The organism is Azonexus fungiphilus (assembly GCF_003634965.1).
Lineage (GTDB): Bacteria > Pseudomonadota > Gammaproteobacteria > Burkholderiales > Rhodocyclaceae > Azonexus > Azonexus fungiphilus.
Genome location: NZ_RBXP01000016.1, coordinates 42935 through 267296 on the forward strand (window position 1 = coordinate 42935; position 224362 = coordinate 267296).

Here is a 224362-nt window from a genome sequence, read left to right on the forward strand (position 1 = left end):
CGACAGCAGCGTGAACCACCGCCCCCAGCCGTACCAGCGTGATGTCGAAACCGAACCAGGCGCGCCAGATGAGCAGACCCGACACCGTCATCAGCAGCATGCACACGGCCAGCGCCCAGAACATCACCTTCTGCCCGCCGTTGTACTTGCCCTGCTCCGGCATGTCGTGGTCGTTGCCGTCGACCATGTTCTTCGCCTTCGCCAGCCATTCCTTGTCGGCCGGCGTCATCTTGTTCAGATGCTTGAAGCGGAAGAACATGACGACAAAGCCCAGTGCCATGATCGCCCCGAGGTAGGGATGAATGATCCGGGCCCACACCGGCCCGCCGAACAGCTGCGTCAGCGGGAAGAACGCCGGGTGGAAGAAGGCCAGCCCGGAGAGCGCCAGCAGGATGAAGCTGATGCCGACCAGCCAGTGGTTGGCCCGTTCCGACGCGGTATAGCGCTTGAGGTCTTTCGGGTCGCGGATCATTTCGCTTCCTCCTTGTCTTCACGTTCGATCTCGTCCTCGGTCTCCTTCGAGACCTCGTTCGGCCCCTTGGTCACGTAGTGGAACAGGCTGCCCAGCGCGACACCGGCGAGGGCCAGCGTCGCCAGCGGCTTGGCGAAGCCCTTCCACAGCGCGACCAGCGGGCTGATCGACGGATTGGCAGGCAGGCCGGCGTAGAGGTCGGGCTTGTCGGCGTGGTGCAGCACGTACATCACGTGGGTGCCGCCCACCCCTTGCGGGTCGTACAAGCCGGCCTGGTCGTAGCCGCGTTCCTTGAGGTCGGCGACACGCTTGGCAGCGTAATCCTTCATGTCCTCCTTCGAACCGAACTGGATGGCGCCGGTCGGGCACGCCTTGACGCAGGCCGGCGCCTGGTTGACCGCAACCCGGTCGGAACACAGCGAGCACTTGTAGGCCTTGCTGTCTTCCTTGGAGATGCGCGGAACGTTGAACGGACAGCCGGTGACGCAGTAGCCGCAGCCGATGCAGTTTTCCTGGTGGAAATCGACGATGCCGTTGCTGTACTGGATGATCGCGCCGGGCGACGGGCAGGCCTTTAGGCAGCCCGGATCGGCGCAATGCATGCAGCCATCCTTGCGGATCAGCCACTCGAGCTTGTTGTTCTGCTCGACCTCGGTGAAGCGCATCACCGTCCACGACTTCGCCGTCAGGTCCATCGGGTTGTCGTACACACCGTGGCAGTTGCCGACTTCGTCGCGGATGTCATTCCACTCCGAGCAGGCAACCTGGCAGGCCTTGCAGCCGATGCAGGCGGATACGTCGATGAGCTTGGCGATCTCGATGGTTTCCCGGACTTGCGTCGAGGGCGTGGTCGTCGCGGAGCGCTGTTTGATGTCTAGCGATTGCAGTGCCATGTCAGCTCTCCCTTACGCTTTCTCGATGTTGACCAGGAACGCCTTGTACTCTGGCGTCTGCGTATTGGCGTCACCCACGAACGGGGTCAGGGTGTTGGTGATGAAGCCAGGCTTCGTCGCCCCCTTGAAACCGTAGTGGATCGGGATGCCGACGGTATGCACCTTCTTGCCGTCCACATCGAGCGCCTTGATGCGCTTGGTCACCACCGCCACGCCCTTGATGAAGCCGCGGTTGGAGCGGATCTTCACCTTGTCGCCGGCAACGATGCCCTTTTCCTTCGCCAGTTCCTCGCCGATTTCGACAAACTGTTCCGGCTGCATGATCGCGTTGATCCTGCTCTGCTTGGTCCAGTAGTGGAAATGCTCGGTCAGGCGGTAGGTGGTCGCCACGTACGGGAAGTCCTTGGCCTTGCCGAACGCCTCCATGTCACCCTTGTACACGCGGGCGGCCGGATTGCTGAGCGCCTTCGGGTTGTTCGGGTGCATCGGGTTGGCGTCGAGCGGGGTCTCGAACGGCTCGTAGTGCTCAGGGAAAGGGCCTTCGTTCATCAGGCCGAGGCTGAACAGGCGCCCGACGCCTTCACCGGTCATGATGAAGGGCATGACGTTCTGTTCCGGCGCGGCATCCGGACGCATGTCGGGGATGTCGTTGCCGCCCCACTTGTCGCCCAGCCACTTGAGCACGGTCCGCTTCGCATCCCACGGCTTGCCGGCGAGGTCCGCCGAGGCGCGGTTGTACAGGATGCGCCGGTTGACCGGCCAGGCGAAGCCCCAGTTCAAGGTCTGGCCGAGGCCGGACGGATCGCTGTTGTCACGCCGCGCCGAGTTGTTGCCGGCCTGCGACCAGACACCACAATAGATCCAGTTGCCGCAGGTGGTCGACCCGTCGTCGCGCAGCATGGCGAAGCTCGGCAGTTGATCGCCGGCCTTGACCAGCACCTTGGTCGGATCCTTCGGATCGGTGACGTCGGCCAGCGCCTTGCCGTTGTACTCCATCATCAGCTCTTCCGGCGACGGCTTGCCCGGGATCCGGTAAGCCCAGGTCAGCTTCTGGATCGGCTCGGCGTAGGCACCGCCATCCTTGGCATACATCTCCTTGAGCCTGAGGAAGAGGCCGGCCAGGATTTCGGTATCGTCCTTGGCATCGCCCGGACCTTCCACCGCCTTCCAGCGCCACTGGATGACGCGCCCGGAATTGGTGAAGCTGCCGGTCGTTTCGGCAAACAGCGTGGTCGGCAGACGAAACACCTCGGTCTGGATTTCCGCCGGATTGACCTCGTTGAACTCGCCATGCGGCTTCCAGAACTCGGAGGTATCGGTGGCCAGCGGATCGATCACGACCATGTACTTCAGCTTGGCCAGGGCATCGCCGACCTTCTTCTTGTTGGCGACGGAGGCCAGCGGGTTGAAGCCCTGACAGAAGAAGCCGTTGATCTTGCCCTGGTACATCTGGTCGAAAATCGACAGCACGTCGGAAGCACCGGCCAGCTTGGGCATGAAGTCGTAAGCGAAGCCGTTTTCCTTGGTTGCCGCATCGCCCCACCAGGCCTTGTGCAGGCTGACGTACCACTTCGACAGGTTCTGGCCGAAGTTCATCTGGCCGGGACGCAGCAACTTCGGCGTCTTCTTGTCGAGGAAGGTCTTGAGGTCGGGTTCGGCATCGCTCGGCACCGCCAGGTAACCGGGCAGGTTCTGGGCATAGAGCGCGAAGTCGGTGATGCCCTGGACGTTGGCGTGGCCGCGCAGCGCGTTGATGCCGCCACCCGCCATGCCCATGTTGCCGAGCAGCAACTGGATGATCGCCATGCAGCGGATGTTCTGCGAACCAACCGAGTGCTCGGTCCAGCCCAGCGCGTACAGGCTGGTCATGGTCCGGTCCGGCGCCGCCGTTTCGGCGATGTATTCGCACACCTTGAGGAAGGCTTCCTTCGGCGTGCCACAGACCTTGGCCACCATCTCCGGCGTGTAGCGGGAATAGTGCGTCTTCAGCAGCTGGAAGGCACAGCGCGGGTCCTGCAGCGTCTGGTCGACCTTGACGAAGCCGTCCTCGCCCATCTGGTAGCTCCAGTTGGCCTTGTCGTAGCTGCGCTTTTCCTCGTTGTAACCGGTAAAGATGCCGTCCTCGAGCGAGAAGCCTTCGTTGATCAGGAAGGACGCGTTGGTATACGCCTTCACGTACTCGTGATGGATCTTGTCGTTGGTCAGCAGGTAGTTGATGACGCCGCCGAGGAAGGCGATGTCGGAACCGGGGCGCACGGGGGCATAGAAGTCGGCCACCGACGCGGTGCGGTTGAAGCGCGGGTCGACGACCACGAGCTTGGCCTTGCGATTCTTCTTGGCTTCGATCGCCCACTTGAAGCCGCAGGGATGCGCTTCAGCGGGGTTGCCACCCATGACGAAAATCAGATCGGCGTTCTTGATGTCCACCCAGTGGTTGGTCATCGAACCACGCCCAAAACTCGGAGCCAGACTGGCCACCGTGGGAGCGTGTCAAATGCGCGCCTGAGTGTCGATCGAGGTCATCCCCAACGCGCGAAGCATCTTCACGGTCAGGTAGCCGGTCTCGTTCTGTGCTGCCGACGAGGCGAGGAAGCCGGTCGTCGTCCAGCGGTTGACGGTCACGCCGTCCTTGTTCTGGGCCACGAAGTTGGCATCGCGGTCGGCCTTCATGTGCTTGGCGATGCGGTCGAGGGCTTCGTTCCAAGAAATCTTCTTCCATTCGCTGGCACCCGCTTCGCGGACTTCCGGCCACTTCAGGCGGTTCTGGCTCTGGATCATGTCGCGCAGGCCGGCGCCCTTCGGGCACAGGGTTCCGCGATTGACCGGATTGTCCGGATCGCCTTCGATATGAATGATCTCGCTCTGGGAGTTCTTGGATTTATCCCCGGTCGAGTAGATCAGCACGCCGCAGGACACCGAGCAATACGGGCAGATATTGCGTGTTTCGGTGGCGCGGGCGAGCTTGAAGGTGCGTACTTCCGCAAGGGCTGCATTCGGCGAGAAACCCATCAGTGCGATGGACGACCCTCCCAGCCCGGCGGAGCAGACCTTGAAGAACTGCCGCCTGTTCATGTTCATTGAATTTCCTCCTGTGTGCGACTCCGTGTCGCTGGCGGAAACCGTGCAACGATCATGCCATTATTGGCAAGTCGTTGAGCTAAAAGTAATCCACCACAGCAAGGCAAGGCAAAAGTGGGACATTTTGTCCGTTGACCGTTAAACCCGGACAAAATGTCCCACTCGGGACGAATGGTCTGGCCGAGGGTTCAGCCGGTCAGCAGGAAGGGATTCGGCGCGCCTCTGGCGTAGCCCTGTTCGCCGACCAGGACGTCGAGCGCCAGTGTCGCCAGATCGTCGGCGAGCGGCTCGACGACCAGGTCCTTGTCCTGGAAATAGAGCTTGCTGTAGCCCTTGCAGTGTTCGCAGGCCTCGGCGCGGACCGCCGGAAAGGCGTCCTCGATGCCGAGGTAGGCAACCACGCCCGGATCGTCGCACAGCGTGCAGCGGGCACGGACCGCGTTCCAGCGCGTCGCGCACAGGCTGCATTCCTGATAGCGGGCGCCGCCCCGGCCCTGCCCGGCGAAGACGATGCTGCCGAGCGGCGCGCTACCGCAGCACGGACAATGCCCGCGTTCGGCCAGCAAGACCTTGCCGGTCGGCACGTCCAGCCCCTGGGCAAAGCGTGTCCACACCACCTGCAGCGCCGCGGCGAGCACCGCCTCGGTCGGCGACTGCAAGGCGGCCTCGGCCTCGCCCGCAAGCAAGGCGCGCACTGCCGGCAGACTGGCCTGTGCCGACCCCAGGTCGGCGACGGCGACGCCGGCAGCAGCCATGGCGCTGGCCAGTTGCGGATAAATTGCCGGCCACGCCGCCTCGATCTCTGCCTCGCGCCCGGCTGACACGGCCTGCTGCCAGGCGAAACCGGCCGGTAAGCGCAGGCCGAGGTCGCCCAGTGCATCGAACGCCGTCTGCTGCGCGTCGCACAGCAGCGCCAGCCGATTCAGCCAGTCGGCCGCCGGCGCGCTGCCGGCCAGCGTGCGCAGGCGGCTGGCCCGGCGGGCAAAGAGGCTGGTTCCCGGACGCAGCAGGCTCGGGTAATCGTCGGCGGAAGGCAGGGATTGCGGGGGGAATTGCATGTATTTCTCTCGCTTACATCAGGATGGCCGGCGCCGGCGCGGCAGTATCGCCGGCAAGGTATTCGCCGCCAGCATAAACGACCAGCCCGTCGGCACGTGCGAAACCGGCCAGCAGCAAGCCGACGGCACGAGCCTGGCGGACCGCCAGCGCCGTCGGCGCAGACACCGCAACCAGTGCCGGCAAGCCGGCGCTCGCGGTTTTCTGGACCATCTCGTAGGAGGCCCGGCTGGTGACCACGACGAAACCGTTTCCATCGCCTGCCGCACCGCTGCGCGACAGTGCGCCGATCAGCTTGTCGAGTGCGTTGTGCCGTCCGACATCCTCGCGCACGCAGACGATGTTGCCCTGCGCATCGGCCCAAGCTGCCGCATGTGCCGAGCCGCAACGCTGGCGCATGACCTGGCAGTGCGGCAACTGGCGCAGCGCTTCGCGGATGGCGGCCGGCGAAACAGCAGCAGCCCCGCCGGGCAGGACTTGCGGCATCGGCGGCAGGCCGGCCAGGCTCTCGACGCCGCACAATCCGCAGCCGGTGCGGCCGGCCAGCTGGCGACGGCGTTCCTTGAGGCCGGCAAAACGTTCGCTGGCGATGCTCAGGTCGACCGTGATGCCCTCGCAGGCGACATTGATCTCGATGTCGTACAACTCGCCGGCACGACCGAGGATGCCTTCCGAGAGGCTGAAGCCGAGCGCGAAATCCTCGAGGTCGGCCGGTGAGGCGAGCATCACCGCATGCGAGATGCCGTTATAGACGAGCGCGACCGGGACTTCCTCGATCAGGTCGTCGCTGGCTGCCGACCAGTGCTCGCCGCGCAGGCGGTGCACCCCGGACGATACGATCGTCGGCTGGGTCTCGTCCGAGCCGCTGTCGGCGACGCTTGGGTCAGGCAGGTTCATGGCGCTATCCGGCGTCCAAAAAAGCGGGGATGCAGTAAAACCTGCAGAGCCCCGATAACGCAAGGCAAACGGAAAATTACTTGCCGGTGACCTGACGGTACCAGCCGCGATGATGCTGCTTGGCCCAGGCGCGGGTGACCGTGCCGTACCACATGGCACGGATCGTTCCCTTGACCCAGATCGCGGCATAGACGTGCACCATGATCAGGCCGATCATCACCGCCCCGGCAGCAGCGTGAACCACCGCCCCCAGCCGTACCAGCGTGATGTCGAAACCGAACCAGGCGCGCCAGATGAGCAGACCCGACACCGTCATCAGCAGCATACACACGGCCAGCGCCCAGAACATCACCTTCTGCCCGCCGTTGTACTTGCCCTGCTCCGGCATGTCGTGGTCGTTGCCGTCGACCATGTTCTTCGCCTTCGCCAGCCATTCCTTGTCGGCCGGCGTCATCTTGTTCAGATGCTTGAAGCGGAAGAAGATGATCAGGAAAGCCAGTGCCATCACCACCCCGATGTAAGGGTGCAGGATGCGCGCCCAGACCGGGCCGCCGAAGAACTGCGTCAGCGGGAAGAAGGCCGGGTGGAAGAAGGCCAGCCCGGACAGCGCCAGGAGGATGAAGCTGATGCCGATCAGCCAGTGGTTGGCCCGTTCCGACGCGTTGTAGCGCTTGAGGTCCTTGGGATCGCGGATCATTTTGCTGCCTCCTTGTCTTCGGCTTCGATTTCTTCCTCGATTTCGCGGGAAACCTCGTTCGGCCCCTTGGTCACGTAGTGGAACAGGCTGCCCAGCGCGACACCGGCCAGCGCCAGCGTCGCCAGCGGCTTGGTGACGCCTTTCCAGATCGAGACCAGCGGGCTGATTGCCGGATTCGCCGGCAAGCCGCTGTACAGCTCGGGCCGGTCGGCATGGTGCAGCACGTACATGACGTGGGTGCCGCCCACCCCCTGCGGATCGTACAGGCCGGCATTGGCGAAGCCGCGTTCCTTGAGGTCCTTGACCCGGTCGTCGGCGACCAGCTTCATGTCTTCCTTGGTCCCGAACTGGATGGCGCCGGTCGGGCAGGTCTTGACGCAGGACGGCTCCTGGCCGATGGCCAGACGGTCCGAACACAGCGAGCACTTGTAGGCCTTGTGGTCGTCCTTGTTGATCCGCGGCACGTTGAACGGGCAGCCGGTGACGCAATAGCCGCAACCGATGCAATGCTCGGACTGGAAATCGACGACGCCGTTGGCGTACTGGATGATCGCGCCGGGCGCCGGGCAGGATTTCAGGCAACCGGGGTCGGCGCAATGCATGCAGCCGTCCTTGCGGATTAGCCACTGCAGGCGGCCGCCCTCGTCCTGGTGCTCGGCGAAACGCATCACCGTCCAGCTCTTGGCGGTGAGGTCGACCGGGTTGTCGTAGATGCCGTGGTTGTGGCCGACTTCGTCGCGGATGTCGTTCCATTCCGAGCAGGCGACCTGGCAGCCCTTGCAGCCGATGCACACGGTAACGTCAATCAGCTTGGCGACCTCCAGCTTGTGGTCGCGCACTTGCGGCGGCGGCGTCAGGCTCGACGTGGCCGAACGCCGGATGATGTCTTGGGATTGCATGGACATGATGGTTTCCTCAAGCCTTTTCGATGTTGACCAGGAAGGCCTTGTATTCAGGCGTGTGGGTGTTGGCGTCGCCGACGCGCGGGCTCAGCGTGTTGGCCAGGTAGCCCTTGCGCGCCGTGCCCTCGAAACCCCAGTGCACCGGGATGCCGACCTGCTCGACTTCCTGCCCCGCCACCTGCAGCGTCATCACGCGCTTGGTCACCACCGCCTTGCCGCGGATGTGACCGCGCTTGCTCGATACCTTGATCAGGTCGCCGGCCTTGATGCCCTTGCTCGCCGCCAGCTTCTCGCTGATCTCGACGAACTGCTCGGGCTGGACGATGGCGTTGAGCAGCGAATGCTTGGTCCAGTGGCGGAACATCTCGGTGATCGAGTACGAGGTCGCGACGTAGGGGAATTCCTCGCGCGAACCGAAAGTCGGCTTGTCGTCCTTGAAGATGCGCGCCACCGGGCTCTTGCCGCTGCCGGAATGCAGCGGGTTGGCCGGGATCGGGCTTTCCTCGGGTTCGTAGTGCTCGGGGAAGGGCCCATCGGTCATCGCGCCCATCGAGAACAGGTGGCCGACGCCGTCCTGGAGCATGATGAACGGACTGACACCGCTGCCCGGCGCGGCCGTCGGCGGATAGTCGGGGACGTCGGCGCCACTCCACTTGACGCCATCCCAGTGCAGGAACTTGCGCTTCGGATCCCACGGCTTGCCGGACGGGTCGGCCGAGGCGCGGTTGTACAGCAGGCGGCGGTTGGCCGGCCAGGCAAAGCCCCAGCCCGGCGTGTTGCCGAGACCGGTATCGGTATTGTCGCGGCGGGCCATCATGTTGCCAGCCTGCGTCCACTGGCCGGTGTAGATCCAGCACAGGCTGGTCGTCGTGCCGTCGTCGCGCAGGTGGGCGAAGCTCGACAGCAGCTCGCCCTTTTTCGCAATCTGGTTGCCCTTGTCGTCGAACAGGTCGGCCAGCGCGTAACCGTTGAGTTGCTTGGCGACTTCTTCCGGATGCGGGTCCTTGGGATCGTGGTAGTGCCAGTCCACGTTCATCAGCGGCTCGGGGCAGACGCCGCCTTCCTTGGCGTAAAGTTCGCGCAGCTTCATCAGCAGGGTGCCGAGGAAGCGGCCGTCGTGCCAGGCTTCGTGCGGCGGCGTCTGTGCCGCCCAGTGCCATTGCAGCCAGCGGCCGGAGTTGGCGATCGAACCGTTCTCCTCGGCGAAGCAGGACGACGGCAGGCGGAACACCGTGGTCTGGATGTCGGTCGGATTGACGTTGTTGAACTCGCCGTGGTTCTGCCAGAACGACGAGGTTTCGGTCTGCAGCGGGTCCATCACCACCAGGTACTTGAGCTTGGCCAGGCCTTCGCGCACCTTGCCCGACGACGCGGCGGCGGCGATCACGTTGAAGCCCTGGATGATGTAGCCGTTGGCCTTGCCCTTGTGCATCTGCTCGACGAAGGCCATCACGTCGTAGCTGCGGTCCCACTTGGGCAGCCAGTCGTAGCCGAAGTTGTTCTCGGGCGTGGCCTTGTCGCCGTACATCCCCTTGAGGAAGCTGACCATGAACTTGGGCGTGTTCTTCCAGAAGTTCACCTGCTTGTCGACCAGGGTCTTCGGCGTGCGCTGTTCGAGATAGGCTTGCAGCGTTTCCTGGTTCTCGTTGGGCAGCGTCAGGTAGCCCGGCAACATGGTGGTGAGCACGCCCAGGTCGGTGAAGCCCTGGACGTTGGAGTGGCCGCGCAGGGCATTGATGCCGCCGCCGGGCATGCCGATGTTGCCGAGCAGCAGCTGGACGATGGCCGAGGCGCGGATCATCTGCGAGCCGCCGACGTGGTGGGTCCAGCCGAGCGCGTAGAGGATGCTGGTGGTCTTGTCCGGGACGCAGGTCGAGGCGAGTTTCTCGCAGACGTGCAGGAAGTCTTCCTTGGGCGTGCCACAGATGCTGCTGACCATCTCCGGCGTGTAGCGCTCGACGTGCTTCTTGAGCAGGTTGAAGACACAGCGCGGATGCTGCAGCGTCTCGTCGCGCAGCGCGTAGCCGTCGGCGCCCAGCTCGTAGGCCCAGGAGGAGCGGTCGTAGCTGCGTTTCTCGGCGTCATAGCCGCTGAACAGGCCATCCTCGAACTTGTAGTCCTCGCGCACGATGAGCGGCGCGTTGGTGTAGGCCTTGACGTATTCGTGCTGGATCTTGTCGTTGGTCAGCAGGTAGTGAGCAACACCGAGCAGGAACGCCGAATCGGCACCGGCACGGATCGGCGAATAGAAATCGGCGACGGCGGCGGTGCGGTTGAAGCGCGGATCGACGACCATCATGTAGGCCTTGTTGCGCACCTTGGCCTCGACCGCCCACTTGAAACCGACCGGGTGAGCCTCGGCCGGGTTGCCGCCCATCACCAGGATGACGTTGGCGTTCTTGATGTCGACCCAGTTGTTGGTCATCGCGCCGCGCCCGAAGGACGGCGCCAGGCCGGCCACCGAGGGGCCGTGGCAGAGGCGGGCCTGGTTCTCCAGGTGCACCATGCCGAGCGCGCGGGCGAACTTGACGTCGAGGATGCCGGTTTCGTTGCTCGCCGCCGACGAGCCGAGGAAGCCGGTGGTCGTCCAGCGATTGACCAGTTGTCCCTTGTCGTTCTTCTCGATGAAGTTGGCGTCGCGGTCGTCCTTCATCAGGCGGGCGATGCGATCGAGCGCCTCTTCCCAGGAAATGCGCTTCCATTCGTTGCTGCCGGCCTCGCGCACTTCCGGGTATTTCAGGCGCTGCGGGCTGTGGATGAAGTCGAGCACACCGGCCCCCTTCGGGCACAGCGAGCCACGGCTGACCGGGTGATCCGGGTCGCCTTCGACGTGGAAGATCTTCTTCTTCGCGTTCTTGGCGCCGTCGCCCAGGCTGTACATCAGAATGCCGCAGCCGACCGAGCAATAGGTGCAGTTGTTGCGCGTCTCGGTGGCGCGGAACAACTTGTACTGGCGCACGTCGGCCTGGGCGGCGGTCGGCGTCATGCCGAGCGCGGCAAGGCCGGAACTGCTCAGACTGGCCGCCGAAATCTTGAAAAACTGCCGTCGATTGATGTTCATTTTGTCTTTCCCTCCTGGTCGGCCCTGGCGGCCACGAGGGAAAGCCTTGGCAACGAACGTGCCAAGGCGCGCAAGTCATTGAACTAAATGAAATCGACGCTGTCGCGCGAAACAAATCCCTCTTGCCGAAATGGACATAATGTCCAGGCACCGGCCCGCCCGTCGGACAAAATGGGACAGCCTAGCGCCCGCCGCGGCCGCTTTTGGCGCCGCCCGGCCGGCCTCGCCGGGCGCCGCCGGGGCGCTCGTCGAAACCGACCCAGTTGCCCGGCGTCCGGCCCCGCCCGGCACCGGCCTTGGCCAGCGGCGGTGGCCGGCGCGACGGTGCGGCGACCGCCGCCACCGTCGCCGGCAACTGGTGGCGCGGCTCGAAACCCGGTTCCTCGTCGCGGCTCAGTTTCTTCTTCAACAGGCTTTCGATGGCTGCCAGTTGCGGCGCCTCGTCGGCGCAGACGAAGGAAATCGCCTCACCCGCGGCCCCGGCGCGCCCGGTGCGGCCGATACGGTGCACGTAATCCTCGGCCTGCAGCGGCAGGTCGAAATTGACCACCTGCGGCAACCCGTCGATGTCCAGCCCGCGCGCGGCGACGTCGGTGGCGACGAGGACCGCCACCGTGCCCGCCTTGAACGCTGCCAGCGCCGCCTGACGGCTGGCCTGCGGCCGGTCGCCGTGGATCGCCTCGGCGGCGATGCCCTTGCCGCGCAGGCGCTCGGCCAGTTCGTCGGCGCCCAGCTTGGTCTTGACGAAGACCAGCACCTGCTGCCAGCCGCGGTCGCGCCACATGAACAGGAACAGCTCGGGCTTGCGCTTCTTGTCGACCGGCACCACCCACTGGCGGATCGTCCGCGCCGCCGTGTTGCGCGGCGTCGCCTCGATGCTCAGCGGCTTGCGCAGGCGCGCCCGGGCCAGTGCCCGCACCGCGTCGGCAAAGGTGGCCGAGAACAGCAGCACCTGGCGCTCGCGCGGCAGCGCCTGGAAGACGGTCGCCAGGTCGTCGGCGAAGCCGAGGTCGAGCATGCGGTCGGCTTCGTCGAGGACGACATGGCGGACTTCGCGCAAGCGCAGCTCGCCCTTGCCGAACAGGTCGATCAGCCGCCCCGGCGTCGCCACCAGCAGATCGACGCCTTCACGCAGCGCGGTCAGTTGCGGGCCGTGGCTGACGCCGCCGTAGAGCGCGTAGCAGCGCAGCGGCAGGCCGGCGCCGTAGCGCTGGCAACTGGCCAGTACCTGCTCGGCGAGTTCGCGCGTTGGCACCAGGACGACGGCGCGCGGCGCCGGGCCGGCGGCCGGCGTGGCGGCGAGCATCTGCAGCAGCGGCAGGACGAAGGCGGCGGTCTTGCCGGTGCCGGTCTGCGCCGCGGCCAGCACGTCGCGCCCGGCCAGCACCGCCGGCACCGCCTGCTGCTGGACCGCCGTCGGCGCGGCGTAGCCGAGCTCGGCGAGGGTTTGCGTCAGGGGTGGCTGCAGGCCGAGTTTGGCGAAGCTCATGGCGGCGTGTTCGGGGTGAAAAATGGCGATTTTACCCGGTCGACCGTCAACGACTGGAAAAGCGTCGATCCGGCGCAGCCCGGCGCGGAAAAATCGGTGATTCTCCGTTTGCCTCAGCAGCCGCAGGTTTGCGATCATGCAGGCTACGCGGAGAAAAACATGGACAACAAATCCCCGGCCGACGCCCACGCGGCCGCCCCCCAGCAACCCTTCACCATTCTCGTCGTGGACGACGAACCGGGGATGATCAGCTTCCTGCAACGCGCGCTGGCCCAGCGCTACGGCCAGGTGGACACCGCCGGCAGCGTCGAGCAGGCGATTCCCCAGCTGCGCCGCCGGCTCTACGACCTGATCGTCCTCGACATCTCGCTGCCCGGCCGCTCCGGCATCGAATGGCTGCACGAGCTGCGCGACGACGGCTTCGTCGGCGACGTCATCCTGATCACCGCCTACGCCGACCTCGACACGGCGATCGACGCGCTGCGCGCCGGTGCTTCGGATTTCCTGCTCAAGCCTTTTTCGGTGGCCCAGATGCTCAACGGCGTCGCCCGCTGCTTCGAGCGTTCGCGGCTGCGCCGCGAGAATTTCGTGCTGCGCCGCGAGATCGAGGAACGGTCAACCGCCATTGACGGCGTGATTTGCCAGTCCGACAGCATGCAGGCCGTCTGCGAGCGGCTCAAGCGCATCGCGCCAACCAACGCGACCGTGCTCGTCACCGGCGAATCCGGCACCGGCAAGGAAGTCGCCGCGCGCGCCCTGCACCGGATGAGCGCCCGCCATGCCGGCCCCTTCGTGCCGATCAACTGCGCCGCGATCGCCGCCGAGCTGATCGAGTCCGAGCTGTTCGGCCACGTCAAGGGTGCCTTCACCGGCGCCCAGAGCGCCCGCGAAGGCCTCTTCTACTACGCCCAGGGCGGCACCCTCTTCCTCGACGAGATCGCCGAGCTGCCAACCGCCGCCCAGGCCAAGCTGCTGCGCGTGCTCGAGGAGCGGCGCATCCGCCCGGTCGGCTCGGAGCAGGAAATCCCGGTCGACGTGCGCGTCATCGCCGCCACCAACCGCGACCTCAAGGAAGACGTCGCCAGCGGCCGCTTCCGCCAGGACCTCTACTACCGGCTGCAGGTCGTCGAGGTCAGCCTGCCGCCACTGCGCGAGCGGCCCGACGACATCGCCCTGCTCGCCCAGCACTTCATCGCCGGCATGGCCCAGGCGCTGAACGTGCCGCCGCTCGAGCCGAGCCCGCGCGTGCTCGCCTGCATGGCCGCCTACGACTGGCCGGGCAACGTCCGCGAGCTGCGCAACTTCATCGAACGCTCGCTGATCCTCGGCTGGTTCGACCTCGGCCTGGACGAAAACGACGTCGCCGCCGACGACGGCAGCCTGGCGTCCAGCGAATCGCTGGAAGCGGTCGAGAAGCGCCACATCCTGGCCATGCTCGGCGCCTGTCAGGGCAACAAGTCGGAAGCCGCACGCCGGCTCGGCATCTCGCGCAAGACGCTCGACCGCAAGTGCACCGCCTGGGGTTGTGAGTGAGCGATGGCGCGCCCCGCCAGTCGATCCGCAGGCGCCTGATCGGCCTGGCGCTGCTGCCGCTCGGCGTCGTCCTGCCGCTGCTGCTGGTGACGCTGGTGAACTGGGGCAGCGGCTTTCTCGACCGCCTGCTGGTAGCCAAGGTCGGCGCCGACCTGGTCAGCGCCAACAGCTACTACGAACGGGTCAGCGCCGGCATCGGCACTGCCGTCGAAGGCCTGGCCGGCTCGGCGCGGCTGGCCACCCGGCTCGACATGCCGCAAGCGCAATTGCAGGACTGGCTGGGCGAGGAACGCCAGCGCCTGCAACTCGATTTCCTGCTCCTCCTCGACCGCGACGCTTGCGCCCACGGCCACCCCAAGGCGCCTTGCCTGGGCAACTGGCCGGTCGTCGCCGATGCCCTCAGGGGCAAGGCCGATACCGTCAACGACGTCTTCAGCGCCGGCCAACTGGCGGCGATCGACCCGGCGCTCGCCGAGCGCGCACGCACGCCGCTGCTGCCGACCCGCAACGCGCAACCCAGCCAGGCCGCCGTCGAGGAACGCGGCCTGGTCGTGCACAGCGCCGCCCCGGTCCATGACGCCCAGGGCCGCCTGCTCGGCGTGCTGGCGGGTGGCGTGCTGCTCAACGGCAACCTCGAATTCATCGACCACCTCAACGAAATCGTCTATCCCGACGACAAGCTGCTCGACAGCGTCGGCACCGCGACGCTGTTCCTCGGCGACGTGCGCATCGCCACCAATGTCCGCCTGTTCGAGGGCGAGCGGGCGATCGGCACGCGCGTCTCGCAGGCGGTGCGCGATACCGTGCTCGGCCGCGGCGAAACCTGGCTAGCCCGCGCCTTCGTCGTCCAGGACTGGTACTACTCCGGCTACCGGCCGCTGCTCGACAGCCGCGGCGAGCGGGTCGGCATGCTCTACGTCGGCTTCCTCGAAACGCCTTTCGTCGCCGCCAAGAAATCGGCCTTCATCGGCATCGTCGCGCTCTTCGCGCTGGCCATGCTGATCGCCGCGATCTTCGCGGTGCTCTGGGCGCGCCGCATCTTCCGCCCAATCGAGAAGATGCACGCGACGATGAACGAAATCGAGGCCGGCCGCACCGACGCCCGCGTCGGTGCGGTCGCCAACGCCGACGAAATCGGCGAACTGGCCCGCCACTTCGACCGCCTCCTCGAAAGCCAGCAGGCCCAGGCGGAAGCCCTGCAACGCTGGGGCGAATCGCTCGACGGCAAGGTCGCCCAGCGCACCGCCGAACTGCAGGAGGCGCTGGCCAACCTGCGCTCGACCCAGGGCAAGCTGATCACCAACGAGAAAATGGCCGCCATCGGCCAGTTGACCGCCGGTGTCGCCCACGAGATCAACAACCCGATCGCCGTCATCCAGGGCAACCTCGAACTCGCCCGCGAACTGCTCGGCGCGCAGGCCAAGCCGGTCGAGCCGGAATTCCGGCTGATCCTCGACCAGGTGCACCGCATCCGCCTGATCGTCACCAAGCTGCTGCAGTTCGCCCGCCCGCAGGAGTACGTCGGCTACCTCGAGCCGGTCAATGCCAGCCAGCTGATCCACGACTGCCTGCTGCTGGTCGGCCACCTGCTGCGCAAGGGCAACGTCGCCATCGAACAGGAAATCGCCACCAACCGGCTGGTCACCTGCAACAAGAACGAACTGCAGCAGGTGATGATCAACCTGCTCGCCAACGCCATCCAGGCCATGCCCGACGGCGGCCTGCTCCGCCTGCGCGCCGAGGAATGGGACGAGGCCGACATGCCGATCGGCCTGCGCCTGAGCGTTGCCGACTCCGGTCCGGGCATCCCCGAAAGCGAACGCGAGCACCTGTTCGAGCCTTTCTTCACCGCCCACAAACCGGGCGGCCACGGCCTCGGCCTGTGGGTCAGCAAGTCGCTGGTCGAACGCTACGACGGGCGCATCACCGTTGATTGCCCGGACAGCGGCGGCGCCGTGTTCACCGTCTGGCTGCGTTGCGAACCGCTCGGCTGAGCGACTGTTTTTGCAGGGAAAACTTGGCTTTCGGGCCGTCGACCGCTACACTTCGCCTCCTGCCGAGGAGCGCTGCGACCATTTCACTGTATGGCCAGGCTCGGCAACGATCAACGGCGCTCGCAAACCCTGTTTCCCGCCGGTTTGCAGCGCCGTTCGCTTTTGGCGGCGTCACCGGTACTTTGCTTTGCCGAGGTAATCCATGATCCAGCCTGACCGTACTGCCGAACTCCACGCCCTGCTCGAACAACGCCTGCTCGTCCTCGACGGCGCCATGGGCACGATGATCCAGCGCCACGGCCTGCAGGAGAAGGACTACCGCGGCGAACGCTTCGCCGATCACCCGCACGACCTCAAGGGCAACAACGACCTGCTGGTGCTGACCCGCCCCGACATCATCGGCGGCATCCACCGCGAGTACCTGGAAGCCGGCGCCGACCTGATCGAGACCTGCACCTTCAACTCGACCGCCGTCTCGCAGGCCGACTACAACCTGACCGAGATCGTCTACGAACTGAACTTCGAAGGCGCCGCACTCGCCCGCAAGCTGTGCGACGAATTCACCGCCCAGAATCCGGCCAAGCCGCGCTTCGTCGCCGGCGTCCTCGGCCCGACTTCGCGCACCGCGTCGATCTCGCCCGACGTCAACGACCCCGGCTACCGCAACGTCACTTTCGACGAACTGGTCGCCAACTACGTCGAAGCCACCACCGGCCTGATCGAAGGCGGCGCCGACATCCTGCTCGTCGAAACCGTGTTCGACACGCTCAACGCCAAGGCCGCGCTGTTCGCCATCGAGAAGTACTTCGACATCGCCGGCCGCCGCTGGCCGGTGATGATTTCGGGGACGATCACCGACGCTTCCGGGCGCACGCTGTCCGGCCAGACCGCCGAGGCTTTCTGGAACTCGCTGCGCCACGTCCAGCCGCTGTCCTTCGGCCTCAACTGCGCGCTCGGCGCCAGCGAATTGCGCCAGTACGTCGAGGAACTGTCGCGCGTCTGCGACTGCTACGTCTCGGCCCACCCCAACGCCGGCCTGCCCAATGCCTTCGGCGGCTACGACGAAACCCCGGAACAGCTGGCCGACGAGATCGCCGGCTGGGCCGAGCGCGGCATCGTGAATATCGTCGGCGGCTGCTGCGGCACCTCGCCCGAGCACATCCGCGCCATCGCCGAACGGGTGTCCACGGTCAACCCGCGTAAAACGCCAAAAATCGAACCGGCGCTGCGCCTGTCCGGGCTGGAAGCCTTCAACGTCACCGCCGAGTCGCTTTACGTCAACGTCGGCGAACGGACCAACGTCACCGGCTCGCGCGCCTTCGCCCGGATGATCCTCGAAGGCCGCTTCGACGACGCACTCGCCGTCGCCCGCCAGCAGGTCGAGAACGGCGCCCAGGTGATCGACATCAACATGGACGAGGCGATGCTCGATTCGCTCGCCGCGATGGACAAATTCCTCAAACTGATCGCCTCGGAACCGGACATCTCGCGCGTGCCGATCATGATCGACTCCTCCAAGTGGGAAGTGATCGAGGCCGGCCTCAAGTGCATCCAGGGCAAGGGCATCGTCAATTCGATCTCGATGAAGGAAGGCGAGGCCAAGTTCCTCGAGCAGGCCAAGCTCGCCCGCCGCTACGGCGCCGCGGTGATCGTCATGGCTTTTGACGAAAAAGGCCAGGCCGACACCTACGCCCGCAAGATCGAGATCTGCGGCAAAGCGTATGAGCTGCTGACCGGCATGGGTTTCCCGGCCGAGGACATCATCTTCGACCCGAACATCTTCGCCATCGCCACCGGCATCCCGGAGCACGACAACTACGCCGTCGATTTCATCGAGTCGGTGCGCTGGATCAAGGAGAACCTGCCGCACGCGCACATTTCCGGCGGCGTCTCCAACGTGTCCTTCAGCTTCCGCGGCAACGACCCGGTGCGCGAGGCGATCCACACCGTCTTCCTCTACCACGCGATCAAGAACGGCATGACCATGGGCATCGTCAATGCCGGCATGCTCGGCGTGTACGACGACCTGGAGCCTGAACTGCGCGCCAAGGTCGAGGACGTGGTTTTGAACAGGAACCCCGGCGCCGGCGAGGCACTGGTCGATTTCGCGCAGACGGTCAAGGAAGGCAAGGCCAAGGACAGTGGCCCGGACCTGAGCTGGCGCGAGCAGTCAGTCGAGAAGCGCCTCGAACACGCGCTGATCAAGGGCATCACCGATTTCGTCGTGGCCGACACCGAGGAAGTCCGCGTCAAGCTGGAAGGCGAAGGCAAACCACCGCTGGCGGTCATCGAAGGGCCGCTGATGAGCGGCATGAACGTCGTCGGCGACCTGTTCGGCGCCGGCAAGATGTTCCTGCCGCAAGTCGTCAAGTCGGCCCGTGTCATGAAGCAGGCGGTCGCCCACCTGCTGCCCTTCATCGAAGCCGAAAAGGCCCGCACCGGCCTCGGCTCCAAGGGCAAGATCCTGATGGCCACCGTTAAAGGCGACGTGCACGACATCGGCAAGAACATCGTCGGCGTCGTGCTCGGCTGCAACGGCTACGACGTCATCGACCTCGGCGTCATGGTCCCCTGCGACAACATCCTCAAGGCGGCGCTCGAGCACAAGGTGGACATCATCGGCCTGTCCGGCCTGATCACCCCGTCGCTGGAAGAAATGGCCCACGTCGCCGCCGAGATGAAACGGCACGGCATGAGCCAGCCGCTGCTGATCGGCGGTGCGACGACCAGCCGCGCCCACACCGCGATCAAGATCGCCACCAACACCGACAGCCCGGTGGTCTACGTGCCGGACGCCTCGCGCGCCGTCGGCGTCGCCACCAAACTGCTGTCGACCGACCAGAAGGCCGGCTACGTCGCCGAAATCGCCGCCGAGTACGAAACCGTGCGCGCCGAACACGCCGGCCGCAAGGGCGCCACGCTGGTCAGCCTGGCCGACGCCCGCGCCAACCGTTTCACGTGGAACGCAGCGCACACGCCGGCCAAGCCGGCACAACTCGGTCGCCAGACGCTGGAGATTCCGCTCGCCGACCTCGTCCCCTACATCGACTGGTCGCCCTTCTTCCAGAGCTGGGACCTGGCCGGCCGTTACCCGGCCATCCTGACCAACGACGTCGTCGGCGAAACCGCCCGCCAACTGTTCCACGACGCGCAGGCGATGCTGGCGAAAATCGTCGCCGAAAGCTGGTTGACCGCCAGAGCCGTGTTCGGCCTCTATCCGGCCCGCGGCGAGAACGAAGACATCGTGCTGTACACCGACGAGTCGCGCAGCGTCGAGGCCACCCGCTGGGTCGGCCTGCGCCAGCAGATCAAGCAGCCGGCCGGGCGTTTCAACACCGCGCTCGCCGATTTCGTCGGTGAAAACGACTACGCCGGCGCCTTCGCCGTCACCGCCGGCCTCGGCATCGACGACCGCGTCGCCGCCTTCGAAGCCGCCCACGACGACTACTCGGCGATCATGCTCAAGGCCCTGGCCGACCGCTTCGCCGAAGCCGCCGCCGAATGGTTGCACATGAAGGTGCGCACCGAGTTCTGGGGCTACGCCGCTGGCGAAAAGCTCGACAACGACGCGCTGATCGCCGAAGCCTACAGCGGCATCCGCCCCGCCCCCGGCTACCCGGCCTGCCCCGACCACACCGCCAAGCGCGAGCTGTTCGCCCTGCTCGACGCGCCGGCCATCGGCATGGCGCTGACCGAATCCTGCGCCATGACCCCGGCCGCCGCCGTCTCCGGCTTCTACATCGGCCACCCGGGCGCCAAGTACTTCGCCATCCCCAAGATCGGCCGCGACCAGCTGGAAGACTGGGCACAACGCAAAGGCATGGCGCTCGGCGAAGCCGAACGCTGGCTGGCGCCGCTGCTGTAATCGACTGCCGGAACACCCCATGACCGACGAAATCAACTACGGCAACAACCCCCTGCACGGCGTCAGCCTGAAGCAGATGGTCAGCGAACTCGCCCAGCACTACGGCTTCGAAATCCTCTACGCCTACCTCAACATCAACTGCTTCAAGACCAACCCGAGCACCGAATCGAGCGTCAAGTTCCTGAAGAAGACCGACTGGGCGCGCGAGAAGGTCGAGGCCTTCTACCTCTACCAGTACAAGAGCCTGCCGCGCGCCTCGGCCGAGCAGTTCGAGCGCCCGCCGCGCGACCGCATCGTCCCGCCCGACCAGGTGCCGGGGCCGCCGGCCGTACTGAGCCTGGAAGACGCCGAACGGCTGCGCGAAAAGCGTGCCCGCAAGGCCGAGCAGCACGACCGGGAAAGTGCGCAACGCCCGGAGCGGGGTCGCCGCCCGGCGTCACCGCGGCCGGGCCCGGCCGCCGGCAACGACGACCCCTGGGCGAAGTGGCGCAAGTAGGACGACACGGCGACTTGTGCGGATTTCCGCACAAATCACCCGCCCGATTCCGGGATTCCGCACGCCGCGACCGCCAACCAGCCCAGGCCGCTCGCCGACAAGCCCGCTAAATCAGCGACTTGCCGACCAGCCCCCTGGCTGGCACAGGTCCTGCAATGTTCTCCTCCGCTGCCGCCCTGCGGCGCATCCCAATTCCACGGAGGAGAAAAAATGAAACTGCGTTCACTGATCGTCGCCGCCTCGCTGGCCGTCGGCGCCACCGCCGGCCATGCAGCCGAGTTCATCAACGTGCTCACCGGCGGCACCAGCGGCGTCTATTACCCGCTCGGCGTCTCGCTGACCCAGATCTACGGCAAGGTGCTGCCGGATGCCAAGATGTCGGTGCAGGCGACCAAGGCCTCGGCCGAGAACCTCAACCTGCTGCAGGCCGGCAAGGGCGAAATCGCCTTCACGCTCGGCGACACGCTCTCCGAAGCCTGGAAGGGCAATCCCGAAGTCGGCTTCAAGGCGCCGCTGAACAAGCTGCGTACGGTCGCCGCGATCTACCCGAACTACATCCACTTCCTGGCTTCCGCCGATTCCGGCATCAAGTCGCTGGCCGATCTCAAGGGCAAGCGCGTCTCGGTCGGCGCGCCGAAGAGCGGCACCGAACTGAACAGCCGCGACATCCTCAAGGCAGTCGGCATGAGCTACCAGGATTTCGCCAAGGTCGAATACCTCGGCTACTCGGAGTCGGTCGAGCTGATGAAGAACCGCCAGCTCGACGCCACCCTGCTCTCGTCCGGCCTCGGCGTCGCCGCCGTGCGTGACCTGGCCACCGCGCTGAAGATCGTCGTCATCCCGATCCCGGCCGATGTCGTCGCCAAGATCGGCGACGCCGCCTACCAGTCCGGCACCATCCCGGCCAACACCTACAACGGCCAGACCACCGACGTGAACACCGTGCTCGTGCCCAACTACCTGATCACCCACGCCGGCGTCTCCGAGGACACGGTCTACAAGATGACCAAGTCGATGGCCGAGAACCTCGACGCGATGGCCACCGCCCACGCGGCCGCCAAGGCGATCAAGAAGGAAAAGCTGGCCGCCGGTTCGCCGGTGCCGCTGCACCCGGGCGCCGCCAAGTACTACCGCGAAGCCGGCCTGCTCAAGTAAGCCACCATGACCGCTCACGTCTCCCCGCCCGACATCGCGCAGGAGACGTTCTCCGAGCACGGCGCCCAGCGCCGTCTCGGGGGCGTCGCCCTGCTGCTGCTGACCGGCATCGCGCTGGCCTTCTCCATCTACCAGCTGACCATCGCCGCCTTCCATCCGCTCTCCAGCCTGGTCATGCGCGCGCTGCACGTCGGCTTCCTGCTGACCCTGACCTTCATCCTCTTCCCGATCCGCAAGAGCGGCCGCCTCGACCGCGTCGCCCCGGTGGACTGGCTGCTCGCCGCCGCCGCCTTCGCCCTCGCCTGCTACCAGTGGGTGTTCGAGGTGGACCTGATCCAGCGCGCCGGCGATCCGAGCACGCTTGACCTGTTCGTCGGCGCCGCCATGGTCGCCCTCGTCTTCGAGGCTGCCCGCCGCATCCTCGGCCTGGCGCTGCCGACCATCTGCGCGCTGTTCCTGCTCTACGGCCTGTTCGGCCAGCACCTGCCGGGCGACCTCGCCCACCGCGGCTACGATTTCGCCCAGATCGTCGACCAGCTCGGCTTCGGCACCGAAGGCATCTTCGGCATCCCGACCATGGTCTCGGCCAGCTACATCTTCCTTTTCGTGCTCTTCGGCGCCTTCCTCGAACACGCCGGCATGATCAACCTGTTCAACTCGGTCGCGCTCGGCTTCGTCGGCCACGCCAAGGGCGGCGCCGCCAAGGTGGCGGTCGTTTCGTCCGGGCTGATGGGCTCGATTTCCGGCTCCGGCGTCGCCAACGTGCTGACCACCGGCCAGTTCACCATCCCGCTGATGAAGCGCTTCGGCTACTCGGGCGTCTTCGCCGGCGCCGTCGAGGCGACTGCCTCGATGGGCGGCCAGATCATGCCGCCGGTGATGGGCGCGGTCGCCTTCATCATGGCCGAGAACCTCAACATGCCCTATGTCGAGATCGTCAAGGCGGCGCTGGTCCCGGCCATCCTCTACTACGTGACGGTGTTCTGGATGGTGCATCTCGAAGCCGGGCGGCGCAATCTCGGCGGCCTGGCCAAGGAAGACTGCCCCAACCCGTGGCGGGCGATCCGCGAGCAGTGGTACCTGGTGCTGCCGCTGGCCGGCCTGGTCGGCATGCTGTTCAACGGCTTCACGCCGATGTACTCGGGCATGGTCGGGCTGGCCCTGTGCGCCATCCTGATCCTCGGCGCCGCCATCGCCGCGCGCATCTCCGGCACCGCCTTCCGCTTCGTCTTCTGGATCGCGGTCGGCCTGGGCGCCTCCTTGCTGGTCAAATTTGGCGTTTATCCGGTGTTGACCGTGATCGCCCTGCTGATCGCCGGCTGCCTGTTCGTCCAGGGCGGTCGCGAGACGCTGCGGGTGATGCGCAACAGCCTGGTCGACGGTGCCAAGCAGGCGCTGCCGGTCGGCGTCGCCTGCGCCATCGTCGGCGTGATCATCGGCATCCTGACGCTGACCGGCGCGGCGACCAATTTCGCCGGCTTCATCCTCAAGGTCGGCGCCGACAACCTGTTCCTGTCGCTGCTGCTGACCATGCTGATCTGCCTGATCCTGGGCATGGGCATCCCGACCATTCCCAACTACATCATCACCAGCTCGATCGCCGCCCCGGCGCTGCTCGACCTCGGCGTGCCGCTGATCGTCAGCCACATGTTCGTCTTCTACTTCGGCATCATGGCCGACCTGACGCCGCCGGTGGCGCTGGCCGCCTTCGCCGCCAGTTCGGTGGCCAAGGAGCCGGCGATGAAGATCGGCGTCAAGGCGGTGCAGATCGCGATTGCCGGCTTCGTCGTGCCGTTCATGGCGGTGTACGACAACGCGCTGATGCTGCAGGGCGATCCCTCGGTGCTGGCGGTGGCCTACATCGTCGGCAAGGCCTTGCTGGCGATCACCCTGTGGGGCGCTGCCAGCATCGGCTACCTGCGCGCGCCGCTGGCCGCCTGGGAACGCGTCTGGGCCGCCGCCGCTGCCTTCCTGCTGGTCGCCGCGCTGCCGCTCACCGACGAACTCGGTTTCGCCGCCTGCGCTGCCTTCATCGGCTGGCACCTGCTGCGCAGCCGGCGCCTGCAGCCGGCATGAACGTGATCTGCCTCGTCGCCGGCCTGCTGGTGGCGCCGCTCGGCGAGGCAGTCACGCTGCAATGGACGCATTCGGTGCAGAAAACCCTGTGGGCGGAGGATTACCGCCTGCAGGGCGAGCGCCTGCAATTGAGTTCGGCACGGGTCGAGGGCACCGGCGCCGGCATGGAACCGCCGCCCGACGCCGTCTACCGTGACGGTGCCTGGCATTACACGCCGGCCCTGCCGTTGCTGCCGGCGGTGACGCTGCGCCACTCGCCCTACGTCGCGCCCTACACCGTCTGCGTCGCCGGCGACTGCCGGGCGCTGCCAGCGTGGCTGCCCGGCCTGCCCGCCGACAGCGTGGTCAGCCTCCAGGCATGTCCGGCCCGTCGCTGAGCCTGCCGGCCACCGGCAAAACTGGTTACGATGCGGCCATGCCCGCATCGTCGCTTCCCGCCCGCGCCTGGCTGCTCACCACAGCCGCCGCCGGCGCCTGCCTGCTGGTCGGCCTGCTCGCCTACCACCTGCTGCTCGGCAGCTATCTCACACACGAACGCCTGCTCGCCAGCCAGCGCCTCGACGCCTTCGCGCTGTCGCTGGAAGCGACGCTGAACCGCCACGAATCGCTGCCCGGCCTGCTCGCCCTCGAACCTTCGCTGGCCGCGCTGCTGCGCGATCCGGGAAATGCGCAGCGGATCGCCGCCGCCAATGCCTATCTCGAAGCGGCCCAGCAAGGCGCCGCCGTCGCCGCCACCTACCTGATCGACGCCGACGGCCTGACCCTGGCCGCCAGCAACTGGCGCCAGCCGCGCAGCTTCGTCGGCCACAACTACGCCTTCCGCCCCTATTTCACCGACGCCGTCGCCCACGGCCTGGGCCGCTTCTACGGCGTCGGCGTGACCACCGGCGAGCCCGGCTACTTCCTCGCCGCACCGGTCCGCGACGGCGGTCGCGTGCTCGGCGTGGTCGTCCTCAAGGTCGGCCTCGAAGCCATGGAGCAGGCCATGGCCGGCGCTGGCGACACGCTGCTGCTGGCCGACGCCGACGGCATCGTCTTTCTTTCGTCCGAACGCCGCCTGCGCTACCGCACGCTGGCACCGCTGCCGGCGGCGGTCAGCGCGCGCCTGGAGAGCACCCGGCAATACGGCAACCAGACCATCCTGCCGCTCGCCGACCGGGCGCTAGTGCTCGACGCCACCCGGCCGCAACGCCTGGCCCTGGCCGACGATGCGGCACGCGAAGTGCTGCCGCTCAGCCGGCCGGTCGGCAACCTCGGCTGGCGCGTCGTCCAGCTCGGTCGCCCGGACGAGGCGCGCAGCGCCGCCTTTTCCGGGGCCATGGCGATCGCCCTGGCGGCGGCCTTCGCCCTCGGCGTCGCCGCCCATCTCCGCCATCGGCGGCGGCGGCGCGAGGAATTGCGGCGCATCCACGGCGAACTCGAACAGCGCATCGCCGAACGTACCGCCGACCTCACCGCCAAGGTCGCCGAGCTGCAGCGCACCGAAGCGATCCTCCACGAAACCCGCGACGCCGCGGTGCAGGCCGGCAAGCTCGCCGTCCTCGGGCAGTTGTCGGCCGGCATCAGCCACGAGCTGAACCAGCCGCTGGCGGCGCTGCAGACCTTCGCCGACAACGCCAGCGCCCTGCTGGCGCGCGGCCGCCATGAAGAAGTCGGCGAAAACCTGCAGATGATCGGCGAGCTGATCGGCCGCACCGGGCGCATCGTCCGCCAGTTGAAGACCTTCGCCCGCAAGGAGGCGGCGACGCCTCAGCCGGTCGCCGTCGCCGCCGCGATCGAGCACGCGCTGCTGCTGGTCGAACCGCGCCGGCGCGACAGTGGCGCCCGCATCGAGCTCAGCCAGGACGAGCCCGGTCTGTGCGTCGTCGCCGAAGCCGGGCGCCTCGAGCAGGTGCTGGTCAACCTGATGCTCAACGGCCTCGACGCGATGCACGGTCAACCGGCGCCCAGCCTCGAAATTGCCGTCGCCCGTGCCGGCGACTGCATCCGCCTGAGCGTGCGCGACCACGGGCCGGGCATCGCCGACGAAGTCCGCAATCACCTCTTCGAACCCTTCTACACGACCAAGCCCGCCGGCGCCGGCCTCGGCCTCGGCCTGGCGATCTCGCTGGCCATCGTCGACAGCTACGGTGGCACACTACGCACCGAGAACGCGGCCGACGGCGGCGCCGTGTTCGTGCTGACCCTGCCCGCCGCCGGAGACGACCATGCCGCACCTGACGCTTGAATACACCGCCAACCTCGCCCTCGATCCGGCTGCCGCGCTGGCGGCGATCAACGCGGCAGCCTTCGACTCCGGGCTGTTCGGCGAGTCCGACATCAAGAGCCGGGCGCTGCGCCTGGCCGATTTCCGTACCGGCATCGAAGCTACCGAACGCGCCTACGCCCATGTCCGCATCGCCCTGCTCGGCGGGCGCACGCCGGGCGAGCGCAAGGAACTCGCCGACGCCGTCCTCGCCGCGCTGACGGCGGTGCTGGCCGCACCGCCCGGCCACGAACTGCAACTGAGCGTCGAGACCGTCGATCTCGACCGCGCCAGCTACGCCAAGGCCGTCGTCCATGGCTGAGGCGCCGGTCTTCCTGGTCGAGGACGACGCCGCCGTGCGCAAGGGCTGCGAACAGGCGCTGGCGATCGCCGACATCCCGGTGCGCGGCTTCGCCGACGCCGAAAGCATGCTCGCCGCGCTGGCGACGATGCGGCCGGCGCTGGTCGTCAGCGACATCCGCCTGCCCGGCCGCGACGGCCTGACGCTGCTGCGCGAGCTGCGCCAGTTCGACCGCGAGCTGCCGGTGCTGCTGGTCACCGGCCACGGCGACGTGGCCATGGCGGTCGAAGCGATGCGCGACGGCGCCCACGATTTCATCGAGAAGCCCTTCCCCTCCGAGCGGCTGATCGCCGCGGTCCGCAGCGCCCTCGACAAGCGCGCCCTGCTGGTCGAGAACCGCCAGCTCAAGGAACAACTGCAGGCCGCCGGCCTCAGCGCGCTGATCGGCGAGACGCCGGCGATCCAGGCGATCCGCCAGCTGATCGGGACGCTGGCGCCGACCGGCGTGGACATCCTGATCAACGGCGAGACCGGCAGCGGCAAGGAAGTCGTCGCCCGCGCCATCCACGACGCCAGTGGCCAGCGCGGTCCCTTCGTCGCGGTCAATTGCTCGGCGCTGCCGGAAACCGTCTTCGAGAGCGAACTCTTCGGCCACGAAGCCGGCGCCTTCACCGGCGCCGGCAAGCGCCGGGTCGGGCGGATCGAGCACGCCGCCGGCGGCACCCTCTTCCTCGACGAAATCGAGTCGATGCCGCTCGCCCTCCAGGTCAAGCTGCTGCGCGTGCTGCAGGAACGCAGCCTGGAGCGCCTGGGCAGCAACCACAGCATCGCCGTCGATTGCCGTGTCGTTGCCGCCAGCAAGGCCGACCTCAAGGCGCTCGCCGACGCCGGCCAGTTTCGCGCCGACATCTACTACCGGCTCAACGTCGTCAGCATCGACCTGCCGCCGCTGCGCCAGCGGCGCGACGACATCCCGCTGCTCTTTGCCGCCTTCCTCCACGAGGCCGCCCAGCGCTACCAGCGCCCGCCGGCGAGCTGGACGCCGGCCGACCTGGCGCGCTGGCAGGCGCACGACTGGCCGGGCAACGTGCGCGAACTGAAGAACGTCGCCAACCGCTGGGCCCTCGGCCTGCCCGACGGCCTCGCCGGCCCGGCCGCAGCGCCGCCGGCCGCTGCCCTCGCCGCCCAGGTCGACGCCGCCGAGCGGCGCGCCATCGAAGCCGCGCTGCAAGCCAGCGGCGGCAACGTCGCCCAGGCCGCGGAAGCCCTGCAGGTGCCGAAAAAGACGCTCTACGACAAGCTCGCCCGCCACGCCATCAGCGCCGAACGCTTCCGCCCGGCCTGAGCCGCCTGCGCCGGGCGCACGGACGCGGTATCCTTGCGCCCTCGACCTGAACGACGCACCGCCATGGCCCGCTATCCGCACATCCTGTTCGACCTCGACGGCACCCTGATCGACTCGGCACCGGCGATCCTCGCCAGCTTCCGCGAAGCCTTCGCCCGCTGCGCCATCGCCCCGGTGCGCGCCATCGACGACAGCGTCATCGGACCGCCGCTGCACGAAACCCTGCAGCTCCTGGCGGGGCGCAGCGACGCCGCGCTGATCGGCGAACTCGCCGACGCCTTCAAGGCCAGCTACGACGGCAGCGGCTACCGCGCCACCGCCGCCTACGCCGGGGTCGCTGCGCTGCTCGACGAACTGGCCGGGGCCGGGCGGACCTTGTCGATCGCCACCAACAAGCGCCTCCACCCGACCCGGCTGATCCTCGATCACCTTGGCTGGGGCGGGCATTTCGCCCACGTTTACGCGCTCGACCTGGTCTCGCCGCGGCTGCCCGACAAGGCGACGATGATCGGCCGCCTGCTCGCCGACCAGGGCATCGCCCGCGCCCAGGCGATCTACATCGGCGACCGCCGCGAAGACGGCGAATCGGCCGACGCCAACGGCCTGCCCTTCATCGCCGCGACCTGGGGCTACGGCAGCCTGAGCGCCGACGAAATGCGCGCCGGCTGGCGGGCGGCGGCCAGTCCGGCCGATCTCGCGGCCCTGCTGCTGGCCGACTGAGCGATGGCGATGACCGACCTGACCCCGTTCACCACGCTGGCCCTGCCCGGCCGCGCCGCCCACTACCTGAAAATCACCGATCCCGGGCAGTTGACCGTCAGCGCCCCCGGCGAGCGCCGCTTCGTCCTCGGCGGCGGCAGCAACCTGGTGCTCACCGGCGATTTCCCCGGCCGCGTGCTGCACATGGCGATCGCAGGCAAGCGCCTGCTGCATGAGGATGCCGAGGCGCGCTACGTCGAGGCCGGCGCCGGCGAGAACTGGCACGACTTCGTCCAGTGGACGCTGGCGCAAGGCTGGCCGGGACTGGAAAACCTGTCGCTGATCCCGGGCACGGTCGGCGCCGCGCCGGTGCAGAACATCGGCGCCTACGGACTGGAAGTCGGCGAGCGACTGGCCTCGGTCAGCGCCTGGGATTTCGAAAAACAGGCGTTTTTCACCGTCGACCGTGAACATTGCCGTTTTGCCTACCGCGACAGCCTGTTCAAGCAGCAGGGCTGGCATCTCGACGGCCGGGTCGCCATCGTTGCAGTCGTCTTCCGCCTGCCCAAGGCCTGGCGGGCGAACATCGGCTACGCCGACCTGCGCCAGGAACTGGCCGGGCGCGGCATCGCCGAACCGGGCGCGCGCGACGTCGCCGACGCGGTCATCGCGGTGCGCCGGCGCAAGCTGCCCGACCCGGCGGTGACGCCGAACGCCGGCAGTTTTTTCCACAATCCGGTGGTCGACCGTCAGATCGCCGCCGCGCTGCTCGCCGCCCATCCGGCGCTGCCGCACTATCCGCAGACCGACGGCCGGGTCAAGCTGGCCGCCGGCTGGCTGATCGAGCAGGCCGGCTGGAAGGGCAAGGCACTCGGGCCGGTCGGCATGTACGAGAAGCAGGCGCTGGTGCTGGTCAACCACGGCGGCGCGACCGGCGCCGACGTCGCCCGGACGATGGCCGCGGTGCAGGCGGCCGTACGCGAGAAGTTCGCCGTCGAACTCAGTCCCGAGCCGGTTTTCCTGTGACCTGCAGGCAGGCGGCCAGGCCGCTCGCCAGCGCGTCGGCCATGCGCGCCTGGCGCGCCGGGTCGCGCAATTCCAGTTCCTCGTCCTTGTGCTTGATAACGCCGGCCTCGAAGAGCACCGCCGGCAAGCGGGTGCGGTAGAGGACGACCAGATTGTCGTAGTACCAGACGCCGTTGTGCGCATCGGCCGCCTGGTGCTTGCGGCCGTGCCAGTCGCTGGCCGCGAAGCCGGCGCGACGCAGCATCGCCCCCATGGTCGAGGCGCAGAGCAGGCTGGTCGGCAGATCCGGGTTGGCCGCCGAAACGAACAGGCCGTAGCCGCGCTTGACCTCGGTGTGGGTGCGCTCGACGCCCTCCCAGGTCCACGGCAGCAGCCAGGCTTCGCCGATCGAGTCGTGGTGGATGGAAATGAAGAAATCGCTGCCGGCAGCGGCCTGCGGGCGCGCCGCCAGGCTGCCGATGGCGCCGTCGAAATTGATCCGGCGCACGCGCTGGCCGCCGGCCGCCAGACGTTCGGCGAGAATCCCGGCGAAGTCCCGGTTGAAGTCGAACTCGCCGCGCCCGCGCGCCGAAATCGCCCCCGGATCGCGCCCGCCATGGCCGACATCGACGGCGATCTCGGCGGCGAGGACGTTCACGGTCGACCACAGGAAAAGGCAAAAAACCGGCAGGCGCATGTGCCGATTATCGCGGCAAACGCGGCTGCCGGCGGCTTAAAATAGTCGCCCGCCTCCTTGTCGCCGCCGCCGATGCCCAAGCTGACCGTCTTTTCCCGCCAGTCGCCTCCCGCCACCTACGACCATCCGCGCCCCGAGCGCTTGCTCGAGGGCAATCCGCTGCGCACCACCCACGAACATTTCGCCTCGCCGCGCGGCGACCTCGTCGCCGGCATCTGGGCCTGCCAGCCGGGCGCCTGGCGGATCGCCTTCGGCGCCGACAAGGACGAGTTCTTCTGCATCATCGAAGGCCGCATCCGCATCACCGACGCCGACGGCGCGGCCGCCGAATTCGGGCCCGGCGAAGCCGGCGTGATCCCGGCCGGTTTCACCGGCAGCTTCGCCGTGCTCGAGGCGGTGCGCAAGCATTACGTCGTGCTGGAGCGGGCAGCCGGAAGTGCGTTATAGTCGCCGACCAGAACAGGACACCCCCATGACCGACAAGATCCTTCCGCCGCGCGGCTCGACCGCGCACGCCCCGGACCTCAACTGGAGCCAGGTCCGCGAAACCGTGCTGATGCTCGAACTCGCCGCCGTCCAGATCGAACATGCGATGAAGGACAGCAACGCCTCCGTCGACGTGCTCACGCAATCGTTCACGGCGATGGCCGGGAGCATGCAGGAGATCGTCGGCAAGGTCACGGCGCTGCCCGAGGATGGCCCGGCCGGGGCTGCCCGCAGCGAACTGCTCGGTGCCGCCGGCAACGTTTCCGGGATGATGCACCAGGCGATCATCGCCTTCCAGTTCTACGACAAGCTGGTCCAGCGCCTCGCCCACGTCGGCCTGAGCCTGGGCGAACTGAGCGACCTGGTCGCCGAGCCGGCGCGCCTGTACAACCCCGGCGAATGGGTCGGGCTGCAGCAGCGGATCAAGGCCAAGTACTCGACGCGCGAGGAAATCGCGATGTTCGACGCGGTCATGCAGGGCATCCCGGTCCAGGAAGCGGTCGAGCGCTTCATGGCCGAGATGAAGGAAAAGCACGACGATATCGAGCTGTTCTGAGCCGCCGGCTCAGAAATCGGCGGCCGCCGTCCAGGTGATGTGGGCGTCCGGCCCGGCCTTGGCCGTGCGCTCGAGCATGTCGATCAGCGGCCAGGCGCGCTGCGGCAGGCTGACCGGCAGCGGCTTGCTGCGGTCTTCCTCGTCGTCGTCCGGCTGCGCCGCTGCCTGACGCCGCGCCTCGGCCACCGCTGCCTGCAGTTTGGCCAGCGCCGACAGCATTTCCGGCGGCGTGAACACGCCGCGTGCGCTGCCCGCCTTGCCGACGATGTCGAGCAGCGTCTTCGCCGTCTCGGCGTACATCAGCACTTCACCGGTCTCGCTCGATACGAAGGTGACGATCATGGCATCCATCCCTGCTCATTTCCGAAGGCTTGCGACTATAGCAGACCGTATTTCTTGAGCTTGTCGTGCAGCGTCGTCCGCGCCGCCTTCAAGGCCTCGGCGGTCCGCTGGATGTTGCCGCCCTGGCGCGAGAACTCGTCGGAAATCAGCAGCCGCTCGTAGTTCTCGACCGCCTCGGCCAGCGACGGCTTGACCGCCGGTTCGGCATTGGCGACGACACTGCCGATGCCGAGCACGTGGCATTCGGCGACATTCTTCAGTTCGCGGATGTTGCCCGGCCAGTCCTGGGCCATCAGCCGCTGCAGCAGCTGCGGCGGCAGCGCCGGCGGCGGCCGGTTGTAGCGCTTGGCCGCCTGCAGCAGGAAGGCGTCGTAGAGCGCCGGGATGTCCTCGCGCCGCTCGCGCAGCGGCGGCAGTTCGATACGCACGACGTTGAGCCGGTAGTAGAGGTCGGCGCGGAACTTGCCCTGCTCCGACCAGGCCTTGAGGTCTTCCTTGCTCGCGGCGACGACGCGGCAGCTGACCGGCAGCTGCTGGTTCGAGCCGAGGCGTTCGATGACCCGCTCCTGGAGCACGCGCAGCAGCTTGATCTGCATGTTCATCGGCATGCTCTCGACCTCGTCGAGGAAGAGCGTGCCGCCGCTGGCGTACTCGATCTTGCCGATGCGCCGCTTCTGGGCGCCGGTGAAGGCGCCCGGCTCGTGGCCGAAGAGCTCGCTGTCGAGCAGGTTGTCGGCCATGCCGCCGCAGTTGATCGCGACGTAGTTCTCCTGGCCGGCGCGCGACAGGTCGTGCAGGCAGCGGGCGACCATTTCCTTGCCGGTGCCGGTTTCACCGTAGATCAGCACGTCGACCCCGGCATCGGCGACGTCGAGGATCAGCCGGCGGACCTTCTGCATCTGCGGCGAACGGCCGATCAGGCGGGCTTCGAGGTCGTCGCGATGGTCCAGGCGGCGGCGCAGCGCCTCGACCTCGAGGACCAGCGCGCGCTTTTCCAGCGCCCGGCCGACGACTTCGACCAGATCGCCGGTCGAGAACGGCTTCTGCATGAAGTCGTAGGCGCCGTTGCGCATCGCCTCGACCGCCAGCGTCACGTCGCCATGGCCGGTGATGATGATCACCGGCAGGTCCGGATCGAGCGCGCGCACCTTGCGCAGCAGGTCCATGCCGCTGATCCCGGGCAGGCGCATGTCGGTGACGACGATGCCGGCGAAATCGGGAAGCAGGTGTTTTTCCGCCTCTTCGGCGGAGACCGCGACGACGACCGGGATGCCGGCCAGCTGCATGGCCTGCTCGCAACCGAGGCGGACGTTCGGATCGTCTTCGACGAGGAGGACCTGCAAGGGCGTTTTCATGTCGGTTTTCCCTGCGGCAAGGGCGGCAGCAGCACGACGAAACGGGCGCCGCCGCCGGGCGCCGGGCCGGCCATCAGGTCGCCGCCGAAATCGCGCAGGATGTCGCGCGAGATGGTCAGGCCGAGACCCAGGCCTTCGCCCGGCTGCTTGGTGGTGAAGAAGGGTTCGAACAGGCGGGCGACCGCCTCCTCGGAAAATCCGTAACCGGTATCGGTGACGGCCAGCGCGATCTTGCCGGCGCTGGTCCGCTCGCTGGAGAAGCTCAGCCGGCGCACCGGCTCGTCGTGCATCGCGTCGAGCGCGTTGCCGATCAGGTTGACCAGTACCTGCTGCAGGCGGTTGCCGTCGCACCAGGCCGTCGCGGCATCGGCGCCGATGCGCCGCTCGAGGACCACGCCCTCCTTTTTCAGGCGGTTCTCGAACAGGAACAGCGCGCTATCCACCGCCCCGCCGATGTCGACCGCGCTCGACACGGCCGGCGACTTGCGCGCGAAGGTCTTCAAGGGGCCGATGATGTTGCCCATCTGCTCGGTCAACTGCTCGACGATGCCGAGATTGCGCGCCGCCGTCCCGGCATCGCCGCGGCGCATGAATTCGGCGGCATTGGCCGCCAGCGTGCGGATGGCGCCGAGCGGCTGGCTCAGTTCGTGGGTGATGCCGGTGGCCATCTGGCCGAGCACGGCCAGCTTGGCCGCCTGGACCAGCTCGTTCTGGGCGGCGCGCAGCGTCTGCTCGGCGCGCTGGCGCTCCTGGACCTCGCGCTGGAGACCGGCAACCGCCGCCGAGAGGTCGACGGTGCGCGCCTCGACCTTGCGCTCGAGTTCCTGGTTGGCGCGCTCGAGCATCGCCCGCGCCTCCTCGCGCCCGCGCGCCAGCCGGCGGCGCTGGCGGGTGTAGAGAACACCGAGCAGGACGCAGCCGAGCGCGGCAATGCTCAGCGCGGCGTGCGTCGCCGCCTGCACGCCGACCTGGCGCAGGTCGGAGAAAACGACGATGCGCCAGGCAGTACCGGAGAGGTGTCGCGACATCGCCAGGTAAGGACGCGCCCCCTGCGCCGGCGCGACGTCGTCGCGCAGGTGCTTGGGCAGGCGGACGATGCGCCCCTCGTCGGCACCGGCCAGGTCGATGTCGAGGCTGACCGCGCCCAGCGGCTGACCGGCGAACTGCTGGCGGCCGAGCCGCTCGAGGGTGTCGGGCGACTGCGGACGCAGCGTCGCGTAGCGCCATTCCGGCGGCGAAGCGAGCAGGACGACGTCGTTGCGGTCGATGATCAGCGCCGGCGCCTCCTGCGCCAGCCAGCGCCGCTCGACTTCGCGGATCCCTGACTTGACGACGGCGACGCCGATGATCGCCCATTCGCGTTCTTCGTCGCGGATCGGCAGGGCGAAGTAGTAGCCGGGCTCGTGGCGGATGTGATCGACCGCGTAGTGGCGTGCCGGGGTGCCGCGCACCGCGTCGCGGAAGAAAGGCATGTAGGACAGATCGGAGCCGAGCAGGTTGTCGGAGAAGATCCAGTCGCTGGAAGCGACGACGCGGCCACGCAGGTCGAGGACGAAGATCGCCGGCCCGCCGAGATGGTCGTTGAGCTTCTGCAGGAAGCGGTTGGCTTCGGCCTGGCGGATGTCGAGATCCTCGACCGGTGCCCGCAGCAGCGCAATCACGTCGGGGTTGAGCTCGACCGCACTCGGCACCGAAGCATGCCGGGTGACCTCGCTGTCGATTGCCGCGCCGAGGATGTCGAGCTGGTGCGAGGCCGCCTGGCGCATGCCCTCGATACCGTAGTGCTCGGAGATCCGGTAGGAGAAAAAGCCGAGCAGCAGAAAGGCAACCAGCAAGCCGGCCAGGCCGAGCACCCGGTGCGGTCTGGGGATTGCGTGCGGATTCAGGACGGGGCTAGCGGGCATGGTTTCCAATCGACGACAGGCGGATTGTAAGTCCGAACGGGCCGCCGGCGCCGGGCCCTTCAGTCGGCGGCCGTGGCGCTGGGAAAACGCAGTGAATCGCGCAGCAGGAAGGACATCGGCCAGCGCAGGTTGATGCCACCGGGCGGGATCGGCTGCTCGAACCATGTCCGGTAGGCGCGCTGCAGCTCGCCACCGGCAATCAGGCGCTTCATCTCGCCGTCGATGATCGCCTTGAATTCCGGATCGTCCTTGCCCAGCATGATCGCCAGTTGCTCGATCCGGTAGGTATTGTCGAGCAGGCGGTAATCGTCGGGATTTTTCGACGCCGCCCGCAAGCTGGCGAGCAGGATGTCATCCATCATGAAGGCATCGGCCTGGCCGGCTGCCAGCATGGCGAAGGCAGCGGCGTGATCGGGCGCGAGCAGCAAGCGGGCAGCGGGATCGATTTCCCGGAACAGCTTTTCCGCCGTCGAACCGCGCGTCGTCACGATCGCCGCCCGGCTCAGGTCGGCATGCTTGCGCAAGCCCGAATCCGCTCGCACCATGAAGCGGATGGCACTGATGAAGTGCGGCACGGTGAATGCGACCTGCTTTCTCCGTTCGGCATTGTTGGTCGTGCTGCCGCATTCGAGATCGACCTGGCCGCTGGCCACCAGATCGATGCGGTTGGCCGAGGTCACCGGCCGGTATTCACGGCGCAGTTCGCGCCCCAGGCGCTTGTTCAGGGCATCGACGAGATGCCGGCAAAGGTCGATGGCGTAGCCCTGCGGCCGCCCCTGGGCATCGAGATACGAGAAGGGAATCGACGACTCGCGATAGCCGATCACGATATTGCCGGTACGCGCCACCCGCTGCCAGGTCGTCTCGGCAATCGCCGGCAGCGTCACTGCCAGCAGCATGAGCGCGCACAGGCCGAGGTGGAGCGGATGCCGGCGGTGCATGGTTCAGGCCGTCCGGAAGCGTGCCGTGCTCGCCGCCAGCGCCCCGGCCAGGCGGTCGAGCTCGCCGGCCGTGGCCGCCAGGGCATCGCTGGCGCTTTCGCTGGCGCGGACCATGCAGACGATGCCGTCGACCCGCTGGCCGACCTCGTCGCCGGCCTGCGCCTGGCGACTGAGCTTGCCCGAGACCTCGCCGATCACTGCCGCGACTCGCCGGCTGCCGTCGTCGATCGACTGCATCGAGGCGCCGGCCTGGCGGGCCATCCCGAGGCCGGCCTTGACCTGCTCGACCGAGCGCTGCATCTGCTCGCCCATCGCCTGCGCCCCGCCCTGGATCGCCTGGACCATGGCCGCGATCTGGCTGGCCGAGGCAGTCGTCTTCTCGGCCAGCTTGCGTACCTCGTCGGCGACCACGGCAAAGCCGCGCCCGCTTTCCCCGGCCCGCGCCGCCTCGATCGCCGCGTTCAGCGCCAGCAGATTGGTCTGGTCGGCGAGATCGTGGATCACCGAAGTGATCGCCGAAATGCGCTGCGAATCGACGCCGAGCGAGGCGGCGGTGAGCGCCGAACCTTCGACCGAAGCGGCGATGCGCTCCATTTCGGCAACCATCGTCGTGATCGTGCGGTGCCCCTTGCCCGCCTCGCTGCCGGCGGCGCCAGCCAGTTCGCGGGCTTCGCTGCCGAGCGCGGCGACTTCGGCGATACGCTCGGCCATGTCCTGCAGCGTCGCCGCCATCGCCGCCGCTGCCTGCGATTGCTCGCGTGCCCCATGACGCATGCCGTCGGTGGTGGTGGCCAGCGTCGTCGCCGCGTTCTGCAGGCCGCTCGCCTCATTGCGGATGTCGCCGAGAATGCGCGCCAGCGTCCGCGTCGTGCGCAAGGCCGCTTCCTGGACGCGGCGGATCTCGGCGCAACCGGCGATCTCGATCCGGCCGCCGAGGTCGCCGGCGGCGACTTCTTCCATCAGTTGCGCGGTTGCCTGCAGCGGCCGGCTGACGGCGCGGGTCAGCACCCAGCCGAGGAGGCCGGCGAGAACCGCCGAAAGGACCGCGAGCACCAGCACCAGGCGCGTCGTCCGCCCCGATTCGGCGACGATGTCGGCGGCCCGTTCGCGGCTCTGCGCCTGGACCAGGCTGCGCAGCTCGCCGAGCGACTGGTCGAGCTGCAGCATGCGCGGCATCGTTTCCTGCTGGAGGATGCCCATCGCCACCGCCGAGAGGAACTGCATCGCCTCGGCCATCGCCTGGTCCTGATGCTGCAGTGCCAGCTGCGACTGCGCGCGGATGCGCTGCAGGATTTCCCGCTCGCCCGGCGCCGCATGCGTCGCGGCGATGCCGTCGAGAGCGGTCAGCGCCGCCAGGAATTGGCCTTTTTCGGCGGTGTACCGTGACATTTCGCGCTGCATCACCTCGGCGTCGGTGAAGATGATGTTGTTGCGCACGCTTTCGCGCATCCTGGCGTAGGCCAGGTTGAGCGCCGCGATCTGTTCCTCCTTGGCCAGAGACACCGTGGCGATGCGCCCGGCGGCTTCGTCGACCCGCGCCAGACTGAAGGCCGTCCAGGCGGCGACGATCAGGAACTGGCCGACGACCAGGGTGAAGGCGATCGCCAGCTGACGACCGATGCCGAGGCGGAACAGGTTTTTCATCGGACTCAGTGGTGCAGGATCTTGGCCAGGAATTGCTGCGCCCGTTCCGAGCGCGGATTGGCGAAGAAGGCGTCCTTGCTGTCATCCTCGACGATGCGGCCGTGATCCATGAAGATGACGCGATTGGCAACGCGCTTGGCGAAGCCCATTTCGTGCGTGACGCACATCATGGTCATGCCTTCCTGGGCGAGTTCGGTCATCACGTCGAGCACTTCGTTGATCATTTCCGGATCAAGCGCCGAGGTCGGTTCGTCGAACAGCATGCAGATCGGATCCATCGCCAGCGCCCGGGCGATCGCCACGCGCTGCTGCTGGCCACCGGACAGCTGCCCCGGGAACTTGTGCGCGTGCGCCTTGAGCCCGACGCGGTCGAGCAGCTTCAGGCCCTTGTCGACGGCCTCGTCGCGATTGCGCTTGAGCACCTTGATCTGGGCGATCGCCAGGTTCTCGGTGATGCTCATGTGCGGGAACAGCTCGAAGTGCTGGAAGACCATGCCGACGTGCGCGCGCAGCTTGGACAGGTTGGTTTTCGGGTCGCCGACCGAGGTGCCGTTGACGATGATCTGGCCCGACTGGAAAGGCTCGAGGCCATTGACGCACTTGATCAGCGTCGACTTGCCGGAGCCCGACGGCCCGCAGACGACGATGACCTCGCCCTTGTTGACGGTGGTGCTGCAGTCCTTGAGCACATCGAAGGAACCGTAGCTCTTGCTGACATTGGCAATCTGGATCATGGGATTCTCCGGTAAGCGCGGCCTCAGGCCGGGTGGTATTTTTTCTGCAGATGCTTGACCAGCATCGAAGCGGCAAAGCAGAGGACGAAATAGACGAGACCGGCGAACAGCAGCAGCTCGACCAAGCGGCCGTCGCGGTCGCCAACCTTGTAGGCGGCACCGAAGAAGTCGGCGAGCGCCGACACATAGACCAGCGAGGTGTCCTGGAACAGGATGATCCCCTGGGTGAGCAGCAGCGGCACCATGTTGCGGAAGGCCTGGGGCAGGATGACCAGGCGCATCGCCTGGCCGTAGGTCATGCCCAGCGCCTGGCAGGCGGCCATCTGGCCCTTGGGGACCGACTGGATGCCGGCACGGATGATTTCCGAGTAATAGGCCGACTCGAACAGGGCGAAGCCGATCATCGCCGAGGTCAGCCGCAGGTCGGTGCCGGGCGGCAGGCTGAAGGCCTGTTCGATGAACTTGGGCACGATCAGGAAGAACCAGAGCAGGACCATGACCAGCGGCACGGCGCGGAACAGGTTCACATAGCCGGCAGCGAACAGCGACAGCGGCTTCACCGACGACAGCCGCATCATCGCCAGCAGCGTGCCCCAGACGATGCCGACGACGATCGCGGTCAACGTGATTTCCAGCGAGATTTTCATGCCGTCCCAGAGGAAGGGCAGCGCCCCGGGGATCGACGACCAGTCGAATTCGTAGACCATGTTACTTGCCTCCCATGTAGCCCGGCACGCGGACCTTGTCTTCCAGCTTCTTCATCAGCGTCATGACGATGATGTTGATCGCGACGTAGGCGACGGTGACGGCGATGAAGGATTCGTAGGGTTGCGCCGTGTAGTCGACCAGCTGGCGCCCCTGGGCGGCCAGCTCGAGCAGACCGATCGTCGAGCAGACCGCGGAATTCTTGAAGATGTTGAGAAATTCGGACGTCAGCGGCGGCACGATCAGGCGGAAGGCCATCGGCAGCAGCACGTGCCGGTAAACCTGCGGCAGCGAGAAGCCGAGCGCCAGGCCGGCATTCTTCTGGCCGCGCGGCAGGGCGTTGATCCCCGAACGCACCTGCTCGGCAACGCGGGCGCTGGTGAACAAGCCGAGACAGACCATCGCCGCCAGGAACTGCTGGAACACCGGGTGCGACTGCTTGTAGGCATCTCCCAGGCTGGCCGGCACCAGTTCCGGCAGCACGAAGTACCAGATGAACAGCTGCACCAGCAGCGGCACGTTGCGGAACAGCTCGACGTAGGTAGCCGCCAGCCCGCTCAGGAACCTGTTCGGCACCGTGCGCAACACGCCGATCACGGCACCGAGCAGCAGGGCGATGAGCCAGGCGCTCAGCGAGAGCATCACGGTCATCTGAAGGCCGGAGAGCATCCAGCCGAGATAGATGTCGTCGCCTGCTGCGGTCGGCTGCAGGAAGACACCCCAGTTCCATTGATAATTCATGGTCGGTCCTCGTCAAAACTAGTGCCGGGCACGGCGGGCGTGCCCGGCGGGTGGATCAGTACTCCCAGAAGATGCGCTGCAGTTCCTTGCTGTCGCCGGTCTTGGTCAGGGCGACGGTGGCCAGGATGCGGGCCTTCTGCGGATTCAGATCGTGGGCGACGACCCAGTCGTACTGGTCATCCGGCTGCTCGGCGTTGCGCAGGACGAAGCCACCGGCATTGACGTGCGAGGAACGGATGATCTGGACGCCCTGGCTGCGCAGTTCGCGCAGGCCGGCGACAACGTTCTTGGCCACCGAACCGTTGCCGGTGCCGGCGTGGATGATCGCCTTGGCACCGCTGGCGGCCAGTGCCTTGTAGGCGGTGTCGGCAACATTGCCGTGACCGTAGGCGATGCCGACCAGCGGCAGGCTGTCGATCTTGTCGATGTCGAACTCGGAATTGACGGTGTGGCGCTTGGCCGGCAGGCGGAACCAGTAGTTCCTGCCCTCGACGATCATGCCCAGCGGGCCCCAGGGGCTCTTGAAGGCGCCGGTCTGGATGTTGATCATCTTGGACACGTCGCGGCCGCTGTTCAGTTCGTCGTTCATCGCCACGAGCACGCCCTTGCCGCGAGCGTCCTTGGCCGCGGCAGCGGCGACGGCGTTGTACAGGTTGAGCATGCCGTCGGCCGACATCGCGGTCCCCGGACGCATCGAGCCGACCAGCACGATCGGCTTGTCGCTCTTGATCACCAGATTCAGGAAGTAGGCGGTTTCTTCCAGCGTATCGGTGCCGTGGGTGATGACGATGCCGTCGACATCGGCCTGCTTGACCAGCGCCGAGACGCGCTTGCCGAGCGCCAGCAGGTGCTCGTTGGTGAAGCTCTCGGAAGCGATCTGGAAGACCTGTTCGCCACGTACGGCGGCAACTTTGGCCAGTTCCGGAACGCCGGCGATCAGCTTGTCGACCGGGACTTTCGCCGCCTGGTAGGTGGCGCTGTTGGTGGCTTCGGCACCGGCACCGGCGATGGTGCCGCCGGTGGCCAGGATGACGACGTTGGGCTGGGCAGCCATGACCGCCAGCGAGGCGGCGCAGCCGGCGGCGAAGACCGCACAGCGGGTGAAAATGCGCTTGAACATGATGAACTCCTCTTTTCAGGGTTGCAGCGGGCCCGGCACCCCGTTTCCGGGGCACCTCGGTCACCGCGATTTCTTGGGGAATTACTCGAAGGCCTTGTCGTTCGGCGCCTTGTACAGGGCCTTCATTTCAGCCGACAGCGGCATGCTCAGGTTGAGGCCCTTGGGCGGGATCGGGTTCATGAACCACTTGTTGTAGATCTTCTCGGCGTCGCCGGAAGTCATCGCCTTGGTCAGCGCAGCATCGACGACCTTCTTGAATTCGGCGTCGTCCTTGCGCAGCATGCAGCCGTAGGCTTCCTTCGACTGCGCCGTGCCGACCACCGCCCAGTCGCCCGGCTTCTTGGCCTTGGCCATTTCGCCGTAGAGCAGCGCATCGTCCATCATGAAGGCGACGGCGCGGCCGGTTTCCAGGGTCAGGAAGCTTTCGCCGTGATCCTTGGCCGAGATGACGTTCATCTTCATCTGCTTTTCCTCGTTCATCTTGCGGATCAGGCGCTCCGACGTCGTCCCGGCGGTGGTGACGACGTTCTTGCCGGCGAGGTCGGCGAAATCGTTGATGCCCGAACCCTTCTTGGTCATCAGCTTGGTCCCGATGACGAAAATGGTGGTCGAGAAACCGACCTGCTTCTGGCGTTCCAGGTTGTTCGTCGTCGAGCCGCACTCGATATCGACGGTGCCGTTCTGCAGCAGCGTGATGCGGTTGGCCGAGGTCACCGGCATCAGCTTGGTGTCGAGCTTGGCCAACTTCAGCTCGGCCTTGACCGCGTCGACGACCTTGAGCATCAGTTCGTGCGAGTAGCCGATGACCTGCTGCTTGTCGTCGTAGTAGGAGAACGGGATCGAGGATTCACGATGACCCAGCGTGATGCTGCCGGTGTCCTTGATCTTCTTCAGCGTCGAGGCTTCCTGGGCGAACGCCGAGGGCACGGCGGCGGTGGAAAACACGGCGGCGAGGGCGGCGGCGAGGGCGATACGTTTCATGTCTTCTCCTGAAAGTGAGGAAGCCGCGAGCGGGCTTCGGCGAAAGATACTTTGCAAGCCACGTGCCAGCCTGCCAACGCGATGCAAGCCATTGATTTTCAAACAACAGGAAACAGCAAGCTGCCCTGCCGCCAACGGAATTCCGATAGCCGCACCGGCAACGCCCTCGGTTTTCCGACGGCCCTGCGATTTTCCACCGCCGGCCGGTGGCGTCAATCACCAGCCCGCGCCCCCGGCCGGCAAGTTGTCAGGAGCATTGCCCCTCATGCACAATGGGCTCAAGGGGGAGACGCCGATGAACAAGAATACCGACAGCAATCCTTGGGCGGAGGAAAACGACGCCATCCAGCAACTGGCGCTCGAGGAATGCGCCAAGCGCCAGCGCATCGACCACAGCGTTTCGGTGCTCGTGCTGCCGGCCGGCCAGTGCAAGCTGGCGGCCCGCTTCGCCCAGCTCGACGCCCGCGTCACCGTCGCCGACACGCCCGAGCGCCAGCACGAGATCGAGGGGCGCATTCTCGCCGCCGGCCACCTCGGCAGCATCCACTTCGCCGCCACCGAACTGCCGGCGCCGCCGGCCACCGACAGCGGCGCGCCCTACGACATCATCGTCCTCCGCCGCGGCCTGTGCAGCCTGCCCTACGCCCAGGGCAAGGCGCTCATCCGCGAACTGATGCGCAAGCTCAAGATCGGCGGCAAGCTGTTCATCTCGATCCTCGGCCTGCACTCGGAGCTGGGCGACGGCTATCCCGGCCGCGAGCAGTCGATCTACGAGCGCTACAGCCCGCTGTCGCCAGCGATGGCGCGCAAGTACGAGATCCATCACGAAGTCTGCCTGTATTCCGAGCGCGACCTCTTCCTGCTCCTGCTCGAATCCGGCGCCAGCGTGCTGCGCACGATGACCACCACCTGGGGCAACGTCAAGGGCGTCGCCGTCCGCGTCTGATGCGCCTGGGCATCGATCTCGGCGGCACCAAGATCGAGATCTGCGCGCTCGCCGCCAACGGTGGCTGCCTGCTCCGCCGGCGCGTGCCGACACCGCAGGGCGACTACCCGGCAACGCTGCGGGCGATCGCCACCCTGGTCGCCGACGCCGAGCACGAGCTCGGTCGGCGCGGCAGCGTCGGTATCGGCATTCCCGGCGCCGAGTCGCAACGCGACGGACGGATCAAGAATGCCAATTCGACCTGCCTGATCGGCCAGCCGCTGCGCCAAGACCTGCAGGCGCTGCTCGGGCGCGAGATCCGCCTGGCCAACGACGCCAACTGCTTCGCGCTGTCCGAGGCGGTCGACGGCGCCGGCCAGGGAGCCCGCTGCGTCTTCGGCGTCATCCTCGGCACCGGCGTCGGCGGCGGCATCGTCATCGACGGCCGGGTGCTGGTCGGCGCCCATGCCATCGCCGGCGAGTGGGGGCACAACCCGCTGCCGGCCGACGCCGCCGACCCGCTGCCCCCCCTGCCCTGCTACTGCGGCCGCAGCGGCTGCGTCGAAACCTGGCTGTCCGGCCCCGGCCTTGCCGCCGACCACCGCCGCGTCACCGGCGAGACCCTCACCGCCAGCGACATCGCCGGCCGCGCCGCTGCCGGCGACAGCGCCTGTGCCGCCACGCTCGAACGCCACGGCCGCCGCCTCGGGCGGGCGCTGGCCGGCGTCATCAACCTGCTCGACCCGGACGTCGTCGTCCTCGGCGGCGGCCTCTCGCAGTTGCCGGGACTGAGCGCGTCGCTGCCGGAATTTTGCGGTCGACACGTCTTTTCCGACGATTTCCATACCCGCTTCCGGCTGCCGGTGCACGGTGATTCCTCCGGCGTGCGCGGCGCAGCGTGGTTGTGGAATTGATGGCACAATCGCCGGCCCATGGTGCAGATCTCCCTTTTCGTCGGCGGCATCCGCCTGCTTCCCGAGTCCGGACGACCGACCGGCATCTATAAACAGCCGGCCAGCGGCCCGCTCGAACTCGGCCCGGCCGGCTTCGTCGCCGACCGCCAAGCCGACCTGCGCGTGCACGGCGGCCCGGAAAAGGCCGTGCACCTCTACCCAGCTGCCCATTACGCCCGCCTCGCCACACGCTTTCCCGAAATTGCCGAGGCGCTGGTCCCCGGCAGCCTCGGTGAAAACCTCTCGGCCAGCGGCCTTGACGAAACCGGTGTCGGCGTCGGCGATGTCTGGCAGCTCGGCAGCGCCCGCCTGCAGGTCTGCCAGCCGCGCACGCCGTGCTGGAAGATAGACGAGCGTTTTGCCACCGAAGGCATCGCCCAGTTCATCGCCGAGCAGCAGCTGACCGGCTGGTACTGGCGCGTGCTGTCGCCCGGCATCGTCGCCCCCGGCGACCCGCTGCGTCTCGAACAGGCCGGCAGCGGGCCGACGCTGGCGGCGGCAATGCAGCTCTGGCAAAGCCATCGCCCGCCGGTGGCGGCGCTCGAGCAACTGGCGGCGACACCGGGCATCGCCGAACACTGGCGCCAGAAAATCGACCAGCGCTGCGCCTGGCTGCGCAGCAACCCAGAAACCCCGGCCAAGGCGCCGACATCGTTCCACGTGAAACCGGAGCAGGCATGAGCCATCCCGATCCGCGCAGCCTGATGCTGCGCCTTTTCCTGCCGTTCGCTGCCGGCTATTTCCTGTCCTACCTCTACCGCACGGTCAATGCGGTACTCGGACCGGTCATCGCCGGCGAACTGGCGCTGCCCGACAACGCCCTCGGCCTGCTCACCAGCACCTATTTCCTCGCCTTCGGCGCCGCCCAGCTACCGCTCGGCATGCTCCTCGACCGCTTCGGCCCGCGCCGGGTCGAGGCCGTACTGCTCACCATCGCCGCCGCCGGCGCCGCCACCTTCGCACTGGCCGACGGCCTCAGCGGCCTGACGCTGGGCCGGGCGCTGATCGGGCTCGGCGTCTCGGCCTGCCTGATGGCCTCTTTCAAGGCCTTCTCGCAATGGTTCCCGCCCGAGCGCCAGGCCTCGTTGACCGGCTGGATCATGGCTTCGGGCGGCCTCGGTGCGCTGGCCGCAGCGAAACCGCTGGAAATCGCGCTCGGCTTCACCGGCTGGCGCGAAATCGTCTTCGCCCTGGCCGCCGTCACCCTGGTGGTTGCCGCCGCACTCTGGCGCTACGTTCCCGACAAGGCCAGTGAAGCCGGTGGCGCCGGCTTCGCCGAACAACTGGCCGGCGTCCGCCACATTTTCGCCAGCCGCCATTTCTGGCGTTACGCGCCGATGGGCTTCGCCTTCACCGGCGGCTTCATGGCCGTCCAGGGACTGTGGGCGTCGCGCTGGATGAACGTCATCGAAGTCCTCGACGCGGCGGCGGTCGCTGCCCGGCTCACCTGGATGGGCCTGGCCATGCTCGGCGGCTTCCTGTTCATGGGCTTCTTCGCAACGGCACTGGTACACCGCGGCATGCCCCTGGAAAAACTCTATCGCACGGCGATGCTGCTGGCCTTCGCTGCCTTCGCCTGCATCGCGCTGCAGCCCCAGTTTGCCGGTGCCCTGCTGTGGCCGCTGCTCGGCGCCTGCTTCTCGCTGTCGAACATTTCCTACTCGCTGGTCGCCCAGGCTTTCCCGGCGCAATGGTCGGGCCGCGCCAACACCGCCTTCAACCTGCTCGTCTTCCTCGGCGCCTTCGGCCTGCAGTGGGGCATCGGTGGCCTCATCGACGGCCTCCGGGCAGCCGGCTGGGATGCCGCCGGCGCCTACCGGATCGCCTTCTTCAGCCTGCTAGGTGCGCAGGCCCTGGCCCTCGCCTGGTTCCTGCTGCCCCGCCGGGCGCCCTGACACGGCCAGGTCGACCTGCTGCAGCAGGCCGGCCTGCCCGCTTTCCATCAGATACACGCCGGCCGAGCGAATCTGCCCGAGCAGTTCGTTGTCGGCGGTTTTCAGCGCAAACGGGGCGTCGACCGTCAGCGTGTACAGCGCGCCGACCCCGGCTGCCGCCAGCGGGCGATAGCTGTCGCCTGACCACAGCGCGAGCCGGGCGTAGGCAGCATCGGCTTCGTCGATCCAGCCGTTGCCGTCATCGTCGAGCCTGGCCAGGTCGGCGAAACCGTCGCCACTGCGGGCGCCGAACAGTTCGCTGCCGTCGTCGGCGCGACCGTTGCCGTTACGGTCGAAAACCAGGAAGGCACTGCCACCGGCCAGCCCGGGCAGCGATTCGCAGCTGCCGTCGGCATCGAGATCGAAGTCGAAGCGTTCGCCGACCAGTTCGCAGTAGTTGCCGGCGAAGCTGAGGACCAGCGGGTCGCGCAGGCGGATGCTGCCGCTTTCCTCGCTGACCCGCTCGCGGCTGTATTCGCGCTGCATCGTGAGGCTGAAATCGAAGTCGATGCTGCGTCCGTCGCAAGTGCGGACGCTGCCCCGGGCACAGACTTCGGTGCTCTCGCTTTCGCTGATCCGTTCGCTGACCACCCGCCGCCAGGCGATGCCGCGCTCGCCGCCGCTGGCCGCGCTGGCGACCGGCAAGCTTGCCGCATCGGCGGCAAGAGGTTCCTGGCATTGCCGGCCATCGATTGCCGCCAGGATGGTTTTGAGCAGCGATTCGAGCAGCTTCTGCACCCGCTGCTGCAAGTTCGTCGATGCCTCGGCCGGGGCCGTGGCGAGGCTCTCGAACAGCTGGCCGAAGCTGTATTCAGCGGTAATCGACACGCTCTGGCTGCTGCTCGCCGCGTGTGTAGCCGCCAGGTTGACGGCCGTTTCCTCGATCTTCATCCGGATGCTCCTCGTGGTCGTGGGGAGCAAGCCTCAGCAAGGCTCGTGCCGATTCGGCTCAGAGCTCGAGCGGATCGACCTCGAGGTGCCAGCGCAGCTTCGAGCCCGCCTTCAGGCCGTCGATCGCCGCCCGCCAGCGCGGCAGGAAAGTCTGCAGCGCCGGCCGGGAATAGGATTCGGCGAGCAGTTGCCCACGTTCGAGATTGGCCAGCCGGGCCATCTTCATCGGCACCGGGTCGTAGAGCATGACCTGATCGTGCTCGCCGATCACCGGCAGGGCTGCGGCCTGCTCGAGAAAGGCGATCGCCTCGGCCATCGCCGGTGCCTCGGCCCGCAGCACCGCCTGGAAGGCATAGGGCGGAAAGCCGGCCTGCTCGCGCTCCTTGAGCTGGGCGGCAGCGAAGCCCGGATAGTCCTGGGCGACCAGCGCGGCGAACAGCGGATGATCCGGATACTGGGTCTGGATCAGCACCTCGCCGGCCAGCTCGGCACGACCGGCGCGACCGGCCACCTGCATCAGCTGGGCGAACAGGCGCTCCGGGGCGCGCCAGTCGGCGGCGTAGAGCGCGGCATCGGCACCGAGCACGCCGACCAGTGTCAGCCGCGGGAAATCGTGTCCCTTGGCCAGCATCTGGGTACCGACCAGGATGTCCGCCTCGCCGCCGTGGATGCGCTCGAGGACCGCTTCCCACTGCTTGCGGCTCTTCACCGCATCGCGGTCGACGCGCAGGATGCGGGCCTCGGGGAACTCGCCCTGCAGCCACTCCTCGACGCGCTGGGTGCCGCGGCCGAACGGGTGGATGTCCTGGTTGCCGCAGGTCGGGCAGGCGCGCGGGATGCCGTTCTCGAAACCGCAGTGGTGGCAGCGCAGGCGGCGATCGGCCAGATGCAGCACCAGGTTGGCGGCACAGCGCTGGCAACGCGAGACCCAGCCGCAGGCCGGACAGGCGAGCACCGGCGCATAACCGCGCCGGTTGAGGAAGACCAGGCTCTGCTCGCGGCGCGCCAGACGCTCGCGGATTGCCGCCAGCAGCGGCGCGCTGACGCCCTCCTTGAGCACCAGCCGGCGGGTATCGATGACATGCACCGCCGGCAACCGCGCCTCCGGATTGGCCCGGGCCTTCAGATCGAGCCGTCCGTAGCGGCCGCCCTCGGCGTTGGCCCAGGTTTCCAGCGACGGCGTCGCCGAGCCGAGCAGAATCGGGATCGCCGCCTGGCGGGCGCGGACGACGGCGACATCGCGGGCCGAATAGCGCATCCCGTCCTGCTGCTTGAACGACGGGTCGTGCTCCTCGTCGACGATGATCAGGCCAAGCCGCGGCATCGGCGTAAACACCGCCAGACGGGTGCCGAGAACGATCTCGGCCTGGCCGCCAAAAGCCGCCAGCCAGTTGCGCTCGCGCGCCGCTTCGGCGAGTTCGCTGTGCAGCGAGACCACCTCGCGCGTCGGGAAACGCCCGCGCACGCGTTCTTCGAGCTGCGGCGTCAGGTTGATCTCGGGGACCAGCAGCAGGACCTGGCGGCCGAGCGCCAGCACCTGCTCGACCAGACGCAGGTAAACCTCGGTCTTGCCGCTACCGGTGACGCCGAACAGCAAATTTGCCGAAAATCCGCCGTCGACCGTGACCTTCCCGATCGCAGCCGCCTGCTCGGCGGTCAGCGCCGGCTGGGCCAGCGCCGGCGGTGCCTTGCGCGCCCGCCCGGCACGCCGCTCCGGCGGCGTCAGCCGCTTCAGCCCGGCCGGCAGCGCCTGCAGCACGACCTCGCCGAAAGGCGCCTGGTAATAATTGCTGGCGAACTCGCAGAGGGCGAAGAAATCGTCGGGCAGCGGCGCCGGTTCGGCAAGGATTTCCCCGGCCTGCTTCAGCTGCGCGACCGGCCATGCGCTGTCATCGACGACGGCGACGATGACGCCGATGCGCTCGCCGCGCCCGAACGGCACCTTGACCCGCCGGCCGACGTCGGCCGCCCCCGCCGCCGGCGACAGGTAGTCGAACAGGCGGTGCAGCGGCAGGTCGAGGGCAACGCGCAGGACAGGCATCGGGGATCCGGAAAGCGGGGCCTCGACGACCGCTGGCGGTTGTCCACAAAAGCTGTGGATAACTTTGTGGATTGCCGAGGTAAAGAAATGCTAAGTGGGCGTTTCGTAAGGGTTTTGTTATCTTGCCGAAATATTGGGCAGAAAACAAAACCCTTTGTTTTCAACAGCTTGAATAATCAACACGGTGTCAAGCCGGTTTCGCGATTTTTTTCTTCCGGGGAACGAAGAACTGTGCATAAGTCAACCGTTTCCCCGGTTGCGGAGCACTCACTTACGCAGCTGACGGCTGTACGCATGCACCGTGTCGACGAGCACCGAGACGTTCTCCGGCGGCGTGTATTGCGAAATGCCGTGGCCGAGGTTGAAGACATGGCCGGTGTTGCCGGTACCGTAGCTGTCGAGCACCTTGCGGGTTTCGGCAGCAATCGTTTCCGGCGTGCCGAACAGCACGTTCGGATCGATGTTGCCCTGCAGCGCGACCTGGTCGCCGACCCGGCGCCGGGCTTCACCGATATCGATCGTCCAGTCGAGGCCGACCGCGTCGCAGCCGATGGCAGCGATCTTCTCCAGCCACAGACCGCCGTTCTTGGTGAACACGATGCTCGGAATGCGCTGGCCGTCCTTTTCCTTCTTCAGGCCGGCGACGATGCGCTGCATGTAGGCCAGCGAGAACTCCTGATAGGCCGCTGCCGACAGCGAACCGCCCCAGGTGTCGAAGATCATCACCGCCTGGGCGCCGCAGTCGATCTGCGCGTTCAGGTAGCTGGTCACCGCATCGGCGGTCACCGCCAGGATCTTGTGCAGCAGGTCGGGGCGGCTGTACATCATGCCCTTGATGTGGCGGAAGTCGGACGAGCCCTGCCCTTCGATCATGTAGCAGGCGAGCGTGTACGGGCTGCCGGAGAAGCCGATCAGCGGCACCGAGTTGTCGAGTGCGCGACGGATTTCGGAGACGGCATCCATGACGTAGCCGAGATGCTCGTAGGGATCCGGCGCGCTCAGGTTGTTGATCGCCCATTCCTCGCGCAGCGGGCGCTCGAACTTCGGTCCCTCGCCTTCGGCGAAATACAGGCCGAGGCCCATCGCATCGGGCACGGTGAGGATGTCGGAAAACAGGATGGCGGCGTCGAGATCGTAGCGGGCGAGCGGCTGCAGCGTCACCTCGCAGGCCAGCGACGGGGTCTTGCACAGGTTGAGGAAGTTGCCGGCCCGCTTGCGCGTCTCGCAGTACTCGGGCAGGTAGCGACCGGCCTGGCGCATCAACCAGAGCGGGGTATAGTCGGTCGGTTCCTTCAGCAGCGCACGCAGGAAGGTGTCGTTCTTGGGTCGGCTCACGGTCTACTCCGCCTGAATTCGAAAAACCGCGATTATCCGCCTTTCCGGCGCCGCGGTCACTTCCGCCAGAAGGCGGGAGTCAGGACGACAAGCAGCGTGAAGATCTCGAGGCGGCCAAGCAGCATCGCGAAGGTGCAGATCCAGGTCTGGAAATCCTCGAGCACGGCATAGGTCGACGCCGGCCCGACCTGACCGAGGCCGGGCCCGGTGTTGTTGATGCTGGCCGCGACGGCGCTGAAGGCGGTGACGATATCGAGGCCGGTGAAGGCAAGCAGCAGCGTCATCGTGACGATGCTGACCATGTACACGAAAGCGAAGGCGAGGACGGCGAAGAGTACCGACTGCGGCGCCGTGGCGCCGCCGAGGCGGACGTTGTACACCGCCGCCGGGTGCATCGCGCGGACCAGCTCGCGATAAACCTGCTTGTAGAGCAGCAAGGCGCGCATCATCTTGATACCGCCGCCGGTCGACCCGGCGCTGGTCGAGAAACTGCACAGGAAGAGCATCCACAGGCCGACGAACATCGGCCACTGGCCGTAGTCGATGGTCGAGTAACCGGTCGTCGTCGCCACCGAGATGACGTTGAACAGCGCGTAGCGGAAGGCACTGTCCATGTCCTCGAAGGTCCCCTCCTTCCACAGGTAGTTGGCGAGCACGAAGACGCTGACCAGCAGCACGCCGACGAACCAGCCGGCTTCCGGATCGCGGCCGTAGGCGAACAGCGAGCGACCGCTCAAAGCAAGGAAGTGGGTGGCGTAGTTGATGCCGGAAAAGAGCATGAAACCGACGCAGATCCATTCGATGCTCGCCGACTGGAAATAGCCGAGGCTGGCGTCATGGGTCGAGAAACCACCGAGCGACACCGTCGAGAAGCTGTGGCAGACGGCGTCGAACCAGCTCATGCCGGCCCAGCGATAGGCCAGCGTGCAGGCAATGGTCATCACCACGTAGATCAGCCACAGGCCCTTGGCGGTTTCGGTGACGCGCGGCGTCAGCCGGTTTTCCTTCATCGGCCCGGGAATCTCGGCGGCGAGCATCTGCCGGCCGCCAATACCGAGCATCGGCAGGATGGCGACGACCAGCACGATCAGGCCCATGCCGCCCAGCCACTGCATCAGGTGGCGCCACAGGTTGATCGATTTGGGCAGGTCGTCGAGCCCGGACATCAGCGTTGCCCCGGTCGCGGTCAACGCCGAGGTCGCCTCGAAATAGGCATCGGTATGCGACATCCCCAGATGAATCATGAACGGCAGCGCCGAAAACGCCGGCAGCACCGTCCACACCAGGACGACAAGCAGGAATCCGTCGCGCACGCTGAGGTCGCGCGTGGTGTGGCGATAGCGGTACCAGAGGAAGGTGCCGCACAGCACGGTGAGCAGGAAGACATGCTCGTACACGCGCTCGGCGCCATCGCTGGTCAGGTGCGAAACGCCGAGCGGTGCCAGCAGGGCCAGCCCGAAGAGCATCAGGATCAGCCCGAGGGCACGGTAGACCGGGGCAAAACGCGTCATCGGCATCGGCTCACAGGAAGTGGAAGCCAACCTGGAACAGCTTCTCGATCTTCTTGACCAGCTTCTTGCGCGTGCAGAACAGGATCACATGGTCGCCGGCCTCGATCACCGTGTCGTGGTGCGCGATCAACACCTCGCCGTAGCGGGTGATCGCGGTCCAGTCGTCGGTCTGGCCGACGACGATCGGTTCGTCGAAATTGCGCACCAGCGCGGCGACGGTGACGCCTTTCGGCCAGTCGACTTCGTCGATCCGCCGGCCGACCACCTTCGACGTCGCCCGATCGCCGTGAGCGACGATCTCGAGCGCCTCGGCGGCACCGCGACGCAGCGAATGCACTTCGGCGACGTCGCCCTGGCGGACATAGGCGAGCAAGGTGCCGATCGAGACCTGGGCCGGCGAGATGCCGATGTCGATCGGCCCGCCCTCGATCATCTCGGCGTAGGCGCGGCGGTTGATCAGCGCGACCACGCGCTTGCAGCCGAGCCGCTTGGCCAGGCTGCCGGCCATGATGTTGTCTTCGTCGTCGTTGGTCATCGCCAGGAAGAGGTCCATCTCGGCGATGTTTTCCTGCTCGAGCAGCTCCTCGTCGGTGGCGTCGCCGCAGAGCACGAGCGTGTCGTTGAGCTCGTTGGCCAGCAGCTCGGCACGCGGCCGGCGGCCTTCGATCAGCTTGACCTCGTAGCGCCCCTCGAGCGCCTTGGCCAGGCGCAGGCCGATATTGCCGCCGCCGGCGATCATCACTCGTTCGACGCGGCTGACCAGGCGGCGCAACTGGTTGAGCACGGTATGGATGTTCTCGGCAGCGGCAAGCAGGAAGACCTCGTCGCCGGTACGGACGACGGTGTCGCCCTCGGGAAAGACCGGCTGGTTGTCGCGGAAGATGGCGGCGATGCGCGCATCGATCTCCGGCGGCAGCAGATCGGGCATCGCCTTGATCGGTTTGCCGACGAGCAGGCCGCCCTCGTCGGCGCGCACACCGACCAGGCAGACCCGGCCGTTGGCGAAATTGAGCACCTGCAGCGCACGCGGAAACTCGATCAGGCGGCGAATGTAGTCGGTGATCACCTGCTCCGGGCAGAGCGCGAAATCGACCGCGAAGTTGTCGCCGGAAAGGAGCACCTCGTCCTCGAGGAAATCACGCGAACGCAGGCGGGCGATCCGCGTCGGGATGTTGAAGACCGACTGCGACAGCTTGCAGGCAACCAGGTTGGCCTGGTCGCTCTGGGTCACCGCGATGACCATGTCGGCATCCTCGGCGCCGGCGCTGCGCAGTACCGACGGCGTCGCCGCGTCGCCGACGACGGTGCGCAGGTCGAGACGGTCCTGCAACTGGTGCAGCCGGCCCGGGTCCTGATCGACGATGGTGATGTCGTTCTCTTCCGAAACCAGCCCTTCGGCGACGCTGGCGCCGACCTGGCCGGCGCCGAGGATGATGATCTTCATGCGCGGCCCCGGCTCATTCCTCGCCGCGCTTGCCGAGGCGGATGTCGAGTTGCTTGAGCTTGCGGTACAGATGGGTCCGCTCCAGCCCCGAACGCTCGGCCAGGCGCGTCATGTTGCCGCCCTCCTGGCGCAGGTGATGCTCGAAATAGAGCTTCTCGAAGGCATCGCGCGCTTCGCGCAAGGGCTGCTCGAACAGCGGCAGGAAGGACTGCGCCGGACTGTCCTCGACCACCTCGGGCGGCATCACGCGGGCCACGTCGTCGCTGCCGATTTCCTCATCGAGGGCCGTCAGCGCGAGGTTGCGCACCAGGCCGTAGAGGACGTTCCAGCTCGCTTCCGCGTGCTTCTTCCAGGGCAGCGTGCGCAGCGCGTTGAGCGCCGCGGTCGAGAATCGCCGCGCCGGCACTTCGCCGCGTTCGACGAAATTGGTCAGCAACAGGCTGGCGATTTCCGGCAATTCGTCGGCGTGGCCGGCGAGCGCCGGCATGGCCAGCCAGATCTCGCCAACGCGGGCGAGCAGCTTGGCGTCCCAGCCGTACTCGGCAAGTGTCGACAACGGCGTGGTGCAGGCCAGGACCAGCTGCAGATTCAGCTTCTCGGCACGGTCGACCGCAAACGCCAGGTTCATCTGCTGCATCTTGCCCAGTGCCGCCAGGTCGGGCACGAAGAGGATGCCGCCGCTGGTCTTCTCGAGCGCTTCCTGGGTCAGGGCGCTGCTCGTCGCCGACAGGTCGAGCCAGGGCGCACGCGGCGCCAGCAGCGTGCGCGCGGCAATTTCGGCCATGCCCGCGGTGGCGCCCTTGATCAGCACCACCGGCGCCTTGGCCGCGGCCTGCTCGAGCCGGCGCCGGAATTCCTTGACGAAGGGCAGCCGCGAGAAGGCTTCCAGCGTCAGCGGCGGGCGCGGCGGCGGTGCGTCGTGCTTGAGTGCCTTCTGCACGGTGCCGAGCAGCTTCTGCAACGCAATCGGCTTCTCGAGGAAGTCGAAGGCGCCGAAACGGGTTGCCTCGACCGCGGTATCGATGGTGCCGTGCCCGGACATCATCACCACCGGCATGTTCAGATGACCGCCGACATGCCACTCCTTGAGCAGCGAGATGCCGTCGGTGTCGGGCATCCAGATGTCGAGCAGGACCAGGTCCGGGCGCAGTTCGTTGCGCACCCGGCGGGCCGCGCAGGCGTTCTCGGCGAGGCGCACGTCGTAGCCCTCGTCGATCAGGATTTCGGAAAGCAGTTCGCGGATGCCGACTTCGTCATCAACGACCAGAATGATTGCCATGCTTGGCCTCCTTGTCCCGAACCAGCGGCAGGCGGATGTCGATCCGCGCCCCGCCGGTCGGTGCATTGCTGATTTCTATACTACCCTGATGCTCATCGACGATCTTCCTGACGATGGGCAATCCCAATCCGGTCCCGCGCGCCTTGGTCGTCACGTAGGGCTCGAAGATGCGCGGCAGCAGTTCGACCGGAAAGCCCGGTCCGTTGTCGGCGATGAGCAGCCGGGCGCAACGCCCGACGATCTCGGTGGTGATGCCGACGCGACCGTCGGTGCGGCCTTCGAGCGCGTCCTCGGCGTTGCGCAGCAGGTTGTGGATGATCTGGCGCAGCTGTGTCGCATCGCCGAGCACCGGCGGCAGCGCCTCGCCCAGGCTGAGCTCGAACCGTACCGCCGAGCTTTCGTAGAGCCCGAGCACCTCGCCGAGCAGCCCGTTGAGGTCGAGGGGCGCCACTTCCGGCGCCGGCATCCGGGCGTAGTCGCGGAAATCGTCGACCATCCGCTTCATCGCCTGGACCTGGGCGATGATCGTCTGCGTGCCGCGCGCCAGCATCTCGGCGTCGCCGTTGGCCAGCTTGCTCGCCAGCTTGTGCTGCAGGCGCTCGGCCGAGAGCTGGATCGGCGTCAGCGGATTCTTGATCTCGTGCGCCAGGCGGCGGGCAACTTCGCCCCAGGCGGCGCTGCGCTGGGCGGCGATCAGCCGGGTGACGTCGTCGAAGACGACGACATCACCGCCACCGCTGGCTTCCGGCAGGCGCGAGGCGCGCAGCAGCAGTACCTGCGGCATGCCGTTCGGGCGCTCGAGTTCGAGCTGGGCCTGCCATTCCGGCTCGCCGCTGGCGGCAAAGCTGGCACGGATGAACTCGCCGAGCAGCTGCTGGCGCGGCCAGGCTTCCGGCGCCAGACCGATCAGGCCGGAAAAATCGTCGTCGAGAATCGTCAGCGCGCCCTCGTTGACCGTGCGCAACAGGAAATTGCGGTCGAAGACCAGCACCCCGGCCGAGAGGTTGGCAAGAATCGACTCGAGATAGCCGCGCGCCGATTCCAGCTCGCTGCGGTGACGGTCGGTTTCCCGGCGGGCGTCGTCGAGCTGGCGGGTCATCCGGTTGAACGACTGGGTCAGCACACCGAGCTCGTCGCCGCTATAGACCGCCTGGCGCTGCGAGAAGTCGCCCTGGGCGACGGCCTGCGTGCCCTCGGCGAGGATGTACAGCGGCGCCACCAGCCGGCGGGCCATCCAGTAGGCCAGCGCAAAGGCGCTGAACAGCGCGACGAGCACGGTCAACGTCAGGGTCAGGGCATAAATGCGGGTCAGTCCCTGGCGCGCCAGCTGCAGTTCCTGATAGTCGCGATACACGGCCTGCACCGACTCGGCATCCAGCGCCAGGGTTTCCGGCACCTGCTGGGTCAGCTGCAGGATGCGCGGCTCGTCGAACATCTCGCGCGAACCGACCGGCATCAGCACGCGCAGGAACAGCGCCGACCCCTCGCCTTCGATCCCGCTCAGCCCCTGGGCGCTGCGCGCCTGCTTGAGCTGCGCCTGGGTCGGCAGCTCCGGCATCAGGCTGCCGAGGTCGCCGGTGGCGCTGGTCAGCAGCTGGCCGCCGACCGAGAACAACGCCGCGGTGTGCACGCTGCGATCCTCGCGCAGGCGGAACAGCGCCGAGCGCCGCGACGGTTCCGGCACGTAGGTCAGTTCGTCGGCCATGTCGCGGGCTTTCTGGGTCAGCTCGACGAGCAGCGAGTCGAGCGCCGAACGGCCGAGATGCAGGCCGGACTCGAGTGCCTTCTCGACGCGCACGTCGAACCAGCTTTCGATCGAGCGGGTGACGAACTGGACCGAGACGCCATACACCAGCGCCCCCGGAAGCACGGCGATGACGCCGAACATCAGCATCAGGCGCAGCTTCAGGCGGGCGCCGAAGACCTGCGCCTGGTAGTCGCGCCACAGCGTGCGCAGCTGCCAGCCGACCAGGGTCACCATGCCGAGCGCGAGGACGATGTTGAGCGCGATCAGCAACGGATAGTTGCGCGAAAAGACGACGGTATCGGCCGCCGTCGCCAGCAACAGCAGGAACCAGAGGATGCCGCCGACAGCGGCGGCCAGCGCACCGGCGGCAGCGACGAAGCGCTTCACTTGTCCTCCCCGGCCGGCAGCGGCGGCAGGGTCGCTTGCCAGGTCTTGAAGTCGCCGGCCAGCGTCCATTCCTTGTTGCCCAGCGCACTGATCTGGAACGGCCGCGGCAACTGGGCGACGTCGAGGCGCAGGCGCAGCGCCGCCAGGTAGCTGCCGCCGGCGACGACGCCGCGTTCGTCCTTGTCGATGACCAGCCAGTGGCGCAGGCGGCGGAGCACGCCGAGGGCCTCGCCGAGCGTCTCGAACGACTGGTGCAGGCCGCCGGTGCTGAGCCGGTACTGGCGCGTCAGCGCATGGTAGGACAGGCGGTAGGTCTGGCTGCGCGTCACCAGCTTCTCGTCGAACCAGTACCAGCGTTCGCGGCCGAGTTCGAAATCGGCGACGAAATAGAGCACGACGCCGCGGTTGACGGCTTCCTCGAGGCGTGAATTGAGTTCGAAGCGGAAATCGGCGGCGAGCACGTAGCCGTCGTCGCTGGCCGTCAACTGCGGGTTGGCGACCTCGATTTCCGCGGTCCACGCCAGCGCCGGCACGAAAACCAGCAGCAGCAACCAGCGCCGCAGGCGTTCAAGCACGCTTTTCGAGCAGGCAGTAGAAAAAGCCATCGTGCTGCGCATCGGGAAGAAGCTGTTCCTCATGGACGATACCGACACCCGGCTGGGCGGCGGCGAAGGCCGCGATCTGCATCTGGTTTTCCGCCGGGAACACCGAACAGGTCGCGTAGAGCAGTTTACCGCCCGGCCTGAGCAGCGGCCACAGCGCGCCCAGGATCCGCTTCTGCGCCTGGGCGAAGCTGGCGATGTCGGCCTCGCGGCGCAACCACTTGGCATCCGGGTTGCGCCGGACGACACCGCTGGCGGTACACGGCACGTCGGCGAGCACCGCATCGAAGGGCCGGCCGTCCCACCAGCGCTCGGGACGCGTGCAATCGGCAGCGGTGACGCGCGCCGACAGTTGCAGCCGGCCCAGCGCTTCCTCGATGCGCCGGCAGCGGGCCGGCTTGAGGTCGAGGGCGAGCAAGTCGAGATCGGCCCGCTCGAGCAGGTGCGCAGTCTTGCCGCCGGGCGCCGCACAGGCATCGAGGACGCGGCTGCCGGGCGCCGGTGCGAGGATTTCGGCGGCCCGCTGGGCGCCGGGATCCTGGACCGAAACCAGGCCGTCGAAGAAGCCCGGCAAGCGGTCGACCGCTTGCGGCCGGGCCAGTGCTAGGCCGTCCTCGCCAACCGGCGTCGCGGCGATGTCGATGGCCGCCAGGCGGGCCAGGTAGTCGGCCCGCGCGAGGCGCCGGCGATTGACGCGCAAGCCCATCGGCGGCGCCTGGTTGCCGGCGGCGACGATGCGCTGCCAGTCGTCCGGCCAGGCCGCCTGCAGCTGACGCAACCACCAATCGGGATGCTGGGCGACGGCGAGGCCGTCGGCGGCCAGGGCGGCGGTCAACGCCTCCTGCTGGCGCAGGAAACTGCGCAGCACGCCGTTGACCAGGCCGCGGAACTTGCCATGGAGCAGCTCGCCGGCAGCCGAGACGGCCTGATCGACAACCGTATGCACCGCTTCCGGCCGGGTTTCCAGCCGATACAGCGCGACCAGCAGCAGGGCCCGCACCTCGTCCACGGCGAGCGGCCGTTCGAGCAGGCGGGAGAGGAAGAAATCGCCGCGACCGAAGGCACGCAGGCTGCCGTAGACGAGGTCCTGGACGGCCGGCCGGGCCTGCGGGTCGACGCTGCCGAGCAGGTTGTCGGCCAGGCTCTGGCCGGCGAACACCGCCGCATCGATGCGGGCGGCCTCGCGCAGGGCATAGGCAAGGGAGTTGAAAGGCAATCGCGACATAGGCCGCGATTATCGCACGGGGCATAATCGCGGCATGCGCCCTTTGCTGATATTGCTGATCCTGATCTGTGCCAGCCCGCCGGCATTGGCCTGGAATGCCGCCGGCCATCGGCTCGCCGCGCTGATCGCCTGGCAGCAGATGAGCCCGCCGACGCGCAGCTTCGTCGCCACCGCCCTGGCCGGCCATCCCGACCACGGCCGCTGGCGCGAGAAAGCCGGCGCCGACGATCCGGCGCTGGTCTTCGCCGAGGCGTCGACCTGGGCCGACGCGATCCGCCGCGACCCGCGCTTCGCCGACGAGACGGCCCCGCCGCTGCCTGGATTCTCCGACATGGCGGCGCACGGCGACTGGCATTACGTCGATTTCGACAAGCGCGGAAAACGCGGCCGCGGGCAGATCGACCGCAAGATTCTGGAATTGCGCGAAATTTTGCGGTCGACCGTCAAAACCGAGGAAATTTCCTGGGCCCTGCCCTGGCTCGCCCACCTTGTCGGCGACCTGCACCAGCCTTTCCATGTCGGCCGCAGCGAGGATCGCGGCGGCAACAGCGTGCTCGTCGAAGACCCGGCGGCGCGGCAACCCTTCGTCAAGCTGCACGCCTGGTGGGACGACCTGCCCGGGAGCAGCGGCCTGCGCGGCAAACGCCTGCAGCGGCGCGCCGGGGAACTGCTGGCAGGACAGCCGACGCCGGAACAGGGCGAGGTCGGGCAATGGCTGCGCGAAAGCCGTCGCCTGCTGGCGCGGGCCTATCCGGCAACTCCCGGCAGTGTCAGCGCCCAGATCGACGACGACTATCGAACCTGGGCCAGCCAAACCGCTGAGCGGCGGGTGACCGAAGCCGGCTACCGGCTCGGTCGCCTGCTTGAGGAAATCCACCGCCGGCGCGTTTCACGTGAAACGGCCAGCCCTCGCCTCAAGCCGGAACGGTAAACCGGTCGCCCGGCTGCAAGGGATGCCCGGCGAGGAACTCGCGCACCGGCAGGCGCTTGCCGCCGGCCTTCTGCAACTCGGTCACGGCCAGCGCCCCGCTGCCGCAGGCAACGACCACCGCCTGGCGATCGACCGCCAGGACACAGCCCGGTTCGCCCGCACCGGCCACCGGCTGTGCCGCCCACAGCTTGACCGTCTGCCCGGCGAACTGCGCCTGCGCCCCGGGAAATGGGTTGAAGGCACGCAGGTGGCGGTCGAGCTCGGCAGCACTGCGCGTCCAGTCGATCGCCGCTTCCGCCTTCTCGATCTTGTGCGCATAGGTGACGCCTGCGGCCGGCTGCGGCGCAGCCGGCAAGGGCAGCCGGGCAAGCGCGTCGACGATGAGGCGGGCACCGCAGGCGGCGAGCTTGTCGTGCAAGCTTGCCGTGGTGTCGTCGCCGGCGATCGGGAAAGCCTCGCGCAGCAGCACCGGCCCGGTATCGAGGCCGGCTTCCATCTGCATGATGCAGACCCCGGTCTCGGCGTCGCCGGCGAGCAGCGCCCGCTGGATCGGCGCCGCACCGCGCCAGCGCGGCAACAGCGAAGCATGGATGTTGAGGCAGCCGTGGCGCGGCAGGTCGAGCACCGCCTGCGGCAGGATCAGCCCGTAGGCAGCAACGACCATGACCTCGGCCGCGAGTCCGGCCAGCCGGGCCTGCGCCTCGGCGTCCTTCAGCGACAGCGGCTGGAAGACCTCGACCCCGTGCGCCAGCGCCACCTGCTTGACGGCCGATGGCTGCAGCGCCATGCCGCGCCCGGCCGGGCGGTCGGGCTGGGTGAGCACCAGCGCCACTTCGTGGCCGGCGGCGATGATCGCCGTCAGCGCCTGCGCCGCGAATGCCGGCGTGCCCGCGAAAATGACCTTCATGCGGTGACCCGCGACTGCTTGGCCAGCTTGCTGCGAATCCGCGTCTGCTTGAGCTGCGACAGGTGGTCGACGAAGACCTTGCCGTTCAGGTGATCGATTTCATGCTGGATGCACACGGCGAGCAGGCCGTCGGCATCGAGCACCTGCGGCTGGCCGGCGAGATCGAGATAACGCACGCGGACGCGCTCGGCGCGCTCGACCTTGTCGTAGATGCCCGGAACTGACAGACAGCCCTCCTCGCCGATCGCCAGGCCGTAGCTGTTGTCGATCTCCGGATTGACGAAGACGCGCAGTTCGTTCTTCTCTTCCGAAACGTCGATCACCACCACCCGCTTGTGCACATCGACCTGGGTCGCGGCCAGACCGATCCCCGGCGCCTCGTACATGGTTTCGGCCATGTCGGCCGCCAGCCGGCGAATGCCATCGTCAATTTTCGTCACCGGTGCAGCGACTTTCTTCAGACGGGGATCAGGAAAACGCAAAATGGGTAAGAGTGCCATGGTAAACAGGAATAAAGGCTTGCTTGCTTATAGGATTACATGCAGAATCTAAAGCAATTCTCGAGATATGAACGCGAATTGCAGACGCCGATAAGACCACACAATCTGCTGCGCGTTCCACCGGTACGTGAGGGACTACCCATGGTTCGCATTATATCCGCGCTCCTCCTGGCCGCGACAGCGGCTTTCGCCACGGCCGCCGAGCCGCTGGAGCTGGTCAGCAACCCGCCGGACCGACATGTCGTCGTCAAGGGCGACACCCTCTGGGGCATCTCCGGGAAATTCCTGCAGAAACCCTGGCGCTGGCCGGAAATCTGGCGCCTGAACAAGGATCAGATCAAGAATCCGCACCTGATCTATCCCGGCGACATCGTCTGGCTCGACCTCTCCGACGGCACGCCGCGCCTGCGCCTGGGCAAGCCGGTGGTGAATCGCCTGCAGCCCCAGGTCCACGCAACGCCGCTCGGCACCAGCATCCCGAGCATTCCCCCGAATGCGATCGAACCCTTCATCTCGCAACCGCTGATCATCGAGCAGGGCGCCGACAAGAAGGCTGCCCGCATCGTCGCCACCCAGGAAGACCGCGTCCTGCTCGGCAGCGGCGACCAGGCCTACGTCACCGGCATCCCCGATGCCAGCGTCGAGAAATGGCATGTCTTCCGCCCCGGCAAGGCGCTCACCGACCCGGAAACCGGCCAGGTCCTCGGCCATGAAGCCTTCTTCCTCGGCAACGCCCAACTGCTCCGCCCGGGCGAGCCGGCAACCCTGCGCATCACCCTGGCCAAGGAAGAGATCGCCCGCGGCGACTGGCTGCTGCCGGCGCCGCCGGCGACCATCCTGGCCTACGTGCCGCGCCAGCCGGAGCATCAGATCAAGGCCCAGGTGATGTCGATCTACGGCGCCGTCAATGAAGGCGGCCCCAGCTCGGTGGTTTCGATCAACCGCGGCAGTGCTGATGGCATCGAGCGTGGCCACGTCATCGCCCTCTATCGCAAGCGGGTTGCGCTGCACCTCGACGAGGACGTCAAGCGCGAGACGACGGAAATTCCCGAAGAGCGCTACGGACTCGCCTTCGTCTTCCGGACCTTCGACCACATCGCCTACGCGCTGGTCGTCGAATCCTCCAAGTCGGTGCTGGTCGGCGACGGCGTGCGCAATCCGTGAATACCGATCCGGGCCTGGCCGACTGGCTGCGCCTGATCCTGCCCCCGGGCATCGGCGGCGAGACGCAGAGGAAGCTTCTCGCCGCTTTCGGTTTACCCGGCGCGATCTTCGCGGCCGGTCACGCTGCCGTACGCAGCGTCGTCGGCAACAAGGCCGACCTGCTTTTCGATTTTTCGTTCACCGAGGCCGTCGACCGTCACATGGCCTGGGGCGAGCAGCCCGGCCAGCACATCCTGACCCTGGCCGACGACGACTACCCACCCGCCCTCCTTGAAATTGCCGATCCGCCCTGCCTGCTCTTCGTCCGCGGCCGCCGCGAACTGCTTGGCCGCCGGGGCATCGGCATCGTCGGCAGCCGCAACGCGACCCCGCAGGGGGTGCGCAACGCCGAGCAGTTCGCACACACCCTGGCCGGCGCCGGCTGGAGCATCATCAGCGGCCTGGCGCTGGGCATCGATGCTGCAGCCCACCGCGGAGCCCTGGCCGCCGCCGGCGATACCGTCGCGGTGATCGGCACCGGCCCCGACCGCATCTATCCGGCGCGCAACCGCGACCTGGCCCTGGCGATCGCCGAGCACGGCGCAATCGTCTCCGAATTCCCGCTCGGCACGCCGGCACTGGCCGCCAACTTCCCGCGCCGCAACCGGCTGATCGCCGGCCTGGCCCGCGGCGTCCTGGTCGTCGAAGCGGCGACCGAGAGCGGATCGCTGATCACTGCCCGGCTGGCCGGCGAACAGGGCCGCGAGGTTTTCGCGATCCCCGGCTCGATCCACTCGCCGGTCGCGCGCGGCTGCCACCGGCTGATCCGCGACGGCGCCAAACTGGTCGAGAGCGCCGCCGACATCCTTGAAGAACTCGGGCAAGCGGCAAGCCCGCCAGCCGCCCCGGCAACCGAAACGCTGCCGCCGTTGCTCGCGGCGATCGGTCACGATCCCTGCAGCCTCGACCAGCTGGTCGAACGCAGCGGCCTCGGCGCCGAAGTCGTCCTGCCGCAGTTGCTCGACCTGGAACTCGCCGGCCGCATCGCGGTCCTTCCCGGCAACCGCTACCAGCGCCTGAACTGATCCGGCGCCGTTTCGCCGGCGCCCTTGCCAATCCGTCCGGCGCCCACTTATCATGCCCGGCACCTGACAGGCAGACCCCATGAGCAAAAAACTGATCATCGCCGAGAAACCCTCCGTCGCCAGCGACATCGCCAAGGCACTCGGTGGTTTCACCAAGCACGACGAATACTTCGAAAACGACGAATACGTCGTCTCGTCGGCCGTCGGCCATTTGCTCGAACTGGCCTGTCCGGAAGAATTCGAGGTCAAGCGCGGCAAATGGTCCTTCGCCCACCTGCCGGTGATCCCGCCGCATTTCGCGCTGAATCCGATCGAGAAGAGCGCGCCGCGACTGCGCGTGCTCAACAAGCTGATCAAGCGCAAGGATGTCACCGGCCTGATCAACGCCTGTGACGCGGGGCGCGAGGGCGAGCTGATCTTCAATTACATCGCCCAGCACGCCAAGGCCGGCAAGCCGGTGCAGCGGTTGTGGCTGCAGTCGATGACGCCGCAGGCGATCCGCGACGGCTTCGCCCGCCTGCGCCCGGGCAGCGAAATGCAGGGGCTGGCCGACGCCGCCGTCTGCCGCTCCGAATCCGACTGGCTGGTCGGCATCAACGGCACCCGGGCGATGACCGCCTTCAACTCGAAGACCGGCGGCTTCCACCTGACCACGGTCGGCCGCGTGCAGACGCCGACGCTGGCGATCGTCGTCGAGCGCGAGCGCAAGATCCGCGACTTCGTGCCGCGCGATTACTGGGAAGTCGAGGCCGAATTCGCCGCCAAGGCTGGCGGCTATACCGGCAAATGGTTCGACGAGGGATTCAAGGGCAAGCAGGACGACGAGCACGCCCGCGCCGACCGCCTCTGGGAAGTCGCCCGGGCCGAAGCGATCAAGGCGGCGACCTCGGGCAAGCCCGGCATCGTCAGCGAGGAAGCCAAGCCGGAAACCCGCCTGTCGCCCCTGCTGTTCGACCTGACCAGCCTGCAGCGCGAGGCCAACAGCCGTTTCGGCTTTTCGGCCAAGACCACGCTCGGCCTGGCCCAGGCACTCTACGAAAAGCACAAGGTCCTGACCTACCCGCGGACCGACTCCCGTTGCCTGCCCGAGGATTACCTCGCCACGGTCAAGGAAACGATGCGCGTGCTCACCGGCGAAGGCGCCGGCAAGGGTCACGACGAAGTCCTGCTCGCCCGCTACGCGCCGTTCGCGCACCAGATCCTGGCGCGCAACTGGGTGTTGCCGAACAAGCGCATCTTCAACAACGCGAAGGTGAGCGATCACTTCGCCATCATCCCCACGCCGCAGGCACCGAAGAACCTCAACGAAGCCGAGCAGAAACTGTACGACTTCGTCGTCCGCCGCTTCCTGTCGGTCTTCTTCCCGGCCGCCGAATACCTGGTGACCACCCGCATCACCCGCGTCGAAGGCCATCCGTTCAAGACCGAAGGCAAGGTCCTGGTCAATCCGGGCTGGCTTGCCGTGCATGGCAAGGAAGGCCAGAGCGGCGACGAAGGCAACCTGGTCGCGGTCGACAAGGACGAAAAGGTCAAAACCGAGGAAGTCACGGTCAAGGCCAGCGCCACCAAGCCGCCGCCGCGCTATTCGGAAGCCACCCTGCTGTCGGCCATGGAAGGTGCCGGCAAGATGGTCGACGACGAGGAACTGAAGGCGGCGATGGCCGGCCGCGGCCTCGGCACGCCGGCAACGCGCGCCCAGATCATCGAGAACCTGATCGGCGAGCAGTACATGCTGCGCGAAGGTCGCGAACTGATCCCGACCGCCAAGGCCTTCAACCTGATGACGCTGTTGAACGGTCTCGGCATCGAGGAACTGACCCAGCCGGAACTGACCGGTGACTGGGAATGGAAGCTCGGCCGCATCGAGAAGGGCGATTTCACGCGCGACGAGTTCATGCGCGAGATCGCCGAGATGACCCGCCACATCGTCGAGCGCGCCAAGACCTACGACAGCGATACGATTCCCGGTGATTTCGGCATCCTCAGCGCCCCTTGCCCGAAGTGCGGCGGCCTGATCCGCGAGACCTACAAGAAATTCCAGTGCAGCGACTGCGACTATTCACTGTGGAAGATCGTCGCCGGGCGCCAGTACGAACCGGCCGAAATCGAGACGCTGCTGACCGAACGCCACGTCGGCCCGCTGACCGGCTTCCGCAACAAGATGGGCCGCAGTTTTGCCGCAGCGATCAAGCTCAACGCCGAGCACCTGCCCGAATTCGACTTCGGCCAGGACAAGGCCGACGAGGCGAACGCCGAACCGGTCGATTTCTCCGACCAGGAAAGCCTCGGCAAATGCCCGAAGTGCGCAGCCAACGTCTACGACCACGGCACCTCCTACGTCTGCGAGAAGTCGGTCGGCCCGGAAAAATCCTGCGATTTCCGCTCCGGCAAGATCATCCTGCAGCAGCCGGTCGACGCCGCCCAGATGCAGAAGATGCTGGCAACCGGCAAGACCGACCTGCTCAAGGAGTTCGTCTCCAACCGGACCAAGCGCAAGTTCTCGGCCTATCTGGTGGTCGCCGAGGGCAAGGTCGGTTTCGAGTTCGAGAAGAAAGCCCCGGCGGCCAAGAAGCCGGCCGCCAAAAAGAAGACCGAGGAAGCCTGATCAGCCGATCGAGCGCCCCTTGCGCAGCCAGTTGAGCAGGGTTTCGTAGAGCAGCACCGGATCGACCGGCTTGGCGATGAAATCGACCATGCCGGCGGCCAGGCAACGCGCCTGGTCTTCGCTGAAGGCGTTGGCGGTCATCGCGATCACCGGCGTCGCGAAACCAGGTAGCGCCCGCAGCCGCTCGGTAGCCTCGAGGCCGCCCAGGCGCGGCATCTGCAAGTCCATCAGGATCAATGCATAGGGCATGTCGGCGGCGGCAACCCGTTCCACCGCCGCTTGCCCGTCGCCAGCGACATCGACGACCAGGCCGACGCTTTCGAGCAACTCGACGGCCACCTCCTGGTTGATCGGATCGTCCTCAACCACCAGAACATGCGTGCCGAGGAAGGTATCGCGCAACTGCTGGTCGGCACGCTGTCCGCCTGCCGGCCGCGTGACCAGCGCCGGCGCACCGCGCTCGAGGCGGGCGCTGAACCAGAAACGGCTGCCCTGCCCCGGCGTGCTCTCGACCCCGGCGTCACCGCCCATCAGGTTGGCCAGCCGGCGGGTGATCGCCAGGCCGAGACCGGTACCGCCGAAGCGCCGGGCAGTCGTCTCGTCGGCCTGTTCGAAAGGCGAAAAGAGGCGACCGACGATTTCCGGGGCGATCCCGATGCCGGTATCCTCGACCGAGAAGCGCAAGGTCACCGCCTGAGCATCGTCGGCCTCGCGCGTGATGCGCAGCACGACCTGGCCGCGCTCGGTGAACTTGACCGCGTTGCCCGCCAGGTTGAGGAAGGCCTGGACCAGCCGACCGGCATCGCCGCGCAGCCCGGGCGGCAGTTCGTCGACGCTGCCGAGCAGACGCAGGCCCTTGGCCGAGGCCTGCGCCGACAGCATCGACAGGATGTTGTCCATGATGCAGCGCGGATCGAGCTCGCGCGACTCCAGGTGCAGCTTGCCGGCCTCGATCTTGGAAAAATCGAGGAGGTCGTTGATGATGCCGAGCAGGTGATCGGCCGAACCGCTGATCTTGTCGAGCTTGTCGAGCAGGTCGGGAGCATCGAGCCGGGCGCGCAGGACATGCGACATGCCGATGATGGCGTTCATCGGCGTCCGGATTTCGTGACTCATGTTGGCCAGGAAAGCACTCTTGGCGCGGTTTGCCGCTTCGGCGGCATCGCGTGCCTGGGCCAGCTGGCGGGTCCGTTCGTCGACCAGCGCCTCGAGCTGTTCCCGGTAGCGGCGCAATTCCTCGGCGATACGCCTTTTTTCGGTGATATCGAAGTTGACCCCGACAATGCGCTGCGCCTGCCCCTTGTCGTCGACATGCACCTGGCCGCGCGCGGCAACCCAGCGGATCTCACCATCGTTGCGCAGGACGCGGAACTCAAGGTCGAAGGGTTGCGGCGCACCGAGGTGATGCGCCATCGCCTGCAGCAGCGTCTGCCGGTCGTCCGGATGAACGCGAGCCAGCCAGGTCGCCTGGCGGCCATCGAAGCTGCCCGGCGCCATCCCGTACATCGCCTCGACCTCCGGCGACCAGGTGATGCGGCCGCTTTTCAGGTCGCTTTCCCAGACGCCGAGGGCGGCGCTCAACTGGGCCATGCGCAGTTTTTCCTCGCTGGCCCGCAGCGCATTCTCGATCTCGCGGCGGCGGGTGATGTCGCGGGCGATCCCGAGCACGCCGATGAGACGACCTTCGCGATCGCACATCGGGGTCTTCACCGTCTCGACCAGGATGCGTTCGCCGCCATCGGCAAAGGTGATCCATTCCTCGTTCATCGTCGGCCGGCCGGCCTCCATCGCGCGCTGGTCGTTACGGCGGAAGGAATCGGCCAGTTCCTTGTCGACGAAGTCGTAATCGGTACGCCCGACGATCTCCGCCTCGCTCGCACCATAAAGCCGCTGGAAACGCGGATTGCACGTCAGGAAGACACCGCCGGCGTCCTTCAGCCAGACCAGGTCGGGGATGCTGGCGAACAAGGTCGCCAGCTGGGCACGCTGCATTTCGAGTTCGCCGGTGCGCTGCCGGACCAGACGGCGCAAGGTGCGCACCCACAAGGCAAGGACGCCCCCGAGCACCAGCAGGACTGCCAGCGCGATCCCGGCATGACGCACGAAAGGCGCCAGCGTCTGGCTGAGCGGATTGCCCATCCATTTTTCGCGCAGGGCCTCGCGCTCCGCCTCGCTGATCCCGGCCATGCCCCGTTCGACGACGGCGAGGAGTTCGCCGTTACCCTTGCGCACCGCGCGGTGCAGTTCACCGCGATACAGTTCGAAAGCCTGCTTGAACTGGTCCTGGACCGCGAAACGGTAGAGGTAATAATTGGCCGGCGCCTCGTCGAGGCAGAACAGCTTGATCTCCTGGTCGATCGCCGCCTGGATCATCTGCGAGTAGTCGCGGTAGCGCTGCAGCGTCGCGATACCCTTGCCCTGCAGCATTTCGCTGCAGGCATCGCCAGCCTCGACACCAATCTGGAAGCCCTTCAGCGTGCTCGGGCTGCTCACCCCGCTGATGCTGTTATGGGCATAGATGAAGCTGCGCTGGGTCGCGTAGGCGGCGGAAAACTCGTAGTTCGGCTCGCGCGCCGGCGTCCGGTAGATCGCTTCGATGACGTCGGCGTCGCCGCGCTGCAGCATCGCTTGCGCCTCGCTCCAGGCGGTTGCGGTCAACTCGACGCGGATCCCGGTTTTGCGCTCCCAGAGCTGCCAGAGGTCGACCAGGTAGCCTTCGGGCTGGCCGTCGGCGTTGAGAAACAGGTAAGGCGGGAAGTTGTCGTCGCTGACCACCCGGACGCGCTCCGGGGCGGCCAGGACCGGACCGGCCAGTCCTCCGCACAGCCAGGCTGCAACAAGGAGGAGGCGGGCCCGTTTCACGTGAAACCTCAGTGCCGCGGTGTTGCGCCAGGCAACTGGCAGGAAAGTACCGCCGCGCGCAGGACATCGATCGCCTGCGGTCGCGGGTAGGTCACCCGCCAGACCAGCCCGACCGTGCGCGCCGGCGGCGTACCGGCAAACGGCAGCACGTGCACCATCGGCTCCTTGTCGACCAGCGGATCGGCCGCCGTGCTCGGCATCACCGCCACGCCGGCGCCGCTGGCGACCATGTAGCGGATGGTTTCCAGCGAGCTGCCTTCGAGCGAATGCTCGAGCGCATCCTGGCCGGTCAGGCGCGGGCAGGATTCCAGCACCTGATCACGGAAGCAGTTGCCCTGGCCGAGCAGGAGCAGGTTCTGGCCGTCGAGTTCGTCGGCCGGAATGGCCTCGCGGCCGACCCAGGCGTGATTGGCCGGGACCACCACCCGGAAGGGTTCGTCGTAAACCGGCTGGGCGACCAGACCGGGTTCGGCGAAGGGCAGCGCGATGACGATGACGTCGAGCTCGCCGGATTTCAGCGCCGGAATCAGGTTGGCGGTGAAATCTTCCTTGAGGAACAGCGGCATCTTCGGCGCCTGCCGGCTGAGCGCCGGGATCAGCTGCGGCAGCAGGTAGGGCGCGATCGTGTAGATGATGCCGACGCGCAACTGGCCGCTCATCGGATCGCCGGTGGCCTCGGCGATCTCCTCGAGCTTGACCGCCTCGGCAAGAACCCGCCGGGCCTGCTCGACGATGCGTTCGCCGAGCGAGGTGATGCGTACATCGGTCGCGGTCCGCTCGAACAGCGCCGCGCCGATCTGCCCTTCGACCTTCTTCAGCGCCACCGACAGCGTCGGCTGGCTGACGTGGCAGGCCTCGGCAGCGCGCCCGAAATGGCGATCGCGGGCCAGGGCAACGATGTAGCGCATCTCGGTCAGGGTCATCGCGTCACTCCCAGGGATTGCCAGTCGGCCGGCGTCAGCCAGCGCCACGCACCGGGCGCCAGGTCGGCGGGCAAGGCCAGGCCGCCGAGCGACTCGCGGTGCAGCGCCTCGACCCGGTTGCCGACAGCGGCGACCATGCGCTTGACCTGATGGTACTTGCCCTCGGTCACGGTCAGGCGCAAACGGTGATCGTCGACGATTTCGGCAGCGGCGGCAGCAATCGGTTCCGGCTCGTCGTGGAGCAGGACGCCGGCCAGCAGTTGCTCGATCTGGGCGGCGTCGAGCGCATGCCTGACCGTCGCCAGGTAGACCTTGGGCACCTTGCGCTTGCCCGACGACAGCTGGTGGTTGAGCTGGCCGTCGTCGGTGATCAGGAGCAGGCCGGTGGTGTCCTCGTCAAGGCGGCCGATCGGCTGCACGCCGCGCTCGCGCAGCGGCAACGGCAGCAGTTCGAGCACCGACGGGTGGTGCTGCGGCTTGCGCGAACACTCGTAACCGACCGGCTTGTTGATGAGCACGGTGGCGAATTCGGAAAATGGCCAATCGACGCCGTCGACCGTGAACACCAGGCCGTCGGTTGCGATTTCGGCAAAGGGGTCGTCGACCGGCGTACCGCCGATCGCCACCCGCTCGTGGCGGATCATTGCCCGGCAGGACTTGCGCGTGCCGAAGCCGTGAAGTTGGAGGATACGTTCGAGTTGCATGTCAGGATGCTACCATCCGCCCATGAACTTCGAACACCTGATCGCCATCAACGACCCCGCCAACCCGCTGCTCGTACCGCTGACGCGACGCCAGCTATGGCTTGGCCTGGTCGAGCGGGTGGACAACCCGCAGCTGTTCCTGCCCGGCATCGCCGCCTGCAGACTACTCGAACGCAGCCCCGACAGCGCCCTGCGCGAGCTCGACTTCGGCGCCGCCCGGATCCGCGACCGGGTGACGCTGATCGCCGAGGAATCGGTGCATTTCGCCATCGAACCCGGCGAACAGCACGCCGGCGGCAGCCTGACCATCCGCATCGAGGAACCCGAGGCCGACCGCCTCTTCCTGCGCTTCAGCTACGTCACCGGCTTCGGCAACCAGGCTGGCAGCGAGGACGCGGCCTACGTCGAGTACGTCAAGTCGGCCTATCACCAGTCCGACCTCGACTGCGTCCGCATCATCCGCACCCTCGCTGCCGAGGGCAGCCGCCAGTAAGTCGACCGGCGCCGGAGGCATCGCGATGAATCCGCCCGACCAGCCCGCCCACGCCGTCGCCAGCGACCTTGTCCTGGCCGGCCTGGCCGCCGACGACGGCGGCCTGAGCAGCGACGAGGCCGGCCGGCGGCTCGCCGCGCACGGCCCCAACCGCCTGCCGGCAGCGCCGCGCGACGGTGTCCTGAAGCGCTTCGCCCGGCATTTCCAGGACATCCTGATCCTGATTCTGATCGGCGCCGCCGCGATCACCGCCCTCCTCGGCCACGGACTCGACACTGCGGTCATCCTCGGCGTCGTCGTCATCAACGCGGTCATCGGCTTCGTCCAGGAAGGCAAGGCCGAAGCAGCGCTGGCCGGCATCCGCCGGATGCTGTCCACGCACGCCCAGGTGCTGCGCGACGGCAGCTGGCAGCAGATCGACGCCGAGCTGCTGGTCCCCGGCGACATCGTCCGCCTGAAATCGGGCGACCGCGTCCCGGCCGACTTGCGCCTGCTCGACAGCATCAACCTGCGCATCGAGGAGTCGGCGCTGACCGGTGAATCGCTGCCGAGCGACAAGCATCCCGACCCGGTCGCCGCCGACGCCGGCCTCGGCGACCGCCACTGCCTGGCCTTTTCCGGCACCCTGGTCGCCGCCGGCCGCGGCCTCGGCGTCGTCGTCGCCACCGGTGCGGCGACCGAGATCGGCCGCATCAACCGCCTGATCGCCGAAGTCGAAACCCTGCAGACGCCGCTGACCCGCGAAATGGCGCAGTTCGGCCGGCAGCTGTCGGTGCTCATCGTCGGCCTCGCCGCACTGATGCTGGCGATCGGCCTCGGCCTGCACGACTTTGCGCTGGCCGAGCTGTTCCTGGCCGCGATCGGCTTCGCCGTCGCCGCCATTCCCGAAGGCCTGCCGGCGATCCTGACGATCACGCTGGCGCTCGGCGTGCAGCGGATGGCCCGGCGCAACGCGATCACCCGCAGGCTGACCGCGGTCGAGACGCTGGGTGCGGTCACCGTCATCTGTTCGGACAAGACCGGCACGCTGACCAAGAACGAGATGACCGCCCGCCACGTGATCACCCGCGCCGGCAGCTATCTGGTCAGCGGTAGCGGTTACGCGCCGGCCGGCACGATCACCCTCGACGGCGAACTGGTCGAACTGGCCGGGCACGCCCACCTGCAGGCGCTGATCGAAGTGGTCGCCGTCGCCAACGACAGCGAGGTCGCCGAAAACGACGGCCAGTGGTGCGTCGCCGGCGAGCCGACCGAAGGCGCCCTGCGCACGCTGGCCTGCAAGGCCGGCTTTTCGGCCGAGGCCCACGCGCGGCTGGCGACGATTCCCTTCGAATCGGCGAACAAGTTCATGGCGACGCTGGCGAGCACGCCGGCCGGCCTGCGCCGGATCCTGCTCAAGGGCGCCCCCGACCGCCTGCTCGACCGCTGCACCGGGGAACTCGGCGCCGACGGCCAGCCGGTGCCGCTCGACCGGGCCTGGTGGGAGCGCGAGATCGACCGCCTCAGCCAGGAAGGCCTGCGCGTGCTCGCCGCGGCCGCCCGCCGCGTCGACGACGGCCGCGACCACCTGGGCATCGACGACCTCGAGCAGGGCATGGTCTTCCTCGGCCTGGTCGGCATCATCGACCCGCCGCGGCCGGAGGCGGTGGCAGCGATCGCCTCGTGCCGCAGCGCCGGCATCCGGGTCAAGATGATCACCGGCGACCACGCCGGCACCGCCCGCGCCATCGGCCTCGAGATGGGCATCGGCGACGCCGCGACGCTGCGCGTGGTCAGCGGCGCCGAGCTCGAGGCCGCCGACGACGCGACCCTGCGCCGCCTGGTCGCCGAGTGCGACATCTTTGCCCGCACCAGCCCCGAGCACAAGCTGCGCATCGTCAAGGCGCTGCAGGCCAACGGCGAGGTCGTCGCGATGACCGGCGACGGGGTCAACGACGCGCCCGCGCTGAAGCGCGCCGACGTCGGCGTGGCCATGGGCATCAAGGGCACCGAGGCGACCAAGGAAGCCGCCGACATCGTCCTCGCCGACGACAATTTCTCGTCGATCGAGCGCGCCGTCGAGGAAGGCCGGACCATCTACGACAACCTCAAGAAGGCCATCCTCTTCATCCTGCCGACCAACGGCGGCCAGGGCCTGGTGATGCTGGCGGCGGTGGTCTTCGGGCTGACCCTGCCGCTGACCCCGGTGCAGATCCTGTGGGTGAACATGATCGTCGCCGTCACCCTGGCGCTGGCCCTCGCCTTCGAACCGGCCGAGCCGGGCATCATGCAGCGGCCGCCGCGTCAGCCGGGAACGCCGCTGCTCAACGCCGCCTTCCTGTGGCGGCTGGTGCTCGTCTCGCTGCTCATCGGCGGTGCCACGATCGCCGTCTTCGAGGCCGAACTGGCGCGCGGCATGCCGCTCGAGCAGGCGCGGACGATGGCGGTGCACACCCTGGTCGTCGCCCAGGCCTTCTATCTCTTCAACGCCCGCTTCCTGCACGCCGCCAGCCTGCGCCCGGCACTGCTCTTCGCCAATCCGGCGGCGTGGATCGCCGTCGCCGTGCTGCTCGCGCTGCAGCTCGCCTTCATCTACCTGCCGCCGCTGCAGGCCGCCTTCGCCACCACCCCGCTCGACGCACGCCACTGGCTGCTCTCGCTGCTCATCGGTGGCGCCGTCTTCCTGCTGATGGAAGCGGAAAAACGCTGGCTGTCGCGCGGCGCGTGAAATTGCCGAAATCCGACGGTCGACCGTCGGATTTCGGCAATTTTCAGGAATCGGCGGCCGGGCGGTTGATTGCCGGCGACGAATCCCCGAACATGGCGCCATGAACCTGCGTCGAATCATCCTCAGCCGCCCCGGGCGGCTCGCCCAGATCGGCCTCTGGAGCGCCTCGCTGGCCTGCGTCGGGGCGGTCGGCTACCTGCACCTGCTGAGCGGGCTGGGCTACGAGTTCCACCTCTTCTTCATCCTGCCGGTACTGGTCGTCGCCTGGTTCGTCAGCATCCGCCGCGCCTACGTCCTCGCCGTACTCACCGTCGTCCTCTGGTACCTGGCCGACCGCCAGCTCGGCGGCGAAGGCAGCGACCGCTGGCCGCTGCTCTTCAACACCCTGGTCCGGATCAGCATCCTCGGCGGCGCCGTCTGGCTGCTCGCGCGGATGCGCGGCATCCTCGAACGCGAAACCCGGCTCGCCCGCCAGGACAAGCTGACCGGCCTGGCCAACCGGCTCGGCTTCCACCAGGATGGCGAACTCCTGCTCAACATGACGCGCCGCCAGGCGATCCCGGTCAGCGCGCTGTTCATCGACCTCGACCACTTCAAGACGGTCAACGACCGTTTCGGGCATGAAACCGGCGACCGGCTGCTCGCCCGGGTCGCCGCCGTACTCCGCGAACGCCTGCGCGCCAGCGACCTGGCCGGCCGCCTCGGCGGCGACGAATTCGCGCTGATCCTCCCCGGCACCGGCGCCGCGGCCGCCGCCGACTACGCCGCCGCGCTGCGCGAACGCCTGCTCGAGGCAATGCGCGAAGACGACTGGCCGGTCACCTTCAGCATCGGCGTCGCCAGCTTCGCGACGCCGCCGGCCGATCTCGCCACGCTGGTCCGCGAGGCCGACCGGCTGATGTACACAGCCAAGCACGACGGCCGCGACTGCATCCGCAGCAGCAGCGCCTGAATGCCGGCCGGGGCCGGGCCGTTGACGGTCGACGCCCGCGAACGGGCAAAAATGCCTCAGCCGAGGCCTTGCGACGCCAGGTAATCCTCGTAACCGCCGAGGTAATCGACGATGCGGCCGTCGCCCTTGACCTCGAGCACGCGGGTCGCCAGCGAGGAGACGAACTCGCGGTCGTGCGAGACGAAGACCAGCGTGCCGGCGAACTTCTCGAGGCCGGCGTTGAGCGCCTCGATCGATTCCATGTCGAGGTGGTTGGTCGGTTCGTCGAGGATCAGCACGTTCGGCTTCTGCAGCATCAGCTTGCCGAACAGCATGCGGCCCTGCTCGCCGCCGGAAATCACGTTCACCGGCTTCTTCTGCTCGTCGCCGGAGAAGAGCAGGCGGCCGAGCGTGCCGCGGATCAGCGTTTCCAGGTCGCCGCCGTCCTCGATGGTGGCGCGGGCATAGCCGGCGATCCAGTCGGTCAGGCTCTCGCCGTTGGCGAACTCGGCGCTGTGGTCCTGCGCGTAGTAGCCGCACCTGGCCTTCTCGGCCCACTTCAGCGTGCCGTAGGACGGTTGCAGCTCGCCCATCAGCAGCTTCAGGAAGGTCGTCTTGCCGACGCCGTTCTCGCCGATCACGGCGATCTTCTCGCCGCCGTTGATGGTCAGCGTCAGGTTGTCGAAGATCTTGCGCTCGCCGCCCGGGTAGGCGAAGGTCAGGTTCTCGATCTCGACGGCCTGGCGGTGCAGCTTCTGCTTCTCGTCGTAGTCGAAGCGGATCCACGGGTACTGGCGCGACGACGGCTTGACGTCTTCCGGCTTGAGCTTGTCGATCAGCTTGAGGCGGCTGGTCGCCTGCTTGGCCTTGGAAGCGTTGGCCGAGAAGCGGCGGACGAAGGTCTGCAGTTCGGCGATGCGTTCCTTGGCCTTGGCGTTGGCCTGCGACTGGCGTTCGCGGGCCTGCTGCGCGGCTTCCATGAAGTCGTCGTAGTTGCCGGCGTAGGTGGTGATCTTGCCGTAGTCCAGATCGGCCATGTGGGTGCACACCTGGTTCAGGAAGTGACGGTCGTGGGAGATGATGATCATCGTCGAGTCACGGTTGTTGAGCACGTCTTCCAGCCAGCGGATGGTGTTGATGTCGAGGTTGTTGGTCGGTTCGTCGAGCAGCAGGATGTCCGGATTGGCGAACAGGGCCTGGCAGAGCAGCACGCGCAGCTTCCAGCCGGGCGCGACCTCGCTCATCGGGCCATTGTGCTGTTCGGTCGGGATGCCGACGCCGAGCAGCAGCTCGCCGGCGCGCGATTCGGCGGTGTAGCCGTCGTACTCGCCGACCTTGCCTTCGAGTTCGGCGGCGCGCATGTAGTCGTCCTCGGAAGCTTCCGGGTTGGCGTAGATGGCGTCGCGTTCCTGGATGGCGCTCCACAGTTCCTCGTGACCCATCATGACCACGTCGAGGACGCGCATGTCTTCGTAGGCGAACTGGTCCTGCTTGAGGTAGGCCATGCGCTCGTTGACGTCCTTGGAGACGTTGCCGGCCGACGGTTCGAGGGCGCCGCAGAGGATCTTCATGAAGGTCGACTTGCCGGCGCCGTTGGCGCCGATCAGGCCGTAGCGGTAGCCTTCGCCGAACTTGACGTTGACGTTTTCGAAGAGGGGCTTGGCCCCGAATTGCATGGTGATGTTGGCGGCGACGAGCACGACGTTTTCCGATCCGGCGAGTATTTCAGAGAGGGCCGGATTTTACCCTTTTTGCACGGTCGACCGTGGCTGCCGGTCCATTTTTGTGCACCGCAGGTGTAACATCGCGGCCGACAATAACGCGCCAGCCCCCACGGAGACAGCACCCATGGTCCCCCATCTGACGACCGCCCTGAGCGGTCCGCTCCTCGAACTCGAACGCCGCTTCCTCGAAGCCAGTCCGCAGATCGAGCAATGGCTGCGCGGCCAGTGGCAGGAATACACGCCGCCCTTCTATTCCTCGGTCGACCTGCGCAACTCCGGCTTCAAGCTGGCGCCGGTCGATACCAACCTGTTCCCCGGCGGCTTCAACAACCTCAACCCGGCCTTCCTGCCGCTCTGCGTGCAGGCGGCGATGAGCGCGATCGAGAAGTTCTGCCCGGAAGCCCGCCGTCTGCTGCTGATCCCCGAGAACCACACGCGCAACCAGTTCTACCTGCAGAACGTCGCCCAGATCGCCGCCGTCCTCAAGCAGACCGGCCTCGAAGTGCGCATCGGCTCGCTGATTCCCGATCTCGACGGACCGACCACGGTCGACCTGGCCAACGGGCAGAAATTGCTGCTCGAGCCGCTGCGCCGCCAGGGCAACCGGATCGGCGTCGACGGCTTCGAGCCCTGCGCCATCCTGCTCAACAACGACCTCTCGGCGGGCATTCCCGAGCTGCTCAGGGATCTCGACGAACAATACGTGCTGCCGCCGCTGCACGCCGGCTGGGCAGTGCGCCGCAAGTCCAACCATTTCGCCGCCTACGACCAGGTCGCCAACGACTTCGCCCGCGAGATCGGCATCGACCCCTGGCGCATCAACCCGGCCTTCTCGGTCTGCCGCTCGATCAACTTCCATGAGCGCCAGGGCGAGGAATGCCTGGTCGCCAACGTCAGCGCGGTGCTCGACATCGTGCGCGAGAAATACCGCGAATACGGCATCACCGAGACGCCCTACGTCGTCGTCAAGGCCGACGCCGGCACCTACGGCATGGGCGTGATGACGGTGCGCGACGCCGACGAGCTGATCGCGCTCAACCGCAAGCAGCGCAACAAGATGAGCGTGGTCAAGGAAGGCCTGGAAGTCTCCGAGGTGCTGATCCAGGAAGGCGTGCACTCCTTCGAGACGGTGCACGAGGCGGTCGCCGAACCGGTCGTGTACATGATCGACCGCTACGTCGTCGGCGGCTTCTACCGCGTGCATACCGGGCGCGGCAAGGACGAGAACCTGAACGCCCCGGGCATGCACTTCGAACCGCTCGCCTTCGAGACCGGTTGCAACCTGCCCGACTACCGCTGCGGCAACCCCGACTCGCCGCCCAACCGCTTCTACGCCTACGGCGTCGTCGCCCGCCTGGCCTGCCTCGCCGCCGCCGTCGAACTGGCCAACACCCGCCTGGATCCATGATCCGCGTCGAGGTCGCCGACGACTGGCGCGAACAGCCGCCACCGACCCGCTTCGCCGCCCTCGACGCCAGCGGCTGGCTGCTCTCGCTACCCGAGGAAGACGCCGCCCGCTGCTTCGCCGGCGAACTCTCGCAGATTCCCAACGCCCGCCTGCTCTCGATCTGGGGCACGACGCTGGCGGTCCTGGCGCTGCTGCTGCCGCTCGGCCTGTTCGCCATCCTCGGCAACGGCATCTACGACCTGCTCCTCGAGGACGCGCCGACGCCGCGGCTCTACCTGGTCGTCGGCGGCTCGCTGCTGGCCTACGTCGTCCTCGCCGCCATCGCCGCCGGCTCGCGGCGGATGTCGCTGCTGTCGCAGGAACTCGGCGACATGGTCGACGGCTTCCGCGACATGACCCACCGCTTCCACCTGCGGCCGGCCCGGATCATGCGCCAGGCGCGCGCCTGGGGCCGCCTCAACGGTCTCGCCCGGACGCCGCTGGTCAGCGTCTGGAATCCCGGGCTGCCGTCGCCGGAAAACAGCGCCGAAGTCTTCTGGGACATCCTGCTGCCGCTGTTTGAAGCCCAGCTCGCCGACGGCAGCCGGCTGCGCCTGCATGTCCGCGCCGACGAGGCCGCCGCCGTCCGCGCCGCGCTGCAGGGCCGCCCGCGCCTGCAGCTGGAAGCACCGCCTGCGCGCCGCCGCGGCGGCAACGCGCAGGCCCCGGCGAGCGCCCTCGCCGCCGGCGAACGCCGCCTGGTGCAGATGCTGCGCGTCGCCAGCTTTCCGCTGCAGCGGATCATGGCCTGTCCGCTGACCGATGCCACCGGCCCCGCCTGTTTTTCCGAGAATGCCTTCCTGCGCCTGGTGCGCAGCTTCGCCGGCGAAGCCGAGCAGGACGGCGTGCATCGCTTCCTCGCCCGTTGCCGCAACGACTACGGCTACCTCGAGATGGACGCCGACCAGATCGAACTGCTGCGCCTGCCCGACGACCTTGCCGCCGCGACCCTGGCCGACGCCCGCAATCTCGCCGCCCGCGCCCGCCAGCTGCTGATCAGCGATCCGCGCCGCTTCCTCCACGACGGCGACCCCTGCGCCCTGCTGTGCACGGTCAATGCGCTGGCCGTCCTGCACGACCGCGCCGACGACGACCCGCGCCTGCAGCAGAACCTCAAGCAGCAACTGAAGATGCTGATCGGCGAAACCCTGGCCAGCCTCGACCGCGGCGAGCACTACCCGATGTTCGCCCACCTCGCCCGCCAGGAATTCGGTGCCGGGCCGGAGGCCGGCCAGCTCGCCCGACTGCTGCCGCGGGTGATCGACGACGCCGGCGCCAGCCGCCCGCTGGCCGGCGAAGTCCTGGCGCTAACCCGCTTCAACGCCTTCGACACCGAGACGCTCGGCCGCCTCGCCCGGCTGCTCGAAGTCGGCGGCTTCTACGCCGCGGCCAGCGCCGTCTGGGGCAAGCTGGCGAGCATCGACCCGCTGTTCGCCGGCATCCGCCTGGCGCGCCTGCACGAACGCCAGGGCGACGCCGCCGCCGGCCTCGCCGCGATCGGGGACCTGCTGGCCAGCGAGCACCTCGAGCAACGCCCGGGCATCCGCGTCGCGGCGCTGCTCGAAGGCGCCTGGCTGTGCTACTCGGCACAGCCGCCCGACGCCCTCGACCAGGGACGCGCCTGGCTCGCCGCCGCCGCCGGCGAACTGGCGCGCTGCCCGGGCGAGCCGGAAGCCTACTGGCGCCTGCACAACTACCGTGCCCTCTACCTCGACGCCGCCGGCCGCTATCCGGAAGCCATCGCCGAGCACCGCCAGGCGCTGGCGATCCCCGGCATCCAGCTGAAGTGGTACAGCGGCTCGCTGACCAATCTCGCCTACGTCAGCCGCAAGGCGGCGCTGGCCGGGCTCGGCGCGCGCGACGAGGCCGCCCGCCGGCTCGCCGAGGCGCTCGAGTACGCCAGCCTGGCGGTCGACCTCAAGCGGCGCATCGCCGACCTCGACGAACTGCCGGTGGCCCTGCACAACCTGGCGCTCGCCCACCTCTGCCGCGCCCTGCTCGATCTTCCCGGTGCCGATGTCGATGCCGCCGCCGACGCCTGCGGTGAAGGCCTGGCCATCCTGGCACGCACCGGTTCGCACAAGAAGCGCTTCGCGCTCTGCCTGGAAGCGACCCTGGCCGCCGGCCTGCGCGGCGAAGACTGGGCGGCGCGCCTGGCCGAGGCCCGTGCTGCCCGCCCGAGCGCCCGGGAACAGGCGGTGCTGGCGCGCAGCGAGGCCGCCGCGGACATCCCCGCCGCCCTCGGCCGGGCCGTCCTCGCCCTGGAAATCCTCGACTGAGGCGGCCGATGCAACTCTTCGTCTACGGCTCCCTGCTCAACCCGGACAGCGCCGAACGCGCGCTGCAACGGCGGCCGGCGCCCGGGCAGCTGGTCCCGGCCAGCCTCGCCGGCTATCGGCTGGCCTGGAACTCGATCCACCGCATCGCCACCGACGCCTGCGGCGAGATCGACGCCAGCTTCCTCAACCTGGTCGCCGATCCGGCGGCGACGGTGCCCGGCTGCCTGCTCGCCATCGACGACGCCGAGTTCGCCCGCCTGTGCCTGCGCGAGAAGGGCTATACCGCCTGCCGGCTGACCTGCCTGAGTGCCACCGGCGAGTCGCTGGCGGCCCGCGTTTTCATCGACGAACGGCCGCTGCCGGCGCAACTGCCGCCGGTGCCGGCCGGCTACCTGGCCAAGATCGAGGCCGGCCTGGCGCAGCTCCCGGCCGCTTTCGCCGCTGCCTGGCGGGCCGCCCTGCCGGCACCGCCGCTGCCGCTGATCGCCGGCGACTACCGCTTCGTCGACAGCGCCCAGAAGGCCAACACCTGAACCGGAGGACGCCGCGATGCAGCTGAGCTTCGCCAAGGAAATCTCGGGCAAGGGCGTCAGCCTGGCGCTCGGTTTCGTCGTCGATCCGCTGGCCAGCCGGCACGCCTTCAACGATCCGGCGGTGGCGCTGATGCGCGCGGCGCAGAGCCACGGTCACGAAGTGTTCGCCATCGAAACCCCGAGCCTGGGCTGGCGCAAGCCGGAAGACGGCCATCCCGGCGGCTGCTTCGGCGAGCTGATCCACCTCCACCTGCGCCCCGACGACCACGACTGGTACCGCGAGACCGGCCGCGCCTGGCGGCCGCTGCGCAGCCTCGACGCCGTCGTCGTCTGCCTCGAGCCGCCGGCCGACGGCGAATTCCTTGCCGTCACCTGGCTGCTCGAGCGCGCCGAGGCCGAGGGCCTGCGCGTCTTCAACCGGCCGCGGGCCTTGCGCGAGCATTCGGAAAAGATCGCGATCGCGGAATTTCCCCAATTTGCCCCGTCGACCGTGATCAGTCGCGATCCCTCGCGCCTGCACGAGTTCATCGACGAGCAGCGCGACGTCGTCGTCAAACCGGTCGATGGCGGCGCCAAGGTCCGCGTCTTCCGCGTCCATCGCAACGATCCGAACCGCAACGTCGTCGTCGAGACGCTGACCGACAACGGCCGGCGTACCGTCATTGCCCAGCGCTACCTGCCGGCGATCGCCCAGGGCGACAAGCGCATCCTGCTGATCGGCGGCAAGGTCGTACCCTGGTGCCTGGCGCGCATCCCCCGCGCCGGCGAGACGCGCGGCAGCCTGGCCGCCGGCGGCACCGGCGTCGCCCAGGAACTGTCGCCCGGCGAACGCGCGATCGCCGAGACGCTCGGCCCGCTGCTGCTCAAGCGCGGCCTGCTCATCGTCGGCCTCGACGTGATCGGCGACGCGCTCACCGGGATCAACGTCAGCCACCCCGCCGGCCTCGCCGAAATCCGCCAGCAAAGCGGCTTCGACGCCGCCGGCGCCACCATCACCGCGATCGAGCACGCATGCGGCATTTCCTGATCCTCCTCCTCGCCCTGGCCGTCGCCGGCTGCGGCAAGACGCCGCTGCAGGAGCAGCAGGCCTTCGTTTTCGGCACCCGGGTCGAGGTCATCGTCGTCGATCCCGACCCGGAACAGGGGCGCAAGGCAATCGCCGCCGTGCTCCGCGAATTCGACCGCATGCACCGGGCCTACCACGCCTGGCAGCCGTCCGAGCTGACCGCGGTGAACGACGCCATCGCCGCCGGCCGGACGCAGACGGTGACGCCCGAGCTGGCCGAGTTCATGCGCGAGGCGCAGGCGCTGTCGGCGCGCGGCGACCACCTGTTCGATCCGGGCATCGGCGCGCTGATCAAGCTGTGGGGCTTCCACGCCGAGGAATTCGTCGCCCGCCTGCCCGACCCGCAGGCACTCGCCGCGTGGCAGCAGCAGCAGCCCTCGGTGGCCGACCTGGTCATCGACGGCACCACCGTGTCCAGCCGCAAGCGCGCGCTGGCGCTCGACTTCGGCGGCTACCTCAAGGGCGTCGCGCTCGACCGCGCTGCCGCCATCCTGCGCAGCCAGGGCATCAACAACGCACTGATCAACATCGGCGGCAACGTCATGGCGCTCGGCAGCAAGGACGGCCGCAAGTGGCGGGTCGGCATCCAGCACCCGCGCCAGCCCGGCCCGCTGGCCACGGTGATGCTCGACGACGGCGAGGCGATCGGCACCTCCGGCGACTACCAGCGCTACTTCGAACTCGACGGCCGCCGCTATTCGCACCTGATCGATCCGCGCAGCGCCCGTCCGGTCGACCACACCCAGGCGGTGACCGTGCTCATCCCGGCCGGAGCGCAGGCCGGCACGCTCTCCGACGCCAGCTCGAAGCCGATCTTCATCGCCGGCCCCGACGGCTGGCGCGAGATGGCGCGCAAGATGGGCAGCGAACTGGTGCTGCGCGTAGACCGCGACCAGCGCATCGAGGTCACCGCGGCGCTGCACAAGCGCCTCGAGTACATCGGCCAGCCACCGGCGATTACCGTAATTCCCTGATCTTTCCTTGAAAGCCCGGCGGCCCTTGGTTATGCTGCCCGGGAGCGGCCGGGACAGGCCAGCCTGGACATTTCGGGGAGCGGCAGTCGGGAGGAATCGCCTTGCGCGGCATTGCGTTCGGAAAACCGGGGTTCGCCTACAGTCTGGTGCTGCGCATCGGACTGCTGATCCTGCTCGCGCTCGCCGCCTTCACCGTCGGCATCGTCCAGCTGATCGGCAAGCCGACGGTCAACCGCCTGGCCGAGGCCCAATTGCTGCTCGCCTCGGAACAGCTCGAATCGCGCTACGGCAGCCTGCTCCACTCGGTCGAGGTGACCCTGCGCAGCAGCCAGGGCTGGGGCGTCGATGCCCGCCTCGACCATAGCGACCTGGTCCGCTTCAACGAGTTCTTCTTCGCGCTGCTCGCCAACCACGACAAGATCGACTCGGTGATCTTCGCCGACGAGCACGGACGCGAATTCTTCATGCGCACGCGCCCCGACGGCGGCTGGATCAACCGCATCAGCAATCCCGCCGAATGGGGCCGCCAGACCTACTGGATCACCTGGAACGCGCAGCGCCGGATCGAGCACGTCGAGGTCCGCGAGAGCGACTACGATCCGCGCCAGCGGCCGTGGTTCAAGGGCGCCATGGCGCTCACCGAAGACAACGCGGTGCACTGGACCCAGCCCTACATCTTCTTCACCAGCCGCGAACCCGGCGTCACCGCGACGATGCGCTGGCAGGACGCCGCCGGCACCCGCTACGTCATCGCCCACGACGTGCGCCTCGGCGAAATCGCCGAATTCACCACCAGCCTCAGCCTCGGCGAACGCGGCCAGGCCGCCCTGCTGCTCGGCGACGGCCGCCTGATCGCGCCGCCGCGCGATCCGCGCTTCGTCGACGCCGCCGCGATCAACGCCGCCCTGCTCAAGCCGCCGGAGGAACTCGGCTTCGCCGAACTCGCCGAGGCCTACCGGCTGTGGCACGCAGACCCGCAGCCGCTCGACCGCCTGCACGCCTTCGACCGCCCCGACGGCCGCTGGCTGAGCCGGTTCACCCATCTCGACGCGGCCCGCACCGGTGTCTGGCTCGGCGTCGTCGCCCCCGAGCAGGATTTCGTGCCGATTTCCGGCAGCGACCTGGTCGTCCTTGCGGTCATCCTGCTCATCGCGCTCGGCCTCGGCGTCGCCGTCGCCGTCAGCATCGCCCGCCGCTTCGGCGAGCCGCTCGCCGAACTGACCGCCGAAAGCCAGCGCATCGGCCGCCAGGAACTCGACATGCCGGTGGTCACCGGCGCCCCCTGGCGCGAGGTGGTCCAGCTCGCCGACGCGCTCGAGGACATGCGCCAGCAACTGCAATCGGGCCGCCAGGCGCTGCAGGGAATCAACGCCGACCTCGAACAGACGGTGGCGATGCGCACGCACGCGCTGCGCCAGAGCGAGGAGAACCTGCGCCAGCGCGAGGCCTTCTTCCGCGCCGTCTTCGACAACGCCGCGGTCGGCATCGTCAGCCTCGATGGCGAGCGCCGCCCGACCGAGATCAACCGCGCCTTCGCCGCCTTCGTCGAACACCCGCTCGACAGCCTGCGCGACGTACACGGCCTGTGCCTGGCACCGGCCGAGGAGGAGCGCATGGCGCAGGCGCTGTCCGGCCTGCTCGCCGGCGACGGGGCCGGCCTGCGCAGCGAGTTCGAGTTCATCGACGCCGAGGGCGGCAGCCGCTGGGGCGACGTCCAGGTCGCCGCCGTGCGTGATGAAGCCGGCGCCGTCGCCTCGCTGCTGGTCACCGTCCTCGACATCACCGACCGGCGCGAGATCGAGGTCGAGCTGGTGCGCCAGTTCGCCTTCCTGCGGGCCCTGCTCGACACCATTCCCAACCCGATCTTCTACAAGGGCGAGCACACCCGCTTCCTCGGCTGCAACCGCGCCTACGAGGAGTTCTTCGGCACCGACCGCGGCCAGTTCATCGGCAAGCGCGTGGTCGATCTCGACTTCCTGCCGGAAGAGCAACGCCTCGCCTACCAGGCCGAGGACGAGCGGCTGATCGCCGAATGCGGCCGCAGCCTCAAGGTCACGACGATGCGCCGGGCCGACGGCGCGCTGCGCGACACGCTCTACGCAGTGAGCGCCTTCCGCTCGCCGGACGGCACGCCGGGCGGACTGATCGGCGTCATCGTCGACATCACGCCGCAGAAGGACGCCGAGCGCGAGGCCGAACGCGCCCGCGCCGCGGCCGAATCGGCGGCGGCGGCCAAGGCCGACTTCCTGGCCAACATGAGCCACGAGATCCGGACGCCGATGAACGCAATCATCGGCATGACCCACCTGGCGCTGCAGACCGAGCTCGACAACCGCCAGCGCAACTACCTGAACAAGGTCGACGCGGCAGCCAAGGGCCTGCTCGGCATCATCAACGACATCCTCGACCTGTCGAAGATCGAGGCCGGGATGATGCGCTTCGAGCGCACCGTCTTCAGCCTCGACGCGGCCCTCCAGCACCTCGGCGACCTGAGCACGATCCGCGCCCGCGAACGCGGCCTCGAACTGCTCTTCGACCTCGCCCCGGAAGTGCCGGATCATCTCGTCGGCGACCCGCTGCGCCTCGGCCAGGTGCTGCTCAACCTGGTCGGCAACGCGATCAAGTTCACCGACCAGGGCGACGTGACGGTCACGGTCGACCTGCTCGAACGCACGGAAACCAGCGTCCGCCTGCGCTTCGAGGTCCGCGACACGGGCATCGGCATGACCGAGGAACAGCAGACCGACCTGTTCACCGCCTTCACCCAGGCCGACAGCTCGACCACCCGCCGCTACGGCGGCACCGGCCTCGGGCTGTCGATCTGCAAGCGCATCGTCGACCTGCTCGGCGGCCACATCTCGGTGACCAGCACGCCCGGCGTCGGCAGCCGCTTCATCTTCGAACTGCCCTTCGAGCTCGCCGGCAGCGAGGTCGAGACGCCGCGCCGGCTCGGCCTGCCCGAACACCTGCGCACCCTGGTCGTCGATGACAGCCCGGGCGCCCGCGAAGTCTTCGCCCACCAGCTCGCCGCGCTCGGCATCGACTGCCGGGTCGCCGCCGGCGGCGCCGAGGCCCTGGTCGAGCTGGCCGCCGCCCGCCAGGCCGGCCAGCCCTTCGGCCTGCTGCTGATCGACTGGAAGATGCCGGGCATGGACGGCGTCGAACTGGTCGGCGCGATCCGCCGCGACGATGCCGGCGGCGACCCGCTGCCGGTGATCATGATCACCGCCCACGACCATGACGAATTGCGCGAGGCGCTGCGCCCGCACACGGTCAGCGCGATCCTCGGCAAGCCGGCGACGCCGTCGTCGCTGTTCGACTGCATCATGCTCGCGCTGCATCGCGCGCCGGGCGTTCCCGAAGCGCTGCCGGCACCGGCGACGACGGCAACGCTGAGCGGACGGCGGGTGCTGCTGGTCGAGGACAACGAGGTTAATCGCGAGCTGGCCGAGGAAATGCTCGGCAGCTTCGGTCTGAGCGTGGCCACTGCCGAGAACGGGGCGATTGCGGTCGACCGCGTCGAAGCCGGCAAATTCGACCTGGTCCTGATGGACTGCCAGATGCCGGTGATGGACGGCTACGAGGCGACCCGGCGGATCCGCGAGAATCCGGCGCTGAAATCGCTGCCGATCATCGCGATGACCGCCAACGCGCTCGCCGCCGACCGCGAACGCTGCCTCGCCGCCGGCATGGACGACCATGTCGCCAAGCCGATCGACGTCGCCGTGCTGCGCGCGACGCTGGCCCGCTGGCTCGGCGACGCCCCCGGCGCGGCGCCGGCGCCGGCCGAGGTGGGCGAGCCGCCGGCCGACGCGGCGATCGACGCCGCCGGCGCGATCGCCCGCCTGGGCGGCAAGCCGCAACTGCACGCCCGCCTGCTCAACCGCTTCGCCGACGACCAGCGCGACTTCCTCGAACGCTTGCGTGCCGCCCACGCCCACGGCCGCCTCGACGAAATGCTGCTGCTCGCCCACACCATGCGCGGGCTGGCCGGCAACATCGGCGCCGGCCGTCTGGCCGGACTGGCCGGCGACCTCGAACAGTGCCTGCGCCAGCAACCCGACGCCATCCGCCGCATCGACGCGCTGATCGGCCTGCTCGACGAAGCCCTCGGCGCCGTCTTCGCGATCATCGCCGGGCGCGCCGCACCGCCCGCCGCCGTCGCGCTGCCGGAAACCGACCTGAGTGCCGGCCTGGCCCGCCTCCAGCGCCTGCTCGACGACGACGACGCCGGTGCCGTCGCCGAGTTCGAAACGCTGGTCGGCGGCCTGCGGAACAAATTCCCGGCTGCCGTCGTCGACGAACTGTCGGTCAGGATCAACCACTACGATTTCGAAGCCGCCACCGCGATCCTCAAGCAGCTCACCGGAACGCCCAACCCCGAAGCCGAACAACCATGACACCCCTGCTCCCGAAACAAAGCATCCTGGTCGTCGACGACACCCCGGAAAACATCACCATCCTGACCGAGGTCCTCGCCGGCGATTACCGCATCCGGGTCGCCACCTCGGGCGAGAAGGCGCTCAAGATCATCTATTCCGACGAGCCGCCCGACCTGATCCTGCTCGACATCATGATGCCCGGGCTGTCGGGCCTGGAAATCTGCCGCCGGCTCAAGGCCAACCCCGACCGGCGGCGGATCCCGGTGATCTTCGTCACCGCGATGACCAGCACCGAAGACGAGGAACGCGGGCTCGAAATCGGCGCCGTCGACTACATCACCAAGCCGATCAGCCCGCCCATCGTCAAGGCGCGGGTGCGTACCCACCTGGCGCTCTACGACCAGTCGCGCGAACTCGAGCGGATGGTCCGCCAGCGCACGCTGGAACTGATGACGACGCGCCAGCAGATCATCCGCCGGCTCGGCCGGGCCGCCGAGTTCAAGGACAACGAGACCGGCAACCACGTGCTGCGCATGAGCCACTACGCCCGCCTGATCGCCGAAGCCCACGGCCTCGGCGAGGAAGCCGCGAGCATCATCTTCCAGACGGCGCCGATGCACGACATCGGCAAGATCGGCATCCCCGACGCGATCCTGCTCAAGCCGGGCAAGCTCGACGCCGAGGAATGGAAGGTCATGCACCAGCACCCGATCATGGGAGCCGAGATCATCGGCAAGCACGAGAACGAGCTGCTCGAGACGGCCCGCATCATCGCCCTCTGCCACCACGAGAAATGGGACGGCAGCGGCTATCCGCGCGGGCTCAAGGGCGAGGAGATCCCGCTCGAGGGACGCATCGTCGCCATCGCCGACGTCTTCGACGCGCTCGTCTCGGTCCGCCCGTACAAGCCGGCCTTCCCGCTCGACGAGGCGCTGCGCCTGATGGACGCACAGACCGGCAGCCATTTCGATCCGCAGCTGATGCAGGCCTTCCGCCAGGCGCTGCCGGAAATCCTGCGGATCAAGGACATCTACGCCGACGAAAACGGTGCGCTGACCGACCTCGAATTCCACATCCAGGAAATCTACGACCACCGCAACGACCCCGACGGCTACCCCGGGGTCCTGGTCAGCGACAAGGAGAGCTGAGCGCGGCTATTCCGGGGCGCGCGAATCGATCGTCAGCGTCACCGGCCCGTCGTTGACCAGCGCCACCGCCATGTCGGCGCCGAAGATGCCGGTCGGCACCGGCCGCCCCAGTTCGCCGGCCAGCCGGTCGACGAAGCGGGCGAACAGCGGTCCTGACACCTCGCCGCGCGCCGCGCGGCTCCACGATGGCCGGTTGCCCTTGCGCACCGAGGCATGGAGCGTGAATTGCGAGACCGCGAGGATCTCGCCGCCGGCCTCGACGACGCTGCGGTTCATCACCCCGTCGGCGTCGCCGAACAGGCGCAGGCGGACCAGCTTGCCGGCCATCCAGGCGATGTCCTCGTCGCCGTCGTCGGCCTCGAAGCCGGCGAGGACGAGCAGGCCGCCGCCGATTTTTGCGCAAATTTCGCCGTCGACCGTGACCGATGCCGATTGCACGCGCTGCACCACCACCCGCACGGCTAGTCCTCCAGCGCAGCCCGCAGCTGCGCCGCGGTCGCCTCGAGCACTGCCCGCGGCGGATCCTTGCGCGGCCAGAGCAGGCCGACGCCGTCGTCGGCATGACGGGGCACGACATGGATGTGGAAATGCCCGACGGTCTGTCCGCCTTCCTTGCCGTTGCATTGCAGCAGCGTCAGTCCGGGCGCCCCGAAGGCGCGCTGCTGCGCGGCGGCGATCCGGTGCGCGGTGCGCATCGCCGCCGCCGCCTCGTCCGGGGTCAGCTCGAGCAGCGTCTCGGCGTGGCGCTTGACGACGACCAGCGCGTGTCCCGGGTTGAGCTGCGCCAGGTCGAGGAAGGCCAGCGTCTCGGCATCCTCGTAGAGGCGCGAGGCGGGAATCTCGCCGGCGATCAGGCGACAGAAGATGCACTCTCCCGGCGGGGAGGTATCGACGAATTCGGGCATGCCAGGGCTCCTTGCTTGCAGGGCGGCCGCAGACGCGGCCGGGCCCGCCATTGTATGCGAGAGGCTGGCGCCGGCCGGCGTTTGCCACTACCTTGGCGGCTTCGCCAACTTTCCGGGAAGCCACCATGCCGCCCGTCCTCATCCTGCACACCGGCGGCACCATCGGCATGGCCGCCACGCCCGGCGGCTACCGGCCGCTGCCCGGCTTCGCCGGACACCTGCGCCGGCAACTGGCCGGCCGCGGCGAGTTCACCGTCGTCGAACTGCCGCCGATCGACAGCGCCGACCTGCGCCCCGGCCACTGGTCGGCGATCGCCACGGCCCTCGCCGAACGCTGGCACGACCACGCCGGCTTCGTCGTCCTGCACGGCACCGACACCATGGCCTGGAGCGCCTCGGCGCTGTCCTTCATGCTCCGCGGCTGCGACAAGCCGGTGGTCTTCACCGGCGCCCAGATCCCGATGGGCGAGCCGGCCAGCGACGCCCTGGCCAATCTCGCGGCGGCCCTCGACATCGCCGCCGCCTCGCCGCTGCGCGAGGTCGCCATCGCCTTCGGCCCGCGCCTGCTGCGCGGCAACCGCGCGCGCAAGCTGTCGGCCACCCGGCTCGACGCCTTCGACTCGCCCAACTGCCCGGCACTGGCCGAGCTCGGCACGCCGCCGGCGTTCCACGTGGAACAGCTGCGCCCGGCCGGCCGCCCGGATTTCCGGATTGCCGCCTGCACCGACGGTGCCGTCGGCGTGCTCACCTTCTACCCGGGGATCAGCGCGGCCAGCGTCGACGCCCTGCTCGCCGACCCGCGCCTGCGCGGCCTGGTGCTGCAGAGCTACGGCACCGGCAACGCGCCGCAGGCCGACCCGGCGCTGCTCGGGGCGCTCGAGCGGGCGGCGGCGCGCGGCGTGGTCATGCTCAACACGACGCAATGCGCGCACGGCAGCGTCGCCCAGGAAACCTACGCCACCGGTGCCGCGCTCGCCGGCATCGGCGTCGTCGGCGGCGCCGACATCACCCCGGAAGCCGCCTTCGCCAAGCTGCACTGGCTGCTCGCCAGCGACAGCGATCCGGCGCGCATCGCCGCCGCGCTGCGCCAGTCGCTGGCCGGCGAACAGAGCGTCGCCTGAGGCCGGGCGTTCGGATTTCCGAACGCCACTCGCCGCCGCCATCCGGAAATCCGGCTGCCGGCGCGTCGACCGTCAAATAATTCCCTGAAAAATCAGTCTCCTGGCTTTTGCCGCCGGCTGGCACGCCGCGTGCAATAAGAAAGCGTATCCACGCACCGACGTGGTCACCGAAAAAAGCCACTGGAGACATTTGATGACTGCTGCCAAGACCCGACTCGAACACGACCTGCTCGGCGACCGCGAGGTCCCGGCCGAGGCCTACTACGGCGTGCACACGCTGCGTGCCCAGGAAAACTTCCCGATCACCGGCATCACGATTGCCGTCTATCCCGACCTGATCCGCGCCCTGGCCCAGATCAAGAAGGCCGCCGCCCAGGCCAACCAGGAACTCGGCCTGCTCGACGCCCGGCGCGCCGACGCCATCGTCGCCGCCTGCCGCGAAGTCATCGACGGCCAGTGGCACGACCAGTTCGTCGTCGACGTCATCCAGGGCGGCGCCGGCACCTCGACCAACATGAACGCCAACGAGGTGATCGCCAACCGCGCCCTCGAGCTGCTCGGCCACGCCCGCGGCGAATACAAGCACCTGCACCCGAACGAGCACGTGAACATGAGCCAGTCGACCAACGACGTCTATCCGACGGCGCTGAAGCTGGCCACCTACGTCGGCATCTTCCGCCTGGTCGACGCCATGGCCTACCTGCGCCGCGCCTTCGAGCGCAAGGCCGACGAGTTTGCCGACGTGCTCAAGATGGGCCGCACCCAGCTCCAGGACGCGGTACCGATGACCCTCGGCCAGGAGTTCTCGACCTACGCCGTGATGCTCGGCGAAGACGAGGAGCGGCTCAAGGAGGCGGCGCTGCTGATCCGCGAGATCAACCTCGGCGCCACCGCCATCGGCACCGGCATCAACGCCCACCCCGACTACGCGCCGCTGGTCTGCCGCAAGCTCGCCGAAATCAGCGGCATCCCGGTGATCACCGCACCCAACCTGATCGAGGCGACCCAGGACTGCGGCAGCTTCGTCCAGCTCTCCGGCGTCCTCAAGCGCGTCGCGGTCAAGCTGTCGAAGACCTGCAACGACCTGCGCCTGCTCTCCTCCGGCCCGCGCGCCGGCTTCGGCGAGATCAACCTGCCGCCGCGCCAGGCCGGCTCGTCGATCATGCCGGGCAAGGTCAATCCGGTGATCCCGGAAGTGGTCAACCAGATCGCCTTCGAGGTCATCGGCAACGACATGACCGTCAGCTTCGCCGCCGAAGCCGGCCAGCTGCAGCTCAACGCCTTCGAGCCGATCATCGCGCACAGCCTGTTCAAGAGCGTGCTGCACCTGGGCAAGGGCTGCCGCACGCTGGCCGACCGCTGCGTCGACGGCATCACCGCCAACCGCGAAGCCCTGCGCGCCAGCGTCGAACGCTCGATCGGCATCGTCACCGCGCTCAACCCCTACATCGGCTACGCCAACGCCACCGAAGTCGCCGCCGAGGCGCACCTCTCCGGCCGCGGTGTCGCCGAGATCGTGCTCGAACGCCAGCTGATGAGCGCCGCCCAACTGGCCGAAGTGCTCCGCCCGGAAGTGCTGACCAAGCCGCAGGTCATCATCCCGAGCAGCGTCGCCTGATCACGGTCACCCCGGATTCAATGCAGAAAACAAGGAAAACCCGATGAAACTCAACCAGCTGACCACCCAGATCGGCATCGCCATGGTCCTCGGCGTCGCCGTTGGCTACGCCTGCAACACGCTTGCCGGCGGCGCCGCCGAAGCCAAGGAAATCGCCGCCTACTTCGGCATCCTCACCGACATCTTCCTGCGCCTGATCAAGATGATCATCGCCCCGCTCGTCTTCGCCACGCTGGTCGCCGGCCTCGCCGGCATGGGCGACACCAGGACGATCGGCCGCATCGGCGGCAAGGCGCTCGGCTGGTTCGTCGCCGCCTCGTTCTGCTCGCTGCTGCTCGGCCTGGTTTTCGCCAACCTGCTGCATCCGGGCGCCGGCCTCTCGGTACCGCTGCCGGACACCGGCAGCGCGCTCAACCTGAAAACCAGCGCGCTGAATCTGAAGGATTTCATCACCCACGTCTTCCCGAAGAACATCTTCGAGGCGATGGCGGCCAATGAAATCCTGCAGATCCTGGTCTTCGCCGTCTTCTTCGGCGTCGCCCTCGGCCACCTGCACAACCAGACGGCACGCAGCCTGGTGTGCACGATGGACGAGATCGTCCACGTCATGCTCAAGGTCACCGACTACGTCATGCGCGTCGCCCCGATCGGCGTTTTCGGCGCCGTCGCCGGCATCATCACCACCCAGGGCCTGGGCATGCTGCTCGTCTTCGGCAAGCTGCTGGTCAGCTTCTACATCGCCCTCGCAGCACTGTGGGTGGTGCTCATCGGCGCCGGCTACGCGGTGCTCGGCAAGGACGTCTTCCGCCTGCTCAAGCTGATCCGCAGCCCGATGCTGGTCGGTTTCTCGACCGCCAGCAGCGAGTCGGTCTATCCGAAACTGATGGAGCAACTGGAAAAGTTCGGCATCAAGAGCCGCGTCACCAGCTTCGTGCTGCCGCTCGGCTACTCGTTCAACCTCGACGGCTCGATGATCTACACCACCTTCGCCGCGCTCTTCGTCGCCCAGGCCTACGGCATCGAACTGAGCATCGGCACCCAGCTGACCATGCTGCTGGTGCTGATGGTCTCGAGCAAGGGCATCGCCGGCGTGCCGCGCGCCTCGCTGGTCGTCGTCGCCGCCGTGCTGCCGATGTTCGGCCTGCCCGAAGCCGGCCTGCTGCTGGTGCTCGGCATCGACCACTTCCTCGACATGGGCCGCACCGTCACCAACGTGCTCGGCAACGCCATCGCCACCGCCGTCGTCGCCAAGTGGGAAAACGCCATCGAACCGGTCGATCCCGCCCTCGCCGAGCGCGACGAGGCGCTGCCGGTCGCCGAGGACGAGCCGGCCGTGCAAGCCGCCTGAGTCCCTTCTTCTCCTCTGGTTCGGCATGACATGCGTCCGAACCACCTTGCCGGCCCGGTGCAACCCACCGGGCCTTTTTTTCCGGAGATTCCATGATCGACTGGTACATCCTCGCGCCCGCCGCCTTCTTCGCCGGCATGGTCGATGCCGTGGTCGGCGGTGGCGGCCTGATCCAGATCCCGACGCTGCTCTCGGCCTTCCCGCAGACGGCGATCCCGACGCTGTTCGGGACCAACAAGATCGCCAGCATCGCCGGCACCGCCTCGGCGCTGTGGCGCTACGCCCGCGCCGTCAGCATCCCGTGGCGGCTGGTCCTGCCGGCGACTGCCGCGGCGCTGCTCGGGGCCTGGATCGGCGCCGCGCTGGTCGCCTGGATCTCGCGCGAAGCGATGCGCCCGCTGATCGTCGTGATGATGCTGGCGGTCGCGGTCTACACCTTCCGGCGCAAGGATTTCGGCCAGGCCGAATCGCATGAACCGCGCCCCTCCGACCCCTGGCTCGGTGCCCTCTTCGGGCTGCTGATCGGCCTCTACGACGGCTTCTTCGGACCGGGTACCGGCAGCTTCCTGATCTTCGGCTTCATCCGCGTCTTCGGCATGGATTTCGTCCGCGCCTCGGCCAGCGCCAAGGTCATCAACGTCGCCACCAACCTCTCGGCGATCGGCTTCTTCGCCAGCCACGGGCCGATCCTGTGGACGGTCGGCCTGGTCATGGCCGCCTGCAACCTGGCCGGCGCCCAAGTTGGCACCCACCTCGCGCTGAAGCACGGTGCCGGCTTCATCCGCAAGGCCTTCCTGATCGTCGTCGCGATCCTCATCGTCAAGCAACTGGCCGAGCTGATCTGACGCTACCATAGCGCCAACCCGCCGACGATCATGCCCAGCCACCCGCCCCTGCGCTACCTGACGATGTTCCTGCTGCTTGCCGCGCTGGTCGCGCTGGCCGGCTTCGGCACCCATCGCGTCGCGCAGCAGCTGGGCATCGCCGAGCTGCAGACCACCGGCCTGCACCGCCTCGACCTGTACACCGCCAGCCTCGAACGCGAGATCGGCAAGTACGCCTTCCTGCCCGGCACGCTCGGGCTCGAGCGCGACGTCGTCGAACTGCTCCGCAACCCGCGCGCCGGCGCGCTGCAGCCGGCGGTCAACAACTACCTCGAACAGCTCAACGAACGCGCCGGCACGCTGTCGATCTACGTCATCGACGCCGGCGGCCGGGTGCTCGCCTCGAGCAACTGGCGACGCGACGACAGCTTCGTCGGCGAGGACCTGTCCTTCCGCCCCTACTTCCGCGATGCGATGAACAACGGCAACGGGCGCATCTTCGGCATCGGCACGACCCGCGGCGAACCCGGCTACTACCTTTCGTCGCGCCTGACCGACGACGGCCGCACGCTCGGCGTCGCGGTGATCAAGGTCAGCCTCGAGCAGCTGGAAAAGTCCTGGACCACCGGCGAGGCACCGGCCATGGTCAGCGACGAGAACGGCGTCGTCATCCTCGGCTCGGTCGCCGACTGGAAATTCACCACGCTGCGCCCGCTCGACGAGAGCACGCGCAGCGCTTTCGACCAGACCCAGCAGTACAACCGGCGCGCGCTCAAGCCGCTCGGCCTGCGCGAACTGCGCGAACTCGACCACGGCGCGCGCCTGGTCAGCATCCGCAACGACGGCCCCGAGATGGTCACGGTCTACCCCGTTTCCGGGCGATTTCTCGCGCAGTCGCGGCCGCTGCCGGGCACGCCGTGGACGCTGACCGTCTTCTCGCACCTCGAGCAGGTCGACAACATCGCCCACAGCCGCGCCGCCGTCGCCGTCGTTGCCGCCGTGCTGCTCTTCGTCTTCGCGCTGATGCTCGCCGAGCGCCGCCGCCACCTCAAGGACCGGCTCGCCGCGCAGCAGGCGCTGCAGCAGGCGCACGACGAACTCGAACGCAAGGTCGACGAACGCACCGCCGACCTCTCCGCCGCCAACTACCTGCTCCAGGACGAGATCGCCGAACGCATCCGCGCCGAGCGCACGCTGCGCGCCGCCCAGGACGAGCTGGTCCAGGCCGGCAAGCTGGCGGTCATCGGCCAGCTGTCGACCGGCATCGCCCACGAACTCAACCAGCCGCTGGCGGCGCTGCGCACGCTCTCCGGCAACGGCGTCCGCTTTCTCGACCGCGGCGACCTGGCGACCACCCGCGCCAACCTCGAACGGATCGCCCAGCTGGTCGACCGCATGGGCCTGATCACCGGCCAGCTGCGCTCCTTCGCCCGCAAATCCGGCGGCCGCCTGCAGCCGGTCGCCCTCGACGGCGTCGTCGACAGCGCCCTGGCCCTGCTCGAGCCGCGCCTGCGCCAGGCCGGCGCCGAGATCCTGCGGGCGCTGCCGGCCGCCGCGCCGCGCGCGCTGTGCGACGCCAACCGGCTCGAACAGGTGCTGGTCAACCTGATCGGCAACGCCCTCGACGCGATGGCCGGCCAGCCGGCGCCGTGCATCGAGCTGAGCGCCGCCGCCGTCGACGGCAAGGCCCGGCTGAGCGTGCGCGACCACGGGCCCGGCCTGCCCGCCGAAACCCTCGCCCACCTCTTCGAGCCGTTCTACACGACCAAGCCCGGCAGCGACGGCCTCGGCCTCGGGCTGACCATCTCGGCCGGCATCGTCCGCGATTTCGGTGGCACACTCACGGGCAGCAACCACGCAGACGGCGGCGCCGTGTTCACGCTGGAAATTCCCCTTTTCGACGAGTCGACCGTCAATGACTGAAACGCTCAAGGTACTGATCATCGAGGACGACCCCGACGTCGCCCTCGGCTGCGAACAGGCGCTGCAACTCGAAGGCATCCCCGCCGAATGCGCCGGTTCGGCCGAACAGGCGCGGCGCCGGCTCGGCCCCGACTTCCGCGGCATCATCGTCAGCGACGTGCGCCTGCCGAAGATGGACGGCCTCGCCTTCCTGCGCGAAACCCTGGCCATCGACCCGGAACTGCCGGTGGTGCTGATCACCGGCCACGGCGACATCACCATGGCCGTGCAGGCGATGAAGGACGGCGCCTACGACTTCATCCAGAAACCCTTCGCCCCGGAATACCTCGTCGACGTCGTCCGCCGGGCGCTGGAAAAGCGCCGGCTCGTGCTCGAAGTGCGCGACCTGCGCCGCCAGCTCGAACAGCGCGACCAGCTCGAAGGCAAGCTGATCGGCCGCGCCCCGGCGATGCAGAAGCTGCGCCAGATGCTCAGCGGCCTCGCCGACAGCAGCGCCGACGTGCTCATCCACGGCGAAACCGGCACCGGCAAGGAACTGGTCGCCCGCTGCCTGCACGAAGCCAGCCCGCGCCGCCACGGCAACTTCGTCGCCATCAACTGCGGCGGCCTGCCGGAAACCCTGTTCGACAGCGAGATCTTCGGCCACGAAGCAGGCGCTTACACCGGCGCCGGCAAGCGCCGCATCGGCAAGATCGAACACGCCAACGGCGGCACGCTGTTCCTCGACGAAATCGAAAGCATGCCGCTGGCGATGCAGATCAAGCTGCTGCGCGTGCTCCAGGAACGCACCCTCGAACGTCTCGGCTCGAACACCAGCATCGCCATCGACTGCCGCGTCATCGCCGCGACCAAGACCGACCTGCTCGACCTCTCCGCCCGCGGCGGCTTTCGCAACGACCTCTACTACCGGCTCAGCGTCGCCACGCTCAACCTGCCGCCGCTGCGCGAACGGCGCGAGGACATCCCGCTGCTGTTCGAGCACTTCCTGCTGCTTGCCGCCGCCCGCCAGCAGCGCCCGGTCCCCGAGACCAGCCCCGGCCGCATCCGCCAGCTGGTCGGCTACGCCTGGCCCGGCAACGTCCGCGAACTGCGCAACGTCGCCGACCGCTGCGTGCTCGGCATCGAAAGCGGCTCGCCGCCCTTCGGCCAGCCCCCCGCCGAGCGCCCGACGCCCTTTGCCGAAACCGTCGAAGCCTTCGAACGCGCCCTGATCGCCGACGCCCTCCGCCGCCACGGCAGCCTCGCCCGCACCGCCGAAGCCCTGGTGCTGCCGAAGACGACGCTGCACGACAAGATCAGGAAGTACGGGCTGGACGAAGGCAGCTGAAACCGCCGGCCAGAGCGGCTTCCCCTACAATGGCCGGGAATCCTGCCGCATTCCCCGTTTGCAAGCCATCATGCCGAATCCAATCGCCGCCGATCTGGCGGAATGGGGCTGCCGCCCCCTCAGTCAAGCCGAAAAAGCCGGTTACCTTGCCTGGTCGCTCGATTTCTTTACTGACAGCACGGTCGAGCAAGACCCCTTTGTCGACCTGACACTGCAGCTCGACGTCACCGAGGCCTACGCCAGCTACCAGCGGCAAGCCCTGCCCGGACTCAGCTTCTTCAGCTACCTCATCTGGCATCTCGCCCAGGCCATGCAGGGCCAACTGGGTTTCAAGCTGCGCAAGATCGACGGAACCTGGCAGGTGCTGGAAAACGCACCCATCGTCGTGCCGGTTGCCGTCGGCGGCGAGATGCGCTTCCGCGAATTGCTGCTGCGAGACGTCAGCCGGCAAAACCTCGCCGGGTTTGCCGCGCACTACCGCAAGCAACTCGACGCCGCCCGCGCCGGCCAGGGCGAGCGCATGGCACCGCTCACCTTCCTCAGCGCCTGCCTGATCGGCAACCTGCCAAACCTCCAGTTCACGGCGATGAACCTGCACTGGCGCAAAAGCGACATCCAGTGCCAGCCGTGTTTCTATTTTGGCCGCCGTTACCAGCAAGGCGGGCGTTTGCTGATCCCCCTGGCCGCCAAACTCCACCACGCCTGCACCGACCCTTTCGTCCTGAACGCGCTGATCGAGGATTTTCTGCAGCGGGTCAAATGACCGGGCAGCCAGCGCGAAACATCCAGCGCCGTTAGCCGCGCGCCATCGCCCGGCACTGCTGCCGATAGCTGCCATTTGGTGGGGGAATCTGAATGATACCGTTGATCGATTACGTCGGATACGATGTCGAATGTGCGGAGGTGGCGCGAACCAAACTCCCTTGGTGCAATTGGAAGATAGAAGACGCTTGCTAGAAGTGACGAATTCAGCTGCTATGCCGCCCCCATCCTCAATGTTAGGTTGATAAATAAAGTATTTAAATTCGAATTAAATAAATAGAACAGGGGAAAACACTTGTGCTCTATTGTACTTGTCGACCTAGGGATAAAAATTTTTGGTGCTGTTCACTTAGGAGTTTTTTCTTTTTCAACGCAAATTCATTGCCGGGCTCGATCTGTAACAAATAGTTGAGTTTGCCGAGCGTTCTCTCGAAGACCAAGGGGTCAAATTTTTTCATGGACGCTAAGTTATCTATGTGCTTCTCTAGCTCATGTATTTTTACCCGCAGTGACCTCTTAAAAGATCTTGGCGCCTTCGGAATTCCGGATGTTATAGAAACGCCAGTGATTATTTTCTTGGCGCCAAAAACCTTTAATCGGGTTTTCTCTGTGTTTAGTTCGAATCCTTTTGTTGCCAGTACTTTCTGCACCGTTTTAATCATGTTTCTTGGGATTTTTTCTCCGGAAAATGCCAAATCGTCAGCATATCTTGAGTACTTGAGTCCCAAGTGGATAGCTAACCGATGGAGGCGCTCGTCTAACTGAGAAAAAACGACGTTACTTAATGCGGGGCTGGTGCATGCCCCCTGAGGCAACACATCATTCAAGCAGCAAAGCAATGAAATATAAAATGAGAAGTGACTGCTTAGTCCGCTATTGTTTAACGCCTGAAAAACCATTTGTCGAGTAATGCTGGGGAAGAAGTTTTTGATGTCGAGCGTTATAAGCTCTTTGCAACCCAAGTGATAAGCTGCATGATCTAAGGCCTTTTTTTTCCTCGTGAAGGCGTGAGCGCATGGGTGTACAGAAAAGCCATCTAATATTTTCCGAAGAATGGCTTTCTGGATGCTGCCAAGGCTGGGATAAGGGCTCTCGATCTCGCGGATTCCTCCTCTTCGCTTAGGGATCGCAAAAGATCGATAAAACTTATTTGGAGAAGAAATGGCGGCAACGAGCGTAAGCAATAAATGCTCGTCTATTTCCAAGTGCCTGACGAGTTCAGCAAGAGTCTCGTCATTGATTGTCATGGGCTGGAATCTAGTGTTACTAACTGTCATTTTTCACGATAATTCATTCACGTCAGTGAATGAATTGTGACTCTGATTCTGCTTGCAGAATCAGAGTCAGCATTCATTCAGTGGCTAAAAGCGGCCTGAATGATAAAGGCGATAACACCTTCGATTGCTAACACTAGACTCCAGCGGATTAAATTACCGCACATGCTAGCCGTCATGTCAAGTGGATGCTTTTGTATTGTCGAAGGATGGATGGTCTCTTGGTTTTCTGTATTCTGTTTATCGCAGACATCGCCTCATTTGTTAAATTTTCCGACAGCTTAACTCGATAGCCAATCTTTATTATTACTTTGAGTCTCAGGAGTTCTTCGATAGCGGCAACAATTAATATTGGCGGCAGTCGATATTTTTGGTGAATCTCATACACCTCGTGCCAATTTCGGTCGCCAATTACGTCAATAAATTCTTTAAGCGCCAGAGCTTTCGATTCATCCATTCTATCCGGCGCGCTTAAGCAGGGTGTTAAATTCTTTTCCATTTTTCAGATTTCGCCACCATAAAATAGGAAAGACATTGTTAGGGCAGTTATCATTCTGAGCGCAATAAAGCGCTTCGCTTGATCCGTATCCTAAAGAGTAATCTGATATCTTTTTTTTCTTATATGTTTCCCCTAGTTTTGATTCAATCCTCTTCATGACGTCTATAAGGTAAGATGCTTCGGCTGGTGGATATTCATCGGAAATTGCTTTTCTCAAGTTAAAATGTGAATATATTTTAGACGATGTCTGCTGCGATAAGTTTTTTATTCCAAACGTCATCGCAGAAAAAGCTGTGTAGTAGAAGACTGTTTCGGTCACTCCACTCGGTGCTAATAGACGCTTGAGCCAGTTCGTCTTTGCTAACATCTTTCCGCCAGTACCAATGAAATCATCGAAGAGCACGATGAAATCGCCATTTCTAATCTTCTCCGATGCGGCAGGAATGTTTGATATACACCTACTGTGCCATTTTTCCATTGGCACTAGCTTGTTCTTAAGTTTTTGTAGTCCTGCGGTTGAGCCGTCAATTTCCTCTTTGTTGGCAACCGCAACGATCCAGGTTGACTCAGGATTCAATCCCCATTCAGATATAACCGAACTCACACCTTCTGTTGCTGATTTTTCTTTGGCAGCATCTAATAAAAAGAACTTCTTTAAAAGATTCTTTAATAAATTTTGCTCGTCGCGTTTCTCGCAAATATTCCAAAGCTCAGTGAGTTCTCGGTGGTATTCTTTAGTCCAAGGTTGCGCCTCCCAAACTTCCATCAAATCGGTTAGCGCTTCATAGGAAATCTTTTCTGCCACTATTGTGGACGGCTCATGCATATTAATCGCCTAAAGGAATATAGGTAATCGTTGAATCCATTTTTAAAACACGAGGCTGCGTTAATTTTACAAAAACTTAAATAAAGAGGTCTGTAATTTTTATAAGTATACGCTCATCATTACTTGAGGGCGCGTGGCCGGAGAGAGCTACGTTCATAATTAAGTGTGCCCAGAGGTGAGCTCGAACCCCTGGTCGGCGTACTGTTATTGACAGAACTTCAAGGCCTTCTGTGTGCCAATTGATGGCGCGCTTAGAAACGGACGTCTGATCAGAAGCATATAGCAGCCAGGTTGAGGTTGCCTATCGCATGACGGCTTTGGCCGACATGCGGCCAAATAAAAAAGCCACCAAAATCGGTGGCTTCTAAAATGATTCGAATTCCCACGAAATCTAGACTTTTGGGAAAAATCTAGACCATCGTGGGATCCTACACAAACCCGATCAAATATCGATCCGCGCATTCAGCGCATTGGTTTCGATGAACTCCCGGCGCGGTTCGACGTTTTCGCCCATCAGCGTGGTGAAGATCTCGTCGGCGGCGATCGCGTCGTCGATCTGCACGCGCAGCAGGCGGCGGACCTTGGGGTCCATCGTGGTTTCCCAGAGCTGTTCCGGGTTCATTTCGCCGAGGCCTTTGTAGCGCTGCTTGCTGATGCCGCGCTCGACTTCGTTGAACAGCCACTTCATCGCGTCGCCGAAGCTGGCGACCGGTTGCTTCTTCTCGCCGCGGGCGATGACGCCGCCGTTGCCGAAGAGGTCGGCCAGGGTTTCGGCGGTGCGCTTGAGCTGGATGAAGTCGCCGGAGAGCAGCAGGTCTTCGTCGATCAGGCCGACCTTGAGGTTGCCGTGGTGCATGCGTTCGACGCGCAGCGTCCAGCGTTCCTGGATGTCGTCGAACTTGGGCACCAGGCGGGTGCCGGCGGGAATGCTGGCGGCGATCAGGTCGGCGCTGGCACGGGTTTTTTCCTCGCTGGAGAGGTCGACCGCCAGATTGTGGCGGACGATGGCCTTGAGCACTTCCGGATTGATCAGGTGCGCCAGGCGCTCGATGATCGCTTCGGTGGCCAGCCACGAGCGGGCCAGGCCTTCGAGCGCCGGGCCGCTGACCGGGTTGCCGGTGGTCGGCATGAGCACGGCTTCGTCGAGCGCCATGTTGAGCAGGAACTGGTGGTATTCTTGGTCGTCCTTGAGGTAGCGCTCGGTCTTGCCGTGCTTGACCTTGTACAGCGGCGGCTGGGCGATATAGACGTAGCCGCGGTCGATCAGCTCCGGCATCTGGCGGTAGAGCAGCGTCAGCAGCAGGGTGCGGATGTGGGCGCCGTCGACGTCCGCGTCGGTCATGATGATGATGCGGTGGTAGCGCAGCTTCTCGACGTTGAAGTCGTCCTTGCCGATGCCGGTGCCGAGCGCGGTGATCAGCGTGACGATCTGTTCGGACGAGATCAGCTTGTCGAAGCGCGCCTTCTCGACGTTGAGCACCTTGCCGCGCAGCGGCAGGATCGCCTGGAACTTGCGGTCGCGGCCCTGCTTGGCGGAGCCGCCGGCGGAGTCACCCTCGACGATGTAGATTTCGGATTGGGCCGGGTCCTTTTCCTGGCAGTCGGCGAGCTTGCCGGGCAGGCCGACGCCGTCGAGCACGCCCTTGCGCCGGGTCATTTCGCGGGCGCGGCGGGCCGCTTCGCGGGCACGCGAGGCTTCGACGATCTTGCCGCAGATGGTCTTGGCGTCGATCGGGTTTTCCAGCAGGAAATCGGCGAGCTTCTGGGCGACGACTTCCTCGACGGCCGGGCGCGCTTCGCTGGAGACCAGCTTCATCTTGGTCTGCGAGGCGAACTTGGGATCGGGCATCTTCACCGACAGCACGCAGGCCAGGCCTTCGCGCATGTCGTCACCGGCGATCTCGACCTTGGCCTTCTTGGCGATCTCGTTTTCGTCGATGTACTTGTTGATGACCCGGGTCATCGCCGCACGCAGGCCGGTCAGGTGGGTACCGCCGTCGGACTGCGGGATGTTGTTGGTGAAGCAGAGCACCTGTTCCTGGTAGGAATCGTTCCACTGCATCGCCACTTCGACGCCGATCGTCACGCCGTCGCCGCCGACCTTGGCTTCGCCGGTCGAGTAGAAGATCTTCGGGTGCAGCACGCTCTTGGTGCGATTGACGTACTCGACGAAGCTCTGCACGCCGCCGGCAAAGGCGAACAGCTCTTCCTTGCCGGAACGCTGGTCGACCAGCTTGATGCTGACGCCGTTGTTGAGGAAGGACAGCTCGCGCAGGCGCTTGGCCAGGATTTCGTAGTGGAATTCGACGTGGCCGAAGATTTCCTCGTCGGCCAGGAAGTGCACTTCGGTGCCGCGCTTTTCGGTATCGCCGAGGATCTTCAGCGGCGAGATCTCGAAGCCGTCGCGGGTCTCGATCTGACGGTCAACCGGCACGCCACGGCAAAATTCCATGAAGTGCTTCTTGCCATCGCGGCGGATGGTCAGGCGCAGGAACTTCGACAGCGCATTGACGCAGGAAACGCCGACGCCGTGCAGGCCGCCCGAGACCTTGTACGAGTTCTGGTTGAACTTGCCGCCGGCGTGCAGCTCGGTCAGCGCGATTTCGGCGGCCGAGCGCTTGGGCTCGTGCTTGTCGTCCATCTTGACGCCGGTCGGGATGCCGCGGCCGTTGTCGATGACCGAAATCGAGTTGTCGGTGTGAATGGTGACGATGATGTCGTCGCAATGCCCGGCCAGCGCTTCGTCGATCGAGTTGTCGACGACTTCGAAAACCAGGTGGTGCAGGCCGGTACCGTCGGAGGTGTCGCCGATGTACATGCCCGGACGCTTGCGCACGGCCTCCAGGCCTTCGAGGATCTGGATGCTGGATTCACCGTAGGCCGGTGCGGCCGCGCCTTGCGGGACGTTCTCTTCACTCATTGTTCTTGGTTCCACGTGAAACGGGCCCGTCCGGGTGAACGGGCCTTTTGCTGCAATTCAGAAACGACTGGTCAGATGCGCATCGGCATGACCACGTACTTGAAGCGGTCGTTGCCCGGCACGGTGATCAATGCGCTGGAGTTGGCGTCGTTGAAGCTCCACTGGATTTCATCGGCATGCACGTTGTTGAGCACGTCGAGCAGGTAACCCACGTTGAAGCCGACGTCGATGGCGTCGCCCGTGTACTGTACCTCGATTTCTTCCTGGGCTTCTTCCTGTTCGGCATTGGCGGCGATCAGCTTGAGGCTCATCTCGCCGAGCACGACGCGGACGCCGCGGAATTTCTCGTTGGTCAGGATGGCGGCGCGCTGCATGGCCTGCATCAGCGTCTGGCGGCCGACGGTCATGTGGTTCTTCAGCGTCGGCGGAATGACCCGCTCGTAATCCGGGAACTTGCCGTCGATCAGCTTGGAGACGAGGACCACGCTGCCGAAGGCGAAGCGGACCTGGTTCGGGGCCAGCGTGATGTTCAGTGCGTCATCGCTGTCGACCAGCAGGCGGTTCAGTTCGAGCACGGTCTTGCGCGGCAGGATCATTTCCTGGCGCGGCAGCTCGGTGTCGAGCTCGACGCTGGCGTAGGCCAGGCGATGGCCGTCGGTGGCGACGGCGCGCAGTTCCTTGCCGTCGACCAGCAGCAGCAGGCCGTTCAGGTAGTAGCGCACGTCCTGGGCCGCCATCGAGTACTGGGTCTTGGCGATAAGCTGGCGGAAGGCCTTCTGCGAAATGCTGAACTGCTTGGTGTCGCCTTCGCTCAGCGTCATCCGCGGGAAGTCGTCGGCCGGCAGGGTCTGCAGGTTGAAGCGGCTCTTGCCGCCCTTGACCTGCAGGCGCTTGTCTTCAAGGCTGAGGGTGATCTCGGTGCTGTCCGGCAGCGAGCGCAGGATTTCCTGCAGCTTGCGGGCGCCAACGGTGACGGCACCGTCGCCTTCGCCACCGGTGCAGGTGGTGCTGGTGGTGATCTGGATTTCGATGTCGGTGGCCAGCAGCGTCAGCTGATCGCCCTTCTTTTCGAGCAGGACGTTCGACAGGATTGGCAGGGTATGGCGACGCTCGACGATTCCCGACACAGACTGCAGCGGGGCCAGAAGCGTGTCTCTTTGGCTTTTAATAAGAACCATAAATTAAATTCCTTTATAGACTATATCGGGAACAGTTCTGTGGATAACTAAAAATTTCTATTTAACTTCAATTGCTTGAAACAAAATTTCTGGTCCGGGAAAGTCTCTGGATTGCCTGTGGATGAAATCTGGACAATTTTCCCACAAAGCGTCATTTCACGGCTCGTCCCCAAAGTCTCGACAGCTTGCCCACATGCTTGTCTACAGCCTCATCCCTTGAGCACCTGCAACAGCACGTGCAGGTCATGGTTGAGTTCGCTGTCCTTGGCGCGCAGCGAATCGATCGTCTTCACCGCGTGGATCACCGTCGTGTGGTCGCGGCCGCCAAAGGCATCGCCGATTTCCGGGAAGCTGTGCGAGGTGACTTCGCGGCACAGCCACATCGCCACCTGGCGCGGCCGGGCAATCGCCCGCGTGCGCTTCTTCGAGAAGAATTCGGCGACCTTGATCTTGTAGTAGTCGGCGACGGTCTTCTGGATGTTGTCGATACCGACGTTGCGCACCGAACCGATCAGGTCCTTGAGCGCTTCCTTGGCCAGGTCGAGCGCGATCACCCGGCCGTGGAAGGACGAATAGGCGAGCACCTTCTTCAACGCGCCTTCGAGTTCGCGGACGTTCGAGCGCAGGTGCTTGGCGATGAAGAAGGCGACTTCGTCGTCGAGGCGGATGCCTTCGGCCTCGGCCTTCTTCTGCAGGATGGCGACGCGCATCTCCAGCTCGGGCGGCTCGATCTGCACCGTCAGGCCCCAGTCGAAGCGCGTCACCAGCCGGTCGTCGAGGCCGTTGATGTCCTTCGGGTAGGTGTCGCAGGTGATGATGATCTGCTTGCGCGCCTCGATCAGCGCGTTGAACAGGAAGAAGAACTCTTCCTGCGAACGGTTCTTGCCGTTGAAGAACTGGACGTCGTCGAGCAGCAGCACGTCGAGCGAGCGGTAGGTCCGCTTGAAGGTGTCGAAGGACTTCTGCTGGTAGGCGCGAACGACGTCGGAGTAATAATCCTCGGCGTGCACGTAGCGGACGACCTTGTCCGGGTTCTCGGCGACGATGTGGTTGCCGATGGCGTGGATCAGGTGGGTCTTGCCGAGGCCGGCGCCGCCGTAGATGAACAGCGGGTTGTAGGCACCGCCGGGATTGCCGGCGACCTGCAGGGCGGCGGCGCGGGCCAGGTCGTTGGCCTTGCCGACGACGAGGTTGTCGAAGGTGAAATTGGAAAAGAGCCGCGACTTGTCGTAGACCGAGGCCGTCTTGGCGCGCGGCTTGGCCGCGGCCGGTGCAGCCGCCGGCTTGCTCTCCGCCGCCGCCGGGCTGGCCGAAGGCGCTGCTGACTCGCTGCGGGCCGGTGCTGCCGGCTTGCCGCTGCCGATCACCAGGGCGATGCTGACCGGGGCCGCGAAGAAGGTCCTGCCGTAATCCTCGATCCGGCCCAGGTAGCGGTCGCGGACCCATTTGAGGATGAAGCCGTTCGGCGCAATCAGGCGAAGGCCGTCTTCAAGCGCCGTGTTTTCGCCTTCCAGGCGCAGTGGCTTGATCCAGGTGTTGAATTGCTGCGCGGGCAGTTCCTGTTCGAAGCGTTGCAAACAGGATTCCCAGAAACCGGTCATTGAAAGAAAAGCTCCACACCGCGCAGTCGATGTCATTGCTGGCGGATTTATTAGTTCTATGATTTGAAAACGGAATTTCAATGAAATCGGCGGCTTGATGGCCGCCGACCAAGGCGCAATTCTACCCCTCCATGAACAGGTTATCCACAGCTTCGGCAAATAATTCCGGTTGACACGGCCTGGGTAAACAAGGTGTAATCACGCGTTTTTCTCCGCTCACTCAAGGAATTACGACATGAAACGCACGTATCAACCGTCGGTCGTGCGCCGCAAGCGCACCCATGGCTTCCTGGTCCGTTCGCGCACCAAGGGCGGCCGTGCCGTCCTCGCTGCTCGCCGCGCCAAGGGCCGCAAGCGTCTGGCCGTTTAAACCGGACATCCGGCGAAGTGGATGTCAGCTTCGCCAGACGCTATCGCCTGACCAAAACGGATGAATTTTCATCCGTTTTTGGTTTTCGGAAGGCCATTCGCGGTACCTGGTTGATGCTTCATTACCAGCCGCGTCCCGAAGGCAGCACCGATGCCAGGCTCGGTCTGGTCGTCGGCAAGAAACTGCTCAAGCGGGCAGTCGACCGTAATCGGGTCAAGCGCATCGTCCGCGAGCTCTTCAGGTTGCGCCGCGAAGCGCTGCCGACCTGTGACCTGGTCGTCCGGCTGGCGGCCAAGCCGCGTCCGCTCGACGGCAAGGCGCTCGCCGCCGATTTTTCCGGCCTGCTCGACCGCCTGGCGCGACCCCGCATCAGGAAGGACAGTGCATGAAGCAGTTGCTGATTGCCCTGGTCCGCTTCTACCAATACGCCATCAGCCCGATGTTCGGGCGCCGTTGCCGCTATTTCCCGACCTGTTCCGAATATACGGTCGATGCGATACGCAAGTACGGCGCACTGAAAGGCGGCTGGATGGGATTAAAACGCATCGGACGCTGTCACCCCTGGCATCCGGGCGGGTATGATCCCGTTCCCTGAACACCAATCAACTTAGTAGGCAGCTCATGGATACTCGACGCCTGATACTGGTCATGATCTTCGCTTTCTCCAGCTTCATGCTGTGGGAAAACTGGCAGCAGTACAAGCACCCGAAACCGGTTGCCGAGGTGGCGGCGAATGCCGCGCCGGCCGCCGCCAACGGTAGCGCCCCGACGCCTTCGGTCGCCCTGCAGGCCGCCGCGCCGGTGGCTGGCGAAGCGCCGGCAGCAGCGGCTGCAGCAGCCGCCGAGACCTTCACCGTCGTCACCGATCTGGTCAAGGCGACGATCTCGACCCAGGGCGGCGACCTGGTCGGTCTCGAACTGCTCAACTACAAGGAAAACGACGACAAGGACCGCAATTTCGTCCTCTTCGACGGCAAGCACCAGTATTTCGCCCAGAGCGGCCTGATCGGCGAGGGCCTGCCGTCGCACCGCACGGTATTCCGCCGCATCGACGGTCCGCTGGAAATGGCGGCCGACGCCAGCGAGCTGAAGATCCGCCTCGAGGCTGACGGTCCGGAAGGCATCCGCGTTGCTCGCACGCTGACCTTCAAGCGCGGCAGCTACGCCATCGACGTCGCCTGGGAGATCGTCAACGGGTCGGCCAAGCCGCTGACGCCGCATGCCTATTTCCAGGTCCAGCGCGACGACGGCGAACCGGCCGGCAGCAACATGATGATGCACACCTTCACCGGCCCGGCCGTCTATACCGACGCCGAGAAGTACCAGAAGGTGAAGTTCGCCGACATCGCCGACAAGAGCGCCAAGTTCACCAAGACCGCCGACAATGGCTGGCTGGCGATGGTCCAGCACTACTTCGTCGCCGCCTGGGTGCCGCAGCAGGGCGTCCAGCGCGAGTACTACATGCGCAAGGTTGACGGCAGCAAGGTCTTCCAGACCGGCGTGATCGTGCCGGTGGCCGAAATCGGCCCGGGCACCAGCGCCGGTACGGCGGTGACGCTGTTCGCCGGTCCGCAGGAACAGGCCGCGCTCAAGCAGGTGGCGCCGGGTCTCGACCTGGTCGTCGATTACGGCTGGCTGACGCTGATCGCCGCACCGATCTTCTGGGCGCTGCAGTTCATCCACGGTCTGGTCGGCAACTGGGGCTGGGCCATCGTCGTCCTGACCATTGCCATCAAGCTCGCCTTCTTCCCGCTGTCGGCCGCTTCGTACAAGTCGATGGCCAAGATGCGCCTGGTCACGCCGCGCCTGGTCCAGCTCAAGGAACGCTACGCCGACGACCGCCAGCGTCTGAACCAGGAAATGATGAAGCTGTACCAGACCGAGAAGATCAACCCGCTCGGCGGCTGCCTGCCGATCCTGATCCAGATTCCGGTCTTCATCGCCCTTTACTGGGTGCTGCTCGGCGCCGTCGAAATGCGCGACGCGCCGTGGGTCGGCTGGATCACCGACCTGGCCTCGCCCGATCCCTGGTACATCCTGCCGGTGATCATGGTCGTCTCGATGATCATCCAGATGAAGCTCAACCCGACGCCGCCGGATCCGATCCAGGCCAAGGTGATGATGGCCATGCCCTTCGTCTTCGGCATCATGTTCTTCTGGTTCCCGGCCGGCCTGGTGCTCTACTGGGTGGTCAACAACATCCTCTCGATCGCCCAGCAGTGGCAGATCACGCGGATGATGGAAAGTGGCGGCAAGGCTGCCAACGATGCCAAAGCCTGAGGTGTGAAGAACGACACCATCGCCGCCATCGCCACGGCTCCCGGCCGTGGCGGGGTCGGCGTGATCCGGGTTTCGGGCAGCAATTTGCTGCCCTTTGCTTTTGCGCTGACCGGCAAGACGCCACAGCCGCGCTACGCGACCCTGGCCGATTTCCGCGCCGCCGACGGTTCGACGGTCGACACCGGTTTGCTGCTGTTTTTCCCCGGCCCGAATTCGTTCACCGGCGAGGACGTGCTTGAACTGCAGGGCCACGGCGGCCCGGTCGTCATGCAGTTGCTGCTGGCCCGCTGCCTCGATCTCGGCGCCCGCCTCGCCGAACCCGGCGAATTCAGTCGCCGCGCCTTCCTCAACGGCAAGATGGACCTGGCCCAGGCCGAGGCCGTCGCCGACCTGATCGACGCCGCCACCGCCAGCGCCGCCCGCTCGGCGGTACGTTCGCTGCAGGGCGAGTTCTCGCGCGCCATCGGCGAGCTCAACGAGGAACTGATCAACCTGCGCATGCTGGTCGAGGCGACCCTCGATTTCCCCGAGGAAGACATCGATTTCCTCAAGGCCGCCGACGCCTTCGGCCGGCTCGACCGGTTGCAGAAGAAACTGGCCGAGATCTTCGACCGCGCCGGCCAGGGCAAGCTGCAGCAATCCGGGCTGCACGTCGTCCTCGCCGGCCAGCCCAATGTCGGCAAGTCGTCGCTGTTGAACCGCCTGGCCGGCGACGAGCTGGCCATCGTCACGCCGATCGCCGGCACCACCCGCGATGCCCTGCGCTCGACCATCCAGATCGAGGGCATTCCGCTGCACATCATCGATACCGCCGGCCTGCGCGACACCGACGACGAAGTCGAGAAGATCGGCATTGCCCGCAGCTGGCAGGAAATCGAGAAGGCCGACGTGGTCCTGCTGCTGGTCGACGCAAATCAGGGGATTTCGACGGTCGACCGTAAAATTCTCGAAAAAATGCCGGCCCGGCTGCAGCGCATCACCGTCTACAACAAGATCGACCTCGCCGGCCGCGAGCCCGAACGCCATGACGAAACCGGCGGCGTTGCCATCTCGCTGTCGGCCAAGGCCAACCGTGGCGTCGACCTGCTGCGCAGCGAACTGCTACGCGTTGCCGGCTGGCACCAGGCCGAAGATGTCTTCATCGCCCGCGAACGCCACCTGCGGGCCCTGGCCAGCGCCCGCGACCATGTGGACAGCGCCCGCGCCGTGGTCAGCGGCGCCCTGCCCGCCCTCGAACTGTTCGCCGAGGAACTGCGCCTGGCCCAGCAGGCGCTCGGCGAAATCACCGGCGAATTCACCGCCGACGACCTGCTCGGCGTCATCTTCAGTCGTTTCTGCATCGGCAAGTGAGGCCTTTTCCGGCCTGTGGATAAGCTTGTGGGAAAGTTGTTTGCCCGGTGTACACAAATGGCATGCTTTCCGACAAGGCGTAAACCGTCCCCAAACCACCAACAGCCTGCGCAGGTACTTGCCCATAGCTGAATTTACAGGTCAAGCTACTGTTTTTTATCGATTAATCGATCTTATCCACAGAGTTGTTGACGAGGTAGTAAACATAGTCGTTTTGTTTACAGACTTTTATAAAACCTCTGTGTGCAACTCGCCCCGGGCTCAAGGCTGCTCGCCGGAAATTCGCCGCAGGCGACGGTCGACCATGGACAGTCCGGCGCTGTCGCCGATTTTCTCAAGCCGTTGGCGCTCGACCAGCAGCCAGGCGAGTAAGGGCCGTCGCCAGCCCTGCCCGGCTGCGCTTTCGATGGCCAGCGCGATGCCGGCCGGCGACAGGCGACCGTCGCGCCACAGCAGCGCTGCCGCCAGCAGGCGCGAGAGTGGATCGGCGATGGCTTCGAGGCGGGCCGGATCGCGCCAGGCCAGCTGCTGCATTTTTGGCAAAAGATCGACGTCGACCGTGACATTGCCGGCCAGATAGGCCGCGTAGGCGTTTTCGGCGGCGGCAGCGTCGGCCGCCAGTGGCAGGAAGCCGGGACAATCGCCGCTTTCCAGGCTGGCCACCCGGGCCGCGCAGGCGTGCAGTTCGATGCGCGCCATCTGCGTCGCGTCGCCGGTACGCGCCACTTCGTTGCGGGCGATGGCCAGCTGGCCGGCGGCGAGCCGGTCGCGGCCTTCGAGGTGGTAACGGACGTGGTTGCCGATCGCCGCGTCGGCCGTGAGCAGCCAGTCGGGTACCGCCGGCCGCTCGGCGCAGCCGCTCAGGCCGGCGATGGCAAGGGCGGCGAGCAGGCGCTTCATGGCAGCTTGAGCTCGCGTTCGCGGGCGAAGGGCCATTTGCGGTTGAGTTCGTCGACCATCCCGGAAACCTTGCGCAGATTGAGGTCGACCTCGGCGCGCAGGGCGTCGAGATCCTCGCTGGCGGCGCGGGCGTTGCCTGTGATCGCCTTGACATCGACCAGGGCGGCATCGAGCTTGTTCAGGCTGGCCCGCGCATCGACCAGCAGCGCCCGGCTTTCCTCGAGCGCAGCGAGCACCCGGGCGACGTCGCGTTCGTTGCCGAGCAGCGCCCCGAGCGCGCCGTGACGGCCGTTGAGCGTCGCGCTGAACTGCTGCAGGTTGGCCAGCGTCGCGCTCAGCGCCGATTCCTCGGCGGTCAGCCGGGCGACGTTGTCGATCAGCTTGTGCATCGTTGCCACCAGTTCCGAGACGCCGGATGCGGCATCGCCGATCAGCACGTCGCGGCGGGCGCCATCCTCGAGCTGCGGATCGTCGAGCACGCCGCTGTAGGCACGCAGCCTGGCGCCGCCAACGACGCCGCGTTCGAGAGTGAATACCGAGGAGCTGCGCAGCCAGCGCGCGTCGCGCAGCGGCACGTCGATGTGGATATGAGCCTTGCCGTCGTCGCCGAGTTCGATGCGGGTGACCCGGCCGATCGGAAAACCGGAAAAGCTGAGGTCGTTGCCGACGGCGACACCTTCGGCATTTTCCGCCACCAGCAGGAGATGCTGGTTGTCGTCGAAGACGCCGCGCGCCTGCATCACATAGCCGACGAAGGCGAGCACCAGCAGCAGGGTGAGCAGCAGCAGGCCGGCGGCCTTGGCTTCGGCGTGGGGAATCTCGGGATTGGCAGACGGCTCGGTCATCGCGTTCAGAAACCTCGCAAGACCAGGAAGCTACCCTCGATCAGGACCAGGATCAACAGCAGGCGGACCATCACCCGCATTTCGCGCAGGCCGGCGTCGCCCTTGCGCGGGTCGAGAATGACGGTGGTCGGCGCGATGCCGACGGCGATACCGAACAGGGCCAGCTTGGCGGCCAGGGCGACGGCCAGCAGCGGATCGAAGACCTGGCCGATCAGGCGCGCGTAGCCGGCCAGCGCCCAGGGGCTGAAACCATGGACCACCAGATAGGCGACGACCAGTGAAAGCAGACCGCCGATCACCGCCAGCACGCCGACGGCGATTCCGTTGCCGACCGCGAACGGCAGCGCGTCGCGCAAGCTCGCCCGGGGCCGGCCCGGCGCCGCCGACAACTGCTGCATGGCCATCGGCAGCGCCCGCGCGGCAACGGCCAGGGTCGCCGCCAGCGGCAGCAGTTCGACGACGAAGACGCGCAGGATCGCTTCCAGCGCCAGGTGCGAGAGGCCGTAACCAGCAGCAGTGACGGTGACGATGCGGGTCAGCACGGCGCTGATCAGGATGCTGGTCAGCAGGTAGCCAGGCAAGGGTTGCCAGGCGGCCGCGCAGAGGATGCGCGAGGTGTGGCGGCGGGTGGCCCGGTCATGCACCAAAGGCGACAGGCCGGCGACGATCAGCAGCGCGGCGAAACGCAGGTAGCGGTAAAGGTCGGCCAGCCAGCCGCCGAGTCCGTTCCGGCGGATCGCCGGGAGCAGGTGCGCGAGCGGCTGGCCCAAGGCGCTGGCCCTCAGTCGCGCTCGGCTTCCAGCCGCTTGCGGCGGATGATTGCGTCGGCGATCTCGCGGCTGATCGTGTCGGCATCGGGCAGCTTGTTCGGGCGGAAGACGATCAGCGGAATCCCCAGGCTCTGCAGCGCAACGCGCTTGACCTCCTCGGCGTTGTCGATTTCCTGGCCGCTGGTCGGCCAGGCCAGTTCGATCGCGGCAACGATCGAGAAATCATGGTCGCAGATGACGAAATCGACGCCGCGCCCGGCCATCCGGCTCAGCCGCTGGGCTTCCTGGCGACCGCGGGCGAGCGCCAGCTGGGCGACGCCGACCTGGACGAAAACCTGCATGTTGGGCATGGCTTCGCACAGGCGGTGGTAAAGTTCCTGCTCGCTGTCGTTGAGCAACCGGTACTGCTTGCGTCTGGCCGGTTCGACGAAACGCGTCTGCGGGTCCATTTCCGGGCGGGCCGGGCGCGGTTCGCGATGGCTGCCGGCGTATTGCCGTTGCGGCATCGTCTCGGCCGGTACCGACCGGCTGCTGCGGCGGAAAATGAAGAACAGAACACCGGCAACGGCGCCGGCAGTAAGCACGATACTCAGAGTCACATTGTCCATACAGCCTATTTCCCCCGTCCTGAACGGCCATTATAACGACATGATCATTACCCCAGACGCCGGCGGACGAACCGCTGGTCAGCCCTGAACGACCGATGGAACTCCTCGATCCCCTGCTCGGCGGCCTGATGCTCGCCGCCTTCGTCGCCGGTCTGGTCGACGCCGTTGTCGGCGGCGGCGGCCTGGTCCAGATTCCGGCATTGTTCGCGGCGCAGCCGGGCGTTGCCCCGGCGACGCTGTTCGGCACCAACAAGTTTGCCAGCGTCTTCGGTACCGCCAACGCTGCCTGGCGCTTCGCGCGCCGGGTCGAGATGCCGTGGCGGACGATCCTGCCGGCGGCGCTTGCCGCCTTCGCGCTGTCCTATGCCGGTGCGGCGGCGGTGGCGTGGCTGCCGAAGGACGCGGTGCGCCCGCTGATCCTCGTCCTGCTGGTTTTTTCCGCGGTCTACACGCTGCTCAAGAAGGATTTCGGCCAGGCTCACCGGCCGGCTCACAGCGGCCGCCGCGAACTCGCCTATGCGATCCTGCTCGGTGGCGTGATCGGTTTCTACGACGGTTTCTTCGGCCCGGGGACCGGCAGCTTCCTGATCTTCCTGTTCATCCGCTTCTTCGGATTCGATTTCCTGCACGCCTCGGCCGGGGCCAAGGTGGTCAATGTCGCCACCAACCTCGCCGCCCTCGCCTTCTTCCTGCCTGCCGGTCACGTCATCGCGCTGCTCGCCGCCGGCATGGCGGTGGCCAACGTCGCCGGCTCGGCGACCGGCACCTGGCTGGCGCTGAAGCACGGCAGCGGTTTCATCCGCGTCGTCTTCCTGATCGTCGTCGGCACGCTGATCGTCAAGTTCGCCTGGGATACCTTCGCCTAGCCGATCACCAGCAATCCGTCGCGACGCCGGACCGGCATGGCAAAGTCGAAGCGGTCGGCGTCGGCGCACAGCTCGAGGTCGGCACCCGGCAGGTTCGGCCAGCCGGGCTGGCCGAAGCGCCGCCCGAAGTCGGATTCGCGGACGCGCCGGGCATAGTCGGCGGGATCCGGCGTCCGTCCGCAGAGCAGCGCTTCGATGTAGTCGGCGCAGGCGATGTCCTCGTCGCCGTCGCGATCGACCCATTCGCCGGTGATCACGAAGCAGACCTCGTCGGCGCCGTCGGCGAGGATGGCCGCGGCGGTGGCCCGGGCGCAGACCAGGCTGGCCGCATACAAGCGGCGGGCGTCGCCGAAGCGCTGCAGTCCGCGCACCCCGGCGGCCGTGCTGAGTACTACCGGACGCCCGGCCAGATCGGCGGCGAGCAGGCTGGCCGGCGAATTGCCGAAATCGAAGCCGGTCACCGGGTCGCCGCCGCCGACTGCGCCGATGCTCAGTGCGCCGTCGAGGCGGGCGGCCAGCGCGGCTGCCGCGGCAACCGCTTCGACCGCGTGGATCGCCGCGGCACCGCGATCGAGGGCGACGGCGGCGGTGGTGAACGAGCGCAGCACGTCGATGACGACGACGCTGTCGCGGTTCTTCGGCGGGTTTTGCAGGCGGTTCAGGAAGATCCGGGAAAACTTCATGGCGTGTCCATCGCTCGTTCTGCCGACACGGCCATTCTAGCGGTTCAGCGCGGCCGGGTTTCGATGTCGGCGATCACCTGGGCGCCGAGCAGCAGCAGGATCGCCGCCAGCTCGAGGCAGAACAGCAGGACGACGGTACCGGCCAGCGAGCCGTACACGACGCCGATGCGCGAAATCGTGCCGAAGTACCAGATCAGCCCGTGGCGCATCGCTTCCCACAGCAGTGCGCCGGCCAGGCCGCCCGACAGGGCATGCGCTAGCCGGGTGCGGCCGAGGGGAACGATCAGGTAGAAGGCGGCCAGGACCAGGGTCACCAGCGCGATGCCGAAGACCGGGAAGAGGAAGCCGGCGAGTCCGGTCAGCGCCAGGCGGTGACCGAACAGCTCGAGGTTTTCGCGGGCCAGGGCCTGCAGCGCGGCGCTGCCCAGGGTCAGCAGCAGCAGTGCCAGGGCGAGCACGAAGACCAGGCTGTAGGGAAGCAGCGCCGAGACCAGGAAGTGGCGCTTACGGCCACCGCCGCGATGGGCGAAGATCACCGCCATCGCCTTTTCCAGGACCGAGAAGGCTTGCGTGCTGAAGAACAGCAGCGTGCCGAGCATCGCCAGGCCGATGCCGTCGCGGTGCTCGAGAAAGGATGCGACGTCGGCGACGACGAAGGCGGCAGTGTTCGGCAGCAGCCAGTCGAGATAGCCGGCGATGCTGTCCACCAGTACCGTCTGCTCGATCAGGTGCGAGAGGCCGACGATCGAGAGGATCAGCAGCGGCAGCAGCGAGAGCAGCGCGTAATAGGCGATCGCACCGGCGAGCAGGAATCCCTGGTTGGCGAGAAAGCTCGCCCCGATCCGCCACAGGTCACGGCCGAGCGCGGTCATCGTTCAGCCGCCGCTGCGCCGCAGACAGCTGCGATAACGTCCTTCGACGCGCTTGGCGAACCATTCGGTGGTCAGCCGCCGGGTGATCTTCGGGCTTTTCAGCGCGATCTGCGGCATCGCCTGGCGAGCCAGCGGCTTGCCGGCCGCCGCGTCGGCCAGGGCGAAGACCTTTTCGTAGAGGGGACTGCGCGAAAACGCCTCGGATTTCTCGAGGAGCAGGTCGCGGCGGATTTGCGGGCGGCTCATGTCGAGTTGCCCGGCAATCTCGAGCAGGGCCGCCTCGACCTCGCTCTGGCCGCCGCTCGGCGCGCCGTCCTCGTAGCGCAGCAGGTCGCCGTCGGCGGCCAGCGAACGCCCGGCAAGGCGGCCCAGGGCTTGCTGGAAGGCGGCGTTGCGGCTGCTGTAGCGGCCGGCGTTGAAGTCGGCGAAGCGATAGACGATGCGGTCGTAGGGCACCGGGTAGTCGAGCAGGATGGCGGCGCCGAAATAGACGCCGCCGCGGCGCGAGAAGACTTCGTCGCGGATCTTGCGCTCGATCTTGTAGGGATAGCCGCGGGTTGCCGCGTGCTGCTCGGCGAAGGCGATGCTGACCTGCATCGGGCCGCCGGTGCGGATCGGGTTGAAGCCGCCGAACAGGGTCTTGCCGAATGGCAGTTCGCCGATCATGTCCTCGAACAGCGTGTTGACCTGGCTCTCGGTCCTGAGCGCGGCGATCCGTTGTTCGTAGCTGCGTCCGTCCGGCGAGGTCTTGCTCAGCGCGGCATCGACGACGACGCCGGGAATCCGGTAGCGGGCCTCGCGTTCGGCCAGTTCGCGGCGGACGATGCGGGCCAGGCCGGGCACCGACGGATCGGCCTGGAAACTCGATTCCTGCTCGATCACGGCGATCACCGCGCAGTAGGTCTGGGTGGCGTGCGGCACGCCGAGGTGATCGAGCGCCGCATGAAGGTCGCCGGCCCAGCCGTCGCGGTCCCTGGCGTAGGAGGGAATCAGGCGGACGATGCGGCGCTGTGCTTCCTCGCGGCTCAGCGGCGCCGGCCAGGCGGTGGCGGTCTTGCCGTCGGCGCGGCGGGCCATGTCGGTGGGCAGGGCCGCGCCTTCCTGTTCGCTCTCGAACAGCGAGCAGCCGCCGACGGCGGCCAGCAGCAGGAGCAGCGGCCAGCGACGCATGCCGGTCAGCCGGAGACGCGGTTCAGGCTGGCGAGGAATTTCGTGGCTTCCTGGAAGCCGACCACGCGGACGCCGCGGATTTCCTCGCCGGCCGGGTTGAAGAAGATGATCCCGGGCGGTCCGTAGAGGCCGAAGCGGGCGAGCAGCGCCTTGTCGTCGTCGCTGTTGGCGGTGACGTCGGCCTTGAGCAGGACGAAGCCCGACATCCGGGCGCGCACCGCCGGGTCGGTGAAGGTGAATTTCTCCATCTCCTTGCACGAGACGCACCAGTCGGCATAGAAATCGAGCATCACCGGCCGGTCGACCGTGGCCAGCCGGGCCTCGAGTTCGGCCACCGAGCGCACCGTCTCGAACGGCAGCTTCTGCGTTTCGGCGGCAAGCGCGCCGCCGCGCAGGCCGGCCAGCGGCTGCAGCGGGTCGCGGTTGCCGGCCAGGGCGCCGATCAGCAGCGCCGCGCCGGTGAGCAGCATGACGATGCCGATGCCTTTCCAGAAGCGCTGCCAGTTCTTCGCATGCGGCGGCAGCGGGTCGAGCGCGTGCAGGTAGATCGCCGGCACGATCAGCAGCAGCGCCCAGCCGAGCATCGCGGCGACCGCCGGGATCACCGGCGACAGCAGCCACAGCGCGGTGGCCAGCAGGAGCACGCCGAAAGCCTTCTTGACGCCTTCCATCCACGGGCCGGTGCGTGGCAGCAGCGAGCCGCCGGCGACGCCGACGACGATCAGCGGCGCGCCCATGCCGAGCGCCATGACGAACAGCGCCAGGCCGCCGAAGACGGCGTCGCCGGTCTGGCCGATGTAGAGCAGCGCCCCGGCCAGCGGTGCGGCGACGCAGGGGCCGACGATCAGCGCCGACAGCGCGCCCATCAGGAAGACGCCGATGCCGCGGCCGCCCCGGAGGTGGCCGGATTCTTCCGAGAGCTTGCTCTGCAGCGCGGTCGGCAGCTGCAGTTCGTAGAAGCCGAACATCGACAGCGAGAGGATGACGAAGACCAGCGCGAAGCTGCCGAGGACCCAGACGTTCTGCAGCGCGGCGGCGAGCAGCGTGCCGGTCAGCCCGGCGGCGACGCCGGCGGCGGCGTAGGTGATGGCCATGCCGAGGACGTAGGCGAGACTGAGCGCCAGTGCCCTGCCCCGCGTCGCCTGGTGACCCTGGCCGGCGATGATGCCGGAGAGGATGGGAATCATCGGGAAGACGCAGGGCGTCAGCGAGAGGCCGAGGCCGGCGACGAAGAACACTGCCAGCCCGGCCCAGAAGCCGGCGTTGCGCAGCAGCTCGGCGATTTTTCCGCTTTCGTCGCCGTCGACCGTCAGATTGCCGGTCATCGGCGGTGCCGCCGGCGTGCTCGCGGGATCGGGCAGGTTCAGCGTCACCGTCTGCGTCTGCGGCGGGTAGCAGACGCCGGCGTCGGCGCAGCCCTGCGAGACGAGGTCGAGGCTGAGCGCGAGCTGGCCGGAGCTGCTGCGCTCGACCGGGACGCGGAAGACGACTTCCTTGTAGAAGACCTCGACGCGGCCGAAGGTGTCGTCGTCCTTCTCCTTGCCCGCCGGCAGCTGCAGCGGCCCGACCTGGAGCAGCGGGTCGGCCGGATGGACGCGGAACTTGTCCTTGTACAGGTAGTAGCCCTTGGCGATCTCGTAGCGGACTTCGACGGTCTGGCCGTCGAGGGCGCGGGCGGTCGGCTTGAAGGCGACCAGCGGGTCGAGGAATTCCTGGGCGTGAACCAGGGAACTCAGGAAGGCGAGGAGGAGGAAAAGGTGGCGCATGATCATTCGGACGTTTCTGCGGCGAGCCAGTTCAGGTAGGCCGGCAGGCCGTCGGTGATGGGCAGGGCGACGATCTCGGGGAGGTCGTAGGGATGCAGCGCGACGATGCGTTGCTCGAGCGCCGGGTAGTGTGTCGCGGTCGACTTGATCAACAGCGGGATTTCCGACGCCGACTCGACGGCGCCCTGCCAGCGGTAGATCGACTGCACCCGCGGCAGCAGGTTGACGCAGGCGGCCAGCCTTTCCTCGACCAGGGCCAGCGCGATGGCGTTGGCGCTGGCTTCGTCGGGGCAGTTGGTCAGGATCAGCAGCGGCGACATCGGGGTCTCCCTTACTTGAGCAGCCGGCGCCGGGTCAGGCGCAGGGCGATGGCGAAGGCTACGGCGCTGGTCGCCAGCAAGGCCATGATGTGGATCAGGGCGTCGGCCGGCCAGTGGCCGGCGAGCAGCGGCCGGATCAGCGCCACGCCCTGGGCCAGCGGCAGCCAGCCGCCGATCGCGGCGAGCCAGCCGGGCAACTGGTCGGTCGGGAAGAAGACGCCGGAAATCAGCGTCATCGGCGTGATCAGCAGCGTGAAGTAGTACATGAAGAAGTCGTAGGACGGCGCCAGCGCGTTCCAGATCAGCCCGAGCGCGGCGAAGGCCAGGCCGGTGAGGACGATGGCCGGCAGGATGAGCAGCGCCAGCGGGCCGTTGGTCAGGCCCATCGCGGTGACGACGACGAGGATCGCGCAGCCGGAGAAGAAGGACTTGGTCGTCGCCCACAAGAGTTCGCCGGCGACGACGTCGGTCAGGCCGAGCGGGGTGTTGAGGATGGCGTCCCAGGTTTTCTGGACATGCATGCGCGAGAACGACGAGTACAGCGCCTCGAAGGTTGCCGCGTTCATCGTCGAGGCGCAGATGGTGCCGGCGGCGAGGAAGGCGATGTACGGCTGGCCGCCGATTTCCGGAAGCATCGCGCCGAGGCCGTAGCCGAGGCCGAGCATGTAGATCAGCGGATCGGCCAGGTTGCCGAGGATGGACGGCAGCGCCAGCTTCTTCCAGACGAGGAAGTTGCGCTGCCAGACGGGGAAGAAGCCGGGGCGGTTCATCAGTCGCGTAACTCCCGGCCGGTCAGCTTGATGAACACGTCCTCGAGGTTGGAGGCGCGATGCAGGTAGCGCAGGCCGTCGGCGCCGGCGAGCGCGGCCAGCAGCGGCTGTGGCTCGCGGCAGTAGAAGAAGGCGGTGTCGCCGCTGAGCTCGACGCGCGCGGCGAGGTGGCGGTGGTTTTCGGTGAATTCGGGCAGTCGACCGCTAGATTCGTCGAAGACCTCGATCACCTGCGCTTCGATGTGCGTGGCGATCAGTTCGCGCGGGCTGCCTTCGGCGATCTTGCGCCCGTGGTCGATGACGATCAGCCGGTCGCACAGGCGCTCGGCCTCGTCCATGAAATGGGTGGTCAGGATCAGCGTCTTGCCCGCCGCCTTCAGCTGCTTCAGGCGTTCCCAGATCAGGTGGCGGGCCTGCGGGTCGAGGCCGGTGGTCGGCTCGTCGAGGAAGACGATGTCGGGGTCGGCGACCAGCGCGCGGGCCAGCGTCAGGCGCCGCTTCATGCCGCCCGACAGGGTGGCGATCCGGGCCTCGGCCTTGTTCGCCAGGCTGGCGAAATCGAGCAGCGCCGGAATGCGCCGGCGCACGTCGGCGTCCTTGAGGCCGAAATAGCGGCCGAAGACGAGCAGGTTCTCGGCGCAGCTGAAATCCGGGTCGAGGTTGTCGAACTGCGGCACGACGCCGACCTTGGCGCGCGCCACCTGCGCTTCGGCGGGAATCGGCCGGCCGGCCAGGCGGATCTCGCCGGCGTCGGGTGCGGTCAGGCCGAGGCAGAGGCGCAGCGTCGTCGTCTTGCCGGCGCCGTTCGGCCCGAGCAGGCCGAAACAGGTGCCCGGTTCGACGGCGAACGACAGCCCGGCGACGACCTCGTTGCCGGCGTAATTTTTGCGCAGCCCGGCAACATCCAGTGCCATGGGCCCGGAAGCCTGGACTAGTGCCGCCATGCGCGGGTGATGATGTCGCGGATCAGGTGCAGGCGCCGATGGAAGAAGTGATCGGCACCGGGGACGACGACCACCGGCAGGTCGTTCGGTTGGGCCCAGGCGAAGACGTTGGCCAGCGGCACCGTCTCGTCGGCCGAGCCATGGATGACGATGCTGTCGTGCGGTACGGCTTCGGTGTCGTACTGGCGCGTGCCTTCGACGAAGCCGGCGGCGGTACCGACCAGGACCAGGCGCTGGGCCGGATGCCCGGCTTCCGCCAGGCGTCTGGCGACGCGCGTCTGGCAGTAGGCGCCGAACGAGAAGCCGGCCAGCGCGACCGGGATGTCGCCGCAGCGCAGCTTGGCGTCGTGGAGCACGGCGAGCAGGTCGTCGGTCTCGCCCCTGCCCTCGTCGTGCACGCCTTCAGTACCGCCGACGCCGCGGAAGTTCGGGCGGAAGGCAGCGTAGCCGAGGCTGACGAAGGTGCGCGCCAGGGTGTAGGCGACCTTGTTGGTGTTGGCGCCGCCGCCGAGCGGATGCGGATGGGCGATCAGGGCGATGCCGCGCGGTGCGTCCGGACGCTCCATGATGACTTCGATGTTGCCGGCCGGGCCGGCGACGTTGATCTTTTCCTCGGGGGCTTTCATAGCTTCAGGCGTTCGACGACGCGTCCGTTGATCAGGTGTTCCTGGATGATTTCCTCGACGTCCTCGTTATCGACGAAGCCGTACCAGGTCTCTTCGGGATAGACGACCATCACCGGGCCCTGGTCGCAACGCCCGAGGCAGCCGGCCTTGTTGATGCGGACGGCGCCGGGACCGTTTTTCTTGAGCGCGCCGATGCGGTCCTTGGCATAGGCGAAGGCGTTGCCGCCGCCGACATTGTTGCAGCAGGACTCGCCGTTTTCGCGCTGGTTGGTGCAGATGAATACGTGGTGCTGGAAATAGCTCATTTTTTCTCTCCGGTGGGGACGGCCATTATAGGCGGCGTCGTTTCACGTGGAACGGCCCGCGCCGCCGCGCAGCGTCAGCAGCAGGAAAGGCAGCGCCAGGAAGGGCCAGAGGCTGGCGACCAGGCGGGTTAGACCGTTGAAATTGAGAAAGTGCCCCTGGCGCCAGGCGGCCAGCGCCGCTTCCGAGTAAGGATTGGGCGGCGCCAGGTTGACCAGCACGGTGCCGGCGAACAGCGTCAGTGCGGCCAGCGCCAGCGCTGCCCGGGCCGGCAGCCAGAGGGCGACGAGCAGGATCGCGGCGGCCACCTGCAGCCCCTGGCGGGCGCCCGGCGTCCACCAGGCCATCGCTTCGCCGGGCCCGATCAGCACGGCGGTGCCGAGCATGCGCACGGCCAGGCCGAGAAGCAGGAAGAGCGGGACCGCGAGGCAGGCGATCCAGCGTCGGGCCGCCAGGTAGCCGAGGATCAGGCCGACGCCGACGGCGTTGCAGGCGGTGATGCCGGCCTCGATCAGCGTGTAGTGCTCGCTCGAGAACGGCAGCGCCGGGGTCAGGCCGAACAGCTGGCGCAGGTCGCCGGCGCCGAAGAGCAGGGTTTCCGGTGACAGCGGCACGATCATCCACAGACCGAGCAGCGTCAATCCCAGTTCGCCATGGGGGACTGGCGCCAGCAGCCGGTGCGCGGTGCTTTCCAGGCGGGCGAAGATGCGCGGCCCGACCAGATGCGCCCACAGCGCGCCGAGCAGGCCGCCGGCACTGTTGCAGGCCAGGTCGAGGTTCGACGGGACGCGGCTGGGCAGCCAGTTCTGCAGCGTTTCGAGGCCGAAGCTGAGGCCGGCGGCGAGCAGCGTGGCGACGATCGCGGCACTGTAGCGCCCGGGCAGACGGTGCAGGCCGAGGGTCAAAAACAGGCCGAGCGGCAGGTAGACCGCAACATTGGCGACTAGGTCGAACAGCGTCCAGTAACGCGGCCATGCGCCTTCGATGAAGGCCCATGGCGAAACGCCGGTATCGCGCCAGCCGGCGAAGGGATGCAGGCTTGCGTAAACGATCAGCCCGCACCAGGCGAGTGCCAGGTAGCGGGCGAGGACGACGGAGCGCTTGCCGTGTTGTGACATCCCCCGATTTTAGGCCGAAAGCGCGGCCCGGTCAGCCTTGGCGTGGCTCAGTGGTGATGCGGGTGCTGGCCGGTATGGTGGGTTTCGGCAGCGGCGCGGTGGTGCAGCGAGGCGTGGATGTCGCCCTGCGGCCGGCTGTGGCCGACCCACTGCGGCAGCAGCGAACCGGCGATCATGCCGAGGATGCTGACGCCGAGGCCGATCAGTTGCGGCGGTACCAGGCTGTCGTCGCCAACCAGGATCTCGACCAGCAGCCAGGCGGCGATGCCGCCGATATTCGCGGCCAGCGCGCCCTGGGTCGTCGCGCGTGCCCAGAAGGCGCCGAAGAACAGCGGCACGAAGGCGCCGGCCAGGGTCACCTTGTAGGCGTTCTCGACCATGTGGAAGATGCTCGATTCGGAGTTCAGCGCGAAGGCGAGCACGCCGCCGGTGAAGCAGACGATGGTGACGCGCATCACGCGCAGGAACTCGCGGTCGCCCATGCCCGGGAAGAAGGCACGGACGATGTTCTCGGCGAAGGCGACCGACGGGGCCAGCAGCGTTGCCGACGAGCAGCTCATGATCGCCGCCAGCACCGAGCCGAAGAAGATCGCCTGGGCGAACACCGGTGTCTGCTCGAGGACCAGCGTCGGCAGCACCAGCTGGGTGTCCTGGGCCATCAGCGCGTTGTATTGCTCGGGGTTGATCAGCGTCGCCGAGTAGGCGATGAACATCGGCACGAAGGTGAAGCAGAAGTAGATGGTTGCGCCGATGATCGACCCCCACAGCGCGATCGTCGCGGTACGGGCCGAGGTGATGCGCTGGAAGACGTCCTGCTGCGGGATCGAACCGAGCATCATGGTCATGCCGGCGCCGAGGAAGGCGATCCATTGCCAGGGATCCGGCTCGGGGAAGAAATCGAGCTTGCCGGCTGCCGCGGCGTGTTCGATGACCGGCATGACGCCGCCGGTCTGGCCGGAAATCAGCCAGGCGATGAAGAGCATGCCGCCGATGATCACGCCCATCTGGACGAAATCGAGGATGGCCACCGAGAGCATGCCGCCGAGCGTGGTGTAGGTGAGCACGACCAGCGCGCCGAGGATCATCCCGGCCTCCTGGCTCAGGGCGCCGTCGGTGACGACGTTGAAGATCAGGCCGAGTGCCTTGATCTGGGCGGCGACCCAGCCGAGGTAGGCGAGCACGATGCAGATCGTTGCCAGGACTTCGACCGTGCGGTTGTAGCGCAGGCGGAAGTAGTCGCCCAGCGTCAGCACGTTGAGCTTGTACAGTTTGCGGGAGAAGAAGATGCCGCCGATGATCAGGCACAGCGAGGCCCCGAAGGGGTCGGCGACGACGCCGCGCAGGCCTTCGGTGACGAAGGTCGAGGAGACGCCGAAGATTGCCTCGGCACCGAACCAGGTGGCGAAGACGGTTGCGGTGACCACCGGTAGCGGCAGGTGGCGGCCGGCGACGGCGAAATCCTTGGTGGTATGGACGCGGGTCGCGGCCAGCAGGCCGATGCCGATCGAAATGACGAGATAGATGACGACGAACCAGATCAGCATGGCGTGGGGTCGACTACGGCAAGGGGTTGAAAACGCGGGCGATTATAAGGTTATTGCAGGATTTTCGAGGGGAAAAAACGGCGCCGGACGGTGAAAAGTCACTGGCTTGCCGTCGACCGGATGGACGAAGGCAATTTCTGCCGCATGCAGCAGCAGCCGCTCGGCCCGTGCGGCGGCCGGACCGGCGTAGAGTTCGTCGCCGAGGATCGGGTGGCCGAGCGCCGCCAGATGCACCCGCAACTGGTGCGAGCGGCCGGTGACCGGCTCCAGTTCGACCCGGCTCAGCCCGGCCGCCGGGTCACGCGCAAGCACCCGGAAGCGCGTCAGCGAGGGCTTGCCCAGTTCCTGGCTGACCATCTGGCGCGGCCGGTTCGGCCAGTCGCAGATGAGCGGCAGGTCGATCTCGCCGGAATCCGGCCCGACCAGGCCGTCGACCGTGGCCAGGTAGTGCTTGTGCACGGCGCGCTCGCGGAACAGCTTGTACATCGCCTTCTGCATCGCTTCGCCACGGGCGACGACGAGCAGTCCCGAGGTCGACATGTCGAGCCGGTGGGCGATCATCGCTTCCGGCCAGTCGCGTTGCAGCCGGGTGATCACGCAGTCCTGCTTGTCCTCGCCGCGGCCGGGTACCGAGAGCAGCCCGGAGGGCTTGTCCACGACGATCAGGCCGGCATCGACATGGACGATCGACAGGCCTTCGGCGGGCGGCTGATAGACGCTCATTCAGTGCTGTGCCGGCCGCGTGCAACGGGCATCGAGGTAAGGGCCGGCACTGTGGCGCCAGCCGTCACCGGGCGGTGTCTGCATGCAGATGCGGGCGCCGTCGACCTTGCTCGTCCACCGGTGCCAGTAAGCCGGCCGCGCGCCGGCCGCAGCGCTCAGCGCGGCGAGCAGGAGGAACGGCAGGAGGTGGCGTTTGCACTTTCGCATCAGTCGAGTTACTGTATGGTTGTACAGTATCCGGTGGCTGGAAAAAACCGGGGCGCAAAGAATACACCGCACCCGGCGCAGGCTTCCATAAAATCCGTAATTGCCATTGGCATTTTTCCCCGGTGGCGAGTCTGGTATCCAGCCAGCAATTTCTGTTCCATCCCTGGCCCCTGTGCCATAATCCGCTCAACGTTTCGAGGTAAGAACATGGACGACAACAAGGCAAAGGCGCTCGCCGCAGCGCTGCAACAGATCGAAAAGCAGTTCGGCAAGGGCTCCATCATGAAGATGGGCGAAGCCGAGATCGACGAAGGCATCCAGGTCGTGTCGACCGGCTCGCTCGGTCTCGACCTGGCACTCGGCGTCGGCGGCCTGCCGCGCGGCCGTGTCGTCGAAATCTACGGGCCGGAGTCTTCGGGCAAGACCACGCTGTGTCTGCAGGTCGTCGCCGAGATGCAGAAGATGGGTGGTACCGCCGCCTTCATCGATGCCGAGCATGCCCTTGATCCGCAATATGCCCAGAAGCTCGGGGTCGACGTCGGCGAACTGCTGATTTCCCAGCCCGATACCGGCGAACAGGCGCTCGAGATCGCCGACATGCTGGTCCGCTCCGGTTCGGTCGACATCATCGTCGTCGACTCGGTTGCCGCCCTCACCCCGCGTGCCGAAATCGAGGGCGAGATGGGCGACCAGATGGTCGGCCTGCACGCCCGCCTGATGTCGCAGGCACTGCGCAAGCTGACCGCGAACATCAAGAAGACCAACACCCTGGTCATCTTCATCAACCAGATCCGGATGAAGATCGGGGTCATGTTCGGCTCGCCGGAAACCACCACCGGTGGCAACGCCCTCAAGTTCTACGCCTCGGTGCGCATGGACATCCGCCGCATCGGCGGGATCAAGAAGGGCGACGAGGTGATCGGCAACGAAACCCGCGTCAAGGTGGTCAAGAACAAGGTCTCGCCGCCTTTCCGCGAGGCCATCTTCGACATCCTCTACGGCGAGGGCATTTCCCGCGAAGGCGAGATCGTCGAAATGGGCGTCGCCCACAAGCTGATCGACAAGTCCGGCGCTTGGTATTCGTACAAGGGCGAGAAGATCGGTCAGGGCAAGGACAACGCCCGCGAGTTCCTCAAGTCGCACCCGGAAATCGCCCAGGAAGTCGAAGCGAAGATCCGCGAAGCGGCCAGCACCACCGTCATCAAGCCGACCAAGGCGGCCGCTGCCGATGCCTGATCTGCGGGTTCGCGCACTGCAGTGTCTGACCCGGCGCGATTACAGCCGGGCCGACCTGCGTGCCCGACTCGCCGCTCACGCCGAGAGCGCGGAAGAACTCGAGGCGGTGCTCGATGCGTTGCAGGCCGAGCGCCTGCTGTCCGATCATCGCTATGCCAGCCAGCGCGTGGTTGCCCGCGCGGCCCGCTACGGCAACGGTCGCCTGCGCCAGGAACTGCGCCAGCACGGCGTCAGCGACGGGGATATCGAGGCGGCCCTGCCCGAGGCCGGCGACGAGGGCGAACGCTGTCGTTCAATTTGGGCGAAAAAGTTCGGTCGACCGCCAGCGTCGGCGGAAGAACGTGCGAAACAGATGCGTTTCCTGCAATATCGCGGCTTTTCGTCAGAAGCGATCCGGCAGGCACTGCGCGGAGTCGATGAAGAATGAGCCAGCCGACAGCCACCCTTTCCGCTCACAACCTGAAGAAGCGCTACAAGGCGCGTACCGTTGTCGAGGACGTTTCCTTCGCGGTGCGCTCCGGCGAGGTCGTCGGCTTGCTTGGGCCGAACGGGGCCGGCAAGACCACCTGTTTCTACATGATCGTCGGCCTGGTTGCCGCCGATGGCGGCGAAGTCTATATCGACGACGAACGTCTGACCCACCAGCCGATGCACCTGCGCGCGCGTCAGGGGCTCTCCTATCTGCCGCAGGAGGCGTCGGTCTTCCGCAAGCTCAACGTCGAGGAAAACATCCTTGCCGTGCTTGAACTGCAGGGCCTGCCACCGGCCGAACTCGCCGAACGGCTCGAGAACCTGCTCGCCGAACTGCACATCGGCCACGTCCGCCACGTCAATGCCGCCGCCTTGTCTGGCGGTGAGCGCCGGCGTGTCGAAATCGCCCGGGCGCTTGCCACCAACCCGCGTTTCATCCTGCTCGACGAGCCCTTCGCTGGGGTGGACCCGATCGCCGTACTGGAAATCCAGAAGATCATCCGCTTCCTCAAGGAACGCGGCATTGGCGTCCTGATCACCGATCACAACGTCCGCGAGACGCTCGGCATCTGCGACCACGCGGTGATCATCAATGCCGGCCACGTACTTACCTCTGGACGGCCGGAAGAAATCGTCGACAATGAAAGCGTCCGCAAGGTTTATCTCGGTGAGAATTTCCGGCTCTGAGCGACGAATCACCACCTGCACCCTTCCCCAATGAAACCGGCACTTCAGCTCAAGCTCTCGCAACACCTGGCACTGACGCCGCAATTGCAGCAGTCGATCAAGCTGCTGCAATTGTCGACGGTCGAGATGCAGCAGGAGATCGAACGCTACCTGCTGGAAAATCCGATGCTCGAGCGCGACGACGACGGACCGGGCGAATCCTTCGCCGGCGCCCAGCAGTTCGACGCCCCGGACAACAAGATCCAGTCCAGCGAAAGCACCGCCAGCGAAGCGCACGAGGATGCCCAGGGCGAGCCGCCGATGACTCCCAGCGATGTCGACGACGATCGCTGGTCAAGCGATGCCGGTACCTTCACCGGTGCCGGTCGCGACGATGACGACGACAGCGACGCCCAGGACAGCCACGCCGCGACCGTCAGCCTGCGCGAGCACCTGACCTGGCAGCTGGGCATGACCCAGATGTCGGAACGCGATCGCAGCCTGGTCCGTTTCCTGATCGAGGCACTCGACGACGACGGCTACCTGTCGGCTCCGCTCGAGGAACTCTGGGAAACCCTGCCGCCGGAATACGAGATCGAAATCGACGAACTCGAGATCGCGCTGCGCCATATCCAGAATTTCGATCCGACCGGCATCGGTGCCCGCGATCTGCGCGAATGCCTGCTGCTGCAATTGAAGGTTGCCGAGGATTGCGCCGAGCGCACGCTGGCGCTGAGCATCGTCGACAAGCACCTCGAACTGCTTGCCGCCCGCGATTTCGCCAAGATCCGCCGGCTGACCGGCTGCGACGACGAAATCCTGAAAGGTGCCCACGCGCTGATCACCAGCCTCGATCCCCGCCCGGCTGCCGGTTATGCCCAGGTCGAAGCGCGTTACATCACCCCCGATGTGATCGTGAAGAAGCTCAAGGGCAAGTGGACCGCCTACATCAATCCCGACGCCTACCCGCGCCTGCGCATCAATCGGCTGTACGCGGAAATCCTCGCCAAGCAGCGTCGCGGCAACGGCAACCTCAGCGGCCAGCTGCAGGAGGCCCGCTGGCTGATCAAGAACGTGCAGCAGCGTTTCGAGACCATCCATCGCGTGACCCAGGCAATCGTCGACCGCCAGCGTCAGTTCTTCGAACATGGCGAAGTCGCGATGCGGCCACTCGTCCTGCGCGAGATCGCCGACCTGCTCGGCCTGCACGAATCGACGATTTCGCGGGTGACCAGCCAGAAATACATGGCCACGCCACGCGGCATCTTCGAGCTCAAATACTTCTTCGGCAGCCACGTTTCCACCGATACCGGTGGTGCCTGTTCTGCCACCGCCATCCGGGCGCTGATCAAGCAGTTGATTTCGGCGGAGGATGGCAAGAAGCCCTTGTCGGATAGTCAATTATCCGAAATACTAGGCCAGCAGGGAATTGTCGTGGCCCGACGCACGGTCGCCAAGTATCGTGAATCGCTCAACATCCCGCCGGTCAATTTACGCAAGACCCTGTAGAGAGAGGAGAAAAAATGAATCTGCAGATCAGTGGTCACCACATCGAAGTTACCCCGGCCCTCCGCGAATACGTCGAGAACAAGCTCGATCCGGTTGTCCGCCATTTTGACAAGGTCACCGGGGTCAGCGTCGTGCTCTCCGTCGAGAAGCTGAAGCAGAAGGCCGAAGTGACGGTGCACGTGCCGGGCAAGGACATGCATGTCGAGGAAGCCGGTGACGATCTCTACGCGGCCATCGATGCGATGTTCGACAAGCTCGACCGCCAGGTCCAGAAGTACAAGCAGAAGCTGCAGGACCACCATCGGGGCGAAAAGGCGTCGCTGCACATCGACGAATAAGCCCGAATCAACCGCACCCCGAGCGGGTGCGGTTTTTTAGCTGCCCAATTTCCATGAACCCTCTAGACAATATTCTGACTGCCGACCAGGTCCTGCTCGATCTGGATGCGAGCAGCAAGAAGCGCGTTTTCGAACAGGCCGGCATGCTTTTCGAGGGCCGTCTCGGGATGTCCCGGTCGCTGATTTTCGACAGCCTGTTCGCGCGCGAGAAACTCGGATCGACCGGCCTGGGTCAGGGTGTGGCCATCCCCCACGGCCGCATCAAGGGCCTCAAGCAGGCTGCCGGCGCACTTATCCGCCTGGCGACACCGATTCCCTTCGATTCGCCGGACGGCCGTCCGGTGACCCTGCTGTTCGTCCTGCTGGTGCCCGAACAGGCGACCGAGGAGCATCTCCAGATCCTGTCCGAACTTGCCCAGCGTTTCTCCGACCGGGCCTTCCGTGAAGCGCTGCAGGGCGCTGCCGACGCCGAGACCGTGCTCGGCCTGTTCCAGAAGTCCTGATCGCGGTCGTGCGTCACATCAGTCTGGAGCAGCTTTACCAGGACAACCGGGAAAAGCTGCTGTTCAACTGGCTGGTTGGCCAGATGAGCGAGCGGCGGATCGAACTCAAGGCGGCTTCGAATTACGGTGCCGACGTTGTCGGCCACATCAACATCATCCACCCCGAACGCCTGCAGGTCATGGGCCAGGCCGAGTATGACTGGGCCATGCGCATCGGCGAGCGGCGCTTCGGCCAATTGTTCATCGACCTGCTGTCGGCCAAGACGCCGGCAATGATCGTCGCCGACGGCCTGAAGCCGCCCGAATTCATCGTCGAAGCCTGTCGCAGTGCCGATGTTCCCTTGATCCTGTCGCCCAAGCATTGCTCGGCGGTCATCGATCACCTGCGCATCTACCTGTCGGCGCGACTTGCCGATACCGTCAGCCTGCATGGGGTGTTCATGGACGTCCTCGGCATGGGCGTGCTGATCACCGGCGATTCCGGCGTCGGCAAGTCGGAACTGGCGCTCGAGCTGATTTCGCGTGGGCATGGCCTGGTTGCCGACGATGTCGTCGAAATGGCACGGATCGCCCCGACGACGATCGAGGGTCGTTGCCCGGGGATGCTGCGCGATTTTCTCGAAGTGCGCGGGCTGGGGCTGCTCAATATCCGGACGATTTTCGGCGAAACCGCCTCGCGCCGGAAAATGAAGCTGAAGCTGATCGTGCACCTGCAGCGCACGCTCGCCTCCGAGGATGCGCCGCGCTTGCCTCTCGACGCGCAAAGCCAGGAAGTCCTCGGGGTGCCGATCCGCAAGGTGGTGATTCCGGTTGCCGCCGGGCGCAATCTGGCCGTCCTGCTCGAAGCGGCGGTACGCAACACGATCCTTCAGTATCGCGGGATCGACAGCATGCAGGATTTTGTCGACCGGCAAAGCCGGATGATGAACGACGGTGACCTGTAGTCCGGCAGATGCCGGGTCCCGTGATCAGAGGTGTTCGAACTCGACGCGTTCCGACGCCGTATCGTTGGCCGAGCTGCCGAAGCAGATGATGCCGCTGCCGTCGAGCAAGGCTTCGTGCTTGCGGACGAGAATCTCCTGGCGCCCGCGCATCGTCAGGAAGCTGCCGTTGGTGCTCGTATCGACCAGATAATAGCCGTCGCTGCGGCGCTCGATCCGTGCGTGCTGTCGCGAAACCCGCCGGTTCTCGACGAGCAGCTTGCACGACGGGTCGCGGCCGAGGCTGAGCATCGGCGTTTTGTCGTCGATCAGGAAGGCCTTGCCCCGATAGCGCAGGCAGAGGCGCTCGGCGAGCTGCTTGGCGCCGCTGTGCGGACCGAACATTGAGTGCTGTTGCGGGGCGCCGGCGCTGGGTACCGGCCAGTGCAGCTGAAACAGCGAGAATCCGCCGTCGCCTTCGCTGAGTTCGCCGAGTTCCTTGCAGGGCACGACCTGAAGCAACGCGCTGCCGGGCAGTGCGCGGATGACTGGCGCGCTGCACAGGATCTGGTCGCCGCGCGCCAGACCGGCGATACGCATCAGGTTGCCGAGCTTCTCGGTGGTCGGCAATTCGCTTGCGGCATTGCCGTTGTCGTGCAGGGCGATGCGGATGTTCAGCTTGTGCCCGGAGACCGGCGGCAGGTCGGCAATGCGCTGGTGCATGTCGATGGCCGACTGACAGGCGTCCTCGGCGCTGGGGAACAGCGCCAGAATTTCGTCGCCGACGACCTGCCGGGTGATGCCGCGGTAAGCTTCAATCGATCGTGTCATCCGCTTGATGCAGCGGTCGATCGCCCGCTCGGCTTCCTGCTCGGTCAGGCGCTGGTGCAACGAGGCGCTGCCGGTGATGTCGGCGACCATGACGACGGGGATCGGGTGCGACGCATTCATGACGGGGATCGGCTCCTTGGACGGCCGATTATATGACGAAGCACCCGGCCCGTGCATTATGCGGTGTGGGTGATCGGGATCGTGCCGCTGATCGGCAGTTCCTCGGCGTCGAAGGCGATGTCGCCCTCCTCGACCGGCGTATCCAGCGTCAGGCCACGGAAGTCGAACAGGTCGTTGTCGCCGAGGTGCGACGGGACGATGTTCTGGATGGCGGTGAATACCGATTCGGTACGTCCTGGGTAGCGCCTGTCCCACTCGTGCATCATTTCCTTGACCTTCTGGCGCTGCAGGTTTTCCTGGGAACCGCAGAGGTTGCAGGGAATGATCGGAAATTCCATGGCGCGGGCAAACTTCGCGATATCGGCTTCGGAGCAGTAGGCGAGCGGCCGGATGACGATGTGCGCCTTGTCATCGGTGACCAGCTTCGGCGGCATGGCCTTCATCTTGCCGCCGAACAGCATGTTCAGGAACAGCGTGTGCACCATGTCGTCGCGGTGGTGGCCGAGGGCGATCTTGTTGGCGCCGAGTTCCTTGGCGGTGCGGTAGATGATGCCGCGGCGCAGGCGCGAGCATAGCGAACAGGTGGTTTTGCCCTCGGGAATCTTGTCCTTGACGATCGAGTAGGTGTCGGCCTCGACGATGCGGTATTCGATGCCGAGCGATTCGAAATAGCGCGGCAGGACGTCTTCCGGAAAACCCGGCTGCTTCTGGTCGAGGTTCATCGCGATCAGGCGGAACTTGACCGGCGCCCGTTGCTGCAGCGCCATCAGCATCGCCAGCAGCGTGTAGGAATCCTTGCCACCCGAGCAGCAGACCAGGATGGTATCGCCGTCCTCGATCATGTTGTAGTCCATGATCGCCTTGCCGGTACGGCCTTCGAGGAATTTGCGGAGTTTTTGCACGTTGGCGGAGAGCGGAGTATTCATGTTCGGCTGATTTTTGCGGATTTCTGGCGGTCGACCGTTGCGGGCCGCCAGTTTACACGTGCCGGCGAATTAGAATGCAGGCTTTTGCCGTCGCCATGAGTCAACTTCCCCTTCCTTCCGATGCAGCCTTGGCGCACAGCGCCGAACTGCATGGCGCGATTGTCCGCGAGATCGAGGCGGCCGGCGGCTGGCTGTCGTTCGCCCGCTACATGGAACTGGCGCTCTACGCGCCGGGGCTCGGCTACTACTCGGCTGGCGCGCGCAAGTTCGGTGCCGCCGGCGACTTCGTCACGGCGCCCGAGATGACTGTCCTGTTCGGTGAAGCGCTGGCGAACCAGGTCGCTCAAGTGATGGCCGCGACGCAGCCGCAACTGATCGAGGTCGGTGCCGGCTCCGGCCGGCTGGCCGCCGACCTGCTGCTGGCCCTGGAGCGACTGTCGGCACTGCCCGAGCGTTACGCCATCCTCGATCTCTCGGCTGACCTGCGGCAGCGCCAGTACGAGACCATCGCCGCGGCGGCGCCGCATCTGCTGTCCCGGGTTGAATGGCTGGATAGCCTGCCAGCGCAGTTTTCCGGCGTGGTCATCGGCAACGAACTGCTCGATGCGCTACCCGCTCACCTGGTCGTCTGGACTGGCGACGGCATCCGCGAACGCGGCGTCGCGCTTGGCGAGGATGGTCGTTTCACGTGGAACGACCGGCCGGCGACCGGGGCGCTGCTGGCAGCGGCCGAGGAGATCGGCCACCAGTGCACGCTGGCACCGGGCCATCTCTCGGAAATATCGCTGGCGGTCAGCGCCTGGTCGGCAGAATGGGGCCATCGCCTGGCGCAGGGCGCCCTGCTGCTGATCGACTACGGTTTTCCGCGCCATGAGTTCTATCATCCGCAGCGCAACAGCGGCACGCTGATGTGCCATTACCGCCATCATGCGCATCCCGATCCCTTCTACCTGCCAGGCCTGCAGGACATCACCGTGCATGTCGACTTCACCGCGGTGATCGCCGCCGCCCATGGCGCCGGACTGGATTTGCTCGGCTATGCCAGCCAGGGCCAGTTCCTGCTGAACTGCGGAATTCTCGACCGCCTGGCCGCAATCACCCCGGAGACGCCGGACTACTACCGGGCGTCGTCGGCGGTCGGCAAGCTGCTGATGCCCCATGAGATGGGCGAACTGTTCAAGGTGATCGCCATCGGTCGCGGCGTCGATGCGCCGCTGCTCGGCTTCTTGCGCGGCGATCAGGGCCACCGCCTGTAGGCGGAGAGGACTATACTGAGCGCTGGCAACAGTACTTCGAGCGAGGCAGCGACATGGACATTTCGGCAGTAAGCGGTGTGGTATCCGGCCTGGCTCAGGAGCAGACGGCGATGGCGGTGTCGATGCAGGTGCTCAGGAAGGCGATCGACATCGAGGCGGCGAGCACGTTGCAATTGCTGCAGACAGTGGCGCCGGCAAGCAATCCGCCGAATCTCGGCAACGCCGTCGATATCAAGGTTTGAGGCTGGCCAGCCAGTCCTCGATCAGGGCCGCGGCGCGCGGCCATTCCCGTTCGTGGGTGATGGCGTGGCCCATGCCGCGCAGGATGTGGCAGGGTTCGCCGTAGGTTTGTGCCGTCGACTGGACGAGGAAGGCCGGCACCAAGGCATCCTGTTCGGCGCCGACGATCAGCATCGGCGGGCGGTTCATCCGGAACAGGTTGGGCAGGTTGAACATCGACATGTCCCAGATCGCCCGCTGCGACTCGTTCTGCATCTTGCCCAGCCATTCGGCGAGCATCGCCGGGTCGGCTTCGCCGGCGAACAGCGCATCGCGCAGCGTATCGGTATCGGTGTAGTTGCCGGCGAGGATGCTGTTGATTTCGAGATAGAGCTGGGGTTTCTGCAGGAGCAGGTGAAACTGTGCGGCGATCAGGCCCTGCGGCGGCACCGAGCAGAGCAGCGCGACGGCACGGGCAGGATAGCGCTCGAGATATTTCTGGACGACGAAACCGCCCATCGAGTGACCGAGCAGCACCGGATCGACGGCCAGGGCATCGATCACCTTGCGGACATCGTCGACGTAGTCGGCGATCGACAGCCAGTCGATGCGCTGGTGATCGCTGCTGCCGCCGTGGCCGCGCAGCGACAGCGCATGGCAGGGATGGCCGGCGGCGGCGAAATGCGGCATGAAGGTCTCGGTCCACATCCAGCCGCCGGCGAAAGCGCCGTGCACGAACAGTAGCGGGGTTTTGCCGCTGTCGCTGGCGGACAGGCAGGAGAAGACTTCGAGTCCGTCGATGACTTGTTTTTCGAGCATGGGGTCGGGGCCTCGCGGCCGTGGTTAAATGCCTGCTTTCGCAGTGCGTTGGGGTGGGGATACCGGGAATGCTGAAGTGGATACTGACGCTGGTCGTCGCGATTTTCCTGCTGGGCCTGATCACGCCGCATCTCGCCCGCTTCATCCGCTTCGGGCGCCTGCCGGGCGATCTGGCGGTACGCCTGCGCGGCCGGACCTATTACTTTCCTTTCGTCAGCATCCTCGTCTTTTCGTTATTGCTCTGGCTGGTCGGGCGCCTCATCTAGCGCCAGGCGCACCGCTTCGATGCGGGCCCGGCGGATGCGTTCCGGGATCTTGCCACGGTCGACGCAGCTGGCGGCGATTTTTCCCGCATCGACGCTGTTGACCGCGGCGAGCACCCGCCGCAGCAGCTCCGGGCTGTCGTAGCGGCGCGCTTCCCAGCCGGCACGGCCGGTGTAGTCGCAGCGGCAGGTTTCGAGCAGTTCGTCGAAGCGGGCCGGGCGGCGCAGCGCATCGCATTTTTCCAGAAGCTCGACCAGCGTCGCGGCGCGCATCTCGCCGGCGCGGTGGATGGTGCCGTGGTGACGCGCCATCAGCAGCGCCAGGTCGCGACATTCGTTGGGGACGCGCAGGCGTTCGCTCATCGCCTCGCACAGCGCGACGCTGCGCAATTCATGGCCGATGTGCCGGGGCAGGATGTCGGCCGGCGTCAGTGCCTTGCCGAGGTCGTGGCAGAGCGCGGCGTAGCGGACGGTCAGCGGCAGCTTGAAGCGGGCGGCCTGGTCGATCACCATCAGCGTGTGGATGCCGGCATCGATCTCGGGGTGGTAGTCGGCCCGCTGCGGCACGCCGAACAGCGCGTCCACCTCGGGCAGCAGCCGCGCCAGTGCGCCGCATTCGCGCAGCACCTCGAGCATCCGCGACGGCCGTGCTTCGAGCAGCCCCTTGGCCAGTTCCTGCCAGACCCGTTCGGCAACCAGATGATCGACTTCGCCATCGGCGACCATGGTGCGCATCAGGACTAGGGTTTCCGGGGCGATCGTGAAGTCGTCGAAGCGTGCCGCGAAGCGGGCGATGCGCAGGATGCGCACCGGGTCTTCGGCAAAGGCCGTGCCGACGTGGCGGAGGATTTTGGCCTGCAGGTCGCGTTGACCGTCAAAGGGGTCGATCACCCTGCCCTCGCCGTCACGCGCCATCGCGTTGATGGTCAGGTCGCGGCGGGCCAGATCCTGTTCCAGAGTGACATCGGCGGCGGCGTGAAAGGTGAAGCCGTGGTAGCCGCGCCCGCTCTTGCGTTCGGTGCGAGCGAGCGCGTACTCCTCCTGGCTGTGCGGATGCAGGAACACCGGGAAATCCTTGCCGACCGGGCGGAAGCCAGCAGCGAGCATGGCTTCCGGGGTGGCGCCGACGACCACGTAATCGCGGTCGTCGCAGGGGCGGCCGAGCAGTTCGTCCCGGACGGCGCCGCCGACGATATAGACCTGCACGGCGCGGTCCGGCGCTTCAGCGTCCGGCGCGGAAGCGGAAGCTGTCGAGCTTGCCCTTCGGCGTACGGTGCGCGATATAGGTCGGCGCCACCGCTTCGACGGCGGTCGGCTGCCAGCCGGCCGGCAGACGGCAGTTGCCCTCGCAGACGCTATCGACCTGCATCGAACGCAGGTTGTCGGGCGACATCAGCGGGTTCGGCGCCAGCCACATCAGGCCGGCCTGCAGGTAGGCCCAGCCCTCGGACAGCGGGATGACGCGGGCCTGGCTGCCGGTCAGCGCGGCGGTGTAATCGACCAGCTGGCGCAGCGTGTACACCTGCGGGCCGACCAGGTCGTAGGCCTGGCCGAAGGTGGCGACGTCGCTCAGCGAATCGACGAAGGCGTCGGCAACGTCGGCTGCCCACACCGGCTGGAAGCGGGCATGGCCGAAGCCGAGCGGGAAGATCGGCGCCGTCTTGAGCACCTTGGCGAACATCGACAGGAAGGAGTCGCCGAGGCCGAAGATCACCGACGGACGGAACACGGTGACGTCGAGTTCGCCGGCAGCGGCCATCACTGCGGCTTCACCGTCGCCCTTGGAGGCGAGGTATTCGGACGGCCCCTTGGGGTCGGCCTTGAGCGCGCTCATGTGCACCAGGCGACGGACGCCGGCAGCCTTGCAGGCAGCGACGATCTTCTTCGGCAACTCGACGTGGGCGCGCGCGAAATCGGCGCTGTACGGGAACTGGACGTCGCGGCTGTGCAGGATGCCGACCAGATTGATCACCGCATCGTGACCGCTGACCAGGGCGGCCAGCGTTTCCGGGCAATGGATGTCGGCTTCCGGCATGTCCACGCCGGGCTGCATGATCAGCGCCTTGGTCCGCTCGCGGCGGCGCGTCGGCACGGTGACCTCGATGCCGCGCTGGGCCAGTCGATTGACGATGTAGGTACCGACAAAACCGCTACCCCCCAGCAGCAAGACCTTTTTGATGCTCATCCGGAACCCCGCGAAAATGTTTTCGTGAAGCTGCGATTTTACGGTAAATGCGCCGTTGCCGGCAGGGCCTCGTGGTCGTTCACCGCGCCGCTGACGCCAGCGCCCGCGCCAGTGCCCTCTCGCACAAGGCGGCCAGTGCCGGGCGAGCGGCCTCGCCGTGCTTCAGGCAGTGTTCCAGCAGTTGCGGCGGGATCGCCACCGCCAGCACCGGATCGGGGCGGAACAGCAGCCAGCGGCCGCTCCGCGGGCTCTGCCGGCAGAGGCAGAGCGACTGGCGGAGGCCGTCGAGGTTCAGTTCGATCCAGTCGCCGGCGCGCTGGGTGTCGCGTTGGCCACCGGCTGGCGGTAGCGCGAAATCGAGGGTGTGCAGGATCAGGGTGCCGGATTCGACCCGCCCCTGGACCACCTCGCGCCGGTCAGCCACCGCGTTGCCGGCGGCTGACGGCATCTGCTCGCCCGGGCCGGGCGGCCGCATTGCCCGTGTCTGCAGTTCGAAGCAGGCGTCGAGAATCCGGGTCTGCGTCTCGGCCGCCAGGCCGAGCTGCTCCATGTCTTCCTTCAGGGTCTTGAGAACGCCGGGCAACTGACGGGCCAGCGCCATCCGTTGTTCGCCGTCGGCCTTTGGCTGGAAGGTCCACAGCAGCCTGCCCAGCGCTTCAACCCGGGTCTGCCAGGCGGGGCCGTTGCGGCCATCGGCGAACCAGGCTTGTTCGAGCAGGCGTTTCCAGTCCTGGCGGAGGAAAGTCTGCAACACTGCCGGCAGTTCATCGAGTTCGCCACGGCCAAGCAGCTGCTGGATATCGCGCGCCGCTTCGTCGCGGCGCTCGACCTGTTGCAGCAGGGGCAGCCAGGCGGCCGCCTGGGTGGTGATTTGTGCGTGGCGTTCCTCGAGCAGGCGATCCAGTTCTTCGCTGGCGGCGACGAAGGCCGTGCTGCTGCCGTCGAAATCGCCACGCAGGCGCTGGACAATGGCCGCCAGACGCTGCTGCTGCGGATGCTGGGTGGCGGTCTGGCCAAGGAAGGCACGGCCGAGGCGGTCGATGGTGCCGCGTGCCGGATGGTCGTTGCGGGTGAACAGCGAGCGGTCCTTGATCGCCAGCTTGACGAGGCTGACCTGGAGGCTGGCGATCAGCAGTTTCAGTGCTTCCGGCAGTTCCGGGTCGGCGAAGATGGCATCGCAGAAGGCGCCGACTGCGTCGATCGCCTGCCCTTCGCTGGTGTTGCCGGGAATGCCGAGTTCGCGGGCGCGCACCGGGCGGGCCGCGGCCGCCGCCGGTTTGGGACTGTCGGCGAAGAGTTCCGGAATCAGCGCTTCGAGGTTGGGCGAGCTGGCGGTCAGGAAATCGCTATCGTTGCGCTGGGTCCGCTCGAGCTGCTCGAGTCGGAACATCAGGTTGTCCAGCGCCACCTGGCTGAGCAACTGGGCACCTGTCGCTATGCCGGTGCCGCCGCCGGCGGTTGCCGCCAGGCGGGCGAGCAGGCTTTCGTTGCCGGCACTGCCTGGGGCGGCGTTGCCGGTGGTCGTCGGGAGGCTGGCGGCCGGTTTCGCCGTTGCCGGTCGCGGTGCTTCCTGGGCGCTGACGATGCTGGCTTGCGCGGTGGCAGCGCCGGCCCGGTCGAGCAGCCCGTCGATCTGGGTGTAGATGGCTGGCAGGCCCTCGCCGAGAACGATTTCGATGCGGTCGAGGAGATCGAGCTTGTCGTCGAGCGTGGTCGCGCCGGCAGCCTTGAACAGCGTCTGCAGTCCCTGGATGATGCCCTGGGGACCGACCGGATTATGGGTTTTCGGCAGGTCCGGACGATCGAGCAGCGTGATGAAGCGCAGATGGGTCTTCCACAGCGGTACGCTGGTGCTCTCGGCGAGGCGGTTGCACAGGCCGTCGAGGCGGATGTTGAGTTCGAGGTCGTCGTCGCCGACCAGCGAGATGCGCGACGAAGTCAGGCCGCGCGCCTCTTCACTGAAGCTGCCGAGGCGCCGGCTAACCTGCATGTCGTCGAAATGCTTGCCGGTACCCTGGAGGATCGCCGCGATCGCGGCTTCCGAGACCAGCTGGCAATCGCGGAGCAAGGCCGCGAGCTGGGCGAGATAGTAGCTGCGGCATTCCAGGAGAATGTCGTAGCGGTCGGGCCGGTCGGTTTTGGGCGCGGATTTCACGTTCGAGTGGTCGGACTCCCGGCTGTCGTGCGCATGGCTGCGCCGTTTGCCGAAAAAGGCATTCTCGCAGTTTTGCGACAATGTGGCACGTTTTTCATGGCAGGTCGGCATCCTTCATCGCTGTCGCCGAGGCAGGCGCGACGACGCCGAGACGGCCTTTCAGCGAGTCCGCCTTGCCGTTGAACAGGGCCGAGTAGTAAACCGCGTTGCTCATCACCTTCTTGACGTAATCGCGGGTCTCCGAGAAGGGAATGGTTTCCGCGTAGATCGCGCCTTCCAGTGCCTGTTCGGCACGCCAGCGCTTGGCCCGGCCGGGACCGGCGTTATAGGCGGCGGAGGCGAGCACCGGATGATTGTCCAGGTTTTCCATGACGATGCGCATGTACGACGTCCCGAGCAGCACGTTGATCTCGGTGTCGTTGACCCGGCTGTGGCTGAAGTCGCGCAGGCCGATCTTCTTGGCGACCCACTTGGCGGTCGCCGGCATCAGCTGCATCAGGCCGGAGGCGCCGACATTCGAGCGGGCATTGCTGATGAAGCGGCTTTCCTGGCGCATCAGGCCATAGACCCAGGCGTCGTCGAGCGACTGCTCGCGGGCCACCGGGCGGATCTGCTCGCTGTAGGGCGCGAGGAAGCGCAGCGTGTAGTCGTGTTCGTTGCGGGTCCGCTCGGCGGTGTTGATGGCCCGGTCCCAGAGCTGGTTCTGGCGCGCCAGTTCGGCTGCGGCGAGGAGTTCGCGGTCGTTCATGCCGCGCAGCGCCCAGTTCCATTCGCGGACGGCTTCGGTGCGCATGTCCAGGCGGAACAGCGCCAGCGCCCGCTGCAGTGCCGGGTTGTCGCGGGCGGCCCGCAGTTCGTCGTTGCCGAGGGCGGCGGCGCGAGCCGGCGGTACGACGCTGCGGCCGAGTTCCTCGTCGGCGAGGTTGCCGTAGAAGCTGGCCTGGCCGGCGATCCGCGCAAACAGTGCGTCGGCGTCGCTGCTGCGGCCGCCGGCCTTGAAGGCGCGGCCGAGCCAGTACACCCATTCCGGACGGGCGGCGAGGCTCGCCGGCATTGCCTCGATGGCGCTGCGTACCGCGCCCCAGGCCTGCGCCCGCAAGGCGCTGCGCACCTTCCACTGGTGGTTTTCCTCGCTCAGCGGGGTGTTGCCGGCGCGCCCGTACCATTCGAGGGTTTCCGGCAGGTGCTTGCGTGCCGCCTGCAGTGCGATCTGGCTCCAGGCCCAGCGGCTTTCGCTTTCGCGCAGGCGATCCTGGCGCTTCTCGAGTTCGCGGGCGGCGATTTGCGGGTCGTTGGCGGCGACGTAACGGATGGCGATCGCCGCCAGTTCGCGGCCCTGGCGGTTGCCGTGCCAGCCGGCGCCCTGGCGGGCGAGGTAGGCCATCGCGTTCTTGACCGCGGCGTCGAAGGCGGCGGGATCGGGGATCTGGCTGTCGGGCAGGTAGTTGAGCGTGCGCCGGGCGAGTTGCGGCCGGTTCGCCTCGATCTGCAGGCGGGCGCGTTGCCAGGCCTGGTCGGCGTCGATGCGGCCGGCGCTGACCAGCGCGTCGAGCAGTGGCTGGCAGCCTTCGGGAGGTTCGAGCAGGTCCAGCCAGAGCGGCTTGATCTCGTCGAGGACGGCACGCTCGCCGCGTGCCAGGCGGGCTTGCTGGCCGATGCAGGCAAGTTCCGGCTCGGGAGCGATCAATTTCGGGTATTCGCTGGCGACGAGGTCCCAGGCGGCGCGCTTGGCCAGCCAGCGCAGCCAGTCGGCGCGCAGCTTCTCGGCGACGTAGCTGCCGTCGTTGGCGGCCAGGAAGGCCGGGATGCCGCTGCTGTCGTCGCGCGCCATCAGGTTGCGCAGCCGGTAGTTTTCGGCGTAGCTCGCCAGGCGGTGGTTGCCGATGCCGGCGACGGCCGCCTCCAGGCGGGCCAGGTCGCCCTTGCGGAAGGCCTCGCGGGCGGCGATGAAACGGCTGTCGTCGACGCCCTGGGCGGCAACGGGGGCGGCGCTGCCAAGGCTGGCGGCAAGGACGGCGGCGGCGAGAAAAACGCGGAACTTCATGCTAGATTCGGTGGATGGAAAGTCGGTTCGAGGATAGCACGGCACGGCGCCAGGCCCTGCGGCGCGAAATGGTAAATCGTCGGGCGGCGCTCGATGCCGCGACGCACGCCCGGCGCTCGGCGGAAATCGTCGAAATCTTGCGGTCGACCGTGAAAATGCCGCAGATTTGCGCCTTCTGCTGGCCGATCAAGCACGAGCCCGACGTCCGCGCCATCGTCGACGACTGGCTCGGCCAGGGCGCCCGCGCCGCGCTGCCGGTGGTCGATGCGCCGGGCGCGCCGCTGCGCTTTCGCGAATGGACGCCGACGGCGCTGCTGGCGCCCGACCGCTACGGCATCCCGACGCCGGTCGCTGGCGACTGGCTGGTCCCCGACCTGATCCTGATTCCGCTCAACGGCTTCGACGCCGCCGGCTATCGCCTCGGCTACGGCGGCGGTTTCTTCGACCGCACGCTGGCGGCGCTGGTGCCGCGACCGCTGACGGTCGGCGTCGGTTTCGAGATCAACCGCATCGACAGCATCCAGCCCGAGGCCCACGACCAGCGCCTCGACTGGATCGTTACCGAGGCCGGCGCTTTCAGCTGCGGCGGCTGATGCCAGTGAGCGCGAGCGCGGCAAGCAGGCCGGCACAGCCGACCAGCAGCGCCTGGCGCAGGTCGTAGAGGCCGGTCTTGAGCGCCAGCTCGAGGGCGTAGCCATGGTGCAGGCCGAGCAGCAGCGCGGCCACTGCGAGCAGCAGCCAGCGTCGGCGACTGGCGGCCGGCTGCGCCTTGTGGAAAAAGCACTCGAGGGCGACGCCGCAGGCGACCGACTGGCCGAGCAAGCCGAGGCCGAGGGCGATCAGGCTGAGCTGGTAGGCGTTCATGCGGCGGCGGCACCGGCGGCGAGCCGGCTCAGGGCCTGTTCGAGGGTGGCCGGCGGGCAGCCGAAATTGAGGCGCAGCCAGCCCGGGGCGCCGAAATCGCGGCCGTCGGAGAGACCGATGCCGTGCTGCTCGAAATGCGCCTGCGCATCGGTGAGGCCGAGTCCGCGGGCGTCGATCCAGGCCAGGTAGGTGGCTTCGACATGGTGCATTTTCAGGCCCGGCAGGCGGTCGACCGTCAACTCGACGCGGTCGCGGTTGGCGCGCAGCACCGCCAGCAGTTCGCGGTGCCAGTCGCCGCAGTCGCGGTAGGCGGCCTCGCAGGCGGCCAGGCCGAGCACGTTCGGATGCGGCACGATGCCGTCCATCGCGCGCAGGAAGCGGCGGCGCAACGCGGCGTCGGGAATCACCGCAAAGGCGCAGCCGAGACCGGGAATGTTGAAGGTCTTCGACGGCGCCATCAGCGTGATGCTGCGCCGCGCCGCTTGCGGCGACAGGCTGGCGAAGGGAATGTGCCGCCGCGTCTCGTCGAGGACCAGGCCGCAGTGGATTTCGTCGGCGCAGACGACGAGGTCGTGGCGCTCGGCGAAATCGGCCAGGTCGAGCAGTTCGTCGCGCCGCCAGCAGCGGCCGACCGGATTGTGCGGGTGACAGAGCAGGAACAGCCGGGTGTTGACGGTCGACGCCGCGGCCAGGGCATTTTTGTCCCAGTGCCAGCCGGCATCGTCGGCGACCAGGTCGGCCCGGTGCAAGGTCCGCCCGGCGAGGCGCGGTGCCGACAGGAACGGCGGGTAGATCGGCGCCGCCGTCAGGACATCGCCGTCGATGGCGCGACAGGCGATGTTCAGGCCGCTGACCAGGCCCGGCAGCCAGACGATCGCCTCGGCCGCGATACGCCAGTCGTATTCGCTTTCAAGGTGAGCGAGCACTGACTCCGTCAGCGCCGGCCCGGGCTGGCCGTAGCCGAATACCGGATGGGCCAGGCGTTCCTGCAGCGCGGCGAGGACTGCCGGCGGGGCGGCGAAGTCCATGTCGGCGACCCACAGCGGCAGGATGTCGCGTCCGGCGTAGCGGCCCCACTTGATCGAGTCGGAGCCGCGCCGGTCGATGACGGCGGTGAAGTCGCTCACACCGCCAGGTGTTCGTAGAGCGCCGTCGACAGGTAGCGCTCGCCGCAGGACGGGATGAGGACGACAATCAGCTTGCCGGCGTTCTCGGGACGGCGCGCCAGTTCGAGCGCGGCCCAGGTGGCGGCGCCGGACGAGATGCCGACGAGCAGGCCCTCCTCGGTTGCCATCCGGCGGGCGGTGGTGAAGGCGTCGTCGTTCCTGACGCGGATGACTTCGTCGTAGACCGCGGTGTTGAGGATGCCCGGAACGAAACCGGCGCCGATGCCCTGGATCGGGTGCGGCCCCTTCTGGCCGCCGGAGAGGACCGGCGAGGCATCGGGTTCGACAGCGACGACCCGGACGCCCGGCTTCTTCGCCTTGAGCGTCTCGCCGACGCCGGTGACGGTGCCGCCGGTGCCGACGCCGGCAACGAAGATGTCGACCTGGCCGTCGGTGTCACGCCAGATTTCCTCGGCGGTGGTGGTGCGGTGGATGGCCGGGTTGGCCGGGTTCTCGAACTGCTGCGGGATGAAGTACTTCGGGTCGGACTCGGCCAGCGCCTGGGCGCGGGCGATGGCGCCGCCCATGCCTTCCGGCCCCGGCGTCAGGATCAGCTCGGCGCCGTAGGCCTTGAGCAGAAGCTTGCGCTCGCGGCTCATGGTCTCGGGCATGGTGAAGGCGCACTTGATGCCGCGGGCGGCGCAGACCATCGCCAGGCCGATGCCGGTGTTGCCCGAGGTCGGCTCGAGGACGACGCTGTCCGGGCCGATCTTGCCGGCGGCGATGGCGGCGTCGAGCATGGCGACCGCGATGCGGTCCTTGACGCTGTGGCCGGGGTTGAAGAATTCCAGCTTGGCGACGACGCGGGCGCCGCTGCCGGCGGTCAGGCGGTTGATTTCGACCAGTGGCGTGTTGCCGACCAGTGCGCTGATGTTGCTGGCGATGTTCATCAAGGTTCTCCGGGGGATGTTGGCCGCAGTCTAGCGAGCGTGCTGATTACCGCAAAGAATGAAATCGCAGTTCCTTATCAGTTTTCGTGCTTAACCGAGGAAAAGCTTGTACACCGGGTTGTCGGTTTCGTCGATGTGGGCGTAGCCGAGCTGCTGCAGGAAGTCGCGGAAGGCGGCCATGTCGGCCGCCGGCACCTGCATGCCGACGAGCACCCGGCCGTAGTCGGCACCGTGGTTGCGGTAGTGGAACAGGCTGATGTTCCAGCCGCTGCTCATCTTCTCGAGGAAGTTCATCAGGGCCCCCGGGCGCTCCGGGAACTCGAAGCGGTAGACCAGTTCCCTGACGTCGTCGCGGCAGACCTGCGGCGCGTGGCCGCCGACCATGTGGCGGACGTGGTTCTTGGCCATCTCGTCGTCGCTCAGGTCGAGCGCCGGGTAGCCATGCTTGTGCAGGCTGTCGAGCAGCTTCAGCGATTCCTTGCGGTCGTTGACCTGGATGCCGACATAGACGTGCGCTTCGCTGCCGGAGTTGTAGCGGTAGTTGAATTCGGTGACGTTGCGCTCGCCGATCAGGGCCAGGAATTTCTTGTAGGCGCCGGGCTTTTCCGGCAGCGTGACGGCGAACACCGCCTCGCGTTGCTCGCCGAACTCGGCGCGCTCGGCGACGAAGCGCAGGCGGTCGAAGTTCATGTTGGCACCGGACGTCACGGCGACCAGGTTCTTGTCCTTGAGCTTGTGCTGGCGGGCGTATTCCTTGGCGCCGGCGACGGCGAGCGCGCCCGAGGGTTCGAGAATCGAACGGGTGTCCTCGAAGACGTCCTTGATCGCCGCACAGATCGCGTCGGTATCGACCAGGATGACCTCGTCGAGGTGTTCGCGGCAGAGGCGGAAGGTCTCCTCGCCGACGTACTTGACCGCGGTGCCGTCGGCGAACAGGCCGACCTGCGGCAGGCGGACGCGGTGACCTTTGGCGATCGACTGCTTCATCGCGTCGGCATCGAAGGTCTCGACGCCGATCACCTTGATTTCCGGGCGCAGGCGCTTGATGTAGGCAGCCACCCCGGCAGCCAGGCCGCCGCCGCCAATGGCGCAGAAGACAGCATGGATCGGTCCGTTGTGGCGGGCGTGCTGGCGCAGGATCTCGAGCGCCACGGTGCCCTGGCCGGCGATCACCTCGGGATCGTCGAAGGGATGGACGAAGGTCAGTTTTTCCGACTTCTCGAGTTCCAGCGCGTGAGCATAGGCTTCGTCGAAGGATTCGCCGTGCAGCACGACTTCGCCGCCGCGCTGCCTGACGGCATCGATCTTGATCCCCGGCGTCGACACCGGCATCACGATCACCGCCCGGCAGCCAACCCTGGCCGCCGACAGTGCCACGCCCTGGGCATGGTTGCCGGCCGAGGCGCAGATCACGCCCCGCTTGAGCTTCTCGGCCGAGAGGCTGGCGATCTTGTTGTAGGCGCCGCGCAGCTTGAACGAGAACACCGGCTGCATGTCCTCGCGCTTCAGCCAGATCCGGTTGTGCACCCGCGTCGACAGGTTGCCGGCCAGGTCCAGTGGTGTTTCCACCGCGACATCGTAAACCTGGGCATTGAGGACTTTTTCGAGATAATCCGGGTGCATCGCGCGCAATTCATTCAGGCAAAACGGAGATTCTACGGGTGGAGTGGCTAAACGTCACGGCGGAACACGGGCTGGCCGGCCTGTTGCTCGCCAGTTTTCTCGCGGCAACCGTCCTTCCCGGCGGTTCCGAGGCCGTTCTCTGGGGTTTCCTGAAAATTCACCCGGAACAGGCGTCGACCGCAATATGGCTGGCGACGCTGGGCAATACCGCCGGCGGCATGACCTCCTGGGCCTGCGGCCGCTTCCTGCCGCGCTGGCAAGGCCTCGACCGCCTGCCCCGGATGCACCACCTGCAGCGCTGGGGCAGCCCGGCCCTGCTCTTTGCCTGGTTGCCGCTAGCCGGTGACGCCTTGTGCATCGCCGCCGGCTGGTTGCGTCTGCACTGGCTGCCGTGCTGCCTGTTCATGGCGCTTGGCAAGGGGGCGCGCTACTGGCTGGTGGCGCAGGGGGCGCTGGCAAACTGAACCGACAGTCCTTTCCCCGGTCTACCGGCCCCGCGTGTTGCGCCGCAATACGCTAAAATCCATCTTTTGACAGATCCCGGCTGCTCCCATGACCGCCCGCCTGCGCGAAATCCCCTACAACTACACCTCGTTTTCCGACCGCGAAATCGTCATCCGCCTGCTCGGTGCCGACAACTGGGCGATCCTCGACGAACTGCGCAGCGAGCGCGTCACCGGCCGTTCGGCAAGGATGCTCTACGAGGTTCTCGGGGACATCTGGGTGGTCCAGCGCAACCCCTATCTCGAGGACGATCTGCTCGACAACCGCGAACGTCGCGAGGCGCTGGTCAGCGCCCTGCGCCATCGCCTGAAGGAAGTCGAGAAACGTCGTGCCGAGAGCGAAGCCGAGGATCCCGAGCGCTCGGAAAAGGTCCGCCGCCTGGTGGTCGCCGCACAGCAGGCGGTCGATCGTTTCGAAACCCGTTTCGGCGAGACCCTGGACTTGCGCCGCAAGGTGCTCAAGGCACTGGGCAAGCACACCCGCCGCGACAACATCGCCTTCGACGGTCTGGCCCGCGTCTCGCACGTCACCGATGCCACCGACTGGCGTGTCGAATACCCCTTTGTCGTCCTCTATCCCGACACCGAGGAAGAGATCGGCCACCTCGTGCGCGGCTGCATCGAGGCAGGCCTGACCATCATCCCGCGTGGCGGCGGTACCGGCTATACCGGCGGCGCCGTGCCGCTGACGCCGCATTCGGCGGTGATCAACACCGAGAAGCTGATCGACATCGGCCCGGTCGAGGAACTGGTGCTGGCCGGCCACGAAACGCCGTACGCGACCATCCGTACCGGCGCCGGCGTCGTCACCGAGCGCGTTGCCGAAGCCGCCAGCGCGGCCGGCCGCGTCTTTGCCGTCGACCCGACCTCGGCTTCGGCCTCGTGCATCGGCGGCAACATCGCCATGAACGCCGGCGGCAAGAAGGCCGTGCTCTGGGGAACCGCACTCGATAACCTGGCCTGGTGGAAGATGGTCGACCCGGACGGCAACTGGCTGGAAGTCGAACGCGTCAATCACAACTACGGCAAGATCCACGAGCAGGAAAACGTCGAATTCCGCGTCAAGCGTTTCGATCCTTCCGGCAAGAAATTCCTCGGCGAGGAAATCCTGGTCATGCCCGGCGCTGCCTGCCGCAAGATCGGGCTGGGCAAGGACGTCACCGACAAGTTCCTCGGCGGCATTCCCGGCGTGCAGAAGGAAGGCACCGACGGCATCATCGTCGCTGCCCGCTGGGTGCTGCACAAGATGCCGCCGGTGACGCGCACCGTCTGTCTGGAATTCTTCGGCCAGGTCCGCGAAGCAGTGCCGGCGATTGTCGAGATCACCGACTACTTCAAGCCGGGCGGCGCCGGTAACGCTGCCGGCGTGCAGCTGGCCGGCCTCGAACACCTCGACGAGCGCTATGTGAAGGCGGTCGGCTACGCGACCAAGGCCAAGCGCCACGGCCGCCCGAAGATGGTGTTGATCGGCGACATCGTCGGTCACGACGAGAAGGCGGTGATGGCCGCCGCCTCCGAAGTCGTGCGCATGTGCAACCTGCGCGCCGCCGAAGGCTTCATTGCGGTCGACGCCGAAACGCGCAAGAAATTCTGGCTCGACCGTTCGCGCACCGCAGCCATCTCGCGCCATACCAACGCCTTCAAGGTCAATGAAGACGTGGTCATCCCGCTGCCGCGCATGGGCGAATACTGCGACGGCATCGAGCGCATCAACATCGAGCTGTCGACGCAGAACAAGCTGGCGTTGTGCGATGCGCTGGCCGACTTCCTCAAGGGCGACCTGCCGCTGCACTCGGGCGACGCCAACCTCGACAAGGACGTGCTGATCGGCGACCGCCGCCAGGCTGCCCTGGACTATGTCGAGGCCGTCCGCCTGCGCTGGGAATGGCTGCTGGACAATCTCGACCTGCCGCTGGCCGAAGCCGAGTCGCGTTTTGCTTCTTACGGCGTGGTTGCCGGCGAACTGAGCAACAAGGCTGCCAACCCCACCCTCTTCCACCGCCTGCAGGACTATTCCGTGCGCACCTCGTGGAAGCAGGAGCTGAAGGCGCGCCTGGCCAAGATCTTCGACGGCACGATCTATCGGCCGATCCTCGAGCGGATCGAGGCGATCCACAAGGAAGTCCTGCGTGGCCGCGTCTTCGTCGCGCTGCACATGCATGCCGGCGACGGCAACGTGCATACCAACATCCCGGTCAACTCCGACAACTACGCGATGCTGCAGACGGCCAACAAGGCGGTCGAACGCATCATGCACCTGGCGCGTGGCCTGGACGGCGTCATCTCTGGCGAACACGGCATCGGCATCACCAAGCTGGAGTTCCTGACCGACGACGAGATCGGCCCCTTCCGCGCCTACAAGCAGAAGGTCGACCCGCACGGCCGCTTCAACAAGGGCAAGCTGATGCACGGCGGTGACCTGAGCAACGCCTACACGCCGTCGTTCAGCCTGCTCGGCACCGAATCGCTGATCATGGAACAGTCGGAGATCGGCAAGATTTCCGAGATGGTCAAGGACTGCCTGCGCTGCGGCAAGTGCAAGCCGGTCTGCTCGACGCACGTGCCGCGCGCCAACCTGCTCTACAGCCCGCGCAACAAGATTCTCGCCACCTCGCTGCTGGTCGAGGCCTTCCTTTATGAAGAGCAGACCCGGCGCGGCATCTCGCTCAAGCACTTCGACGAATTCAACGATGTCGCCGACCACTGCACGGTCTGCCATCGCTGCTTCAAGCCTTGCCCGGTCGACATCGATTTCGGCGATGTTTCGGTGGCCATGCGCAATTTCCTGCGCAAGCAGGACAAGAAGCGCTTCAGTCCGGGCACTGCGGCGGCGATGACCTACCTGAACCTGAAGGATCCGGCGACGATCAAGCTGATGCGCGGCGTCATGATGGACTTCGGCTTCAAGGCCCAGCGTCTGGCGCACAAGGCGGCCAAGGCCCTGCACCTGGTCCAGGATACGCGCAAGCATCCGCCGGCCTCGCTCGGCGCGCCGACGGTCAAGACCCAGGTCATTCACTTCCTCAACCGGCCGATGCCGGGCAACCTGCCCAAGCGCACCTCGCGCGCCTTGCTCGACATCGAGGACGACAAGGTCATCCCGGTGATCCGCAACCCGAAGAAGACGACCGAGGAGTCGGATGCCGTCTTCTACTTCCCCGGCTGCGGCTCCGAGCGCCTGTTCTCGCAGGTCGGCCTGGCCACCCAGGCGATGCTCTACGAAGTCGGTGCGACTACCGTGCTGCCCCCGGGTTACCTGTGCTGCGGCTATCCACAGAATGCCTCGGGCGATGCCGACAAGGGCCAGAAGATCACCACCGACAATCGCGTGCTTTTCCACCGCGTTGCCAACACGCTGAACTATCTCGACATCAAGACGGTGATTGTTTCATGTGGAACATGCATGGATCAGTTGCAGAAGTACCAGTTCGAGAAGATCTTCCCGGGGTGCCGCCTGCTCGACATCCACGAGTACCTGATGGAAAAGGGGCTGAAGCTGGAGGGCGTCCAGGGCACGCGCTACATGTACCACGACCCTTGCCACACGCCGATGAAGGCCTACAACCCGCTGGCCGTGACCAAGACACTGATGGGCCAGGATGTGCCGCTGACCGACCGCTGTTGCGGCGATTCCGGTTCCTTCGCCTACTCGCGTCCGGATATCGCCACCCAGGTGAAGTTCCGCAAGCAGCAGGAAATCGAGAAAGGCGCCGAGAAGCTGCGTGCCGATGGTTTCCAGGGCGAGGTCAAGATATTGACCTCCTGCCCGGCCTGTCTGCAGGGGCTGTCGCGTTACGACGACGATGCCGGCACCCAGGCCGACTACATCGTCGTCGAGATGGCCAAACACCTGCTCGGCGACAACTGGATGGCCGACTATGTCGGCAAGGCGAATTCCGGCGGCATCGAACGCGTCTTGCTTTGAATCAAGGGCTTTAACCACGGTCGACCGCAGAATTGACGATGTTTTGCACGGTCCACTTGCAGTTGGGGGTGGGCGGTGCAATCCTATGCAAAACTGATGGATTCGATCGTGACTGAAAGCGCTTGCGAACTTTGCACCGGCCCCGGCGGCCGCGTCCTCTGGCAATCGGCCGAGTGCCGCGTGGTCCGCGTCGACGATCCGGCCCTGCCCGGCTTCTGCCGGGTGATCTGGGGCGCCCATGTGCGCGAGATGAGCGATCTGCCACGGTCCGAGCGCCAGCGGCTGATGGCTGTCGTTTTTGCCGTCGAAGCCGCGGTGCGCGAACTGTTTGAACCGGACAAGATCAATCTCGCCAGCTTCGGCAATGTCGTTCCGCATCTGCATTGGCACGTCATTCCGCGTTGGCGCGACGACCGCCATTTTCCGGAACCGATCTGGGGACGCCTGCAGCGGGAGCGCCAGCCGGAACGGCCGCCCGTCGACGACGCGACGCTGACCCGGGCGATCGTGCGCAACCTGCCCGAGGGAGAGTGAGGGGATGAGCGAAAAACCGCAGGAAAAGCTGCTCGATATCGCCGATCTGGTCGCCGGGATGGATTATCTCGCCGGCCTGATGCTGGCCAATCCTTCGGTTGCCGAACGGCAGCTGACCGATTTCCTGGATGCCTTGCTCACTTCGCCGCCCGATCCCGGCGTGCTCTTCCAGTTGCTCGAGCAGGCCCGGGCGCCGCTCTGCTTCGTCGAAGAGGAGATGGCCCGTTTCTATCACAACAAGGCGGTGCCGCTGACGCCCGAGGAAGACAATGCCTTCCAGATGGTGATCCAGGCCTGGCGGCGGATGGGTCGTGCCTATGCGCTGTGTGCCAGCCTAGAGGAACCGGCCGAGGGCGAAGCGGCCTATCGCGAGTTGATGGCGACCATCCTGCACCGCTGCATCTACTACAACGGGATGATCATCATCGAGCACTACCGGGCGCGTCGCGAGTTGCCGCCCGGCGTCTGGCTCGACCTGCACGGATTCTACGAGACCGCCGAGGAATGGGGCATCGCCTTCACCCCGGTGAGCGACACCCTGGAAAACAGCATGCAGGCGACGCATTGTGCGGCCGCCTACGTCACCCTGCTGCTGATCGATGTTGCCAGTCCCTACAGCAACAGCGTGCGCAACCTCAACCTGATCCGGCGCTGGGCCTCGATGTGGGCGCCGCTGGTCGGTGTCGCGCCGCTCGACGACGATCTTGAATTGCCGCCTTATGTCGTCGAACTGATGAAGGACCAGCCGTTGCATCCGAGTGCCACCGTCGAGGGCTCGGCGCGCGATGTCCGGCGCCTCGATACCGGTCGGCTCGGCCTGCAGATCGATCACGCCATCGGCCAGTTACGTCTGCGTCTGACGCCGTCGCAACTCGGCCTTGGTGAGGAAAGCGCCAGTCACGTCCTGAAGCTGCTCGAGCACCTGGCCAAACCCTGGTCGCAATCGACCTCTGCCCGGCGCTTCCGACGCTTTGCCAGTGAAGGCGTGGCACGGGTCGCCACCGGTTTCGATGCGATGTACTTCCACGTTGCCGGCGAGGCCTTCGAGCAGCCGGATTCGGCAATGGCTTATTCGCGGGGGGACTTCGACCAGCTATTCACCTTCCGCGACCGTGCCGATCCTGCGCAGGCGCTGGTGATCCGGCCGCGGGTCGAGTTTCCGGTCGAGGAGTGGTCGGTCATCAATCATTCCGCCAACGGCTTCCGACTGGGGCGCAGCATGGCCGGCCAGCGCGTGCTGCACGGCCAGTTGATGGCGGTCTGTCCGCATGACGGCGAACGTTTCCTGCTGGCCTACGCGACCTGGCTGATGGAAGAGGAAAGCGGCGGGCTGGTCGTCGGCGTCGCCACCCTGCCCGGCATTCCACAGGCGATCGGTTTCCGTCCCCTCGATCAGGCGGGCGCCCCGACCATCGAGCGCTTCGCGCCGGCCTTTGCACTGCCGGCGCTACCGGCGATCGGCGAGGACATTTCGCTGGTACTGCCGCCCGGCTACTACCATGCCGGGCGCGAACTCGAGATCAGCAACGGCGAGCACCGGCGCAAGGTGCGCATGAATCATGTCCTGGTGCGTCAGGCCGACTTCGACCGGATCAGCATCATCGAGTTGTGAGCGGGTACCGCACCTTCAGGGTAAACTAGCGCGCTTGGCGTGGAGAAACGTAATGGCCGGCATGGAAAAAGATACCCCGATACCGGAAGCGATCCGCTTGCATACGCAAAGCCGGGTGCTTGAACTGGTTTATGGCGAGACCTCGTATCGCCTGGATTTCGAATATTTGCGGGTGTTCACCCCGTCGGCCGAAGCACGCGGCCATGGTCCGGGTCAGGAAACCCTGCAGGTCGGAAAACGTAACGTCGAACTGCTGGCCATCGAGCCGGTCGGGACCTACGCGCTGAAGCTGGTGTTTTCGGACGGCCACGACAGCGGCTTGTACACCTGGGACCTGCTGCACAACCTGGCCGTGCATCACGACGAGTTGTGGGCCGAATACCTGCGCCTGCTCGAAGCCCGCGGCGCTTCCCGCGACATCGACGACACGCCGCGAGCAGCGGGTCCTTCCTGCAGTCACCATCACTGATGCCCATGAACAAAGAAACCACCCATTTCGGTTACGAGACTGTCGCCGAGCAGGAAAAGGCACGCCGCGTCCGCGGTGTCTTCGATTCTGTTGCCAGCCGTTACGACCTGATGAACGACCTGATGTCGGGCGGCATGCATCGCCTGTGGAAGGCGTTCACGATCCAGCGCAGCGGCGTCCGCGAAGGTTCGCGCGTACTCGATGTGGCCGGCGGTACCGGCGACCTGTCGCTGGCGTTCGCCAAGCGTGTCGGCAAGACCGGCCAGGTCTGGCTGACCGACATCAACAACGCGATGCTGGCGCGTGGCCGGGATCGCCTTGCCGATAAAGGCCATCTGTTGCCGGTCGCCCAGTGCGATGCCGAGAAGCTGCCTTTTCCCGACGACTGGTTCGACTGCGTGACCGTTGCCTTCGGCCTGCGCAACATGACCCACAAGGAGGCCGCACTGGCCGAGATGCGGCGCGTGCTGCGCCCAGGCGGCCGTCTGCTGGTACTCGAGTTCTCGCAGGTCTGGAAGCCGCTGGCGCCGGCCTACGACTTCTACTCGTTCCAGGTCATCCCGCGCATCGGTCAGTTGATCACGCGCGATGCCGACAGCTATCGCTACCTGTCCGAATCGATCCGCGTGCATCCCGACCAGGAAACCTTGAAGAGCATGATGGAAGGCGTCGGCCTCGAAAAGGTCGAGTATTTCAACATGGCGCTTGGCGTCGTCGCCCTGCATCGCGGTTTCAAGTTCTGATTCCGGCGGATGACCGTGCTCGCAAGCCTGCTGATCAAGCCGCTCAATCATCTGGTTGCCGATGCCCCCTGGGCTGGCGAGCGACTGCGGCGGCATGCCGGCGCGCACCTGTTGATCGCTGCCGGCGGCTGGCGAGTGAATTTGCTGGTCGGTGGTGACGGTTTGTTCCATCCGGCAAGCGCCGGGGTGGCCGATGTCGAAATCGCCCTGCCGGATGATTTTCTGGCAAAAATGCTGGTCGACCGTCAAAGTCTGATGGCGTCGGCTCGCCTGAGCGGTTCGGCCGAGATCGCCGAGACCCTCGCCTTCGTTTTCCGCAATCTGCGCTGGGACGCCGAAGGCGACCTGGCCCGGCTGGTCGGCGACATTCCCGCCCGCCGGCTGGCGCTGGCCGGGCAGGCACTGTTCGCTTCCGGGCGAGCCGCCGGTGACCATCTGGTCGGCACGCTTGGCGCTTGCGCCAGCGACCTTTCCGGGCCGCTGGCGGCAGCAGCCGAGATCGCTGCCTTCAGTGACGAAGTCGGTGCGCTGGATGCGCAGCTGCAGCGTCTGGAGAGGCGTCTCGGACGACTTGGCAGCTGAGCCGGACAAGACAAGAAAAAAGGCAGCCGAGGCTGCCTTTTTTTGACTGGGCGGAAAGCGCTCAGTGGGTGTGCTTGCGCAGACGCTGGATGGCCTGCAGCTGGGCGATGGCTTCGGCCAGCTCGGCTTCCGCCGCGGCGTAATCCATCTCTGCCTGGCGGTTGGCCAGTGCTTCCTCGGCGTGCTTCTTGGCTTCCAGTGCCTTGGCCTCATCGAGGTCATGGGCACGAATCGCGGTATCCGCCAACACGGTGATCATGTTGGGTTGGACTTCCAGCATGCCGCCGGAGACATACACCAGTTCGAACTCGCTCTGGTCCGGCACCTTCAGACGAATGGTGCCGGGCTTGATGCGGGTCAACAGCGGGGTATGTTGCGGCAGGATGCCGAGTTCCCCGGCTTCGCCAGGGAACACTGCGATTTCCACCAGGCCGGAGAAAATCGATTCTTCGGCACTGACGACATCACAATGAACGGTCATAACCATTACTGGCTCCTATGCTGAGGCCGCATTACTGCAGCGTCTTCGCCTTTTCGACAGCTTCTTCGATGCCGCCGACCATGTAGAAGGCCTGTTCCGGCAGGTGATCGTACTCGCCGCTGACGATGCCCTTGAAGCCCTTGATCGTTTCCTTGAGCGGAACGAACTTGCCCGGGGAACCGGTGAAGACTTCGGCAACGTGGAAGGGCTGCGACAGGAAGCGCTGGATCTTGCGGGCGCGGCTGACGGCCAGCTTGTCTTCCGGCGACAGTTCGTCCATACCCAGAATCGCGATGATGTCACGCAGTTCCTTGTAGCGCTGCAGCGTCATCTGCACGGCACGGGCGACACCGTAGTGCTCTTCGCCGACGATCTGCGGATCGAGCTGGCGGGAGGTGGAGTCGAGCGGATCGACGGCCGGGTAGATACCCAGCGAGGCGATGTCACGCGACAGCACGACCGTGGAGTCCAAGTGCAGGAAGGTGGTGGCCGGCGACGGGTCGGTCAAGTCATCGGCAGGCACGTAGACGGCCTGGATGGAGGTGATCGAGCCAACCTTGGTCGAGGTGATACGCTCTTGCAGACGACCCATTTCTTCAGCCAGCGTCGGCTGGTAGCCCACCGCGGAAGGCATACGGCCGAGCAGTGCGGACACTTCGGTACCGGCCAGGGTGTAGCGGTAGATGTTGTCGACGAAGAACAGGATGTCACGACCGTCGTCACGGAAACGCTCGGCCATGGTCAGGCCGGTCAGCGCAACGCGCAGACGGTTGCCCGGGGGTTCGTTCATCTGACCGAACACCATCGCGACCTTGTCGAGAACGTTGGAGTCCTTCATTTCATGATAGAAGTCGTTACCTTCGCGGGTACGCTCACCAACACCGGCAAACACGGACAGACCCGAGTGTTGCTTGGCGATGTTGTTGATCAGCTCCATCATGTTGACGGTCTTGCCGACGCCGGCGCCGCCGAACAGGCCGACCTTGCCGCCCTTGGCGAACGGGCAGATCAGGTCGATAACCTTGATGCCGGTTTCGAGCAGATCGACCGACGACGACAGTTCGTCGAACTTCGGTGCAGCCTGGTGGATCTCGCGCAGCTCGTTGCTGTCGATCGGGCCGGCTTCGTCGATCGGACGGCCGAGGACGTCCATGATGCGACCCAGCGTGCCCATGCCGACCGGCACGGAAATGCCGGCGCCGCTGTTGTTAACCTTCATGCCGCGGCGCAGGCCGTCGGATGAACCCATGGCGATGGTACGGACGACGCCGTCACCCAGTTGCTGCTGCACTTCGAAGGTCAGGCCGGCTTCAACCATGCCGTTTTCTTCGGAGGCGTCGAGCTTGAGTGCGTCGTAGACCTTCGGCATCGCGTCGCGCGGGAAGTGGATGTCCACAACTGCGCCGATACACTGAACGATGGAACCTTGACTCATATTCAAATCCCCAATAATTAAAAGCTTCGCGCTTGCGTCAGACTGCGGCGGCGCCGCTGACGATTTCCGAGAGTTCCTTGGTAATCGCGGCCTGACGGGCCTTGTTATAGACCAGCTTCAATTCACCGATGACGTTCTTGGCGTTATCGGAAGCAGACTTCATGGCGACCATCCGGGCTGACTGCTCGGAGGCCATGTTTTCAGCCACGGCCTGGTAAATCAAAGCTTCGACATAGCGGATCAACAGATCGTCGATAACTGGCTGGGCTTCCGGCTCGTAGACATAGTCCCAGCCCGGCTGATGATCGGTCTTGACGACGTCGTCAGCCAGCGGGAGCAGTTTTTCGAAAACCGGTTCCTGCTTCATCGTGTTGATGAAGCGGGTGTAGCCGATGTACAGCGCGTCGATTTCGCCCTTCATGTAGGCGTCGAGCTGAACCTTGAGCGGGCCGATCAACTTTTCCAGGTGCGGGGTATCGCCCAGCGCGACTGCGTGCGAAACGACCTTCGCGCCGGCGCGTTGCATGAAACCCAGACCCTTGTTACCGATGCAGGTCGCCTGGAAATTGATCTTCTGGCTGTCGAGTTCCTTCATCTTGCCGAGAACCAGGCGCAGGATGTTGGAATTGAGACCGCCGCAAAGACCCTTGTCGGAGGTGACCAGAACGATACCGATCGCCTTCTGCTCGCGCTTGTCGAGGAAGGGGTGCTTGTACTCGGTCAGCGCATGCGACAGGTTGCTGGCCACGCGCCGGATCTTCTCGCCGTAGGGACGGGCAGCCCGCATCCGGTCCTGCGCCTTGCGCATTTTGGATGCGGCCACCATCTCCATGGCCTTGGTGATCTTGCGCGTGTTTTCTACGCTCTTGATCTTGTTGCGAATTTCCTTGCCGCTAGGCATGGCGTTCTCCTAAGATCAGGCCCAGGTGCTCTTGAAAGCCTGGATGCCGGCAGCCAGTGCCTTTTCGGTATCACCGCTCAGATCGGCCGACGATTCCATGGTGTTCATGACTTCGCCGTGGTTCGACTTGAGGTAGCTGATCATGGCCTTTTCGCATTCGAGTGCGCGCTTGACTTCGACATCGTCGAAGTAGCCCTTGTCGGCTGCGTACAGCGTGACGGCCATTTCGGAGATGCTCATCGGCGCGTACTGCGGCTGCTTCATCAGTTCGGTGACCAGACGACCGCGCTCGAGCTGCTTGCGGGTGGCTTCGTCGAGATCGGAGGCGAACTGGGCGAAGGCCGCGAGTTCGCGGTACTGGGCCAGGGCCAGACGGACACCGCCGCCGAGCTTCTTGATCAGCTTGGTCTGGGCAGCGCCACCGACGCGCGACACCGAGATACCGGCGTTGATCGCAGGGCGGATACCGGCGTTGAACAGGTCGGTTTCCAGGAAGATCTGGCCGTCGGTGATCGAGATCACGTTGGTCGGAACGAAGGCGGAAACGTCACCGGCTTGCGTTTCGATGACCGGCAGCGCGGTCAGCGAACCGCTCTTGCCCGTCACGGCGCCGTTGGTGAACTTCTCGACCCATTCCTCGGAGACGCGGGCTGCGCGTTCCAGCAGGCGGGAGTGGAGATAGAAGACGTCGCCCGGGTAGGCTTCACGGCCCGGCGGACGGCGCAGCAGCAGGGAAACCTGACGGTAGCCCCAGGCTTGCTTGGTCAGATCGTCATAAACGATCAGCGCATCCTGGCCACGGTCGCGGAAGTACTCGCCCATCGTGCAGCCGGCGTACGGAGCCAGGTACTGCAGTGCAGCGGATTCCGAAGCGGAAGCGGCGACGACGATGGTGTATTCCATGGCGCCATGCTCTTCGAGCTTGCGCACGACGTTGGCGATGGTGGAAGCCTTCTGGCCGACGGCAACATAGACACAGAAGAGGTTCTTGCCCTTCTGGTTGATGATCGCATCGACGGCGACGGCGGTCTTGCCGGTCTGGCGGTCGCCGATGATCAGTTCGCGCTGGCCACGGCCAACCGGAACCATCGAGTCGACGCACTTCAGGCCGGTCTGCACCGGCTGCGAAACCGACTTACGCCAGATGACGCCCGGGGCAACCTTTTCCAGCTTGTCGGTTTCCTTGGCGTTGATCGGGCCCTTGCCGTCGATCGGCTGACCGAGGGTATTGACCACGCGACCGAGGAGTTCCGGACCGACTGGCACTTCCAGAATGCGACCGGTCGTCTTGACGACGTCGCCTTCGGAGATGTGGTTGTATTCGCCCAGGATAACGGCGCCGACGGAGTCGCGCTCGAGGTTGAGAGCCATGCCGATGGTGTTGCCGGGGAACTCCAGCATTTCGCCTTGCATGACGTCCTGCAAGCCATGCACGCGGCAGATACCGTCGGTGACGGAAACCACGGTGCCCTGCGTGCGCACTTCCGATGCGCCTTGCAGGTTCTGGATCTTGCTCTTGATCAGTTCAGAAATTTCGGAAGGATTCAACTGCATGAAAATCTCCTAGTTGTTCAGTGCCACGGCCATCGCGTCGAGTTTGCCGCGGACTGAAGCATCCAGCATCTGGTCACCGACGGTGACCCGCACACCACCGATCAGGCTCGGGTCGACTTCGACGCGGGCGGTCAGGCGGGTTCCGAAACGGGGTTCCAGTTGCTGCATCAGGGCAGCGATCTGGGCGTCGTCAATCGGGAATGCGGAGTACACCACCGCCTCCTGGACCCCTTCTTCCTGGCTACGGGCCAGATCGAAAAGCCGGGAAACCTCCGGCAGGAGTGCGAGACGCCGGTTTTCTGCGAGGGTACGAACGAAATTGGCGAGAATCGGGTCGCTGTCGTCGGACAGCGAAATGAACAATTCTGCAATCTGTTCAGCGGAGAGCCGGGGATTGCCCATGACCTGAGCCATGTCCCCGTCCTGGGCGATCAGCGCCAGCCGTTGCAGGCGCTGCGACCAGATGCCCTGTGCCCCGCTTTCCTTGGCCAGCTTGAAAGCGGCGTCGGCGTAGGGGCGAGCGATGGTGACGGATTCAGCCATAAGCTTTACAGATCCTGTTTGATCGTGGCCAGAATGTCGGAATGAGCCTGGGCGTTGATCTCGCGGCGCAGAATCTGCTCGGCGCCGGTGACCACCAGGGCAGCGACCTGCTCGCGCAGCTGTTCCTTGGCACGGACCGCTTCCTGTTCGATTTCGGCCTTGGCACCAGCGACGATGCGGTCGGCTTCGGCCTTGGCGTTCGCCTTGGCTTCCTCGATCAGTTGGGCGCCGCGCTTTTCAGCGTTGGCGATCAGTTCGGCAGCCTTTTCCTTGCCTTCACGGAGGGCTTCCGTGGAACGCTTGGTGGCCAGTTCGAGATCCTGCTTGCCGCGCTCGGCGGCAGCCAGACCATCCGCGATCTTCTTCGCACGCTCGTCGAGCGCCTTCACAATGGGGGGCCACACGAATTGCATCGTGAACCACGCCAGAATGAAGAACACAACGAGCTGTGCAAACAACGTTGCGTTCAGATTCACGGTTCTAGTCCTCTTCTAAAGGGTTGATCGAAGAGGATCGATTAAACCAGTTGGAACGGGTTGGCGAAGGCGAACATCATGGCGATACCGACACCGATCAGGAAGGCGGCATCGATCAGACCGGCCAGCAGGAACATCTTGGTCTGCAGGGCGTTCATCAGCTCCGGCTGGCGGGCCGAGGCTTCAATGTATTTGCCGCCCATCAGGCCGATACCGATACAGGCACCGATAGCGCCCAGACCAATGATCAGGCCGGCAGCCAGAGCAACAAAACCGAGAACGTGTTCCATGACAACTCCTTGCTAAGTTTAAGTAATGAAAAGGTAAGGCTAAAACAGGGTTACTACAGTGAAATCTGCTGGGTGATGCTTAGTGTGCTTCGTGGGCCTGACCGACGTACACCAGGGTCAGCATCATGAAGATGAAGGCCTGCAGCGTGATGATCAGGATGTGGAAGATGGCCCAGATCGAACCGGCGATGACGTGGCCGACGAAACCGAAGACGGTGGCGGTGCCGCCGAGCAGCGCGATCAGCATGAACACCAGTTCGCCGGCGTACATGTTGCCGAACAGTCGCATGCCGTGGGAGACGGTCTTGGCAACGAATTCGATCATCTGCATGATGAAGTTGACCGGGTAGAGCAGCGGGTGGCTGCCGAACGGCGCGGTGAACAATTCGTGCACCCAGCCGCCGATGCCCTTGATCTTGATGTTGTAGTAGATGCAGACGAGCAGCACGCCGAGCGACATGCCGAGGGCGGCATTGAGGTCGGCGGTGGCGACCACGCGCTGGTAGTGGATGCCGAACATTTCGCCGATCTTCGGCAGCACGTCGACCGGCAGCAGGTCCATCGCGTTCATGAAGAAGATCCAGACGAAGACCGTCAGGGCCAGCGGGGCGACGAACTTGCGCGACTCGGCGCTGTGGATGATGCCCTTGGCCTGTTCGGAAACCATCTCGACGAGGATTTCGACGGCGGCCTGGAAGCGGCCGGGGACACCGGAGGTCGACTTGCGGGCGGCGAGCCAGAGCACGAAGACCGTGGCCAGGCCGAGCAGGATCGAGTAGAACATCGTGTCGATGTTGATCACGGACCAGTCGATCACGGATTTCTGGGCGTGACCGGTGGAATTCAGGTGGGTCAAGTGGTGGACGATGTACTCGCCAGATGTCGGTGCTGCGCTACCTGCGGCCATGTTCATTTCTTCCAAAAGGCTAAAAAACCTGCATGCAAGACAATCGCCAGGCCGATCAGCAAGCTCGGCCAGTGCATCGCGGGGTAACCCTTGATGGCGATTGCCAGAATCCCGATGGTGGCGGCAATCTTGAGGAACTCACCGATGAAGAAGCTGGCCGCGTAGGATGCCCCCGGGCGGTCTTTCAACATCGTCAGCCGGACGGCAAAGAACAGGTTGGGAAGAATTGCCGCCAATGCCGCAAACCCGACCGATACAAGCCCCCGAATTCCTACGATTGCACCGGCCAGGATCGCTGTTATCAGCGCTGCACCAAGTTGCAGGTAAATCGCTTTCAACATGGTGTTTGCAATCCTTGTCCGGCTGTGCCACACAGACCTAAATGATACAAGAGTTCAAAAATTACCGTCAATGAAAATTAAGGGTTTACCGCAATGCAGCAATCGCCGGAAACCGCTTAGCGAAGCCGTCCGAGGATACCCTCGAGTTGTTCGAGGTCACCGAATTCGATGGTGATCTTGCCGGCCCCCTTCTTGTTGCTGCGGATGGCGACAGTGGCACCGACGGCGTCGGAAATTTCTTCCTGCAGGCGCAGCAGGTCGCGGTCGACCGGTGGCGTTGCGCCCTGCTTCGGCGGATTGACGATCTGCTGGACGAGGCGTTCGGCTTCACGCACCGACAGGCCTTTCTGGACGATGCGCTGGGCCACCGCGACCTGCTGGGCGCCCGGCAGCGGCAGCAGGGCACGGGCGTGGCCCATGTCGAGCTTGCCGGTCATCAGCAGTTCCTGCACCGGCGCCGCCAGCTGCAGCAGGCGGAGCAGGTTGGAGGCGGCCGGACGCGAGCGGCCGACGGCGTCGGCGGCTTGCTGGTGGGTCAGGCCGAATTCGTCGATCAGGCGCTGCAGGCCCTGGGCTTCCTCGAGCGGATTGAGGTTTTCGCGCTGGATGTTCTCGATCAGCGCCATCGCCAGCGCCTGTTCGTCGGGGATGCCGCGCACCAGCACCGGCACTTCGGCGAGGCCGGCCAGTTGCGAGGCGCGCCAGCGGCGTTCGCCGGCGACGATCTCGTAGCGCTCGGCGCCCGGCGTCTTGTCGACGGCGCGCACCAGGATCGGCTGCATCACGCCCTGGGCCTTGATCGAGGCCGCCAGCTCGGCCAGCGAGTCCTGGTCCATCTGGGTGCGCGGCTGGTATTTCCCGGGTTTCAGCCGGTCGACCGGGAGATTGCGCAGTTCGTCGTCGGCCTTGGCATCGCTGCCGGCGAGCAGCGCGTCCAGACCGCGTCCCAACCCCTTGAATTTGCTCATTTGGCGGTCCTTTCAAGAATTTCCTGGGCGAGCGCGCTGTAGGCCTGCGCGCCCTTCGAGTTTTTGTCAAAAGCGATGACCGGCTTGCCGTACGACGGCGCTTCGGCCAGGCGCACGTTGCGCGGCACGATGGTCTTGTAGACCTTGTCGCCGAAGTGGCTTTCGAGCTCGTTCGAAACCTGCTGGGTGAGCGTGCTCTGGCCGTTGTACATGGTTCGCAGCAGGCCTTCGACCTCGAGCCGAGAATTCAGGTGGTGACGTACCTTGCGCAGTGTTTCGACGAGGTCGGACAGGCCTTCGAGCGCGTAGTACTCGCATTGCATCGGGATCAGCACCGAATCGGCGGCAACCAGCGCGTTGACCGTCAGCATGTTGAGTGCCGGCGGGCAGTCGATGAGGACGAAGTCGTATTCGTCGTGGTTCTGCTGCAAGGCGTTCTTGAGCCGGTATTCGCGCTGTTCGAGTTCGATCAGCTCGACCTCGGCGCCGGCCAGTTCGCGGTTGGCGGGCAGGATGTCGAAAGCGAAGTCGGTCTTGATGCAGACCTCGGTCAGTGTCGCGGCACCGATCAGCAACTGGTAGACGGTCGGCAGCGCTTCCTTCTTGGTGATGCCGGCGCCGGTCGTCGCGTTGCCTTGCGGGTCCATGTCGATCAGCAGCACGCGCTGACCTTCGGCACCGAGCGAGGCGGCGAGGTTGACGGCGGTGGTCGTCTTGCCGACGCCGCCCTTCTGGTTGGTGATGGCGAGTACTTTCATTGGCCCGCTTTCAGGATGATCAGATGTCTTTCGGCGTCCAGTCCGGGTACGGACAAGGGAACGATGCGGTCGACGACGATGTCGGCCGGCAGGGCGGCGATCTCGTCATCGGGGCGGACGCCCTTCATGGCCAGCCAGCGGCCGCCGGGGGCCAGCAGGTGGCGGGTGAGTTCGATGAAGAGCTTGAGTTCGGCGAAGGCGCGCGAACTGATCTGCGCGTACTGGCCGGTCATTTCCTCGACTCGGGCATGGTCGACCGCAACATTCTTCAAGCCGAGCTGGATCGCCGCCTGTTGCAGGAAGGTCGCCTTCTTCTGCACGGTGTCGACCATGCGCACCGCCAGTTGCGGCCGGGCGATGGCCAGCGGGATGCCGGGCAGGCCGCCGCCGGAGCCGACGTCGAGCAAGGCGCCATCGCCGACATGCGGGAGGATCGCCAGCGAATCGAGCAGGTGGTGCGAGATGGCTTGTTCCGGATCGCGCAGCGCGGTCAGGTTGTAGGTCTTGTTCCACTTGAGCAGCAGGTCGCGGAAGGCGAGCAGCTGCTGCTGGGTGGTGTCGGGCAGGTCGAGGCCGAGTTCGGCGAGACCGCTGGCGAGGGTGATCGAGCTCATGCGGCGTGCGACAGCTTGAGGCGCTTCAGGTGGATCAGCAGCAGCGAGATCGCTGCCGGTGTCAGGCCCTGGATGCGCGAGGCCTGACCGATGGTCTGCGGCTTGTGCTGGTTGAGCTTCTGCTTGACCTCGTTGGACAGGCCGGCGACGGTCGCATAGTCGAGATCGGCCGGCAGGGCCGTGTTTTCGTAGCTGGCCGATTTGGCGACTTCCTCGGCCTGGCGGTCGATGTAGCCCTGGTACTTGGCGGAAATCTCGAGCTGTTCGACGACGGCGTCGTCGATGTCCGGTGCGGCTTGCGGTTCACCGTTGATGGCGAGCGAAATCAGCTCGCGCCAGGCGACTTCCGGACGGCGCAGCAGCTCGAACAGGTTGTATTCGTGCTCGACGGCCTTGCCGAGCACGCGCTGGCAATCCTCGGTGGTGACGATCTTCGGATTGATCCAGGTCGTCTTCAGTCGCTCCTGTTCGGCGGCGATCGCATCGCGTTTGCGGCAGAAGGCATCCCAGCGCACGTCGTCGACCAGGCCGAGGGCGCGGCCCTGCTCGGTCAGGCGCAGGTCGGCGTTGTCCTCGCGCAGGGAGAGACGGTACTCGGCGCGGCTGGTGAACATCCGGTAGGGATCCGAAACGCCGCGCGTGATCAGGTCGTCCACCAGCACGCCGAGGTAGGCCTCGTTGCGCTTCGGGCACCAGTCGTCGCGGCCCTTGACGTAATTCACCGCGTTGATGCCGGCGAGCAGGCCCTGTGCCGCGGCTTCCTCGTAGCCGGTGGTGCCGTTGATCTGGCCGGCGAAGAAGAGGCCGCGGATCGCCTTGGTTTCCAGCGTGTCCTTGAGGCCGCGCGGATCGTAGAAATCGTATTCGATGGCGTAGCCGGGGCGCAGGATGTGCACGTTTTCCATGCCGCGGATCGAACGCACCAGCGCCAGCTGGATGTCGAAGGGCAGGCTGGTGGACACGCCGTTCGGGTAGATTTCGTGCGTGGTCAGGCCTTCCGGTTCGAGGAAGACGTTGTGCTGGTTCTTGTCGGCGAAGCGGTGGATCTTGTCCTCGATCGACGGGCAGTAGCGCGGCCCGACGCCTTCGATGACGCCGGTGTACATCGGCGAGCGGTCGAGCCCGCTGCGGATGATGTCGTGCGTCTTCTCGTTGGTCTCGGTGATCCAGCACGGCAGTTGCTTCGGGTGCTGCGCGGCGTTGCCGAGGAAGGAAAACACCGGCAGCGGATCGTCCGAGTGCTGCTCCTCCATCACCGAGAAGTCGATGGTCTTGCCGTCCAGGCGTGGTGGCGTGCCGGTCTTCAGGCGGCCCTGCGGCAGATTGAGTTCCTTGAGGCGCGCCGCCAGGGAAACTGACGGCGGATCGCCCATGCGCCCGCCGGTGTAGTTCTCCAGCCCGACGTGAATCTTGCCGTTGAGGAAGGTGCCAGCGGTCAACACCACGGATTCGGCCAAAAAGCGGATGCCGAGCTGGGTGACGGCGCCGCACACCTTGTCGCCTTCGACGATCAGGTCGTCGCAGGCCTGCGCAAAGATGGTCAGGTTGGGCTGGTTTTCCAGGCGCGTGCGGATCGCCTGCTTGTACAGCACGCGGTCGGCCTGGGCGCGCGTGGCGCGTACGGCCGGACCCTTGGAGGCGTTCAGGATGCGGAACTGGATGCCGGCCTCGTCGGTGGCTGCGGCCATGGCGCCACCCAGCGCATCGACCTCGCGCACCAGATGGCCCTTGCCGATGCCGCCGATCGACGGGTTGCAGCTCATCGCCCCGAGCGTGTCGAGGTTGTGCGTCAGCAGCAGCGTGTTCGCACCGGCCCGCGCCGCGGCGAGCGCGGCTTCGGTGCCGGCGTGGCCGCCGCCGACGACGATGACATCGAATCGGGTGGGATAGAGCATGGGAACGGGAATGTTGCGGCGCAGTAAGGACCGGCGATTTTACGTCAGGTTGCTGAAAAATCACAGGTTTAGCCGGGTTGACCGTGAGCGTTCCGGGGCTTTCCTTGCTCCGCATGACGTTCTCCAGTAATTTGCCGGAAATGAACACACAAACGGCCAACAGCCCGGCGGCACTGGACAACGAGGAGATGCTCCTGGTCCTGCACCAGTCCCTGACCAAGAAGCGCGTCCTGATCGTCGACCGGCACTCGCCGGCCCGCGATTCGCTGCGCCTGATGCTCGGCGCGCTCGGGGTCACCGCGGTGCATGGCGCCGGCAGTTCGGCCGAGGTGATCCGTCAGGTCAAGGGCAACCGTTTCGACATCATCCTTTCCGATTTCGTCCTCGACGACGGCCGCGACGGCCAGCAACTGCTCGAGGAACTGCGCCACGCCCACCTGATCGCGCTCGGCACCGTGTACATGATCATCACCAGCGAGCGCAGCTACACCAATGTCGTCGCGCTCGCCGAACTGGCGCCGGACGATTACCTGATCAAGCCGTTCACTTCCGAACAACTGCAGGCCCGGCTGGTCCGCGCGATCTACAAGAAGCACGTGCTGCGCAAGATCTACGAGCAGATCGAACGCGGTGCGCTGCAGGAAGCGATCGCCGCCTGCGACCGGGTCATCCAGCAGCAGCCGGTGTACCAGTACGACGCGCTGCGCTTCAAGGGCGAGCTGCTGCACCAGCTTGGGCGCACCGCCGAAGCCGAGGTGGTGTACCGGCGGGTGCTCGAGGGCCGGGTCGTGCCCTGGGCGAAGATGGGGCTGGCGACCGCGTTGCGCGACCGCAATGCGCTCGAGGAGGCCGAGCAGCTGGCCGACCAGGTCATCCAGGAAGCGCCGGAGTTCCTCTCCGCCTACGATTTCCTGGCCTCCGTGCACGAGGCCCAGGGAAAGCTCAAGGAGGCCCAGCAGGTCTTGCAGCGGGCTGCCGACGCCTCGCCGCACAACACGCTGCGCCAGCGCCTGGTTGGCGACGTCGCCGCCCGCAACAAGGACCTGCTTGCCGCCGAGCGCGCCTATGGCAAGGTCATCGCGCGCAACAAGGGCTCGAGCCTGCGCACCGTGGACGACTACGCCAACCTGTCGCGGGTGCTGATCGAGCGCGGCGATGTCGACGCCTCGCGCAAGATCAGCGCCGAGATGAAGCGCGAGTGGCGCGGCGACAAGCAGGCCGAACTGGCGGCGCTGGTGGCCGAAAGCCTCTGCCTCGATCTCGAGGGCGCTGGCGACAAGGCGCAGGCGATCGTCGCGCAGGCGATCGCGCTGCAGCAGCAGGTCGATGCCGAGGCCGCCGAGAAAGGCCGTCATGTCTCGCAGCGCCTCAGCGTCGATCTCGCCCACGCCTGCTATGCCACCGGCCATGCCGAGGCGGCACAGCAGATCATGCGTCAGGTGGCCGCCGAGAACAACGAGGACCCGCACCTGCTCGACCACATCACCAGCGTCTTCGAGAAGACCGGCCAGCCGGATGCCGGCCGGGCGCTGCTCGACCAGGTCAGCAAGCAGATCGTCGACCTCAACAACAAGGGCGTCATCGCCGCCCGCAACGGCGACCTCGAGGGTTCGGTCGAGCTCCTGATCCAGGCCGTCGAGCAGGTGCCCAACCTGCAGTTCCTGGTCAACGCGGCGAAGGCGATCTTCTCGCTGCTCGAGCGCAAGGGCTGGGACAACGAACTGGCGGCGCGCGGCCTCGACTACCTGCAGCGCGCCCAGCGCAAGGACCGCAAGAGCCCGAAGGTGGCCTCGGCCCGCGAGCTCTATGTCGCGGTCGCGCGCAAGCACGGGATCGATATCGATCCCGGCTGACGCAGACCCGGCCTAGCGGGTCTTGTGGCCGAGGCCGAGATAGGCCTCGATGACGCGCGGATCGGCGGCCAGTTCGGCGCTCGGGCCGGACAGCGAGACTTCGCCGGTTTCCAGGACGTAGCCGTAGTCGGCGATCTGCAGCGCGGCGCGGGCGTTCTGCTCGACGAGCAGGATGGCGACGCCGGTCTGCTTGAGCTCGGCGATGATGCGGAAGATTTCCTTGATGATCAGCGGCGCCAGGCCGAGGCTGGGTTCGTCGAGCATCAAGAGCTTGGGCTTGGCCATCAGGGCGCGGCCCATCGCCAGCATCTGGCGTTCGCCGCCGGACAGCGTGCCGGCCAGCTGGGCACGGCGTTCCTCGAGGCGCGGGAAGAGCTCGAAGACCTCGTCCATGGTTTCCATCTGGTCGCGGTGGCCGCTGCGGTAGCGATCGAAGGCGCCAAGCAGCAGGTTGTCCTCGACGCTCATCTCGGCGAACAGCTCGCGCTTTTCCGGGACCAGCGTCATGCCCTGGCGGACCAGGGTTTCGACTTCGCGCTCGCGGCCCTGGGCGTGGCCCATGTAGACGATCTCGCCGGTGGCCGGCAAGAGGCCCATCAGCGAGGCGAGCAGCGTCGTCTTGCCGGCGCCGTTGGGGCCGATCACGGTGACGATCTCGCCGCGGCGGATGGTCAGGTCGACGTCGTGCAGCGCCTCGACCTTACCGTAGGCGACGCGCAGGTTCTTCACCTCGAGGATGACCTCGTGGTCGTGCAGGTGCGGATGCTTGCTCATGCTCATTCGACTCCACCGAGATAGGCTTCGAGCACCTTGGGGTCGCGCTGGACCGCTTCCGGTTCGCCCTCGGCGAGTTTCTCGCCGAATTCCATGACCACGACACGGTCGGCCAGGCCCATCACGAAATCCATGTCGTGCTCGACCAGCAGGATGCCCATGCCCTCGCCGCGCAGCTTGCGCAGGAGCTCGGCGAGCGCCTGCTTTTCCTGGTAGCGCAGGCCGGCCGCCGGCTCGTCGAGGAGCAGCAGGCAGGGATCGGAAGCGAGCGCGCGGGCGATTTCGACGATGCGCTGCTGGCCGAGCGCCAGGCTGCCGGCGGCGTCGAACATGTGTTCCTTGAGGCCGACGCGTTCGATCTGCTTGGCGGCTTCGGCGAGCAGGCGGTTTTCCTCGCCGCGGTCGAGGCGCAGGGCCGCCGCCAGCACGCCCTTGCTGCCGCGCAGGTGGGCGCCGATGGCGACGTTTTCGAGTACCGACATCTGACCGAGCAGGCGCACGTGCTGGAAGGTCCGGCTCATGCCGCGGCGGGCGATGTCGCGCGAGCGCAGTTTTGCGGTCGACTCGCCGAGGAAGGCGATTTTGCCCTCGCTGGCCGGGTTGACCGCGGAAATGCAGTTGAACATCGTGCTCTTGCCGGCGCCGTTCGGGCCGATCAGTGCCATCACCTCGCCAGCCTGCACCGACAGCGACATGTTGTTGTTGGCGACCAGGCCGCCGAAGCGCTTGGTCACGCCCTCGGCGGTCAGCAGCACGCTGCCGGCCGCAGCCGGGCTACGCCTGGGCAGTGCCTCGGCATCGACCAGCCGGCGCTGGCGGGCACTTGCCGGCAACAGGCGGAGCAGCACCGGCCACAGGCCGTCGCGCGCCTTCTGCAGCACCAGCACCATCGCGATGCCGAAGACGATGACCTCGAAGTTGCCGCTCTGGCCGAGGATGTGCGGCAGCCAGTCCTGCAGCCACTGCTTGAGGACGGTGATCAGGCCGGCGCCGAGGACAGCGCCCCAGACGTGGCCGATGCCGCCGACAACGGCCATGAACAGGTATTCGATGCCCATGTTGATGCCGAACGGCGTCGGACTGACGAAGCGCTGCAGGTGGGCGTAGAGCCAGCCGGAGAGGCAGGCCAGCAAGGCCGCGATGAGGAAGATGACGATCTTGGTGCGCGGCGTGTTCACCCCCATCGCCTCGGCCATCACGCCGCCGCCCTTGAGCGCGCGGATGGCGCGGCCCTGGCGCGAATCGAGCAGGTTGCGCACGCCGAGGATGGCGAGCAGGACGACCAGCCAGATCAGGTAGAAGAACTCGTCGCCCGACTTCAGCTCCCAGCCGAGCAGCGACACCGTCGGGATGCCGGTGATGCCGGTGTGGCCGCCGAGGAATTCGACGTTGCCGAACAGGAAATAGAGGCTGATGCCCCAGGCGATGGTGCCCAGCGGCAGGTAGTGGCCCCCCATGCGCAGCGTGATGAAGCCGAGCAGGAAGGCGACGGCGCCGGTCAGCGCCAGGCCGATCAGCAGCGTCGCCCAGGGCGAGTAGCCGAACTGGGTGGTCAGCCAGGCGGTGGTGTAGGCGCCGAGGCCGACGAAGGCCGCCTGGCCGAACGAGGTCAGGCCGCCGACGCCGGTGAGCAGCACCAGGCCGATGGCGACGATGGCGTAGAGGCCGATGTAGTTGAGCAGGGTGATGTGGAACTCGGGCAGCCATTGCGGCCCGGCGGCGAGCAGCGCGACGAAGGCGGCGAGCGGGAGATGGCGGATCATTCCTCTTCCTCCTCGACGTGGCGGGAGGTCAGCGAGCGCCACAGCAGCACCGGGATGATCAGCGTGAACACGATGACTTCCTTGAAGGCGCTGGCGTAGAACGACGAGAAGGACTCGAGCAGGCCGACCAGGATGGCGCCGAGCGCCGCCACCGGATACGAGGCGAGGCCGCCGATGATGGCGCCGACGAAGCCCTTGAGGCCGATCAGGAAGCCGGAGTCGTAGTAGATCGTGGTGATCGGCGCGATCAGGATGCCGGAGAAGACGCCGATCGCGGCCGCCAGCGTCAGGCACAGCTTGCCGGCCAGGGCCGGCGGGATGCCCATCAGGCGGGCGCCGGTGCGGTTCATCGCGGTGGCGCGCAGCGCCTTGCCGTAGATGGTGCGCTCGAAGAAGAAGTAGAGACCGATGATCAGCGCCGCCGAGGCGACCACGACCAGCACGGTCTGCCCTTGCAGCGGGGCGCCGGCCAGCTCGAAGCTGATCTCGGTGAACGGCGGCGTGCGCGACCCCTCGGCGCCGAAGAAGAGCAGGCCCAGCCCGATCATCGCCACGTGCACGGCGACCGAGACGATCAGCAGCACCAGCACCGGAGCGCTGGCCAGCGGCTGGAAGGCGAGGCGGTAGATCATCGGGCCGAGCGGCACCACCACCAGCATGGTGATCGTCACCTGCAGCCACAGCGGCAGGTCGCCGGCCGGCAGCGCGAACAGACCGGCGGCGGCGAGCAGCGGCAGGCCGACGTTGAAGATCAGCAACGGCGGCAGCTTGGCGTAGCGCTTCTCGCGCAGCAGGCGGAAACCGTCGAGCACGGCGATGGTGGCGCCGAGCGCCACCAGCAGCCAGATCGTGCCCGGGACCTTGCCGGCCTGCAGCGCCGCCAGGGTCAGCGCGCCGTAGGCGACGAACTCGCCCTGCGGGATGAAGATGACGCGGGTGACGGCAAAGACCAGCACCAGCGCGAGGGCGAGCAGGGCGTAGATGGCACCGTTGGTGATGCCGTCCTGGCCGAGAAGGAGAAGAATCTGTAGGTCCATGGCTGGGCGTGCTTGCCGGGCGGGGAGTTCAAAAAACGCGACGCCGGCCGTGCATGACACGGCCGGCGCGGTCAGGAGCCAGCGTCTGGCCGGTTTACTTGACCAGCTTCCAGGTGTTGTTCTCGATCACCGCCATGACCCGGGCGCGCTGGTCGAAGCCCTGATGGTCGTTGGCCGACATGTTGAAGATGCCGTGGGCGGCCGGCAGATCCTTGCTTGCCTCGATCGCGTCGCGCAGCGCGCGGCGGAATTCGACGGTACCCGGCTTGGCTTTCTTCAGCGCCACCGGGATGGCGTTGCCGAGCAGCACGCCGGCGTCCCAGGCGTGGCCGCCGAACGACGAGACGCTACCCTTGCCGTGCGCGGCTTCGTACTTGCCGACATATTCCAGGGCCGACTTGCGCACCGGGTTGTCGGCCGGCAACTGGGCGGCGACGACCATCGGGCCGACCGGCAGGAAGGCGCCTTCGACATCCTTGCCGCCGACGCGCAGGAAGTCGTTGTTGGCGACGCCGTGGGTCTGGTAGATCAGGCCCTTGAAGCCCTTCTCCTTGAGCGACTTCTGCGGCAGCACGGCCGGCGTGCCGGCACCGCCGACGAGCACGGCATCCGGCTTGGCGGCGATGATCTTGAGGATCTGGCCGGTCACCGAGGTGTCGTTGCGCTGGTAGCGCTCGCTGGCGACGATCTTCAGCTTGCGGGCTTCGGCGATCTTGGCGAACTCCTTGAACCAGCCCTCGCCGTAGGCATCGGCAAAGCCGATGAAGGCGACCGTCCGGACGTTCTTGTCGGTCATGTGCTGGACGATGGCGGTGGCCATGTGCGCGTCGTTCTGCGCCGTCTTGAAGACCCACTTGCGCTTGGCGTCCATCGGTTCGACGACGATCGCCGAGCCGGCCATGGAAATCAGCGGCGTTTCATTGTCGACCGCGACATCCATCATCGCCAGCGAGTTCGGCGTGGTGGTCGAGCCGATGACGACGTCGACCTTGTTCTCGGCGATCAGCTTCTTGATGTTCTTGGTCGCGGCGGTCGGGTCGGTGGCATCGTCAAGGACGATGTAGTTGACCTTTTCGCCGCCGATGCTGGCCGGCAGGAGCGCGATGGTGTTCTTTTCCGGGATGCCGAGCGAGGCGGCCGGGCCGGTGGCGGAGACCGAGACGCCGACGTTGATGTCGGCGAAGGCGGTGGCGGAGAATGCGGCGAGAACAGCCAGGGCCAGCTTTTTGGACATGTTGTGCTCCAGGGGTGGGTGTCGAAAGAGAAAAATATTAACACGGCCGGCCGCGGACGCCTTCCGCGCCGGCCGTCGGAGAGGATTCAGCGCGCCAGTTGCCAGGCGCCGTCGCGGATCGTGACCATGACCCGGGCGCGCTGGTCGAAGCCGAGGTGGTCGTTGGCGCTCATGTTGAAGACGCCGTGTGCGCCCGGCAGGCTGCGCGTCGCCTCGAGCGCGTCGCGCAGCCCGGCGCGGAATTCGCGGCTGCCCGGGGCGCCTTTCCTGAGTGCCAGCGGGATGGCCTGGCCGAGCAGGACGCCGGCGTCCCAGGCATAGCCGCCGAAGGCATTGACGCTGCCCTTGCCATGCACTGCCTCGTAGCGCGCGACGTAGTCGCCGGCGGTCTGGCGGACCGGGTTGTCGGCCGGCAGCTGGGCAGCGACCAGGACCGGGCCGCTGGGCAGCAGCGTGCCTTCGCAGTCCTTGCCGCAGATGCGCAGGAAGTCGTTGTTGGCGACGCCGTGGGTCTGGTAGATCGTCCCCTTGTAGCCCTTTTCCTTGAGCGACTTCTGCGGCAGTGCCGCCGGCGTGCCGGCGCCGCCGATCAGGATGGCGTCGGGCCTGGCGGCGAGAACCTTGAGCACCTGGCCGGTGACGCTGGTGTCGGTGCGGTTGAAGCGTTCGTTGGCGACGACCTTGAGCTTGCGTACCTCGGCCAGCTTCGAGAATTCGTTCCACCAGCCTTCGCCGTAGGCGTCGGCAAAGCCGATGTAGGCCACCGTCTTCACGTTGTTGCTGGTCATGTGCTCGATGATCGCCGTCGCCATCTGGGCGTCGTTCTGCGGCGTCTTGAAGACCCAGCGGCGCTTCTCGTCCATCGGTTCGACGATGCGCGCCGAGGCCGCGAGCGCGATCATCGGTGTCTCGCTCTCGGCGGCAACGTCGATCATCGCCAGTGCGTTCGGCGTCGTCGTCGAGCCGATCACGACGTCGACCTTGTTCTCGCTGATCAGCTTTCTGGTGTTCTTGACCGCCGTCGTCGTGTCGGAGGCGTCGTCGAGGACGATGTAGTTGACCTTCTGGCCGGCGATGCTTCTCGGCAGCAGGTCGATGGTGTTCTTTTCCGGAATGCCGAGCGAGGCGGCCGGACCGGTGGCCGACAGCGTGACGCCGACGTTGATGTCGGCCTGCGCCGTCGCGGCGATGGCCGAAAGCAGCGCGATCATTGTTTTTTTGCGCATTTTGTCTCCCTTTGGTGAATCGATTTAACGGAGCGAAAACACTATTCGCTGTCGGGTTTTCGCGCAAGCCGGCCGGTCAACCGCTCGTGATAAAGTCGGCTTTTTTTGCGCACGAGACGGGATCTGACATGTTTTCTGGAATCGTTGCGGCGGTCGGCCGCATTACCCAAATCACCGCCCGCGAAGTCGGCTATCGCCTGACCGTCGATGCCGGCAAGCTGAACATCGACGACGTCGCCCTCGGCGACTCGATCGCCCACAACGGCGTCTGCCTGACCGTGGTTGCCCGCGAAGGCGGCAGCTTCATGGTCGACGTCTCGCCGGAAACGCTGTCCTGTACCGTCGGCCTCGATGCGCCCGGCCCGGTCAACCTGGAGAAGGCCCTGCGCCTCAACGACGTCATCGGCGGCCATCTGGTGTCCGGCCACGTCGACGGGGTCGGCGAGGTGCTGCGCTTCGATGCGGTCGGCGACAACCGTCTGCTCGAGATCCGGGCGCCGCAGGAAATCGCCCGCTACATCGCGCGCAAGGGCTCGATCGTCGTCGATGGCACCAGCCTGACGACGAATGCCGTCAACGGTACCGATTTCACCATCAACCTGATTCCGCACACCCTGGAAAACACCACGCTCAACCGGCTGCAGCCGGGCAGCAAGGTCAATCTCGAGGTCGACCTGATCGCCCGCTACTGCGAGCGTCTGCTTACTGCTGGCGGCGCCGGTTGAGGCGCCGGCCGACGAACGGCGGTTGAAAAACCGCCGCCCCGCCCCCATAATCCGGAGCATGGTTGTAATTCCGGCAATCTGGAGGCGTTCTGGACAGGGGTTCGATTCCCCTCACCTCCACCCAAGGGCATTCTTCGAGTGCCCTTGCGATGGGGGTGTACTGGTTTCGACAGGGCGGGCAAAGGTGCGCAGGCAACTCGACAGGCGACGGACGTAATCCGCGCAAATCCATAATTGCCAACGATGAGCAATTCGCTATTGCCGCCTAAAAACGGATAGCCGGGGCCGCTAGCGCCTTGTTACCAAAGATAGCCGGCGGGGACTTCGGTCCCCGTCGTCAATTCCGGATTCCCTTTTTTCGCTTCAGCCCTGACCCAGGTAGCGGAAGCCGCGCGTCGCATGGACGCCGGCGATGCGCGCCGGGATCAGCACGCCGCTGCGCTCGAGTTGCTTGACGATGCGCGAGATCGTCTCGAAGCGCAGGTCGGTGATTTCGGCGATTTCCTGGCGCATCGGCAGGACGACGCGGCCGTCGCCCTCGGCGAGCAGGCGGACCAGGCCGAGCACGCGGTCCACCGCCTGGCCGCCGCGCAGCGCGAGGATCTCGGCGGCGCGCTGCTGGGCGCGGGCCAGCGACGCCAGCAGCGATTCCCCGGCCTGCGCCGGATCGCCTTCCGGCCACGGGCTCAGTTCGCAATCGGTGAGGGCGCCGGCCGAGAAGGTATAGACGCCGAAGAGCAGGGTTTCGCAACCGACGATGTCGCCGGCGATGGCCAGGCTGGCGAAGCGCCGGCCGTCGGCATGCGGGCTGTCGAGGCGGAGTACGCCGCGCTGCAGGCGCCAGGCCAGGCCTTCCTCGCCGGCGGCGTGCAGCGTCTCGCCGCAGGCCAGCTGGCGGCGGCCGGCGGAATTTGCCGGGGTTTTACGGTCGACCGTGAAAAAAGCCATTTTTTGCTCCCCTGCCAACGTCAAAAAGCCCCGGCCGCTGGCGACCGGGGCGCTGCCATCAGGCGGCCGGATCAGAACTTGACGTTGATGCCGGCATACAGCGAACGCCCCATGCCGGGGACCGGCGTACCCCAGCCGATCATGCCGTCGGTGGCTGGCGGATTGATCGACATCGTTCGCCCCTGGCCGAGGTAGGCGCCGCCGAGCGGCATTTCGTAGTAGCGGTCGAACAGGTTCTCGACCCCGAAGTCGAGGCGGACCTGCTTCCAGCTGTGGCTCAGGCGCAGGTTGACCAGTCCGTAGCCGGGCGTCTTCGTCTCGTTGCGGGCATCCGACACCTTGTTCTTGGCGGCGACGCCGATCACTTCCAGGGCATTGTCCCAGGCGCCCTGCTTCTGCGTCAGCGTCAGCTTGGCGTTGAGCGGCATGATGTTGTACAGGTCGTCGCCGGTGTCGCGGTTCTTGCCGCGGGTGTAGTTGAGCATGCCCTTGAGGCCGAGTTCGCCGGCGACGGTGCTGGCCAGCGGCATCTTGCCGGCGAGGTCGAGGCCGCTCAGGCGGGCGCTCTGGTTGACGTAGCGCAGGACGACGAACTGGTTGCGCAGCGGCGTCGCCCGCGGGATGTTGTTGGTGCTGTCCCACTGGATCGCGTCGATGTAGTCGGTGACGTGGGTGAAGAAGGGCGTCACCTTCAGTTCGTAGTTGCGGGCGGCGTCGTGCCAGTCGAAGGTGGCCGACAGGGTGTGCGCCTTTTCCGGTTTCAGGTCGGGATTGCCGACGTAGCCGTTGCCGTCGCCGACGTAGTTGTTCATCACCGCGGCCATGCTCCAGGTGGACCACGGGTAGGCTTCGTAGAGGCCCGGCGAGCGGGTCTTGCGGGCCAGGCCGAATTCGATGTCGAGGCTGCTGCCGGCGCTGTGCCGGGCGAGTGCGGTGAAGTCCCAGTTGTTGTCGTGGCGGGAACGGTCGCGGCCGTTGAAGAGGCCGGCGTCGCGGCCCTGGTTGCCCATCCCGGCGGGGTTGTAGCCGACGACGTCGGCGGCGTCCATGCTCACCCGCTCGTAGCGCAGGCCGAGCAGTGTCGTCCACCGTTCGTTCGGGCGGCTTTCCCACTCGGCGTACAGCGCCTGGCGGTCGCGCTCGCCGTCGTTGATGTTGACGAAGGTGCCCGGGAACATGCCGCTGCCGGAGGCCGGCCACCAGTCGTCGAGACGGTATTTCTGCAGTTCGCTGCCGACGCGCAGCAGGTCTTGCTGGCTGAGCCTGATGTCGGCCTTGAGGCTGGCGCCGGTGGTCTTGCTGCGGGTCTTCATCGGCATGCCGTGGGCGCAGGACCCGCTAATTGCGCCGCAGTTGATCGGGTCGGTGCCGTTGGCGCCGAGCGAATCGGGGCCGTACCACCAGCGCTTGTCGGCACCGAAGTCCATGAAATGGTCGACCGTCTCGTGATAGGCGCGGGCTTCCACCTTGCCCCAGTCGTAGTCGCCCTGCCAGCGCAGGTTGATGCGCTTCTGCTCGTTGTCGAGCAGGTCCATGCGCTGGTTCGGGTAGAGCTGCTCGGGCATGTTCTGGTAGCCGAGCTTGACCTCGAAGAGGTGGTTGGCGTTCTTCACCGCCAGGCCGAGCGTGTGGTTGCCGGTTTCGTAGGCGCTCGAGCCGACTTCGTCGCGGTCGAGGCGATGGCCGGCGCGGCCGGTGTTGGTGTAGTTCTTGAAGTTGCGGCCGGCGCTGTAGTTGTTGGCTTCGCTGTAGGCGCCGGTGTAGGTCAGGCTGATGTTCTCGGTGGCGGCGGTGGCGCTGGCGTTGCCGCCGCGGGCCTGGTTGTTGCTGCGGTAGAAGGCGCCGACTTCGCCCTTGAGCAGGCGTTCGCCGGGGGCGGCGAATTCCGGGGCGCGGGTTTCGGCGACGATGCTGCCGCCGATGCTGTCGCCGCCGACGCTGACCGGGCTGATCCCGGCGTAGACGGTGAGCGCGCCGACCTGGCTGGGGTCGAGGTAGGAGAGCGCCGGGTTCATGTGGTTGGGGCAGGCGGCGATCAGGTCCATGCCGTCGATCTTGATGCGCAGGCGGTCGTCGGCCAGGCCGTGGATCGCCGGCAGGCTGGAGACGGCGCCGGCACCGTAGAAACTGACGCCGGGGACATCCTGGAGCAGGCTGGCGACGTCGCTGCTGCGGGCGCCACTCTGGCGCAGTGCGCCGGCGTCGAGCTGGGTGGTGCTGCCGGCCGTCTTGTCGCGCTCGGCGCTGACGACGATTTCATCCATGGTCTGTGCCCAGCCGGGGGCGGCGAAGGCGATGCCGATGGCGACGGCCAGCGGCCGGATCCGGTAGGTCATGGAAAACCCCTTTGTCTTTTATTAGCAAAGGGTGAATTGTCGGCAAGGCGTGCGGCTTCGGGAATGTGACAAAACGTCGCACCCTGCGGTCAGCAGGGAATTTTTCCCGCTTTCCGTGGTCGCCGGTGCCGGCTCAGGAATTCAGTTTTTCCAGCGCCTCGCGCAGTTTGGCCGGCTCGTCGAGGCGCAGCATCTTGCGCACGTTGGGCGCCAGCTCGGAAATGTCCGACTTGAGAATCCGGCTTTTTACCTTGAGCACCTGCGACGGGTGCATCGAGAAGATGCGCAGGCCCATGCCGAGCAGCAGCCGGGTCAGCTTCGGGTCGCCGGCGGTCTCGCCGCATACCGAGACCGGGATGCCGACCTTCTCGGCGCTGGCGATGGTGTGCGCGAGCAGCATCAGCACCGCCGGATGCAGCGGGTCGTAGAGCGCCGCGACCTGCTCGTCGGAGCGGTCGATCGCCAGCGTGTACTGGATCAGGTCGTTGGTGCCGATCGACAGGAAGTCGAGCCGGCGCAGGAAGATGCCGACAGCGAGTGCCGCTGCCGGAATCTCGATCATGCCGCCGACCTGGATGTTCTCGTCGAAGGCGATCTTCTCGCCGCGCAGGCTCGACTTGGCCTGTTCGATCGCGGCCAGCGTCTGGTCGATCTCGTGGGCGTGCGCGAGCATCGGGATGAGCAGCTTGATCGGGCCGTGGCGCGAGGCGCGCAGGATCGCCCGCAGCTGGATCTGGAACATCTTCGGTTCGGCCAGCGACAGGCGGATCGCCCGCCGGCCGAGCGCCGGGTTGGTCTTGACCCGGTCGCCGGCGGTGGCTTCCGGGTTGAGGTCCTTGTCGGCGCCGAGGTCGAAGGTGCGGATCGTCACCGGCCGTCCGCCCATGCCCTTGACCACCTTCTTGTAGGCCTCGTACTGCTCCTGCTCGTCGGGCATGTCGCCGCGGTTGAGGAAGAGGAACTCGGTGCGGAACAGGCCGATGCCTTCGGCGCCGCCGTCGAGCGCGTCGCGGATGTCGCCGGGCAGTTCGATGTTGGCGTGCAGCGCGATATCGACACCGTCCAGCGTCTGTGCCGGCGAATCCTTCAGTTGGCGCAGCTTGGTCTTCTCGAGCTCGATCTGCTCCATGCGCAGCCGGTATTCCTCGAGCACCCGCGGGTCGGGGTTGACGATGACGACGCCGCGCATGCCGTCGACGATCAGCTGCTCGCCGTCGCGGATCAGCGCGCGGCCGTTCTCGAGGCCGAGCACCGCCGGGATCGCCATGCTCCGGGCGAGGATCGCGGTGTGCGAGGTGGCGCCGCCGACGTCGGTGATGAAGGCGGCGAAGCGGTGGTCCTTGAAGGCGATCGTGTCGGCTGGCGAGAGGTCGTGGGCGACGACGATCAGCGCCTCCTCGCGGGTCTGCTTGCTGGCCTTGGCGGTGGCCCGGGCGGGATGGCCGAGCAGTTCCTTGATCACCCGCTCGACGACCTGGACGACGTCGAACTTGCGCTCGCGCAGGTAGGGATCGTCGAACTGCTCGAACTGGTGCACCAGGTGCTCCATCTGCTGGACCAGCGCCCATTCGGCGTTGCAGCGGCGCTCGCGGATGATCTCGCGCGGCTTGTCGGTGAGTTCGCTGTCCTCGAGGAACATCGCATGCACGTCGATGAAGGCGGCGAGCTCGGCCGGTGCGTGCTCGGTGTTTTCCTTCATCGCCGCCAGTTCCTTCTTGACCGCCAGGATGGCGGCGTCGAAGCGGGCGATTTCCTTGTCGACCTGCCGCGGCGCCAGCGTCAGGTGGGACACTTCCAGCGTCGCGTGCGACATCAGCATCGCCCGGCCGATCGCGATCCCGGCCGAAACGCCCAGTCCGTGCAGGGTGAAGCTCATGGGCCTTATTCTCCCTCGCCGAAGTAGTCGGCGATCAGCGCCAGCAGGGCCTCCATCGCCTCCGCCTCGTCCTTGCCGTCGGTTTCGATGGTCACCGTCGAGCCCTTGCCGGCAGCCAGCATCATCACGCCCATGATGCTCTTGGCGTTGATCCGGCGGCTGCCCTTGCTCATCCACACCTCGCAGGCGAACTTGCCGGCAAGCTGGGTGAGTTTGGCGGAAGCCCGGGCGTGCAGGCCGAGCTTGTTGATGATCTGGGTTTCCCGGGTGAGCATGATTCAGTGGTCCTGCAGGTCGATGGGGCCGTCCCGGCCGCCGTTGCGGGTCCGGGTCGGCAGGGTTGGAAGGTCCTGGTCGCGGTGGGTCGGCGCCGCCAGCAGCATCGGCAGCTCGAGGACATGGCCGGCGCCATGCGCCAGCGCATCGCCGTAGCTGCCGTGGGTGATGAAGAACAGGCCGATCATGCGGGTCATTCTAACCCGCTGTTTCCTACTTTCGGCTGACTACGAGCACGCCGGCGACGACCAGCGCGGCGCCGGCCAGCTGCGGCAGCGACAGGGCCTCGTCGAGCAGCCACCAGCCGAAGCCGATCGTCAGCATCGGCCCGATCATGCCGTAGAGCGAGCTGCGGCCGGCGCCGAGCTGGCGGATCGCGGCCGCCAGCGCGAATACCGGGATCACCGTCGAGAACAGTGCCATCGCCAGGCTCCAGCCATAGACCGGCAGCGGCTGGACGATCACGGTCAACGGCTGGACGAGGCCAAAATGCAGCAGCGTCGCCGCCGTCGACACCAGCATCGCCAGCGCCGAGAAGCGCAGCGCCCCGAGCTTGCCGATCATCGGGGCGCTGCCTGCCAGGTAGAGCGCGTAGCTGACGCTCGAGGCGAACACCAGGCCGCCGCCGACGAGCACGTCGCGCGCATCGCCGAGGCCGAGGTCGTGCACGAAGGCGAAGCCGATGCCGGCATAGCAGAGCACCAGCGCGACCAGTTCGCGGCGGCTGAACGGCTTGCCCTGGAAGACGACGCCGATGAGGATGGTGAGCGTCGGATAGGTGAACAGGATCAGCCGTTCGAGGCCGGCCGAGATGTACTGCAGGCCCATGAAGTCGAGCAGGCTCGAGCCGTAGTAGCCGAGGCAGCCGAGGGCGCCGACGCGCAGCCAGTCGCCGGCGTCGAGCGCGGCCTGGCCGGGGCGCCGGGCCAGGCCGACCCAGAGGAAGGCGGGCAGCGCGAAAAGCATGCGCAGCGTCAGCAGCGTGATCGCATCGACGCCGTAGGGATAGGCGAGCTTGATGAAGATCGCCTTGAGCGAGAAGCCGAGCGCCGCGACCAGCGCCAGCAGCATGCCCCAGGAAGTCCTGCCGGCGAACACGATGGCGCCCTCAGTCGCCGGCCAGGCGGCGCAGCCGCCAGCCGATCGCACAAACCGCCACGGCGCAGGCGAGCATGGCGGCAATGACGCCCGGCCAGCCGGCCTCGCTCCAGGCCCAGCCGGTGGCCGTGCCGACGACGCTGCCGCCGAGGTAGTAGCTCGACAGATAGAGTGCCGAGACGAGGCCGCGGCGCGGCCCGGCGCGATGGCCGACCCAGGCGCTGGCCACCGTATGCACGGCGAAGAAGCCGAAGGTGAATACCGCCAGGCCGGCGATGATCAGCCACAGCGGTGCCGCCAGCGTCACCGAAATGCCGGCGGTGAACAGCAGCGCCATCGCCAGCAGGATGCGCTGGCGGCCGTGGCGGGCAATCCGCCGGCCAGCCCAGGCCGAGGCGTAGCTGCCGATCGCGTAGAGCAGGAAGATGCTGCCGATCGCCGCCGGAGCCAGCCCATAGGGCGCCGCGCCGAGGCGGAAGGGCAGGTAGTTGTAGAGCCCGACCAGCGTGCCCATGGCGAGGAAGGCGATGGAGAACAGCCAGGGCAGCCCGGGATCGGCGTAGATGCGGCGAACGTCGGCGAACAGCTGGCGCGGCTGCAGAGAACGCGCTTCGAAATGCGCCGCCGGCGGCAGCAGGCGCCAGAAGGCGATGGCGACGCCCAGGCCGAGCAGGCTGACGGCGCTCAGGCCCCAGTGCCAGGAACCGCTCCAGTCGCCGACGGCGGCGGCGAGCAGCCGGCCGGCCATGCCGCCGAGCGCGTTGGCGGCGATATAGACGCCCATCGCGCGGGCGCGTTCGGCAACCGGCAGTTCTTCGCCGAGGTGCGCCATCGCCGCCGCCGGCACGCCGGCGATGCACAGCCCGAGCCCGGCGCGGGCCAGCACCAGCAGCCAGAATTCTGGCGCCCAGGCCGAGGCCAGCGAAAAGCCGGCGGCGCCGAGCAAGCCCCAGCGCATCAGGCCGGTACGGCCGAAACGGTCGGCGAGCAGGCTCAGCGGGATCAGCAGCAGCGCCATCAGGCCGGTGCCGGCGGTGACGCTGAGGCTGGCGCTGCCCGGGCCGATGGCGAAGGTGTCGGCCAGTTGCGGCAGCAGCGGCTGCGTGCCGTAGAGCAGCATGAAGCAGGAAAAGCCGGCGAGCGACAGGGCCAGCGTGATGCGGCGGGAAGCGTCGGCAGGGGTGGGGGCAGCGGGCAAGGCGGGGGCGTCCGGGGTGGCGTCAGGGCTGCGATTGAACGCCGATGCGGCGGCGCCGGCAATTGGTATTATCGCAAGCGAGCATTCGCCCTGGACGAAACCATGCACTACGACCTCCCCGACCTCCGGCTCGTCGCCGCGATCGCCGACAGCGGCGCCCTGACCCGCGCCGCCGAGCGCGTTCACCTCGCGCCGTCATCGGCCAGCCATCGCCTGACGCAGCTCGAGGCGAGCCTTGGCGTGGCCCTTTTCGAACGCCATGCGCGCGGCCTGACGCCGACCGTTGCCGGCGAATCGCTGCTCCGCCATGCGCGCCAGGTGTTCGCCCAGCTCGAACAGATGCACGCCGACCTGGCGCCCTACGCCAGCGGCCTGAACGCCCAGGTCACGGTATTCGCCAACACCAACGCGATCAACTGCTTCCTGCCCGAGGACCTCGGCGACTTCCTGCGCGAGCATCCGCAGATTCGCGTCAGCTTGGAAGAACAGCCGAGCCCGGCCATCGTCGGCGCCGTCGCCGCCGGCCAGGTCGATATCGGGGTGGTGGCCGCCGAAGGCGATTTCGGCGGCCTGGAGGTGACGCCCTACCGGCGCGACCGGCTGGTGCTGATTGTTGCGGTCGACCACCCGCTGGCGCAAAAAACCGAGATCGCCTTCGCCGACGTGCTGACCGAGGCCTTCGTCTGCCTGCATGCCGGCAGCGCCATCCACACCTTCATGATGAACCACGCGGCGCGCCTCGGCGGCCGGCTCGACGTGCGCATCCAGGTGCGCAGCTTCGCCGCCGTCTGCCGCATGGTCGCCGCCGGCGTCGGTATCGGCATGGTGCCGCGCTCGTCGGTGTCGGCGGTCGACCGCCTGAAAACGGTGGAAATCGCCGACCCCTGGGCGCCGCGCGACCTCCACCTGTGCGTCCGCGAACGCGCCGCCCTCGGCCCGGCGGCGCGCGCGCTGTTCGATCACCTGGCGACGATGGGCGCCGCCTGAGGCCTCAGACCGGCGTCAGCCAGTCGGCGTGGCGCGCATCCTCGCCGCGCACGCAGGCGAAGAAAGCCTGCTGTAGCTGGCGGGTGAGCGGGCCGGGGCGGCCGTCACCGATTCTTCTGCGGTCGACCTCGATCACCGGCGTGATTTCGGCGGCGGTGCCGGTCAGGAAGACCTCGTCGGCGCAATACAGCTCGTCGCGGGTGATGCGCTTGCTGCGCACCGCCAGGCCGAGTTCGCCGGCCAGCGTGCACACCGTGCGGCGGGTGATGCCGTCGAGCGCCGAGGTGGTTTCCGGCTGCAGCAGCTCGCCGTCGCGGACCAGGAAGAGGTTCTCGCTCGAACCTTCGGCAACGTAGCCCTCGGTGTCGAGCAGCAGCGCCTCGTCGTAGCCGTCGCGGCGCGCCTCGCGCACGGCGAGGATGGAGTTGGCGTACATCGAGATCGCCTTGGCCCGGCACATCTGCACGTTCGGATGGTGCCGTGCGTACGACGAAACGCGCACGCGGATGCCGTTGTCCAGCGCCGTCTGGCCGAGGTAGGCGCCCCAGTCCCAGGCGGCGACCATGGCGTGGGTGGCGGCGCCGGCCGGGTCGACGCCGGTCTTCTCGGCGCCGAGAAAAATCAGCGGCCGGATGTAGCCGCTTTTCAGGCCGTTGCGCGTCACCGCCTCGCGGCAGGCGGCGGCCAGCGATGCCCGGTCGAAAGGCAGATCGATGGCCAGGATGTGCGCCGAGTCCTCCAGGCGCCTGAGGTGCTCGGCGAGCCGGAAGATCGCCGGGCCGGCCGGCGTCGCGTAGGCGCGCAGGCCCTCGAAGCAGCCGTAGCCGTAATGCAGGGTGTGGGTGAGCACGTGCACCCTGGCTTCGCGCCAGGGCAGCCAGTGGCCGTCGAGCCAGATGAATCCGTCCTTGTCTTGCATGATGGTTTTCCTCGAAATTGCGGGGTCGACCGTGAAAGCGGCCGTGCGGCGGGCGCGGGGATGGGCGCGGCGGGGTCCGGGGGGCGCTGCTGGCCGGGTCGGCCGGGCGCGTCGGAAAGGAGCGGTGGATCGAGAATGCGACGGTCGACGGGTGAATTCAAACGAAAACCGGCAGCGTCGAATGAAGCATTTTCATGCGTAAGCCCCGGGGTGTCGCCGGGGTGGCTCGTTTTCCGGGGCCGACCCCGCTATCCTTGCGCGATGATCTTCAATACCCCGACGATCTTCGCTTCGGTAGCCCTGGTGGCGCTGATCATGGCCTTCTGCCTGATCCTCGCCGGCCAGGAGCACAAGCGCGACGGCATGCGCGCCGGCGGTGCCGGCCTGCTTGCCCATGCGCTCGCCTACTGCTGCTACACGCTCTACGGCGAGGCGCCGCTGTGGCTGACCTACGGCGTCGGCAACACCCTGCTGGCGCTGGCCCTGGCTTGCTATGCCGCCAGCCTGCTGCGCATCCACGGCCAGCCGGTGCCGTGGTCGCGCATCTTCGCGCTGCCGCTGCTGATGGCGGCGGCGCTGGCGCTGCTGATCGAGACCCGCGAGCCGCGCATGTTCGCCGCCTGCCTGGTGCTGATCCTGCAATGCCTGCTGCTCATGGTGTGGACCTGGCGCCACGCCCGCCACCCGGGCAGCCGTGCCCATCTGCTCCTGCTGCTCGGCGGCGGCATCAGCCTGATCGGCCTGCTGCTGCGCGTGGTCGCCATCGCCACCGGCGCCGCCGCCGACCTGCCCTACAACGTCAGCAACCTGCGCCAGACGGTGTCGGTCAGCATCGGCACCGTCACCGTGATCATGTTCTCGCTCGGCCTGGTGCTGATGGCCAAGGAGCGTACCGAGGCGGCGCTGCGCGAGATGGCGCTGCGCGATCCGCTGACCGGCATCGCCAACCGCCGCGCCATCCTCGCGGCCTGCGAGCGCGAACTCGAGCGCGCGCGCCGGGCCGGCACGCCGCTCGCCATTGCCCTGCTCGACATCGACCATTTCAAGCGCATCAACGACAGTCACGGCCATCTCGCCGGCGACGCCGTGCTCCGCCAGGCTGCGGCCCTGCTCCGCCAGCGCCTGCGCCTGAGCGACGAGGTCGGTCGCTACGGCGGAGAGGAATTCCTGGTGCTGCTCCCGGATACCGGCCGCGACGGCGCGTTGACCGTGGTCGACGGCCTGCGTGCGGCGGTCGCCGGGCAGCCGGCGCAGTTCGCCGAGTTGGTCCTGCCCTACCGCTTCAGCGTCGGCCTGTGGTGCGGCGTGCCGGGCGCGGGCGATTCGTCCGACCGCCTGATTGGCCACGCCGACACGGCGCTTTACCAGGCCAAGGCCGGCGGTCGCGACGGCGTCTGCCTGGCCGGGCCGGCAGCCGCCTGAGATGGTCGCCGACCACGCCGCCGCCCTCTTTGCCGCCGGCAGTGACTGCCTCGCCGGCGGCGACCTGGCCGGTGCCGAGGCGCTGCTCTGCGAAGCCTTGCGCCTGGCGCCCGAACTGGCCGAGGCGCACGCCAACCTGGCCCTGGTCCGCGAACGGCAGGGCCAGCCCGAGGCCGCCGAGGCCAGTTATCGCCGGGCGCTGGCGCTGGCGCCCCGGCAGTCGGGCATCCTCGTCAATTACGCCGGCCTGCTCGCCGCCCGCCGCCGCCACACCGACGCCGAGGCGCTCTACCTCGCCGCGCTGCAGGCCGATCCCGGCTCGGTCCGGGCGTGGACCCACCTCGGCGTGCTGCTCGCCACCGGCAAGCGCGAAGACGAAGCCGAGCAATGCTACCGGACCGCGCTCGGCCTCGACCCCGACGCCGCCGAGGCGCGTTTCGACCTCGCCTACCTGCTGCTGCGCCAGGGCCGCTACGCCGAAGGCTGGCCCTGCCTCGAGGCGCGCGACTGGTACGCGCCGATCGAGCGCAGCCTCGGCCTGCCCCGCTGGCAGGGCGAAGCGCTCGCCGGCAAGTCGCTGCTCATCGGTCTCGAGGCCGGCCACGGCGACATGATCCAGTTCTGCCGCTACGTGCCGCTGCTCAAGGCGGCCGGCGCGCGGCGCGTGTCGGTGCTCTGCCATCCGCCGCTGGCGCGGCTGCTGCGCACCCTGCCCGGCGTCGATGAAGTCCTCGCCGTCGGCGATCCGGCGCCGGCCGAATCCTGGGATTACTGGTCGCCGCCGCTCAGCCTGCCCTGCCACCTGCAGACCCGGCTGGAGACGATCCCCGGCCGCCTGCCCTACCTGGCCGCGGAACCGGCGCTGGTCGAAGCCTGGGCGGCGCGCATGGCCGCCGGCGCCGGCCTGCGGGTCGGCCTGGTATGGAAAGGCAACCCGCGTTTCGAGAACGACGGCGAGCGCTCGTTCTCGTCGCTGCACGAACTGGCGCCGCTCGCCGGCATTCCCGGGCTGCGTTTCTACAGCTTGCAGAAGGGGGCCGGCGAAGCCGAGGCGAGCGACCCCGGGCGGCCGTTCCCGATCGTCGACCTGGGCAGCCGGATCGCCGATTTCACCGATACTGCGGCGATCATCGCCAACCTCGACCTGGTCATCAGCGTCGATACCGCCGCCGCCCACCTCGCCGGCGCGCTCGGCAAGCCCTGCTGGGTGCTGCTCCCTGACTACCAGACCGACTGGCGCTGGCTGGCCGGGCGCGACGATTCGCCGTGGTATCCGGGCGTCGTCCGCCTCTTCCGTCAGCCGGCCGGCGGCGGCTGGTCGCCGGTGATCGCGGCGGTGGCTGCGGCACTGGGCCGATTCGCCGCCGCCTGAGCGGCGTGCGCGTCGCGCACCAGCCAGCGGATGAAGGCCATCGCCGCCGGGCGTTCCTGGATGGCCGGCGGCGCTACCACGTAGAAGCTGCGGTCCGGGCACTCGGCGGCGAACGGGCGGCACAGGCGGCCGTCGGCCAGCCAGGGTTCGGCCAGGCTGGCGGCCATCAGCGCCACGCCATGGCCGGCGGCAGCGCCTTCGAGCATCAGCAGCGCGTCCTCGTAACGCGGGCCGCTGGCCGGCTCGCCGCGGTTCAGGCCGGCGGCGGCGAACCAGCGCTGCCACGAGAGCAGCGGATGACGCAGCAGGCGGCAGCGGTCGAGGTCGGCCGGCTGGCTCAGGTCGGCCGCCAGTGCCGGGCTGCAGACCGGGAAGATGCGTTCCTCGAAGAGTTTCCAGGCGAGCAGCCCGGGCCACTCCTCCTCGCCGTAGCGCAGCCCGAGGTCGGCCTCGCCGGCGAGCAGCGGGCCGAGGCCGGTGGCCGTGGACAGCGCGAACTCGAGCGTCGGGTGGCGGTGCTGGTAGGCGGCGACGCGGCTGACCAGCCAGCGGCTGCCCAGCGCCGGTGCCGCCGAGATGCGCAGCCGCTCGTGCTGCGGCGTGCGCAGCCGGGCGCTGGCCTCGTCCAGGCGCAGCAGCGTGTCGCGGACGACGACCAGGTAGCGGCGCCCGGCCGGCGTCAGCGCGACCGCCCGGTGGCGGCGTTCGAACAGCGGCTGGCCGAGGTGCGCCTCGAGCAAGCGGATGCGATGGCTGATCGCCGACGGCGTCAGATGCAGCGCCTGCGCCGCCGCCAGGAAACTGCCCAGGCGCGCCGCCGTCTCGAAGGCCGGCAGGGTGTGCAGCGGCGGCAGGTCGCGCATGGCCGGGTTATTCGCCGGCGGCCTTCATCTCGGCCATGAACTCGCGCTGGACCTGCTGTATCTTCGGCATCGCCGAGCCCATCAGGCCCTGGATCTCCGGCATGATCTTCTGCATCATCAGCGGCATCTTGCGGATCAGCGCCTGGCCGGCCGGCGTGCGGTAGAAATCGAGCATGCCGGCGACCTCCTCCTCGCTCAGCGAATCGCGGTAGATGCGGATGTACAGCGGCTCCATCCGTTCCCAGGCGAGCTCGTCGCGCATCACCACGAGCATCTTCTTCTTCATGCTGTCGATCGCCTGCTGCTGCTTCGGCGTCGGCTTGCGTTCGCCGAGCGCCATGCGGATGCCGGTGTTCATCGATTCCTCGAGCTGGCCGTTCATGCTGTCGACCAGCTGGCGCGCCTGGGTGACCGCGAGCAGCGCCCGGATCGAGGCTTCGCTGGCCGGTTCGGCGGCGCCGGCGGCGGTGGCGGAAAGGAGCAGGGCGGCGATCAGCAGGCGGAGTCGGGTCATTGGGGTCTCGCTAACTATGACGAAAGATTGGTTCGCCATTGTATTGCGGTCGACTGCCGGTCGGGGCAAAAAATGGGCTCACGAGGCCGTCGGCCGGATGCAACTGGTCGGGCCGCGGTAGAGCGGCGACAGGATGCCGCGCATCTGTTCGCAGAGGCTGTTGGCTTCGTCGATGCTGAGTCCCCAGAAGATCATCCGGACATCGCGCTCGCCCCGGCTGGCCGGGCGGTAGCTCAAATAAGTGATGTTGCCCGGCCTGTCGTCGAAGAACTTGAGGTAGCGCGGAGCCAGCTCCGCCTTGCATTCGAAGCTGCGGGAGAGGCATTTCGGACAATTGTCGAGCAGGTGCTGGCGGGTGCGCTCGGCACGCATCCGGCAGTCGGCATCGTCGGCGGCCTTGGCGAAGAGCACCGCCTCGATTTCCCGGTTACCTTCGCGGATCTTGACGCGGACCTCGGCGAAGACCGGGTTGGTCAGCTCGACGGCCGGCATGAAGTACTGATAGGCCCAGTAGCCGAGCGAGATCAAGGTGGACAGCAGGAACAGTCGCTTCATCGGAGGGGGGCGCCGGAAAATGACGGCGAATTATAGACCCGCCGGCGATTTCATGACGAATGCCTCATTCGTCCTGCGGCTCAGGCGAGGCCCGTCCACCACAGCCAGCTGCCCAGCGCCGCGCAATTGGCCAGGGCGCTCAGCCAGAAGAGGCGCAGGAAGGCCGGTTTGGCCGATTTGTGGCGGAGCAGCCGTTGCCCGGCCAGGGCGCCGGGCCAGCCGCCGATCAGCGCCAGCAGGTGCAGCCGGCTTTCGGGCGTGCGCCGGCGGCCGGCCTTGGCGGCGGATTTGTCGATGGCGTAGGCGGCGAAGGCGGCAAGGCTGGCGCCGGCATAGAGCGCGGCGACACCGGCCGGCAATCTGACGGTCAACACCAGAAAACCGAGAAAAACCAGGAAGGCCAGCGCCAGCAGCGGCGCCAGCCGGTTGCCTTGGCGGCTCAGCGGCGGCCGCCGAGGATCGAGCCGAGTACGCCGCGCAGGATCTGCTTGCCGATTTCGCGGCCGACGGTGCCGGCGACGCTGCGCGCGGCACTCTTGGCGGCCGCTTCGAGCACGCCTTCGCGGCGTCCGCCGCGCGGGCCGGTGGTGCCGCCGAGAATGTCGCCGAGGCTGTCGAGCAGGCCGCCGCCGTTGCTGGCCGCCGCTTCCGCCTGGGGCGCCGGCTGCGCGCGCGGTGCCGGGCGGGCCGGGGCGCCGGGGGTGGCCGGGGCGGGAATGGCGCCGGGACCGGCGGGTTTGCCGGCGGCCGGCTTGCCGCGCAGGATTTCGTAGGCCGATTCGCGGTCGACCGTCGTCCCGTAAGTGGCCAGCAGCGGCGAGGCGTCGATCGTCGCGCGGCGCTCGTCGGCGGTCAGCGGCCCGAGGCGCGAGGCCGGCGGGAAGATGAAGGCACGGTCGACGATGCTCGGCCGGCCTTTTTCATCGAGGAAGGAAACCAGCGCCTCGCCGACGCCGAGTTCGGTGATCACCTCGGCAGCGTTGAACTTCGGGTTGGCGCGCATCGTCTCGGCGGCCGACTGCACCGCCTTCTGGTCGCGCGGCGTGAACGCGCGCAGCGCGTGCTGGACGCGGTTGCCGAGCTGGCCGAGGATCTTTTCCGGGACGTCGAGCGGGTTCTGGGTGACGAAGAAGACGCCGACGCCCTTCGAGCGGATCAGCCGCACCACCTGCTCGACCTTGTCGGTCAGCGCCGCCGGCGCGCCGTCGAAGAGCAGGTGCGCCTCGTCGAAGAAGAAGACCAGCTTCGGCTGGTCGAGGTCGCCGGCTTCCGGCAACTGCTCGAACAGCTCGGCGAGCAGCCAGAGCAGGAAGGTCGAATAGAGCGCCGGCGAGTGGATCAGCTGGTCGGCGGCAAGCACGTTGATGACGCCGCGGCCGTTGCTGTCGACCTGCATCAGGTCGTTGATGTCGAGCATCGGCTCGCCGAAGAAGACATCGCCGCCCTGTTCTTCCAGCGTCAGCAGGCCGCGCTGGATGGCGCCGATCGACGCCGTCGACACGTTGCCGTACTCGGTCTTGAACTGCGCCGCGTTGTCGCCGACATGCTGGACCATCGCCCGCAGGTCCTTGAGGTCGAGCAGCAGCAAGCCCTGGTCGTCGGCGATCTTGAACACCATCTGCAGCACGCCGGCCTGGGTGTCGTTGAGGTTGAGCAGGCGCGCCAGCAGCAGCGGCCCCATGTCGGAGACCGTGGCCCGCACCGGGATGCCGCCCTTGCCGAAGACATCCCAGAAGGCGACGGTGTTGGCGTAGTTGGCGTAACCCTCGAGGCCGAGTTCCTCGATCCGCTTGAGCAGCTTCGGGCTCGGCGACCCGGCCGCGCCCATCCCCGACAGGTCGCCCTTCACGTCGGCCATGAACACCGGCACGCCGATGTACGACAGTCGCTCGGCCAGCGTCTGCAGGGTCACCGTCTTGCCGGTCCCGGTCGCCCCGGTGATCAGCCCGTGGCGATTGGCCATCTGCGGCAACAAGGCGGGAAAACCGTCGGCGGACTTGGCGAGGTAGAGCGGGTCGGACATGGCGGGAAACTCCGGACAGGAACAGGTGCCGGCATTCTAGCGCCGCCACGGCGGGCTGTTGTTAAGGAGGGTAAAGCGGGAGGGGCGGGTTCGGGATTGAAGCCGGCCGAGGATGTCGATCGGGAAGGGCCGCTGGGGCTGGGGGTGAAAATCGCCGGTTTCTTACGGTCGACCGTGAAAAGGGCATGAAAATGGCGCGGGAAAAGCCGGGGCTATTTGTTTGTCGGAATCTAAGGCGAAAAATGGTTCATCTACAGCTTCAACGTTGAAAATTACCGGACGGTGGCAAGCGTAGCTTGCCGAATGTCGGGTGGATTGTGATGTTCGGCAACATGTCCCCTATTTTTGCCGGCAAATGGGTGGCGAGCCGCCAGCGCAACGGCATTGAATATTGGGTTCGGGATCACAATAGCAATTGCTCGGCTGAAAAACGCAATCCGGTTTTGCCTCACAAGATTCCTTGGTGTCAGTGCGCTGAATGAAGCCCTCCTCGCATCTATTTGAGTTGCTGCGGCACATATATCTGCCCATTTGCGAGTGCGATTGGACGAGTTTGCATTGTGCTGATCCGATGCACTCAACTTCAGATTTGGCTTGGCATGTGTCTTTGGACTCTTCGGCACAAATTGGTGCCAAACAAGACGCTGAAAGCAGCAATAAGCAGATAGTGGCATATCGCAGTCGTTTCATGGTGCTCAACGTCGTAGCTGAGGGGCCGCCCGGCGGCGAAGCCGACGGGGTACCGGCAAGCTATGCTTGCCGGCGGTCCCCTCGAGCGTAGGGTTGGGCATCGAGCGGTGGATGGTGGCGATAGCGCCCCACACGAACGAGACCGCACGGCGGCGAAGTAAACAGGCTAGCCGGGGAACTGAACTGCGCGGAGACAAAGAGAGAAAGCTCATTTGGGTTTGCTCTCTGTCGAAGAGCCCTCTTTGGTAGCAGGAGGCGACGACGGTTCGGATGGTTTGATACAGGGGCTCTTTTCGGTGAAAACGTAGGTGATGGTGCCATCGGCAGCCACGACTCTTTTCATCTCGCCTTTCATCACGCCAGACTCACGATATTGATCGGCGCGGGACTGGGTTTGCGCTGGTGTGACGGTAGAGGGACTTTGCTCCCCGGCCGAGGCCACGAGAGGTAAAGCAGAAAGGGCCAGTAGGTGAGCGCGCATGTCAGTTCGATGCCCAACGTTCAAGGTCAGGGGACTGGCGCGGCTTTATGCGCCAGGTCCCCTGCACCGCAGGGTTGGGGGTGCTCGTCATTCCTTCGACCATTGGCAGTGCGGGCAAACATGACAAACTTCATGAAACTCAGACAGAGAAGAGAGTCTTCCTGATTTAGCGATCCACGCTTTGAGTTCCGCGGCTGTATCTGTCGGACCGCCCAAATCGGCAAAACAGTACTCCCAGCACAGCCCAGCGGAGATGACCTTTTGAACCGCAGGACAGTACCAGCCGCCTTTCTCAGTAGCTCCGAGTGGTGAAGGCGGTTCAGGCTCAGCAAGAGCGACTTCGGCCAACCCCGTTGTGCCGTCTGAAAAGCGACGCGACTCACAACGGACAAGCGCGTCAGGCGGAAACTGCCATTCTTCACCTTCGGTAGAAATTCCGCCCAAGCGGTAGACATTGACGCCACATGCCGATGCGGCGACAGGACGCCAAACAATGGTTCCCTCATTCTTCAGTGGAACGAACACAGTCTCAGGCATGCGCTCGGCACCCCCAACATGAAGTGGACGGCATATGCGCCGCGTATTCTGGATTGCCGCCGTCTATCCTCGCCGGCATGTCAGTCGAAGACGCCTGGCCTGCCTTGCCTTGTGCGGCATTGATCCGCATATTTCCAAGGATGGACGGCGATCGAACATGGCGCGTGGCCGGGATATCTGGCGTGCGCGCCATGTATTCTGGTGGCTTGCCGTATACGCTGGAAAACATGGCGGCTCGAATTCCTCTGGTCATGTCGATGAAGCCCGATGCTGCGTTTACGCGATGTGCTGGGTGATTGGTGTATGCGGCATGGACATGCCTTGTGTTTCCAAAAGCATAAGGACAGATCGCTGTCATGTCGAGTGGGCGCCGGCTTGTCCGTTATGCGACAAGCGGCTGCGTTTCAGTCCGCCTTGCTGTGCGCGGCGCTGAGGACTTCGGCGACGTATTCGCCGCGCGCGGTCGAGTTGTTTTCCTGCTGATTGGCGGCGCACCAGGCGGCGAAGGCGGTCGGGTCGATCTGGCATTCCAGGGCCATCACGCCGGAGCGCTGGAAATTGCGGCGGGCGGCCACAGCCATGGCTTTCCATTGCTCGAAGCTGTCTTCGAAACATTCCGGGTCGGTCGCCGTGGCCTTGATCGCGGCCCAGCTTTCCGGGGTGTACCAGGTGACGCCGATGACCAGTTGCTGGCTGCGCCGTTTGGCTTTCAGGCTTTGGTAGAGGGTGGGTTTTCGCATCGGGCTTGTCGTTTCGCGCGGAAAATCCGGTATCGAAGCAACAAGCAGACCCGCAAGGCGGGTAAATGCACGCCGGCCTGACGGGAAAACGCCGGACGGGTAAAATCGCCCCTTCTTTGTTCTCTGCATTCAGGAAATCAGCATGGCCGGTCATTCGAAGTGGGCAAACATCCAGCACCGCAAGGGTCGTCAGGACGAAAAGCGCGGTGCGGCGTTCTCCAAGATTGCCAAGGAAATCACCGTTGCCGCCAAGATGGGCGGCGGCGACATCGGCTTCAACCCGCGCCTGCGCGTGGCGGTGGACAAGGGCAAGGCGGTGAACATGCCCAAGGACAAGATCGACACCGCGATCAAGAAGGGTACCGGCGAGCTCGAGGGCGTCGATTACGTCGAGGTCCGCTATGAGGGCTACGGCATCGGCGGCGCGGCGATCATGGTCGACTGCCTGACCGACAACAAGACCCGCACCGTGGCCGAAGTCCGCCACGCCTTCAACAAGTTCGGCGGCAACATGGGCACCGACGGTTGCGTTGCCTTCCAGTTCAAGCATTGCGGCCAGCTGATCTTCGCCCCGGGTACCGACGAGGCGGCGCTGATGGATGCCGCCATCGAGGCCGGTGCCGACGACGTCAGCACCAACGACGACGGTTCGATCGAGGTGATCACCGCGCCGACCGAGTTCATCGCCGTCAAGGATGCGCTGGCTGCCGCCGGCTTCACGCCGGAGTTCTCGGAAGTGACGATGAAGCCGGAAGGCGAGAACGTGTTTACCGGCGAGGACGCGGCGAAGATGCAGAAGCTGCTCGACGCGCTCGAAGGCCTGGACGACGTCCAGGAAATCTACACCACGGCGGTCATCGAGGAGTGACCGACAGCCGGCCGCAGGAACTGCCCGCGATCATCGATATCGAGGCCTCCGGCTTCGGTGCGGGCAGCTATCCGATCGAGGTCGGCTATTACCTGCCGGGCGGCGAGATGTACTGCGCGCTGATCCGCCCGGAAACCGACTGGACGCACTGGGATGCCGGCGCCGAGAAGATCCACGGCGTCAGCCGCGAGATCCTGCTGCGCCATGGCCAGCCGGCGGCCGAGGTGGCCCTGCACCTGAACCGCAAGTTCCGTGGCCAGACCGTCTATAGCGATGCCTGGGGCGCCGACTACGCCTGGCTCGCCCGCCTCTACGACGCGGTCGAGCTGGTGCCGAGCTTCCGTCTCAAGGACCTGCGCGAAATTCTCGGCGATTGCGAGATGGCCAGCTGGCACGCCACCCGCGCGGCGGTCGAGCTGCGCCTGCAGCTGCGCCGCCATCGCGCTAGCGGCGATGCGCGCACCCTGTTCGAAACCTTCGCCGAGACGCGCAAGCGCTGCCGGCCCGACTGGAACGCCTGACTGCCGATGCAGCGCGCCTATCCCCTGCTTTTCGTCTTCCTGTGGAGCACCGGCTTCGTCGGCGCCAAGTTCGGCCTGCCTTACGCCGAGCCGCTGTCCTTCCTGCTCACCCGCTACGGGCTGGTGATCGCGCTGATGCTGGCGATCGCCCTGCTGACCCGGGCGCCGTGGCCGAAGACGCCGGCGCAGTGGCTGCACATCGGGGTCTCCGGCGTGCTCGTCCATGCGCTCTACCTCGGCGGTGTCTTCGTCGCCATCGGCAACGGCCTGCCGGCCGGGATCACCGCGCTGGTCGTCGGCATGCAGCCGCTGCTCACCGCCTGCAGTGCCGGCTGGCTGCTCGGCGAGACGGTCAGCGGGCGCCAGTGGGGCGGGCTGGCGCTGGGTTTCTGCGGCGTCGCCCTGGTCGTTTCCGGCAAGATCGGCGAGGCCGCGCTCGGGCCGATGCTGTGGCCGGCCGTCGTCGCGCTGCTGGCGATCACCGCCGGCACGCTCTACCAGAAACGCTACTGCGCCCGCTTCGACCTGCGTACCGGTTCGGTCATCCAGTTCGTGCCGAGCGCCATCGTCACCGGCATTGCCGTCGCGCTGTTCGAGGATTACCGCATCGACTGGAGCGGCGAATTCCTGTTCGCGCTCGGCTGGCTGGTGCTGGTCCTGTCGCTCGGTGCGATCAGCCTGCTCAACCTGCTCATCCGCAACGGCAGCGCGGTCAATGTCGCCAGCCTGTTCTACCTGACGCCGCCGACGACGGCGCTGGTTGCCTGGGCGGTTTTTGGCGAAAAACTGACGTTGACCGCCAGCGTCGGCATGGCCGTTGCCGTTGCCGGCGTCTATCTCGTCGCGAGGCCGGCGAAGTGAGCGGCGTGCGCATCCTCGGCATCGACCCCGGCCTGCGCGTCACCGGCTTCGGCGTCATCGAGAAGCACGGCAACCAGCTGGTCTATGTCGCCAGCGGCTGCATCAAGTCGAACGAAAAGCAGTCGCTGCCCGAACGCATCGGTACCGTCTTCGCCGGCATCGGCGAGGTGATCGCCACTTACCGGCCGGATCAGTCGGCGATCGAGAAGGTGTTCGTGAACGTCAATCCGCAGTCCACGCTGCTGCTCGGCCAGGCGCGCGGCGCGGCGATGTCGGCGCTGGTCCATGGCGGCCTGCCGGTGGCCGAATACACCGCGTTGCAGGTCAAGCAGGCGGTGGTCGGGCACGGCAAGGCGGCCAAGGAGCAGGTCCAGGAGATGGTCGTTCGCCTGCTCGGCCTGCCCGGCGCACCGACCGCCGATGCCGCCGACGCGCTCGCCTGCGCGATTGCCCACGCGCATGGCGGGCAGGGTCTGGGGGCGCTGGCGACGGCGGGGTATCGCGTTCGCGGCGGGCGGCTGATAGGATGAGAACCTGTTTGGACATACAGTATCGGATTGCCCCATGATCGGAAGACTCACCGGCCTCGTCGTCGAAAAGAACCCGCCGCAGATCGTGCTTGACGTCAATGGCGTCGGCTACGAGCTCGACGTGCCGATGAGCACCTTCTACAACCTGCCCTCGGTCGGCGAGAAGGTGACGCTGCTCACCCACTTCGCGGTGCGCGAGGACGGGCATTTCCTCTACGGTTTCCTCGGCGAGGCCGAGCGCTTCGCCTTCCGCCAGTTGCTCAAGGTTTCCGGGATCGGCGCCCGCACCGCGCTGTCGGTGCTCTCCGGACTGTCGGTCAATGACCTGGCGGCGGCCGTGGCGCAGCAGGAACTCGGCCGCCTGGTGAAGATTCCCGGGATCGGCAAGAAGACCGCCGAGCGCCTGCTGCTCGAATTGAAGGGCAAGCTCGCCCAGGTCGGCGGCGTCGCCCTGAATGTCACGGTCGACGACGCCCGCGGCGACATTTCCAACGCACTGCTGGCGCTCGGCTACAACGAGAAGGAAGCCGCCGCCGCGATGAAGCAGTTGCCGGCCGACGTCGGGACTTCCGACGGCATCCGCCAGGCGCTCAAGCTGTTGTCCAAGGGCTGATGCTGACCGACCAGGAACCCAAGCGGCTGGCGCAGATCGCGCTGGTGGTGCTGCTCATCGTCGGCTGCATCGCGGTGCTGCTGCCCTTCGTCGGCGCGCTGCTGTTCGCGCTGGTGATCTGGGTGTGCACCTGGGACATCTACCGCGACCGCGTGCTGCCGCGACTCGGTGGGCGCGACACGCTCGGCGCCTCGCTGATGGTCCTGCTGCTGGTGCTGATCCTGCTGGTGCCGACGATTTTCCTGGCCGGTGCGCTGGCCAGCGGCGCCGACCGGCTGATCGACCTGGTCAGGCCCTACGTCGAACAAGGGCTGCCGGCCGAGCCGCCCGACTGGATCGCCGCGATTCCGCTGTTCGGCCAGCAACTCGTCGATTTCTGGCACGAGGTGGCGAGCAGCCGCGAGGCGCTCAACACGCTGCTCGCCCAGGGCGTCGCGCCGGCCCGGCAGTTCCTGCTGGCGGCTGGCGGCGTCGCCGCCAACGGTTTGCTGCAGCTGGCGCTGGTGCTGTTCGTCGTCTTCTTCCTCTACCGCGACGGCGAAGTCGTTGCCGCGGCGCTCTACGGCGGCGCCCGCAAGCTCGGCGGCGAACTCGGCGAAGGCCTGGTGGACAAGGCGCGCGGTACCGTCCTCGGGGTCATGCTCGGCATCGTCGGCACCGCTGCTGCGCAAAGCTCGGTGGCGATGATCGGCTTCTTCATCGCCGGCGCGCCGGCGCCGGTGCTGCTCGCCTTCGCCACCTTCTTCCTGTCGATGATCCCGGTCGGCCCGCCACTGATCTGGGGCGGCGCCGCGCTCTGGCTCTACGGCCAGGGCGAGCTCGGCTGGGCGATCTTCCTGGCGCTCTACGGCCTGCTCATCATCAGCAGCATCGACAACGTCGTCAAACCCATCCTGATGGCGCGCGGCGCCGGCCTTTCCGTGCTCATCGTCGCCCTCGGCGTGTTCGGCGGCGTGCTGGTCTTCGGCTTCATCGGCATCTTCCTCGGCCCGGTGCTGCTGGCGCTCGGCCACATGCTCCTGACCCGCTGGTTGCGCGAGGCAAATCCATCATGATCGAAACCGACAAGTTCACCACGGTCGACCGCATCATTGCGCCAAATTCCAAATCGGCCCAGGAAGAAGCCCTCGAGCGCGCGCTGCGGCCCAAGCGCCTGGCCGACTACACCGGCCAGCAGAAGATCCGCGAACAGCTGGAAATCTTCATTCAGGCCGCCAAGAACCGCAGCGAATCGCTCGACCACGTGCTGCTCTTCGGTCCGCCCGGCCTGGGCAAGACGACGCTGGCCCACATCGTCGCCGCCGAAATGGGCGTCAACCTGCGCCAGACTTCCGGTCCGGTGCTCGAGCGCGCCGGCGACCTGGCCGCCATCCTGACCAATCTCGAACCGCACGACGTGCTGTTCATCGACGAAATCCACCGCCTCAGCCCGGTCGTCGAGGAAATCCTCTACCCGGCGCTGGAAGATTTCCAGATCGACATCATGATCGGCGAAGGCCCGGCGGCGCGCTCGGTCAAGCTCGACCTGCCGCCGTTCACGCTGGTTGGCGCGACGACCCGCGCCGGCATGCTGACCAACCCGCTGCGCGACCGCTTCGGCATCGTCGCCCGGCTCGAGTTCTACAACGCCGAGGAACTGAAGAGCATCGTCAGCCGCTCGGCGACGCTGCTCAATGCGCCGATCGATCCGGAAGGCGCGCTGGAAATCGCCAGGCGCTCGCGCGGCACGCCGCGCATCGCCAACCGCCTGCTCCGGCGCGTGCGCGACTACGCGGAGGTGAAGGCCGACGGCAAGATCAGCCGCGGCGTCGCTGACAAGGCCCTGCACATGCTCGACGTGGACCCGGCCGGCCTCGACCTGATGGACCGCAAGCTGCTGTCGGCGGTGATCGACAAGTTCGGCGGCGGCCCGGTCGGCGTGGACAACCTGGCGGCAGCCATCGGCGAAGCGCGCGACACCATCGAGGACGTGCTCGAACCCTACCTGATCCAGCAGGGCTACCTGCAGCGCACGCTGCGCGGGCGCATCGCGACGCCGGCGATCTACCGCCACCTCGGCCTGCAGGAACCGGCCGGGGCAGCGGTGCGCGACCTGCTCGACTAGACCCGGAAGCTGCCGACCGATTCCTTGAGGCGGGCGGCCAGCGCCTGCAGGCGGTGCGCGTCGTCGACGACGCTGCGCACCGAGACGGTGTTTTCCTCGTTCATGATCGCCACCTGTTCGACGTTGCGGGCGATCACCTCGCTGGCGGCCGACTGCTCGCGCAGGGCACTGGAGATTTCGCCGACGGCCTCGACCACGGCGCTGGTCGCCGAATGGATGCGGGCCATGCTGGTGCCGGCCTCGACCGCGCGGTCGACGCTGGCGTTGACCCGGCCGGCACCGTCTTCGATGCCGTCGATGACGGCGCCGGTGGTGGACTGGATTTCGGCGATCATGCCGGTGATTTCCTGGGTCGATGCCGCGGTACGCTCGGCCAGCTTGCGCACCTCGTCGGCGACGACCGCGAAGCCGCGGCCCTGTTCGCCGGCGCGGGCAGCCTCGATGGCGGCATTGAGCGCGAGCAGGTTGGTCTGGTCGGCGATCTCCTTGATCACGTTGACAATCGCGGTGATCTGGCGCGAGCCCTCGCCCAGCCGTTCGACCCGCGTCGCCGACTGGTTTACCGACTCGGCGCTGCGCTGCATCTCGCCGACCGCGGCGGCAACCGTCTGGTTGCCGGCTTCGGCCAGGGTGCCGGCGTCGCCGGCCTTGGCATTGACCACCGCCGCGCTGTCGGAGACATGGCGGATGCTGACGGTGATTTCCTCGAGCGTCGCGGCGATCGCCGCGGTCGCGTCGTTCTGCTGGGAAACGCCGCGCGAGACGTTGTCGGCCATCGTCGCCAGGTTCTCCGAGGCGGCATTGAGATCGGCGGCGCCCTGGTGAATGTGGCGGACGATCTCGACCAGGCTGCCCTGCATCCGGCTCATCGCCGCGAGCAGCGTGTCGTCGCCGCCGTAGCGGCGCGGGATCGGCGTGGCCAGGTCGCCGGCGGCAATGCGCCCGGCCGCCGCGGCGGCTTCGGTCGGCTCGCCGCCGAGCGGCAGCAACACCATCCGGCGCAGCATGACGAACATCATCGCGATCAGCACGATGCAGGCGAGGACGCCGACCGAGATGATCGCCAGCATGCGCTGGCGGCTGATCTGCTCGACTTCGGCCGCCGGGTAGGCGGTGACGACCTCGAACTGCCAGGCCGGGAAGGTGCTGCGCTTGACGAACCAGCCGCTGTCGTCGGCGAGGACCTTGGCGATCTGTTCGTCGCTGGCGTGCGCCGAGCGGAAGCGGACCTTGCCGTGGTTGTCGAGGATGGCGAGGAAGCCGCTGTCGAGCAGTCGGGTCTTCTCGACCGCCTGCTGCAGCGCCGCCATGTCGATCTTGTAGCCGACGTACCAGATGCCGATGGTTTTGCCCTGGCTGTCGCGGATCGGCTCGTAGCCGGTCAGGAAGGGATTGCCGAGGATGTCGACGACGCCGTAGAAGGCCTTGCCTTCGCGGATCGCCGCGATCGCCCTGCCCTTCGGGTCGAGTACCGTGCCGATCGCGCGCTGGTCGTCGCGCTTGACGTTGGTCGAGATGCGCACGAAGTCGTCGCCGTCGCGCACGAACAGCGTCGCGGTGCCGCCGACCACCTTGACCACGCCGTCGACCAGGTCATAGACGTTGGCCTGGGGCCGGCCGCCGAGCAGCAGGTTGGCGACTTCGCGGTCCTTGACCTTGACCTTGTCGCCCAGCGTCGCCGGGCCGAGAGCCTGGCCGCGTTCGATCAGCAGGCGCATTGCCGCCTGTGTCTGGGCGCCGACCAGGGTGTCGGTGACGCCGAGGATCTGCTGGGCCGATGCGCTGTGGTCGTTGGCGTCGATCGCCATTTCCTCGCCGATCCGCCGGTTTTCCTGGGCGGCGAAGAAGAGCGCGCCGCCGAGGACGAGGACGACGATGAAGGTCGACACCGGAACGATGAAGCGGGCCTGGAGGCTGTTTCCGAATATCATGATATTCTCACGCGAATTTGTTATTTATAGTATATCCCGGCGTCGGGATCGCGCATGAGATACCGGCTATATCAGTTTGCCGATTCTGCCAGTTTCAGTGCAACGCCGTTGCGCCCGGTCTGCTTGATCGCGTAGAGCGCCTCGTCGGCGCGACCGATAGCCTGTTCCGGTGTTTCGCCGGCGACGTATTCGCTGACGCCGAAGCTCAGCGTCGTCCGGATCGCCGGATCAGTGGCGACCGGCTGGCTCTGCTCGATCGCCTGTCGCAGCTTCTCGGCGATCAGCCGGCCTTCCTCGCCGCTGCAGCCGGGCAGGACCAGCAGGAATTCCTCGCCGCCCCAGCGCACGGCAAAATCGGCCTGGCGCAGCGTTGACCGTAAAAGTCCGGCGACCGCGGCCAGTACTTCGTCGCCGGTGCGGTGGCCGTGACGGTCGTTGATTTCCTTGAAATGATCGATGTCGGCCAGCAGGAAGGTCAGCGGCTGCGGATTGCGCCGGTTCGCGGCGAGCAGCTTGTCGATCAGGATGCCGAAGGCGTGCCGGTTGAGCAGCCCGGTCAGCTTGTCGGTCGAGGCCATCGCTTCGATCCGCGACTGGTAGTGGCCGAGCGTCAGGTAGCAGAGGAAGGTGACCACCAGCGTCACCGCCAGGCTGATCGCCAGGTTGATGTAGAGGGTGCGGCGGACGCCGGCCAGGGCAACGTCCTCGTTCTGCTCGACGAACAGGTACCACTTGAGCTCGGGCAGGTAATTGACGTTGAGGATGTGGTTGTCGCCGTTGTCGACGAACTGGTAGAAGCCGGTACGTTCCTTGAGGATGCGCTCGAGCTGCGCGGCCAGTCCCGGCCGGTTGCGCAGTTCGGGGGCGGCACCGTCGCCGCCGTGGATGACTACCCGGCCGCTGCCGTCGGTGAAGTAGATGGTGCGCTTGAAGCGGGTCTGGTAGTCGCGGATCAGCCGGCGCACCGAATCGACGGTCAGGCCGATGCCGGTGGCGCCGATGTAGTTGTCGGCGAAATCGAAGACGCGGTAGTTGATGAAGATGGTCAGCGCGTCGCGGTTGGCGAGGTCGGGATCGACGTTGATCTCGTAATCGTCGCGCATCGCGCGGACCCGGTAATACCAGTCGTCGCGTGGTTCGTTTTCGGCGACGTGCTTGAGCACGCCGTCGGCGGTGTAGTAGATGCCGCTCTTCTCGGAAACGAAGAAGCTGGCGAAGGCCTTGTGCCTGACCCTGACCTCGGCGAGGTAGCGGGCCATCTCGTCGACTTCGTTCTCGCCGCGCAGCACCCAGTCCCGCAGGAAGGTGTCGTGGGCCATCGTCGACGAGATCAGGACCGGGCGCACGAGGTCCTTCTGGATTTCCGAGTAGATGTTGCTCGAGGTCAGGGGCAGGTCCTGGCCGATGATCGCGCTGCGGATCGCTTCCTTGGAAACGAAGTAGCCGAACAGGGTCGTCGCGAAGAAACCGGCGCTGAGGAGCAGGCCGAGCAGAAGGATCAGGTTGCGCCGATCGATGATCCGGAATGGTCTGGGCATGGCGGAATTATGCGCGAGGCGCCGCGGTCTTTCCACCGGGCCGGTGGGCAAATTTGATGATCGGGATATTCTTTGTTGAAACAAGCCGTTACAATTGCATGTTGCGGCGCAATGTAAAATTATCCGGATGAAAATTCAAGTCAGTCCCGAGGCCTTCTCGATCCCGGTGCGTGTCTATTACGAGGATACCGATGCCGGCGGCGTCGTGTACTACGCCAACTACCTGCGTTTCTTCGAGCGTTGCCGCACCGAGTGGATGCGCAGTGCCGGCTACGGCCAGGCCGAACTGATCGAGACCGCCGGGATTGGCTTTGTTGCCCGCCGGGCGGCTTGCGAATACCTGAAACCCGCCCGTCTCGACGACATGCTGACGATCGGTCTCGAGGTCGAGAAGCTGACCCGGGTCCGTGTCGTTTTCCGCCAGTGGGCGCGCCGCGGCGACGACCTGCTGGTCACCGGCAACGTCGAGATCGCCTGCGTCAGCATGGCGACGATGACACCCGCCCCGATCCCCGATTTTCTCCACGCCAAGCTGGAAGCGCTGCAATGAACGTCACCCAGGACATGTCCATCCTCCACCTCATCCTCGAAGCCAGCGCCGTCGTTCAGATGGTCATGGCGCTGCTCGCCGGCGTTTCGCTGATGTCGTGGTACTACATCTCGATGAAGTGGTTCGCGGTCCGCCAGGCGCGGGCCAAGACCGAGGAGTTCGAACGCGACTTCTGGTCCGGCGGCGACCTCAACAATCTCTACCAGAGCGCGATCAACGATCGCCACCACGCCGGCTCGATGGAACGCATCTTCGAAGCCGGTTTCCGCGAGTTCACCAAGCTGCGCGGCCAGAAGAACCTCGACCCCAAGGACGTCGTCGACGGGTCGCGACGGGCGATGCGGGCAACCTACCAGCGCGAGATGGACGCCCTCGAGTCGCATCTCGCCTTCCTCGCCTCGGTCGGTTCGGTGTCGCCCTACATCGGCCTGTTCGGCACCGTCTGGGGGATCATGCATGCCTTCCGCGCACTTGCCAACGTCGGCCAGGCGACGCTCGCCTCGGTCGCCCCGGGCATCGCCGAGGCGCTGGTCGCCACCGCCATCGGCTTGTTCGCGGCGATTCCGGCAGTTCTCGCCTACAACCGCTTCTCGCACGACATCGACCGCATCGCGGTGCGTTACGAGTCGTTCATGGAAGAATTCTCGAACATCCTGCAACGGCAGATGAGGTAAGGCCATGCGCCAGCGTCGCCTGAAAAACGAGATCAACGTCGTCCCCTACATCGACGTGATGCTGGTCCTGCTCGTCATCTTCATGGTTGCCACCCCGATGATGACGACCGGCTCGGTCGAGCTGCCGGCCAGCGGCACGGCGCCGCAGAAGCCGGACAAGTTCCTGCGCGTGCAGGTCGACAAGGACGGTGCGCTGTCCCTGTACGACGCCAACGGCAAGGAGCAGAAGCTCGACGGCGTGCGCGACCTGCGCAGCGCGCTGGCCGGCCAGCGCGAGCGCGAACCGGAGATCGCGGTGCTGGTCGCCGGCGACAAGGAAGTGCCTTACCGCAGCGTCATCGAGGCGCTCGACGAGGTCAAGAAGCAGGGCTTCGCGCGCGTCGCCCTCGAAACCTCGGTCAAGTAAGACTATGCTCCCGGAACGTCCCGAAGAACCCGGCCGCAGGAAGGCGCTGGCGTTTACGCTGGCGGTGCACCTGGCGCTGATCGGCGCCCTGTTCTTCGGTGTCCAGTGGAAGCGCAGCGAACCGGAGGCGATGCAGGTCGAACTGTGGTCGCCGGTGCCGGTCAAGGCGACCCGCGTCGAGACGCCGCCGGAGCCGCCGAAGCCGGTGGTCGAGCCCGAGCCTAAGCGTCCGGAACCGCCGCCACCTCCGCCCAGGATCGAGACGCCGAAGAAGCCGGAGATCGTCGTCAAGGAAGAAAAGAAGAAGCCCGAGCCGAAGAAACCGGAACCGCCCAAGCCGGAGCCGCCGAAACCGGAACCGAAGAAGCCCGAGCCGGCCAAGCCGGAGCCGAAGCCGGCGGTCGATCCGTTCAAGGAAATGCTCGAGCGCGAAACCCGCCAGCGCCAGGCGAGCGCCGAGCAGAACCGGCTCGCCGCGCTGGCCGAGAAGGAACAGCGGGCTGCCGCGGCGCGCCGCGGGATGGAGAGCTATGCGGCGAAGATCCGCATCGCGATCCGCAACAAGATCGTCCTGCCGCCGGCGATCAACGGCAATCCGGAAGCCGTTTTCGAAGTCAACCAATTGCCGGGTGGCGACGTTCTATCCGTACATCTGAAGCGGTCGAGCGGCATGCCGGCGCTCGATGCGGCGATCGAGCGGGCGATCCGCAGTGCCTCGCCGCTGCCGAGCCCGGCCGATCCGTCGCAGTTCCAGCGGGTGCTGGAAATCAAATACAAGCCGTTTGAAGAGTAAGATGGCGCCCAATTCACCGAAAATGACCACCATGTCCCGAATTTCCCGTCGCATTTTTCTGCTTTTCGGCCTGTTGACCGCAACATTCGCCCAGGCCCAGCTGTCGATCGAGATCACCGGTGCCGGCGCCAGTCGCATCCCGGTCAGCATTGCCGACTTCGCCGGCGATCCGACGCTGTCGCGGATCGTCGTCGGTACGGTGCGTGCCGATCTCGAGCGCAGCGGCCTGTTCAAGCTGGTCGACCCGGCCGGGATGATGCTCGACGAAAACGCCGCGATCGACTATCCGGCGTGGAAGGCGCGCGGTGCCGACGCGATCGCCGCCGGCAGCGTCGGGCGCACGGCCGATGGCCGCATCGAGGCGCGCTTCCGTCTCTACGACACGCAGAAGGGCGTCGCCCTCGGCGGTGCCGCCTACGTCACCAACAGTGCCCAGCTGCGCATGGCCGGCCACCGCATCGCCGATTTCATCTACGAAAAGCTGACCGGTGAACCGGGCGTCTTCTCGACGCGCATCGCCTACGTGCTCAAGGCCCGCGGCCAGTACCTGCTGCAGATCGCCGATGCCGACGGCCAGGGGGCCGCGACCGCGCTGACCTCGAGCGAGCCGATCATCTCGCCGGTCTGGTCGCCGGACGGCGGCCGCCTGGCCTATGTCTCCTTCGAGAAGAAGAAGCCGGTGATCTACGTGCATTCGCTGGCCACCGGCCAGCGCCACATCGTCGCCAACTTCAAGGGCTCGAACTCGGCGCCGGCCTGGTCGCCGGATGGCCGCAAGCTGGCGGTGGTGCTGTCCAAGGACGGCAACTCGCAGCTCTATTCGGTCAATGTCGACGGCAGCGGCCTGCAGCGCCTGAGCCAGTCGGCCGGCATCGACACCGAGCCGCGTTATTCCCCGGACGGCGCCGCGATCTATTTCACATCCGATCGCGGCGGCAGTCCGCAGATCTATCGCATCGACGCGAACGGCGGTGCCGCCCAGCGTGTTACCTTCGAGGGCAGCTACAACGTTTCGCCGCGGCCCTCGCCGGATGGTCGCAGCCTGGCCTTCATCGCCCGCCGCGATGGTCGCTTCCAGCTCGCCGTGATGGATCTGGCCAGCCGCCAGGTGCAGGTGCTGACCGACTCGACCAAGGACGAGTCGCCGAGCTTCGCGCCGAACAGCCGGATGATCCTGATTGCTACGGAAGTCGGCGGCCGTGGCCTGTTGTCCGCCGTCTCCGCCGACGGCCGTATCAAGCAACGTCTTTCCATCGCCGCGGGAGATGTCCGCGAACCGGCGTGGGGACCTTTTCTGAAGTAAAAACGATCCTGTTGGAGTCCATGCAATGAAGAACCTGTTGTCCATTTCCCTGCTGCTCGCCGTCCTCGTCGGTTGCAGCACCACCCCGACCCCGGAAGAGGGCGGCGCCCCGGTCGAAAGCCGCAGCGGCACCGACGTCAAGTCGGTGGTGGCTGGCGGCCTCGACGCCAGCGGCCTGCCGCGCGAGCTGACCGACCCGAACAGCCCGCTGTCCAAGCGCAGCATCTACTTCGATGTGGACAAGTATGAAGTCAAGGGTGAATACCAGGCCGTCGTCGCCGCCCACGCCAAGTACCTGGTCGCCAACCGCGGCTTCAAGGTCCTGATCCAGGGCAATACCGACGAAACCGGTTCGCGCGAATACAACCTGTCGCTCGGCCAGAAGCGTGCCGACGCGGTCAAGCGCGCCCTGGTCCTGCTCGGTGCCCGCGAAGACCAGGTCGAATCGGTCAGCCTCGGCGAAGAAAAGCCGAAGAATCCGGGTCACGACGAATCGGCCTACGCCGAAAACCGTCGCGCCGACGTTCTCTATCGCGCTCCTGACGGCCGCGGCGAGTTCTGATCGTGCGTCGCCTGCCGCTGGTTTTCCTGATCGCCGTCCTCGCCGCCAACCCGGCGCGGGCATTCTTTGACGACAAGGAAGCACGTCGCCAGATTTCCGATCTGCAGATCCAGACGGAGGCGCGCTTCGACCAGCAGGCCAAGGCGCAACTCGAGCTGGCTGCGCAGATCCAGCGCCAGGCGGAAGAAATCGCCCGCCTGCGCGGCCAGATCGAAACCCTGAGCTACGAGCTCGAGCAGGCACGCAAGCGCCAGCAGGATTTCTATCTCGACCTCGACAGCCGGCTGCGCAAGCTTGAGCCGCAGCCGATCGCGGCGGCGCCGGCCGAAGGCGATCCGGCGGCCGGGGCCAAGGCGGCGATCGCTGCTGACCCGGCGGCCGAAAGCCGTGCCTACGATGCCGCGCTCGAACTGTTCAAGGGCGGCAAGTACAAGGAATCGGCGGCGGCTTTCGCGGCTTTCGTCGGCCAGCACCCGGACGGCGCCCTGGCGCCGAACGCCCAGTACTGGCTGGGCAATGCCTGGTACGCGCAGCGTAACTGCACCAAGGCGATCGAAGCGCAGAGCCAGGTCGTCTCCCGTTATCCGGCGAGCGACAAGGCGCCGGATGCGCTGCTGGCGATCGCCACCTGCCAGACCGAACTGGGCAACCGCAAGGGCGCGATCCGCTCGCTCGAGACGGTGCTCGAGAAATACCCGGCCGCACCGGCTGCCGCCAAAGCCCGTGAACGCCTGAAGAAGAACTAATTGACGCTGCGTCTTACCGAAATTTTCTACTCGCTGCAGGGCGAGGCGTCGCGCGTCGGCCTGCCGACCGTGTTCGTCCGCCTGACCGGCTGCCCGTTGCGCTGCACCTGGTGTGACACGACCTACAGTTTTACCGGTGGCGAGACGTCGACCGTCAGTGACGTGCTGGCCGAAGTCGCCCGCCACCCGGTCCGCCAGGTCTGCGTCACCGGCGGCGAGCCGCTTGCCCAGAAGGCCTGCCTCGATTTGCTGGTGGCCCTCTGCGATGCCGGCTACGACGTTTCGCTGGAAACCTCGGGCGCGCTCGACATCGCGCCGGTCGATCCACGCGTCTCCTGCATCATGGATCTGAAGGCACCGGATTCGGGCGAATCCGGGCGCAACCTGTGGGCCAACCTGCAGCACCTGAAGCCGCGCGACGAGATCAAGATCGTCATCGCCTCGCGCGAGGACTACGAATGGGCGTGCGAGGTCCTGCAGGTGCACGCCCTGGACAGCCGTTGCCCGGTGCTGTTCTCGCCGGCCCAGGGCAGCATCGAGCCGGCGGCGCTGGCCAGCTGGATTCTCGAGGATGGCCTGCCGGTGCGTTTCCAACTGCAATTGCACAAGCTGCTTTGGGGTAACATGCAGGGAAAATAAGTCGAGGAGACGACCATGACCGAGAATCGCCGGCAATTCACCCGCATCAGCTTCCAGAGCCCGGCCCGGCTGTTCCTGGCCGACGGCGAGCATGCGGTCGAAGTCCTCGACATTTCGCTGAAGGGCGCGCTGGTCCGGCCGCCCGAGCCGATGTACGCGAAGATCGGCGGCAACGGCGTGCTGCATGTCCGCCTTGACGGCGCCGGCACCGACATCCGCATGGGCGTCACCGTCGTCCACCACCAGGCCGGCAGCTACGGTCTTTCGTGTCATGAGATCGATCTCGACAGCGTGACCCACCTGCGCCGGCTGGTCGAGTTGAATGCCGGCGACGAAACCCTGCTTGAACGCGAGATCGCTCTGCTGACGCGGCTTTGACAAGATCATTCTTGCTGCTGGCATCCGACTTAAGGCATACTCGGCGAATCCATACGTCAGATATGGACTTGGCCTTTAGAAACGAAGACATGTGGGAGTGTCATGTCGGACAGCGACTTTCCGGAGGCTTGCCCGGCTGACTCCATTGCCGGTTCCTGGGGTCAACAAGCCATCTTCAACCAGATTGGTGCCGCGATCATGGTCACCGATGCGAACGAACGCATCCTGCGGACCAACGAGGCCTTTCATCGTCTGACCGGCTACCGGTCCGAGGAAATCATCGGCCGCACCCCGAAGATTCTCTCTTCCGGCCGCCAGTCCCCGGATTTCTACCGGCGCATGTGGCAGGCCCTGGCCGCCAGCGGCCGCTGGGAAGGCGAAATCTGGAACCGCCGCAAGTGCGGCGAAATCTACCCGGAATGGCTGATCATCAATGCCTGCCGTGATGCCGACGGCGCCGTCACCGGCTACGTCGCGACCTTCTCCGACATCAGCAAGCTCAAGCACGCCGAGTCGGAAATCCAGCATCTCGCCTTCTACGATCCGCTGACCGCGCTGCCCAATCGCCGCCTGCTGTTCGACCGCCTCGAGCAGGCCTGCATGGCCGGCAAGCGCAAGGCCGATCACGGTGCGCTGCTGATCATCGACATCGATAATTTCAAGATCCTCAACGACACGCTCGGGCACGACATCGGCGACCACCTGCTGATCGAAATCGCTTGCCGGCTCAAGCAGTGCATCCGCGAGTGCGATACCGCGGCACGCCAGGGCGGCGACGAGTTCGCGGTGATGCTCGAGGCGCTCGATCCGCATCCGCATGTCGCGGCGGTCAGCGCCGAAGCGGTCGCCGAGAAGATCCGCGAGGAACTGGCGCGCCCGGTGATGCTGGCGCGCGGCCACGAGCACTATTGCACGGCGAGCATCGGCGTCAGCCTGTTCCGCGGCCAGGAGAAGTCGGTCGAAACCTTGCTCAAGCAGGCCGACATCGCCATGTACAAGGCCAAGGAGGCTGGCCGCAACGCGATCCGCTTCTTCGACCAGGCGATGCAGACGACCCTCGACCGCCGCGCCAGCCTCGAAGCCGGCCTGCGTCATGCGCTGGCCCGTGGCGAGTTCGTCGTGCACGCCCAGCCGCAGGTCGATGCCGGCCGCGGCCTGGTCGGCGCCGAATTGCTGCTGCGCTGGCAGCCGCCCGGGCAGCCGGTGGTGTCGCCCGACGATTTCATCCCGCTCGCCGAGGAAAGCGGCCTGATCGTGCCGATCGGGCTGTGGGTGCTCGATACCGCCTGCGCGACGCTGCGCCGCTGGAGCGAGTTGCCGCGGCTGCGCGACCTCTACCTGTCGGTCAATGTCAGCGCCCGCCAGTTCCGTCAGCCGGATTTCGTCGACCAGGTCAGCACCGCGCTGAACCGGCATGGCATCGCCGCCCGCCGGCTGAAGCTGGAACTGACCGAAAGCCTGCTGCTCGACAAGGTGGAAGAGGTGGTCTTCAAGATGCGTGCGCTGCGCATGCTCGGCGTGCGTTTCTCGCTCGACGACTTCGGCACCGGCTACGCATCGCTCGCCTACCTGAAGCGTTTCCCGTTCGAGCAGTTGAAGATCGATCGCTCCTTCATCCGCGACATCACGACCGATCCCGACGACGCCGCGATCGTCCGGGCGATCATCGCCATGGGCAACTCGCTGCGTCTCAACGTCGTCGCCGAAGGCGTCGAGGACCCGGCCCAGCATGCCTATCTGGTCGAGCACGGCTGCCGCTTCTTCCAGGGCTACATGTTCGGCCGGCCGGTGCCGCTGCCGCAGTTCGAGGCGGCGCTGAACGGTGGCTCAGAGGCCGAGGTAGCGGTGCCAGATCCCGTGATCGGCGTCGAGCGCGGCTGAATTCCCGGCCCAGACCACCCGCCCGCGCTCGACGATGGTGTGGTGGTCGGCGAGTGCGATCAGCCTTTCCACATACTTGTCGACGACCAGCACGCTCTGGCCTTCGCCGCGCAGGCGGTCGAGGCAGGCCCAGATTTCGTCGCGGATCAGCGGCGCCAGTCCTTCGGTGGCCTCGTCGAGAACGAGCAGGCGCGGATTGGTGACCAGCGCCCGGCCGATCGCCAGCATCTGCTGTTCGCCGCCGGAGAGCTGGTTGCCGAGATTGCGCCGGCGTTCGGCCAGGCGCGGGAAGAGTTCGTAGATGCTGGCCGGCGTCCACGGCGCGGCGAGGCCGCGGCGGTTGGCGAAAAATGCCTGCAAATGCTCGTCGACCGTCAGATTCGGGAAACACTGGCGACCTTCCGGGACCAGCGCGATGCCGGCGCGGCCGATGCGGTCCGGGCGCCAGCCGTCGATGCGTTCGCCGGCGAAGCGGATGCTGCCGGCGCGCACCGGCTCCAGCCCGCACAGCGCGCGCAGCGTCGTCGTCTTGCCCATGCCGTTGCGGCCGAGCAGTGTTGCCGCCTCGCCCTCGGTCATCGTCAGGTCGATGCCGAAGAGGACCTGGCTGGGGCCGTAGGCGACTTCCAGGCCTTTGATTTCGAGCAGCGCGCTCACAGGTGGTCTCCCAGGTAGGCGCGGCGCACGCCGGCGTCGTTGCGCACCGCGTCCGGCGTGCCGGTGCAGATCAGCTGGCCGTTGACCAGCACCGAGATGCGGTCGGCCAGGCGGAACACCGCATCCATGTCGTGCTCGACCAGGAGGATGGTGACGTGGCGGGCGAGATGCTCGATCAGCTCGACCATGCGCGCCGATTCCTCCGGGCCGGTGCCGGCCATCGGTTCGTCGAGGAGCAGCAGCTGCGGCCGGGTCGCCAGCGCCATTGCCAGTTCCAGCGCCCGTTGTTCGCCGTGCGACAGCTCGCCGGCCAGGCGTCCGCTGCGTTCGCCCAGGCCGACCTGTTCGAGGAAAGTCCGGGCTTCCTCGAACAGTCGCGCTTCACGGTCGACCGGCCGCCAGAAGCGGAAACTGGTGCCGGCGTCAGGACGGCCCTGGACGGCCAGCGCGACGTTGTCGAGCGCCGACAGGCCGAGGAAGACGTTGGTGATCTGCCAGGAGCGCGCCATGCCGGCGCGGACGCGCTGGTGCATGCGCAGGCGGGTGATCTCGCTGCCATTGAAGTGGATCTTGCCGGCATCCGGGAACAGGGCGCCGGAGAGATGGTGGATGAAGGTCGTCTTGCCGGCGCCGTTAGGGCCGATCAGGGCATGCACTTCGCCGGCGGCGACGGTGAAATTAACGTCCTTGAGGGCGTCGACCGCGGCAAAGCGGCGCGACAGCCCGCGGACCTCGAGCAGCGGATCAGTCATCGCGCCTCCCGAACAAGGCGGCGACGCCCTTCGGCGCGAACAGCACGACGGCCAGCAGGAGCAGGCCGAGGACGATGTGCCAGTGGGCGAACCAGGCGAGCAGGATTTCCTCGAGCAGCAACAGGACGACGGCGCCGACGACGCCGCCCCAGAGGTAGCCGACGCCGCCGATGATGACCATGACCAGCAGCGTGCCCGATTGCGTCCATTGCAGCAGGTTGGGGCTGGCCAGCCCGCTCAGGTTGGCGAGCAGCGCCCCGGCCAGGCCGGCGACGGCGCCGCCGATGGCGAAGCAGGCCAGGCGGTAGCGCAGCACCGGGTAGCCGAGTGCCTCCATCCGCGTCTCGTTCTCGCGGATCGCCTGGATGGTCCGTCCGAAACGGGCCTGCGCCAGGCGCGAGAAAAGCAGCATGGTGACGGTCAACGCCCCGAGAACGACAAAAAACAGCGCCGCGTCGCCGGCCAGGCTGATGCCGCCCAGGCGCAAGCGCTCGTAGACCGGCAGGCCGTCCTCGCCACCCCACAGGCTGGCCGACACGAACAGGTAGTAGGTCATCTGGGCGAAGGCCAGGGTGATCATGATGAAATAGACGCCGCGCGTGCGCAGGCTGACGGCGCCGACCGCCAGCGCGAACAGCCCGGCGACGGCCATGGCCAGCGGCAGCACCAGCAGCCCCTCGCCGAGCCCGGCCTGCTGGCAGATCGCGGCGACGTAGGCGCCGACGCCGAAGAAGGCGGCGTGGCCGAGCGAGACCATGCCGCCGAAGCCGAGCACCAGGTTCAGGCTGGAGGCCGCCAGCGCGAAGATCAGGACGCGCGTGGCGAAGCCGATGTAGTAGCTCTGGTCGAGGACGTCGAGCAGCGACGGCAGCGCCAGCAGCGCGGCCAGGACGACGAGGGCGGCAGTTTGCTGCCAGCGGGCGGGACGATAGAAAGCCATTTATGCGCGCGCCGGAAACAGGCCTTGCGGCTTGAAGAACAGGATGCCGGCCATCAGCAGGTAGATCAGGATCGACGCCAGCGCCGGTCCGAGCGTCGCCGCCGCGTCGGCCGGCAGGGTCGCGCGCAGCAGCGTCGGCAAAAGTGCCCGGCCGAGGGTGTCGACCGTGCCGACGATCAGCGCGCCGACCAGGGCGCCGCGGATCGAGCCGATGCCGCCGATGATGATGACGACGAAAGCCAGGATCAGCACGCTCTCGCCCATCCCGACCTGAACCGCGAGCAGCGGCCCGAGCAGGCCGCCGGCCAGCGCGCAGAGTCCGGCGCCGAAGACGAAGACGGCGGTGAACAGCGCACGCACGTTGATCCCCAGCGCCTCGGTCATTTCCCGGTTGGCGGCGCCGGCGCGCACCCACATGCCGATCCGGCTTTTCGCCACGAGCAGGTAGAGCAGGCCGGCGACGACCAGGCCGCAGGCGATGATGACCAGCCGGTAGGCCGGGTAGAAGAAACCGGCGATCTCGACCGGGCCGGCCAGCGACTCGGGCGGATTGAGCAGCAGCGGTGCCGGCCCCCAGATCAGGCGGACGCTTTCGTTGGCGATCAGGATCAGGGCGAAGGTCGCCAGCACCTGCGCCAGGTGGTCGCGCCGGTACAACTGGCGGAACAGCGACAGTTCGAGCAGCAGGCCGAGCAACGCCGTGCCGGCGACGCCGGCGCCGAGCCCGAGCCAGAACGAATCGGCGGCCTGCGCGGCGGCGGCGACGAAGTAGGCGCCGACCATGTACAGCGACCCATGCGCCAGGTTGATGCAGTCCATGATGCCGAAGACGAGCGTCAGCCCGGCGGCCAGCAGGAACAGCATGAGGCCGAACTGCAGGCCGTTGAGGGCCTGCTCTAGGAACAGCTGGGTCACTTCATCTTGCACTGAGCCGCGTAGGCATCAGCATGATTGGTGAAGATCGTGCCCATCGTCTTGTTGGTGACCCGGCCCTGGCCATCCTTGCCGATCACGCGCAGGTAGTAGTTCTGCACCGGGTAGTGGTTGGCATTGAACTTGAAGTCGCCGCGCACCGACTTGAAGCGCTTGGCTTCCAGCGCCTTCTGCAGCGCCTTCTTGTCGGCCAGGTTGCCCTTCACGTCGCGCACCGCGGCATCCATCATCAGCGCCGCGTCGTAGCCCTGCGAGGCGTAGAGCGACGGCAGGCGGCCGTATTCCTTCTCGAACTCGGCGACGAAGCGCTTGTTCTCGGCGTTGTCCATGTCGTGCGCCCAGTGCGACGAGTTGAACATGCCCATCATCGGCGCGCCGACCGCCTTGATCACGTCCTCGTCGGCCGAGAAACCGGGGGCGAACAGCTGGGTGTCGCGCGACAGGCCGGCGGCGACGAACTGCTTGACGAAGTTGATGCCCATGCCGCCGGGCAGGAAGAAGAACAGCGCGTCCGGCTTGGCGGCGCGGATCTGCGCCAGCTCGGCGGCGTAGTCGAGCTGGCCGAGCTTGGTGTAGATCTCCTCGGTCTTGCCCTTGTAGTAGCGCTTGAAGCCGGAGACCGCATCCTTGCCGCCCGGGTAGTTCGGGGTGACGATGACGACGTTCTTGAAGCCCTTGTCCTGGACGTACTTGCCGACTGCTTCGTGGAGGTTGTCGTTCTGCCAGGCGACGTTGAAGAAGAAGGGGTTGCACTGTTCGCCAGCGTACTGCGACGGGCCGGCGTTGGCGGAAATGTAGAAGGTCTGGTTCTGGAACACCGCCGGGCCGACGGCGAGCATGATGTTGGAGAAGACGATGCCGCTCATGAAATCGACCTTGTCCTTCTTCAGCAGCTTGTCGGTGGCCTGCTTGGCAACGTCGGGATTCTGCTGGTCGTCGGCGATCAGGACCTCGGCCGGGAGGCCGCCGAGCTTGCCGTTGAGCTGCTTGACCGCCAGGTTGAAGCCGTCGCGGATATCGACGCCGAGGCCGGCGCCCGGGCCGGAGAGCGTGGACACGAAACCGACCTTGACCTTGTCGGCGGCATGGACGGAGCCGGCGAGCATCAGCGCGGCGGCGAGGGCGGTCAGACGGGGCAACATCGGGTTCTCCTGGGCAGGTCGCGAAAGTGGCAAATTGTAGCGCAGGAACAAGCAGATACCGTCACGGTCGACGTTCAAATTCGGGTATATTCGCGCCCCATGAAAGAAAAAGCCATCGTCCTCCTTTCCGGCGGCCTGGACTCCGCCACCTGTCTGGCCATCGCGCGCAGCCAGGGTTTCGACTGCTACTGCCTGTCCTTCGACTACGGCCAGCGGCACAGCGCCGAACTGCAGGCCGCCGAACGCGTGGTCAAGGCGCTTGGCGCGGCTGAGCATCGGGTGATCAATTTCGGCCTCGCCCAGTTCGGCGGCTCGGCGCTCACCGACACCTCGATCGCCGTGCCGGTCGACGGCCTGCAGTCGGGGATCCCGGTGACCTACGTGCCGGCGCGCAACACGATCATGCTCTCGCTTGCCCTGGCCTGGGCCGAAGTCCTCGGCAGCCGCGACATCTTCGTCGGCGTCAATGCCGTGGACTATTCCGGCTACCCGGACTGCCGCCCCGAATACATCGCCGCCTTCGAGAAAATGGCCAACCTGGCGACGCGCGCCGGCGTCGAGGGCCAGAAACTGCACATCCACGCGCCGCTGATCGACCTGTCGAAGGCCGAGATCGTCCGCCGCGGCACTGCGCTCGGTGTCGACTACGGCCTCACCGTTTCCTGCTACCAGGCCGATGAACTTGGCCGCGCCTGCGGTGTCTGTGACTCCTGCCGCCTGCGCGCCGAGGGTTTCGCCGCCGCCGGCCTTCCCGATCCCACGCCTTACCGGACCTGACATGGACGTCGATGTTTCCCCGAATACCGTACTCTGGCTGACTTTCGCGCTCGCCTTCGTTTTTGGCGCGATCGGCCAGAAAACCCATTTCTGCACCATGGGTGCGGTGTCCGACATTCTCAACATGGGCGACTGGAGCCGCATGCGCATGTGGCTGCTGGCCATCGGTGTTGCCATCCTCGGTGCCGGTGCGCTGCACGCCACCGGCCAGATCGATCTCGACAAGTCGATCTACCGGACCCCGTCGTTCACCTGGCTGTCCTACCTGGTCGGCGGTTTCTGTTTCGGGGTCGGCATGGTCCTCGCCTCGGGTTGCGGCTCGAAGACGCTGATCCGCATCGGCGGCGGCAATCTGAAGTCGCTGGTCGTCTTCCTCGTCCTCGGCCTGTTCGCCTACATGACCATGCGCGGCGTCTTCGGGGTCTTCCGCGTCAATGTCCTCGACCGCGTTGCGCTCACCCTGCCCGGCGGCCAGGACATCCCGCGCCTGCTCGCCGGCCTCGGTCTCGACGCACGGGTGGCTTTCGCCCTGGCGGTGCTCGGCATCGGTGGCGGCTTGACCGCGTTCTGCCTGCTGCGTCGCGATTTTTGGACCGTCGACAACCTGCTCGGCGGCCTTGGCAGCGGCCTGATGGTCGTCCTCGCCTGGTATGTCAGCGGTCACCTCGGCTATCTCCCCGAGCATCCGGATACCCTCGAGGAAGCCTTCCTGGCGACCAACAGCGGGCGCATGGAGTCACTGACCTTCGTCGCGCCGGTGGCCTATACGCTCGAACTGTTCATGCTCTGGTCCGATACCAGCCGCGTCGTCACCGTCGCTATTGCCGCGGTGTTCGGCGTCGTCGCCGGTTCGCTGGCCTGGTCGCTGCTGACCCGCAGCTTCCGCTGGGAAGGTTTTGCCAGCGTCGAGGATACCGCCACCCACCTGATCGGTGCCGCCCTGATGGGCTTTGGCGGCGTCACCGCGATGGGCTGCACGGTCGGCCAGGGGATCACCGGCGTGTCCACGCTGGCGCTCGGTTCTTTCGTTGCGCTGGCGGCGATCCTGGCCGGTGCGGTGCTGGCGATGAAGGTCCAGTACTGGCGGCTGATGCGCGCGGCCTAGGCGTCCTCGTCCTGCTGCAGGCGGCGGATGACCAGCGGGAAGGCCGCCGAGCCGAACAGGGCGATCGCCGAAACGACGAAGGCCAGGCCGGCCATCGGGTCGTCGAGCAGCGGGTGCAGCAGCATGCCGAAACCGGCGATGCTGAACAGTCCGGGAATCGCGCACAGCACGCCGAGCCCGGAGAGGATGATGAAGGAAGTCGGATAGCGGCGCATGGCGGCAGTGTAGACGAGCGCCGCCCAAGGCGAGAAGATGGGCGCCTATTTTAATAATTCAGGAGACACTGATGAATCGTCGCCACTTTCTCCGTTCCTGCGCCGCCCTGTCCGCCCTCGGTGCCGCTGAATTCGCCCCCTGGCAAGCCGTCGGCGCCCTGGCCGGCGAACTCGACAACTTCGTCCGCGGCCCGGCGGTCAGGGACCACCCCCTGCGGCAGTTGTCGAAGCATGTCTGGATGATCCATTCGCCCGACGGTTTCCCGACCCCGGAAAACCAGGGGATGATGTGCAACCTGAGCTTCATCGATACGCCCAGGGGCCTGGTCGCCGTCGATACCGGGGCGTCGGTGCAGATCGGCGAGATGGCCATCCGCCAGTTGAAGAAGACTTTCAGGAAGCCGGTCGTGGCGATCATCAACACCCACTACCACGGCGACCATTTCCTCGGTAACCAGGCTTTCGTCGAGGCTTACGGCGACATGCCGATCCATGCCCACGCCGGCACCATCGCCGAAATCCAGGGCATGCAGGGAAGCATGTGGCGGACCCTGATGGAACAATGGACCAACCAGGCGACGATGGGGACCCGGGTGGTGCCCCCGAATGTCACGGTCGACCACGGCCAGGAGCTGAAATTCGGCGACGTCGTGCTGCGTCTGCACCATTACGGCAAGGCGCATACGCCGTCCGACATCTGCGTCGAGGTCGTCGGCGACAAGCTGACCTGCATCGGCGACGTTGCCATGGACCGGCGCATCGCCAACATGGACGACGGCTCCTACGCCGGCAGCCTGAAGACCTACGCGCAACTCGAGAAAAACGCGCCGTCGACGATCTGGCTGCCCGGCCACGGCCAGCCCGGACCTGGCGTGCTGGCCTGGAACCGCGAGCTGTTCGCCGGCATCTACGAAAGCTGCGTCAAGGCCGTGCAGGCCGGCCAGCCGATGGAAGAAGCCAAGGCCCTGGTCCTGCGCGATCCGCGCGTCGCCAGCCGGGCCCGCGATACCAAGGGCTTCGACAGCAACATCGGCAAGTACGTCAGTCTTGCCTACCTGGAAGCCGAGGCCGCAGCATTCTGAACTCCCGCCACAGCAACCGTCCCGAACCCGCCCCGCCGGCCGCCGATTCGCGCGGCTCGCGGGTCGCCCTGCTGTTCGCGCTGGTCGCCCAGCGTCTCACCGCCTTCTACGAGCACGGCCAGCAGTTCACCGTCGCCCAGGGGGCGACGCTGGCCGCCGACTGGCTGGCCCGCAGCGGCCGCAGTCTGCCGCTCGAAGAGCGCCGCCAGTTGTCCGAACTGAGCGACGAGATGGCCCGCCGGATGCTGGCCACGCTGTCGCGCGAAGCCGGCCTGTTCACCGCCCACGAAATGACCGAGGCGCTCGACCCCAACTACGATTCCGAGCTCGCCCGGACGCTGATGGTCGAGTGCGAGCGTCTGCTCGACGCCGAATGACACACCATCACCGATGACTGCCCCTGCGCCAAACCCCTCCGCACCGCCGCCCCCGCTGCCGAGCGACCTGATCGCCCGCGTCGCCGCCCACATCCAGGCCCGTTTCAGCGGCGAAGGCTCCGGCCACGACTGGCACCATATCGACCGCGTCCGCCGGCTGGCGCGGCGGATTGCCGCCGCCGAGGGCGCCAACGTGGAAATCGCCGAACTGGCCGCGCTCGTCCATGACATCGCCGACTGGAAATTCCACGGCGGTGACGATGCCATCGGACCGCGCGAAGCCGAACGCCTGCTGACGGAAGAGGGCGCACCAGCGGAAGTCATCGATGCGGTGGTGGAAATCGTCCGCACCATCTCCTTCAAGGGCGCCGGCGTGCATACCGCGATGCGCACGCTGGAAGGCCGGTGCGTGCAGGACGCAGACCGCCTCGACGCCATTGGCGCCATCGGCATCGCCCGCTGCTTTGCCTACGGCGGCCACGCCGGCCGGCCGCTCTACGACCCCGCCGTACCGCCGGTGATGCACGCCAGCGCTGAGGCATACAAGGCCGCCAAGGGGCACAGCCTGAACCACTTCTACGAAAAACTCTTCCTCCTCAAGGAGCGCATGAACACCGCCAGCGGCCGCAAATTGGCTGAGGAACGGCACCAATTCATGGAAAGCTTTGTCTCACGCTTCCTTGAAGAATGGGAAAGCGCATGAGCCACCAACAACTACTGATCATCGAAGTCGTCTCCGACGTTGTCTGCCCCTGGTGCTTCATCGGCCAGCGCCGGCTGGCGCAAGCCATCGACCTCGTCCGCGCCGAAGTGCCCGACTTCCGCCACGAAATCCGCTGGCGCCCCTTCTTCCTCAACCCGGACACGCCGCCGGCAGGCGAACCCTATCTGCCCTTCCTGGTGCAGAAATTCGGCAGCCGGGCGCAAGTCGAAGGCATCTGGCAGCGCATCCGCGAAATCGGCGCCCCGCTCGGTATCGACTACCGCTTCGAGAAAATCGAGGTGCGCGCCAACACGCTGGCGGCGCACCGCCTGATCCACTGGGCGCAACAACAGGGCGACGCCGCCGGGCTGGTCGAAGGACTGTTCAAGGCCCAGTTCGAACAGGGCAAAAACGTCGGCGACCCAGAAATCCTCGCTCAGGTCGCCGCGGCCAACGGCCACGACCCGGCGACCGTACTTGTCTACCTCGACTCCGACGAAGACGCCGCCACCGTCCAGCAAATGGAACGCGAATCCCGAAGCTGGGGCGCCAGCTCCGTACCGACCTTCATCTTCGCCCGCCAGTCAGGCATACAGGGGGCCGAAGAACCCCGCGTGCTGGCGGATGGGATTCGGCAGGCGTGGGCTGCGGTGGTGAGGTGAGGCGGGATTTGCCGCCCTAGCGGGCTGAGCCCGACAGAAAATCCAGAAGCGCTGCCGCCGGGCCTGCCAGGGTCGCGTCGCTGGCGGTGCACAGCAGCAGTTTCCGGTTCGCCCACGGGTCTGCCAGCGGCAGCCAATCGATTTTCGGGCTGGCCAGGCGGCGGGCGGTGGTTTCGGGAAGAATCGCGATGCCGACCTCGTCCGCGACGAGGCTCACTACGGCGTCCAGGCTGCGTACCCGCACGCGGTAGTGGATGCCGCGCCCGTACTGGATGGCCTGGTTTTGTATGAAGCGGCTCAGGCCGCTTTCGGACGGCAGGCCGACGAAGGGATGCTGCAGGAGGTCGGCGAATGGCACACTGCCCTCCTGTCGCGGGCACTGCGCGGTGGGAAATACCGCCACCAGCCGATCCTCGCGGAAGAAACGGGTATTCAGCCCCTCGGTCCGGACGTAGTCGGCGACGATGCCGATGTCGGCCTGCTCCTGGCGCATCGCCGACAGCACATCCTGGCTGTCCAGCTCGCGCAGATCGATATCCAGCGCCTGGTGTTCGACCAGGAAGCGGCCGATCAGCGGCGGCAGGTATTCCGTCATCGCGGCGGTATTGCACAGGACCCGGACGGTGCTGCGGACGCCATGCGCGAAGGCGGCCATTTCGGCGTGCAGCATCTCCAGTTCGCGCTCCAGCCGGCCCGCATACCTGAGCAGCGTCCGCCCGGCGTCGGTCAGTTTGACGCCGTGTTTCGAGCGCTGCAGCAGCGCCGTGCCCAGGGCATGCTCCATCTTCTGCAAGCGCGTGCTGGCGGCGGCCAGCGAAAGATGCACATTTTCTGCGCCACGGGTGATCGATCCCGCCTCGGCAATGGCTGCGAAGACGTGCAGGTCGTAAGTGGAAATGCGATGCGGCAAGACGGATCGATTGAGCGGCATGGTCGTCATCCTTCGGTTTTGGCAAAGGTTACCACCACCAAGCTGTGATCGACAGGCGCTATCCTCTGGCTGATCATCAAGGCATGGACACCGAAACCTATCTGATCATTGCTGCCGTGTTTCTCGCCGCCGGGGTGGTCAAGGGAATCTCCGGGCTGGGGCTGCCGACCATTTCGATGGCGTTGCTTAGCTTGCTGATGGCGCCGGCCCAGGCCGCGATGCTCATGGTCCTGCCTTCGTTTGCGACCAATATCGCGCAGTGCTTCGGTCCGCATTGGCGGCGCCTGGCCCGGAATTTCTGGCCCCTGTGGACTTGCCTGGCGCTGCTCACCCTCTACAGCCCGCTCGCCAGCATCGAGACGGCGGGAAGTCGGGCCACCGCGATCCTCGCTGTCGTGCTGATCGCCTATGGAATCTGGGGCCTGTGGAAGCCGAGCCTGCCGGAAATCCGCGCAGAAGTCCGGTCGACCGCAGCGCTCGTCGGTAGCCTGTCCGGTCTGGTCGCGGCAGCGACCGGCGTGTTCGTGATGCCGCTGGTGCCTTACCTGCAGTCGCTGCGCTTAGCCAAGGACGAGTTCATTCAAGGGCTGGGGATCAGCTTCATGATTGCCACCGTGGCGCTGAGCATCCGGCTTGGCACGGCCAACGCGGAGGAACTGCTGGCCAATCTTCCCGGCTGCGCGACGGCCCTGGTCGCCGCCTTTCTGGGCCTCTGGATGGGTGGCCGACTGCGGGGACGGCTGAATCCGACCCAGTTTCAGCGCGCGCTTTATGGGGTTTTTGTCGCGCTGGGCTCGATCATGCTGAGCCGGGCCCTGTGATGACTCCCAAGGCGAGCGCTCGGGAAGCGCCGGCGCAGGCCCTGGAGCGGGCTTACCGTATGGCGCTGGGTGTGGAGGCTGCCGCGCGGCAAAGATTGGGCGATGGCGATCCCGCTTTCGTCGATCTGACACAGTGGTTGCTTGCCGCCGAACTCCTCAGCCTCCTCGATGAACTGCGCGCGGGCTTACTGGCCTCGCTCGATCCGCGCTCATGACATCGTCGATCGCCACGCCGTCGCGAGGCCGGCCGACGGGCAACAAAAAGGCCGGTGGGTTTTCCCCTACCGGCCTTTTTATGGGCGGCGACAGTCTTTACTGAACTTGCTGGATCCCGGCGATGACCCAGCCGCGGCTGCCGTCGGTCGGCTTGCTCATGTGCCAGACTTCCGAGAAGTTCTCGATCGGACCGTTACGTTCCTCGCGGATCTGGCCACTGAAGTGGACGCTGACGATGTAGCGAGCGCCTTCCTCGGCGACGTCGATGACCTGGGCGTCGAGGCGAACGACATCGGTTTCCTGCGTCGCGCCGTTGCGCTCGGCGATCGCCATCTTGATCTCGGCGAACATTTCCGGCGAGGTGAATTCGCGGATGTCGTCGAGGTTGCCGGCGTCGTTGGCGGCCTGCAGGCGGATGAAGTTGACCTTGGCGTTGCGCACGAAGCCCTCGGCATCGAAGTCGGCCGGAATGTTGCCGCCGGTCGATTCAACCGCCTGAGCCGTCGGCGTGAAGGAGGAACCGCCTGCCGGCGTGAAATCCGGCCGTGCCACATTGCCCGGCTGACCGCCGTAGTTGGCACCGGCGCCGGCGTACTGCATGCCTTGTGCCTGGGCACCGGCCTTCTTGCGCAGGAAGAAGCCGACCGCAGCGATGACGACGACGGCGAGCAGGGCGATCATCATGAAGTTCGCCAGTTCCTCGCCGAAGCCGAGGTGCGAAGCCAGTGCGGCCAGGCCGAGACCGGCGGCGAGGCCGGCGAGCGGACCCATCCACGAGCGCTTCGGCTGGGCCTGCGGTGCGGCCGCGGGGGCAGCCGGCTGCTGGCGCTGGGCCTGGCTGACGTTGTTGCTCGGCGGCGTCGCCTGACGCTGCATGCCGGTCGAGCCGCCACCGCCCAGGCGCTTGGCCTCGGCGTCATTGATGTTCAGCGTGAAGCCGAGGACGACGGCAGCCGCCAACGCGATGAACTTGTTCATGGATGTCTCCTTTCGGGAATAAGTGAAGCGGATTGTACGCAGTTCCTGTTTTCCGAAAAAACAGCCGGACTCTAATTGACGATTCGAAAAAACCGGAATTCAGCCAGCGAAGAGTGCCGCGGTGGCTTGCGCTTGCGACGGAAAATAGAAATGCACGTAGGACGCCGTCAGTCGCTGCCGACGGTAGATCGCCTCGCCCTCGCGCCCGTCGGCGGTATGCGCCCGGCACAGCGGCGACAGGGGCGTCTCGCTCTTCGAATAATGGAAGGTGTGGCCGGCCAGCCGGCCTTCCGGTAGTTCTGCAAACTGCGTGCCGAGCGCCGCCAGGCGCGGCTGCATCACCGCCCGGCCTGGCAGCAGGCCGGCGAAGCGGTGGGCCTGGCCGGCCTTGTCCACGACTTCCTCGAACAGGCTCATCATGCCGCCGCATTCGGCGAGCAGTGGCTTGCCGGCGTCGACATGGGCGTGCAGGGCCTGCCATAGCCCGGCGTTGGCGCTCAGCGGGGTGGCGTGCAGTTCCGGGTAGCCGCCGGGCAGCCAGACGGCGTCGCACGCCGGTAGCGGATCGCCGGCCACCGGCGAGAAGAAGCACAACTCGGCGCCCAGCCCCTGCAGCGTTTCCAGGTTGGCCGGATAGATGAAGCCGTAGGCGGCGTCGTGGGCGATGGCGATGCGCCGGCCGGCAAGCAAGGGCGGCAGGGTTGGCAGCGGGGCGGCGGTGAAATTTATCGTTTTTGGCAGGTCGACCGTGGCACTCTCGGCGAGCGCATCGGCCAGCCGGTCGAGGCGACTTTCCAGGTCGTCGATCTCGGCCGCCTGGAGCAGGCCGAGGTGGCGTTCGGGCAGGCTGTCGCCGCTTTTCGGCAAGGCGCCGAACCAGCCCACGCCAGGCGCCAGGCTGTCCTTGAGCATGCCGGCGTGACGCGGGCTGGCGACGCGGTTGGCCAACACCCCGGCAAACGGCAGTCCGGGCCGGTAGGTGGCCAGGCCGTGGGCGACCGCGCCGAAGGTCTGGGCCATGGCTCCGGCGTCGATCAGCGCCATCACCGGGATGGCGAAGCGCTCGGCAATGTCGGCCGCCGACGGTTGGCCGTCGAACAGGCCCATCACGCCCTCGACCAGGATCAGGTCGGAATCCGCCGCTGCCCGCGCCAGCCGCCAGCGCGCGTCGGCCTCGCCACACATGCCGAGGTCGAGGTTGTGGCACGGTCGACCGCTGGCGAAGGCATGAATCTGCGGATCAAGGAAATCCGGCCCGCACTTGAACACGGTGACGCGCCGCCCCTGGCGCGCATGCAGGCGGGCCAGCGCGGCGGTGACGGTGGTTTTTCCCTGGCCGGAGGCGGGGGCGGCGATGAGCAGGGCGGGACAGGCGGGCATCGGTGATCACTGGTCGGTTGTTGGCCGGCCGGATTCTCGCATGCGAGGCCGGATTCAGGCTGCCCTTCGGCTGAGTGCCTGGTCGCGGCAGCTCAGTCGAGCAGCTCGATTTCTCCGTAGTGCAGGCGGACCAAGCCTTTCGCCGCCAGTTGCTTGAGCGCCTGGTTGACGCTTTGGCGGCTGATGCCCAGCATCCGACCGAGGACTTCCTGGCCGATACGAATGCGCTGGCGGGCGATATCACGGCTGCCATTACCCTGCGCCAGCAGGCGCAACCGCCGCAGTACGCGCTCCTCGAGAGGGAGTTGGGCCAGCTCCTCGAGCACGGCAAAGCTCACCCGCAGTTTGCGGCAGGTCAGTCGTGCCACGTCGCGCCAGTATTGCGGATGGGTTTCCAGCCATCGTTCCAGTCCGGCTCCGGGTATCACCAGGACTTCGCCGGGGAGATCCGCAATCGCGTCGTGGGTACGCGGCTGGCCATCGATCACCGAGATTTCGCCGAACCACTGGTAGGGCTCCAGGTAAGCGAGGAGCGCGGCCCGACCATCGGCATCATGGGCGCCAATGTGCACGGCGCCGGCGATCACGCAGTACATGCCGCTGGCCGGGCTGCCCCGGGTGAACAGTGCTTCACCTGCTTCCAGGCGGCGCACAACGGCCATGCTCAGCAAGGCCTGCTGCAACGGCGGCGGGCAGCTCGCAAACCAGTCGTCGCTCTGGAGAGCGGCATGCAAGGTCATCGGGGCGGAGGGCAGCGGGTTGATCGTCGGCATTGTCAAAATTCTGACAGACTCCGGCTGGCCCGTGGTGCATCCTGCGTACAAACAACACGGAGACAATGATGACCCCTTCGACCACCCTGCTGGTGAGCTACGCCCGTTATCACCGCGACCCCCGCAACATCGCCACCCACTACGTGGGCATCCCCCTGATCATCTTTGCCATTGGCGTTCTGCTCGGGCGCCTGCAGTTTTCCCCGCTCGGATTGCCACTGAACGGCGCCGTGACGGTCTGGACATTGGCTGCCGCCTGGTACCTCTATCAAGGCGTGAGCGTGGTGACCATGGCGACCATCGTCGTGACCGGCCTGCTGGTGATGATTGCCCAGCCCTTCGCTCAGGCAGCCCTGTTTCCCTGGCTGGCTGCCGGCCTGGGCAGCTTCGTCGTCGGCTGGGCATTCCAGCTCGTCGGGCATGTCTGGGAGGGGCGCAAGCCTGCTTTTGTCGATGACATCCGCGGTCTGCTCGTCGGCCCGATGTTCGTGACGGCCGAAGTCTGGTTTGCCCTGGGGGGCGGCAAGTCCCTGCGCGATCAGATCGACGCTGAAGCCGGCCCGGTGGCTCGCCAGACCCCGCGTCCGACCGAGCAGGCATGAAACCAGCGCCACACTTTCTGGTCATGGGTGCCGGCAGCGTTGGCTGCTACCTCGGAGGCTGCCTGCAGCATGCGGGCGCGCAGGTCGATTTCGTCGGTCGGCCCAGCGTTCTGCACAGCTTGCGCACGCACGGTCTGTCCCTGAGCGACCGCGATGGTCGGAAGCAGTTCGTGGCGCCGGCACAATTGCGGC

210 protein-coding genes, 1 other RNA gene and 1 riboswitch (1 of these 212 only partly in view) are annotated in these 224362 nt (G+C 66.5%); of the genes, 96 read left to right on the forward strand and 115 right to left on the reverse strand.

Annotated elements, in window-relative coordinates; all coding sequences use genetic code 11:
- The 9 genes from DFR40_RS11275 to DFR40_RS11320 form a co-directional block, all read right to left on the reverse strand.
- A partial coding sequence (locus DFR40_RS11275; RefSeq protein WP_121458606.1) for a formate dehydrogenase subunit gamma occupies nucleotides 1-472 on the reverse strand: 472 nt, incomplete at its 3' end.
- Nucleotides 469-1365 (reverse strand): formate dehydrogenase subunit beta, encoded by an 897-nt coding sequence (gene fdxH, locus DFR40_RS11280; RefSeq protein WP_121458607.1) that lies wholly within the window; start codon nucleotides 1363-1365, stop codon nucleotides 469-471. The genes DFR40_RS11275 and fdxH (DFR40_RS11280), both read right to left, overlap by 4 nt.
- A gap of 12 nt (nucleotides 1366-1377) precedes the next feature.
- Nucleotides 1378-4443, reverse strand: coding sequence for a formate dehydrogenase-N subunit alpha (gene fdnG, locus DFR40_RS11285; RefSeq protein ID WP_147431323.1), 3066 nt, complete (start codon nucleotides 4441-4443; stop codon nucleotides 1378-1380).
- Nucleotides 4444-4631: 188 nt separating this feature from the next.
- Nucleotides 4632-5501, reverse strand: coding sequence for a formate dehydrogenase accessory protein FdhE (gene fdhE, locus DFR40_RS11295; RefSeq protein WP_121458610.1), 870 nt, complete (start codon nucleotides 5499-5501; stop codon nucleotides 4632-4634).
- 13 nt (nucleotides 5502-5514) lie between these two features.
- Nucleotides 5515-6396 carry a formate dehydrogenase accessory sulfurtransferase FdhD gene (gene fdhD, locus DFR40_RS11300; RefSeq protein ID WP_121458611.1) on the reverse strand — a complete coding sequence of 294 codons (882 nt, stop codon included), beginning with the start codon at nucleotides 6394-6396 and terminating at the stop codon, nucleotides 5515-5517.
- A 76-nt stretch (nucleotides 6397-6472) separates the two neighbouring features.
- Nucleotides 6473-7093 carry a formate dehydrogenase subunit gamma gene (locus tag DFR40_RS11305; protein ID WP_121458612.1) on the reverse strand — a complete coding sequence of 207 codons (621 nt, stop codon included), beginning with the start codon at nucleotides 7091-7093 and terminating at the stop codon, nucleotides 6473-6475.
- Nucleotides 7090-7998 (reverse strand): formate dehydrogenase subunit beta, encoded by a 909-nt coding sequence (gene fdxH, locus DFR40_RS11310; RefSeq protein ID WP_121458613.1) that lies wholly within the window; start codon nucleotides 7996-7998, stop codon nucleotides 7090-7092. The genes DFR40_RS11305 and fdxH (DFR40_RS11310) overlap by 4 nt, the downstream gene beginning before the upstream one ends.
- Nucleotides 7999-8008: 10 nt before the next feature.
- Entirely contained in the window at nucleotides 8009-11056 is a 3048-nt protein-coding gene (gene fdnG, locus DFR40_RS11315) for a formate dehydrogenase-N subunit alpha (protein ID WP_121458614.1), read from the reverse strand.
- 181 nt (nucleotides 11057-11237) lie between these two features.
- A complete protein-coding gene (locus DFR40_RS11320) occupies nucleotides 11238-12545 on the reverse strand; it encodes a DEAD/DEAH box helicase (RefSeq protein ID WP_121458615.1) in 1308 nt (435 codons plus the stop codon).
- Nucleotides 12546-12704: 159 nt separating this feature from the next.
- Between DFR40_RS11320 and DFR40_RS11325 the strand changes: the two genes are divergently transcribed.
- From DFR40_RS11325 to murB, 12 genes are all read left to right on the forward strand, one after another.
- Entirely contained in the window at nucleotides 12705-14078 is a 1374-nt protein-coding gene (locus tag DFR40_RS11325; protein WP_121458846.1) for a sigma-54-dependent transcriptional regulator, read from the forward strand.
- On the forward strand, nucleotides 14075-16072 hold the full coding sequence (locus tag DFR40_RS11330; protein ID WP_121458616.1) for a sensor histidine kinase: 1998 nt from the start codon (nucleotides 14075-14077) through the stop codon (nucleotides 16070-16072). The genes DFR40_RS11325 and DFR40_RS11330 overlap by 4 nt, the downstream gene beginning before the upstream one ends.
- 58 nt (nucleotides 16073-16130) lie before the next feature.
- Nucleotides 16131-16201, forward strand: a riboswitch (S-adenosyl-L-homocysteine riboswitch).
- Nucleotides 16202-16277: 76 nt separating this feature from the next.
- Nucleotides 16278-19937, forward strand: a complete 3660-nt coding sequence (gene metH, locus DFR40_RS11335) for a methionine synthase (RefSeq protein ID WP_121458847.1) — start codon at nucleotides 16278-16280, stop codon at nucleotides 19935-19937.
- Between the two features lie 19 nt (nucleotides 19938-19956).
- Nucleotides 19957-20433 (forward strand): VF530 family protein, encoded by a 477-nt coding sequence (locus tag DFR40_RS11340; protein WP_121458617.1) that lies wholly within the window; start codon nucleotides 19957-19959, stop codon nucleotides 20431-20433.
- A gap of 210 nt (nucleotides 20434-20643) precedes the next feature.
- Nucleotides 20644-21588, forward strand: a complete 945-nt coding sequence (locus tag DFR40_RS11345; protein ID WP_121458618.1) for a TAXI family TRAP transporter solute-binding subunit — start codon at nucleotides 20644-20646, stop codon at nucleotides 21586-21588.
- A gap of 6 nt (nucleotides 21589-21594) precedes the next feature.
- Nucleotides 21595-23664, forward strand: a complete 2070-nt coding sequence (locus DFR40_RS11350) for a TRAP transporter permease (protein ID WP_121458619.1) — start codon at nucleotides 21595-21597, stop codon at nucleotides 23662-23664.
- Nucleotides 23661-24041, forward strand: a complete 381-nt coding sequence (locus DFR40_RS11355; RefSeq protein ID WP_121458620.1) for a DUF1850 domain-containing protein — start codon at nucleotides 23661-23663, stop codon at nucleotides 24039-24041. Before DFR40_RS11350 ends, DFR40_RS11355 begins: the two co-directional genes overlap by 4 nt.
- Before the next feature lie 38 nt (nucleotides 24042-24079).
- The gene (locus tag DFR40_RS11360) at nucleotides 24080-25891 is read left to right on the forward strand and encodes a sensor histidine kinase (RefSeq protein ID WP_245985667.1); all 1812 of its coding nucleotides are present in this window, start codon (nucleotides 24080-24082) and stop codon (nucleotides 25889-25891) included.
- A complete protein-coding gene (locus DFR40_RS11365) occupies nucleotides 25872-26231 on the forward strand; it encodes a 5-carboxymethyl-2-hydroxymuconate Delta-isomerase (protein ID WP_121458848.1) in 360 nt (119 codons plus the stop codon). Before DFR40_RS11360 ends, DFR40_RS11365 begins: the two co-directional genes overlap by 20 nt.
- On the forward strand, nucleotides 26224-27555 hold the full coding sequence (locus tag DFR40_RS11370; RefSeq protein ID WP_121458622.1) for a sigma-54-dependent transcriptional regulator: 1332 nt from the start codon (nucleotides 26224-26226) through the stop codon (nucleotides 27553-27555). The genes DFR40_RS11365 and DFR40_RS11370 overlap by 8 nt, the downstream gene beginning before the upstream one ends.
- A 63-nt stretch (nucleotides 27556-27618) precedes the next feature.
- Nucleotides 27619-28275 carry an HAD family hydrolase gene (locus tag DFR40_RS11375; RefSeq protein WP_121458623.1) on the forward strand — a complete coding sequence of 219 codons (657 nt, stop codon included), beginning with the start codon at nucleotides 27619-27621 and terminating at the stop codon, nucleotides 28273-28275.
- Between the two features lie 9 nt (nucleotides 28276-28284).
- Nucleotides 28285-29280, forward strand: a complete 996-nt coding sequence (murB, locus tag DFR40_RS11380) for a UDP-N-acetylmuramate dehydrogenase (RefSeq protein WP_245985668.1) — start codon at nucleotides 28285-28287, stop codon at nucleotides 29278-29280.
- Here the strand turns inward: murB and DFR40_RS11385 are convergent.
- Complete coding sequence (locus DFR40_RS11385; protein WP_121458625.1) at nucleotides 29255-29956, reverse strand: N-acetylmuramoyl-L-alanine amidase family protein; 702 nt, start codon at nucleotides 29954-29956, stop codon at nucleotides 29255-29257. The genes murB and DFR40_RS11385 overlap by 26 nt on opposite strands.
- A 72-nt stretch (nucleotides 29957-30028) precedes the next feature.
- Here DFR40_RS11385 and DFR40_RS11390 point away from each other — a divergent pair, with 72 nt between their 5' ends.
- Both DFR40_RS11390 and DFR40_RS11395 read left to right on the forward strand, forming a co-directional pair.
- Nucleotides 30029-30403, forward strand: a complete 375-nt coding sequence (locus DFR40_RS11390; protein ID WP_121458626.1) for a cupin domain-containing protein — start codon at nucleotides 30029-30031, stop codon at nucleotides 30401-30403.
- A 25-nt stretch (nucleotides 30404-30428) separates the two neighbouring features.
- The gene (locus DFR40_RS11395; RefSeq protein ID WP_121458627.1) at nucleotides 30429-30998 is read left to right on the forward strand and encodes a hypothetical protein; all 570 of its coding nucleotides are present in this window, start codon (nucleotides 30429-30431) and stop codon (nucleotides 30996-30998) included.
- Between the two features lie 9 nt (nucleotides 30999-31007).
- Here DFR40_RS11395 and DFR40_RS11400 read toward each other — a convergent pair whose 3' ends face one another.
- From DFR40_RS11400 to DFR40_RS11445, 10 genes are all read right to left on the reverse strand, one after another.
- Nucleotides 31008-31349 carry a DUF1840 domain-containing protein gene (locus tag DFR40_RS11400; protein WP_121458628.1) on the reverse strand — a complete coding sequence of 114 codons (342 nt, stop codon included), beginning with the start codon at nucleotides 31347-31349 and terminating at the stop codon, nucleotides 31008-31010.
- 26 nt (nucleotides 31350-31375) lie between these two features.
- On the reverse strand, nucleotides 31376-32695 hold the full coding sequence (locus DFR40_RS11405; RefSeq protein WP_121458629.1) for a sigma-54-dependent transcriptional regulator: 1320 nt from the start codon (nucleotides 32693-32695) through the stop codon (nucleotides 31376-31378).
- The gene (locus DFR40_RS11410) at nucleotides 32692-34599 is read right to left on the reverse strand and encodes a sensor histidine kinase (protein ID WP_121458849.1); all 1908 of its coding nucleotides are present in this window, start codon (nucleotides 34597-34599) and stop codon (nucleotides 32692-32694) included. Before DFR40_RS11410 ends, DFR40_RS11405 begins: the two co-directional genes overlap by 4 nt.
- Before the next feature lie 59 nt (nucleotides 34600-34658).
- Nucleotides 34659-35540 (reverse strand): amino acid ABC transporter substrate-binding protein, encoded by an 882-nt coding sequence (locus tag DFR40_RS11415; protein WP_245985669.1) that lies wholly within the window; start codon nucleotides 35538-35540, stop codon nucleotides 34659-34661.
- A gap of 3 nt (nucleotides 35541-35543) precedes the next feature.
- A complete protein-coding gene (locus DFR40_RS11420) occupies nucleotides 35544-37184 on the reverse strand; it encodes a methyl-accepting chemotaxis protein (protein WP_121458630.1) in 1641 nt (546 codons plus the stop codon).
- Nucleotides 37185-37189: 5 nt separating this feature from the next.
- The gene (locus DFR40_RS11425; RefSeq protein WP_121458631.1) at nucleotides 37190-37918 is read right to left on the reverse strand and encodes an amino acid ABC transporter ATP-binding protein; all 729 of its coding nucleotides are present in this window, start codon (nucleotides 37916-37918) and stop codon (nucleotides 37190-37192) included.
- A 23-nt stretch (nucleotides 37919-37941) separates the two neighbouring features.
- Nucleotides 37942-38625 carry a glutamate/aspartate ABC transporter permease GltK gene (gene gltK / locus DFR40_RS11430; protein ID WP_121458632.1) on the reverse strand — a complete coding sequence of 228 codons (684 nt, stop codon included), beginning with the start codon at nucleotides 38623-38625 and terminating at the stop codon, nucleotides 37942-37944.
- A 1-nt stretch (nucleotide 38626) separates the two neighbouring features.
- Nucleotides 38627-39364 (reverse strand): amino acid ABC transporter permease, encoded by a 738-nt coding sequence (locus DFR40_RS11435; RefSeq protein ID WP_121458633.1) that lies wholly within the window; start codon nucleotides 39362-39364, stop codon nucleotides 38627-38629.
- Nucleotides 39365-39419: 55 nt separating this feature from the next.
- The gene (locus DFR40_RS11440; protein ID WP_121458634.1) at nucleotides 39420-40484 is read right to left on the reverse strand and encodes an asparaginase; all 1065 of its coding nucleotides are present in this window, start codon (nucleotides 40482-40484) and stop codon (nucleotides 39420-39422) included.
- Between the two features lie 81 nt (nucleotides 40485-40565).
- Complete coding sequence (locus DFR40_RS11445; protein WP_121458635.1) at nucleotides 40566-41465, reverse strand: glutamate/aspartate ABC transporter substrate-binding protein; 900 nt, start codon at nucleotides 41463-41465, stop codon at nucleotides 40566-40568.
- A gap of 295 nt (nucleotides 41466-41760) precedes the next feature.
- Here DFR40_RS11445 and DFR40_RS11450 point away from each other — a divergent pair, with 295 nt between their 5' ends.
- Genes DFR40_RS11450 through DFR40_RS11465 form a run of 4 tightly spaced genes read left to right on the forward strand, consistent with a single transcriptional unit; the run spans nucleotide 41761 to nucleotide 45238 of the window.
- Nucleotides 41761-42411, forward strand: coding sequence for a class I SAM-dependent methyltransferase (locus tag DFR40_RS11450; protein WP_121458636.1), 651 nt, complete (start codon nucleotides 41761-41763; stop codon nucleotides 42409-42411).
- The gene (locus DFR40_RS11455; protein WP_121458637.1) at nucleotides 42411-43304 is read left to right on the forward strand and encodes an ROK family protein; all 894 of its coding nucleotides are present in this window, start codon (nucleotides 42411-42413) and stop codon (nucleotides 43302-43304) included. The genes DFR40_RS11450 and DFR40_RS11455 overlap by 1 nt, the downstream gene beginning before the upstream one ends.
- Before the next feature lie 18 nt (nucleotides 43305-43322).
- Entirely contained in the window at nucleotides 43323-44024 is a 702-nt protein-coding gene (locus tag DFR40_RS11460) for an MOSC domain-containing protein (protein ID WP_121458638.1), read from the forward strand.
- A complete protein-coding gene (locus tag DFR40_RS11465) occupies nucleotides 44021-45238 on the forward strand; it encodes an MFS transporter (RefSeq protein ID WP_121458639.1) in 1218 nt (405 codons plus the stop codon). The genes DFR40_RS11460 and DFR40_RS11465 overlap by 4 nt, the downstream gene beginning before the upstream one ends.
- On the opposite strand, the gene DFR40_RS11470 is transcribed toward DFR40_RS11465, so the two are convergent.
- The 9 genes from DFR40_RS11470 to rsmB form a co-directional block, all read right to left on the reverse strand.
- Nucleotides 45182-46168 carry a hypothetical protein gene (locus tag DFR40_RS11470; RefSeq protein WP_121458640.1) on the reverse strand — a complete coding sequence of 329 codons (987 nt, stop codon included), beginning with the start codon at nucleotides 46166-46168 and terminating at the stop codon, nucleotides 45182-45184. The genes DFR40_RS11465 and DFR40_RS11470 overlap by 57 nt on opposite strands.
- Nucleotides 46169-46226: 58 nt before the next feature.
- Entirely contained in the window at nucleotides 46227-48209 is a 1983-nt protein-coding gene (locus DFR40_RS11475) for a primosomal protein N' (RefSeq protein ID WP_121458641.1), read from the reverse strand.
- Between the two features lie 267 nt (nucleotides 48210-48476).
- Nucleotides 48477-49544, reverse strand: a complete 1068-nt coding sequence (gene hemE, locus DFR40_RS11480; protein WP_121458642.1) for a uroporphyrinogen decarboxylase — start codon at nucleotides 49542-49544, stop codon at nucleotides 48477-48479.
- Nucleotides 49545-49600: 56 nt separating this feature from the next.
- The gene (locus tag DFR40_RS11485) at nucleotides 49601-51055 is read right to left on the reverse strand and encodes a TrkH family potassium uptake protein (protein WP_121458851.1); all 1455 of its coding nucleotides are present in this window, start codon (nucleotides 51053-51055) and stop codon (nucleotides 49601-49603) included.
- 10 nt (nucleotides 51056-51065) lie between these two features.
- Nucleotides 51066-52499 (reverse strand): Trk system potassium transporter TrkA, encoded by a 1434-nt coding sequence (gene trkA / locus DFR40_RS11490; protein ID WP_121458643.1) that lies wholly within the window; start codon nucleotides 52497-52499, stop codon nucleotides 51066-51068.
- A gap of 13 nt (nucleotides 52500-52512) precedes the next feature.
- Nucleotides 52513-53778, reverse strand: a complete 1266-nt coding sequence (locus DFR40_RS11495) for a sigma-54-dependent transcriptional regulator (protein ID WP_121458644.1) — start codon at nucleotides 53776-53778, stop codon at nucleotides 52513-52515.
- Nucleotides 53756-55912, reverse strand: a complete 2157-nt coding sequence (locus tag DFR40_RS11500) for a sensor histidine kinase (RefSeq protein WP_245985670.1) — start codon at nucleotides 55910-55912, stop codon at nucleotides 53756-53758. The genes DFR40_RS11495 and DFR40_RS11500 overlap by 23 nt, the downstream gene beginning before the upstream one ends.
- Nucleotides 55909-56487: a DUF4390 domain-containing protein gene (locus DFR40_RS11505; RefSeq protein ID WP_245985671.1), complete on the reverse strand. Its 579-nt coding sequence runs from the start codon at nucleotides 56485-56487 to the stop codon at nucleotides 55909-55911. Before DFR40_RS11505 ends, DFR40_RS11500 begins: the two co-directional genes overlap by 4 nt.
- On the reverse strand, nucleotides 56480-57739 hold the full coding sequence (rsmB, locus tag DFR40_RS11510; protein ID WP_121458647.1) for a 16S rRNA (cytosine(967)-C(5))-methyltransferase RsmB: 1260 nt from the start codon (nucleotides 57737-57739) through the stop codon (nucleotides 56480-56482). Before rsmB ends, DFR40_RS11505 begins: the two co-directional genes overlap by 8 nt.
- A 34-nt stretch (nucleotides 57740-57773) precedes the next feature.
- Here rsmB and DFR40_RS11515 point away from each other — a divergent pair, with 34 nt between their 5' ends.
- On the forward strand, nucleotides 57774-58670 hold the full coding sequence (locus tag DFR40_RS11515; protein ID WP_121458648.1) for a S1/P1 nuclease: 897 nt from the start codon (nucleotides 57774-57776) through the stop codon (nucleotides 58668-58670).
- Here DFR40_RS11515 and fmt read toward each other — a convergent pair.
- Together fmt and def are read right to left on the reverse strand one after the other, a co-directional pair.
- Nucleotides 58654-59577, reverse strand: a complete 924-nt coding sequence (gene fmt, locus DFR40_RS11520) for a methionyl-tRNA formyltransferase (RefSeq protein ID WP_121458649.1) — start codon at nucleotides 59575-59577, stop codon at nucleotides 58654-58656. The genes DFR40_RS11515 and fmt overlap by 17 nt on opposite strands.
- Nucleotides 59574-60077 (reverse strand): peptide deformylase, encoded by a 504-nt coding sequence (def, locus tag DFR40_RS11525; RefSeq protein ID WP_121458650.1) that lies wholly within the window; start codon nucleotides 60075-60077, stop codon nucleotides 59574-59576. The genes fmt and def overlap by 4 nt, the downstream gene beginning before the upstream one ends.
- Nucleotides 60078-60218: 141 nt before the next feature.
- On the opposite strand from def, the gene DFR40_RS11530 reads away from it, so the two are divergent.
- The 3 genes from DFR40_RS11530 (at nucleotide 60219) to DFR40_RS11540 (ending at nucleotide 64910) form a co-directional block, all read left to right on the forward strand.
- Entirely contained in the window at nucleotides 60219-61241 is a 1023-nt protein-coding gene (locus tag DFR40_RS11530) for a LysM peptidoglycan-binding domain-containing protein (protein ID WP_121458651.1), read from the forward strand.
- Nucleotides 61238-62305: a DNA-processing protein DprA gene (gene dprA, locus DFR40_RS11535; RefSeq protein ID WP_121458652.1), complete on the forward strand. Its 1068-nt coding sequence runs from the start codon at nucleotides 61238-61240 to the stop codon at nucleotides 62303-62305. Before DFR40_RS11530 ends, dprA begins: the two co-directional genes overlap by 4 nt.
- Before the next feature lie 79 nt (nucleotides 62306-62384).
- On the forward strand, nucleotides 62385-64910 hold the full coding sequence (locus DFR40_RS11540; RefSeq protein ID WP_121458653.1) for a DNA topoisomerase III: 2526 nt from the start codon (nucleotides 62385-62387) through the stop codon (nucleotides 64908-64910).
- Here the strand turns inward: DFR40_RS11540 and DFR40_RS11545 are convergent, their stop codons facing one another.
- The 3 genes from DFR40_RS11545 to DFR40_RS11555 are packed head-to-tail and all read right to left on the reverse strand — an operon-like array spanning nucleotide 64911 to nucleotide 69399.
- Nucleotides 64911-67772, reverse strand: a complete 2862-nt coding sequence (locus tag DFR40_RS11545; RefSeq protein ID WP_121458654.1) for a PAS domain S-box protein — start codon at nucleotides 67770-67772, stop codon at nucleotides 64911-64913.
- Between the two features lie 8 nt (nucleotides 67773-67780).
- Complete coding sequence (locus tag DFR40_RS11550) at nucleotides 67781-68695, reverse strand: hydrogen peroxide-inducible genes activator (protein ID WP_121458655.1); 915 nt, start codon at nucleotides 68693-68695, stop codon at nucleotides 67781-67783.
- On the reverse strand, nucleotides 68692-69399 hold the full coding sequence (locus DFR40_RS11555) for a 16S rRNA pseudouridine(516) synthase (protein ID WP_121458656.1): 708 nt from the start codon (nucleotides 69397-69399) through the stop codon (nucleotides 68692-68694). The genes DFR40_RS11550 and DFR40_RS11555 overlap by 4 nt, the downstream gene beginning before the upstream one ends.
- A 22-nt stretch (nucleotides 69400-69421) precedes the next feature.
- On the opposite strand from DFR40_RS11555, the gene DFR40_RS11560 reads away from it, so the two are divergent.
- The 3 genes from DFR40_RS11560 (at nucleotide 69422) to DFR40_RS11570 (ending at nucleotide 73551) form a co-directional block, all read left to right on the forward strand.
- On the forward strand, nucleotides 69422-69892 hold the full coding sequence (locus DFR40_RS11560; protein WP_121458657.1) for an SRPBCC family protein: 471 nt from the start codon (nucleotides 69422-69424) through the stop codon (nucleotides 69890-69892).
- A 25-nt stretch (nucleotides 69893-69917) separates the two neighbouring features.
- Complete coding sequence (locus DFR40_RS11565; RefSeq protein ID WP_121458658.1) at nucleotides 69918-72599, forward strand: cation-transporting P-type ATPase; 2682 nt, start codon at nucleotides 69918-69920, stop codon at nucleotides 72597-72599.
- A 100-nt stretch (nucleotides 72600-72699) separates the two neighbouring features.
- A complete protein-coding gene (locus DFR40_RS11570) occupies nucleotides 72700-73551 on the forward strand; it encodes a GGDEF domain-containing protein (protein ID WP_121458659.1) in 852 nt (283 codons plus the stop codon).
- A gap of 56 nt (nucleotides 73552-73607) precedes the next feature.
- Here DFR40_RS11570 and DFR40_RS11575 read toward each other — a convergent pair whose 3' ends face one another.
- Nucleotides 73608-75230 carry an ABC-F family ATPase gene (locus DFR40_RS11575; RefSeq protein ID WP_121458660.1) on the reverse strand — a complete coding sequence of 541 codons (1623 nt, stop codon included), beginning with the start codon at nucleotides 75228-75230 and terminating at the stop codon, nucleotides 73608-73610.
- Nucleotides 75231-75378: 148 nt separating this feature from the next.
- Between DFR40_RS11575 and gshA the strand changes: the two genes are divergently transcribed.
- The 7 genes from gshA (at nucleotide 75379) to DFR40_RS11610 (ending at nucleotide 87083) form a co-directional block, all read left to right on the forward strand.
- A complete protein-coding gene (gshA, locus tag DFR40_RS11580) occupies nucleotides 75379-76662 on the forward strand; it encodes a glutamate--cysteine ligase (protein ID WP_121458661.1) in 1284 nt (427 codons plus the stop codon).
- Nucleotides 76659-78980, forward strand: coding sequence for a tetratricopeptide repeat protein (locus DFR40_RS11585; protein ID WP_121458662.1), 2322 nt, complete (start codon nucleotides 76659-76661; stop codon nucleotides 78978-78980). The genes gshA and DFR40_RS11585 overlap by 4 nt, the downstream gene beginning before the upstream one ends.
- Nucleotides 78981-78988: 8 nt before the next feature.
- Nucleotides 78989-79513 carry a gamma-glutamylcyclotransferase family protein gene (locus tag DFR40_RS11590; RefSeq protein ID WP_121458663.1) on the forward strand — a complete coding sequence of 175 codons (525 nt, stop codon included), beginning with the start codon at nucleotides 78989-78991 and terminating at the stop codon, nucleotides 79511-79513.
- 16 nt (nucleotides 79514-79529) lie between these two features.
- Nucleotides 79530-80540, forward strand: a complete 1011-nt coding sequence (gshB, locus tag DFR40_RS11595; RefSeq protein WP_121458664.1) for a glutathione synthase — start codon at nucleotides 79530-79532, stop codon at nucleotides 80538-80540.
- Nucleotides 80525-81553: an FAD:protein FMN transferase gene (locus tag DFR40_RS11600; protein ID WP_121458665.1), complete on the forward strand. Its 1029-nt coding sequence runs from the start codon at nucleotides 80525-80527 to the stop codon at nucleotides 81551-81553. The genes gshB and DFR40_RS11600 overlap by 16 nt, the downstream gene beginning before the upstream one ends.
- A gap of 101 nt (nucleotides 81554-81654) precedes the next feature.
- Nucleotides 81655-85953, forward strand: coding sequence for a response regulator (locus tag DFR40_RS11605; protein WP_121458666.1), 4299 nt, complete (start codon nucleotides 81655-81657; stop codon nucleotides 85951-85953).
- Nucleotides 85950-87083: an HD-GYP domain-containing protein gene (locus DFR40_RS11610; protein ID WP_121458667.1), complete on the forward strand. Its 1134-nt coding sequence runs from the start codon at nucleotides 85950-85952 to the stop codon at nucleotides 87081-87083. Before DFR40_RS11605 ends, DFR40_RS11610 begins: the two co-directional genes overlap by 4 nt.
- 6 nt (nucleotides 87084-87089) lie before the next feature.
- Here the strand turns inward: DFR40_RS11610 and dtd are convergent, their stop codons facing one another.
- Nucleotides 87090-87542: a D-aminoacyl-tRNA deacylase gene (dtd, locus tag DFR40_RS11615; protein ID WP_121458668.1), complete on the reverse strand. Its 453-nt coding sequence runs from the start codon at nucleotides 87540-87542 to the stop codon at nucleotides 87090-87092.
- 2 nt (nucleotides 87543-87544) lie between these two features.
- Complete coding sequence (locus DFR40_RS11620; protein WP_121458669.1) at nucleotides 87545-87988, reverse strand: HIT family protein; 444 nt, start codon at nucleotides 87986-87988, stop codon at nucleotides 87545-87547.
- Between the two features lie 125 nt (nucleotides 87989-88113).
- On the opposite strand from DFR40_RS11620, the gene DFR40_RS11625 reads away from it, so the two are divergent.
- From DFR40_RS11625 to DFR40_RS11655, 7 genes are all read left to right on the forward strand, one after another.
- On the forward strand, nucleotides 88114-89109 hold the full coding sequence (locus DFR40_RS11625) for a type I asparaginase (protein ID WP_121458670.1): 996 nt from the start codon (nucleotides 88114-88116) through the stop codon (nucleotides 89107-89109).
- Between the two features lie 193 nt (nucleotides 89110-89302).
- Nucleotides 89303-90727, forward strand: coding sequence for an aspartate ammonia-lyase (gene aspA / locus DFR40_RS11630; RefSeq protein ID WP_121458671.1), 1425 nt, complete (start codon nucleotides 89303-89305; stop codon nucleotides 90725-90727).
- A gap of 43 nt (nucleotides 90728-90770) precedes the next feature.
- Nucleotides 90771-92075 carry a dicarboxylate/amino acid:cation symporter gene (locus DFR40_RS11635; RefSeq protein WP_121458672.1) on the forward strand — a complete coding sequence of 435 codons (1305 nt, stop codon included), beginning with the start codon at nucleotides 90771-90773 and terminating at the stop codon, nucleotides 92073-92075.
- 92 nt (nucleotides 92076-92167) lie between these two features.
- Nucleotides 92168-92920, forward strand: coding sequence for a sulfite exporter TauE/SafE family protein (locus DFR40_RS11640; protein WP_121458673.1), 753 nt, complete (start codon nucleotides 92168-92170; stop codon nucleotides 92918-92920).
- A 30-nt stretch (nucleotides 92921-92950) separates the two neighbouring features.
- Entirely contained in the window at nucleotides 92951-94822 is a 1872-nt protein-coding gene (locus DFR40_RS11645) for a sensor histidine kinase (RefSeq protein WP_121458674.1), read from the forward strand.
- Complete coding sequence (locus tag DFR40_RS11650) at nucleotides 94815-96149, forward strand: sigma-54-dependent transcriptional regulator (protein ID WP_121458675.1); 1335 nt, start codon at nucleotides 94815-94817, stop codon at nucleotides 96147-96149. The genes DFR40_RS11645 and DFR40_RS11650 overlap by 8 nt, the downstream gene beginning before the upstream one ends.
- A 70-nt stretch (nucleotides 96150-96219) precedes the next feature.
- A complete protein-coding gene (locus DFR40_RS11655; protein ID WP_121458676.1) occupies nucleotides 96220-96912 on the forward strand; it encodes a CatA-like O-acetyltransferase in 693 nt (230 codons plus the stop codon).
- A gap of 301 nt (nucleotides 96913-97213) precedes the next feature.
- Here the strand turns inward: DFR40_RS11655 and DFR40_RS11660 are convergent, their stop codons facing one another.
- From DFR40_RS11660 to dnaA, 5 genes are all read right to left on the reverse strand, one after another.
- The gene (locus DFR40_RS11660) at nucleotides 97214-98158 is read right to left on the reverse strand and encodes a reverse transcriptase family protein (protein WP_170160212.1); all 945 of its coding nucleotides are present in this window, start codon (nucleotides 98156-98158) and stop codon (nucleotides 97214-97216) included.
- A gap of 485 nt (nucleotides 98159-98643) precedes the next feature.
- Nucleotides 98644-99510 (reverse strand): phosphoribosyltransferase-like protein, encoded by an 867-nt coding sequence (locus DFR40_RS17030; protein ID WP_147431325.1) that lies wholly within the window; start codon nucleotides 99508-99510, stop codon nucleotides 98644-98646.
- A 442-nt stretch (nucleotides 99511-99952) separates the two neighbouring features.
- A complete protein-coding gene (gene gyrB / locus DFR40_RS11665; protein ID WP_121458678.1) occupies nucleotides 99953-102430 on the reverse strand; it encodes a DNA topoisomerase (ATP-hydrolyzing) subunit B in 2478 nt (825 codons plus the stop codon).
- Nucleotides 102431-102501: 71 nt separating this feature from the next.
- Complete coding sequence (dnaN, locus tag DFR40_RS11670; RefSeq protein WP_121458679.1) at nucleotides 102502-103608, reverse strand: DNA polymerase III subunit beta; 1107 nt, start codon at nucleotides 103606-103608, stop codon at nucleotides 102502-102504.
- 209 nt (nucleotides 103609-103817) lie between these two features.
- Nucleotides 103818-105209 carry a chromosomal replication initiator protein DnaA gene (gene dnaA, locus DFR40_RS11675; RefSeq protein WP_121458680.1) on the reverse strand — a complete coding sequence of 464 codons (1392 nt, stop codon included), beginning with the start codon at nucleotides 105207-105209 and terminating at the stop codon, nucleotides 103818-103820.
- 235 nt (nucleotides 105210-105444) lie between these two features.
- Between dnaA and rpmH the strand changes: the two genes are divergently transcribed.
- From rpmH to mnmE, 5 genes are read left to right on the forward strand one after another with little or no spacing between them, the layout of a single operon-like run.
- The gene (rpmH, locus tag DFR40_RS11680) at nucleotides 105445-105579 is read left to right on the forward strand and encodes a 50S ribosomal protein L34 (RefSeq protein ID WP_027457001.1); all 135 of its coding nucleotides are present in this window, start codon (nucleotides 105445-105447) and stop codon (nucleotides 105577-105579) included.
- A gap of 17 nt (nucleotides 105580-105596) precedes the next feature.
- Entirely contained in the window at nucleotides 105597-105968 is a 372-nt protein-coding gene (gene rnpA / locus DFR40_RS11685) for a ribonuclease P protein component (RefSeq protein WP_121458681.1), read from the forward strand.
- Nucleotides 105965-106174, forward strand: a complete 210-nt coding sequence (gene yidD, locus DFR40_RS11690; RefSeq protein WP_121458682.1) for a membrane protein insertion efficiency factor YidD — start codon at nucleotides 105965-105967, stop codon at nucleotides 106172-106174. The genes rnpA and yidD overlap by 4 nt, the downstream gene beginning before the upstream one ends.
- 26 nt (nucleotides 106175-106200) lie before the next feature.
- Nucleotides 106201-107859, forward strand: coding sequence for a membrane protein insertase YidC (gene yidC / locus DFR40_RS11695; protein WP_121458683.1), 1659 nt, complete (start codon nucleotides 106201-106203; stop codon nucleotides 107857-107859).
- Between the two features lie 3 nt (nucleotides 107860-107862).
- Complete coding sequence (gene mnmE, locus DFR40_RS11700; RefSeq protein WP_121458684.1) at nucleotides 107863-109209, forward strand: tRNA uridine-5-carboxymethylaminomethyl(34) synthesis GTPase MnmE; 1347 nt, start codon at nucleotides 107863-107865, stop codon at nucleotides 109207-109209.
- A gap of 261 nt (nucleotides 109210-109470) precedes the next feature.
- Here mnmE and DFR40_RS11705 read toward each other — a convergent pair whose 3' ends face one another.
- The 4 genes from DFR40_RS11705 to DFR40_RS11720 are packed head-to-tail and all read right to left on the reverse strand — an operon-like array spanning nucleotide 109471 to nucleotide 112332.
- Nucleotides 109471-110109, reverse strand: a complete 639-nt coding sequence (locus tag DFR40_RS11705) for a hypothetical protein (protein WP_121458685.1) — start codon at nucleotides 110107-110109, stop codon at nucleotides 109471-109473.
- Complete coding sequence (locus DFR40_RS11710) at nucleotides 110106-110954, reverse strand: MlaD family protein (RefSeq protein WP_121458686.1); 849 nt, start codon at nucleotides 110952-110954, stop codon at nucleotides 110106-110108. Before DFR40_RS11710 ends, DFR40_RS11705 begins: the two co-directional genes overlap by 4 nt.
- A 5-nt stretch (nucleotides 110955-110959) precedes the next feature.
- Nucleotides 110960-111724 carry an ABC transporter permease gene (locus tag DFR40_RS11715; protein WP_121458687.1) on the reverse strand — a complete coding sequence of 255 codons (765 nt, stop codon included), beginning with the start codon at nucleotides 111722-111724 and terminating at the stop codon, nucleotides 110960-110962.
- 11 nt (nucleotides 111725-111735) lie between these two features.
- A complete protein-coding gene (locus tag DFR40_RS11720) occupies nucleotides 111736-112332 on the reverse strand; it encodes a DUF2726 domain-containing protein (RefSeq protein ID WP_121458688.1) in 597 nt (198 codons plus the stop codon).
- 95 nt (nucleotides 112333-112427) lie between these two features.
- Here DFR40_RS11720 and DFR40_RS11725 point away from each other — a divergent pair, with 95 nt between their 5' ends.
- Entirely contained in the window at nucleotides 112428-113198 is a 771-nt protein-coding gene (locus tag DFR40_RS11725) for a sulfite exporter TauE/SafE family protein (RefSeq protein ID WP_121458689.1), read from the forward strand.
- On the opposite strand, the gene DFR40_RS11730 is transcribed toward DFR40_RS11725, so the two are convergent.
- Genes DFR40_RS11730 through DFR40_RS11790 form a run of 13 tightly spaced genes read right to left on the reverse strand, consistent with a single transcriptional unit; the run spans nucleotide 113195 to nucleotide 124244 of the window.
- Nucleotides 113195-113881, reverse strand: a complete 687-nt coding sequence (locus tag DFR40_RS11730) for a 2-phosphosulfolactate phosphatase (protein WP_121458690.1) — start codon at nucleotides 113879-113881, stop codon at nucleotides 113195-113197. The two genes, DFR40_RS11725 and DFR40_RS11730, sit on opposite strands and share 4 nt — an antisense overlap.
- 44 nt (nucleotides 113882-113925) lie before the next feature.
- Nucleotides 113926-114753 carry a YihY/virulence factor BrkB family protein gene (locus DFR40_RS11735; protein WP_121458691.1) on the reverse strand — a complete coding sequence of 276 codons (828 nt, stop codon included), beginning with the start codon at nucleotides 114751-114753 and terminating at the stop codon, nucleotides 113926-113928.
- A gap of 3 nt (nucleotides 114754-114756) precedes the next feature.
- Complete coding sequence (locus DFR40_RS11740) at nucleotides 114757-115923, reverse strand: DUF1615 domain-containing protein (RefSeq protein WP_121458692.1); 1167 nt, start codon at nucleotides 115921-115923, stop codon at nucleotides 114757-114759.
- A 5-nt stretch (nucleotides 115924-115928) separates the two neighbouring features.
- On the reverse strand, nucleotides 115929-117689 hold the full coding sequence (dsbD, locus tag DFR40_RS11745; RefSeq protein ID WP_121458852.1) for a protein-disulfide reductase DsbD: 1761 nt from the start codon (nucleotides 117687-117689) through the stop codon (nucleotides 115929-115931).
- A gap of 2 nt (nucleotides 117690-117691) precedes the next feature.
- Nucleotides 117692-118009 carry a divalent-cation tolerance protein CutA gene (gene cutA / locus DFR40_RS11750; RefSeq protein WP_121458693.1) on the reverse strand — a complete coding sequence of 106 codons (318 nt, stop codon included), beginning with the start codon at nucleotides 118007-118009 and terminating at the stop codon, nucleotides 117692-117694.
- Nucleotides 118010-118020: 11 nt separating this feature from the next.
- Nucleotides 118021-118779, reverse strand: a complete 759-nt coding sequence (locus DFR40_RS11755; RefSeq protein WP_121458694.1) for an ABC transporter permease — start codon at nucleotides 118777-118779, stop codon at nucleotides 118021-118023.
- On the reverse strand, nucleotides 118779-119693 hold the full coding sequence (locus DFR40_RS11760) for an ATP-binding cassette domain-containing protein (protein ID WP_170160213.1): 915 nt from the start codon (nucleotides 119691-119693) through the stop codon (nucleotides 118779-118781). Before DFR40_RS11760 ends, DFR40_RS11755 begins: the two co-directional genes overlap by 1 nt.
- A gap of 17 nt (nucleotides 119694-119710) precedes the next feature.
- Nucleotides 119711-120349 carry an alpha/beta hydrolase gene (locus tag DFR40_RS11765; protein ID WP_121458696.1) on the reverse strand — a complete coding sequence of 213 codons (639 nt, stop codon included), beginning with the start codon at nucleotides 120347-120349 and terminating at the stop codon, nucleotides 119711-119713.
- Nucleotides 120346-120654: a (2Fe-2S) ferredoxin domain-containing protein gene (locus tag DFR40_RS11770; protein ID WP_121458697.1), complete on the reverse strand. Its 309-nt coding sequence runs from the start codon at nucleotides 120652-120654 to the stop codon at nucleotides 120346-120348. Before DFR40_RS11770 ends, DFR40_RS11765 begins: the two co-directional genes overlap by 4 nt.
- Nucleotides 120655-120696: 42 nt before the next feature.
- The gene (locus DFR40_RS11775; RefSeq protein WP_121458698.1) at nucleotides 120697-121770 is read right to left on the reverse strand and encodes a VanZ family protein; all 1074 of its coding nucleotides are present in this window, start codon (nucleotides 121768-121770) and stop codon (nucleotides 120697-120699) included.
- 47 nt (nucleotides 121771-121817) lie between these two features.
- Nucleotides 121818-123314: a high affinity choline transporter 1 gene (locus tag DFR40_RS11780; RefSeq protein ID WP_121458699.1), complete on the reverse strand. Its 1497-nt coding sequence runs from the start codon at nucleotides 123312-123314 to the stop codon at nucleotides 121818-121820.
- Nucleotides 123315-123356: 42 nt separating this feature from the next.
- Nucleotides 123357-124037, reverse strand: a complete 681-nt coding sequence (locus DFR40_RS11785; RefSeq protein WP_121458700.1) for a pseudouridine synthase — start codon at nucleotides 124035-124037, stop codon at nucleotides 123357-123359.
- A complete protein-coding gene (locus tag DFR40_RS11790; RefSeq protein ID WP_121458701.1) occupies nucleotides 124038-124244 on the reverse strand; it encodes a hypothetical protein in 207 nt (68 codons plus the stop codon).
- A 207-nt stretch (nucleotides 124245-124451) separates the two neighbouring features.
- Between DFR40_RS11790 and recA the strand changes: the two genes are divergently transcribed.
- Genes recA through hprK form a run of 7 tightly spaced genes read left to right on the forward strand, consistent with a single transcriptional unit; the run spans nucleotide 124452 to nucleotide 129911 of the window.
- The gene (gene recA / locus DFR40_RS11795; protein WP_121458702.1) at nucleotides 124452-125480 is read left to right on the forward strand and encodes a recombinase RecA; all 1029 of its coding nucleotides are present in this window, start codon (nucleotides 124452-124454) and stop codon (nucleotides 125478-125480) included.
- Nucleotides 125473-125907 carry a recombination regulator RecX gene (gene recX / locus DFR40_RS11800; RefSeq protein ID WP_121458703.1) on the forward strand — a complete coding sequence of 145 codons (435 nt, stop codon included), beginning with the start codon at nucleotides 125473-125475 and terminating at the stop codon, nucleotides 125905-125907. Before recA ends, recX begins: the two co-directional genes overlap by 8 nt.
- Nucleotides 125904-126638: an LPS export ABC transporter ATP-binding protein gene (gene lptB / locus DFR40_RS11805; RefSeq protein WP_121458704.1), complete on the forward strand. Its 735-nt coding sequence runs from the start codon at nucleotides 125904-125906 to the stop codon at nucleotides 126636-126638. The genes recX and lptB overlap by 4 nt, the downstream gene beginning before the upstream one ends.
- A gap of 30 nt (nucleotides 126639-126668) precedes the next feature.
- The gene (locus DFR40_RS11810) at nucleotides 126669-128126 is read left to right on the forward strand and encodes an RNA polymerase factor sigma-54 (RefSeq protein WP_121458705.1); all 1458 of its coding nucleotides are present in this window, start codon (nucleotides 126669-126671) and stop codon (nucleotides 128124-128126) included.
- Between the two features lie 14 nt (nucleotides 128127-128140).
- Complete coding sequence (gene hpf / locus DFR40_RS11815) at nucleotides 128141-128464, forward strand: ribosome hibernation-promoting factor, HPF/YfiA family (protein WP_121458706.1); 324 nt, start codon at nucleotides 128141-128143, stop codon at nucleotides 128462-128464.
- Between the two features lie 53 nt (nucleotides 128465-128517).
- A complete protein-coding gene (gene ptsN, locus DFR40_RS11820; RefSeq protein ID WP_121458707.1) occupies nucleotides 128518-128967 on the forward strand; it encodes a PTS IIA-like nitrogen regulatory protein PtsN in 450 nt (149 codons plus the stop codon).
- 8 nt (nucleotides 128968-128975) lie between these two features.
- The gene (gene hprK / locus DFR40_RS11825) at nucleotides 128976-129911 is read left to right on the forward strand and encodes an HPr(Ser) kinase/phosphatase (RefSeq protein WP_121458708.1); all 936 of its coding nucleotides are present in this window, start codon (nucleotides 128976-128978) and stop codon (nucleotides 129909-129911) included.
- Nucleotides 129912-129935: 24 nt separating this feature from the next.
- On the opposite strand, the gene DFR40_RS11830 is transcribed toward hprK, so the two are convergent.
- Nucleotides 129936-130838, reverse strand: coding sequence for an adenylate/guanylate cyclase domain-containing protein (locus DFR40_RS11830; RefSeq protein ID WP_170160214.1), 903 nt, complete (start codon nucleotides 130836-130838; stop codon nucleotides 129936-129938).
- A 56-nt stretch (nucleotides 130839-130894) separates the two neighbouring features.
- Complete coding sequence (gene ttcA / locus DFR40_RS11835) at nucleotides 130895-131764, reverse strand: tRNA 2-thiocytidine(32) synthetase TtcA (RefSeq protein ID WP_121458710.1); 870 nt, start codon at nucleotides 131762-131764, stop codon at nucleotides 130895-130897.
- 95 nt (nucleotides 131765-131859) lie between these two features.
- On the opposite strand from ttcA, the gene DFR40_RS11840 reads away from it, so the two are divergent.
- Together DFR40_RS11840 and DFR40_RS11845 are read left to right on the forward strand one after the other, a co-directional pair.
- Complete coding sequence (locus tag DFR40_RS11840) at nucleotides 131860-133020, forward strand: class I SAM-dependent methyltransferase (RefSeq protein WP_121458853.1); 1161 nt, start codon at nucleotides 131860-131862, stop codon at nucleotides 133018-133020.
- 53 nt (nucleotides 133021-133073) lie between these two features.
- Nucleotides 133074-133262 carry a YjfB family protein gene (locus DFR40_RS11845; protein WP_121458711.1) on the forward strand — a complete coding sequence of 63 codons (189 nt, stop codon included), beginning with the start codon at nucleotides 133074-133076 and terminating at the stop codon, nucleotides 133260-133262.
- Here the strand turns inward: DFR40_RS11845 and DFR40_RS11850 are convergent.
- A complete protein-coding gene (locus DFR40_RS11850; RefSeq protein ID WP_121458712.1) occupies nucleotides 133252-134058 on the reverse strand; it encodes an alpha/beta hydrolase in 807 nt (268 codons plus the stop codon). The two genes, DFR40_RS11845 and DFR40_RS11850, sit on opposite strands and share 11 nt — an antisense overlap.
- 68 nt (nucleotides 134059-134126) lie before the next feature.
- Between DFR40_RS11850 and DFR40_RS11855 the strand changes: the two genes are divergently transcribed.
- Entirely contained in the window at nucleotides 134127-134324 is a 198-nt protein-coding gene (locus DFR40_RS11855; RefSeq protein WP_121458713.1) for a DUF2905 domain-containing protein, read from the forward strand.
- Here the strand turns inward: DFR40_RS11855 and DFR40_RS11860 are convergent.
- From DFR40_RS11860 to DFR40_RS11875, 4 genes are all read right to left on the reverse strand, one after another.
- Nucleotides 134292-135527 (reverse strand): multifunctional CCA addition/repair protein, encoded by a 1236-nt coding sequence (locus tag DFR40_RS11860; protein ID WP_121458714.1) that lies wholly within the window; start codon nucleotides 135525-135527, stop codon nucleotides 134292-134294. The genes DFR40_RS11855 and DFR40_RS11860 overlap by 33 nt on opposite strands.
- A gap of 16 nt (nucleotides 135528-135543) precedes the next feature.
- The gene (locus DFR40_RS11865; protein WP_121458715.1) at nucleotides 135544-136506 is read right to left on the reverse strand and encodes a complex I NDUFA9 subunit family protein; all 963 of its coding nucleotides are present in this window, start codon (nucleotides 136504-136506) and stop codon (nucleotides 135544-135546) included.
- Between the two features lie 79 nt (nucleotides 136507-136585).
- Nucleotides 136586-138661 carry a DUF1631 family protein gene (locus DFR40_RS11870; protein ID WP_170160215.1) on the reverse strand — a complete coding sequence of 692 codons (2076 nt, stop codon included), beginning with the start codon at nucleotides 138659-138661 and terminating at the stop codon, nucleotides 136586-136588.
- Between the two features lie 94 nt (nucleotides 138662-138755).
- Complete coding sequence (locus tag DFR40_RS11875) at nucleotides 138756-140705, reverse strand: lytic transglycosylase domain-containing protein (protein WP_121458717.1); 1950 nt, start codon at nucleotides 140703-140705, stop codon at nucleotides 138756-138758.
- A 14-nt stretch (nucleotides 140706-140719) separates the two neighbouring features.
- Here DFR40_RS11875 and DFR40_RS11880 point away from each other — a divergent pair, with 14 nt between their 5' ends.
- A complete protein-coding gene (locus DFR40_RS11880) occupies nucleotides 140720-141298 on the forward strand; it encodes a 5-formyltetrahydrofolate cyclo-ligase (RefSeq protein ID WP_121458718.1) in 579 nt (192 codons plus the stop codon).
- On the opposite strand, the gene DFR40_RS11885 is transcribed toward DFR40_RS11880, so the two are convergent.
- From DFR40_RS11885 to ilvA, 4 genes are all read right to left on the reverse strand, one after another.
- Nucleotides 141282-141569, reverse strand: coding sequence for a hypothetical protein (locus DFR40_RS11885; protein ID WP_121458719.1), 288 nt, complete (start codon nucleotides 141567-141569; stop codon nucleotides 141282-141284). The two genes, DFR40_RS11880 and DFR40_RS11885, sit on opposite strands and share 17 nt — an antisense overlap.
- Nucleotides 141566-142696, reverse strand: coding sequence for a MalY/PatB family protein (locus DFR40_RS11890; RefSeq protein ID WP_121458720.1), 1131 nt, complete (start codon nucleotides 142694-142696; stop codon nucleotides 141566-141568). Before DFR40_RS11890 ends, DFR40_RS11885 begins: the two co-directional genes overlap by 4 nt.
- Nucleotides 142693-143625 (reverse strand): cysteine synthase A, encoded by a 933-nt coding sequence (cysK, locus tag DFR40_RS11895; protein ID WP_121458721.1) that lies wholly within the window; start codon nucleotides 143623-143625, stop codon nucleotides 142693-142695. The genes DFR40_RS11890 and cysK overlap by 4 nt, the downstream gene beginning before the upstream one ends.
- Nucleotides 143626-143715: 90 nt before the next feature.
- Nucleotides 143716-145248: a threonine ammonia-lyase, biosynthetic gene (gene ilvA, locus DFR40_RS11900; RefSeq protein ID WP_211329784.1), complete on the reverse strand. Its 1533-nt coding sequence runs from the start codon at nucleotides 145246-145248 to the stop codon at nucleotides 143716-143718.
- Between the two features lie 38 nt (nucleotides 145249-145286).
- On the opposite strand from ilvA, the gene DFR40_RS11905 reads away from it, so the two are divergent.
- The 7 genes from DFR40_RS11905 to DFR40_RS11935 all read left to right on the forward strand — a co-directional run bounded on the left by DFR40_RS11905 (nucleotide 145287) and on the right by DFR40_RS11935 (nucleotide 153616).
- On the forward strand, nucleotides 145287-145712 hold the full coding sequence (locus tag DFR40_RS11905; RefSeq protein WP_121458723.1) for a YqaA family protein: 426 nt from the start codon (nucleotides 145287-145289) through the stop codon (nucleotides 145710-145712).
- Between the two features lie 88 nt (nucleotides 145713-145800).
- A complete protein-coding gene (locus DFR40_RS11910; protein ID WP_121458724.1) occupies nucleotides 145801-149676 on the forward strand; it encodes a DUF3683 domain-containing protein in 3876 nt (1291 codons plus the stop codon).
- A gap of 108 nt (nucleotides 149677-149784) precedes the next feature.
- Nucleotides 149785-150210 carry an HIT family protein gene (locus DFR40_RS11915; protein ID WP_245985674.1) on the forward strand — a complete coding sequence of 142 codons (426 nt, stop codon included), beginning with the start codon at nucleotides 149785-149787 and terminating at the stop codon, nucleotides 150208-150210.
- Between the two features lie 4 nt (nucleotides 150211-150214).
- Nucleotides 150215-151822 (forward strand): hypothetical protein, encoded by a 1608-nt coding sequence (locus DFR40_RS11920; protein WP_121458726.1) that lies wholly within the window; start codon nucleotides 150215-150217, stop codon nucleotides 151820-151822.
- Between the two features lie 52 nt (nucleotides 151823-151874).
- A complete protein-coding gene (locus DFR40_RS11925) occupies nucleotides 151875-152291 on the forward strand; it encodes a gamma-butyrobetaine hydroxylase family protein (RefSeq protein ID WP_121458727.1) in 417 nt (138 codons plus the stop codon).
- Nucleotides 152292-152296: 5 nt separating this feature from the next.
- Nucleotides 152297-153034 (forward strand): bifunctional demethylmenaquinone methyltransferase/2-methoxy-6-polyprenyl-1,4-benzoquinol methylase UbiE, encoded by a 738-nt coding sequence (ubiE, locus tag DFR40_RS11930; protein ID WP_121458728.1) that lies wholly within the window; start codon nucleotides 152297-152299, stop codon nucleotides 153032-153034.
- A gap of 9 nt (nucleotides 153035-153043) precedes the next feature.
- Complete coding sequence (locus DFR40_RS11935; RefSeq protein WP_121458729.1) at nucleotides 153044-153616, forward strand: ubiquinone biosynthesis accessory factor UbiJ; 573 nt, start codon at nucleotides 153044-153046, stop codon at nucleotides 153614-153616.
- Between the two features lie 61 nt (nucleotides 153617-153677).
- On the opposite strand, the gene DFR40_RS11940 is transcribed toward DFR40_RS11935, so the two are convergent.
- From DFR40_RS11940 to mnmG, 13 genes are all read right to left on the reverse strand, one after another.
- Nucleotides 153678-154103, reverse strand: coding sequence for a F0F1 ATP synthase subunit epsilon (locus DFR40_RS11940; RefSeq protein WP_173580128.1), 426 nt, complete (start codon nucleotides 154101-154103; stop codon nucleotides 153678-153680).
- Nucleotides 154104-154128: 25 nt separating this feature from the next.
- Complete coding sequence (gene atpD / locus DFR40_RS11945) at nucleotides 154129-155532, reverse strand: F0F1 ATP synthase subunit beta (protein WP_121458731.1); 1404 nt, start codon at nucleotides 155530-155532, stop codon at nucleotides 154129-154131.
- A gap of 37 nt (nucleotides 155533-155569) precedes the next feature.
- Entirely contained in the window at nucleotides 155570-156433 is an 864-nt protein-coding gene (atpG, locus tag DFR40_RS11950) for a F0F1 ATP synthase subunit gamma (RefSeq protein ID WP_121458732.1), read from the reverse strand.
- Between the two features lie 15 nt (nucleotides 156434-156448).
- Nucleotides 156449-157987 carry a F0F1 ATP synthase subunit alpha gene (gene atpA / locus DFR40_RS11955; RefSeq protein ID WP_121458733.1) on the reverse strand — a complete coding sequence of 513 codons (1539 nt, stop codon included), beginning with the start codon at nucleotides 157985-157987 and terminating at the stop codon, nucleotides 156449-156451.
- Nucleotides 157988-157996: 9 nt separating this feature from the next.
- Nucleotides 157997-158530 (reverse strand): F0F1 ATP synthase subunit delta, encoded by a 534-nt coding sequence (locus tag DFR40_RS11960; protein ID WP_121458734.1) that lies wholly within the window; start codon nucleotides 158528-158530, stop codon nucleotides 157997-157999.
- Between the two features lie 5 nt (nucleotides 158531-158535).
- On the reverse strand, nucleotides 158536-159006 hold the full coding sequence (locus DFR40_RS11965) for a F0F1 ATP synthase subunit B (RefSeq protein ID WP_121458735.1): 471 nt from the start codon (nucleotides 159004-159006) through the stop codon (nucleotides 158536-158538).
- Between the two features lie 41 nt (nucleotides 159007-159047).
- Nucleotides 159048-159296, reverse strand: coding sequence for a F0F1 ATP synthase subunit C (atpE, locus tag DFR40_RS11970; RefSeq protein WP_028993802.1), 249 nt, complete (start codon nucleotides 159294-159296; stop codon nucleotides 159048-159050).
- Nucleotides 159297-159375: 79 nt separating this feature from the next.
- Entirely contained in the window at nucleotides 159376-160203 is an 828-nt protein-coding gene (atpB, locus tag DFR40_RS11975) for a F0F1 ATP synthase subunit A (protein ID WP_121458854.1), read from the reverse strand.
- 2 nt (nucleotides 160204-160205) lie between these two features.
- On the reverse strand, nucleotides 160206-160544 hold the full coding sequence (locus DFR40_RS11980) for an ATP synthase subunit I (RefSeq protein ID WP_121458736.1): 339 nt from the start codon (nucleotides 160542-160544) through the stop codon (nucleotides 160206-160208).
- 116 nt (nucleotides 160545-160660) lie between these two features.
- On the reverse strand, nucleotides 160661-161512 hold the full coding sequence (locus DFR40_RS11985; protein WP_121458737.1) for a ParB/RepB/Spo0J family partition protein: 852 nt from the start codon (nucleotides 161510-161512) through the stop codon (nucleotides 160661-160663).
- A complete protein-coding gene (locus DFR40_RS11990; protein WP_121458738.1) occupies nucleotides 161509-162270 on the reverse strand; it encodes a ParA family protein in 762 nt (253 codons plus the stop codon). Before DFR40_RS11990 ends, DFR40_RS11985 begins: the two co-directional genes overlap by 4 nt.
- The gene (gene rsmG, locus DFR40_RS11995; RefSeq protein WP_121458739.1) at nucleotides 162267-162884 is read right to left on the reverse strand and encodes a 16S rRNA (guanine(527)-N(7))-methyltransferase RsmG; all 618 of its coding nucleotides are present in this window, start codon (nucleotides 162882-162884) and stop codon (nucleotides 162267-162269) included. The genes DFR40_RS11990 and rsmG overlap by 4 nt, the downstream gene beginning before the upstream one ends.
- Complete coding sequence (gene mnmG, locus DFR40_RS12000) at nucleotides 162881-164779, reverse strand: tRNA uridine-5-carboxymethylaminomethyl(34) synthesis enzyme MnmG (protein ID WP_121458740.1); 1899 nt, start codon at nucleotides 164777-164779, stop codon at nucleotides 162881-162883. The genes rsmG and mnmG overlap by 4 nt, the downstream gene beginning before the upstream one ends.
- A 140-nt stretch (nucleotides 164780-164919) precedes the next feature.
- Between mnmG and DFR40_RS12005 the strand changes: the two genes are divergently transcribed.
- Nucleotides 164920-166632 (forward strand): response regulator, encoded by a 1713-nt coding sequence (locus DFR40_RS12005; protein ID WP_121458741.1) that lies wholly within the window; start codon nucleotides 164920-164922, stop codon nucleotides 166630-166632.
- Between the two features lie 12 nt (nucleotides 166633-166644).
- Here DFR40_RS12005 and DFR40_RS12010 read toward each other — a convergent pair whose 3' ends face one another.
- The 5 genes from DFR40_RS12010 to DFR40_RS12030 form a co-directional block, all read right to left on the reverse strand.
- Complete coding sequence (locus tag DFR40_RS12010; RefSeq protein ID WP_425453951.1) at nucleotides 166645-167406, reverse strand: ABC transporter ATP-binding protein; 762 nt, start codon at nucleotides 167404-167406, stop codon at nucleotides 166645-166647.
- A 2-nt stretch (nucleotides 167407-167408) separates the two neighbouring features.
- The gene (locus DFR40_RS12015) at nucleotides 167409-169169 is read right to left on the reverse strand and encodes a branched-chain amino acid ABC transporter ATP-binding protein/permease (protein WP_121458743.1); all 1761 of its coding nucleotides are present in this window, start codon (nucleotides 169167-169169) and stop codon (nucleotides 167409-167411) included.
- Nucleotides 169166-170206 carry a branched-chain amino acid ABC transporter permease gene (locus DFR40_RS12020; RefSeq protein WP_121458744.1) on the reverse strand — a complete coding sequence of 347 codons (1041 nt, stop codon included), beginning with the start codon at nucleotides 170204-170206 and terminating at the stop codon, nucleotides 169166-169168. The genes DFR40_RS12015 and DFR40_RS12020 overlap by 4 nt, the downstream gene beginning before the upstream one ends.
- Nucleotides 170207-170300: 94 nt before the next feature.
- Nucleotides 170301-171440 carry an ABC transporter substrate-binding protein gene (locus tag DFR40_RS12025; protein ID WP_121458745.1) on the reverse strand — a complete coding sequence of 380 codons (1140 nt, stop codon included), beginning with the start codon at nucleotides 171438-171440 and terminating at the stop codon, nucleotides 170301-170303.
- An 86-nt stretch (nucleotides 171441-171526) separates the two neighbouring features.
- The gene (locus DFR40_RS12030; RefSeq protein WP_121458746.1) at nucleotides 171527-172666 is read right to left on the reverse strand and encodes an ABC transporter substrate-binding protein; all 1140 of its coding nucleotides are present in this window, start codon (nucleotides 172664-172666) and stop codon (nucleotides 171527-171529) included.
- Nucleotides 172667-172794: 128 nt separating this feature from the next.
- Between DFR40_RS12030 and DFR40_RS12035 the strand changes: the two genes are divergently transcribed.
- Complete coding sequence (locus tag DFR40_RS12035; protein WP_121458747.1) at nucleotides 172795-173391, forward strand: riboflavin synthase; 597 nt, start codon at nucleotides 172795-172797, stop codon at nucleotides 173389-173391.
- A gap of 9 nt (nucleotides 173392-173400) precedes the next feature.
- Nucleotides 173401-173731: a transfer-messenger RNA gene (gene ssrA / locus DFR40_RS12040) on the forward strand.
- Between the two features lie 23 nt (nucleotides 173732-173754).
- Here the strand turns inward: ssrA and DFR40_RS12045 are convergent.
- From DFR40_RS12045 to DFR40_RS12075, 7 genes are all read right to left on the reverse strand, one after another.
- Nucleotides 173755-174339, reverse strand: a complete 585-nt coding sequence (locus tag DFR40_RS12045; RefSeq protein ID WP_121458748.1) for a Crp/Fnr family transcriptional regulator — start codon at nucleotides 174337-174339, stop codon at nucleotides 173755-173757.
- Between the two features lie 71 nt (nucleotides 174340-174410).
- A complete protein-coding gene (locus DFR40_RS12050; RefSeq protein ID WP_121458749.1) occupies nucleotides 174411-176675 on the reverse strand; it encodes a TonB-dependent receptor plug domain-containing protein in 2265 nt (754 codons plus the stop codon).
- A gap of 133 nt (nucleotides 176676-176808) precedes the next feature.
- Nucleotides 176809-178551 carry a phosphoenolpyruvate--protein phosphotransferase gene (gene ptsP / locus DFR40_RS12055; RefSeq protein ID WP_121458750.1) on the reverse strand — a complete coding sequence of 581 codons (1743 nt, stop codon included), beginning with the start codon at nucleotides 178549-178551 and terminating at the stop codon, nucleotides 176809-176811.
- 5 nt (nucleotides 178552-178556) lie between these two features.
- Nucleotides 178557-178826: an HPr family phosphocarrier protein gene (locus tag DFR40_RS12060; RefSeq protein ID WP_121458751.1), complete on the reverse strand. Its 270-nt coding sequence runs from the start codon at nucleotides 178824-178826 to the stop codon at nucleotides 178557-178559.
- Nucleotides 178827-178829: 3 nt separating this feature from the next.
- Nucleotides 178830-179024 carry a hypothetical protein gene (locus tag DFR40_RS12065; RefSeq protein ID WP_245985675.1) on the reverse strand — a complete coding sequence of 65 codons (195 nt, stop codon included), beginning with the start codon at nucleotides 179022-179024 and terminating at the stop codon, nucleotides 178830-178832.
- Nucleotides 179025-179040: 16 nt separating this feature from the next.
- Nucleotides 179041-179925: a DMT family transporter gene (locus DFR40_RS12070; protein ID WP_342767614.1), complete on the reverse strand. Its 885-nt coding sequence runs from the start codon at nucleotides 179923-179925 to the stop codon at nucleotides 179041-179043.
- A gap of 10 nt (nucleotides 179926-179935) precedes the next feature.
- On the reverse strand, nucleotides 179936-181123 hold the full coding sequence (locus DFR40_RS12075) for an MFS transporter (RefSeq protein ID WP_245985676.1): 1188 nt from the start codon (nucleotides 181121-181123) through the stop codon (nucleotides 179936-179938).
- Between the two features lie 102 nt (nucleotides 181124-181225).
- On the opposite strand from DFR40_RS12075, the gene DFR40_RS12080 reads away from it, so the two are divergent.
- On the forward strand, nucleotides 181226-182110 hold the full coding sequence (locus DFR40_RS12080) for a LysR family transcriptional regulator (RefSeq protein WP_121458752.1): 885 nt from the start codon (nucleotides 181226-181228) through the stop codon (nucleotides 182108-182110).
- A gap of 4 nt (nucleotides 182111-182114) precedes the next feature.
- On the opposite strand, the gene DFR40_RS12085 is transcribed toward DFR40_RS12080, so the two are convergent.
- Nucleotides 182115-183029, reverse strand: a complete 915-nt coding sequence (locus DFR40_RS12085; RefSeq protein WP_121458753.1) for a branched-chain amino acid transaminase — start codon at nucleotides 183027-183029, stop codon at nucleotides 182115-182117.
- 261 nt (nucleotides 183030-183290) lie between these two features.
- Here DFR40_RS12085 and DFR40_RS17490 point away from each other — a divergent pair, with 261 nt between their 5' ends.
- Nucleotides 183291-184451 carry a GGDEF domain-containing protein gene (locus DFR40_RS17490; RefSeq protein WP_121458754.1) on the forward strand — a complete coding sequence of 387 codons (1161 nt, stop codon included), beginning with the start codon at nucleotides 183291-183293 and terminating at the stop codon, nucleotides 184449-184451.
- A 1-nt stretch (nucleotide 184452) separates the two neighbouring features.
- Nucleotides 184453-185823 carry a tetratricopeptide repeat protein gene (locus DFR40_RS12095; protein ID WP_121458755.1) on the forward strand — a complete coding sequence of 457 codons (1371 nt, stop codon included), beginning with the start codon at nucleotides 184453-184455 and terminating at the stop codon, nucleotides 185821-185823.
- Here the strand turns inward: DFR40_RS12095 and DFR40_RS12100 are convergent.
- From DFR40_RS12100 to DFR40_RS12125, 7 genes are all read right to left on the reverse strand, one after another.
- Nucleotides 185748-186686: a LysR substrate-binding domain-containing protein gene (locus DFR40_RS12100; protein WP_121458756.1), complete on the reverse strand. Its 939-nt coding sequence runs from the start codon at nucleotides 186684-186686 to the stop codon at nucleotides 185748-185750. The two genes, DFR40_RS12095 and DFR40_RS12100, sit on opposite strands and share 76 nt — an antisense overlap.
- A gap of 7 nt (nucleotides 186687-186693) precedes the next feature.
- Entirely contained in the window at nucleotides 186694-187200 is a 507-nt protein-coding gene (locus DFR40_RS12105) for a DUF2059 domain-containing protein (protein ID WP_170160216.1), read from the reverse strand.
- 78 nt (nucleotides 187201-187278) lie between these two features.
- Complete coding sequence (locus tag DFR40_RS12110) at nucleotides 187279-187755, reverse strand: hypothetical protein (protein ID WP_121458758.1); 477 nt, start codon at nucleotides 187753-187755, stop codon at nucleotides 187279-187281.
- An 80-nt stretch (nucleotides 187756-187835) separates the two neighbouring features.
- Nucleotides 187836-188129 (reverse strand): DUF1294 domain-containing protein, encoded by a 294-nt coding sequence (locus DFR40_RS12115; protein WP_245985677.1) that lies wholly within the window; start codon nucleotides 188127-188129, stop codon nucleotides 187836-187838.
- Between the two features lie 65 nt (nucleotides 188130-188194).
- On the reverse strand, nucleotides 188195-189778 hold the full coding sequence (locus DFR40_RS12120) for a helicase HerA-like domain-containing protein (protein ID WP_121458760.1): 1584 nt from the start codon (nucleotides 189776-189778) through the stop codon (nucleotides 188195-188197).
- Between the two features lie 1258 nt (nucleotides 189779-191036).
- The gene (locus tag DFR40_RS17035; RefSeq protein WP_147431326.1) at nucleotides 191037-191486 is read right to left on the reverse strand and encodes a hypothetical protein; all 450 of its coding nucleotides are present in this window, start codon (nucleotides 191484-191486) and stop codon (nucleotides 191037-191039) included.
- Between the two features lie 404 nt (nucleotides 191487-191890).
- On the reverse strand, nucleotides 191891-192226 hold the full coding sequence (locus DFR40_RS12125; protein ID WP_121458761.1) for a hypothetical protein: 336 nt from the start codon (nucleotides 192224-192226) through the stop codon (nucleotides 191891-191893).
- A gap of 142 nt (nucleotides 192227-192368) precedes the next feature.
- Between DFR40_RS12125 and DFR40_RS12130 the strand changes: the two genes are divergently transcribed.
- From DFR40_RS12130 to ruvB, 7 genes are read left to right on the forward strand one after another with little or no spacing between them, the layout of a single operon-like run.
- A complete protein-coding gene (locus DFR40_RS12130; protein WP_121458762.1) occupies nucleotides 192369-193094 on the forward strand; it encodes a YebC/PmpR family DNA-binding transcriptional regulator in 726 nt (241 codons plus the stop codon).
- Nucleotides 193091-193615: a 3'-5' exonuclease gene (locus DFR40_RS12135; RefSeq protein ID WP_121458763.1), complete on the forward strand. Its 525-nt coding sequence runs from the start codon at nucleotides 193091-193093 to the stop codon at nucleotides 193613-193615. The genes DFR40_RS12130 and DFR40_RS12135 overlap by 4 nt, the downstream gene beginning before the upstream one ends.
- Nucleotides 193616-193621: 6 nt before the next feature.
- Nucleotides 193622-194476 carry a DMT family transporter gene (locus DFR40_RS12140; RefSeq protein WP_121458764.1) on the forward strand — a complete coding sequence of 285 codons (855 nt, stop codon included), beginning with the start codon at nucleotides 193622-193624 and terminating at the stop codon, nucleotides 194474-194476.
- The gene (gene ruvC, locus DFR40_RS12145) at nucleotides 194473-195006 is read left to right on the forward strand and encodes a crossover junction endodeoxyribonuclease RuvC (protein WP_211329786.1); all 534 of its coding nucleotides are present in this window, start codon (nucleotides 194473-194475) and stop codon (nucleotides 195004-195006) included. The genes DFR40_RS12140 and ruvC overlap by 4 nt, the downstream gene beginning before the upstream one ends.
- Before the next feature lie 34 nt (nucleotides 195007-195040).
- Nucleotides 195041-195619, forward strand: a complete 579-nt coding sequence (ruvA, locus tag DFR40_RS12150) for a Holliday junction branch migration protein RuvA (RefSeq protein ID WP_121458765.1) — start codon at nucleotides 195041-195043, stop codon at nucleotides 195617-195619.
- Nucleotides 195619-196674, forward strand: coding sequence for an AI-2E family transporter (locus tag DFR40_RS12155; protein ID WP_121458766.1), 1056 nt, complete (start codon nucleotides 195619-195621; stop codon nucleotides 196672-196674). Before ruvA ends, DFR40_RS12155 begins: the two co-directional genes overlap by 1 nt.
- Nucleotides 196671-197723 (forward strand): Holliday junction branch migration DNA helicase RuvB, encoded by a 1053-nt coding sequence (ruvB, locus tag DFR40_RS12160; protein ID WP_121458767.1) that lies wholly within the window; start codon nucleotides 196671-196673, stop codon nucleotides 197721-197723. Before DFR40_RS12155 ends, ruvB begins: the two co-directional genes overlap by 4 nt.
- Here ruvB and DFR40_RS12165 read toward each other — a convergent pair.
- Together DFR40_RS12165 and DFR40_RS12170 are read right to left on the reverse strand one after the other, a co-directional pair.
- Nucleotides 197720-199654: a methyl-accepting chemotaxis protein gene (locus DFR40_RS12165; protein ID WP_121458768.1), complete on the reverse strand. Its 1935-nt coding sequence runs from the start codon at nucleotides 199652-199654 to the stop codon at nucleotides 197720-197722. The genes ruvB and DFR40_RS12165 overlap by 4 nt on opposite strands.
- 71 nt (nucleotides 199655-199725) lie before the next feature.
- Nucleotides 199726-201192: a sensor domain-containing diguanylate cyclase gene (locus DFR40_RS12170; RefSeq protein WP_121458769.1), complete on the reverse strand. Its 1467-nt coding sequence runs from the start codon at nucleotides 201190-201192 to the stop codon at nucleotides 199726-199728.
- A 127-nt stretch (nucleotides 201193-201319) separates the two neighbouring features.
- Here DFR40_RS12170 and ybgC point away from each other — a divergent pair, with 127 nt between their 5' ends.
- From ybgC to DFR40_RS12220, 10 genes are all read left to right on the forward strand, one after another.
- A complete protein-coding gene (ybgC, locus tag DFR40_RS12175; protein WP_121458770.1) occupies nucleotides 201320-201742 on the forward strand; it encodes a tol-pal system-associated acyl-CoA thioesterase in 423 nt (140 codons plus the stop codon).
- A complete protein-coding gene (gene tolQ / locus DFR40_RS12180) occupies nucleotides 201739-202416 on the forward strand; it encodes a protein TolQ (protein ID WP_121458771.1) in 678 nt (225 codons plus the stop codon). The genes ybgC and tolQ overlap by 4 nt, the downstream gene beginning before the upstream one ends.
- 4 nt (nucleotides 202417-202420) lie before the next feature.
- Complete coding sequence (gene tolR / locus DFR40_RS12185; RefSeq protein WP_121458772.1) at nucleotides 202421-202822, forward strand: protein TolR; 402 nt, start codon at nucleotides 202421-202423, stop codon at nucleotides 202820-202822.
- Nucleotides 202823-202826: 4 nt separating this feature from the next.
- Entirely contained in the window at nucleotides 202827-203615 is a 789-nt protein-coding gene (locus tag DFR40_RS12190; protein WP_121458773.1) for an energy transducer TonB, read from the forward strand.
- 31 nt (nucleotides 203616-203646) lie between these two features.
- The gene (gene tolB, locus DFR40_RS12195; protein WP_121458859.1) at nucleotides 203647-204918 is read left to right on the forward strand and encodes a Tol-Pal system beta propeller repeat protein TolB; all 1272 of its coding nucleotides are present in this window, start codon (nucleotides 203647-203649) and stop codon (nucleotides 204916-204918) included.
- Between the two features lie 25 nt (nucleotides 204919-204943).
- On the forward strand, nucleotides 204944-205480 hold the full coding sequence (gene pal / locus DFR40_RS12200; RefSeq protein ID WP_121458774.1) for a peptidoglycan-associated lipoprotein Pal: 537 nt from the start codon (nucleotides 204944-204946) through the stop codon (nucleotides 205478-205480).
- Between the two features lie 2 nt (nucleotides 205481-205482).
- A complete protein-coding gene (gene ybgF, locus DFR40_RS12205) occupies nucleotides 205483-206226 on the forward strand; it encodes a tol-pal system protein YbgF (RefSeq protein ID WP_121458775.1) in 744 nt (247 codons plus the stop codon).
- Nucleotides 206227-206865 carry a 7-carboxy-7-deazaguanine synthase QueE gene (gene queE, locus DFR40_RS12210; protein ID WP_121458776.1) on the forward strand — a complete coding sequence of 213 codons (639 nt, stop codon included), beginning with the start codon at nucleotides 206227-206229 and terminating at the stop codon, nucleotides 206863-206865.
- A 15-nt stretch (nucleotides 206866-206880) separates the two neighbouring features.
- Nucleotides 206881-207243 carry a PilZ domain-containing protein gene (locus DFR40_RS12215; RefSeq protein WP_121458777.1) on the forward strand — a complete coding sequence of 121 codons (363 nt, stop codon included), beginning with the start codon at nucleotides 206881-206883 and terminating at the stop codon, nucleotides 207241-207243.
- A 102-nt stretch (nucleotides 207244-207345) separates the two neighbouring features.
- Nucleotides 207346-209124 carry a putative bifunctional diguanylate cyclase/phosphodiesterase gene (locus DFR40_RS12220; RefSeq protein ID WP_121458778.1) on the forward strand — a complete coding sequence of 593 codons (1779 nt, stop codon included), beginning with the start codon at nucleotides 207346-207348 and terminating at the stop codon, nucleotides 209122-209124.
- Here the strand turns inward: DFR40_RS12220 and DFR40_RS12225 are convergent.
- From DFR40_RS12225 to DFR40_RS12245, 5 genes are read right to left on the reverse strand one after another with little or no spacing between them, the layout of a single operon-like run.
- The gene (locus tag DFR40_RS12225; RefSeq protein WP_211329787.1) at nucleotides 209071-209781 is read right to left on the reverse strand and encodes an ABC transporter ATP-binding protein; all 711 of its coding nucleotides are present in this window, start codon (nucleotides 209779-209781) and stop codon (nucleotides 209071-209073) included. The two genes, DFR40_RS12220 and DFR40_RS12225, sit on opposite strands and share 54 nt — an antisense overlap.
- The gene (locus DFR40_RS12230) at nucleotides 209778-210533 is read right to left on the reverse strand and encodes an ABC transporter ATP-binding protein (RefSeq protein WP_121458779.1); all 756 of its coding nucleotides are present in this window, start codon (nucleotides 210531-210533) and stop codon (nucleotides 209778-209780) included. Before DFR40_RS12230 ends, DFR40_RS12225 begins: the two co-directional genes overlap by 4 nt.
- Complete coding sequence (locus DFR40_RS12235) at nucleotides 210526-211473, reverse strand: branched-chain amino acid ABC transporter permease (protein WP_121458780.1); 948 nt, start codon at nucleotides 211471-211473, stop codon at nucleotides 210526-210528. The genes DFR40_RS12230 and DFR40_RS12235 overlap by 8 nt, the downstream gene beginning before the upstream one ends.
- A complete protein-coding gene (locus DFR40_RS12240; protein WP_121458781.1) occupies nucleotides 211474-212388 on the reverse strand; it encodes a branched-chain amino acid ABC transporter permease in 915 nt (304 codons plus the stop codon).
- Nucleotides 212385-213548, reverse strand: coding sequence for an ABC transporter substrate-binding protein (locus DFR40_RS12245; protein ID WP_121458782.1), 1164 nt, complete (start codon nucleotides 213546-213548; stop codon nucleotides 212385-212387). The genes DFR40_RS12240 and DFR40_RS12245 overlap by 4 nt, the downstream gene beginning before the upstream one ends.
- Before the next feature lie 99 nt (nucleotides 213549-213647).
- Here DFR40_RS12245 and queC point away from each other — a divergent pair, with 99 nt between their 5' ends.
- Both queC and DFR40_RS12255 read left to right on the forward strand, forming a co-directional pair.
- A complete protein-coding gene (gene queC / locus DFR40_RS12250) occupies nucleotides 213648-214325 on the forward strand; it encodes a 7-cyano-7-deazaguanine synthase QueC (protein ID WP_121458783.1) in 678 nt (225 codons plus the stop codon).
- Nucleotide 214326: 1 nt separating this feature from the next.
- Entirely contained in the window at nucleotides 214327-215430 is a 1104-nt protein-coding gene (locus tag DFR40_RS12255; RefSeq protein ID WP_121458784.1) for a YeeE/YedE family protein, read from the forward strand.
- Here the strand turns inward: DFR40_RS12255 and DFR40_RS12260 are convergent.
- On the reverse strand, nucleotides 215427-215645 hold the full coding sequence (locus DFR40_RS12260) for a hypothetical protein (RefSeq protein ID WP_121458785.1): 219 nt from the start codon (nucleotides 215643-215645) through the stop codon (nucleotides 215427-215429). The two genes, DFR40_RS12255 and DFR40_RS12260, sit on opposite strands and share 4 nt — an antisense overlap.
- Before the next feature lie 71 nt (nucleotides 215646-215716).
- Between DFR40_RS12260 and DFR40_RS12265 the strand changes: the two genes are divergently transcribed.
- The 4 genes from DFR40_RS12265 to DFR40_RS12280 are packed head-to-tail and all read left to right on the forward strand — an operon-like array spanning nucleotide 215717 to nucleotide 218469.
- Complete coding sequence (locus DFR40_RS12265) at nucleotides 215717-216727, forward strand: MBL fold metallo-hydrolase (protein ID WP_121458786.1); 1011 nt, start codon at nucleotides 215717-215719, stop codon at nucleotides 216725-216727.
- Nucleotides 216724-217104 carry a hypothetical protein gene (locus DFR40_RS12270; RefSeq protein WP_121458861.1) on the forward strand — a complete coding sequence of 127 codons (381 nt, stop codon included), beginning with the start codon at nucleotides 216724-216726 and terminating at the stop codon, nucleotides 217102-217104. Before DFR40_RS12265 ends, DFR40_RS12270 begins: the two co-directional genes overlap by 4 nt.
- A gap of 13 nt (nucleotides 217105-217117) precedes the next feature.
- Nucleotides 217118-217807, forward strand: coding sequence for an HD domain-containing protein (locus tag DFR40_RS12275; protein ID WP_121458787.1), 690 nt, complete (start codon nucleotides 217118-217120; stop codon nucleotides 217805-217807).
- A complete protein-coding gene (locus DFR40_RS12280) occupies nucleotides 217804-218469 on the forward strand; it encodes a DsbA family oxidoreductase (RefSeq protein WP_121458862.1) in 666 nt (221 codons plus the stop codon). The genes DFR40_RS12275 and DFR40_RS12280 overlap by 4 nt, the downstream gene beginning before the upstream one ends.
- Nucleotides 218470-218485: 16 nt before the next feature.
- Here DFR40_RS12280 and DFR40_RS12285 read toward each other — a convergent pair whose 3' ends face one another.
- Nucleotides 218486-219400 (reverse strand): LysR family transcriptional regulator, encoded by a 915-nt coding sequence (locus tag DFR40_RS12285; RefSeq protein WP_121458863.1) that lies wholly within the window; start codon nucleotides 219398-219400, stop codon nucleotides 218486-218488.
- A gap of 83 nt (nucleotides 219401-219483) precedes the next feature.
- On the opposite strand from DFR40_RS12285, the gene DFR40_RS12290 reads away from it, so the two are divergent.
- Nucleotides 219484-220221 carry a sulfite exporter TauE/SafE family protein gene (locus DFR40_RS12290; RefSeq protein ID WP_121458788.1) on the forward strand — a complete coding sequence of 246 codons (738 nt, stop codon included), beginning with the start codon at nucleotides 219484-219486 and terminating at the stop codon, nucleotides 220219-220221.
- Nucleotides 220221-220436: a hypothetical protein gene (locus tag DFR40_RS12295; RefSeq protein WP_121458789.1), complete on the forward strand. Its 216-nt coding sequence runs from the start codon at nucleotides 220221-220223 to the stop codon at nucleotides 220434-220436. Before DFR40_RS12290 ends, DFR40_RS12295 begins: the two co-directional genes overlap by 1 nt.
- Nucleotides 220437-220533: 97 nt before the next feature.
- On the opposite strand, the gene DFR40_RS12300 is transcribed toward DFR40_RS12295, so the two are convergent.
- From DFR40_RS12300 to DFR40_RS12310, 3 genes are all read right to left on the reverse strand, one after another.
- Complete coding sequence (locus DFR40_RS12300; protein ID WP_121458790.1) at nucleotides 220534-221415, reverse strand: Tim44 domain-containing protein; 882 nt, start codon at nucleotides 221413-221415, stop codon at nucleotides 220534-220536.
- Nucleotides 221416-221514: 99 nt separating this feature from the next.
- On the reverse strand, nucleotides 221515-222795 hold the full coding sequence (locus DFR40_RS12305) for a cobyrinic acid a,c-diamide synthase CobB (protein WP_121458791.1): 1281 nt from the start codon (nucleotides 222793-222795) through the stop codon (nucleotides 221515-221517).
- Nucleotides 222796-222887: 92 nt separating this feature from the next.
- Nucleotides 222888-223568, reverse strand: coding sequence for a Crp/Fnr family transcriptional regulator (locus DFR40_RS12310; protein ID WP_211329788.1), 681 nt, complete (start codon nucleotides 223566-223568; stop codon nucleotides 222888-222890).
- 68 nt (nucleotides 223569-223636) lie between these two features.
- Between DFR40_RS12310 and DFR40_RS12315 the strand changes: the two genes are divergently transcribed.
- Both DFR40_RS12315 and DFR40_RS12320 read left to right on the forward strand, forming a co-directional pair.
- Complete coding sequence (locus tag DFR40_RS12315; RefSeq protein WP_121458865.1) at nucleotides 223637-224170, forward strand: Mpo1 family 2-hydroxy fatty acid dioxygenase; 534 nt, start codon at nucleotides 223637-223639, stop codon at nucleotides 224168-224170.
- On the forward strand, nucleotides 224167-224362 hold the 5' end (the start) of the coding sequence (locus DFR40_RS12320) for a 2-dehydropantoate 2-reductase (RefSeq protein WP_121458792.1). Its footprint extends 785 nt past the window's final position; only the first 196 of its 981 coding nucleotides appear in the window; its start codon is at nucleotides 224167-224169; the stop codon falls past the right edge of the window. The genes DFR40_RS12315 and DFR40_RS12320 overlap by 4 nt, the downstream gene beginning before the upstream one ends.

Excerpts from the sequence above, each read along its gene's own strand:
- fdxH (WP_121458607.1), bottom strand. The coding sequence starts at position 1,365 with ATGGCACTGCAATCGCTAGACATCAAACAGCGCTCCGCGACGACCACG.
- fdhE (WP_121458610.1), bottom strand. The coding sequence starts at position 5,501 with ATGCAATTCCCCCCGCAATCCCTGCCTTCCGCCGACGATTACCCGAGC.
- fdhD (WP_121458611.1), bottom strand. The coding sequence starts at position 6,396 with ATGAACCTGCCTGACCCAAGCGTCGCCGACAGCGGCTCGGACGAGACC.
- DFR40_RS11305 (WP_121458612.1), bottom strand. The coding sequence starts at position 7,093 with ATGATCCGCGATCCCAAGGACCTCAAGCGCTACAACGCGTCGGAACGG.
- fdxH (WP_121458613.1), bottom strand. The coding sequence starts at position 7,998 with ATGTCCATGCAATCCCAAGACATCATCCGGCGTTCGGCCACGTCGAGC.
- fdnG (WP_121458614.1), bottom strand. The coding sequence starts at position 11,056 with ATGAACATCAATCGACGGCAGTTTTTCAAGATTTCGGCGGCCAGTCTG.
- DFR40_RS11320 (WP_121458615.1), bottom strand. The coding sequence starts at position 12,545 with ATGAGCTTCGCCAAACTCGGCCTGCAGCCACCCCTGACGCAAACCCTC.
- DFR40_RS11325 (WP_121458846.1), top strand. The coding sequence starts at position 12,705 with ATGGACAACAAATCCCCGGCCGACGCCCACGCGGCCGCCCCCCAGCAA.
- DFR40_RS11340 (WP_121458617.1), top strand. The coding sequence starts at position 19,957 with ATGACCGACGAAATCAACTACGGCAACAACCCCCTGCACGGCGTCAGC.
- DFR40_RS11345 (WP_121458618.1), top strand. The coding sequence starts at position 20,644 with ATGAAACTGCGTTCACTGATCGTCGCCGCCTCGCTGGCCGTCGGCGCC.
- DFR40_RS11350 (WP_121458619.1), top strand. The coding sequence starts at position 21,595 with ATGACCGCTCACGTCTCCCCGCCCGACATCGCGCAGGAGACGTTCTCC.
- DFR40_RS11355 (WP_121458620.1), top strand. The coding sequence starts at position 23,661 with ATGAACGTGATCTGCCTCGTCGCCGGCCTGCTGGTGGCGCCGCTCGGC.
- DFR40_RS11360 (WP_245985667.1), top strand. The coding sequence starts at position 24,080 with ATGCCCGCATCGTCGCTTCCCGCCCGCGCCTGGCTGCTCACCACAGCC.
- DFR40_RS11365 (WP_121458848.1), top strand. The coding sequence starts at position 25,872 with ATGCCGCACCTGACGCTTGAATACACCGCCAACCTCGCCCTCGATCCG.
- DFR40_RS11370 (WP_121458622.1), top strand. The coding sequence starts at position 26,224 with ATGGCTGAGGCGCCGGTCTTCCTGGTCGAGGACGACGCCGCCGTGCGC.
- DFR40_RS11375 (WP_121458623.1), top strand. The coding sequence starts at position 27,619 with ATGGCCCGCTATCCGCACATCCTGTTCGACCTCGACGGCACCCTGATC.
- murB (WP_245985668.1), top strand. The coding sequence starts at position 28,285 with ATGACCGACCTGACCCCGTTCACCACGCTGGCCCTGCCCGGCCGCGCC.
- DFR40_RS11385 (WP_121458625.1), bottom strand. The coding sequence starts at position 29,956 with ATGCGCCTGCCGGTTTTTTGCCTTTTCCTGTGGTCGACCGTGAACGTC.
- DFR40_RS11390 (WP_121458626.1), top strand. The coding sequence starts at position 30,029 with ATGCCCAAGCTGACCGTCTTTTCCCGCCAGTCGCCTCCCGCCACCTAC.
- DFR40_RS11395 (WP_121458627.1), top strand. The coding sequence starts at position 30,429 with ATGACCGACAAGATCCTTCCGCCGCGCGGCTCGACCGCGCACGCCCCG.
- DFR40_RS11400 (WP_121458628.1), bottom strand. The coding sequence starts at position 31,349 with ATGGATGCCATGATCGTCACCTTCGTATCGAGCGAGACCGGTGAAGTG.
- DFR40_RS11405 (WP_121458629.1), bottom strand. The coding sequence starts at position 32,695 with ATGAAAACGCCCTTGCAGGTCCTCCTCGTCGAAGACGATCCGAACGTC.
- DFR40_RS11410 (WP_121458849.1), bottom strand. The coding sequence starts at position 34,599 with ATGCCCGCTAGCCCCGTCCTGAATCCGCACGCAATCCCCAGACCGCAC.
- DFR40_RS11415 (WP_245985669.1), bottom strand. The coding sequence starts at position 35,540 with ATGCACCGCCGGCATCCGCTCCACCTCGGCCTGTGCGCGCTCATGCTG.
- DFR40_RS11420 (WP_121458630.1), bottom strand. The coding sequence starts at position 37,184 with ATGAAAAACCTGTTCCGCCTCGGCATCGGTCGTCAGCTGGCGATCGCC.
- DFR40_RS11425 (WP_121458631.1), bottom strand. The coding sequence starts at position 37,918 with ATGATCCAGATTGCCAATGTCAGCAAGAGCTACGGTTCCTTCGATGTG.
- gltK (WP_121458632.1), bottom strand. The coding sequence starts at position 38,625 with ATGGTCTACGAATTCGACTGGTCGTCGATCCCCGGGGCGCTGCCCTTC.
- DFR40_RS11435 (WP_121458633.1), bottom strand. The coding sequence starts at position 39,364 with ATGAATTATCAATGGAACTGGGGTGTCTTCCTGCAGCCGACCGCAGCA.
- DFR40_RS11440 (WP_121458634.1), bottom strand. The coding sequence starts at position 40,484 with ATGTTCAAGCGCATTTTCACCCGCTGTGCGGTCTTCGCCGCCGGCTGC.
- DFR40_RS11445 (WP_121458635.1), bottom strand. The coding sequence starts at position 41,465 with ATGAAACGTATCGCCCTCGCCGCCGCCCTCGCCGCCGTGTTTTCCACC.
- DFR40_RS11450 (WP_121458636.1), top strand. The coding sequence starts at position 41,761 with ATGAACAAGAATACCGACAGCAATCCTTGGGCGGAGGAAAACGACGCC.
- DFR40_RS11455 (WP_121458637.1), top strand. The coding sequence starts at position 42,411 with ATGCGCCTGGGCATCGATCTCGGCGGCACCAAGATCGAGATCTGCGCG.
- DFR40_RS11460 (WP_121458638.1), top strand. The coding sequence starts at position 43,323 with ATGGTGCAGATCTCCCTTTTCGTCGGCGGCATCCGCCTGCTTCCCGAG.
- DFR40_RS11465 (WP_121458639.1), top strand. The coding sequence starts at position 44,021 with ATGAGCCATCCCGATCCGCGCAGCCTGATGCTGCGCCTTTTCCTGCCG.
- DFR40_RS11470 (WP_121458640.1), bottom strand. The coding sequence starts at position 46,168 with ATGAAGATCGAGGAAACGGCCGTCAACCTGGCGGCTACACACGCGGCG.
- DFR40_RS11475 (WP_121458641.1), bottom strand. The coding sequence starts at position 48,209 with ATGCCTGTCCTGCGCGTTGCCCTCGACCTGCCGCTGCACCGCCTGTTC.
- DFR40_RS11485 (WP_121458851.1), bottom strand. The coding sequence starts at position 51,055 with ATGACGCGTTTTGCCCCGGTCTACCGTGCCCTCGGGCTGATCCTGATG.
- trkA (WP_121458643.1), bottom strand. The coding sequence starts at position 52,499 with ATGAAGATCATCATCCTCGGCGCCGGCCAGGTCGGCGCCAGCGTCGCC.
- DFR40_RS11495 (WP_121458644.1), bottom strand. The coding sequence starts at position 53,778 with ATGGCAATCATTCTGGTCGTTGATGACGAAGTCGGCATCCGCGAACTG.
- rsmB (WP_121458647.1), bottom strand. The coding sequence starts at position 57,739 with ATGTCGCGATTGCCTTTCAACTCCCTTGCCTATGCCCTGCGCGAGGCC.
- DFR40_RS11515 (WP_121458648.1), top strand. The coding sequence starts at position 57,774 with ATGCGCCCTTTGCTGATATTGCTGATCCTGATCTGTGCCAGCCCGCCG.
- fmt (WP_121458649.1), bottom strand. The coding sequence starts at position 59,577 with ATGAAGGTCATTTTCGCGGGCACGCCGGCATTCGCGGCGCAGGCGCTG.
- def (WP_121458650.1), bottom strand. The coding sequence starts at position 60,077 with ATGGCACTCTTACCCATTTTGCGTTTTCCTGATCCCCGTCTGAAGAAA.
- DFR40_RS11530 (WP_121458651.1), top strand. The coding sequence starts at position 60,219 with ATGGTTCGCATTATATCCGCGCTCCTCCTGGCCGCGACAGCGGCTTTC.
- DFR40_RS11540 (WP_121458653.1), top strand. The coding sequence starts at position 62,385 with ATGAGCAAAAAACTGATCATCGCCGAGAAACCCTCCGTCGCCAGCGAC.
- DFR40_RS11550 (WP_121458655.1), bottom strand. The coding sequence starts at position 68,695 with ATGACCCTGACCGAGATGCGCTACATCGTTGCCCTGGCCCGCGATCGC.
- DFR40_RS11555 (WP_121458656.1), bottom strand. The coding sequence starts at position 69,399 with ATGCAACTCGAACGTATCCTCCAACTTCACGGCTTCGGCACGCGCAAG.
- DFR40_RS11560 (WP_121458657.1), top strand. The coding sequence starts at position 69,422 with ATGAACTTCGAACACCTGATCGCCATCAACGACCCCGCCAACCCGCTG.
- DFR40_RS11565 (WP_121458658.1), top strand. The coding sequence starts at position 69,918 with ATGAATCCGCCCGACCAGCCCGCCCACGCCGTCGCCAGCGACCTTGTC.
- DFR40_RS11570 (WP_121458659.1), top strand. The coding sequence starts at position 72,700 with ATGAACCTGCGTCGAATCATCCTCAGCCGCCCCGGGCGGCTCGCCCAG.
- gshA (WP_121458661.1), top strand. The coding sequence starts at position 75,379 with ATGGTCCCCCATCTGACGACCGCCCTGAGCGGTCCGCTCCTCGAACTC.
- DFR40_RS11585 (WP_121458662.1), top strand. The coding sequence starts at position 76,659 with ATGATCCGCGTCGAGGTCGCCGACGACTGGCGCGAACAGCCGCCACCG.
- DFR40_RS11590 (WP_121458663.1), top strand. The coding sequence starts at position 78,989 with ATGCAACTCTTCGTCTACGGCTCCCTGCTCAACCCGGACAGCGCCGAA.
- gshB (WP_121458664.1), top strand. The coding sequence starts at position 79,530 with ATGCAGCTGAGCTTCGCCAAGGAAATCTCGGGCAAGGGCGTCAGCCTG.
- DFR40_RS11600 (WP_121458665.1), top strand. The coding sequence starts at position 80,525 with ATGCGGCATTTCCTGATCCTCCTCCTCGCCCTGGCCGTCGCCGGCTGC.
- DFR40_RS11610 (WP_121458667.1), top strand. The coding sequence starts at position 85,950 with ATGACACCCCTGCTCCCGAAACAAAGCATCCTGGTCGTCGACGACACC.
- DFR40_RS11620 (WP_121458669.1), bottom strand. The coding sequence starts at position 87,988 with ATGCCCGAATTCGTCGATACCTCCCCGCCGGGAGAGTGCATCTTCTGT.
- DFR40_RS11625 (WP_121458670.1), top strand. The coding sequence starts at position 88,114 with ATGCCGCCCGTCCTCATCCTGCACACCGGCGGCACCATCGGCATGGCC.
- aspA (WP_121458671.1), top strand. The coding sequence starts at position 89,303 with ATGACTGCTGCCAAGACCCGACTCGAACACGACCTGCTCGGCGACCGC.
- DFR40_RS11635 (WP_121458672.1), top strand. The coding sequence starts at position 90,771 with ATGAAACTCAACCAGCTGACCACCCAGATCGGCATCGCCATGGTCCTC.
- DFR40_RS11640 (WP_121458673.1), top strand. The coding sequence starts at position 92,168 with ATGATCGACTGGTACATCCTCGCGCCCGCCGCCTTCTTCGCCGGCATG.
- DFR40_RS11645 (WP_121458674.1), top strand. The coding sequence starts at position 92,951 with ATGCCCAGCCACCCGCCCCTGCGCTACCTGACGATGTTCCTGCTGCTT.
- DFR40_RS11650 (WP_121458675.1), top strand. The coding sequence starts at position 94,815 with ATGACTGAAACGCTCAAGGTACTGATCATCGAGGACGACCCCGACGTC.
- DFR40_RS11655 (WP_121458676.1), top strand. The coding sequence starts at position 96,220 with ATGCCGAATCCAATCGCCGCCGATCTGGCGGAATGGGGCTGCCGCCCC.
- DFR40_RS11660 (WP_170160212.1), bottom strand. The coding sequence starts at position 98,158 with ATGACAATCAATGACGAGACTCTTGCTGAACTCGTCAGGCACTTGGAA.
- DFR40_RS17030 (WP_147431325.1), bottom strand. The coding sequence starts at position 99,510 with ATGCATGAGCCGTCCACAATAGTGGCAGAAAAGATTTCCTATGAAGCG.
- gyrB (WP_121458678.1), bottom strand. The coding sequence starts at position 102,430 with ATGAGTGAAGAGAACGTCCCGCAAGGCGCGGCCGCACCGGCCTACGGT.
- dnaN (WP_121458679.1), bottom strand. The coding sequence starts at position 103,608 with ATGGTTCTTATTAAAAGCCAAAGAGACACGCTTCTGGCCCCGCTGCAG.
- dnaA (WP_121458680.1), bottom strand. The coding sequence starts at position 105,209 with ATGACCGGTTTCTGGGAATCCTGTTTGCAACGCTTCGAACAGGAACTG.
- rpmH (WP_027457001.1), top strand. The coding sequence starts at position 105,445 with ATGAAACGCACGTATCAACCGTCGGTCGTGCGCCGCAAGCGCACCCAT.
- yidD (WP_121458682.1), top strand. The coding sequence starts at position 105,965 with ATGAAGCAGTTGCTGATTGCCCTGGTCCGCTTCTACCAATACGCCATC.
- yidC (WP_121458683.1), top strand. The coding sequence starts at position 106,201 with ATGGATACTCGACGCCTGATACTGGTCATGATCTTCGCTTTCTCCAGC.
- DFR40_RS11705 (WP_121458685.1), bottom strand. The coding sequence starts at position 110,109 with ATGAAGCGCCTGCTCGCCGCCCTTGCCATCGCCGGCCTGAGCGGCTGC.
- DFR40_RS11710 (WP_121458686.1), bottom strand. The coding sequence starts at position 110,954 with ATGACCGAGCCGTCTGCCAATCCCGAGATTCCCCACGCCGAAGCCAAG.
- DFR40_RS11720 (WP_121458688.1), bottom strand. The coding sequence starts at position 112,332 with ATGGACAATGTGACTCTGAGTATCGTGCTTACTGCCGGCGCCGTTGCC.
- DFR40_RS11725 (WP_121458689.1), top strand. The coding sequence starts at position 112,428 with ATGGAACTCCTCGATCCCCTGCTCGGCGGCCTGATGCTCGCCGCCTTC.
- DFR40_RS11730 (WP_121458690.1), bottom strand. The coding sequence starts at position 113,881 with ATGAAGTTTTCCCGGATCTTCCTGAACCGCCTGCAAAACCCGCCGAAG.
- DFR40_RS11735 (WP_121458691.1), bottom strand. The coding sequence starts at position 114,753 with ATGACCGCGCTCGGCCGTGACCTGTGGCGGATCGGGGCGAGCTTTCTC.
- DFR40_RS11740 (WP_121458692.1), bottom strand. The coding sequence starts at position 115,923 with ATGCGTCGCTGGCCGCTGCTCCTGCTGCTGGCCGCCGTCGGCGGCTGC.
- dsbD (WP_121458852.1), bottom strand. The coding sequence starts at position 117,689 with ATGCGCCACCTTTTCCTCCTCCTCGCCTTCCTGAGTTCCCTGGTTCAC.
- cutA (WP_121458693.1), bottom strand. The coding sequence starts at position 118,009 with ATGTCGCCGCTGCTGATCCTGACCAACTGCCCCGACGAAGCCAGCGCC.
- DFR40_RS11755 (WP_121458694.1), bottom strand. The coding sequence starts at position 118,779 with ATGAACCGCCCCGGCTTCTTCCCCGTCTGGCAGCGCAACTTCCTCGTC.
- DFR40_RS11760 (WP_170160213.1), bottom strand. The coding sequence starts at position 119,693 with ATGGCACTGGATGTTGCCGGGCTGCGCAAAAATTACGCCGGCAACGAG.
- DFR40_RS11765 (WP_121458696.1), bottom strand. The coding sequence starts at position 120,349 with ATGAAAGCCCCCGAGGAAAAGATCAACGTCGCCGGCCCGGCCGGCAAC.
- DFR40_RS11770 (WP_121458697.1), bottom strand. The coding sequence starts at position 120,654 with ATGAGCTATTTCCAGCACCACGTATTCATCTGCACCAACCAGCGCGAA.
- DFR40_RS11775 (WP_121458698.1), bottom strand. The coding sequence starts at position 121,770 with ATGTCACAACACGGCAAGCGCTCCGTCGTCCTCGCCCGCTACCTGGCA.
- DFR40_RS11780 (WP_121458699.1), bottom strand. The coding sequence starts at position 123,314 with ATGCTGATCTGGTTCGTCGTCATCTATCTCGTCATTTCGATCGGCATC.
- DFR40_RS11785 (WP_121458700.1), bottom strand. The coding sequence starts at position 124,037 with ATGAGCGTCTATCAGCCGCCCGCCGAAGGCCTGTCGATCGTCCATGTC.
- DFR40_RS11790 (WP_121458701.1), bottom strand. The coding sequence starts at position 124,244 with ATGCGAAAGTGCAAACGCCACCTCCTGCCGTTCCTCCTGCTCGCCGCG.
- recA (WP_121458702.1), top strand. The coding sequence starts at position 124,452 with ATGGACGACAACAAGGCAAAGGCGCTCGCCGCAGCGCTGCAACAGATC.
- recX (WP_121458703.1), top strand. The coding sequence starts at position 125,473 with ATGCCTGATCTGCGGGTTCGCGCACTGCAGTGTCTGACCCGGCGCGAT.
- lptB (WP_121458704.1), top strand. The coding sequence starts at position 125,904 with ATGAGCCAGCCGACAGCCACCCTTTCCGCTCACAACCTGAAGAAGCGC.
- DFR40_RS11810 (WP_121458705.1), top strand. The coding sequence starts at position 126,669 with ATGAAACCGGCACTTCAGCTCAAGCTCTCGCAACACCTGGCACTGACG.
- hpf (WP_121458706.1), top strand. The coding sequence starts at position 128,141 with ATGAATCTGCAGATCAGTGGTCACCACATCGAAGTTACCCCGGCCCTC.
- ptsN (WP_121458707.1), top strand. The coding sequence starts at position 128,518 with ATGAACCCTCTAGACAATATTCTGACTGCCGACCAGGTCCTGCTCGAT.
- DFR40_RS11830 (WP_170160214.1), bottom strand. The coding sequence starts at position 130,838 with ATGAATGCGTCGCACCCGATCCCCGTCGTCATGGTCGCCGACATCACC.
- ttcA (WP_121458710.1), bottom strand. The coding sequence starts at position 131,764 with ATGAATACTCCGCTCTCCGCCAACGTGCAAAAACTCCGCAAATTCCTC.
- DFR40_RS11840 (WP_121458853.1), top strand. The coding sequence starts at position 131,860 with ATGAGTCAACTTCCCCTTCCTTCCGATGCAGCCTTGGCGCACAGCGCC.
- DFR40_RS11845 (WP_121458711.1), top strand. The coding sequence starts at position 133,074 with ATGGACATTTCGGCAGTAAGCGGTGTGGTATCCGGCCTGGCTCAGGAG.
- DFR40_RS11850 (WP_121458712.1), bottom strand. The coding sequence starts at position 134,058 with ATGCTCGAAAAACAAGTCATCGACGGACTCGAAGTCTTCTCCTGCCTG.
- DFR40_RS11855 (WP_121458713.1), top strand. The coding sequence starts at position 134,127 with ATGCTGAAGTGGATACTGACGCTGGTCGTCGCGATTTTCCTGCTGGGC.
- DFR40_RS11865 (WP_121458715.1), bottom strand. The coding sequence starts at position 136,506 with ATGAGCATCAAAAAGGTCTTGCTGCTGGGGGGTAGCGGTTTTGTCGGT.
- DFR40_RS11875 (WP_121458717.1), bottom strand. The coding sequence starts at position 140,705 with ATGAAGTTCCGCGTTTTTCTCGCCGCCGCCGTCCTTGCCGCCAGCCTT.
- DFR40_RS11880 (WP_121458718.1), top strand. The coding sequence starts at position 140,720 with ATGGAAAGTCGGTTCGAGGATAGCACGGCACGGCGCCAGGCCCTGCGG.
- DFR40_RS11885 (WP_121458719.1), bottom strand. The coding sequence starts at position 141,569 with ATGAACGCCTACCAGCTCAGCCTGATCGCCCTCGGCCTCGGCTTGCTC.
- cysK (WP_121458721.1), bottom strand. The coding sequence starts at position 143,625 with ATGAACATCGCCAGCAACATCAGCGCACTGGTCGGCAACACGCCACTG.
- ilvA (WP_211329784.1), bottom strand. The coding sequence starts at position 145,248 with ATGCACCCGGATTATCTCGAAAAAGTCCTCAATGCCCAGGTTTACGAT.
- DFR40_RS11910 (WP_121458724.1), top strand. The coding sequence starts at position 145,801 with ATGACCGCCCGCCTGCGCGAAATCCCCTACAACTACACCTCGTTTTCC.
- DFR40_RS11920 (WP_121458726.1), top strand. The coding sequence starts at position 150,215 with ATGAGCGAAAAACCGCAGGAAAAGCTGCTCGATATCGCCGATCTGGTC.
- DFR40_RS11925 (WP_121458727.1), top strand. The coding sequence starts at position 151,875 with ATGGCCGGCATGGAAAAAGATACCCCGATACCGGAAGCGATCCGCTTG.
- ubiE (WP_121458728.1), top strand. The coding sequence starts at position 152,297 with ATGAACAAAGAAACCACCCATTTCGGTTACGAGACTGTCGCCGAGCAG.
- DFR40_RS11935 (WP_121458729.1), top strand. The coding sequence starts at position 153,044 with ATGACCGTGCTCGCAAGCCTGCTGATCAAGCCGCTCAATCATCTGGTT.
- DFR40_RS11940 (WP_173580128.1), bottom strand. The coding sequence starts at position 154,103 with ATGGTTATGACCGTTCATTGTGATGTCGTCAGTGCCGAAGAATCGATT.
- atpD (WP_121458731.1), bottom strand. The coding sequence starts at position 155,532 with ATGAGTCAAGGTTCCATCGTTCAGTGTATCGGCGCAGTTGTGGACATC.
- atpG (WP_121458732.1), bottom strand. The coding sequence starts at position 156,433 with ATGCCTAGCGGCAAGGAAATTCGCAACAAGATCAAGAGCGTAGAAAAC.
- atpA (WP_121458733.1), bottom strand. The coding sequence starts at position 157,987 with ATGCAGTTGAATCCTTCCGAAATTTCTGAACTGATCAAGAGCAAGATC.
- DFR40_RS11960 (WP_121458734.1), bottom strand. The coding sequence starts at position 158,530 with ATGGCTGAATCCGTCACCATCGCTCGCCCCTACGCCGACGCCGCTTTC.
- atpE (WP_028993802.1), bottom strand. The coding sequence starts at position 159,296 with ATGGAACACGTTCTCGGTTTTGTTGCTCTGGCTGCCGGCCTGATCATT.
- atpB (WP_121458854.1), bottom strand. The coding sequence starts at position 160,203 with ATGGCCGCAGGTAGCGCAGCACCGACATCTGGCGAGTACATCGTCCAC.
- DFR40_RS11980 (WP_121458736.1), bottom strand. The coding sequence starts at position 160,544 with ATGTTGAAAGCGATTTACCTGCAACTTGGTGCAGCGCTGATAACAGCG.
- DFR40_RS11985 (WP_121458737.1), bottom strand. The coding sequence starts at position 161,512 with ATGAGCAAATTCAAGGGGTTGGGACGCGGTCTGGACGCGCTGCTCGCC.
- DFR40_RS11990 (WP_121458738.1), bottom strand. The coding sequence starts at position 162,270 with ATGAAAGTACTCGCCATCACCAACCAGAAGGGCGGCGTCGGCAAGACG.
- rsmG (WP_121458739.1), bottom strand. The coding sequence starts at position 162,884 with ATGAGCTCGATCACCCTCGCCAGCGGTCTCGCCGAACTCGGCCTCGAC.
- mnmG (WP_121458740.1), bottom strand. The coding sequence starts at position 164,779 with ATGCTCTATCCCACCCGATTCGATGTCATCGTCGTCGGCGGCGGCCAC.
- DFR40_RS12005 (WP_121458741.1), top strand. The coding sequence starts at position 164,920 with ATGAACACACAAACGGCCAACAGCCCGGCGGCACTGGACAACGAGGAG.
- DFR40_RS12010 (WP_425453951.1), bottom strand. The coding sequence starts at position 167,406 with ATGAGCAAGCATCCGCACCTGCACGACCACGAGGTCATCCTCGAGGTG.
- DFR40_RS12015 (WP_121458743.1), bottom strand. The coding sequence starts at position 169,169 with ATGATCCGCCATCTCCCGCTCGCCGCCTTCGTCGCGCTGCTCGCCGCC.
- DFR40_RS12020 (WP_121458744.1), bottom strand. The coding sequence starts at position 170,206 with ATGGACCTACAGATTCTTCTCCTTCTCGGCCAGGACGGCATCACCAAC.
- DFR40_RS12025 (WP_121458745.1), bottom strand. The coding sequence starts at position 171,440 with ATGTCCAAAAAGCTGGCCCTGGCTGTTCTCGCCGCATTCTCCGCCACC.
- DFR40_RS12030 (WP_121458746.1), bottom strand. The coding sequence starts at position 172,666 with ATGCGCAAAAAAACAATGATCGCGCTGCTTTCGGCCATCGCCGCGACG.
- DFR40_RS12035 (WP_121458747.1), top strand. The coding sequence starts at position 172,795 with ATGTTTTCTGGAATCGTTGCGGCGGTCGGCCGCATTACCCAAATCACC.
- DFR40_RS12045 (WP_121458748.1), bottom strand. The coding sequence starts at position 174,339 with ATGGCTTTTTTCACGGTCGACCGTAAAACCCCGGCAAATTCCGCCGGC.
- DFR40_RS12050 (WP_121458749.1), bottom strand. The coding sequence starts at position 176,675 with ATGACCTACCGGATCCGGCCGCTGGCCGTCGCCATCGGCATCGCCTTC.
- ptsP (WP_121458750.1), bottom strand. The coding sequence starts at position 178,551 with ATGAGCTTCACCCTGCACGGACTGGGCGTTTCGGCCGGGATCGCGATC.
- DFR40_RS12060 (WP_121458751.1), bottom strand. The coding sequence starts at position 178,826 with ATGCTCACCCGGGAAACCCAGATCATCAACAAGCTCGGCCTGCACGCC.
- DFR40_RS12065 (WP_245985675.1), bottom strand. The coding sequence starts at position 179,024 with ATGACCCGCATGATCGGCCTGTTCTTCATCACCCACGGCAGCTACGGC.
- DFR40_RS12080 (WP_121458752.1), top strand. The coding sequence starts at position 181,226 with ATGCACTACGACCTCCCCGACCTCCGGCTCGTCGCCGCGATCGCCGAC.
- DFR40_RS12085 (WP_121458753.1), bottom strand. The coding sequence starts at position 183,029 with ATGCAAGACAAGGACGGATTCATCTGGCTCGACGGCCACTGGCTGCCC.
- DFR40_RS17490 (WP_121458754.1), top strand. The coding sequence starts at position 183,291 with ATGATCTTCAATACCCCGACGATCTTCGCTTCGGTAGCCCTGGTGGCG.
- DFR40_RS12095 (WP_121458755.1), top strand. The coding sequence starts at position 184,453 with ATGGTCGCCGACCACGCCGCCGCCCTCTTTGCCGCCGGCAGTGACTGC.
- DFR40_RS12100 (WP_121458756.1), bottom strand. The coding sequence starts at position 186,686 with ATGCGCGACCTGCCGCCGCTGCACACCCTGCCGGCCTTCGAGACGGCG.
- DFR40_RS12105 (WP_170160216.1), bottom strand. The coding sequence starts at position 187,200 with ATGACCCGACTCCGCCTGCTGATCGCCGCCCTGCTCCTTTCCGCCACC.
- DFR40_RS12110 (WP_121458758.1), bottom strand. The coding sequence starts at position 187,755 with ATGAAGCGACTGTTCCTGCTGTCCACCTTGATCTCGCTCGGCTACTGG.
- DFR40_RS12120 (WP_121458760.1), bottom strand. The coding sequence starts at position 189,778 with ATGTCCGACCCGCTCTACCTCGCCAAGTCCGCCGACGGTTTTCCCGCC.
- DFR40_RS17035 (WP_147431326.1), bottom strand. The coding sequence starts at position 191,486 with ATGCCTGAGACTGTGTTCGTTCCACTGAAGAATGAGGGAACCATTGTT.
- DFR40_RS12125 (WP_121458761.1), bottom strand. The coding sequence starts at position 192,226 with ATGCGAAAACCCACCCTCTACCAAAGCCTGAAAGCCAAACGGCGCAGC.
- DFR40_RS12130 (WP_121458762.1), top strand. The coding sequence starts at position 192,369 with ATGGCCGGTCATTCGAAGTGGGCAAACATCCAGCACCGCAAGGGTCGT.
- DFR40_RS12140 (WP_121458764.1), top strand. The coding sequence starts at position 193,622 with ATGCAGCGCGCCTATCCCCTGCTTTTCGTCTTCCTGTGGAGCACCGGC.
- ruvA (WP_121458765.1), top strand. The coding sequence starts at position 195,041 with ATGATCGGAAGACTCACCGGCCTCGTCGTCGAAAAGAACCCGCCGCAG.
- DFR40_RS12155 (WP_121458766.1), top strand. The coding sequence starts at position 195,619 with ATGCTGACCGACCAGGAACCCAAGCGGCTGGCGCAGATCGCGCTGGTG.
- ruvB (WP_121458767.1), top strand. The coding sequence starts at position 196,671 with ATGATCGAAACCGACAAGTTCACCACGGTCGACCGCATCATTGCGCCA.
- DFR40_RS12165 (WP_121458768.1), bottom strand. The coding sequence starts at position 199,654 with ATGATATTCGGAAACAGCCTCCAGGCCCGCTTCATCGTTCCGGTGTCG.
- DFR40_RS12170 (WP_121458769.1), bottom strand. The coding sequence starts at position 201,192 with ATGCCCAGACCATTCCGGATCATCGATCGGCGCAACCTGATCCTTCTG.
- ybgC (WP_121458770.1), top strand. The coding sequence starts at position 201,320 with ATGAAAATTCAAGTCAGTCCCGAGGCCTTCTCGATCCCGGTGCGTGTC.
- tolQ (WP_121458771.1), top strand. The coding sequence starts at position 201,739 with ATGAACGTCACCCAGGACATGTCCATCCTCCACCTCATCCTCGAAGCC.
- tolR (WP_121458772.1), top strand. The coding sequence starts at position 202,421 with ATGCGCCAGCGTCGCCTGAAAAACGAGATCAACGTCGTCCCCTACATC.
- DFR40_RS12190 (WP_121458773.1), top strand. The coding sequence starts at position 202,827 with ATGCTCCCGGAACGTCCCGAAGAACCCGGCCGCAGGAAGGCGCTGGCG.
- tolB (WP_121458859.1), top strand. The coding sequence starts at position 203,647 with ATGTCCCGAATTTCCCGTCGCATTTTTCTGCTTTTCGGCCTGTTGACC.
- pal (WP_121458774.1), top strand. The coding sequence starts at position 204,944 with ATGAAGAACCTGTTGTCCATTTCCCTGCTGCTCGCCGTCCTCGTCGGT.
- DFR40_RS12215 (WP_121458777.1), top strand. The coding sequence starts at position 206,881 with ATGACCGAGAATCGCCGGCAATTCACCCGCATCAGCTTCCAGAGCCCG.
- DFR40_RS12220 (WP_121458778.1), top strand. The coding sequence starts at position 207,346 with ATGTCGGACAGCGACTTTCCGGAGGCTTGCCCGGCTGACTCCATTGCC.
- DFR40_RS12230 (WP_121458779.1), bottom strand. The coding sequence starts at position 210,533 with ATGACTGATCCGCTGCTCGAGGTCCGCGGGCTGTCGCGCCGCTTTGCC.
- DFR40_RS12235 (WP_121458780.1), bottom strand. The coding sequence starts at position 211,473 with ATGGCTTTCTATCGTCCCGCCCGCTGGCAGCAAACTGCCGCCCTCGTC.
- DFR40_RS12245 (WP_121458782.1), bottom strand. The coding sequence starts at position 213,548 with ATGTTGCCCCGTCTGACCGCCCTCGCCGCCGCGCTGATGCTCGCCGGC.
- queC (WP_121458783.1), top strand. The coding sequence starts at position 213,648 with ATGAAAGAAAAAGCCATCGTCCTCCTTTCCGGCGGCCTGGACTCCGCC.
- DFR40_RS12255 (WP_121458784.1), top strand. The coding sequence starts at position 214,327 with ATGGACGTCGATGTTTCCCCGAATACCGTACTCTGGCTGACTTTCGCG.
- DFR40_RS12260 (WP_121458785.1), bottom strand. The coding sequence starts at position 215,645 with ATGCGCCGCTATCCGACTTCCTTCATCATCCTCTCCGGGCTCGGCGTG.
- DFR40_RS12265 (WP_121458786.1), top strand. The coding sequence starts at position 215,717 with ATGAATCGTCGCCACTTTCTCCGTTCCTGCGCCGCCCTGTCCGCCCTC.
- DFR40_RS12275 (WP_121458787.1), top strand. The coding sequence starts at position 217,118 with ATGACTGCCCCTGCGCCAAACCCCTCCGCACCGCCGCCCCCGCTGCCG.
- DFR40_RS12280 (WP_121458862.1), top strand. The coding sequence starts at position 217,804 with ATGAGCCACCAACAACTACTGATCATCGAAGTCGTCTCCGACGTTGTC.
- DFR40_RS12285 (WP_121458863.1), bottom strand. The coding sequence starts at position 219,400 with ATGCCGCTCAATCGATCCGTCTTGCCGCATCGCATTTCCACTTACGAC.
- DFR40_RS12290 (WP_121458788.1), top strand. The coding sequence starts at position 219,484 with ATGGACACCGAAACCTATCTGATCATTGCTGCCGTGTTTCTCGCCGCC.
- DFR40_RS12295 (WP_121458789.1), top strand. The coding sequence starts at position 220,221 with ATGACTCCCAAGGCGAGCGCTCGGGAAGCGCCGGCGCAGGCCCTGGAG.
- DFR40_RS12300 (WP_121458790.1), bottom strand. The coding sequence starts at position 221,415 with ATGAACAAGTTCATCGCGTTGGCGGCTGCCGTCGTCCTCGGCTTCACG.
- DFR40_RS12305 (WP_121458791.1), bottom strand. The coding sequence starts at position 222,795 with ATGCCCGCCTGTCCCGCCCTGCTCATCGCCGCCCCCGCCTCCGGCCAG.
- DFR40_RS12310 (WP_211329788.1), bottom strand. The coding sequence starts at position 223,568 with ATGCCGACGATCAACCCGCTGCCCTCCGCCCCGATGACCTTGCATGCC.
- DFR40_RS12315 (WP_121458865.1), top strand. The coding sequence starts at position 223,637 with ATGACCCCTTCGACCACCCTGCTGGTGAGCTACGCCCGTTATCACCGC.